224 protein-coding genes (3 of these 224 cut by a window edge) are annotated in these 230,686 nt (G+C 52.8%); 188 read left to right on the forward strand and 36 right to left on the reverse strand.

Annotated elements, in window-relative coordinates:
• On the forward strand, position 1 holds a 1-nt sliver of the coding sequence (locus MKX42_RS13000; protein WP_036698166.1) for a CPBP family intramembrane glutamic endopeptidase. It extends 593 nt beyond the left edge of the window; a 1-nt sliver of its 594-nt coding sequence is all that appears in the window; the start codon falls outside the window, past its left edge; only part of the stop codon is in view: it crosses the left edge, with 1 base visible at position 1.
• Positions 1-375, forward strand: partial view of a hypothetical protein gene (locus MKX42_RS13005; RefSeq protein ID WP_340752857.1) — the 3' portion only. 3 nt of this gene lie to the left of the window's left edge; 375 of the gene's 378 nt are visible here — the last part of the coding sequence; its start codon lies beyond the left edge, outside the window; its stop codon occupies positions 373-375. Before MKX42_RS13000 ends, MKX42_RS13005 begins: the two co-directional genes overlap by 4 nt.
• Positions 376-425: 50 nt before the next feature.
• Positions 426-1,220, forward strand: a complete 795-nt coding sequence (locus MKX42_RS13010) for a metallophosphoesterase (RefSeq protein ID WP_340752858.1) — start codon at positions 426-428, stop codon at positions 1,218-1,220.
• A gap of 92 nt (positions 1,221-1,312) precedes the next feature.
• Here the strand turns inward: MKX42_RS13010 and MKX42_RS13015 are convergent, their stop codons facing one another.
• Positions 1,313-2,179: a polysaccharide deacetylase family protein gene (locus MKX42_RS13015; protein ID WP_340752860.1), complete on the reverse strand. Its 867-nt coding sequence runs from the start codon at positions 2,177-2,179 to the stop codon at positions 1,313-1,315.
• Between the two features lie 85 nt (positions 2,180-2,264).
• Here MKX42_RS13015 and MKX42_RS13020 point away from each other — a divergent pair, with 85 nt between their 5' ends.
• The 53 genes from MKX42_RS13020 (at position 2,265) to MKX42_RS13280 (ending at position 46,580) form a co-directional block, all read left to right on the forward strand.
• On the forward strand, positions 2,265-2,636 hold the full coding sequence (locus tag MKX42_RS13020) for a hypothetical protein (RefSeq protein WP_076079163.1): 372 nt from the start codon (positions 2,265-2,267) through the stop codon (positions 2,634-2,636).
• A 231-nt stretch (positions 2,637-2,867) separates the two neighbouring features.
• Positions 2,868-3,482, forward strand: coding sequence for a genetic competence negative regulator (locus tag MKX42_RS13025; protein ID WP_036698160.1), 615 nt, complete (start codon positions 2,868-2,870; stop codon positions 3,480-3,482).
• A gap of 76 nt (positions 3,483-3,558) precedes the next feature.
• On the forward strand, positions 3,559-4,254 hold the full coding sequence (prsW, locus tag MKX42_RS13030; protein ID WP_340752861.1) for a glutamic-type intramembrane protease PrsW: 696 nt from the start codon (positions 3,559-3,561) through the stop codon (positions 4,252-4,254).
• 78 nt (positions 4,255-4,332) lie between these two features.
• The gene (locus MKX42_RS13035) at positions 4,333-4,479 is read left to right on the forward strand and encodes a hypothetical protein (RefSeq protein WP_179090427.1); all 147 of its coding nucleotides are present in this window, start codon (positions 4,333-4,335) and stop codon (positions 4,477-4,479) included.
• Positions 4,480-4,566: 87 nt separating this feature from the next.
• Positions 4,567-5,925 (forward strand): germination protein YpeB, encoded by a 1,359-nt coding sequence (ypeB, locus tag MKX42_RS13040; RefSeq protein ID WP_340752862.1) that lies wholly within the window; start codon positions 4,567-4,569, stop codon positions 5,923-5,925.
• Between the two features lie 183 nt (positions 5,926-6,108).
• A complete protein-coding gene (locus MKX42_RS13045; protein ID WP_340752863.1) occupies positions 6,109-6,762 on the forward strand; it encodes a flagellar brake protein in 654 nt (217 codons plus the stop codon).
• A 211-nt stretch (positions 6,763-6,973) separates the two neighbouring features.
• On the forward strand, positions 6,974-7,684 hold the full coding sequence (cmk, locus tag MKX42_RS13050) for a (d)CMP kinase (RefSeq protein ID WP_340752864.1): 711 nt from the start codon (positions 6,974-6,976) through the stop codon (positions 7,682-7,684).
• The gene (locus tag MKX42_RS13055) at positions 7,681-8,268 is read left to right on the forward strand and encodes a lysophospholipid acyltransferase family protein (protein WP_340752865.1); all 588 of its coding nucleotides are present in this window, start codon (positions 7,681-7,683) and stop codon (positions 8,266-8,268) included. Before cmk ends, MKX42_RS13055 begins: the two co-directional genes overlap by 4 nt.
• A 175-nt stretch (positions 8,269-8,443) precedes the next feature.
• Positions 8,444-9,772, forward strand: coding sequence for a 30S ribosomal protein S1 (gene rpsA / locus MKX42_RS13060; RefSeq protein ID WP_340752866.1), 1,329 nt, complete (start codon positions 8,444-8,446; stop codon positions 9,770-9,772).
• 175 nt (positions 9,773-9,947) lie between these two features.
• Positions 9,948-11,273 carry a ribosome biogenesis GTPase Der gene (gene der / locus MKX42_RS13065; protein WP_340752867.1) on the forward strand — a complete coding sequence of 442 codons (1,326 nt, stop codon included), beginning with the start codon at positions 9,948-9,950 and terminating at the stop codon, positions 11,271-11,273.
• 12 nt (positions 11,274-11,285) lie between these two features.
• On the forward strand, positions 11,286-11,903 hold the full coding sequence (plsY, locus tag MKX42_RS13070; protein WP_340752868.1) for a glycerol-3-phosphate 1-O-acyltransferase PlsY: 618 nt from the start codon (positions 11,286-11,288) through the stop codon (positions 11,901-11,903).
• On the forward strand, positions 11,896-12,936 hold the full coding sequence (locus MKX42_RS13075) for an NAD(P)H-dependent glycerol-3-phosphate dehydrogenase (RefSeq protein ID WP_340752869.1): 1,041 nt from the start codon (positions 11,896-11,898) through the stop codon (positions 12,934-12,936). The genes plsY and MKX42_RS13075 overlap by 8 nt, the downstream gene beginning before the upstream one ends.
• 67 nt (positions 12,937-13,003) lie before the next feature.
• Positions 13,004-13,279, forward strand: coding sequence for a stage VI sporulation protein F (locus tag MKX42_RS13080; RefSeq protein WP_036698146.1), 276 nt, complete (start codon positions 13,004-13,006; stop codon positions 13,277-13,279).
• Positions 13,280-13,480: 201 nt separating this feature from the next.
• The gene (locus MKX42_RS13085; protein WP_036698144.1) at positions 13,481-13,660 is read left to right on the forward strand and encodes a DUF2768 family protein; all 180 of its coding nucleotides are present in this window, start codon (positions 13,481-13,483) and stop codon (positions 13,658-13,660) included.
• Positions 13,661-13,741: 81 nt separating this feature from the next.
• A complete protein-coding gene (locus MKX42_RS13090; protein ID WP_340752870.1) occupies positions 13,742-14,365 on the forward strand; it encodes a hypothetical protein in 624 nt (207 codons plus the stop codon).
• A gap of 27 nt (positions 14,366-14,392) precedes the next feature.
• Positions 14,393-14,761, forward strand: coding sequence for a 2Fe-2S iron-sulfur cluster-binding protein (locus tag MKX42_RS13095; protein ID WP_340752871.1), 369 nt, complete (start codon positions 14,393-14,395; stop codon positions 14,759-14,761).
• Positions 14,755-15,573 carry a DUF3939 domain-containing protein gene (locus tag MKX42_RS13100; RefSeq protein WP_340752872.1) on the forward strand — a complete coding sequence of 273 codons (819 nt, stop codon included), beginning with the start codon at positions 14,755-14,757 and terminating at the stop codon, positions 15,571-15,573. Before MKX42_RS13095 ends, MKX42_RS13100 begins: the two co-directional genes overlap by 7 nt.
• Before the next feature lie 427 nt (positions 15,574-16,000).
• A complete protein-coding gene (gene spoIVA / locus MKX42_RS13105) occupies positions 16,001-17,479 on the forward strand; it encodes a stage IV sporulation protein A (RefSeq protein ID WP_036727319.1) in 1,479 nt (492 codons plus the stop codon).
• 354 nt (positions 17,480-17,833) lie between these two features.
• Positions 17,834-18,106 carry an HU family DNA-binding protein gene (locus tag MKX42_RS13110; RefSeq protein ID WP_019909963.1) on the forward strand — a complete coding sequence of 91 codons (273 nt, stop codon included), beginning with the start codon at positions 17,834-17,836 and terminating at the stop codon, positions 18,104-18,106.
• Between the two features lie 104 nt (positions 18,107-18,210).
• Positions 18,211-18,459 (forward strand): trp RNA-binding attenuation protein MtrB, encoded by a 249-nt coding sequence (mtrB, locus tag MKX42_RS13115; protein WP_051478165.1) that lies wholly within the window; start codon positions 18,211-18,213, stop codon positions 18,457-18,459.
• A gap of 107 nt (positions 18,460-18,566) precedes the next feature.
• Positions 18,567-19,106 (forward strand): hypothetical protein, encoded by a 540-nt coding sequence (locus MKX42_RS13120; RefSeq protein ID WP_340752873.1) that lies wholly within the window; start codon positions 18,567-18,569, stop codon positions 19,104-19,106.
• Positions 19,107-19,220: 114 nt separating this feature from the next.
• Positions 19,221-20,090, forward strand: coding sequence for a heptaprenyl diphosphate synthase component 1 (locus tag MKX42_RS13125; protein ID WP_340752874.1), 870 nt, complete (start codon positions 19,221-19,223; stop codon positions 20,088-20,090).
• Positions 20,091-20,093: 3 nt separating this feature from the next.
• On the forward strand, positions 20,094-20,846 hold the full coding sequence (locus tag MKX42_RS13130; RefSeq protein ID WP_340752875.1) for a demethylmenaquinone methyltransferase: 753 nt from the start codon (positions 20,094-20,096) through the stop codon (positions 20,844-20,846).
• A complete protein-coding gene (locus tag MKX42_RS13135; protein ID WP_340752876.1) occupies positions 20,839-21,714 on the forward strand; it encodes a UbiA-like polyprenyltransferase in 876 nt (291 codons plus the stop codon). Before MKX42_RS13130 ends, MKX42_RS13135 begins: the two co-directional genes overlap by 8 nt.
• Complete coding sequence (locus MKX42_RS13140) at positions 21,711-22,313, forward strand: UbiX family flavin prenyltransferase (RefSeq protein ID WP_340752877.1); 603 nt, start codon at positions 21,711-21,713, stop codon at positions 22,311-22,313. Before MKX42_RS13135 ends, MKX42_RS13140 begins: the two co-directional genes overlap by 4 nt.
• 3 nt (positions 22,314-22,316) lie before the next feature.
• A complete protein-coding gene (locus tag MKX42_RS13145) occupies positions 22,317-23,177 on the forward strand; it encodes a menaquinone biosynthetic enzyme MqnA/MqnD family protein (protein ID WP_340752878.1) in 861 nt (286 codons plus the stop codon).
• Positions 23,174-24,142, forward strand: a complete 969-nt coding sequence (locus MKX42_RS13150; RefSeq protein WP_340752879.1) for a polyprenyl synthetase family protein — start codon at positions 23,174-23,176, stop codon at positions 24,140-24,142. Before MKX42_RS13145 ends, MKX42_RS13150 begins: the two co-directional genes overlap by 4 nt.
• 108 nt (positions 24,143-24,250) lie before the next feature.
• On the forward strand, positions 24,251-24,694 hold the full coding sequence (gene ndk, locus MKX42_RS13155; protein WP_340752880.1) for a nucleoside-diphosphate kinase: 444 nt from the start codon (positions 24,251-24,253) through the stop codon (positions 24,692-24,694).
• A gap of 27 nt (positions 24,695-24,721) precedes the next feature.
• Positions 24,722-25,525, forward strand: coding sequence for a CheR family methyltransferase (locus tag MKX42_RS13160; RefSeq protein WP_340752881.1), 804 nt, complete (start codon positions 24,722-24,724; stop codon positions 25,523-25,525).
• Positions 25,526-25,633: 108 nt separating this feature from the next.
• A complete protein-coding gene (locus MKX42_RS13165; protein WP_340752882.1) occupies positions 25,634-25,810 on the forward strand; it encodes a hypothetical protein in 177 nt (58 codons plus the stop codon).
• Between the two features lie 182 nt (positions 25,811-25,992).
• Positions 25,993-27,162, forward strand: a complete 1,170-nt coding sequence (gene aroC, locus MKX42_RS13170) for a chorismate synthase (protein WP_340752883.1) — start codon at positions 25,993-25,995, stop codon at positions 27,160-27,162.
• A 1-nt stretch (position 27,163) separates the two neighbouring features.
• Positions 27,164-28,267: a 3-dehydroquinate synthase gene (aroB, locus tag MKX42_RS13175; protein ID WP_340752884.1), complete on the forward strand. Its 1,104-nt coding sequence runs from the start codon at positions 27,164-27,166 to the stop codon at positions 28,265-28,267.
• The gene (gene aroH, locus MKX42_RS13180; protein ID WP_036698124.1) at positions 28,261-28,632 is read left to right on the forward strand and encodes a chorismate mutase; all 372 of its coding nucleotides are present in this window, start codon (positions 28,261-28,263) and stop codon (positions 28,630-28,632) included. The genes aroB and aroH overlap by 7 nt, the downstream gene beginning before the upstream one ends.
• 354 nt (positions 28,633-28,986) lie before the next feature.
• The gene (gene trpE, locus MKX42_RS13185) at positions 28,987-30,540 is read left to right on the forward strand and encodes an anthranilate synthase component I (RefSeq protein ID WP_340752885.1); all 1,554 of its coding nucleotides are present in this window, start codon (positions 28,987-28,989) and stop codon (positions 30,538-30,540) included.
• Between the two features lie 78 nt (positions 30,541-30,618).
• Complete coding sequence (gene trpD / locus MKX42_RS13190; RefSeq protein WP_340752886.1) at positions 30,619-31,659, forward strand: anthranilate phosphoribosyltransferase; 1,041 nt, start codon at positions 30,619-30,621, stop codon at positions 31,657-31,659.
• Positions 31,649-32,479 (forward strand): indole-3-glycerol phosphate synthase TrpC, encoded by an 831-nt coding sequence (gene trpC / locus MKX42_RS13195; RefSeq protein ID WP_340752887.1) that lies wholly within the window; start codon positions 31,649-31,651, stop codon positions 32,477-32,479. Before trpD ends, trpC begins: the two co-directional genes overlap by 11 nt.
• A complete protein-coding gene (locus tag MKX42_RS13200; protein WP_340752888.1) occupies positions 32,472-33,152 on the forward strand; it encodes a phosphoribosylanthranilate isomerase in 681 nt (226 codons plus the stop codon). Before trpC ends, MKX42_RS13200 begins: the two co-directional genes overlap by 8 nt.
• Complete coding sequence (trpB, locus tag MKX42_RS13205) at positions 33,149-34,348, forward strand: tryptophan synthase subunit beta (RefSeq protein WP_340752889.1); 1,200 nt, start codon at positions 33,149-33,151, stop codon at positions 34,346-34,348. The genes MKX42_RS13200 and trpB overlap by 4 nt, the downstream gene beginning before the upstream one ends.
• Entirely contained in the window at positions 34,345-35,169 is an 825-nt protein-coding gene (gene trpA, locus MKX42_RS13210; protein WP_340752890.1) for a tryptophan synthase subunit alpha, read from the forward strand. Before trpB ends, trpA begins: the two co-directional genes overlap by 4 nt.
• 23 nt (positions 35,170-35,192) lie before the next feature.
• A complete protein-coding gene (gene hisC, locus MKX42_RS13215) occupies positions 35,193-36,290 on the forward strand; it encodes a histidinol-phosphate transaminase (RefSeq protein WP_340752891.1) in 1,098 nt (365 codons plus the stop codon).
• Between the two features lie 58 nt (positions 36,291-36,348).
• Positions 36,349-37,443, forward strand: coding sequence for a prephenate dehydrogenase (locus tag MKX42_RS13220; protein WP_340752892.1), 1,095 nt, complete (start codon positions 36,349-36,351; stop codon positions 37,441-37,443).
• 737 nt (positions 37,444-38,180) lie between these two features.
• A complete protein-coding gene (locus MKX42_RS13225; protein ID WP_340752893.1) occupies positions 38,181-38,768 on the forward strand; it encodes an RNA polymerase sigma factor in 588 nt (195 codons plus the stop codon).
• A 152-nt stretch (positions 38,769-38,920) separates the two neighbouring features.
• Positions 38,921-39,364 carry a hypothetical protein gene (locus MKX42_RS13230; RefSeq protein ID WP_051478164.1) on the forward strand — a complete coding sequence of 148 codons (444 nt, stop codon included), beginning with the start codon at positions 38,921-38,923 and terminating at the stop codon, positions 39,362-39,364.
• 120 nt (positions 39,365-39,484) lie between these two features.
• Positions 39,485-40,072 carry a histidine phosphatase family protein gene (locus MKX42_RS13235; protein WP_340752894.1) on the forward strand — a complete coding sequence of 196 codons (588 nt, stop codon included), beginning with the start codon at positions 39,485-39,487 and terminating at the stop codon, positions 40,070-40,072.
• A 90-nt stretch (positions 40,073-40,162) separates the two neighbouring features.
• Complete coding sequence (locus MKX42_RS13240; RefSeq protein ID WP_340752895.1) at positions 40,163-41,251, forward strand: hypothetical protein; 1,089 nt, start codon at positions 40,163-40,165, stop codon at positions 41,249-41,251.
• 11 nt (positions 41,252-41,262) lie between these two features.
• Positions 41,263-41,769 carry a gamma carbonic anhydrase family protein gene (locus tag MKX42_RS13245; RefSeq protein WP_340752896.1) on the forward strand — a complete coding sequence of 169 codons (507 nt, stop codon included), beginning with the start codon at positions 41,263-41,265 and terminating at the stop codon, positions 41,767-41,769.
• 18 nt (positions 41,770-41,787) lie between these two features.
• A complete protein-coding gene (locus tag MKX42_RS13250; protein WP_340752897.1) occupies positions 41,788-41,967 on the forward strand; it encodes an IDEAL domain-containing protein in 180 nt (59 codons plus the stop codon).
• 122 nt (positions 41,968-42,089) lie between these two features.
• Complete coding sequence (locus MKX42_RS13255; protein ID WP_340752898.1) at positions 42,090-42,515, forward strand: DUF2487 family protein; 426 nt, start codon at positions 42,090-42,092, stop codon at positions 42,513-42,515.
• Between the two features lie 221 nt (positions 42,516-42,736).
• Entirely contained in the window at positions 42,737-43,291 is a 555-nt protein-coding gene (locus tag MKX42_RS13260) for a ubiquinol-cytochrome c reductase iron-sulfur subunit (RefSeq protein WP_340752899.1), read from the forward strand.
• A 5-nt stretch (positions 43,292-43,296) separates the two neighbouring features.
• Positions 43,297-43,968 carry a menaquinol-cytochrome c reductase cytochrome b subunit gene (gene qcrB, locus MKX42_RS13265; RefSeq protein WP_036727267.1) on the forward strand — a complete coding sequence of 224 codons (672 nt, stop codon included), beginning with the start codon at positions 43,297-43,299 and terminating at the stop codon, positions 43,966-43,968.
• A 23-nt stretch (positions 43,969-43,991) separates the two neighbouring features.
• On the forward strand, positions 43,992-44,867 hold the full coding sequence (locus tag MKX42_RS13270; RefSeq protein WP_340752900.1) for a c-type cytochrome: 876 nt from the start codon (positions 43,992-43,994) through the stop codon (positions 44,865-44,867).
• Between the two features lie 104 nt (positions 44,868-44,971).
• Positions 44,972-45,619, forward strand: coding sequence for a DUF1405 domain-containing protein (locus tag MKX42_RS13275; protein WP_340752901.1), 648 nt, complete (start codon positions 44,972-44,974; stop codon positions 45,617-45,619).
• Between the two features lie 55 nt (positions 45,620-45,674).
• On the forward strand, positions 45,675-46,580 hold the full coding sequence (locus MKX42_RS13280) for a sporulation protein YpjB (protein ID WP_340752902.1): 906 nt from the start codon (positions 45,675-45,677) through the stop codon (positions 46,578-46,580).
• Positions 46,581-46,671: 91 nt separating this feature from the next.
• Here the strand turns inward: MKX42_RS13280 and MKX42_RS13285 are convergent, their stop codons facing one another.
• Positions 46,672-47,544 carry a YitT family protein gene (locus MKX42_RS13285; protein ID WP_340752903.1) on the reverse strand — a complete coding sequence of 291 codons (873 nt, stop codon included), beginning with the start codon at positions 47,542-47,544 and terminating at the stop codon, positions 46,672-46,674.
• A gap of 167 nt (positions 47,545-47,711) precedes the next feature.
• Here MKX42_RS13285 and MKX42_RS13290 point away from each other — a divergent pair, with 167 nt between their 5' ends.
• The 23 genes from MKX42_RS13290 to MKX42_RS13400 all read left to right on the forward strand — a co-directional run bounded on the left by MKX42_RS13290 (position 47,712) and on the right by MKX42_RS13400 (position 70,714).
• Complete coding sequence (locus MKX42_RS13290; protein WP_036698080.1) at positions 47,712-48,041, forward strand: nucleotide pyrophosphohydrolase; 330 nt, start codon at positions 47,712-47,714, stop codon at positions 48,039-48,041.
• Between the two features lie 59 nt (positions 48,042-48,100).
• Entirely contained in the window at positions 48,101-48,622 is a 522-nt protein-coding gene (locus MKX42_RS13295) for a tetratricopeptide repeat protein (RefSeq protein WP_340752904.1), read from the forward strand.
• A 32-nt stretch (positions 48,623-48,654) separates the two neighbouring features.
• Entirely contained in the window at positions 48,655-49,458 is an 804-nt protein-coding gene (gene dapB / locus MKX42_RS13300; protein WP_340752906.1) for a 4-hydroxy-tetrahydrodipicolinate reductase, read from the forward strand.
• Positions 49,459-49,475: 17 nt separating this feature from the next.
• On the forward strand, positions 49,476-49,901 hold the full coding sequence (gene mgsA / locus MKX42_RS13305; RefSeq protein WP_036698074.1) for a methylglyoxal synthase: 426 nt from the start codon (positions 49,476-49,478) through the stop codon (positions 49,899-49,901).
• On the forward strand, positions 49,898-50,602 hold the full coding sequence (bshB1, locus tag MKX42_RS13310; RefSeq protein ID WP_340752907.1) for a bacillithiol biosynthesis deacetylase BshB1: 705 nt from the start codon (positions 49,898-49,900) through the stop codon (positions 50,600-50,602). The genes mgsA and bshB1 overlap by 4 nt, the downstream gene beginning before the upstream one ends.
• A gap of 91 nt (positions 50,603-50,693) precedes the next feature.
• The gene (gene bshA / locus MKX42_RS13315; protein ID WP_340752908.1) at positions 50,694-51,851 is read left to right on the forward strand and encodes an N-acetyl-alpha-D-glucosaminyl L-malate synthase BshA; all 1,158 of its coding nucleotides are present in this window, start codon (positions 50,694-50,696) and stop codon (positions 51,849-51,851) included.
• 10 nt (positions 51,852-51,861) lie between these two features.
• A complete protein-coding gene (locus tag MKX42_RS13320) occupies positions 51,862-53,145 on the forward strand; it encodes a CCA tRNA nucleotidyltransferase (protein WP_340752909.1) in 1,284 nt (427 codons plus the stop codon).
• Complete coding sequence (locus tag MKX42_RS13325) at positions 53,138-53,938, forward strand: biotin--[acetyl-CoA-carboxylase] ligase (RefSeq protein ID WP_340752910.1); 801 nt, start codon at positions 53,138-53,140, stop codon at positions 53,936-53,938. Before MKX42_RS13320 ends, MKX42_RS13325 begins: the two co-directional genes overlap by 8 nt.
• 722 nt (positions 53,939-54,660) lie before the next feature.
• Positions 54,661-55,527 carry a 3-methyl-2-oxobutanoate hydroxymethyltransferase gene (gene panB, locus MKX42_RS13330; protein WP_340752911.1) on the forward strand — a complete coding sequence of 289 codons (867 nt, stop codon included), beginning with the start codon at positions 54,661-54,663 and terminating at the stop codon, positions 55,525-55,527.
• A 1-nt stretch (position 55,528) separates the two neighbouring features.
• Positions 55,529-56,419, forward strand: a complete 891-nt coding sequence (gene panC, locus MKX42_RS13335) for a pantoate--beta-alanine ligase (RefSeq protein WP_340752912.1) — start codon at positions 55,529-55,531, stop codon at positions 56,417-56,419.
• The gene (gene panD, locus MKX42_RS13340) at positions 56,412-56,795 is read left to right on the forward strand and encodes an aspartate 1-decarboxylase (protein ID WP_036698065.1); all 384 of its coding nucleotides are present in this window, start codon (positions 56,412-56,414) and stop codon (positions 56,793-56,795) included. Before panC ends, panD begins: the two co-directional genes overlap by 8 nt.
• A 114-nt stretch (positions 56,796-56,909) precedes the next feature.
• On the forward strand, positions 56,910-57,548 hold the full coding sequence (locus tag MKX42_RS13345; RefSeq protein ID WP_340752913.1) for a tetratricopeptide repeat protein: 639 nt from the start codon (positions 56,910-56,912) through the stop codon (positions 57,546-57,548).
• Between the two features lie 115 nt (positions 57,549-57,663).
• Positions 57,664-60,525: an ATP-dependent DNA helicase DinG gene (gene dinG, locus MKX42_RS13350; RefSeq protein ID WP_340752914.1), complete on the forward strand. Its 2,862-nt coding sequence runs from the start codon at positions 57,664-57,666 to the stop codon at positions 60,523-60,525.
• 158 nt (positions 60,526-60,683) lie between these two features.
• Positions 60,684-61,334, forward strand: a complete 651-nt coding sequence (locus tag MKX42_RS13355; protein WP_036698060.1) for a redox-sensing transcriptional repressor Rex — start codon at positions 60,684-60,686, stop codon at positions 61,332-61,334.
• Entirely contained in the window at positions 61,324-62,625 is a 1,302-nt protein-coding gene (locus MKX42_RS13360) for an amidohydrolase (RefSeq protein ID WP_340752915.1), read from the forward strand. Before MKX42_RS13355 ends, MKX42_RS13360 begins: the two co-directional genes overlap by 11 nt.
• Before the next feature lie 29 nt (positions 62,626-62,654).
• Entirely contained in the window at positions 62,655-63,176 is a 522-nt protein-coding gene (locus tag MKX42_RS13365; RefSeq protein ID WP_340752916.1) for a cell wall elongation regulator TseB-like domain-containing protein, read from the forward strand.
• A 193-nt stretch (positions 63,177-63,369) separates the two neighbouring features.
• Complete coding sequence (locus tag MKX42_RS13370; RefSeq protein WP_340752917.1) at positions 63,370-64,131, forward strand: aminoglycoside adenylyltransferase domain-containing protein; 762 nt, start codon at positions 63,370-63,372, stop codon at positions 64,129-64,131.
• 225 nt (positions 64,132-64,356) lie between these two features.
• On the forward strand, positions 64,357-64,899 hold the full coding sequence (locus MKX42_RS13375; RefSeq protein ID WP_076079205.1) for a hypothetical protein: 543 nt from the start codon (positions 64,357-64,359) through the stop codon (positions 64,897-64,899).
• Positions 64,892-66,394, forward strand: coding sequence for an AAA family ATPase (locus tag MKX42_RS13380; RefSeq protein WP_340752918.1), 1,503 nt, complete (start codon positions 64,892-64,894; stop codon positions 66,392-66,394). The genes MKX42_RS13375 and MKX42_RS13380 overlap by 8 nt, the downstream gene beginning before the upstream one ends.
• Before the next feature lie 132 nt (positions 66,395-66,526).
• Complete coding sequence (locus tag MKX42_RS13385) at positions 66,527-67,399, forward strand: 3-hydroxyacyl-CoA dehydrogenase family protein (RefSeq protein ID WP_238652968.1); 873 nt, start codon at positions 66,527-66,529, stop codon at positions 67,397-67,399.
• Positions 67,396-68,604, forward strand: coding sequence for an acetate/propionate family kinase (locus tag MKX42_RS13390; RefSeq protein WP_340752919.1), 1,209 nt, complete (start codon positions 67,396-67,398; stop codon positions 68,602-68,604). The genes MKX42_RS13385 and MKX42_RS13390 overlap by 4 nt, the downstream gene beginning before the upstream one ends.
• A 21-nt stretch (positions 68,605-68,625) precedes the next feature.
• Positions 68,626-69,921, forward strand: a complete 1,296-nt coding sequence (gene asnS / locus MKX42_RS13395; RefSeq protein ID WP_340752920.1) for an asparagine--tRNA ligase — start codon at positions 68,626-68,628, stop codon at positions 69,919-69,921.
• A gap of 25 nt (positions 69,922-69,946) precedes the next feature.
• Complete coding sequence (locus MKX42_RS13400) at positions 69,947-70,714, forward strand: DnaD domain-containing protein (protein ID WP_340752921.1); 768 nt, start codon at positions 69,947-69,949, stop codon at positions 70,712-70,714.
• 580 nt (positions 70,715-71,294) lie between these two features.
• On the opposite strand, the gene proC is transcribed toward MKX42_RS13400, so the two are convergent.
• The 4 genes from proC to MKX42_RS13420 form a co-directional block, all read right to left on the reverse strand.
• A complete protein-coding gene (gene proC, locus MKX42_RS13405; RefSeq protein WP_340752922.1) occupies positions 71,295-72,161 on the reverse strand; it encodes a pyrroline-5-carboxylate reductase in 867 nt (288 codons plus the stop codon).
• A gap of 30 nt (positions 72,162-72,191) precedes the next feature.
• Entirely contained in the window at positions 72,192-73,439 is a 1,248-nt protein-coding gene (locus MKX42_RS13410; RefSeq protein ID WP_340752923.1) for a glutamate-5-semialdehyde dehydrogenase, read from the reverse strand.
• A gap of 55 nt (positions 73,440-73,494) precedes the next feature.
• Positions 73,495-74,598 (reverse strand): glutamate 5-kinase, encoded by a 1,104-nt coding sequence (proB, locus tag MKX42_RS13415; protein ID WP_340752924.1) that lies wholly within the window; start codon positions 74,596-74,598, stop codon positions 73,495-73,497.
• A 440-nt stretch (positions 74,599-75,038) separates the two neighbouring features.
• Positions 75,039-75,950 (reverse strand): LysR family transcriptional regulator, encoded by a 912-nt coding sequence (locus MKX42_RS13420; RefSeq protein WP_340752925.1) that lies wholly within the window; start codon positions 75,948-75,950, stop codon positions 75,039-75,041.
• Between the two features lie 165 nt (positions 75,951-76,115).
• Between MKX42_RS13420 and leuC the strand changes: the two genes are divergently transcribed.
• The 26 genes from leuC to MKX42_RS13550 all read left to right on the forward strand — a co-directional run bounded on the left by leuC (position 76,116) and on the right by MKX42_RS13550 (position 115,240).
• On the forward strand, positions 76,116-77,540 hold the full coding sequence (gene leuC / locus MKX42_RS13425; RefSeq protein WP_340752926.1) for a 3-isopropylmalate dehydratase large subunit: 1,425 nt from the start codon (positions 76,116-76,118) through the stop codon (positions 77,538-77,540).
• Positions 77,541-77,569: 29 nt separating this feature from the next.
• Complete coding sequence (gene leuD / locus MKX42_RS13430) at positions 77,570-78,172, forward strand: 3-isopropylmalate dehydratase small subunit (RefSeq protein ID WP_340752927.1); 603 nt, start codon at positions 77,570-77,572, stop codon at positions 78,170-78,172.
• Between the two features lie 191 nt (positions 78,173-78,363).
• On the forward strand, positions 78,364-79,941 hold the full coding sequence (locus MKX42_RS13435; protein ID WP_340752928.1) for an N-acetylmuramoyl-L-alanine amidase: 1,578 nt from the start codon (positions 78,364-78,366) through the stop codon (positions 79,939-79,941).
• A 199-nt stretch (positions 79,942-80,140) separates the two neighbouring features.
• A complete protein-coding gene (locus tag MKX42_RS13440) occupies positions 80,141-81,580 on the forward strand; it encodes an N-acetylmuramoyl-L-alanine amidase family protein (RefSeq protein WP_340752929.1) in 1,440 nt (479 codons plus the stop codon).
• Between the two features lie 105 nt (positions 81,581-81,685).
• Positions 81,686-82,345: a GerMN domain-containing protein gene (locus MKX42_RS13445; protein ID WP_340752930.1), complete on the forward strand. Its 660-nt coding sequence runs from the start codon at positions 81,686-81,688 to the stop codon at positions 82,343-82,345.
• Positions 82,346-82,367: 22 nt separating this feature from the next.
• Positions 82,368-85,184, forward strand: coding sequence for an S-layer homology domain-containing protein (locus MKX42_RS13450; protein WP_340752931.1), 2,817 nt, complete (start codon positions 82,368-82,370; stop codon positions 85,182-85,184).
• Positions 85,185-85,396: 212 nt separating this feature from the next.
• Positions 85,397-86,104, forward strand: a complete 708-nt coding sequence (gene nth, locus MKX42_RS13455) for an endonuclease III (protein ID WP_340752932.1) — start codon at positions 85,397-85,399, stop codon at positions 86,102-86,104.
• A gap of 2 nt (positions 86,105-86,106) precedes the next feature.
• Positions 86,107-86,373, forward strand: coding sequence for a hypothetical protein (locus MKX42_RS13460; protein ID WP_036697991.1), 267 nt, complete (start codon positions 86,107-86,109; stop codon positions 86,371-86,373).
• A 413-nt stretch (positions 86,374-86,786) separates the two neighbouring features.
• Complete coding sequence (locus MKX42_RS13465; protein ID WP_340752933.1) at positions 86,787-88,568, forward strand: dynamin family protein; 1,782 nt, start codon at positions 86,787-86,789, stop codon at positions 88,566-88,568.
• Positions 88,487-90,448 carry a dynamin family protein gene (locus tag MKX42_RS13470; protein ID WP_340752935.1) on the forward strand — a complete coding sequence of 654 codons (1,962 nt, stop codon included), beginning with the start codon at positions 88,487-88,489 and terminating at the stop codon, positions 90,446-90,448. The genes MKX42_RS13465 and MKX42_RS13470 overlap by 82 nt, the downstream gene beginning before the upstream one ends.
• Positions 90,449-90,887: 439 nt before the next feature.
• Complete coding sequence (gene purT, locus MKX42_RS13475) at positions 90,888-92,078, forward strand: formate-dependent phosphoribosylglycinamide formyltransferase (RefSeq protein ID WP_340757681.1); 1,191 nt, start codon at positions 90,888-90,890, stop codon at positions 92,076-92,078.
• The gene (locus tag MKX42_RS13480) at positions 92,068-92,532 is read left to right on the forward strand and encodes a GNAT family N-acetyltransferase (protein WP_209993071.1); all 465 of its coding nucleotides are present in this window, start codon (positions 92,068-92,070) and stop codon (positions 92,530-92,532) included. Before purT ends, MKX42_RS13480 begins: the two co-directional genes overlap by 11 nt.
• Positions 92,533-93,343: 811 nt before the next feature.
• Complete coding sequence (locus MKX42_RS13485) at positions 93,344-94,993, forward strand: response regulator (protein WP_340752936.1); 1,650 nt, start codon at positions 93,344-93,346, stop codon at positions 94,991-94,993.
• Positions 94,994-94,995: 2 nt separating this feature from the next.
• On the forward strand, positions 94,996-96,822 hold the full coding sequence (locus MKX42_RS13490; RefSeq protein ID WP_340752937.1) for a sensor histidine kinase: 1,827 nt from the start codon (positions 94,996-94,998) through the stop codon (positions 96,820-96,822).
• Positions 96,819-97,841, forward strand: coding sequence for a substrate-binding domain-containing protein (locus tag MKX42_RS13495; RefSeq protein WP_340752938.1), 1,023 nt, complete (start codon positions 96,819-96,821; stop codon positions 97,839-97,841). Before MKX42_RS13490 ends, MKX42_RS13495 begins: the two co-directional genes overlap by 4 nt.
• 330 nt (positions 97,842-98,171) lie before the next feature.
• Positions 98,172-99,242: a galactose ABC transporter substrate-binding protein gene (locus MKX42_RS13500; RefSeq protein ID WP_340752939.1), complete on the forward strand. Its 1,071-nt coding sequence runs from the start codon at positions 98,172-98,174 to the stop codon at positions 99,240-99,242.
• 162 nt (positions 99,243-99,404) lie between these two features.
• Positions 99,405-100,916, forward strand: coding sequence for a sugar ABC transporter ATP-binding protein (locus MKX42_RS13505; RefSeq protein ID WP_340752940.1), 1,512 nt, complete (start codon positions 99,405-99,407; stop codon positions 100,914-100,916).
• A gap of 109 nt (positions 100,917-101,025) precedes the next feature.
• A complete protein-coding gene (mglC, locus tag MKX42_RS13510; RefSeq protein WP_340752941.1) occupies positions 101,026-102,033 on the forward strand; it encodes a galactose/methyl galactoside ABC transporter permease MglC in 1,008 nt (335 codons plus the stop codon).
• 1,306 nt (positions 102,034-103,339) lie between these two features.
• A complete protein-coding gene (locus tag MKX42_RS13515) occupies positions 103,340-105,301 on the forward strand; it encodes a WG repeat-containing protein (RefSeq protein ID WP_340752942.1) in 1,962 nt (653 codons plus the stop codon).
• Positions 105,302-105,547: 246 nt separating this feature from the next.
• A complete protein-coding gene (locus MKX42_RS13520) occupies positions 105,548-106,333 on the forward strand; it encodes a CAP domain-containing protein (RefSeq protein WP_340752943.1) in 786 nt (261 codons plus the stop codon).
• A 431-nt stretch (positions 106,334-106,764) separates the two neighbouring features.
• Positions 106,765-107,685 carry a GDSL-type esterase/lipase family protein gene (locus MKX42_RS13525; RefSeq protein ID WP_340752944.1) on the forward strand — a complete coding sequence of 307 codons (921 nt, stop codon included), beginning with the start codon at positions 106,765-106,767 and terminating at the stop codon, positions 107,683-107,685.
• A 48-nt stretch (positions 107,686-107,733) separates the two neighbouring features.
• On the forward strand, positions 107,734-108,717 hold the full coding sequence (locus MKX42_RS13530; protein ID WP_340752945.1) for an ABC transporter ATP-binding protein: 984 nt from the start codon (positions 107,734-107,736) through the stop codon (positions 108,715-108,717).
• On the forward strand, positions 108,710-109,699 hold the full coding sequence (locus MKX42_RS13535) for an ABC transporter permease (protein ID WP_340757682.1): 990 nt from the start codon (positions 108,710-108,712) through the stop codon (positions 109,697-109,699). Before MKX42_RS13530 ends, MKX42_RS13535 begins: the two co-directional genes overlap by 8 nt.
• 72 nt (positions 109,700-109,771) lie before the next feature.
• Positions 109,772-111,754, forward strand: a complete 1,983-nt coding sequence (gene parE, locus MKX42_RS13540) for a DNA topoisomerase IV subunit B (protein WP_340752946.1) — start codon at positions 109,772-109,774, stop codon at positions 111,752-111,754.
• 396 nt (positions 111,755-112,150) lie between these two features.
• Positions 112,151-114,592 (forward strand): DNA gyrase subunit A, encoded by a 2,442-nt coding sequence (gene gyrA / locus MKX42_RS13545; RefSeq protein ID WP_340752947.1) that lies wholly within the window; start codon positions 112,151-112,153, stop codon positions 114,590-114,592.
• Between the two features lie 204 nt (positions 114,593-114,796).
• The gene (locus MKX42_RS13550) at positions 114,797-115,240 is read left to right on the forward strand and encodes a MarR family winged helix-turn-helix transcriptional regulator (protein WP_036732955.1); all 444 of its coding nucleotides are present in this window, start codon (positions 114,797-114,799) and stop codon (positions 115,238-115,240) included.
• A gap of 49 nt (positions 115,241-115,289) precedes the next feature.
• Here MKX42_RS13550 and MKX42_RS13555 read toward each other — a convergent pair whose 3' ends face one another.
• The gene (locus tag MKX42_RS13555) at positions 115,290-116,036 is read right to left on the reverse strand and encodes an RluA family pseudouridine synthase (RefSeq protein WP_340752948.1); all 747 of its coding nucleotides are present in this window, start codon (positions 116,034-116,036) and stop codon (positions 115,290-115,292) included.
• 3 nt (positions 116,037-116,039) lie between these two features.
• A complete protein-coding gene (locus tag MKX42_RS13560) occupies positions 116,040-116,903 on the reverse strand; it encodes a class I SAM-dependent methyltransferase (protein WP_209869861.1) in 864 nt (287 codons plus the stop codon).
• A 213-nt stretch (positions 116,904-117,116) separates the two neighbouring features.
• Between MKX42_RS13560 and MKX42_RS13565 the strand changes: the two genes are divergently transcribed.
• The 4 genes from MKX42_RS13565 to MKX42_RS13580 all read left to right on the forward strand — a co-directional run bounded on the left by MKX42_RS13565 (position 117,117) and on the right by MKX42_RS13580 (position 119,902).
• Positions 117,117-117,935 carry a helix-turn-helix domain-containing protein gene (locus MKX42_RS13565; protein ID WP_340752949.1) on the forward strand — a complete coding sequence of 273 codons (819 nt, stop codon included), beginning with the start codon at positions 117,117-117,119 and terminating at the stop codon, positions 117,933-117,935.
• A gap of 105 nt (positions 117,936-118,040) precedes the next feature.
• Positions 118,041-118,406, forward strand: coding sequence for a VOC family protein (locus MKX42_RS13570; RefSeq protein WP_209993089.1), 366 nt, complete (start codon positions 118,041-118,043; stop codon positions 118,404-118,406).
• 261 nt (positions 118,407-118,667) lie between these two features.
• Positions 118,668-119,120: a flavodoxin gene (locus tag MKX42_RS13575; protein ID WP_340752950.1), complete on the forward strand. Its 453-nt coding sequence runs from the start codon at positions 118,668-118,670 to the stop codon at positions 119,118-119,120.
• Positions 119,069-119,902: a hypothetical protein gene (locus tag MKX42_RS13580; protein WP_340752951.1), complete on the forward strand. Its 834-nt coding sequence runs from the start codon at positions 119,069-119,071 to the stop codon at positions 119,900-119,902. The genes MKX42_RS13575 and MKX42_RS13580 overlap by 52 nt, the downstream gene beginning before the upstream one ends.
• A gap of 171 nt (positions 119,903-120,073) precedes the next feature.
• On the opposite strand, the gene MKX42_RS13585 is transcribed toward MKX42_RS13580, so the two are convergent.
• Positions 120,074-120,931, reverse strand: a complete 858-nt coding sequence (locus MKX42_RS13585) for a GNAT family N-acetyltransferase (protein ID WP_340752952.1) — start codon at positions 120,929-120,931, stop codon at positions 120,074-120,076.
• A 12-nt stretch (positions 120,932-120,943) separates the two neighbouring features.
• Positions 120,944-121,219: a GNAT family N-acetyltransferase gene (locus tag MKX42_RS13590; protein ID WP_340752953.1), complete on the reverse strand. Its 276-nt coding sequence runs from the start codon at positions 121,217-121,219 to the stop codon at positions 120,944-120,946.
• 360 nt (positions 121,220-121,579) lie between these two features.
• Between MKX42_RS13590 and MKX42_RS13595 the strand changes: the two genes are divergently transcribed.
• The 5 genes from MKX42_RS13595 (at position 121,580) to MKX42_RS13615 (ending at position 125,925) form a co-directional block, all read left to right on the forward strand.
• Positions 121,580-122,191, forward strand: coding sequence for a 50S ribosomal protein L25 (locus tag MKX42_RS13595; RefSeq protein WP_340752954.1), 612 nt, complete (start codon positions 121,580-121,582; stop codon positions 122,189-122,191).
• A 201-nt stretch (positions 122,192-122,392) separates the two neighbouring features.
• A complete protein-coding gene (locus MKX42_RS13600) occupies positions 122,393-123,724 on the forward strand; it encodes a vWA domain-containing protein (protein ID WP_340752955.1) in 1,332 nt (443 codons plus the stop codon).
• Between the two features lie 174 nt (positions 123,725-123,898).
• On the forward strand, positions 123,899-124,528 hold the full coding sequence (locus MKX42_RS13605) for a DUF4004 family protein (RefSeq protein WP_340752956.1): 630 nt from the start codon (positions 123,899-123,901) through the stop codon (positions 124,526-124,528).
• A gap of 46 nt (positions 124,529-124,574) precedes the next feature.
• The gene (locus MKX42_RS13610; RefSeq protein ID WP_340752957.1) at positions 124,575-125,261 is read left to right on the forward strand and encodes a hypothetical protein; all 687 of its coding nucleotides are present in this window, start codon (positions 124,575-124,577) and stop codon (positions 125,259-125,261) included.
• Positions 125,254-125,925 carry a hypothetical protein gene (locus MKX42_RS13615; RefSeq protein ID WP_340752958.1) on the forward strand — a complete coding sequence of 224 codons (672 nt, stop codon included), beginning with the start codon at positions 125,254-125,256 and terminating at the stop codon, positions 125,923-125,925. Before MKX42_RS13610 ends, MKX42_RS13615 begins: the two co-directional genes overlap by 8 nt.
• Here the strand turns inward: MKX42_RS13615 and MKX42_RS13620 are convergent.
• Positions 125,922-126,548, reverse strand: a complete 627-nt coding sequence (locus MKX42_RS13620; RefSeq protein ID WP_340752959.1) for a GyrI-like domain-containing protein — start codon at positions 126,546-126,548, stop codon at positions 125,922-125,924. The two genes, MKX42_RS13615 and MKX42_RS13620, sit on opposite strands and share 4 nt — an antisense overlap.
• Positions 126,549-126,972: 424 nt before the next feature.
• Between MKX42_RS13620 and MKX42_RS13625 the strand changes: the two genes are divergently transcribed.
• On the forward strand, positions 126,973-128,391 hold the full coding sequence (locus MKX42_RS13625; RefSeq protein ID WP_340752960.1) for a response regulator transcription factor: 1,419 nt from the start codon (positions 126,973-126,975) through the stop codon (positions 128,389-128,391).
• Positions 128,392-128,584: 193 nt separating this feature from the next.
• Here the strand turns inward: MKX42_RS13625 and MKX42_RS13630 are convergent, their stop codons facing one another.
• Positions 128,585-129,064, reverse strand: a complete 480-nt coding sequence (locus MKX42_RS13630; protein WP_340752961.1) for a MarR family winged helix-turn-helix transcriptional regulator — start codon at positions 129,062-129,064, stop codon at positions 128,585-128,587.
• A 168-nt stretch (positions 129,065-129,232) separates the two neighbouring features.
• Between MKX42_RS13630 and MKX42_RS13635 the strand changes: the two genes are divergently transcribed.
• The 3 genes from MKX42_RS13635 to MKX42_RS13645 all read left to right on the forward strand — a co-directional run bounded on the left by MKX42_RS13635 (position 129,233) and on the right by MKX42_RS13645 (position 132,337).
• The gene (locus tag MKX42_RS13635; protein WP_340752962.1) at positions 129,233-130,687 is read left to right on the forward strand and encodes an MFS transporter; all 1,455 of its coding nucleotides are present in this window, start codon (positions 129,233-129,235) and stop codon (positions 130,685-130,687) included.
• A gap of 210 nt (positions 130,688-130,897) precedes the next feature.
• A complete protein-coding gene (locus MKX42_RS13640; RefSeq protein WP_340752963.1) occupies positions 130,898-131,344 on the forward strand; it encodes a carboxymuconolactone decarboxylase family protein in 447 nt (148 codons plus the stop codon).
• Between the two features lie 30 nt (positions 131,345-131,374).
• Positions 131,375-132,337, forward strand: coding sequence for a sigma-70 family RNA polymerase sigma factor (locus MKX42_RS13645; RefSeq protein ID WP_445669375.1), 963 nt, complete (start codon positions 131,375-131,377; stop codon positions 132,335-132,337).
• 113 nt (positions 132,338-132,450) lie between these two features.
• On the opposite strand, the gene MKX42_RS13650 is transcribed toward MKX42_RS13645, so the two are convergent.
• Together MKX42_RS13650 and MKX42_RS13655 are read right to left on the reverse strand one after the other, a co-directional pair.
• On the reverse strand, positions 132,451-133,806 hold the full coding sequence (locus MKX42_RS13650) for a PFL family protein (RefSeq protein ID WP_340757684.1): 1,356 nt from the start codon (positions 133,804-133,806) through the stop codon (positions 132,451-132,453).
• A 28-nt stretch (positions 133,807-133,834) separates the two neighbouring features.
• Entirely contained in the window at positions 133,835-134,104 is a 270-nt protein-coding gene (locus MKX42_RS13655) for an ACT domain-containing protein (RefSeq protein ID WP_036700808.1), read from the reverse strand.
• Between the two features lie 233 nt (positions 134,105-134,337).
• Between MKX42_RS13655 and MKX42_RS13660 the strand changes: the two genes are divergently transcribed.
• The 16 genes from MKX42_RS13660 to MKX42_RS13730 all read left to right on the forward strand — a co-directional run bounded on the left by MKX42_RS13660 (position 134,338) and on the right by MKX42_RS13730 (position 154,017).
• Complete coding sequence (locus MKX42_RS13660) at positions 134,338-135,972, forward strand: GGDEF domain-containing response regulator (protein WP_340752964.1); 1,635 nt, start codon at positions 134,338-134,340, stop codon at positions 135,970-135,972.
• A 49-nt stretch (positions 135,973-136,021) separates the two neighbouring features.
• Positions 136,022-136,393 (forward strand): response regulator, encoded by a 372-nt coding sequence (locus MKX42_RS13665; protein WP_340757685.1) that lies wholly within the window; start codon positions 136,022-136,024, stop codon positions 136,391-136,393.
• On the forward strand, positions 136,380-139,667 hold the full coding sequence (locus tag MKX42_RS13670; RefSeq protein ID WP_340752965.1) for an ATP-binding protein: 3,288 nt from the start codon (positions 136,380-136,382) through the stop codon (positions 139,665-139,667). The genes MKX42_RS13665 and MKX42_RS13670 overlap by 14 nt, the downstream gene beginning before the upstream one ends.
• Positions 139,668-139,863: 196 nt before the next feature.
• Positions 139,864-140,076, forward strand: coding sequence for a DUF6444 domain-containing protein (locus tag MKX42_RS33425; RefSeq protein ID WP_445669319.1), 213 nt, complete (start codon positions 139,864-139,866; stop codon positions 140,074-140,076).
• A 322-nt stretch (positions 140,077-140,398) separates the two neighbouring features.
• Complete coding sequence (locus MKX42_RS13675; RefSeq protein WP_340752966.1) at positions 140,399-140,842, forward strand: copper amine oxidase N-terminal domain-containing protein; 444 nt, start codon at positions 140,399-140,401, stop codon at positions 140,840-140,842.
• Positions 140,843-141,424: 582 nt separating this feature from the next.
• Positions 141,425-142,399 carry an aldo/keto reductase gene (locus tag MKX42_RS13680; protein ID WP_340752967.1) on the forward strand — a complete coding sequence of 325 codons (975 nt, stop codon included), beginning with the start codon at positions 141,425-141,427 and terminating at the stop codon, positions 142,397-142,399.
• A gap of 207 nt (positions 142,400-142,606) precedes the next feature.
• A complete protein-coding gene (lspA, locus tag MKX42_RS13685; RefSeq protein ID WP_340752968.1) occupies positions 142,607-143,071 on the forward strand; it encodes a signal peptidase II in 465 nt (154 codons plus the stop codon).
• A 250-nt stretch (positions 143,072-143,321) separates the two neighbouring features.
• On the forward strand, positions 143,322-145,175 hold the full coding sequence (locus MKX42_RS13690) for an assimilatory sulfite reductase (NADPH) flavoprotein subunit (protein ID WP_340757686.1): 1,854 nt from the start codon (positions 143,322-143,324) through the stop codon (positions 145,173-145,175).
• Positions 145,176-145,208: 33 nt separating this feature from the next.
• A complete protein-coding gene (gene cysI / locus MKX42_RS13695) occupies positions 145,209-146,924 on the forward strand; it encodes an assimilatory sulfite reductase (NADPH) hemoprotein subunit (RefSeq protein ID WP_340752969.1) in 1,716 nt (571 codons plus the stop codon).
• 253 nt (positions 146,925-147,177) lie between these two features.
• On the forward strand, positions 147,178-147,576 hold the full coding sequence (gene tnpA, locus MKX42_RS13700; protein WP_340752970.1) for an IS200/IS605 family transposase: 399 nt from the start codon (positions 147,178-147,180) through the stop codon (positions 147,574-147,576).
• Complete coding sequence (locus MKX42_RS13705) at positions 147,548-148,636, forward strand: RNA-guided endonuclease InsQ/TnpB family protein (protein ID WP_340752971.1); 1,089 nt, start codon at positions 147,548-147,550, stop codon at positions 148,634-148,636. The genes tnpA and MKX42_RS13705 overlap by 29 nt, the downstream gene beginning before the upstream one ends.
• Before the next feature lie 212 nt (positions 148,637-148,848).
• The gene (gene map, locus MKX42_RS13710) at positions 148,849-149,595 is read left to right on the forward strand and encodes a type I methionyl aminopeptidase (RefSeq protein ID WP_036733023.1); all 747 of its coding nucleotides are present in this window, start codon (positions 148,849-148,851) and stop codon (positions 149,593-149,595) included.
• A 177-nt stretch (positions 149,596-149,772) separates the two neighbouring features.
• Positions 149,773-151,203 (forward strand): PAS domain S-box protein, encoded by a 1,431-nt coding sequence (locus MKX42_RS13715; RefSeq protein ID WP_340752972.1) that lies wholly within the window; start codon positions 149,773-149,775, stop codon positions 151,201-151,203.
• Positions 151,204-151,313: 110 nt separating this feature from the next.
• Positions 151,314-151,706, forward strand: coding sequence for an ATP-binding protein (locus MKX42_RS13720; protein ID WP_340752973.1), 393 nt, complete (start codon positions 151,314-151,316; stop codon positions 151,704-151,706).
• A gap of 21 nt (positions 151,707-151,727) precedes the next feature.
• Entirely contained in the window at positions 151,728-153,737 is a 2,010-nt protein-coding gene (locus MKX42_RS13725) for a methyl-accepting chemotaxis protein (protein ID WP_340752974.1), read from the forward strand.
• A gap of 10 nt (positions 153,738-153,747) precedes the next feature.
• Positions 153,748-154,017, forward strand: a complete 270-nt coding sequence (locus MKX42_RS13730) for an STAS domain-containing protein (protein ID WP_340757687.1) — start codon at positions 153,748-153,750, stop codon at positions 154,015-154,017.
• A gap of 103 nt (positions 154,018-154,120) precedes the next feature.
• Here MKX42_RS13730 and MKX42_RS13735 read toward each other — a convergent pair whose 3' ends face one another.
• The 3 genes from MKX42_RS13735 to MKX42_RS13745 all read right to left on the reverse strand — a co-directional run bounded on the left by MKX42_RS13735 (position 154,121) and on the right by MKX42_RS13745 (position 156,183).
• Positions 154,121-154,525, reverse strand: coding sequence for a CBS domain-containing protein (locus MKX42_RS13735; protein WP_340752975.1), 405 nt, complete (start codon positions 154,523-154,525; stop codon positions 154,121-154,123).
• Between the two features lie 203 nt (positions 154,526-154,728).
• A complete protein-coding gene (locus MKX42_RS13740; protein ID WP_076084946.1) occupies positions 154,729-155,154 on the reverse strand; it encodes a VOC family protein in 426 nt (141 codons plus the stop codon).
• A gap of 102 nt (positions 155,155-155,256) precedes the next feature.
• Positions 155,257-156,183 carry a TIM barrel protein gene (locus tag MKX42_RS13745; protein ID WP_340752976.1) on the reverse strand — a complete coding sequence of 309 codons (927 nt, stop codon included), beginning with the start codon at positions 156,181-156,183 and terminating at the stop codon, positions 155,257-155,259.
• 155 nt (positions 156,184-156,338) lie between these two features.
• On the opposite strand from MKX42_RS13745, the gene MKX42_RS13750 reads away from it, so the two are divergent.
• From MKX42_RS13750 to MKX42_RS13770, 5 genes are all read left to right on the forward strand, one after another.
• Positions 156,339-156,800: a GNAT family N-acetyltransferase gene (locus MKX42_RS13750; protein WP_340752977.1), complete on the forward strand. Its 462-nt coding sequence runs from the start codon at positions 156,339-156,341 to the stop codon at positions 156,798-156,800.
• Between the two features lie 162 nt (positions 156,801-156,962).
• The gene (locus MKX42_RS13755; RefSeq protein ID WP_340752978.1) at positions 156,963-158,129 is read left to right on the forward strand and encodes a small-conductance mechanosensitive channel; all 1,167 of its coding nucleotides are present in this window, start codon (positions 156,963-156,965) and stop codon (positions 158,127-158,129) included.
• Between the two features lie 12 nt (positions 158,130-158,141).
• Positions 158,142-163,565: a diguanylate cyclase gene (locus MKX42_RS13760; protein ID WP_340752979.1), complete on the forward strand. Its 5,424-nt coding sequence runs from the start codon at positions 158,142-158,144 to the stop codon at positions 163,563-163,565.
• A gap of 56 nt (positions 163,566-163,621) precedes the next feature.
• The gene (locus tag MKX42_RS13765; RefSeq protein ID WP_340752980.1) at positions 163,622-164,488 is read left to right on the forward strand and encodes a methyl-accepting chemotaxis protein; all 867 of its coding nucleotides are present in this window, start codon (positions 163,622-163,624) and stop codon (positions 164,486-164,488) included.
• Positions 164,489-164,593: 105 nt separating this feature from the next.
• Entirely contained in the window at positions 164,594-165,235 is a 642-nt protein-coding gene (locus MKX42_RS13770) for a cupin domain-containing protein (protein WP_340752981.1), read from the forward strand.
• Positions 165,236-165,332: 97 nt separating this feature from the next.
• Here MKX42_RS13770 and MKX42_RS13775 read toward each other — a convergent pair whose 3' ends face one another.
• From MKX42_RS13775 to MKX42_RS13785, 3 genes are all read right to left on the reverse strand, one after another.
• The gene (locus tag MKX42_RS13775) at positions 165,333-166,214 is read right to left on the reverse strand and encodes an IS3 family transposase (protein WP_340752982.1); all 882 of its coding nucleotides are present in this window, start codon (positions 166,212-166,214) and stop codon (positions 165,333-165,335) included.
• A gap of 8 nt (positions 166,215-166,222) precedes the next feature.
• The gene (locus MKX42_RS13780; protein WP_340752983.1) at positions 166,223-166,519 is read right to left on the reverse strand and encodes a transposase; all 297 of its coding nucleotides are present in this window, start codon (positions 166,517-166,519) and stop codon (positions 166,223-166,225) included.
• 117 nt (positions 166,520-166,636) lie between these two features.
• Positions 166,637-167,308, reverse strand: a complete 672-nt coding sequence (locus MKX42_RS13785; RefSeq protein WP_340752984.1) for a hypothetical protein — start codon at positions 167,306-167,308, stop codon at positions 166,637-166,639.
• Between the two features lie 157 nt (positions 167,309-167,465).
• Between MKX42_RS13785 and MKX42_RS13790 the strand changes: the two genes are divergently transcribed.
• Positions 167,466-168,173 carry a response regulator transcription factor gene (locus MKX42_RS13790; protein ID WP_340752985.1) on the forward strand — a complete coding sequence of 236 codons (708 nt, stop codon included), beginning with the start codon at positions 167,466-167,468 and terminating at the stop codon, positions 168,171-168,173.
• A complete protein-coding gene (locus MKX42_RS13795; RefSeq protein WP_340752986.1) occupies positions 168,170-169,582 on the forward strand; it encodes a sensor histidine kinase in 1,413 nt (470 codons plus the stop codon). Before MKX42_RS13790 ends, MKX42_RS13795 begins: the two co-directional genes overlap by 4 nt.
• Here MKX42_RS13795 and MKX42_RS13800 read toward each other — a convergent pair.
• Entirely contained in the window at positions 169,579-170,616 is a 1,038-nt protein-coding gene (locus MKX42_RS13800) for an asparaginase (RefSeq protein ID WP_340752987.1), read from the reverse strand. The two genes, MKX42_RS13795 and MKX42_RS13800, sit on opposite strands and share 4 nt — an antisense overlap.
• Positions 170,617-170,747: 131 nt before the next feature.
• On the opposite strand from MKX42_RS13800, the gene MKX42_RS13805 reads away from it, so the two are divergent.
• The 3 genes from MKX42_RS13805 to MKX42_RS13815 all read left to right on the forward strand — a co-directional run bounded on the left by MKX42_RS13805 (position 170,748) and on the right by MKX42_RS13815 (position 174,089).
• Positions 170,748-171,686, forward strand: a complete 939-nt coding sequence (locus MKX42_RS13805) for an MBL fold metallo-hydrolase (protein ID WP_340752988.1) — start codon at positions 170,748-170,750, stop codon at positions 171,684-171,686.
• A 2-nt stretch (positions 171,687-171,688) separates the two neighbouring features.
• Complete coding sequence (locus MKX42_RS13810; protein ID WP_340752989.1) at positions 171,689-172,519, forward strand: GNAT family N-acetyltransferase; 831 nt, start codon at positions 171,689-171,691, stop codon at positions 172,517-172,519.
• Between the two features lie 451 nt (positions 172,520-172,970).
• Positions 172,971-174,089: an IS4 family transposase gene (locus tag MKX42_RS13815; protein WP_340752990.1), complete on the forward strand. Its 1,119-nt coding sequence runs from the start codon at positions 172,971-172,973 to the stop codon at positions 174,087-174,089.
• A gap of 111 nt (positions 174,090-174,200) precedes the next feature.
• On the opposite strand, the gene MKX42_RS13820 is transcribed toward MKX42_RS13815, so the two are convergent.
• Both MKX42_RS13820 and MKX42_RS13825 read right to left on the reverse strand, forming a co-directional pair.
• Positions 174,201-174,956, reverse strand: coding sequence for a PIG-L deacetylase family protein (locus tag MKX42_RS13820; protein WP_340752991.1), 756 nt, complete (start codon positions 174,954-174,956; stop codon positions 174,201-174,203).
• A 371-nt stretch (positions 174,957-175,327) separates the two neighbouring features.
• Positions 175,328-176,665: an MFS transporter gene (locus tag MKX42_RS13825; RefSeq protein ID WP_340752992.1), complete on the reverse strand. Its 1,338-nt coding sequence runs from the start codon at positions 176,663-176,665 to the stop codon at positions 175,328-175,330.
• A gap of 305 nt (positions 176,666-176,970) precedes the next feature.
• Here MKX42_RS13825 and MKX42_RS13830 point away from each other — a divergent pair, with 305 nt between their 5' ends.
• The 3 genes from MKX42_RS13830 to MKX42_RS13840 are packed head-to-tail and all read left to right on the forward strand — an operon-like array spanning position 176,971 to position 181,019.
• Entirely contained in the window at positions 176,971-178,560 is a 1,590-nt protein-coding gene (locus MKX42_RS13830; RefSeq protein WP_340752993.1) for a methyl-accepting chemotaxis protein, read from the forward strand.
• Between the two features lie 23 nt (positions 178,561-178,583).
• A complete protein-coding gene (locus tag MKX42_RS13835; protein WP_036700854.1) occupies positions 178,584-179,009 on the forward strand; it encodes a chemotaxis protein CheW in 426 nt (141 codons plus the stop codon).
• Between the two features lie 15 nt (positions 179,010-179,024).
• On the forward strand, positions 179,025-181,019 hold the full coding sequence (locus tag MKX42_RS13840) for a chemotaxis protein CheA (protein ID WP_340752994.1): 1,995 nt from the start codon (positions 179,025-179,027) through the stop codon (positions 181,017-181,019).
• Between the two features lie 324 nt (positions 181,020-181,343).
• Here the strand turns inward: MKX42_RS13840 and MKX42_RS13845 are convergent, their stop codons facing one another.
• On the reverse strand, positions 181,344-181,733 hold the full coding sequence (locus MKX42_RS13845) for a hypothetical protein (RefSeq protein WP_340752995.1): 390 nt from the start codon (positions 181,731-181,733) through the stop codon (positions 181,344-181,346).
• 167 nt (positions 181,734-181,900) lie between these two features.
• On the opposite strand from MKX42_RS13845, the gene MKX42_RS13850 reads away from it, so the two are divergent.
• From MKX42_RS13850 to MKX42_RS13870, 5 genes are all read left to right on the forward strand, one after another.
• Positions 181,901-182,659, forward strand: coding sequence for a CPBP family intramembrane glutamic endopeptidase (locus MKX42_RS13850; RefSeq protein ID WP_340752996.1), 759 nt, complete (start codon positions 181,901-181,903; stop codon positions 182,657-182,659).
• A 1,007-nt stretch (positions 182,660-183,666) separates the two neighbouring features.
• Complete coding sequence (locus MKX42_RS13855; RefSeq protein WP_340752997.1) at positions 183,667-185,166, forward strand: spore germination protein; 1,500 nt, start codon at positions 183,667-183,669, stop codon at positions 185,164-185,166.
• Between the two features lie 2 nt (positions 185,167-185,168).
• Complete coding sequence (locus MKX42_RS13860) at positions 185,169-186,371, forward strand: Ger(x)C family spore germination protein (protein ID WP_340752998.1); 1,203 nt, start codon at positions 185,169-185,171, stop codon at positions 186,369-186,371.
• Positions 186,368-186,592, forward strand: a complete 225-nt coding sequence (locus MKX42_RS13865; RefSeq protein WP_340752999.1) for a hypothetical protein — start codon at positions 186,368-186,370, stop codon at positions 186,590-186,592. The genes MKX42_RS13860 and MKX42_RS13865 overlap by 4 nt, the downstream gene beginning before the upstream one ends.
• A gap of 35 nt (positions 186,593-186,627) precedes the next feature.
• Positions 186,628-187,701 carry a GerAB/ArcD/ProY family transporter gene (locus MKX42_RS13870; RefSeq protein ID WP_340753000.1) on the forward strand — a complete coding sequence of 358 codons (1,074 nt, stop codon included), beginning with the start codon at positions 186,628-186,630 and terminating at the stop codon, positions 187,699-187,701.
• Here MKX42_RS13870 and MKX42_RS13875 read toward each other — a convergent pair.
• The gene (locus MKX42_RS13875; protein WP_340753001.1) at positions 187,694-188,641 is read right to left on the reverse strand and encodes a serine hydrolase domain-containing protein; all 948 of its coding nucleotides are present in this window, start codon (positions 188,639-188,641) and stop codon (positions 187,694-187,696) included. The genes MKX42_RS13870 and MKX42_RS13875 overlap by 8 nt on opposite strands.
• A gap of 211 nt (positions 188,642-188,852) precedes the next feature.
• Here MKX42_RS13875 and MKX42_RS13880 point away from each other — a divergent pair, with 211 nt between their 5' ends.
• The 3 genes from MKX42_RS13880 to MKX42_RS13890 all read left to right on the forward strand — a co-directional run bounded on the left by MKX42_RS13880 (position 188,853) and on the right by MKX42_RS13890 (position 190,957).
• A complete protein-coding gene (locus MKX42_RS13880) occupies positions 188,853-189,401 on the forward strand; it encodes a GNAT family N-acetyltransferase (protein WP_340753002.1) in 549 nt (182 codons plus the stop codon).
• 101 nt (positions 189,402-189,502) lie between these two features.
• Positions 189,503-190,057, forward strand: coding sequence for a hypothetical protein (locus tag MKX42_RS13885; RefSeq protein ID WP_340753003.1), 555 nt, complete (start codon positions 189,503-189,505; stop codon positions 190,055-190,057).
• 201 nt (positions 190,058-190,258) lie between these two features.
• On the forward strand, positions 190,259-190,957 hold the full coding sequence (locus MKX42_RS13890; protein ID WP_340753004.1) for a hypothetical protein: 699 nt from the start codon (positions 190,259-190,261) through the stop codon (positions 190,955-190,957).
• Positions 190,958-190,978: 21 nt separating this feature from the next.
• On the opposite strand, the gene MKX42_RS13895 is transcribed toward MKX42_RS13890, so the two are convergent.
• The 5 genes from MKX42_RS13895 to MKX42_RS13915 all read right to left on the reverse strand — a co-directional run bounded on the left by MKX42_RS13895 (position 190,979) and on the right by MKX42_RS13915 (position 197,028).
• A complete protein-coding gene (locus MKX42_RS13895; protein WP_340753005.1) occupies positions 190,979-192,814 on the reverse strand; it encodes an ABC transporter ATP-binding protein in 1,836 nt (611 codons plus the stop codon).
• Complete coding sequence (locus MKX42_RS13900) at positions 192,804-194,651, reverse strand: ABC transporter ATP-binding protein (protein WP_340753006.1); 1,848 nt, start codon at positions 194,649-194,651, stop codon at positions 192,804-192,806. The genes MKX42_RS13895 and MKX42_RS13900 overlap by 11 nt, the downstream gene beginning before the upstream one ends.
• A gap of 29 nt (positions 194,652-194,680) precedes the next feature.
• Entirely contained in the window at positions 194,681-195,787 is a 1,107-nt protein-coding gene (locus MKX42_RS13905) for an ArsR family transcriptional regulator (protein ID WP_340753007.1), read from the reverse strand.
• 318 nt (positions 195,788-196,105) lie between these two features.
• Positions 196,106-196,696, reverse strand: a complete 591-nt coding sequence (locus MKX42_RS13910; protein ID WP_340753008.1) for a LysE family translocator — start codon at positions 196,694-196,696, stop codon at positions 196,106-196,108.
• Between the two features lie 83 nt (positions 196,697-196,779).
• Positions 196,780-197,028, reverse strand: a complete 249-nt coding sequence (locus MKX42_RS13915) for a DUF6199 family natural product biosynthesis protein (protein WP_340753009.1) — start codon at positions 197,026-197,028, stop codon at positions 196,780-196,782.
• Between the two features lie 131 nt (positions 197,029-197,159).
• Here MKX42_RS13915 and MKX42_RS13920 point away from each other — a divergent pair, with 131 nt between their 5' ends.
• The 7 genes from MKX42_RS13920 to MKX42_RS13950 all read left to right on the forward strand — a co-directional run bounded on the left by MKX42_RS13920 (position 197,160) and on the right by MKX42_RS13950 (position 205,851).
• Positions 197,160-197,849, forward strand: a complete 690-nt coding sequence (locus MKX42_RS13920; protein ID WP_340753010.1) for a response regulator transcription factor — start codon at positions 197,160-197,162, stop codon at positions 197,847-197,849.
• On the forward strand, positions 197,846-198,850 hold the full coding sequence (locus MKX42_RS13925; protein WP_340753011.1) for a sensor histidine kinase: 1,005 nt from the start codon (positions 197,846-197,848) through the stop codon (positions 198,848-198,850). Before MKX42_RS13920 ends, MKX42_RS13925 begins: the two co-directional genes overlap by 4 nt.
• 98 nt (positions 198,851-198,948) lie before the next feature.
• Positions 198,949-199,704, forward strand: a complete 756-nt coding sequence (locus tag MKX42_RS13930) for an ABC transporter ATP-binding protein (RefSeq protein ID WP_340753012.1) — start codon at positions 198,949-198,951, stop codon at positions 199,702-199,704.
• Positions 199,701-201,644: an ABC transporter permease gene (locus MKX42_RS13935; RefSeq protein ID WP_340753013.1), complete on the forward strand. Its 1,944-nt coding sequence runs from the start codon at positions 199,701-199,703 to the stop codon at positions 201,642-201,644. The genes MKX42_RS13930 and MKX42_RS13935 overlap by 4 nt, the downstream gene beginning before the upstream one ends.
• 269 nt (positions 201,645-201,913) lie before the next feature.
• Positions 201,914-202,639: an MOSC domain-containing protein gene (locus MKX42_RS13940; protein WP_340753014.1), complete on the forward strand. Its 726-nt coding sequence runs from the start codon at positions 201,914-201,916 to the stop codon at positions 202,637-202,639.
• A gap of 269 nt (positions 202,640-202,908) precedes the next feature.
• Complete coding sequence (locus tag MKX42_RS13945; protein WP_340753015.1) at positions 202,909-203,856, forward strand: ArsR/SmtB family transcription factor; 948 nt, start codon at positions 202,909-202,911, stop codon at positions 203,854-203,856.
• Positions 203,857-204,093: 237 nt separating this feature from the next.
• Positions 204,094-205,851 (forward strand): glycoside hydrolase family 2 protein, encoded by a 1,758-nt coding sequence (locus tag MKX42_RS13950; protein ID WP_340753016.1) that lies wholly within the window; start codon positions 204,094-204,096, stop codon positions 205,849-205,851.
• Between the two features lie 24 nt (positions 205,852-205,875).
• On the opposite strand, the gene MKX42_RS13955 is transcribed toward MKX42_RS13950, so the two are convergent.
• Entirely contained in the window at positions 205,876-206,673 is a 798-nt protein-coding gene (locus MKX42_RS13955) for a lipase family protein (RefSeq protein WP_340753017.1), read from the reverse strand.
• A gap of 168 nt (positions 206,674-206,841) precedes the next feature.
• On the opposite strand from MKX42_RS13955, the gene MKX42_RS13960 reads away from it, so the two are divergent.
• Positions 206,842-207,717, forward strand: coding sequence for an alpha/beta fold hydrolase (locus MKX42_RS13960; RefSeq protein ID WP_340753018.1), 876 nt, complete (start codon positions 206,842-206,844; stop codon positions 207,715-207,717).
• Positions 207,718-207,804: 87 nt separating this feature from the next.
• Here MKX42_RS13960 and MKX42_RS13965 read toward each other — a convergent pair whose 3' ends face one another.
• Positions 207,805-209,685 (reverse strand): LTA synthase family protein, encoded by a 1,881-nt coding sequence (locus MKX42_RS13965; protein WP_340753019.1) that lies wholly within the window; start codon positions 209,683-209,685, stop codon positions 207,805-207,807.
• A gap of 180 nt (positions 209,686-209,865) precedes the next feature.
• Here MKX42_RS13965 and MKX42_RS13970 point away from each other — a divergent pair, with 180 nt between their 5' ends.
• The 6 genes from MKX42_RS13970 (at position 209,866) to MKX42_RS13995 (ending at position 213,181) form a co-directional block, all read left to right on the forward strand.
• The gene (locus MKX42_RS13970; RefSeq protein WP_340753020.1) at positions 209,866-210,120 is read left to right on the forward strand and encodes a hypothetical protein; all 255 of its coding nucleotides are present in this window, start codon (positions 209,866-209,868) and stop codon (positions 210,118-210,120) included.
• Positions 210,117-211,253 carry an SGNH/GDSL hydrolase family protein gene (locus MKX42_RS13975; protein WP_340753021.1) on the forward strand — a complete coding sequence of 379 codons (1,137 nt, stop codon included), beginning with the start codon at positions 210,117-210,119 and terminating at the stop codon, positions 211,251-211,253. The genes MKX42_RS13970 and MKX42_RS13975 overlap by 4 nt, the downstream gene beginning before the upstream one ends.
• A 17-nt stretch (positions 211,254-211,270) precedes the next feature.
• Positions 211,271-211,594, forward strand: a complete 324-nt coding sequence (locus MKX42_RS13980; protein WP_340753022.1) for a DMT family transporter — start codon at positions 211,271-211,273, stop codon at positions 211,592-211,594.
• Between the two features lie 2 nt (positions 211,595-211,596).
• On the forward strand, positions 211,597-211,953 hold the full coding sequence (locus tag MKX42_RS13985) for a DMT family transporter (protein WP_340753023.1): 357 nt from the start codon (positions 211,597-211,599) through the stop codon (positions 211,951-211,953).
• Between the two features lie 77 nt (positions 211,954-212,030).
• A complete protein-coding gene (locus MKX42_RS13990) occupies positions 212,031-212,771 on the forward strand; it encodes an N-acetylmuramoyl-L-alanine amidase family protein (protein WP_340753024.1) in 741 nt (246 codons plus the stop codon).
• Positions 212,771-213,181 (forward strand): AAA family ATPase, encoded by a 411-nt coding sequence (locus MKX42_RS13995; RefSeq protein ID WP_445669320.1) that lies wholly within the window; start codon positions 212,771-212,773, stop codon positions 213,179-213,181. Before MKX42_RS13990 ends, MKX42_RS13995 begins: the two co-directional genes overlap by 1 nt.
• On the opposite strand, the gene MKX42_RS14000 is transcribed toward MKX42_RS13995, so the two are convergent.
• Positions 213,182-213,715 (reverse strand): CDP-alcohol phosphatidyltransferase family protein, encoded by a 534-nt coding sequence (locus MKX42_RS14000; RefSeq protein WP_340753025.1) that lies wholly within the window; start codon positions 213,713-213,715, stop codon positions 213,182-213,184.
• A 190-nt stretch (positions 213,716-213,905) separates the two neighbouring features.
• On the opposite strand from MKX42_RS14000, the gene MKX42_RS14005 reads away from it, so the two are divergent.
• The 7 genes from MKX42_RS14005 to MKX42_RS14035 all read left to right on the forward strand — a co-directional run bounded on the left by MKX42_RS14005 (position 213,906) and on the right by MKX42_RS14035 (position 220,024).
• A complete protein-coding gene (locus tag MKX42_RS14005; RefSeq protein WP_340753026.1) occupies positions 213,906-214,787 on the forward strand; it encodes an AraC family transcriptional regulator in 882 nt (293 codons plus the stop codon).
• Positions 214,788-214,893: 106 nt separating this feature from the next.
• Positions 214,894-215,514, forward strand: a complete 621-nt coding sequence (locus MKX42_RS14010) for an immunity protein Imm33 domain-containing protein (RefSeq protein WP_340753027.1) — start codon at positions 214,894-214,896, stop codon at positions 215,512-215,514.
• Positions 215,515-215,630: 116 nt separating this feature from the next.
• Positions 215,631-216,473: a GNAT family N-acetyltransferase gene (locus MKX42_RS14015; protein ID WP_340753028.1), complete on the forward strand. Its 843-nt coding sequence runs from the start codon at positions 215,631-215,633 to the stop codon at positions 216,471-216,473.
• 16 nt (positions 216,474-216,489) lie between these two features.
• Positions 216,490-217,404, forward strand: coding sequence for a phosphotransferase (locus MKX42_RS14020; protein ID WP_340753029.1), 915 nt, complete (start codon positions 216,490-216,492; stop codon positions 217,402-217,404).
• A gap of 174 nt (positions 217,405-217,578) precedes the next feature.
• Entirely contained in the window at positions 217,579-218,010 is a 432-nt protein-coding gene (locus tag MKX42_RS14025; protein WP_340753030.1) for a hypothetical protein, read from the forward strand.
• Between the two features lie 182 nt (positions 218,011-218,192).
• Positions 218,193-219,215 carry an ATP-binding cassette domain-containing protein gene (locus MKX42_RS14030; RefSeq protein WP_340753031.1) on the forward strand — a complete coding sequence of 341 codons (1,023 nt, stop codon included), beginning with the start codon at positions 218,193-218,195 and terminating at the stop codon, positions 219,213-219,215.
• Positions 219,212-220,024 carry an ABC transporter permease gene (locus MKX42_RS14035; RefSeq protein ID WP_340753032.1) on the forward strand — a complete coding sequence of 271 codons (813 nt, stop codon included), beginning with the start codon at positions 219,212-219,214 and terminating at the stop codon, positions 220,022-220,024. The genes MKX42_RS14030 and MKX42_RS14035 overlap by 4 nt, the downstream gene beginning before the upstream one ends.
• Before the next feature lie 92 nt (positions 220,025-220,116).
• Here the strand turns inward: MKX42_RS14035 and MKX42_RS14040 are convergent, their stop codons facing one another.
• Entirely contained in the window at positions 220,117-220,641 is a 525-nt protein-coding gene (locus tag MKX42_RS14040) for a GNAT family N-acetyltransferase (RefSeq protein WP_340757689.1), read from the reverse strand.
• 86 nt (positions 220,642-220,727) lie between these two features.
• Positions 220,728-221,246, reverse strand: coding sequence for a hypothetical protein (locus MKX42_RS14045; RefSeq protein WP_340753033.1), 519 nt, complete (start codon positions 221,244-221,246; stop codon positions 220,728-220,730).
• Between the two features lie 166 nt (positions 221,247-221,412).
• On the opposite strand from MKX42_RS14045, the gene MKX42_RS14050 reads away from it, so the two are divergent.
• From MKX42_RS14050 to MKX42_RS14070, 5 genes are all read left to right on the forward strand, one after another.
• Entirely contained in the window at positions 221,413-221,883 is a 471-nt protein-coding gene (locus MKX42_RS14050; RefSeq protein ID WP_340753034.1) for a DUF3888 domain-containing protein, read from the forward strand.
• Between the two features lie 91 nt (positions 221,884-221,974).
• A complete protein-coding gene (locus MKX42_RS14055; RefSeq protein WP_340753035.1) occupies positions 221,975-223,531 on the forward strand; it encodes an ABC-F family ATP-binding cassette domain-containing protein in 1,557 nt (518 codons plus the stop codon).
• Positions 223,532-223,652: 121 nt separating this feature from the next.
• A complete protein-coding gene (locus MKX42_RS14060; protein WP_340753036.1) occupies positions 223,653-224,777 on the forward strand; it encodes a PTS transporter subunit EIIC in 1,125 nt (374 codons plus the stop codon).
• A gap of 16 nt (positions 224,778-224,793) precedes the next feature.
• Entirely contained in the window at positions 224,794-225,717 is a 924-nt protein-coding gene (locus MKX42_RS14065; RefSeq protein ID WP_340753037.1) for a DUF7638 domain-containing protein, read from the forward strand.
• Positions 225,718-225,791: 74 nt separating this feature from the next.
• Complete coding sequence (locus MKX42_RS14070) at positions 225,792-226,289, forward strand: YcxB family protein (RefSeq protein ID WP_340753038.1); 498 nt, start codon at positions 225,792-225,794, stop codon at positions 226,287-226,289.
• Between the two features lie 74 nt (positions 226,290-226,363).
• Here MKX42_RS14070 and MKX42_RS14075 read toward each other — a convergent pair whose 3' ends face one another.
• A complete protein-coding gene (locus MKX42_RS14075) occupies positions 226,364-226,735 on the reverse strand; it encodes an iron chaperone (RefSeq protein WP_340753039.1) in 372 nt (123 codons plus the stop codon).
• 212 nt (positions 226,736-226,947) lie between these two features.
• Between MKX42_RS14075 and MKX42_RS14080 the strand changes: the two genes are divergently transcribed.
• The 7 genes from MKX42_RS14080 to MKX42_RS14110 form a co-directional block, all read left to right on the forward strand.
• Positions 226,948-227,412 (forward strand): hypothetical protein, encoded by a 465-nt coding sequence (locus MKX42_RS14080; protein WP_340753040.1) that lies wholly within the window; start codon positions 226,948-226,950, stop codon positions 227,410-227,412.
• A 36-nt stretch (positions 227,413-227,448) separates the two neighbouring features.
• Entirely contained in the window at positions 227,449-227,841 is a 393-nt protein-coding gene (locus MKX42_RS14085; protein ID WP_340753041.1) for a VOC family protein, read from the forward strand.
• Between the two features lie 42 nt (positions 227,842-227,883).
• On the forward strand, positions 227,884-228,516 hold the full coding sequence (locus MKX42_RS14090; RefSeq protein WP_340753042.1) for a pyridoxamine 5'-phosphate oxidase family protein: 633 nt from the start codon (positions 227,884-227,886) through the stop codon (positions 228,514-228,516).
• A gap of 21 nt (positions 228,517-228,537) precedes the next feature.
• Positions 228,538-229,152 carry a class I SAM-dependent methyltransferase gene (locus MKX42_RS14095; protein ID WP_340753043.1) on the forward strand — a complete coding sequence of 205 codons (615 nt, stop codon included), beginning with the start codon at positions 228,538-228,540 and terminating at the stop codon, positions 229,150-229,152.
• A gap of 100 nt (positions 229,153-229,252) precedes the next feature.
• Positions 229,253-229,633, forward strand: coding sequence for a hypothetical protein (locus MKX42_RS14100; protein WP_340753044.1), 381 nt, complete (start codon positions 229,253-229,255; stop codon positions 229,631-229,633).
• 96 nt (positions 229,634-229,729) lie between these two features.
• Complete coding sequence (locus MKX42_RS14105; protein WP_340752983.1) at positions 229,730-230,026, forward strand: transposase; 297 nt, start codon at positions 229,730-229,732, stop codon at positions 230,024-230,026.
• 8 nt (positions 230,027-230,034) lie between these two features.
• Positions 230,035-230,686 carry the 5' portion of an IS3 family transposase gene (locus MKX42_RS14110; protein WP_340752982.1) on the forward strand. The gene runs 230 nt beyond the window's last position, so the window shows 652 of its 882 coding nt (coding positions 1-652); the start codon lies at positions 230,035-230,037; its stop codon lies off the right edge, out of view.

The raw sequence follows: 230,686 nt of genomic DNA on the forward strand, positions 1-230,686 counted from the left end.
ACAGAACAATTAAGCCGGGTAAGGTCCCGCCAGAAACAGCAGAAGAGAGAACAACAGCCTCCGGCCAGAGCAGGCAAGCGTCAGCCGGCTTCCGGGGCAGCAGAAGAGCGTACAGGAAGTCAGGTGCCGGTGGCAGGGACCCTGTCCAGAAAGGAACGCTTATCTGGGCGCAGGGCCGCCGCGAGGCCGGAACGTGAGGCGGCACAGCAGGAAGGGGAGCAGACACCGTCGCGTGCAGACAGTTATCCGTCAGAACGAATCCGGTTCAGCAAAATGTTCATCAATTCGCTGATTGTTTTATTTCTGATGCTGCTGGGCTTCCTCCTGTGGTGGGGAATTAACGGGGCACCGGATCTGGGCAGCCTATGGGGTTGACTGCGGTGCTCCTGATTCTATTTGGGGTGTGTCTTGGGGGAGCAGGGGTCATGGGTCTCCTGATGGTTGCTGCTGCCTTCAAGAAACGGTTGAATAATCAGGATATTGTACTGGAGCGGCTTCCTGCCGTGTTCGAAGGCTACCGGATACTGCTCATTACGGATATTCACCGCCGCCGTCTGCCGGAGGAGATGCTGACGCCGCTGCGGGGGAAGGTGGACGCTGTCTTCCTGGGCGGTGATATGACGGAGAAGGGCGCTTCCATAGAACGCCTGCTGGAAAATATGACTCTGGCAGCCTCGATTGCGCCTGTGTATGCCGTTCATGGGAATCATGATTACCGGGCGAATATTACGCTGGTGGATAATATCATCCGGGGAAGCGGAGCCAGGCTACTGGTGGATGAGAACTGTGTCATTGAGCGGGACGGTGCGCAGTTAATTCTGACCGGGGTGGATTTCCCGCGGCAAGGCGGCAAGAAGGCCTATGGGCCTCTGCCTGCCGTGGCTGAAGCGGATGCGGAAGCCTTCCGGATCATCCTCGTTCATGATCCGCTCTGGCTGTCCCGGCAGCAGCAGGTCCCGGCTGACCTGATTCTGGCCGGGCATACCCATGGCGGCCAGGTTGTGCTGCCCTTGATCGGGAACCGGCATACCGATGAGTTCTACCGCAGGTATAATGCGGGGATGTATGAGATCCCCCGGAGCTATAATACGGCTCTCCCGCCGCTGAAGATGCTGATCAGCCGGGGGTTCGGTACGGCGCATCTGCCGCTGCGCTGGCGCAGTCCGGCCGAGATGCATGTGCTGACCCTGCGCTGCGGACGGCAGCATTCCGGTTCTTAGAGAATTAGGATAGATACTTAACACAACAAAAAGCGGCTGCCCACATTTGCGGGACAGCCGTTGTTTTGTTTGTCTGCGGACGAATTCAGTGCTTAGCGCATCTTCAGCTCAATGCTGCGCGGGTCTACAAAGCTGTAGCCCTTGCCCTCAAGCGTAGTGAGCAGAGTGTCAAGCGCCTCTACCGTCCAAGGCAGCTCATGCATCAGAATATTGCTCCCGGAATGCAGCTGACCGGTGACATTGCTGATCAGCTTGCTGGTCTTATCCGTATCCTTGGCCTTCATCTCCCAGTCGAGGGAGCCATTGGACCAGGTCATGTAGAGCATACCGTTTGCCGCGGCGATTTTTTTGCCTACGTCACCGCCTGCGCCATGCGGCGGACGGAAGAAGTGAGGGGTCTCACCCGTAATTTCCTTGACGATATTCTGAACATCTTCAATCTGCTTCTTCACTTCGGCTTCCGGCTTATCCTTCAGTACAATGTGATCCCAGCTATGATTGCCGAGCACGCCGCCCCGTTTGTGGATCAGCTCCAGCAGCTCGGGATGCTCCTTCACACGGTAGCCGTTGACGAAGAAGATCGCCTTGGCCTTGTGCTTGTCCAGCGTATCCATCAGCGGATTGATTAATTCCGCTTCCTTGGGCCCGTCGTCGAAGGTCAGCAGGACTACCTTCTTGTTCGTTGCCGGATCGTTCGGGACAATATCATAATTCTTGTTCATATGGTACAGCAGCGGCACCTGCGCATCGCTGGCTGCCGCAGGCGTGGCCAAGGGCGATGCAGTTGCCTCAGGTGCAGCTGATGCTGTTACCTCAGGTGAAGGAGATGCGGCTGTTGCTGCCGCAGGCTGCGGCGTCTTCTCCGCTGCCTGACTGCCTTTATTCCCGCTGTTGCTGCAAGCTGACAGCAGACAAGCCGCCAGGAGCAGCGTTATTGTTGTTTTACCCACTTTTTTCATCTCGCTTTCTTGTTGTTTGGCTGTATGAGCGGCTACCTTTCCGCGAACACTAAGCATGATTTTACCATACAAGGAGGTTGGAGATATGAATACTTCGTCATTTCTGTGCGGGGTGCTGATTGGTGCAGCCGCCAGTATGATTATGTCCAAAAAACGCAGCGCCATGATGTCTGCCTTACTGCACTCGAATGGTTCTTCCTACAATGCGGGTGACAAGGCCAAGGACAAAATTATGGGGATGGCCATGACCGGCTTCGGCAGCACGGCAGCGGGCAGCAGCCACGAACATTCAGGCTCTCATGTATCCGGCGGTGGCGATCATAAAGAGGACTCCCCGTTAAAGTCCAAAGAATCAAATCTGAACATGCTGAAGGATTTCATCCGCAGCAACCCTGACGTGAAACATGAAGTTGAGCAGATTCTCAAAGATACTCATACTGCCATACCGGGTTTGTAACCGGATTTAACCGCTGCAGAATCATTTTGGCGATGCCGGCATCGCTGAAGTGATTCTTTTTTAATATGGCTTTACATATAATGGGCAGCAAAATGGGCTGAATCTATATTTATTTACGTGCATTTGTAGCTTCAAAATGATAACATACACATATAGTAACCATTTTTGGCTCATTACTCGGGACTCATCATACATTAATATTAAATGAGCTTGCAAAAGGAGGATCCTGTCATGAGAATAGAGCGATTAAGTCAAGATAAGATACGGATTTTCCTCACTTTTGACGACCTGAGCGAGCGGGGCATCCAGAAGGAAGATATGTGGCAGGAGGTTCCCAAGGTGCACGACCTTTTTACGGAAATGATGGATCAGGCGTACAGCGAGCTTGGTTTTGACGCTACGGGTCCGCTTGCCGTGGAAGTGTTCGCATTGCCCGCGCAAGGCATGGTCGTTATTGTGACCCGGGGGAAATATGATCACCATCAGTACGGTGGGGCCGGGGAAGATGAATTGCCTGAAGAGATTTACGAAATGGAAGTTACTCTTGAACAAAGCGACTCCATTGTATATGCGTTCCGCGATTTCGAGGTTCTGGTAGAAGCGGCTCATGTGCTCATCGGCAATATTACTTCTCAAGGACAACTGTATTCTTATAATGATAAATGGTACCTCTACTTCGATCCGAAGGAGTTTGAAGAGGCTGCACTGTCAGGGCTGGTAGGTGTGCTCGCTGAATTCGGAGATTCCTCTCCGGTCACTCAGGCTGTTCTGGCTGAATACGGCAAGACCGTTATGGCGGAGAATGCGATTCAGACGCTGTGCAATCATTTTAAACGCCAGGAATAAGAGAATATGGTAAGGTACGGGTCCTGCCATAACATCTTCAGCAGGAATTAGGTTTTAGCGCAAGGGAGGCTATTCGGTGCTTTTGTTATCGGTCATTTCGTCAGCAGTTGCACCGGGACTTGCGCTGCTGACTTTTTTCTATCTGAAAGACAAGTATGATCAGGAACCGCTCCATATGGTGCTTAAGGTGTTCCTGCTGGGCCTGTTGATCGTGCTGCCGGTGATGATTATCCAGAGGGGGCTTGTGCTGGGGCTGGGCGGTGGTCCTTATGTGGATTCCTTTCTGATCTCAGCCGGGGTGGAAGAGGCCCTGAAGTGGTTTGTGCTGTACCATATGATTTACAATCATACCGAATTTGACGAGCCCTATGATGGAATACTATACGCCGTAGCGATTTCGCTCGGCTTCGCAACAATAGAGAATGTAATGTATGCGTGGTACAGCAATGCTTCATTCGGCACCATGATTCTAAGGGCGCTGCTTCCAGTCTCCGGACATGCCATGTTCGGCGTAATTATGGGCTACCATATGGGCAGAGCCAAGTTCTCCGGCGGGGTCAAGACCCGGAAGATTCTGCTGATTTCATTGCTCCTGCCCTGGCTGTGGCATGGAATTTATGATTTTCTGATCGCCACGACAGCTAACTACTGGATCTGGTTTATCGTGCCCCTGATGGCAGTTTTATGGTATAGAGGCATGGGGAAGGTAGCGCGGGCCAACAGCCGTTCCCCGTTTCGCTTTTTGAAGCGTGAGGAAGAGGTTAACCTATAAACGAGATGGACACACTTAATCCTACAGGGCAGTTCCTTAAGGCAAGGAATTCCAGAAAGGAGAGAGAGGTGTCTTTTTTTGCGAGTAAAAGTTCGGATTGTCTGCAAGCAGTGCGGTGAAACCTACATATTAAGAGGGAACAAGGAGCAGGGGGTTGTCCAGACCGGCTTCAAGCAATGTCTGTGCAGCTGTGTAAGCGGCTTTGAGATTGAAGAACGGGCCTGAAGACCGGATTCTTGAAACAGTGCATAAGACTTCTCAGTTATTGTCAAACTAACGGCAATAAGCTACTGAAAGGAGCTATGCGGACCTATGTACAAAAGATTAAGTGCCATAATGTTCCCGCTTACCGCACTCTTGCTGCTTGGAGCGCTCGTCTGGGGGTATCAGGAGAATCAGGAGAAGAATTCGATTCTGATCAAGGCGGAGAATCAGTATCAGCGCGCATTCCATGATCTCTCCTTCCATGTGGAGCGGCTACACGGTGAGCTGGGCAATACGCTTGCGGTGAACACAACCTCTAACGGAATGCACCGCAAGGGACTGGTCAATGTATGGCGGATTACCAGCGAGGCGCAGAACGAGATTAACCAGCTGCCGTTGACGCTGCTGCCGTTCAGTGAGACGGAGGAGTTCCTCTCCAAAATCGCTAACTTCTCCTACAAGGCTGCGGTGCGTGACTTCACCAAGAAGCCGCTGACTGAGGGGGAGATGGCGAATCTGAAGACGCTCTACCAGAATTCGTCTGAAATCTCCAGGGACCTGCAGAAGGTTCAGGACAAGGTCATCGGCAAAAAGCTGCGCTGGATGGATGTAGAGACTGCACTGGCTACAGAGCAGAAGGCCGAAGACAACACGATTATCGACGGGTTCAAAACCGTGGATAAACGCGTAGCGGCATACCCGGAGCTGGACTACGGCCCTTCAGTAGCAAGCATCTATGATAAGCGGTCGGTGAAAAAGCTGGGCGGCAAGCCGGTTACCGCTGAGCAGATCAAGGGCAAGGCGATGAAGTTCGCCGAGCTGGGCGGTAAGGCACAGGTGAAGATTCAGGAGAACGGGAAGGGAACCGAGTGGGCCTCTTATACAGCTACTGTGACTTCCGCAGAGCATAAAGAGCCGGTCTCGATGGACTTCACGGCGGAAGGCGGACTGCTGATCTCTTACAATGATAACCGCGGGGTTGGACCGGCCAAAGTATCCATGAAACAAGCTGTGGAGAAGGCGGGTAAGTTCCTGGAGAAGAAGGGATATCACGGCATGACCGCAGTCAGTGCGGACCGGTATGATAATCTGGGTAATCTGACGTTCGTCAGCAGCCAGGACGGCGTGCTCATCTATCCCGAGAAAATGACGGTTCGTGTCGGGCTGGATACGGGGGAAGCGGTAGGGTTTCAGGCAAGCGACTATGTGAATGAGCATAAGGAGAAGCGCGTGCTGCCGAAGCCGAAGCTGTCCCTGGCTGAAGCCAGAGCGATGCTTAACCCGGAGTTCAAGGAGCTGTATAACCGGCTGGCCTGGATCGAGAATGAGGATGCGGTGGAGCTGCTGACCTATGAATTCGGCGGTAAAATCAACGGCTCACAGTTCAGAATTTATCTGAATGCCGCTGACGGCAATGAGGAAGCGGTGGAACAGATCCGCACCTCCTCAGGTGCACAGGACAAATAGCTTGACTTCCCAAGTGGGACGGATAAGCCTGGTTATAATAGAAAAGACGCATTTCCGGAAACGGAGGGCGTCTTTTTTTGTTATTCAGGAAATTCAACGCCTAATAATAATTCTGACCGGCTATGAAGGGGCGTGCTATAATCGGTTTAGCATTTATTACTAACTCAAGCGGCGGTGACATGTTTGTATCCCAAAATCAATGAATATCTATACCTCCAGGTAGCAACCAGCGATGCGGCAGAGTCTGAGATCCAGTACCGGGCAAGGATTGCTGATATGGAGGACGAGAGCATCCTGATAGAAATCCCCATGCAGGAGAGCAACGGCCGGCTTAAGAAGCTGTTCGTCGGTGACGAGCTGTCGGTCTATTTTCTCACAGAGGGCGGTATCAAGAATTACTTCAATACTCATGTGCTCGGCTTCAAGGAAGATGTCATCCGGATGGTCCGGCTGCGCAAGCCTGAGGCAGAATCCATCTTCAAAATTCAGCGCCGCAGCTTCTTCCGCGTCAATGCCGAGCTGGAGCTGGCCGTTAAGGATGCCTTGGGCAGCCGGTTTCTGGTGCGCACCGAGGATATCGGCGGCGGCGGAACGTCATTCTTAAGCGATGCCAAAATTACATTAGAGGTGGCCGACAAGCTGGCCTGCTGGCTGCTCGTCTCCTACCGCAACGGAAGCACAGAGCATGTTAATTTCGAAGGCGAGATTGTACGGATCAAACCGCTGGAGACCGGGCGGAATCTGGTCATGGTTAAATTCTCGGCCATTTCCGATTCGGAGCGGCAAAAAATTATCCGGTACTGCTTTGAACGCCAATTCGATTTCCGCAACCGCTGATTCCTTGAGCAGGAATCTTCAAAAGGGCCCTAAATCAGCTTTTTTCTCCCTAAAAAACCTCAATGTCATTTTGCACTGGGGTTCAAACTGTGGTATAATTTTATAAGTCGCAGGCAATGCCTGCTTTTTTCTTGAGAATATCAGCAAGTTCCTAGAGAGATATGTCAATAGGCGTATTTCTGCGGAAGAGTGTTTGAGGAGGAATGCCCCGTTGGACAGGCAGGATACACATACTAACGACCGAATTAACGTCGCCATCGACGGACCTGCCGGGGCAGGCAAGAGCACTGTAGCCCGATTGGTAGCACGGGAGCTGTCTTACATCTATGTGGACACGGGTGCCATGTACCGGGCAATCACCTGGTATATGCTTCGTGCAGGCATAGCTGCAGAGGATCATGAGCTGGTGGACCGTAAGGTCCAGAATATGGCGATTGAGCTTCTGCCGGAGAAAGATGTGCAGAAAGTGCTGATTAACGGGGAAGACATGACCCCGCATATCCGCAGTCTTCAGGTCAGCGGCCAGGTGTCGCAGTATTCGAAGATTGAGGGTGTTAGATCCAGATTGAGTCACTTGCAGCGTCAAATGGCGCTCCGTAAGGGAGTCGTAATGGATGGCCGGGATATCGGTACAACCGTACTGCCGGATGCCGAAGTGAAGATTTTCATGACGGCAAGTGTGGAGGAGCGTGCTCTCCGTCGTTACAAGGAACTGAAGGATACGGAAACAGTGACTCTCCAGCAGCTTGAACATGATATTGCAGCGCGGGACCGGCTTGATGAAGGCCGGGAGATTTCACCGCTGCGCCGTGCCGAGGATGCAATTCTACTCGATACGACGCATATGGATATCCTTCAGGCCGTGGAAGCCATCGTCTCCCACTGCAGAACCTATGTTAACGGGGAGAGAAATCATCTATGATTTATGCATTTTGCGTGGCCTTGCTTCGTGTGATTTATGCCATACTGTTCCCGCTCAAGATTGTGGGAAGAGAGAATGTGCCGAAGGAGGGTGGAGTCCTGCTCTGCGCGAATCACATCAGTCTGCTTGATCCTATGACGATCGGCATTAAGCTGAAGCGACAGGTAAGATATATGGCCAAGGCGGAATTATTCAATGTTCCGGTGCTGGGCTGGCTCATTAAGCAATTGGGCGCATTTCCTGTCAAGCGTGGCGGCGTAAGCAAAGAATCCATTAAGACGTCCCTCAATACGCTTCGCAGCGGACATGTGATGGGCATCTTCCCGGAAGGAACGCGGAACTCCGATTCCGGTTCAGCCAAGAAGGGTGCGGCAAGCTTCGCGCTCCGCAGCGGCGCAGCCGTTGTACCGGCAGCTATTATCGGGTCCTACAAGCCGTTCCGCCGGATGACTGTTGTATATGGGGCACCCATAGACCTCAGCGCATTCGAAGGTGCGGGAAGTGATTCTCTGGAAGCTGTAACCGATGTTATTATGGGACGCATCCATGAAATGATCAGTACCGGTAAGCCCAGTTCGCGGTAAGTCCGGGAGTCAAATCTCCTGCTTCCGTGAATAGCTTATAAATTACAGCATAACCGCTATTTTTTGGAACATACTAATCAGCAAAGTGAAATGGTTTAACGAAGCAATGATTGTTTTGAACTCTGCTCTACGCGGGTTTAAATAAATGGGGTTTTGAATCGAGGAGGGTAATCACATGTCTGAAGAAATCAAGAATCAAGAAGCTGCGGATAACGTTGAGAATAACGAGACCGTAGAAGGGGCAGAAGCTGTGGAATCCGCTGTAACCGAATCTGCAGAAGTTGTTGCCAGCAATGAAGAAGAAGTGACAAGCCAGGAAGGTCTGGAAATCATTTCTCTGAAAAAAGGCGATACCGTGAAAGGAACAATCGTCAAAATCGAAGATAACCAAGCTTATGTAAGCATTGGATATAAATACGACGGCGTTATTCCTATTCGCGAATTGTCTTCCGTTCAGCTGGACAATGCTGCAGCAGCAGTAGAAGTTGGCCAGGAAGTGGAATGCAAGGTTGTCAGCATCAACGACAACAAGGAGAGCCTGGTGCTGTCCAAGCGTGCCATCGACAGCGAGAAATCATGGGAAGATCTGGAGAAGTATTTCGCTTCCCAGGAATCCTTCGAAGTTACTGTAGCTGATGTTGTCAAAGGCGGCCTTGTGGCTGATGTTGGCGCACGCGGCTTCATCCCGGCTTCCATGGTTGAGCGTCACTTCGTTGAAGATTTCAGCGACTACAAGGGCCGCACACTGCGTGTCAAAGTGAAAGAACTTGACCGTGAGAACAGCAAGGTTATTCTCTCCGCCAAAGAAGTTCTGGAGGAAGAATTCGAAGCTAACAAGCAGAAGATTATGGCTGAGCTATCCGAAGGTCAAATCATCGAAGGTACTGTTCAACGTCTGACTCAATTCGGCGCATTCGTTGATGTTGGCGGCGTAGACGGACTGGTTCACGTATCTGAGATCGCTTGGAACCACGTAGAGAAGCCATCTGATGTAGTATCCGAAGGCGACAAGGTTCGTGTTAAAGTACTTAAGGTTGATCCTGAGAAGGGCAAAATCAGCCTCAGCATCAAAGCAGCTGCTCCGGGTCCTTGGGATTCCGCAGCTGGCCAGATCAACATCGGCGATGTGGTTACAGGCGAAGTTAAGCGCCTTGTAAACTTCGGCGCATTCGTTGAACTGCTGCCAGGCGTTGAAGGCCTTGTGCATATCTCCCAGATCTCCCACAAGCACATTGGTACTCCGCATGAAGTGCTCAAGGAAGGACAGGAAGTACAAGTGAAAGTGCTTGACTTCAACCCATCCGAGAAGCGCGTCAGCCTGAGCATCAAGGAAACTGAAGAAGCTCCGGCTCCTTCGGCCAGACCAGAACGCAGCAACAGCAGAGACAGAGCGCCTAAAGAAGTGCTGAACAATCCTAACGTATCGCTCAGCAACGAAGGCCTCAGCTTCACACTTGCTGAACGTTTCGGCGACAAGCTGGACAAATTCAAGGGTAACAACTAATCCCTTTGTTATCTCATCATAACGGGTAAAGTAATCGGCGAGCCCTCGATCAGAGGGTTCGCCGATTGTCTTTTCCGGGGCATACAGGATAGCGGCAATACATCGGTAAGACGGTTAGCCAATTGGAATGTTTTTTGCTATGATGAGTAACGTAAGGAAGACAGGAGGAATGAATATGGCAAGACCCGTAGTGGCCATTGTCGGCAGGCCTAACGTCGGAAAGTCGACGATCTTTAACCGGCTGATTGGCGATAGACTGGCCATCGTAGAAGATAAACCGGGGATTACACGTGACCGGATATATGGAGTCTCCGACTGGAACGGCAAATCCTTCAGTGTCATTGATACTGGCGGGATTGAGATTGACGGAGAAGACGCTATTCTGAAATCCATCCGTGTTCAGGCGGAGCTGGCGATTGAGGAAGCAGATGTGATCGTCTTCATGTGTGAGGCGAAGAGCGGTCTCACGAGTTCGGATGAGGAAGTGGCGCAGATTCTGTTCCGTTCCGGCAAGCCGATTGTTCTGGCTATCAATAAAGTGGATAACATGAAGCGCACCGAAGATATTTATGAATTTTACACCCTTGGAATTGGTGATCCGATCGGCATTTCAGGAAGCCACGGAACCGGAATCGGCGATCTGCTGGATGCGGTTGTTGAACGTCTGCCCGATAAGGTAGATGAGGAATATGATGAAGATGTCATCCGTGTGGCCTTGATCGGACGTCCGAATGTGGGTAAATCTTCACTGGTCAATGCGATTCTGGGTGAAGAACGCGTTATTGTCAGTGATGTTGCAGGGACTACACGCGATGCGATTGATACGCCGTTCGAACGGGATGGCCAGCGTTATGTGCTGATCGATACAGCGGGCATGCGCAAACGCGGCAAGGTCTATGAGAACACGGAAAAATACAGTGTCATGAGAGCGATGAAGGCGATTGAGCGCGCTGATGTTGTACTCGTTGTAATCAACGGCGAAGAAGGTATCATCGACCAGGACAAGCACATTGCCGGGTATGCCCATGATGCAGGTAAGGCTTCGGTCTTTGTCGTCAACAAATGGGATGCCATTGAGAAAGACGATAAAACGATGCAGAATTTCGAACGCACCATCCGCGATCACTTCCTGTTCATGAGCTATGCTCCGGTGGTATTCCTGTCTGCACTTACCAAACAGCGTCTGCAGAAGCTGCTGCCTGTCGTACAGCATGTGGCCCAACAGCACGCCCTGCGGATAACTACCCATCTGGTGAATGATGTGGTGTCGGATGCCGTAGCGATCAATCCTCCGCCTACGGACAAAGGCCGCCGCCTGCGCATTAACTATGTAACCCAGGTTGCTGTAAAGCCGCCGACCATCGTGGTATTCGTCAATGATCCTTCGCTGATGCACTTCTCCTATGAGCGTTATCTGGAGAACAAGATCCGCGCAGCGTTCAATTTCGAGGGTACACCGATCCGCCTCTTTACGCGGCGCAAATCCGAGAACGAAGGTTAGGGGAGAAGAGTAGTGGCGTTTGAACTTCTGGTTATCGTTATAAGCTATCTGCTTGGCTCCATCAGCTTCAGTGTACTGCTCGCCCGGCTGCTTAAGGGGATTGATATCCGCCAATATGGAAGCGGCAATGCGGGGGCGACCAATACACTGCGTGTGATGGGGAAGGGACCGGCCATACTGGTGCTGTTTCTGGACGTACTGAAGGGAATTGCCGCAGTCTGGCTTGGCACATGGGCCGGGGGATGGGGAAGCTGGGTTGCAGTGGTCTGCGGGCTCGCTGCCATCATCGGGCATAACTGGCCGGTCTATTTTCACTTTCGCGGGGGGAAAGGGATTGCAACGACGATTGGCGTGATGGCTACGCTGGTATTCTGGCCTGCACTGGTTGCCGGTGTGATTGCTATTCTCGCTATTGTACTTACACGGTATGTCTCGCTGGGCTCGCTGATTTTTGTGGCGCTTACTCCAGTATTCCTATTGTTCACGGAGCATACAACCCCGGAGCTATGGGGAAGTCTGATTATTGTAGTGTTCGCCTTCTGGCGTCACCGCAGCAATATCGTGAAGATCTCGCAGGGCCGTGAGAACAAAATCGGCTCCAAAGCCAAGGAGGGGAATCGCGTTGTCTGATAAAGTAACCGTGCTGGTCGCGGGCAGTTGGGGAACTGCGCTGGCTACTGTGCTGGCGGCTAACCACTCGGAGGTTTATCTGTGGACGCGAAAGCCTGAGCAGGCTGCCGAGATTAACGAAGCACATACGAATCATCATTTCCTGCCGGGGATCAAGCTCCCCGGGAATATTATTGCCACCACGGACATGGAGACTGCCGTCTCCGGTTCGAAGGCGGTAGTTATTGTGGCGCCTTCTTCCGGAATGCGCCAGGTGGCGCACAGCCTTAAGCCATTCTGGAAGGACGATATGCTCTGTATTCACGCCACGAAGGGATTCGAGACCGAGACGATGAAGCGGATGTCCACAGTGATCTCGGAAGAGCTGGGCTGCGGTGAGGGCGATATTGTGGTGCTCTCCGGGCCGAGCCACGCTGAAGAAGTGGTACGCCTCTGTCCGACCACGGTCGTAGTGGCTTCGCCGGATGAGAGCCGTGCCAAAGCAGCGCAGGGACTGTTCATTAACAATGACTTCCGCGTGTACACCAACAGGGATCAGCTAGGGGTAGAGCTGGCTGGTGCACTGAAGAATATTATCGCGCTGGGTGCAGGGCTGTCCGACGGACTAGGCTTCGGGGACAACGCGAAGGCGGCGCTGCTTACCCGCGGCCTGGCCGAGATCTCCCGGGTCGGTGTGGAGATGGGAGCGAATCCCTTAACCTTCTCCGGCCTTGCCGGACTCGGTGACCTGGTCGTAACGGCAACGAGCCAGCACAGCCGGAACTGGCGCGCAGGCTCCATGCTGGGCCAGGGCCAGCCGCTGAATGAGGTGCTGGACTCGATGGGCATGGTTGTCGAAGGCATCCGGACGACGGAGGTTGCATATGCGATCTCGCTGAAGCTGGGCGTACAGATGCCGATTACCGACCAAATTTATCATGTGCTGTTCAAGGGCAGAACACCGCGTAATGCTGTGGAAGCTCTGATGGGCCGTGACCGCAAGACGGAGATGGAGGCCATTTCCCAGGAGACCTGGGAGCAGTGGCATTCCTGATCACGTTCACCTTTTGCCGGAATATCTCATATGTTGTTAATGGGGATTGACGGAGGAGGGATGAACAGTGAGCAGAGATTTTTCCAAGGATGCTTTGAACGCCATCAACAAGAAGACGGGCAAAAACATTTCGGAAGGTGCCATCAAAAAGCTGGCCGGTACGGTTAAGCCGGGCACCACACAGAATGAAGCCCAGCTCCGCCAGTTAATTAAGCAGGTATCAGCTATGGCTAAAGTGCCGGTCAGCGAGGCTACCGTGCAGGAGATCGTCAATGCTGTTAAAAAAGGCGGCGCCGGTTCCGGTACGATGGAGTCTTTAATGAAAATGATGCTGAAAAAATAGCATATCCGTGAAGTAAAGCCATTCCTGCCGGGATGGCTCCTTTTCAGACTGGGCATAACTCCGGAAGGTAAGCAGATTCCGCGATTTATGCCTTTTTTTACCATACGAAGGGGCTAATCTGTAATTTAATACTTAAAAAATGGCGCATTTCACGCTATAATAGTCGCAATCCGGAAAAAGTGAAATGGAGGCGCATGACCTATGGACCCGATGACAAAAATGTGGCTGTCTCTGATTGCGGTACTGATTATGGGCTTATCCGTTTTTCTGATTACTTTTGCACGCAGTAAGACGAAGGGCCTGCTTAGAGCAGTTTTATCGGTCATTGCTTTTGTCATCCTGCTGATCGGAGTTTTGGGCGGGGCTGCTTCAATTATGTAAGCATTTACATTATACTCAGGCAGACGTATTTCTGACAGAATCGTTAGTTGATTTTTACAGGAATGGGGCGTGTGTAGATTGATGGCTGGTTCAGGAATTCCCTATGTGCTGGAGACGGCACTGGGCAGCATTGCGGAGGAGCTGGATGGTATCGGGCCGGGTAAGCCGCCGGTGTGGCTGCTGGGGGGAAGCTGCGGTCTGCTGCTGCACGGGGTTCAGCTGAGTGCTGCTCCGCGCGATATTGACCTCTACTGTGATCTGGAGGATACCGCACAGCTTCATCAGGCACTGCTGAGATACACGGTCTGCGCGCCGGAAGAGGATTATAGCGGAGGCTGTTACTCTCTGCGCGGGCTCTACTTCATCGGGGAGGTGAAGGTTGAGCTGGTGGGGGGATTCAGGATCGGCGGCGGCGGCTCCGGGCAATATTCAGTGGATATCAGCAAGCTGCAGCCCTATGCTCCGAAATATGCGTTCGAAAGGAGTGGACGGCTGGCCCTGATGCCGCTTGTCCATGAGCTTATCTTCAATCTGCTGCGCGGCAGGGAAGAACGCTGCCGGGCTATTGCGGAGCTGATTAAGCGTGATATAGCCGGTCATTTGCCGCTTTTGGAGCAACTCGTTGAGGAGAATCATCTGAAAGCTGCTGGCCTGCAGCCAAGGCTGGACGAGCTGCTGGGGATCACTGAATCTATGCGTATATAACCTGAACGCAGGGAAGGAGGCTGTAAGATGAATGCGAAATCACAAATAACGGTCACTTTTCTTCCGGAACACCGCACTGCTTCTGTCAAGCACGGGATATCGCTGCTGGAAGCTGTGCGCAAAGCCGGAATTGTCCTGCCTACCCGCTGCGGGGGGAAGGCGGGATGCATGATGTGCAAAGTGTCCGTAGAGCATGCGGAAGCCGGGGCACTCAGACCTCCTGCTGAGGCGGAGAAGCGCAAGCTTGGCAGCCTGCTGGATGAAGGCGTCCGCCTGGCCTGTCAGGCCGCTGTATGGGGCGATGTCCATGTGCATATTCCCGAGGACCCGCTGAAGGCGGCTGTACGCCGCAGACTGGAAGCGGCGCGCCGTGGCGAAACGGAGGACTTATGGTGAAGGTTATTCCCGGCGTATATGCAACTCTGAGTGAACAGAGAGAAGACCTGCAGATGGACTCCATGCATCTGGTGAAGCTCCGTCAGAGGCGGAATAGGTCTGCTATTCTGCTGCCTTTGCTTGCCCTGCTGCTCTTGTCTCTAAGCGGCTGCATGTATCCCCGGGAGCAGCAGCAGCCCGGCAGCAGTTACAGGGAGAGTGTGAAGCGGGTGCAGGCGGCGGTCGATGATTATCAGGAGCAGAAAGGGCTGCTGCCGATCTTGACCAGCGATCAGGCCACGCCCAGATACGAGAAATTCGTAATTGACCTGAATAAGCTGCAGCAGGAAGGGTACCTGGATGAGATCCCGGCGGCAGCGTTCGAGAAGGGCGGGAGTGCCCATTTTCTGGTGCTGGATGAGGAGACAGACCCTCAGGTCAAACTGATGGACCTGGTGACCGTGCAGAAGGTTAACGATATCCAGCGTAAGGTGAACCTCTATAAGTCTGCGCACGGCGGGAAGCTTCCGGCAGGAGAGGAGCTGTATCCGGGCCTTGTGTCCATTGACGCCAAAAGGGCAGGGACCGGGACAATCAAGCTTAGCAGCGTATATTCGGGCCAGCCGCTAGAATTCCTAATGGATAGCAGCGGGACGGTCTATGTGGATTACAGCGGGGATATCTCCTCGGCCATCGATAAGAACGGCAGTGCACCTGCGGCAGAGCGTGACCTGCGTCTGGAGCTGGAGCAGGCTTCTTATTATGTTCCCGTCAAGTCAATCCCTTATCTGTGGGTTGACGGCCGTCCGGTCCCGCAGGCTCCGCAGGAATAACAATACTACCTGAGTCATCATCGAAGCTAAAGCCCCACTTTGTGGGGTTATTTTGCTATGGAGAGTCTCAGAACGGATAGTAGTTCTAGGCCGCAGGCCGCCCTCATAGACTTGATGAGAAGACTTCCGGGTGTCTTGACGCAGTGGCGAGCCAGATGGGGTATACGAAATTTCAGATGCAAAAATGCGCGGACGCTGGTCATAAATCCGTTACGGATACATATGATGATACTAGTCCAAATGCATGTCCGAGCATTCGGAGTTTAGCGCGGGGCAACCTTGCTTCGCCTCAGGCAAGTAAGCTAGGCTTCGGGCGGGCAAAGCTTAGTCCGGTGGTTGTCCTGCAAGGGTCAGTTTGCCGGCGGAACGCGAAGTCGATGCTCTTCAGGCATTTTTTCTTCGGAGTAATATGAGGAGGGGATCTCTTTTGGAAAAAGTGGATATTTTCAAGGACATTGCCGAGCGTACCGGCGGAGACATTTATCTTGGCGTCGTCGGCGCGGTTCGCACGGGGAAATCGACATTCATCAAGCGCTTCATGGAAACGATTGTTCTGCCGAACATCACTAGTGAAGCAGACCGCGTAAGAGCGGTAGATGAGCTGCCGCAAAGTGCGGCAGGCAAAACTATTATGACTACCGAGCCTAAATTCGTACCCAACAATGCGGTGCAGATTAAGGTGGCCGAAGGCCTGGAGGTTAACGTCCGGCTGGTCGATTGTGTAGGCTATGCAGTGGAAGGCGCAAAAGGGTATGAGGATGAGAATGGTCCGCGCATGATCTCGACTCCTTGGTTCGAGGAACCGATTCCTTTCCAGGAAGCGGCTGAAATCGGGACACGCAAGGTCATTCAGGAGCACTCGACTTTGGGTGTGGTAGTCACTACGGATGGTACGATTGCCGAGATTCCGCGGAGCTCGTATGTCGATTCCGAAGAACGCGTGATCGCAGAGCTGAAGGAGGTCGGCAAGCCGTTCGTGCTGGTCATCAACTCCACCCGGCCGCGCAGTGAGGAAGTCCAGCAGCTCCGCAGTGAGCTTGCCCTCAAATATGATATTCCGGTGATGACGCTCAGCGCTGCGAATATGACCGAGGACGATGTAACCGGCGTGCTGCGCGAAGTGCTGTATGAATTCCCTGTACATGAAGTCAATGTTAACCTGCCGAGCTGGGTTATGGTGCTGGGCGAGAATCACTGGCTGCGCAGCAGCTATGAGAATTCTGTCCGCGATACCGTGAAGGATATCCGCCGTCTCCGTGATGTGGACCGCCTGGTCTCCCAGTTTACCGAATATGATTTCATCGACCGGGCAGGCCTCAGCGGTATGAACATGGGCCAAGGGGTAGCCGAGATCGACCTTTATGCTCCCGAAGAGCTGTATGATCAGGTGCTGATGGAGGTAGTCGGGGTCGAGATTCGCGGCAAGGATCACCTGCTCCAGCTAATGCAGGACTTCTCCCACGCCAAGCGCGAATATGACCGCTTCTCGGAAGCGCTGGAAATGGTTAAGACCACGGGGTATGGCATCGCCGCACCTTCCCTGGCTGAGATGGCGCTGGATGAGCCTGAGCTGATCCGTCAAGGCTCCCGCTTCGGAGTCCGGCTGAAGGCTACGGCACCGTCGATCCACATGATCCGGGTGGATGTCGAGTCGGAGTTCTCGCCGATCATCGGTACGGAGAAGCAGAGTGAAGAACTGGTGCGTTATCTGATGCAGGACTTTGAGAATGACCCGATCAAAATCTGGGAATCCGATATCTTCGGCCGGTCCCTGCATTCCATAGTCCGCGAGGGCATCCAGGGCAAGATCGCGATGATGCCGGACAATGCCCGCTACAAGCTGCAGGAAACGCTGGGCCGGATTATCAACGAGGGCTCGGGCGGACTGATTGCCATCATCCTTTAAATGAAATAAGCTTGTCCTTTGGAGCGGGAGCATTTCCCGCTCTTTTGCTATTTCCAGGCGCTTTCGCTGCTAGAGTGGAAAAGGGGAATTCTCCCTGGAAAGCTTCCGTTTTTACGGCATAACTGGTAGTTATAGACTGCGAAATTGCAGCGGAATGAAGGGAAACCTGCTACTTTCTGCTCCTTTTTTGAGGAACGCCTTGATATTATGGTTTGGCTGTATTACTATAAGTTTGTTGCGCTTCTAGAAGAGAGGTGCCAGTATCTAGTAATAAACGGGATTATCACGTATATTTTACGTTTAAACGGAAACAGTGTATGATACCGGAACTTTTAACCAGGGAGGTGAGAAGACATGAATAAATCAGATTTGATCAACGTAGTTACAGAAGCAACTGAACTTCCCAAAAAAGACGCTACGAAAGCGGTAGATGCCGTTTTTGAAGCAATTACAGGTGCACTGCAAAGCGGCGATAAGGTTCAGCTGGTTGGCTTCGGAAACTTTGAAGTGCGCGAACGTTCCGCACGTAAAGGCCGCAACCCGCAGACTGGTGAAGAAATCGAAATTCCTTCAAGCAAAGTACCGGCTTTCAAACCCGGTAAAGCGCTGAAAGACGGAATCAAATAAAGATTTCTACATATCTGCCCCATAGTCCTTGAATACCAACGATGCCGCCTTCCAGGGCGGCATTTGTTTTTGAGAGAGGCTCATAAACTTTGAGGAGGATTACAATGACTGAGAAGAAGAATGAAGTGAATCCTGCACCGTCCGGCAGCGACTATATCGTAGTCAAGGCCAAGGAGAACGGTGTTCAGGTCATCGGGCTGACCAGAGGGCTGGACACACGGTTTCACCATACGGAGAAGCTGGACAAAGGCGAGGTGCTCATTGCCCAATTCACCGATCACACCTCAGCAATGAAAATCCGCGGCAAGGCTGAAATCTGGAGCAAACACGGACAATTAGAAAGTGAAAGCTGAAAAGCAGGCATAGCCTGCTTTTTTTCAAAATATAACTAGATATGGGTCGCTCTGCGGTGCCGTATAATCCTGCATAGCAGCGGAAACTATGAGTAGGGAGGCTTGTTATGAAACGGAGCTGGCTGATCGGAACGGCGTTGCTGCTTAGCGCAGCTGTTACCCTGCTGCTGCCGCAACTGGCCGGCAACGTTATAACTGCCCAGAGTAAGTATAGCGCAGTACAGACGATAGGCCCGGATGGCCTGGTACTGGAGAATGACAATCTGGTAGATGCGCTCAGTGAGATTCCCTTCAGTCTGATGATTGACAAGGCAGGCTGGGAGAACGGGGTATTGTCCCTGGATCTCAAGGTGAACGGTGATGCCCACGAACCGCAGGAGCTGTACCGCAACATGGCTCTGGCTATCGGGTTCGCGATTCAGGAGAGCTCGAACGTAGACCAACTGCTGCTGCGTGTGGTGGCAGAGGATAGGTGGCTGGATACCCGCCGCCTGCTCCTTGCCGGGGATATCCGCCGCAGCGAGTGGAGCCCCCTGCTGCAGGAGGCGCTGGAGAACGCAGGCAATTCACCTCTTCCCGATTCGCTGAAGAACGGCTTCCGCATCAGCGAAAGCGAGCTGTGGAAAAAACAGTTCATTTATCCCTGAACCGGGTAATTGAAACTAGAAGGCTTCACCCGTGCGTGACAAAAAAACATGTGATATAATAGACAAGATTGTGAACAATGAGTTTGACAAACGTCAATGGCTTCGGAGGCTAAAATGAAACCGTACCGCATACCGCAACTGGCTAAACCTTACACCGACTACGATATGATTCAGCGGCATACGGAACTGCCGCCGTTCTCAGACGGGCGGGGTCATTTGTTATATATTTTTCTCGGCAGAGGCCGGGGGGCAGACTTCCAGCAGGGAGAGCTGTTCACCCTGGTGACCGGACTCGTCCAGCTTGGACTGGATACCCATGAGAGCATTGACCGGAATCATGAAGAGCCCGGCGGTGATATTATGCGCACCCGTCAGCTGAAGGTTCTGGCCGGTGATTATTTCAGCAGCTGGTTCTACCATCTGCTCGCGAAGCACGGTCAGATTGAAATGGTGGGCCTGTTGAGCGCGGCTATCGCTGATTTCAATGTGATGAAGGCCAATCTTTACGGCAAGATGAGCGGAACGCTTGTCCCGGCCGAACAATACTTGAAGCACACGGTACAGCTCAATATGCGGCTGTTTCTTTCTTTTACACCGATGATTGAAGAGTCCCTTAGAGACATCTGGCAGAAGCTGCTCGCCGAATTCAGCCAGTGTGAGACTGCAGCCCAGGAATTGCGCCGGGGGGCAGCTCCGGCAAGTGCGCTGGAGGGTTATACTTACTGGAAGGTGATGGAGTCGGCGACCGAAGAGGAGCGTCAGCAGCTTAAGGGGCAGACTCTGGACCCCAAGGACTGGCAGAAGCTGAAGCTGAGGTGCAAATGTGATACACTGCTGACGGACAAGCTGCATAGTTCGCTTGCGTCCATTCAGTCGTTATTGCAGAGCATCAGGGACGAGGAACTGGCGGGTCAACTTAGATCAGCACTGGACCGCCTGCTTCTGCAAATGAAAATTTCCGGACAAGCTGCCGTGGAGGGTTAGAGAATGACAGTAGATAAAGCTACCGTAACAGGTGGGCAAGGCGAGAAGCCGAAAGAGCAATTTGTCCATTCGGTATTTGAGAGCATTGCCGGCAAGTATGATTTGATGAATGATATTCTGAGCTTCCGTCGCCATAAGGCCTGGCGGAAGTTCACCATGCGCAAGATGGGCATGAAACGCGGGGACTCGGCAGTGGACCTGTGCTGCGGTACCTGCGACTGGAGCATTGCCCTCGCTGATGCCAGCGAGACCGGAAATGTTATGGGACTGGACTTCAGCGCAGGCATGCTGGAGGTGGGACGGCGTAAGGTGGAAGCGCGCGGATTGCAGGACCGCATCTCCCTGATTCAGGGGAATGCGATGGAGCTGCCGTTCGGTGATAATTCCTTCGATTACGCCACGATTGGCTTTGGACTTCGTAATGTGCCTGATCCCGTACAGGTGCTGAGTGAGATGAAGCGCGTGGTGAAGCCCGGCGGTATGGTGGTCTGCCTGGAGCTGTCGAAGCCGATGAAGCAGCCGTTCAAAGGTATTTATTATTTTTATTTCCAGCGTGTGCTTCCGCTGCTTGGCAGGCTGTTCGCCAAGCGGTATGAGCAATATAAATGGCTTCCTGAATCACTGGCACTCTTCCCGGACAGGAAGCAATTAGAGGAGATCTTCCGGGATACCGGACTTACAAAAGTGGAATCGTTCCCCTTGAACGGTGGCATCGCGGCGTTACATCTTGGACTCAAGGAGAACTGTAATGTTTAAGAAAATCGGTATTTTTCTACAAATGATTAAATTCGAACACACGGTTTTTGCTTTACCTTTTGCCTTTATGGGGGCCTTGCTGGGTTCAGTAGTTATGTTTGGGGAACTGCCCTCCTGGAGCCAGATCGGATGGGTGGTTGTTGCTATGTTCGGCGCACGCAGCGCGGCTATGGGGCTTAACCGGCTGATCGACCGGATCAGTGATGCGAAGAATCCGCGGACAGCGGGCAGAGCCATTCCGGCAGGACTACTGAAGGTTGGAGAGGTAACGCTGTTCATCGCGTTCTCGTTCTTTTTGCTGTTCTGGGCAGCCTTCAAGCTTAATCCGCTGTCAGCGAAGCTGCTGCCGATTGCTGTTTTTCTGCTGGTCCTCTATTCCTTCACCAAACGCTTCACCTGGGCCTGTCACCTGATTCTCGGGCTTACGATTGCCCTTGCACCTCTCGGCGGCTGGGTTGCGGTTACAGGAACAGTGGACTCGACTGCTATGATCTTCTATTTCACGATCGTATTCTGGACAGCAGGCTTTGATATCATCTACTCCTGCCAGGATGTGGACTTCGACCGCAAGGAAGGGTTGTATTCGATTCCGGTGCGCTTCGGGGTGGCTCGTGCGCTGGGGATTGCCAAGGTCTTTCATCTGCTTACTGCCCTGGGCTTCATCTCTCTGTTGTTCATCACAGATCTGAGCTGGTGGTATGTGGCCGGCATGGTGATTGCTTACATTATACTGTTCTATGAGCACTACATTGTGTCTCCGGGTGATCTAAGCAAGCTGCAGACCGCCTTCTTTACCATGAATGGTGTACTTAGCATTGTGGTCTTTTCCTTTACTCTGATTGACCTGGTGGTGCAGTTCTACAAATGACCGAACTTAAGCCAAAGAACTTCGTGGTTGGCATTACTGGTGCGAGCGGTGCGATCTACGGCATCCGGCTGACAGAGACCCTGCTGTCCCTCGGTTATACAGTACATCTGGTTGTCAGTAATGCAGGCTGGCGTGTCTTCAAGGAGGAGCTGGGTTATGCCATAACTGACAGGGAAGGACTGCTTAACCAGCAGTTCGGCAGTTATCCCGGTTCTCTTGTGTACCACCCGGTACAGGATATCGGTGCTTCGATTGCCAGCGGCTCCTTCCGGACAGAGGGGATGATTATTATGCCCTGCTCGATGGGAACACTGTCTGCTGTAGCACATGGCAGCTCGGACAATCTGATGACGCGGGCTGCGGATGTCATGCTGAAGGAAGGGCGTCCGCTCGTTCTGGTGCCCCGGGAGACACCGCTGCATGCGATTCACCTGGAGAATATGCTGAAGCTGTCACGAATGGGCGTTAAGCTGATTCCGGCAATGCCGGCGTTCTATTATGGTCCTGCAACTATGGATGATCTGATCAATTTCATGGTGGGCAAGGTGCTCGACAGCTTCGGGATGGAGCATACTTTATTTCGCAGATGGGGGGAATGAAGGATGACAGACCTTGAACATACCGTCATCGGCAAAATCAGCTATACCAATTCATGGCCGGTCTATCATCATTTCCATCCTTCTTCATTAAGTTTTCCTGCAGAAATGGTGAGTGAGGTGCCTGCTGTGCTTAACCGGGGCATGGCAGCAGGAGATATTCATGTTGGGGCTTTATCCTCCTTTGCTTACGCAGCGGCCAGCGACCGGCTGCTGCTGCTGCCCGGCCTGTCCGTCAGCGCGGACGGTCCGGTGCGGTCGATATTTCTTTTCTCCAAAAAGCCGCTACAGCAGATTGGCAGCGGAACGATAGCTGTGACGAACACCTCGGCTACCTCGGTCAATCTGCTAAAGATCCTGATGCACAAGGCCTTAGGGGCCAGCCCGGAGTACATTAGTAGCGATCCCGATTTGAACACCATGATGCAGCAGGCGGATGCCGGGCTCTTGATTGGTGACCATGCTATCCGCGCCTCCTGGCAGGATCAAGGCTATGAAGTGACGGATCTGGGCGAGCTGTGGAAGGAATGGACCGGTCACAGTATGACCTTTGCTGTATGGGCGGTCAACCGGAAGGCTGCAGCCCGGAATCCTAAGGCCATTGCCGAGATTGCCGAAGCCTTCGAGCGGAGCAAGAGACGCGGCCTGAATGATCTGGGTCCGGTAATTCACGAAGCCTGCTGCACGATCGGGGGCACGGCCTCCTATTGGAGAGATTACTTCCGTAATTTATGTTATGACTTTGGGGAAAGGCAGCAGGAAGGTCTGAACCTCTATTTCCGCTATGCCTATGAAATGGGCCTGCTGCCGCAGGAAGTGAAGATGGAGCTTTGGAGCCACAATCTGCTGACACGGGTGAAAGAATGAAGCGACTGCAAATATTCGGCTTGCTGAACAAAGATATGGATCAGATTGAGAAAGAGCTGTACCGCAGTGTCCAGGGGGATGATGACCTGCTGAGCGAGACTTCGCTGCATCTGCTGAGAGCAGGGGGCAAGCGGCTCCGGCCCGTGTTCGTTCTAATGGGGGGCAAATTCGGGACCTATGACCTCGATAAGCTGAAGCGTGTCGCGATTCCTTTGGAGCTGATTCACAGCGCCTCGCTAGTCCACGATGATGTCATTGACGATGCGGAGCTCCGGCGGGGAGAGCCAACCGTCAAGGCGAAATGGGGCGACAAGATCGCCATGTACACTGGTGATTATATTTATGCCAAGGCACTGGTGATGACTTCAGGGCTAAAGAATCCCCTGATTCATCAGATTCTCTCCAAAGCCATGGTAGAGATGTCCATCGGAGAGATGGAGCAGATCCGCGACTTCTTCAACAGCGGACAGAGCGTGCGCCATTACCTGCGGAGAATCCGCCGGAAGACAGCGCTGCTGATTGCCGTCAGCTGTCAGCTTGGCGCTCTGGCTGCAGATGCGGAGCCGGGAACTGCCAGGCTCCTCTATAATTACGGATATAACGTTGGGATGGCGTTTCAAATCCGTGATGATCTGCTCGATCTCTCCGGAACGGAGAAGCAAATTGGCAAGCCGCCCGGAAGCGATATGCGGCAGGGGAATATCACGCTGCCTGTCATCTACAGTCTGCAGGATGAGCGGCTCCGCAGCCGCCTGCTGGAAGAGCTTGAAGCGATTCGTGAAGGGAACAGCGGGGTCGGCCGCGCGATCGATCTGATTCTCTCCGGCGACGGGATTTCACGTGCGGAGGAACTGGCTTCCCGTTATATTGCCAAGGCGCTGGATGCGCTGGAGCAGCTGCCCAGCAACCGGACGAAGCGCAATTTGCGCGATATCGCCTTTTTCGTGACCGGCCGGGCTTATTGAAAGTATAACTCATCCGCAAATTTACGTTCACAGATGCCAGGGTTTCTGATAATATCAGACCATAAACAGCCCATTCATTTAGAATAAGGGAAATTGGAGAGTGACTCTATGGAACAAACGTATCTGATGATCAAACCGGATGGTGTACAGCGCGGACTAATCGGACGCATCGTCGCCCGTCTGGAAGACAAGGGATTCAAGCTGGTCGCTGCCAAGCTGATTACCGTTACTGAGGAGCAGGCCAAGAAGCATTATGCGGAGCATGACGGCAAGGATTTTTTCCCGGAGCTGGTAAGCTTCATTACTTCCGGACCTGTGTTCGCCATGGTATGGGAAGGCGATGATGTCATCGCATTATCGCGTCTCCTGATCGGCAAAACCAAAGTCGGTGAGGCCTTGCCGGGGACGATCCGCGGGGATTATGCCAGCCATACTCCGCTTAATCTGATCCACGGATCGGATTCACCGGACAGTGCAGCACGTGAGATCGCCAATTTCTTCGCTCCGGATGAGCTGGCACATTATCATAAAGACATCGCGGCCTGGATGTAAGATCCGGGCAGGAGACAGGAGATTATTATGGCTGAACGTGAAGAATCCTCATTAACCCCGGACCCTGATTACACCGGATTTATTCATAATATCAAACAAAGCACCGGCATTGACCTTGCGCAGTATAAGGAAGCACAGATGAAGCGGCGGCTGACGACGCTCCGTATGAAGAACGGCTACAATACCTTTAACGAATTCTATGCGGCAATGATGAAGGACAAGGCTCTGTTCTATGAGTTTTTGGACCGCATGACGATCAATGTCTCCGAATTCTGGCGGAATCCGAACCGCTGGGAAGTGCTGCGGGATGTGATTCTGCCGGATCTTCAGCGTTCGGGCCGCAGACTGAAGCTATGGAGTGCCGCCTGTTCGACGGGGGAAGAGCCTTATACGCTGGCGATGATTCTCTCGGACAAGAATATTCTGGCCCAGACCGGAATTCTGGCTACAGATATTGATGACGGGGCGCTGGCCAAAGCCAAGCAGGGAATCTATCTGGAGCGCTCCCTGAAGGATGTGCCCAAAGATGTGTCAGACCGGTATTTCACACCGGAAGGACCAGTCTTCAAGGTCAGTGAAGGACTGAAGAAGAATATCGATTTCCGCAAGCAGAATCTGCTGCTGGATAAATTCGATGAAGGCTTCGATCTGATTATCTGCCGCAATGTCATGATTTACTTCACTGAAGAAGCCAAGAATAAGTTATATCACAAATTCTCGGCCAGTCTGCGGCCCGGAGGCTATCTGTTCGTGGGCAGTACGGAGCAGATCTTCACACCGGCGCAGTATGGCTTTGAATCGACCGAAACCTTCTTTTACCGCAAGAAATAGCATTACTCTGCTGGTGTCTCGCTTGGTGCAAGGTATACTTTAGGTGCTTTTCAGTGATACTGGAAAGTAGGAAGAAACCTAACGCCAAGTGAAAGGTCGTTAACCCAGATGGACAAAAGTAAGGTCATCACCGCGTACCGGCGGGGGTTCCTCACTGTCCGCGAATGCGGGCAGATTCTCGGCATTGAGGAGCTGCAGCTTCAGAGCCTGCTTACTGCGGAAGAGGGCAGAACCGGCAGCCGTCTTCCGGCACCCGGCAGCGACAGTCTGGAGACAGGCTCCTAAACGGGGAGCACAGCAGCGCCGCTTCTACTCGAAAGAGCAGGAGCGGCGCTTGTTTTGTTCCGCGGGAAGCGCCGGTCCGGGAGATTGCTTTCTTGTCAAAGCGGAGAGCCTATACTATAATAAGCAAAGACATTTAACATTTTAGCGGTTTACAGTCCAAAAGTGTGAAGGGGGAACGCAGCATGAGTTTGCGCTATTTAACAGCGGGGGAAACGCACGGCCCCCAGCTTACAGCCATTATTGAGGGATTGCCCAGTAATTTGACACTTGACTTTGAAGAGCTTAATTTCCAGCTGCACCGGAGACAGAAGGGCTACGGCCGCGGACGCCGGATGCAGATTGAGAAGGATACTGCCCAGATTGCCGGCGGTGTACGCCACGGCTACACTACCGGAGCTCCTGTAGCGCTCATTGTGGAGAACAAGGACTGGACACACTGGAAGAACATTATGAACATTGAGCCGATTCCGGGCAGTGACGAAGAGAAGCGCCGGGTGAACCGTCCGCGTCCCGGTCATGCGGACCTGAACGGAGGACTTAAGTATAATCATACCGATCTGCGGAACGTGCTGGAGCGCTCCAGCGCCCGTGAGACGGCCGCAAGAGTAGCCGTAGGCGGAGTAGCCCGTCAGCTGCTTGCAGCCTTCGGAGTGAAGATTGCCGGACAAGTCATCCGGATCGGAGAGATTGAAGCACCTGCTAACGATCTGCCTATCGATGAGCTGATTGCCCGGACGGAAGAATCCTCTGTGCGGGTAGTGGACAAGGAGACAGAGCAGAAGATGGAGGCTTACATAGACAAGATCAAGGAAGAAGGCGACTCCATCGGTGGGATTGTGGAATGTATTGTCGAAGGTCTGCCTATTGGCCTTGGCAGTTATGTACAGTCCGACCGCAAGCTGGACGGTGCCATTGCCGGAGCCGTGATGTCGATTAATGCCTTCAAGGGCGTGGAGATCGGAATCGGCTTCGAAGCCGGAAAGCTGCGCGGCTCACAGGTCCATGACGAGATTATGTATGAAGCCTCGAAAGGGTACTACCGGGCGAGCAACCGGCTGGGCGGGTTCGAAGGCGGAATGACCAATGGAATGCCGGTGGTCGTCAGAGGGGTAATGAAGCCGATCCCGACGCTGTACAAACCGCTGCAGAGTGTGGATATTGACACGAAGGAGCCGTTCACAGCCCAGGTGGAGCGCTCAGACGCCTGTGCCGTTCCGGCAGCTTGTGTCGTACTGGAGAGTGTAGTAGCCTGGGAGATTGCCAAGGCGTTCCTCGATAAATTCGGCGGGGACTCTCTCGAAGAGATCCGCGCGAACTATAATAATTACCTGGCTCAACTGGAGAGCTACTAAGATGCGCAGCATTACTGTTGACTTAGGGGAACGTTCTTATCCGATTTATATCGGCAGCGGTCTGCTGCAGAGTATCGGCGAACGCTGCACCGAAGCCGGATTCGCGCAGCGCAGCCCGCTGCTGGTGGTCAGTGATACCGAAGTAGCGCCGCGTTATCTGGAGCAGGTGGAGACTTCCCTCCGCAGCAGCGGATATACGGTGGTCAGCCATGTCATTCAGGCGGGTGAAGCTTCGAAGTCACTAGCCGTCTATGAAGAAGTCATTACCACAGCGATTCAAGGCGGTCTGGACCGCAGCTCAGCCGTGCTGGCGCTTGGCGGGGGAGTCGTTGGCGATCTGGCCGGCTTCGTTGCTGCATCTTATATGCGGGGAATCGGGTTCATGCAGATTCCAACGACCATTCTCGCCCATGACAGCAGCGTAGGCGGCAAGGTGGCCGTTAACCATCCGCTAGCCAAGAATATGCTGGGCGCCTTTTATCAGCCGTCTATGGTGGTATATGATCTGGACACCTTAACTACGCTTCCATCCCGGCAGGTCGCTTCAGGCCTGGCTGAGGTGGTCAAGCACGGGCTGATTCTGGACCGTGAGTTCGCTTACTGGTGCCGGGAGCATGCGGAGGAGTTGCTGGCACTGGACCCCGAGGCGCTGGGATATGCGCTGGAACGCGGTTGTGCCATCAAGGCGGATGTAATCGGCGGTGATGAACGCGAGCACGGACAGCGTGCAATTCTGAATCTGGGGCATACCATCGGACATGCCATCGAAGCTGTCGGCGGCTATGGAACCTTCCTGCATGGAGAGGCGATTGCCATCGGGATGGCCGGATCTGCTCTGCTCGCAGCGAAGCTGGGCCGGGACAGACAGATCTATGAGGATACCGTATCCATGCTAACCGCCCTGTCGCTGCCCACCCGGCTTCCTTCGCAGTATGGCGGGGAAGAGCTGATGGAAGCGATGATGCATGACAAGAAATTCAAGGAAGGCCGAATGACTTTTATCGTGCCGGAGGCCATTGGTGAAGTTAGCATCATCAGTGATGTGCAGGCAAGTGATGTCTCAGAAGTCATAGCCCAGCTTAAGAAGGAGGGAAGCCCATGGTGAACCGGGGCATACGCGGTGCAACAACCGTAACCCAGAATGAAGAGACGGAAATTTTACGTGAAACGGTGATCCTGCTGAGGGAAATTGTGGAGCGCAATGATGTGATCGCAGAGGATATCTGCAGTGTGTGGATTACGATGACTACGGATCTGGATGCGACCTTCCCGGCACGGGCGATCCGTGAGATTGAAGGCTGGGAGATGGTTCCGCTGATGTGTTCCGTGGAGATCCCTGTGAAGGGCAGCCTGCCGAATTGCATCCGCCTGATGGTACAGGTGAACACCGACAAATCCCAGCGCGATATCCGGCATGTGTATCTGAATGAAGCCCAGCGGCTTCGCCCCGATCTCTCACAGAGCAAGTAATAAATTATAGCCCGCGGGGTTGTCAATGACTACCGTCATCATGTATAGTGAAGTTAGCCGAGTAAAGCAGAGTTTAGAATGAGTTGAGTAGAGTATAGTTGAGCTGAGTGTAGGACCTATAGCAGAGCAGACCCTTGATTGTCAGTGTTCTTTTTTGGCATACCTGTATAGCCGTAACTTATGATGAGTTGCTTCTGCGCTATCCCTGTATCCATGGAGGAATCTCTTGCATTTGGCTTTGTTCATGCCGGTCCGAGGCGCTAATTCACATACTGACTATCAACAAACCTCTACTCCGGTAGAGGTTTTTCTGTATTTCGGACCTTATCCGTTATCCCCTAGGAGGTTACCCAAGTGACGAATCCGAGCATTGAAGAAGTGGTGTCGCTGTCGCGCGAATACAATCTGATCCCCGTTGTAACAAGATTGCTGGCTGATATGGAAACGCCGATCCGGCTGTTCCAGCGGTTTGCAGAGCAGGATCGCGCATTTTTGCTGGAGAGTGTAGAGGGCGGCATTCAGTGGGCGCGTTATTCTTTTATCGGCAGTGATCCGTTCCTGATGATCTCCGGCAAAAAGGGCCAGATTCAGGTGGAGGTCGGCGGCGAGAAAAAACAGCTGTCCGGCAAACCTGTCGAGGAGCTGAAAGCGCTGCTCCGTTCCTATCGCAGTCCCAAGCTGGACGGCATGCCGCCGTTCACGGGCGGAGCCATCGGATTCTTCGGTTATGATCTGCTGCAGTATTATGAGAAGCTGTCCGCACATGCGGTAGATGACCTGAATATGGATGATATCCGCTTTATGTTCTGTGACCGCATTATCGTCTTCGATCATGTGAAGCAGCAGATCCTGCTGGTGGGTAATCTTCATATTAAGGATGGCGATACGGATTCGGATATCCGGGCGGGCTACGAGGAACTGAGCAATCGCTTAGTGAATCTGGCAGAAGAGCTGCAAAAGGAAGGCCCGAAGGAGAACGTCAACCGCCGCAGCATTCCGCAGGATATCGAGCTTGGAGAGATTCACTCGAATCTCACGAAGGAGCAGTATATAAGCAACGTAGAGAAGGCCAAGGAATACATTCGCGCCGGAGATATCTTCCAGGTGGTGCTGTCACAGCGGATGCATATTGAGACCGAGGTCTCTCCGCTGCATGTGTACCGGATGCTCCGCATTCTGAATCCTTCCCCCTACATGTATTATCTGAAAATGGATGAGGAAATCATTGTCGGCACCTCGCCGGAAGCACTGGTCAAGGTGGACGGCGGACGGGTGGAGACCCGGCCGATTGCCGGAACCCGGCCGCGCGGAGCGAGCGCGGCAGAAGATCATCAGCTCGCCGCAGAGCTGCTTGAGGACGAGAAGGAACGTGCGGAGCATCTGATGCTGGTCGACCTGGGCCGCAATGATCTGGGCCGGGTCTCGAAATTCGGCAGCGTGAAATGCAATACATTCATGGAGATCGAGAAATACTCGCATGTCATGCATCTGGTCTCGAATGTGACCGGAACGCTGGCCGAGGATAAGGATTTCTTCGATGCCTTCCTCTCCTGTCTTCCGGCAGGTACGGTATCGGGAGCGCCGAAGCTGCGGGCGATGGAGATTATTGCCGAGCTGGAGCGGGAGGCCCGCGGCGCTTATGCCGGAGCGATCGGATATCTCGGCTTCTCCGGGAACATGGATTCCTGCATCACCATCCGCACGATTATCTTCCGCAAGGGCCGTGCTTACGTGCAGGCCGGGGCAGGAATCGTCTGGGATTCTGTGCCGGAGAAGGAATATGAGGAGACGGTGAACAAGGCCAAGGGGATGCTGAAGGCAATCCGTATGGCGGAAGCGATGTTCCCCGCCGAGGTGAAGGAGAAGCAGGTCATTAACCAGGATTATATGTACGAATATACCCCGTGAACCGGGAATTAGCAGAGACGAGATCAGAAGAGCAGAGAATGCTCCATAAAACTTAAAACTTTTAGGAGGACATCAACTATGGATGCAAGCCAGTTACTACAATCAGGAATTGCCGGTTTAATCGAGGGAGAGGATCTTACCCGTACGCAGGCCCGCGAGATTATGGGCACGATTATGGAAGGTGCAGCTTCACCGGCACAGATCGGAGCGCTGCTGACCGCGCTGCGGATTAAAGGGGAGACCGTTGAAGAAATCACCGGCTTCGCAGAGGCGATGCGCGGCTTCGGCACACAGGTGCTTACAGAACGGAGCCAGCTGCTGGATACTTGCGGCACGGGAGGCTCCGGCATTCATAAATTCAATATCTCCACAGCATCGGCAATCATCTCTTCCGCTGCTTCTGTAAGAGTTGCGAAGCATGGCAACCGTTCGGCGTCCGGCAGAGCGGGCAGCGCAGATGTGCTGGAAGCGCTTGGTGTTAATATTCATCTGAATGCGGAGCAGGCGCGGCAATGTCTGGACAGTATCGGCATCTGCTTCCTGTTCGCTCAAATCTATCATCCGTCCATGAAGCATGCCGCTGCTCCCCGCCGTGAGCTGGGTGTGCGGACAGTCTTCAATATGCTGGGTCCGCTGACCAATCCGGCCGGAGCAGACCGGCAGCTGATGGGCATCTACGACCGTAACAAGACAGAGACGGTTGCCAAGGTCCTGGGTGAGCTCGGCTCCAAGCGGGCGATGATTGTCAGCAGCCTGGACGGCTTGGATGAGATCAGCATCTCGGCACCGACTCAGGTCTCCGAGCTGAAGCAGGGCCTAGTCACCACCTATGTAATTACACCGCAGGAGCTTGGCCTCAGCCAACATCCGCTGGAGGATGTCATGGGCGGTGATGCTGCAGAGAATGCGGCGATTATCACTACAGTGCTGGAGGGTAATATCAATCCGTACCGTGATATCGTACTCGCGAATGCCGGAGCTTGCATCTATGTCGCCGGTCTAGCGGATACACTTAAGGAAGGCGTGGACCGTGCCAGAGAGGTTGTGGATTCAGGGGCGGCCCTGCGCAAGCTGGAACAGTTAAAAGCGATGACAAAGGAGCTTGATTATGTATCTTGACCGGATTGTTGCCACGAAGGTGAAAGAGGTAGAAGCGTTAAGCCGGAAATTCTCGCTCGCTGCGGTTGAGCGCTCCATTGCAGGTTTGCCTGCTACCAGAGGCTTCCGCAGCGCCTTGACTGAACGCCGGAACCGGGAGATGGGGCTGATCGCCGAAGTGAAGAAGGCCTCGCCGTCCAAGGGGCTGATCCGGGCCGATTTCGATCCGGTGTCGATTGCCCGGGGGTATGAAGCGGGAGGCGCCGATTGCCTGTCGGTGTTGACGGATCAGGAATATTTTCAGGGCAGCGGCGTGTATCTCCAGCAGGTTAGAGAGGCTGTGCAGCTTCCGCTGCTGCGTAAGGACTTCATCATTGATGAGAAGCAGATCTATGAGGCCCGCCTGCTTGGCGCGGATGCGATTCTGCTGATTGCGGCCATTCTGACCCCGCAGCAGCTCGCCGGGTTCACTGACTCCGCTGCCGCGCTTGGACTCGATATCCTGATTGAGGTCCATGACCGCACTGAACTGGAGACGGTATTGTCTACTGGCAAGGCTGAACATCCCGGGGTTCTGCTGGGCATCAATAACCGGAATCTCAAGACGTTCGAAACCTCACTCTCCGCTACGGAGGAGCTGGCAGCCTTGCTGCCCGCCGGTCTTCCGGTAATCAGCGAGAGCGGAATTACCGGGCCGGAGGATATTGCGTATCTCCGCAAGACACGGGCAACCGGTGTGCTGGTCGGAGAATACCTGATGCGCCAGCCGGATGTAGAGCAGGCAATCCATCAGCTGCTCGGTCCGCTTCCAGCCGGGAAGGATCGTGTGCAGCGTGACTGAACCTCTCGTAAAAATCTGTGGACTTCAGGGCGTTGAAGTGCTAAAATCTATGAATAGTTTGCCGCTCGATTATGTGGGCCTGGTATTTGCACCCAGCCGCCGGAGGGTTACCGCGGGTGTGGCTGCGGAGCTGATTGCAGAGCTGGGCAACTGGAAGTCTGAGCCTGCGCCCCGACCTGTTGGCGTATTCGTCAACCCCGGCCTTTCTGAGCTGGCAGAGCTGCTGAGAACTGTACCGCTGGATGTTGTGCAGCTTCATGGACAAGAGAGTCCGCAGTTCTGTGCGGAGGTCAAGGCTGCTTTTCCCCAGGTTAAGGTCTGGAAGGCTCTTTCGGTTGCCGGGCGCAGTCCTGATGCAGGGGATGAGGTTCAACCTCTTCTGGACAGCTATGCCGGTACCATTGATGCGCTGCTGCTGGATACCTATGATCCGCAGGAGCGCGGCGGTACGGGCCGTACATTTGATTGGGAGCAGATTCCCTTATACCAGCAAGCGGCGGCGAAGCATGCGCTGCCTTTATTTATAGCCGGAGGCTTGCATCCGGACAATGTGAACGAGCTGCTGGACGGCTACGCCCCTTATGGCGTGGATGTCTCCAGCGGAGTTGAGAGTAACGGCAGTAAGGACATTGCCAAAATGACAGCTTTCGTAGAAAGGGTGAAGCAATCATGATACAAGTACCGGACAAAAATGGGCGTTTTGGTTCTTTTGGAGGCCGCTTCGTTCCTGAGACCTTGATGACTGCACTGATCGAGCTGGAAGAGGCTTACAATAAATTCTCGGCAGACCCGGCCTTTCAGAAGGAAATAGATTATCTGCTCAAGCAGTATTCGGGCCGCGAGACCCCGCTGTATTATGCAGAGCGGCTAAGCAAGCAGCTTGGCGAGGCCAAGATCTATCTGAAGCGGGAGGACCTCAATCATACAGGCGCCCACAAGATTAACAATGCTATCGGACAAGGCATCCTGGCCAAAATGATGGGTAAAACCAAGGTGATTGCCGAAACCGGCGCAGGCCAGCACGGAGTAGCGACCGCTACGGTAGCCGCCTTGCTCGGTATGGAATGCAAGGTGTTCATGGGTGAAGAGGATACCCGCCGCCAGGCGCTGAATGTCTTCCGCATGAAGCTGCTCGGGGCAGAAGTTATTCCGGTGACCTCCGGCTCCAGAACGCTGAAGGATGCCGGGAATGAGGCGCTCCGCTACTGGGTGAGCAATGTGGAAGATACGTTCTATGTGCTTGGCTCTGCGGTTGGTCCCCATCCGTATCCGATGATGGTCCGCAACTTCCAGCGGATTATCGGTGATGAGACCCGCCGCCAGATTCTGGAGGCGGAAGGGCGTCTGCCGGATTTGCTGGTTGCCGCAGTAGGCGGAGGCAGCAATGCCATCGGCATGTTCTATCCGTTCATGGAGGATGAGCAGGTGGCGATGATTGGTGTTGAAGCTGCCGGTAAGGGCGTAGACACTCCCTTCCATGCAGCAACCATGAGCAAGGGAAGCCATGGCGTGTTCCAGGGCTCGCTGAGCTATCTGCTGCAGGATGAGCATGGACAAGTCATCGAGGCCCATTCCATATCAGCCGGACTGGATTATCCGGGCGTTGGGCCAGAGCATTCCTATCTCAAGGACATTCACCGTGCCCAGTATGTGCCGGTGACCGATGCGGAAGCGCTGGAAGCGCTGAAGCTGCTCTGCGTGACAGAAGGCATTATTCCCGCCCTGGAATCGGCTCATGCCATTGCCCATGTGGTGAAGCTCGGCAAGACGCTGACCAAGGATGATATTGTGGTGATCTGCCTATCGGGACGCGGCGACAAAGATGTCGAATCCATTATGGCTTATACGGAAGGGGCGGAGCAGCAATGACAACTGAAACGACTAACCGGATGGACCTGACGTTTAACCGGCTGAAGGCGGAAGGCCGGACTGCCCTTATTCCGTTCCTTACCGTAGGCGATCCTGATCTCGAGACTACACTGGATATTATTGCTGAGCTGGAAGCAGCCGGAGCGGATATCCTGGAGCTTGGCGTTCCTTACTCCGATCCGCTTGCCGACGGTCCGGTCATCCAGCGGGCGTCTGCAAGAGCGCTGCGAAGCAAGGTTCATCTGCGTACCTGTATGGAGACGGCGCTGAAAGCACGGCAGGCAGGCAGCGGGCTGCCGTTCATCCTGTTCACGTATTATAATCCGGTGCTGCAGATGGGGCTGGATACGTTTTTTGCAGAGCTGAATACCCATGAGATCAGCGGGCTGATTATTCCAGACCTGCCGATTGAGGAATCAGAAGACATGCGTGCACGCAGCCGTGCCGCCGGAGTGAATCTCATTCCGCTCGTGGCCCCGACCTCCAGCGAACGGATTGCCCGGATCGTATCCGGCGCAAGCGGCTTTGTCTATTGTGTATCCTCACTCGGTGTAACCGGGGAACGCTCAAGCTTCCACAGCGGAGTAGATGAATTCATAGCGTCCGTCCGCCGGTCTACGGATCTGCCGGTTGCTGTAGGATTCGGAATCTCCACTGGAGAACAGGTATCCCGTTTTGCCAAGATCTGTGATGGTGTAGTAGTAGGTAGCGCCATCGTCCGCAAGGTGGAGGAGGTTATTCCCCTGCTGTCCCAGCCGCAGACGAGAAGCGCCGGACTGTTGCAAATTCGTGAATTTGTGGCACAATTAAGACCTAATTAACTTTTGGAGAGCGAGGATCACCCATGAATCCAAAACCGAATATTGTTGACCTTCCTGTCTACAAGCCCGGGAAACCAATTGAAGAAGTCAAGAAGGAGCTGGGCTTAAGCGAAGTCATTAAGCTGGCATCCAACGAGAACCCTTACGGGGCTGCACCAAGTGCAAAGGCCGCTATTGTAGCGGAGCTGGATAACCTCTTTTTATACCCGGACGGCTCTGCCGCTGAGCTGACGGCGACCCTGGCTAAGCACCTGGGCGTGGCGGGCGACCGTATTATTTTCGGATGCGGATCGGATGAGATTATTGCTCTGATTGCCCGTGCCTTCTTCCTGCCCGGTGACGAGACGATTATGGCCGATCAGACCTTCTCTGTATATAAGAGCAATGCGGATATCGAAGGAGCTGTGACTATAGAAGTCCCGCTTAAGGACGGAACGCATGATCTGGATGCGATGCTGGCGAAGATTACTGACCGGACCAAGATCATTTGGATCTGCAATCCGAACAATCCAACCGGTACCATTGTGCCCGAGGATGCTCTGATTTCGTTCCTGGATGCAGTACCTGCCGGCGTGATGGTAGTCCTGGATGAGGCCTATTACGAATATGTGACCGATCTCAGCTACACCGACGGTATTAAATTGATCGATAAATATCCTAATTTGGTAGTCCTTCGTACCTTCTCCAAAATCTATGGTCTTGCTGCGCTCCGTATCGGCTATGGTGTAGCCAGCCAGCAGGTGATTTCCTTGATTAACCAGGTGCGTGAGCCGTTCAATACGACCCGCCTGGCTCAGGTGGCAGCGGTGGCGGCACTTTCCGATCAGGAATATGTGCAGCAGTGCCGTACACTTAACAGTGCAGGGATCGTGCAGCTTGAGGCGGAATTCGCGCGTCTCGGGCTTACGTCCTTCCCGGCTCACGGCAACTTCATTATGGTGGATGTACGTAAGCCTGCTGCTGAAGTCTTCGATACGCTGCTGCGTCAAGGAATCATCGTCAGAACAGGCTTCCACCGGTATCCGACCTATCTGCGGGTGACCATCGGCTCCGCCGAGCAGAACACAGCCTTCGTAGCTGCCCTGGAGCAAGCGCTGAAGGAGCAGGAAGTTCGCGCATAACCGTGAGGGCTCAGAAGCTGGATTGACGATACCACAGAAGGCAGGTAGTACTAAGAACATGACGACAAAAATAGCGATTTTCGGTGTCGGCCTGATCGGCGGCTCACTGGCCCTTTGCTTCAAAGGCAAGGAGGGTCTGACCGTTGTAGGCCATGCCCACCGCCCTGAATCTGCTGCCAAATATGTGAGCAGAGGTGTGGTTGATCAGGCTACATTATCACTTGAAGAAGCTGCACTGGATGCGGATTATATTTTTCTGTGTGTTCCGGTTGGCATGCTTGAGGACTATCTTCAGCGGTTAAGCAAGCTGCCGCTGAAGCCGGGCTGCATCATTACAGATGTCGGCAGCACCAAGGCCAGCATCGCCGCGTGTGCCCTTGCACTGGATATTCCCGGTGTACATTTCATCGGAGGCCATCCCATGGCCGGATCGGAGCGTTCAGGCGTAGAGGCAGCCTCCTCCTTACTGTTCGAGAATGCGTATTACGTGCTCACGCCCCCGCCAGGCGTACCTGAAGCGGCATACCAGGCTCTGGAGTCGCTCCTGCTACATACGAGAGCACAGATTGTCCGGCTTGATCCGGAGCGCCACGATGAGATTGTTGGAGCGATCAGCCATCTGCCGCATATTATTGCGGTAGCCCTGGTGAATCAGATTCATGCATATGACCATTCGGACTCCTTATACAGCACGCTGGCTGCGGGGGGCTTCCGTGATATTACCCGCATTGCTTCGAGCGATCCGATCATCTGGCGCGATATTCTGCTGAATAACCGCTCTGTGATGCTGCGGCTGCTGAAGGATTGGAACGATGAGGTGTCCTCGTTCATACATCTGCTGGAGAGCGGGGATGGTGCAGGGATCGAGTCGGCCTTCCAGGAGGCGAATCAATTCCGCAGCCAGCTTCCTGAGCGGCGTAAGGGAATGATCACTCCGCTGTTCGATCTGCATATTGATGTTCCCGATCACCCCGGCATTATCGGCCGAATTGCTACGGAGCTGGGTGACCAGGGTATCAACCTTAGTAACGTGCAGATTATTGAGAGCCGCGAGGATGTCCCCGGGATCATGCGCTTATCCTTTCGCCAGGAGAATGACATGGAGCGGGCCAGAATTCTGCTGCAGGAGAATGATTATACCGTATATATGTAAAAGTAGAGCCGGGGCTGTATGCCTCGGCTCTTATTTAAAATATAAGAATTTATATGTTGCACACGATACATTATCCTTCTATTTCTCGCTGAAACGGTACCGTCCTTTAAAAGGACGGCAAAGCCGTTTCTACTTGTTAAATAGAGGAAATCCAATTGCTATCAGATGATGCCCCGGCTCCCGCAAAAAACAAGCGCTCAGTAAACACCCAAATGTTCGTAAAAATGGGCAAAAAAAAGACCGCTTACATTATAAGCGGTTACAGTTCACAATCTCTTGGAACCGTGTAGTGTTTGGATAGGAGTGGAGAGAAACCATACTGTACTTTTATTATATGTATCCGTTTACATTTTGTCAATACTTTATTCAAAGAAAATAAGACCGCTTTCATCAGCCTGCCTGTGCTTCTCTCAAAGTCTATTAATTTCCTCCTGTTAGAAAATGTGCTATACTGAGTTAAGTATGTTTATAGATTCCTTCCAAGTATAGGTAACCGCTTGCTGAAGAAGTGGAGACGGGCTGTGTTGTCCTTCAGGGAGAATGCTGCCATTCTTCTGTCTAGAAAAGGAATTGAAGGTTGGAAGCCTTAAATAACGGTAAGTTGAATATACATAGGAAGATTGGATTTTTGTGCTGCAAATTTGAAGTAATGCCGCAACTTTTTGTTACCTGCCCGGTATAAGTAGATACGGACCGGACGGGATTACACGTGCAAGGGCGAGGAGGGCCGACTCACCATGACGGATTCCCAGTTGATCCAGCTAATCAAGCAAGGTGATACAGAATTATACTCGGAACTCATGCGACGATATCAACGCAAGATATTGGCGTTTGTGTACCACATGCTGAAGAACTCCCATATGGAGCTGATTGCCGAAGACCTCTGTTCAGAGACCTTCTACAAAGCCTTCCGGAGTCTTCATTCCTTCCGGGAAGTGGATGCTTCTTTCTCCACATGGCTGTACACGATTGCCCGCAATACAGTGCTGAGCGAACTTCGTAAGAACCGTGCCGGGAATGTGTCGCTTGAAGAGAGCGGCTATACGCCTGTGGCACCGCTTGATGTTGCCCCGGAACAGGCAGCATTGCGTAAGGAACGGATGGAACTTGTCCGCGAAGCGATTAACAATCTCCCGGAGAAGCAGCGTTCCGCGCTGATTCTGCGTGAATATGATCAGATGGATTACCAGGAAATTGCCGTGATTCTGGAGCAGAGCGTCAGCTCAGTGAAGTCACTGCTGTTCCGGGCTAGGAGCAGTGTGAAGCTGCAGCTCGAATCCTATTTCTATGAGCCTGAAGTTGAAGAGCAGGCTGAGAGGGTGTAAGGCCTATGAATTGCAGGGAAGCGCAGGATTCCATTCCACACTTGTGGGACGCTCCCCCCACAGATCCCAGGCGGATTAGACTTGAGAGACATATCGCAACCTGCTCCTACTGCAGTGCCGAATGGGCGCTGTGGCAGGAGACCAGTGAGCTTATGCAGGATACAAGATTCGATGTCAGCGATGAGCGGGCAGAAGCGATTAACAGTAAGGTTATGGAGCGGATCTATCTGGAGAGCCCCTGGCTTATGCCTGGTGACGGGAAGTCTGCGGGGAGTTCAACAGTATTCCGGCATCGCTTAAGCCTATGGATTGCCTGTTTCTTAGCGGTGTTTATCTCCAGCTTCTTATACTTCACCGTGTTCAAGACCCCCTCGAATACGACGGCGGCACAGAGCGGAATCGTCGAGACAGGTGTGGCAGGTTTAACCCTGGACTGGTCTTCTTCCTATCCGGTGGAGTCTGAGGGCGGGATCATTGAGCCGCTGGTGGCCAATATGGGCCCTGCACATCCGCAGTACTGGATGGTATTGTCGACGCTGGGCGTCGGATTATCCATATTCCTGCTGGTCCGTCTGAACCGGTACCGCAGACAATGAGAACCCCCTTCCCGAGTATGGAGAAGAGGGTTTTTGATATTTGTTAAAAAAGAAGACATTTGTTTTCATTCGTGTTACATTATTAAGCAAACATAAAAGGGAAGGGAACGGTGATAGGCGATGCTGATCGGCTTAATACGCCATGGGCTGACGGATTGGAATGCGGTAGGTAAAATTCAGGGGCAAAGTGATATTCCGCTGAATGATGAAGGCAGGCGGCAGGCTGAGATGCTGGGCGACCGGCTGCTGCAGGAGCCTTACCATTGGGACTATTGTATTACCAGCAGCCTGTCGCGTGCAGCAGAGACCGGCAAGATCGTAGCGGCCAAGCTGGGTGTTCCTCTACTTGAGCCGGATGACCGTATCCGTGAGCGTGCCTACGGCCAGGTGGAGGGCATGACGGCTGAAGCCCGAGAATCCAAATGGGGAAAGGATTGGAAGCTGCTGTCTCTGGGACAGGAGAGCGATGAGGCGCTTCAGGTCCGGGGTCTTGCATTCCTGGAGGATATTACGGCCCGCTTCCCGGGTAAGAATGTTCTGGTCATCTCCCATGGAGGATTCCTTGCGCAGCTCTACACCGCACTTTACAAAGATAAATATTCGGAACGGCTCGGCAATCTCTCACTCACGATTCTGGAGAAGAACGAGCAGGAATGGAATCCTTTATTATACAACTGCACCCGTCATATTTTACAAAAACAGCATTAACCCGACCCTTCGGGTTATTTTTTTTGCAGCAAAAGGAATAAAAAGGGCTGTATTTCCCATAATGGTAGTAAAACAGTGAGGCGATGAGAGATGAATCTGGCGGATATGCTCACTTATGCAGACATTGGTCAGCTGACCGCCATTGCGGGACGCTATCAGTGTGAGTGCAAACGGAATTCCAAACATGATTTGATTCAGAGTATACTGATCACCTTGGGCAGCCGGGAATTCATGGAGTCCCATATTAAGGGGAGTTCCCCGGGAGAGCTGCGTTTGCTGAACAGCCTGCTCTTTGATGAACGCAGTCACTTCAGCCTGGAGGATCTGCTGGCTGCCGCCAGGCAGGCTTCCTTCGATGCTCCGCCCGGCAAAAGCGGTGACTACCGCGAGCTGGTCAGCCGGCTTAAGAACAGCGGCTGGCTGTTCAGCGGAGCCTCCCAGCAGAGCCGGTATCTGTTCCAGGTGCCGTTGGATCTGAAGAAGCGCTTCCGTGAGCAGATGGGCCAGTATTTGCAGCAGCGGATAATTCCTGTCCCGGAGCCGGCGGTGTACAGGGGAGAGGGAGATTTACTGGCCGGGGATCTGCTGCTGTTCCTGCGGTATGTGAAGGAGAATGAACCTGAGCTGAACCAGGAAGGCGCGCTTTATAAGCGCAATCAGCAAGGGTTGATGAATGCGCTGCAGATTACGGAGCCTTTGCTTGGCAAGGGCGGCTGGAGGTTCGGCTACGGCAGGGCTTGTGAGCATTATCCGCCGAGATTTGCCCTGCTGTACGATTATGCCCGCCACCGCCGCTGGATCTCCGAGGAAGGCTACAGGCTGCAGCTTACAGCCGCAGGCGGGCATTTTCTGGCGGAGGGGAAATCAGAAAAGCTGATGCAGTTATTCTCCTTTTGGTTAAGACTGTATAAAGGGGCTATTCCCAATTTGCCTTCGCTGGTCTACTGGATCAGTCTAAGTGCCGGCAGATGGGTGACTACAGCCTCGCTGTCAGAAGGAATCGGCTGGCTGATCAAGCCCTTCTATTACGATGATGCCGCTTCCATTCTCGAGCAGCGCATCTTGCGGATGATGCTGCATCTGGGCATGCTTAAGCTTGGTGAGGAACCCGCAGGAACAGTAGTCATGATGACACCGTGGGGATGTGAGGCGGCTGTGCCGAAGCATCTGCTCAGGTAAGGGGGAGAGTGATGCGGATTGCTTATGGGAGTTACATACCGCAGCTTGATGAATCAGTCTATGTGGCGGAAGGCGCTAAGCTCGTTGGCGATGTAAGGATAAACAAACAATCCAGTGTCTGGTTCAACGCCGTACTTCGCGGTGACCTGGCGCCGGTGATCATCGGGGAGCGCTGCAATATCCAGGATGGTGTGGTCGGCCATGTGGCGGAAGGATTGCCGCTGGTGCTGGAGGATGACATCTCGGTCGGGCATTCAGCAATCATCCACGGCTGCCGGATAGGCAAGGGCACATTAATCGGAATGGGTGCAATTGTACTGAACGGAGCAGAGATTGGTGAATATGCTTTAGTAGGAGCCGGCTCCATTGTAACCGAGAACAAAATCATTCCTCCGTACACGCTCTCCTTGGGCACACCGGCCAAAGTGGTCCGTGAATTGACTGAGCAGGATCTGCTGAGGATGGCACGCACAAGTGAAAGCTATGTGAAAAAAGCATTGGAATACGGAATTTCTTAAACAGCGGAGGTGTATCGAATGGACAAAATGAAGGCTACTTATGAAGTGATGCTGGGCCTGGCTGCAGAAATGGTGTGGGATGAAGCGTTAAGAAAGCGTCGTACCGACATGTTGTACCTGAAGATCGACACGGCGCTGGCTGCCGGTGATGAGGCGGCTTTCCGGAATCTGACTGAAGAACTGAAAAGTTTGGCATAGGAAATGCGCCTGGCGCATTTCTTTTTTTGTAATTTAAAGATTGCCAAGCCGCATACACTTGTTTATGATGCTTTTAAAAGTAAAAATGCATGCTGCGGGATGCGGCTAGAGGGGGCGAATCTATGAAATTCAGTGATTTTGACAGTAGAGCCTGGGAGACCGATGGACAATATTATGATACCTGCATCATTCCGTATAGCGGACTTCAAGGCACGGAGACTCCGCCTGAGACCGCCGCGTTACTGGAACGGCAGCGTGATTTCCTGGAATTGGCCGAACAACCGTACAAGGGGAGGGTCGTGACTTATCCGGCGGTACAATATGCAGGGGCTGGAATAACAGTTCTTGTGAATGAACTTTGCCGAAAAGTCAAATCCAGCGGCTTCCAGTACGTAATCGTGATGTCTGCTAATGAGGAACTGCGCAGGGAGGATATTTATGAAAGCGATTTACTCCTTTGCCTGCCTGAGATAGCGGCTGATTCCAAGGCTGAGGTAAGCGCGTATGTACGCAGTGAAATCCAGACCTTATGGCAGAATGGGAAATGAGTTAAATGTGACGGAAAATCAACAATTTATTGAAAAAGCACCGAAAACGCCTGTCACAATTTAGACAATATTCTTGACGGGTTTTGGACCCTAAGCTATGATTAGGATGAACTTATATGAACTGTGATATTTTTCATTGAAAACGGAATTTTTACCTAAAATACCTATGCAACAACTCTGCAGGTGCCTTCTCACATTTTGAAAAGGGGGTTACATACAGTATGAGCAGCCTTAATGAAGAAGAAGAGTCACTTCCGCAAGAACCGCCCAGCCGAAACGAGATGTCACGCAGACAGTTTTTGACCTATACGCTAGGAGGGGCTACCGCCTTTATGGGGGCCGGCGTTATTTTGCCGATGGTCCGGTTTGCTGTAGATCCGATTCTGCAGAAAAAAGGCGAGGGGGAATTCATCAAGGTAGCGGAAGCGTCCAAAATTACAGAGGAGCCCCAGGAGTTCACCTTCGAGCTTCCACAGCAGGACGGGTGGTATGCCAGTACAGCGATGCTTACAGCGTGGATTCGTAAAGACGCGAACGGAGATATTTATGCGCTTTCACCCATCTGCAAGCATCTGGGCTGTACCGTAGGCTGGAATAATAACAAGGCATATCCCGATGAATATCATTGCCCTTGCCATGGCGCCCGCTATACGAAGCAGGGCCGGCAACTGGCCGTGGCCGCCAAGCCGCTTGACCAGTACACCACCAAGATTGACGGAGGCTGGGTATATCTCGGTGAAATCGTCCCTAATACTGTTTCGGCGAAGGAGGCGTGAACGGCGTGTTCAAAAACGTATATAACTGGATTGATGAACGTCTGGATATTACACCGATCTGGAGAGATGTTGCCGACCACGAGGTCCCCGAGCATGTCAATCCCGCACACCACTTTTCAGCCTTTGTCTACTGCTTCGGCGGACTAACGTTCTTCATCACTGTCATACAGATCCTATCAGGAATGTTCCTGACCATGTACTATGTCCCGGATATCATTAATGCCTACGCCAGTGTGGAATATCTGCAGACCAAGGTCGCCTTCGGTAAAATCGTCCGCGGCATGCACCATTGGGGCGCGAGTCTCGTCATTGTCATGATGTTCCTTCATACGATGCGTGTGTTTTTCACCGGTTCGTATAAGGCTCCGCGTGAGATGAACTGGGTGGTGGGGATGCTGATTTTCTTCGTCATGCTGGGACTGGGACTAACCGGTTACCTGCTTCCGTGGGACAATAAGGCGTACTTCGCCACCAAGGTTACACTGGAGATCGCCAATTCGGTTCCATTCATGGGGCCGGTGCTCAAGGAGCTGATGCAGGGCGGCAGTATTGCCGGCGCCGAGACGCTAACCCGGTTCTTCGCCTTACATGTATTCTTCCTCCCGGCGGTTCTGCTTATTCTGCTTGTCGGGCACTTCATTATGATCCGCAGACAAGGCATATCCGGTCCGCTGTAAAATAACGTATAGGAGGCACGGTCATGGCACACGGAGACGACTCCAAAGAGAAGGTGGTATTCGTCGGGGATTCCCGGGTCCGCAGAGGGAACGGATTCATTACCCCGCCGGATTATACGGCGTATCCGGGCAAATCGGAAGCCTTTATCCCTAACTTTCTGCTCAAGGAATGGATGGTTGGCGTAGTGGTGCTAGTGGGAATTCTGGTTCTGACCATCTCAGAGCCGGCTCCGCTCGGGTTCCCTGCCAATCCGGCAGCATCGGTTATTCCGATTCCTGACTGGTATTTCCTGTTCCTCTATCAGTATTTGAAGCTTCCTTACGCATCCGGTGACTATATTGTGCTGGGGACGCTGGGCGTGACAGGCGTGGCCTTCGGGGCGTTACTGCTGGCTCCTTTCCTGGATACCGGTCCGGAGCGGCGGTTCTACCGCAGACCGATTGCATCTTCTCTGATGTTCCTGTCCCTCGCAGCAATCGTCTACTTGACCAACACAGCCTGGACAGAATACAAGCATGAGATGGCTGAAACCGGCCAGATTCCAGAGGATGTTCAGCGCGAGGAGAAGGCGGCCGAGAACAGGGCTGCGGGCTTGCCAACCACAAGCGCCGTCAAGCCGAAGGATATTGCCATTGTGGACAAGGATGATCCGGCGATGGAGCTCTATAAGAAGGCTACCTGCATATCCTGTCATGCGCAAGATATGAAGGGCTCCGGCGGAATTCCCGCGCTTCGCGGTGTAGGCGACAAGCATGATCAGGCGGCGATTCTTACTATTATAAAAGAAGGTAAGGGCCAGATGCCGCCGATGTACGAGACGGCTATGGGGGCAGGGCTGACCGAGCAGGATATCGATGAGCTGGCCGGCTGGCTTGCCAAACAAAAAAGCGGACAGTAAAATAACAGTAACGCAAAACCTGATCGTGTATGCGCTCAGGTTTTTGTTATGTCATGAGTGCTGTAATGAAATGAAGCTGCTACAGTCGGGGGGAAGTTGTATATATGCCGGGTCAATGGTTTGAGAAGTTATTTAGGGACCGAAGAATAATATGGCTGTTATTTATCGTGAATCTGCTGGGAACGGTCTACGGATATATGTGGTATGGCAATCAGCTTACGTTCACAGCGCAGACTGAACCGCTCTGGCTGCTGCCGTTCGTTCCCGACAGCCCTACGGCCAGTCTGTTCTTCACAGCTGCACTACTGCTGTTGCTCTATCCGCCAAGAGGGCTTGCAGGAACGCTGGTGCGTGAGCTGATTGAAGCGCTGGCTGTGTTAACATCGGTGAAGTACGGGATATGGGCGGTCAGCATCATTGTGGCCGGCGGTTATCAAGGGGATTCCATCACCTGGAAGGACTGGATGCTGATGATCTCCCATACCGGAATGGCTGTGGAAGCCCTGATCTATGCCCGGTTCTTCACATTCCGGAGAATGCTGCCTGTAGCGCTTGCGTGGACGTTCGCTAATGATATAGTGGATTATTCACAAGGTGTGTATCCATGGCTGCCCTCGGTGCTTGATGATGATCTTATCGCTGTTCAGTATTCCACCATGGGGCTTACGCTGTTCAGTACGGCCGCTGCCTGGCTGTTCTGCGGCCGGACAAGGCGTCCTGCACTTCCGGACAGAACTGCCATGAAGCGCTGAGCCTCCGTTCTAACTCTTGTCCTTCCGCCATACATTAAGGTGGGAGGGATGTCTTATGCCGCGCAGACAAGTAATCATAATCATACTGTCAGGAATCCTGCTGTGCTGGCTGCTCGCCGGTATCAGCGGAGGCCGCGTTCAGGCTGAAGCGGGTGATGCTGCTGCAGACCAGGGAAGTACAGCTTACATAGAAGCAGCCGGAAGTGTACCCAGTGATCCCGCTGCGCTCACGGCCAGAAGCGGAGCGCAGCGGCTGGAGCAGGCTGCCGAAGCTCTGTACGGCTATGTGCTTGAAGGAGATGTACTGAAGGCCCGCAAGGAAGCAGAGGAGATCTCGCAGATCTTCATCTCCTCATCCTTCGAAGGGATGACCTCAGTGGAGGGGATCAATGCACTCTCGTCCGTGATCCTGGATATGAAGTCTGCACTGGCTGCGGCCCAGCCGTCTCCGGAGAGATGGGAAGCGGCAGCGGCGAAGCTGCGGCTTGCCGCTAACAGCCTCAATCACCCCCGCCAGCCCATGTGGATGCAGTATTATAAGCTGGTCCGTGAGGATCTGAACGATATGGAGCAAAGCGCCGCCGCGAATGATCTCAAGAGCTGGACAGCGGCGCTGGCCAGACTTCAGAGCCGGTATGCGAATATCCGGCCTGCAGTGATCATCTCCCGGCCTGCTGAGGCGGTGAGCAGCTTTGATTCATGGATGTCTTACGCAGGAGGGGTTGCAGGCTCGGAGCAGCCCGTGGAACGGGCCCGCCTGCTGGAGATTGTATCCTATGGGCAGGATGCAGCAAGAGTGATGTTCGGCAAGGACCGCAGCGAGCCGGTCCTGTCTCTGCCGCTGGCTCCGCAGCAATACGGGGGCTGGGCCCTGCTGGCAGGCGCGTTCATCCTTACGGTGCTGGCATATACCGCGTACCGCAAGTACCGCGGCCAGAAGCGGGATCTGAAGCCGGTGTAGGGTAGGGCAGAGGTAACAGAGAATACAAAGAGGGAGGCCCCCGCAAGCAGCTGTTGCCGGCTTGCGGGGGCCTCCCTTATGTGTGTGCAGATCAGGTCTCCCGGAAGCCTTCGCCGTGAACATCATGAACGTCACTAATAATGACGAAGGCCTTAGGGTCTACCGATTTCACCAGCAGGCTGAGCCGGCGGATCTCCTGTCTGGAGACCACACAGTAGACCATGTGCTTGGCCTGCTTGGAATAGGCGCCGATTGCCGGGATCAATGTCACACCGCGCTCCAGCTCTGCGGTGATCAGCTCGGCAATCTGCGGAGCCTCGTCGCTGATGATAGTGAATGCTTTGGCGGCATAGGCCCCTTCCTGGATGAAATCAATTACGCGTGAGGCGATGAAGACAGCTACGAGCGTATATAGTATTTTTTCGCGGGGAATGTAGAGCAGGGAAGCGCCGATAATGAGGATATCCACGGCCAGAATAATCTGTCCCATACTCCAGCCGAACTTGCGTCCAAGTATCCGTGCAACAATATCTACGCCTCCGGTGGTGCCCCCGAAGCGGAAGACAATCCCCAGACCCAGACCCAGGGTAACCCCTGCATATAATGAAGCAAGAATAAAATCATGCTCGGTACTGAACGTTACAATCCAGCCTGCCTTAATCATCCGTTCGAATAACCAGAGGAAAAAAGACAGGGAGCCGATGCCGAGTCCGGTATAGACGATCTGATTCGCTCCGAGCACCTTCCAGCCGAGCAGAAAGAGCGGGAGGTTCAGCAGCAGTGTCGTTAAGAAGATCGGGATGTTAAAGGCGTAATTGAGCAGGATGGTAATCCCGGTAACTCCGCCCTCCATCAGCTGGTTGGGAATGATGAAATACAGTAGTCCGAATGCGTAGATGGCCGTGCCCAGCATGATGGGGGCCACTGTTTTGCTGACTGTGCTGATTTTAACGGTTGAACTCATATAATCCCTCGCCTACGCCTCTAAATGGGCAATTTATATGTAATGATCCCCCTGGAGAGCACGTAAGCTCCAGGCGTCATTGCAAAAAAGATTTGTCTTCAAAACGTCTTTACGATAACATAGGGGCAAACAGAAGGCAAGAACACACGGGGGTGAAACGACAATTTATGGATAAAAGTCTTGGTGACATTCAGCGCGAGGTGGATGCCTATATCTCACAGTTTAAAGAAGGCTACTTCAGTCCGCTGTCGATGCTGGCCCGGATGTCCGAGGAAGTCGGAGAGCTGGCGCGCGAAGTGAACCATCAATTCGGTGAGAAGCCGAAAAAAGCGGATGAAGCCGATAATTCGATTGAGCTGGAGCTGGGCGACATTCTCTTCATTACCGTTTGTTTCGCCAATTCACTCGGTATAGACTTAACTGAGGCACATAATAAGGTTATGCACAAATTCAATACGCGTGATGCCGGGCGCTGGACACCCAAAAACACCGATTAGGCCTATGCTACATATGCTGTACCAAACGCACGGGATTTAGCCGTAAGGATGGTGAGGATATGGATCATAATGATTATGTAAAAGCAGCCTACCGCTCGATACTCCGCAGTGACTTTGCTGAAGCTATCACGCTGTTTGAGGCGGCCATTGCCGCAAGCCCGGATGATGCGGAAGTCAGATACCGCTGCGCTATTACCTATGCCCGCAGCGGGATGCTGGACAAAGCGCTTGAACATGCTGTAGCCGCACGCAGACTGGATGGGACGAAGCCGGAGTATCAGCTGCATCTTCAGCATCTGCAGGCCCTTAAGCTTGTGCAGGAAGCGAAGCAGCTGCTGGAGGATGAAGCAGCCGAAGGGCTAAATCCGTACCATCCGATTACGCTGCTGAAGGAAGCTGTATCGCTTGATCCTCTCTACGGGGATGCTTATGTATGGCTGGCGATTGCGCACAGCCGGATGAACGAACATCTGCAGGCGATAGCCGTATTAAAGGAAGTCATGTCGCTGCACCCGGATGACAGCGGATTGCGTCTGCTGATGAAGGATCTGCAGAAATCGCTGCAACACTATATACAATAATAACAGAGCCAGGGAAAGCGGGGAGAATTCATTTGAGTGACAAGATCAGAGTTATTGTCTCCGGAGCCGGAGGCAGAATGGGCAAAGAGGTTGTGAAGCTGGTATTGCAGGATGATGAACTTGAGCTGGCGGCAGCTATCGGTAGATCAGATGCTGACATGGATGCCGGTCGTCTGGTAGGCCTTGACAATTGCGGTGTGCTCGTGACTTCAGATCTGGAAGCTGCGCTTGCGGATACTGCTGCTGATGTAATGGTGAATTTCACGATTCCGCAGTTCGCATATGAGCAGACTGCGCTGGCAATCAAGTACGGCGTCCGTCCGGTTATCGGAACCACCGGCTTCACGCCGGAGCAGATCGCCGGGCTGGACAAGCAATGCCAGGAGCAGGGAATCGGCGGATTGATTGCGCCGAACTTCTCCATCGGTGCGATCCTGCTGATGAAATTCGCTGCTCAGGCCGCTAAGTATTTCCCTCATCTCGAAATTATCGAATATCACGGAGACCAGAAGCTTGATGCTCCGTCAGGAACAGCGATTAAGACGGCAGAGATGATCTCTGAGGCGCGGCAGGAGCTCCGCCAGGGACATCCCGAGGAAGAAGAGATTATTGAAGGCTCGCGCGGCGGGTATTATAACGGCTTCCGTATTCACAGTGTACGTCTTCCGGGTGTTTTTGCCCAGGAGGAGGTTGTATTCGGCGGGTTCGGACAGTCGCTGAAGATCCGTCATGACTCCTATGAGCGTGCGGGTTATATGCCGGGAGTCAAGCTCGGGATTCAAAAGGTGATGGGCTATACCGGCTTGATTTACGGTTTTGAGCATTTTATAGAATAGACGGGGAGAGAAACAGAATGTTGAAAATTGCTTTTATCGCACATGACCGCAAAAAAGATGAAATCGTTAATTTCGTAACTGCTTATGAGCATGTCTTCGAAGGGCATAAGTTATTCTCCACCGGAACTACGGGCCAGCGTATCATGGAAGTGACCAAGCTCTCCATTCACCGTTACATGTCCGGGCCGCTTGGCGGCGACCAGCAGATCGGCTCAATGGTCGCTACAGATGAGCTGGATTTAATTATTTTCCTGCGTGATCCGCTGATGGCCCAGCCGCATGAACCGGATATTACGGCGCTGCTACGTCTATGTGATGTGTACGGGATTCCGGTGGCTACGAATATTGCTACAGCAGAAATTCTTGTGAAGGCTATTGACCGGGGAGATTTCGGCTGGCGTGAGCTGGTACATAAATATAAGCCGGGTGTGGACGAGTCATGAAGCTTGACATCCTGGTATTCGGCGCGCATGCGGATGATGCTGAGATCGGCATGGCAGGTACGATTGCCAAGCATACTGCCGCCGGTTTCAAGGTGGGAATGTGCGATCTGACCCGGGCAGAGATGTCCTCAAACGGAACGGTGGAGCTACGGGAACAGGAAGCACAGCAGGCTGCCGCAGTGCTGGGCGCGGCGGTGCGGAGTAATCTGGGGCTGCCTGACCGTGGCCTGTATATGACAGAGGGTCATCTGGCGGCTGTAACAGCGGAAATCCGCCGTTATGCTCCGTCCATCGTATTTGCACCTTACTGGGAAGACCGCCATCCCGACCATATTGCCTGCAGTAAGCTGGTGGAGGAAGCGGTATTTAATGCCAAGCTGCGCAAATATATGCCGGACAAGCCTGCCATCCCGGAGCCACAATTATATTTCTACTTCATTAATGATCTCGGACGGACGGATCTGATTGTCGATGTGACTGCGCAGTATCCGCTTAAGGAGCAGGCATTGTCCTGTTACCGTTCACAGTTCGGGATCGCTCCGGGGGAGGATGCCGTGGCGACTCCTCTGACAGAAGGCTATATTGACCGCGTCCGTTCCAGAGACATGCTGCTCGGCCAGCGCAGGCTCATTCCTTATGCCGAAGGGTTCGCCGGTAAGGTTCCGTATACTGTAGATCTGTTCAGTGCTGAACGCGGATAAGGCGCAACTCGACAAAGCCCGGAAAACAACTATAATTAATTCATATCGTTACTTGAAGTAATAGAGCTAAGTTAAATGAAGGGGCGGAGCTATGGAGCGGCTAAAGATAGGCATCACTTGTTATCCTTCTCTTGGCGGCTCGGGTGTGGTGGCAACTGAACTGGGCAAGCTATTGGCTGAAAAAGGCCATGAGGTTCACTTTATTACCCACAGCATCCCGTTTCGGCTGGGAACGTTTCAGAAGAATATTTTCTACCATGAGGTAGAGGTTAACGATTATTATGTATTCCGCTATCCGCCATACGACCTGGCGTTGGCAACCAAGATGGCGCAGGTAGCCAAAATGCAAAATCTGGACCTGTTCCATGTGCATTATGCGGTCCCGCATGCGGTATGTGCTTATCTGGCCAAGCAGATCCTTGGTAATGATATTAAAGTGGTTACCACGCTGCATGGTACGGATATTACAGTGCTGGGCCAGGATGAATCCCTGAAGGATCTGATCCGGCTGGGCATTAACGAGAGTGATGCGGTGACCGCAGTCTCCCGTGATCTGATCAAGGAGACCCGCAAGGCGCTTGATATTACGCGTGAAATTGATCTGACTTATAATTTCGTGGATAAGCGTGTCTATTATCCCCGGGATGTAACGGATCTGCGCGGCGACTTCGCGGCCCCGGATGAGAAGATTCTCATGCATATCAGCAATTTTCGCCCGGTCAAGCGGGTAAGTGATGTGGTAGATGTATTCGCCAAGGTGAACCGGCAGGTGCCTTCCAAGCTGCTGCTGGTCGGCGAAGGCCCTGACCTGCCGAAGATTCAAGCCAAGATCAGCGAGATGGGTCTCGACGATCATGTCCGCTTCCTGGGTAAGCAGGACGAGATTGCCCAGGTGATCTCACTGGCGGACCTGCTGCTGCTGCCTTCTGAGAAGGAGAGCTTCGGGCTGGTCGCCCTGGAAGCGATGGCCTGCGGCGTTCCGACTATCGGATCGCAGGCCGGAGGGATTCCGGAGCTGATTCAGCATGGCAAGACCGGATTCCTTGCGCCAGTCGGCGATACAGAAGCGATGGCAGAGTATGCCGTCCGGCTGCTTTCGGATGAGGCAATGGCTGAGAGCTTCCGGCGCGCTTGTCTGGAGCGGTCCTGCCATGATTTCAGCAGAGATATGATCACTAATCAATATGAAGATATCTATTACCGTGTGCTGGGGCGCAAGGTATCCGGATTAGACCCGATCCGGGGGTAAGGAGTCCGTTATGGAATGGAGAATGGCACCACCCGGCATGGCGGAAGCCGCCGGAACTGTTGTTGCCGGCCTGCTGGCAGGCGGTCATGAAGCTTATTTCGTCGGCGGCTGCCTGCGCGATGAGCTGCTGGGCCGTCCGGTGCATGATATAGACATCACTACCTCCGCATTGCCGGAGGAGGTGATGGCCCTGTTTCCGCGCTGTGTCCCTACCGGACTGGCGCATGGCACGATCACTGTGCTGCAGGAGGGCTACAGCTTAGAAGTTACGACCTACCGGACGGAGAGCGGTTATGCCGATCACCGGCGTCCGGAGCATGTCGTATTCGTCAGGAATGTGCGGGAGGATCTCCGCCGCCGTGACTTCACGATCAACGCCATCTGCTGCAGCCTTGACGGCAGGCGGATTGACCCTTTCGGGGGGGAGCGTGATCTCAAGCTCCGCGTGATCCGTTGTGTGGGCGAAGCGGAGGAACGCTTCGAGGAGGATGCGCTGCGGATGCTGCGCTGCGTACGTTTTGCTTCCGTGCTGGATTTCGCGATTGCGAAGAATACCTGGCGCGGTCTGCTGCGCCAGCGTGACAAGCTGGCGCATATTGCTGTGGAGCGGGTGCGCGCCGAGGTGGAGCGCATCGTGGAAGGCCCGCACCCGCAGCGCGGGCTGGGGCTCCTGCTGCGCAGCGGCCTGCTGCCGCGCGGCAAAGCGCCGTTCCCCTGGACCGGCAGTGACCTGGCGGCTGCCGCCGCCCGCCTCGCCGGTCTCGGGGACCTGGAGAGCGCCCGCCTGCGCTGGGCGCTCCTGCTGCATGCCCTGGGATCGTCGGCGCAGTGCGCCGATGAGCTCCTGCGGGCATGGACGTTCCCGGGGGCGACGCGCACTGGCGTCGTCGCCGTGCTCCGCGTCCGCGAAGCCTGGGACGCGGCGTTGTCTGCGGCGCGTCCGGAGGCTTCCGGCGCCGGGGAGCAGCTGCGGCGGCATTGGATCGCCGCCGTGCTGGGCCATGGCCAGTCAGCCGCCGAAGGGTGGCTGACGCTGCTTGAGGCGGCGGGGGCTGACGCCGCGTCCGCTGTCACCACCAGACTCCTGCGGTCCTGGACCGCAGAGATGAAGGTCCGTACGCTCGCTGAGCTGGCGGTGAGCGGCCATGAGGTGACAGCGGCGCTGGAGAAGCGTCCCGGCCCGTGGCTGGGCGTATTGCTGCACCAGCTTCTTCTGGCTGTCGCGTCAGGTGATCTTGTCAATGACACCCAATTATTGCTGCAAGCAGCACAAAGGATGGATAGAGATGAATAGCGGTCATACGCAGCGTCCCGGCGTCTTGATGCGGGAGGGGTTCGTTCCCGGCTGGTCCAAGGGAATTCAGCGGCTGGATACAGTCGGTTCGACACAGGAGGAAGCCAAAATACTTGCCGAGGGCGGCGCCCCGGAAGGAACAACAGTCATGGCTGAAGCGCAGACCGGCGGGCGCGGACGGATGGGCCGCAAATGGCACTCCCCCCACGGCAAAGGAATCTGGATGAGCCTGGTGCTGCGTCCGGATCTGCCGCTGGCCCTGACTCCGCAGCTGACACTGCTGGCCGGAGTGGCTGTCTGCACAGCAATCCGTGAGGTTACCGGAGTGCCGGCCGGTATCAAGTGGCCGAATGACCTGCTGGCCGGCGGCCGCAAAATCTGCGGAATCCTGCTGGAATCCTCGCTTCGGGAGGGCGGGCTGCATTATTGCATCGCCGGTATCGGCATCGCTGCCAATCTGACCGGGGAAGACTACCCGGAGGAGCTGCGCGGGATTGGTACATCACTGCTGATCGAAGGCGGAGGCATTCCTGTAGACCGCACGAGGCTTGCGGAAGCTGTGCTGGTGGAACTCGAATATTTGTATCGTGTCTATCTGGAGCAAGGCTTCCAGCCGGTGAAGGAGTTGTGGGAGTCGATGTCGGTAACACTGGGGCGTCAGGTATGCGTAAATACTCCCCAAGGCCGCACCGAGGCCACTGCTGTAGGACTTAGCGACAATGGCGGGCTGCTGCTGCGTAACGAATCCGGTGAGGTAGTGAGCGTACTGTCCGGCGAAATTGAAATGATTTAGAAGAGCATCAGATTTAAATTTTACATTTTTTCCATGCGGGGGTTGTTCTTTAAGGCGTTTGGCTTAGCATAACGGACTGAGGTGCTCTTATGCATAAAGAAAGTCGTCACTTGGGCGATTAACGGACCGCAAGGACCTTATCACCTGCAATTCAGCTCCAAAACGTCTTTCAGAAAGATGATAAGACCTCCTGAGTCCGTTACGCTGCAAAAAGGGGCGTTATCGTGGGAATAAGATCTCTTCGGTCCGTTAGATTTTTGGGAATGATAGGGTTTCGTTACACGAACTCCTGAGAGGAAAGTCTTCCGCTTCACTGTTGTTATTTGTACATACTACACTTATCTCTCTTTTAACTATGAACGCAGCTTTGTACTTTACCTTGTTAGAATGCCAACAAGGCCGCTCCTCACAACCACGAGGGCGGCCATGTCATATTTTAAGGTGTTTATTTTTGTGTTTTTTTGGTATACTGTGCTCATGAGGCGGCATCGCATGGCGAGCTGTACTCACGTAATTGTTTTCTTTGTTTTACCGGATGTACCTTCATAACTGGATGTAACGGTTACGTTGGATTCTGCTCTGAGCCGTAAGGACCGAGACAGAAGGGACGATCGCGAGTGACTCTTTTTTGCCCTTCGGACCTTTTTAGCGGACCATGCTAAAAGGTTTTTTTGTTTGCGCGGAGAACGCGTATTTTGATGGAAAAGGGGAATGAGAGCGACATGGCAGAAAAACACGCACTGAATATTATCAAAATGAAAAAAATGAAAACGGACGGTGTGCCCCTGAGCATGCTGACCGCTTATGACTACCCTTCAGCCCTGCTGGCGGAAGAAGCCGGCATTGATCTGATTCTGGTCGGAGATTCCCTGGGTAACGTCGTGCTTGGTTATGACACCACGCTGCCGGTTACCATTGAGGATATGGTCTACCATACCCGGTCGGTGAAGCGCGGGGCGCCTAATACTTTTATAGTGGCAGATATGCCGTTCATGACCTACCACGGAAGCGTGGATGAGACCTTGCGCGGTGTGCGCAGACTGATGCAGGAAGGCCAGGCCCATGCGGTCAAAATGGAAGGCGGCCTCGAAATCTGCTCCGCAGTGTCCGCTGTTGTCGCAGCAGGAGTTCCGGTGCTCGGCCATATCGGCCTGACCCCGCAGTCGGTTAATATGATCGGCGGCTACCGGATTCAGGGGAAGGATACCAAGGATGCACAGCGGCTGATGGACGAAGCGAAGGCGCTGGAAGCCGCCGGGGCCTTCGGTATTGTGCTGGAGCTGGTGACGGAAGAGGTGGCTGAGGCGATCTCCCGGGCGGTCAGCATACCGACCATAGGTATTGGTGCCGGGCGTTACTGTGACGGACAGGTTCTGGTATTCCATGATGTCCTGCGGTACGCCTCTCCTTACCGGGAGAAAAAATTCGTCAAAACCTACGCCGATGTAGGCTCTCTGATCCGTGAAGGCATCACCAGCTATGTTCAGGAAGTGAAGGACCGCTCATTCCCTGCGGAAGAGCATGTGTTTAATGCGGACGAGACCGTCCTGGAATCTTTATACGGCAATGCCGGCAAAGGAGCGAAATAAAATGAGAGTGATCCGAACGATTGCTGAATTGCGCGAAGCGCTTGAATATATGCGTGAAGGGGGCCATGGCCCTGTTGGTTTTGTGCCTACCATGGGATATTTGCACGAAGGACATGCCAGTCTGCTTCGTAAGGCAGGGGAGAAGAGCGGCACGGTGGTCATGAGTATTTTTGTCAATCCGCTGCAATTTGGCCCGAATGAGGACTTTGCTTCCTATCCGCGGGATGAACAGCGTGATCTGGAGCTGGCCGAACGCGAAGGTGCGGACCTGGTGTTCATCCCCAGTGTAGAGGAGATGTATCCACAGCCGATCCGTACAGGTGTATCGGTCTCCTCGCTTACGTCGCAGCTCTGCGGCGCTTCGCGTCCGGGACATTTTGACGGAGTAACCACTGTGGTCAGCAAGCTGTTTCATATCGTGCAGCCGGATTACGCCTTCTTCGGACTGAAGGATGCCCAGCAGGTAGCTGTTCTCCGCCGGATGGTATCTGATCTTAACATGAACGTGGACATTATCGCCTGTCCTATTGTGCGCGAGGAAGACGGGCTGGCGCTTAGCTCCCGCAATGTCTATCTAAGCAGCGAGGAGCGCAGACAGGCGCTGGTGTTATCGCGTTCCCTGCGTGAAGTGCGCCAGGCTATGGAAGAGGGCAGCATTCGTACGGTAGATGAAGCACGCAGCCTGCTGGTCTCGGTCATTTCTGAATCGCCGCTTGCGGTCATTGATTATGCGGAGATTCTAACCTTCCCTGATCTGGAAGAGCTGGAAGGCAGCAGCAGGCTGACGGATGCAGGCGGAGAGGTTATAATGGCTCTGGCCGTGAAGTTCGGCAGAACCCGTCTGATTGATAATAATGTATTTATTCCTAAGGAGGCGCACGCTCTTGTTTAGACATATGATGAAATCCAAGATCCACCGGGCAACGGTCACTGAAGCCAATCTCAATTATGTGGGCAGCATTACCATTGATGAGGATCTGATGGAAGCCGCTGACCTGCTGGAGAACGAGAAGGTGCAGATCGTGGATAATAATAACGGTTCCCGTCTGGAGACTTATGTCATTCCAGGTCCGCGCGGCAGCGGCGTCATTTGTCTGAACGGGGCAGCGGCACGTCTGGTACAGCCCGGCGATACCGTGATTATTATTTCCTACGCTGTGGTATCCTCTGAAGAGCTGGCGGCACATAAGCCGACAGTGGTGTTCGTAGATGAAGGCAACAAGCCGGTGAAGCTGGCGGATCATGAGATTCACGCAACAATTGCCTGAACCCCGCGCTTTGAGCCATGTAATCAATGGCAGGGATGAAGACCCCTGTACTTGCTGATAATGAACTTAGGCAAGCTTAAGCTGACTTCATTATCAGTAAGGGTGGGATGTCCGGTGTTTCAACATTTATTTGCTGAGATGAACAAGATGCTCCAGGAGATCAAAGCCGACTATCCTACTGCGGAGGGTGCCCGCCGAAGCGATCTTTTATCCAAGTATAATATGCTCCACCGAATCAGTGATAATGTAATGGATGAGTGGCTGCTCTTCGCCGAGAAGCTGAGCGAGTTCCGGGAACAGGCCGATTTCCAGACTCCGCCAGAGGAGTTGCCGGAAGAGGAAGCGCCCGAGCTTGGGATGGATGCTTTTGTCAGGGGCCAGGGCTATTACAAGCTGCTGATGTACCGCAAGTGCATTGAACAGTTCAGGGAAGTTACGGCACAATATCCGGACAGCCTCGCTGCCCGCCTGTATCTGGCCATGGCTTATCTCCAGGAAGGGGAAGGCGACACCGCCTGGGGACATCTGAATCACATGCTGGGCCTGATTCGTGAGGTGAAGCTGAAGGCGATGATCTATAATGCGCTGGGCTGTATCCGGGCCTCCCAGGAACGCTTCAATGAAGCCAGTGAGCTGTTCAGCCTGTCGCTGCTGCATGACCCGGATCTGCCGGAGCCGAATGTGAATCTGGAGGTATGCCGCAGGCGGGGCGGGAAGCTGGAGTTTGGCCATCAGCTGGTTTCGCTTTTATAACTTATCCTCGGTTTCTTTAGGCGATGCGCCCCACTTCCCGGGGTGTGCATCGCCTTTTTTCGTAACTTCTGTTATGCTGATAAAGAGTCTCAAGTGAAAGGGAATAGAACTTATAATGAAATTTGCCGTGCTTGATTTTGAAACTACGGGAACCCAATCTGTGGGAGAGATCATCCAGGTTGGCCTTGCCATTATAGAAGAAGACGGGACGATTTCCCGGGTGTATGGTTCCTACGTCAAGCCCGGAGCACCAATTCCTCCTTTTATTACGGGCCTGACCGGAATTACAGACAGTGATGTACAGGATGCGCCGGAGCTTGATGAGATGATGATGGAACTGGTGCCGCTGCTGGATGATGTCGTTCTCGTCGGACACAATGTAGCGTTTGATTTTCATTTTTTGCAGAATGCGCTGGACCGATGCGGCTACCTGCCGTTTCAGGGGCGGATTCTGGATACCATCGATTTTCTCAAAATATGCTTTCCCTCGCTGAGCACGTATCAGTTAGGCGCGGTAAGCAGCCACTTCGGCATTACGCATGACCGTCCCCATCAGGCGGACAGTGATGCACTTGCCACGGCTATTGTGCTGCTCAAATGTCTGGAAGAGCTGCACAGTCTGCCGCTGCTGACCATTCAGCGGCTGAATGAGCTGTTCGCAGACGAAGACAGTGATTTGGCCTGGTACTTCGACGGTCTGCTGCGGGAGCGGGAGATGGAGACCTTTCAGCCGGAAGGGGAGCTGAGCTTCTACCGCCAGCTTGCGCTGGCTGTGGGGGACTGGGCAGAGCTGGCTACGCCCCGGGAGGAAGGAAGCGTTAATCCGCTGGAGAATGTTTCCTTTGCAGAGTATATGGATGAGGTAACCAAGCGGCTGAAGGCTGTTCTTCCCCAGTACGAAAGCCGTGAAGCCCAGGAGCTGATGATCCATGAGGTCATTACAGCGCTTGAGCAGGACAAGCATCTGCTGATTGAAGCGGGGACAGGCACCGGCAAATCGCTGGGTTATCTGCTTCCGGCCATCTACCATAGTGTGAAAAGTGATCAGAAGGTGATGGTCAGCACTCATACCATTAACCTTCAGGACCAGCTGCGTGAACGGGATATTCCGCTCTTAACCAGCGTTGTGCCGTTCCCGTTCAAGGCCTCCATCTTTAAGGGAAGAGGGCACTATTTGTGTCTGCGCAAGTTCGAACATCGAATGAACAAAAAGGACTTTACGAGTCCAAGAGAAGAAGCGCTCACCGCTGCGCAAATGCTCGTCTGGCTGACCCAGACAACGACTGGCGATGATGAGGAGCTTAACTTAAGCGGACGGGGCGGGGATTTCTGGGAGACTGTAGCCAGTGATACCGACTCCTGCCTGGGACGCGCCTGTCCCTGGTTCCGCAAATGCTATTACCACCGTGCTAAGCATGAAGCCGGGATCTCCGATGTAGTGGTCACCAATCACTCCAAGCTGTTCGCAGATGTCAAAGCCGGGCATCAGCTTCTTCCGGCTTATGACCATCTTGTGATTGATGAAGCCCATCATTTGGAGGATATTGCCGGCAAGCATCTTGGCATGCAGATGAAATATTTCACATTCGCCCATACCCTCACCCGTCTCTACAAGGATAGCCGGAGCGGGCAACTGCCTGCCCTCCGGCAGAGTCTGCAGTCTTCGGGCAGTGAGCAGGCTTCCGAATGGAGCGGCGTGATCGACCGGATCTATCCCGATCTGCTGACGGTCAAGGAATCCTGGGATGCACTCAGCGACCGGCTCTTCAGCCTGCTGCCCGAGCGCAGCGATGCCGGGGCCGGTGAAGCAGGCCAGCTGGTGGCTCGCCTGCAGCCGGGCAAGAAGCCGAAGGATTGGGAGGAGCTGGCTGCGCTTGAGAATACGCTGAACCTCAGTCTGAGCGATATCATCCGCAAGGGTGACAAAATGCTCAGTGAGATGCGTGACACGGACAGCCAATCCTCATCGGACAGTCTTGTGACCGATATCGGCGGGTTATTCAAGGATCTGGCATCCATCAGAGAGCAGATCCGCTTCTTCATGAGCCTGAACGATGAGAATATCGTGTATTGGCTGGAGGGAAGCGGTAATTATAAAGGCAAGTCGCTGCAAATGTCTGCCGTTCCTGTAGATGTCAGTACTCAGCTCAGGGAGCTGTTCTTCGACAAGAAGAAAAGTATTGTCCTGACCTCGGCCACCTTATCCGTGGATAAGTCCTTCCAGTTCATGATTGATAATCTGGGCCTTGGTGAAGCTGCGGAGCAGGGGCGTCTGATGACTGCTCTGCTTCCTTCGCCGTTTAAGTACCGTGAGCAGGCGCTCCTGGTCATTCCCCGCGACTTCCCCAGTGTCAAGGGAAGTATAGGGGATGCCCGTTTTGTGGACACGCTTGTACACTCCCTTGCCGAGACTGCTGTAACTACACGTGGGCGGATGCTGGTGCTGTTCACCTCCTACAAGATGCTGCGGCAGGTGTATGACCCCCTTAAGGAGGCACTTGCCTCCCAGGATATCGCGGTGCTCGGACAAGGTGTGGAGGGCGGCAGCCGGAGCAAGCTGATCCGTCGCTTCCAGGACAGCCCGGCTTCGGTTCTGCTGGGTACCAGCAGTTTCTGGGAAGGGGTAGATATTCCGGGAGAAGCATTGACCTGCCTGGCGATTGTCAGATTGCCGTTCCAGCCGCCGAATCACCCGCTGGCAGAAGCGAAGTCGGAGTTGCTTCAGGCACAGAAGAAGAACCCGTTCATGAAGCTGTCCGTGCCGCAGGCTGTCATCCGCTTCAAGCAGGGCTTCGGGCGGCTGGTCCGCACGGCGCAGGACCGGGGCATCGTAATTGTGTACGATACCAGGGTAATTGAATCGTATTACGGAAAGTACTTCCTGTATTCGCTCCCCGGTCCCAAGATGGAGCATATGCTCACCGAGCAGATGGTCCCGAGAATTGCTGAATGGCTGGAAGACGGCGGGGTTTCCTAATTCATCTGCTATTGCTATTATTAATAAGTCATGATGTACCTGAAGATCCGTTCCCGCTTGCCCTGCCACTCCGGCAGGCGGCGGGATACGGTTGCTATAACCGGCATTATTTAAGAAGCGAATTTGTGATGTTACATCAACTTTAAGGAGGAGAATACATGAAATCGGATAAAATATCGGAGGCCGTCGTGCGCAGGCTCCCAGTGTACCTGCGTTTCCTGAACGATCTCCAAAAACGTGAAATCTCCACAGTCTCTTCTCAGGAGCTGGGCCAGAAGCTTGATCTGAATCCCGCCCAGATCCGTAAGGATTTGGCTTATTTCGGTGATTTCGGCAGAAAGGGCATCGGCTATGATGTATCTTATCTGATTGAGAAGATCCGCCATATCCTGAAGCTTGACCAGCAAATTAATGTTGCCCTCGTTGGAGCCGGTAATCTGGGTCATGCCTTGTCTAACTACAACGCTTACTTAAAGGATACTATGAAGATTACTGCGATCTTCGATGCCTACCCGCCTAAAGTGGGCCAGCAGATCAACTCGCTGGTTGTGCAGCCGATGGAGGAGCTAAGCAGTACCATCCGCTCGCAGGGCATCCGGATCGGGATTATTACCGTACCTGACAGCGAAGCCCAGAATGTAGCTGATATTCTTGTGGACTCCGGCATCGAGGCGATTCTGAACTTCGCACCGGTTATTCTCAAGACACCTGCCAATATCCGGATTCATGCCGCAGATTTCACCACAGATCTGCAGAGCCTGGCCTATTATTTGCATGACGGAAAGGATGAGGCAGAAGATGAGCAGTAAGATCACAATAATTAAGAACGGGTACTTTCTGGTTCCGGGCAGCGATAAGCCGGTTCTAAGCGGATATATGACCCTGGAGAATGATCTGATTACTTACATAGGTGAAGCTGAGCCGGTAGTGGAGGATGGCGCTCAGGTCGTAGACGGCAGCCGTCTGCTGTTCATGCCTGGTCTGGTCAACACCCATGGACATACTGCCATGTCACTGCTGCGCGGATACGGCGACGATATGGTGCTTCAGACTTGGCTGCAGGAGAAGATGTGGCCGATGGAAGAGAAATTCACTGGTGATGATGTATATTGGGGAACCTCATTGTCCGTACTGGAAATGCTGAAGGGCGGTACAACCACCTTCCTCGATATGTATGATCATATGGACCGGGTAGCGGAAGTAACTGAGCAGTCCGGTATTCGTGCGGTGCTGATGCGCGGCGTAATTGGGCTGTGCCCGGAAGAGGTACAGCAAGCGAAGCTCGCTGAGGCGATTGCTTTTGCCCGTAACTGGCACGGTAAGGCTGACGGCAGAATCACTACCATGCTCTCGCCGCATGCCCCGTACACCTGTCCTCCAGAGTTTTTCATGAAGTTTGTGCAGGCTGCCCATGATCTGGACCTGCCAATGCACACCCATATGTCCGAGACGCGCCATGAAGTGGAGCAGAACGTGGCCGACTACGGTCTTCGTCCAGTCGCGCATCTGGAGAAGCTGGGGATGTTCACCCGTCCTTCGCTCATTGCCCACGGGGTTCATCTGAACGATGAGGAAATCGGGATTCTGGCCCGCCATAACGTTGGCGTGTCGCATAACCCCGGCAGTAACCTGAAGCTGGCCAGCGGAGTTGCGCGTGTTCCTGAGCTGCTGCGAGCCGGGGTTAAGGTCTCCCTGGGTACAGACGGCGCGGCAAGCAACAACAATCTGGATATGTTCGAAGAGATGAGGCTGGCGGCTCTGATCCACAAGGGCGTAAGCGGTGATCCCACAGCGGTACCGGCTCCTGAAGCGCTGCTGATGGCTACGGAGTATGGGGCGCAGTCTATTTTCCTGAGCGGAGTAGGCCGGCTTGCAGCAGGGATGAAGGCTGACTTCATCGCACTTGATATTGACCAGCCGCATCTGCTGCCGCATACCGATCTGCTCTCCCATGCCGTTTATTCGGCCAGCGCCAAGGATGTGGAGCATGTATGGGTGAACGGCCAGCAGGTTGTGAAGCATGGACAATGCCTGACACTTGATGAAGAAGCCATCCGCCGCAAAGCACAGGAGACGTTCGAGAGCCTGCTTAAACGGTAATTCAGGGGAACAGGAAAGGAAGCAGCGTGGTGAAGAAGAAGAGGAGAAAATGGATCTGGCTGGGGATTACCGTAGTGCTGCTCCTTCTGTTCGGACTAAGCCAGTTCTATGCCTATATTATGAAGGACCAGTGGAACGAGCGGAGTGAGGCCAAGGAGCTGGCCCGGGCGCGTGCCGGACTAACAGAGGTTACCAAGGCCCAGAAATCCGTCTGGAATGAGAATGAGATCTACTGGGTGCTGACCGGTAAAAATGAAGCGGGAAACGACCTGATGGTGTGGGTCCGTTTCACCTTGGAGGGCAAGCCTGCCGGAGGCGACAACGACCTGTATGCCGAAGAGCTGAGCAATGGCACCTCGGAAGAGAAGATGCGCGGAATCATAGCCGAACGGCTGCCGGATGTTAAGATCGAACGGCTGCTGCCCGGTGTATACAACGGGGAATATGCCTGGCAGCTATTTTACAAAAAAGACGGGCGATTCTATTACAACTTCTACCGCTTCAAGGATGGCAGCGCCATCGGTGAGGGGTACAGTCTGCCGAACCGTTAAGCTAAGCGCTCAGCGGCAGAATACACTACGGGGGAACAGATTATCTGTTCTTCCGTTTTTTTTATATCCATCATGTCTAAAATAATCTGGAACTTGAGATACATCGATTTATATACTTTAATTGATATACTGATTGTATTCCCCGAATGCTATCGCAAACCTGCATATATGTCTCACAAGGAGGATGTTGAAATTGGAAATTTTAGCATATTTGGATCAGGCAGTGGATTTGTTCAAGGAAGAGCTTGGGGATAATCTGTCGGGGATTTATCTGCACGGCTCCCTGGCCATGGGTTGTTTTCAACCGGGTTCAAGTGATATTGATCTGCTGATTGTCGTAGAGGACAAGTTGCCCGCAGAGGTCAGTCAGAGACTTGCCGGACGTATCGTAGCTTTTCATGACAGTCTGCCGAATAAGCGCGGAATAGAACTGTCTATCGTCCTGAAGACATACCTGCGCAACTTTGTGTATCCTACGCCATTTGAATTTCACTTTTCAGAAGCTCATTTAGAGCGGTATAGAACGGATGAGAATTATCTGTGCGGCGGCTTTGAGGATGCTGATCTGGCGGCGCATTTTGCAGTAGTCTACCATCGCGGGTTTATCTTGTACGGGGAGCCGATCCGCGAGGCTTTTGCGCCGGTAGACCGCAGGTACTATCTGGATTCTATTATCCGGGATATCGATGATGCGCCGCAGAATATTGGGAATGCTCCACTCTATTACACACTGAATCTATGCAGGGTTCTCTACTATGTGCAGGAAGGTCATGTCGCTTCCAAGAAGGAAGGCGGGGAGTGGGGACTGCAGTGTTTGCCGGAACGCTATCACGGGCTGCTGAGAGGGTGTCTGAAGGAATATAGCGGTGCGGCCGTCGCCGAAGGCTATGAACTGGAGCTATTAACTGATTTTGCGGAATATATGTTGGCTGAAATCCAGCGGACTCCGAACTAATAATTGGCTGAGCAAAAATGATAAGCGCATGAAACATCCAGAAATTAGTATCAAAAATTTTAAATATATTCACAACTTTATGTAAAATCGTATATACACCTGTGATATACTACTACTTGTATCAGGACATGCTTAAGAGCATGTCAGTCTCGGAGGGGCGCTAGACACGCTGGATGGTCTTTATTATAGAGTTATGCTCGGTCATTTTTGAGAGGAGGACGTTTCTTGAAACTGCGTCTTATGCCTGTACTGCTAACGTCTCTGCTGTCTGCTGCATTATTGTTTGGTGGCTGGTATTCTTACCGTCAGTTTGCGGTGCAGGAGCCGCTTCAGAAGCTGGTATCATCCTACGAGGGAGTGAAGGATTCCCATATTACTATTAAACGCAATGAGGTCACTTTGAAACTGGATTTGCAGCCGGGCACGAAATTACGTGAGCTGGTGCAGTACGTATCGAGAGAAGGCAGCACTGCTATTGACGGCAGGACCCTTAAGCTGGATGTGGAACAGAAGCCGAGTGAACTGCTGGATGAGTATTGGGATAAAGCGATGTTCTCTGTAGCAGAAGCGATGGAGAGCCGGAAGTATACATTGATACCAGCGAAGCTGGACGGATTGAAGGAGCAGGACAGCAAGTACAGCGGGGTTACAGCTACCACAGAGATTGACGACAACAATGTGTATGTAAGCCTGAGCAACGGCACTGAGAGCAAATTTATCATTCTGCCGCGTGCAGCAGCCAAGATGGGAGTGTGGAATAATGCCTAAGTACTGGAAAGAGGTTGTAGCCGGATTCGTTCCGGTCATGCTGATTTTTATGGCTTTTGTGGGGATTAATATCTTCCCTGTCATTATAGCGCTGGGCATGGTTGCCGCGCTCCTGTTCATTGCCCATGCCCGCGGCGGTCTGGCCGTCAATGCAGGTGCAGATAAGAAGCGCAAGAAGAACGGCCCCTCCAAGCTGACCTTTGAAGAGATCGGGGGACAGGACAATGCCAAGCAGGAGCTGCGTGAAGCGCTGGACTTCCTGATCCGGCATGAAGAAATCAGCAAGTTCGGGATTCGCCCGCTTAAGGGGATTCTGCTTACCGGCCCTCCGGGAACAGGAAAGACGCTGATGGCCAAGGCTGCGGCGCATTATACCGACTCTGTGTTTGTAGCTGCTTCAGGCAGTGAATTCGTTGAGATGTATGTCGGTGTGGGCGCAGGACGCGTACGCGATTTGTTCAAGGATGCCCGCACGCGCGCGCTCAAGGAGAATAAGCAAAGCGCCATTATTTTCATCGATGAAATTGACGTTATCGGCGGGAAGCGCGAAGGCGGACAGCAGCGTGAATATGATCAGACCCTCAACCAGCTGCTGACGGAGATGGACGGGATTTATAACAATGATACACCGCGTATCTTGCTGGTAGCTGCAACGAACCGCAAGGAGATGCTTGATTCCGCGCTGCTGCGCCCGGGGCGTTTTGACCGCCACATTCAGGTGGATATGCCTGACAAGAAGGGCCGCAAGTCGATTCTCGACCTGCATGCCAAGAACAAGCCCCTGCATGACACCGTGAATCTGGATAAAATCGCCGAAGAAGCTTACGGCTTCTCGGGTGCACAGCTGGAGAGTGTGATGAACGAAGCGGCAATCTACATGATGCGTGAGAATCTGACCCTGGTGGAGCAGCGTCATCTGTCGATGGCGATCGACAAGGTCATGATGGGTGAGAAGACCGACCGTGAGACCAACCATGAAGAGAAGAAACGGGTAGCGATTCATGAGCTTGGACATGCTATTATGGCTGAATTGCTGCGCCCCGGAAGCGTTAGCCAGGTAACACTGACCCCGCGCGGTCAGGCTCTAGGGTATGTCCGGCATAATCCGCAGACCGAGCAGTATCTGTATACGAAGGATTACCTGGAGAACCAGATCATGATTGCCCTTGGCGGAGCGGCTGCCGAAGAGATGTATTACGGCGGACGCAGTACCGGTTCCCGTGGAGACTTTGATCAGGCGCTGAATATCGTCGAGACCATGATGAAGTCAGGGCTCACCTCGCTCGGGATTGCGAATCTGCAAATGGTTACCACAGAAGAATTAATGAAGGAAAACAGTAAGATACTGGATGAGCTGATGATCCGTACGAAGGACCTGCTGGAGCAGCAGAGAAATATATTTGATTACTCCCTTGACATTTTAATGAAGGAAGAAGTTCTCTCCGGAGAGCAATTTCGTTGTCAATTTCGTGACAGTGTCCTTTTACCGGCATAATTCTTTATGCCGGTTATTTTTTTTTACTTTTCAGACATGCTAAGATATCATTATATGTCGGGCTACTTATTTTTTTCGACAGACAAGGTACAATACAGAAGTATAGATACCTGAAAGGATGGAGACTTTTACATGAATTTTAAGAAGATCGGTGTCATCGGCGGAGGCACAATGGGACAAGGGATTGCCGAAATGCTGGCAGCCAAAGGCCTGGATGTCATGCTGGTGGAAAAAACTGCAGAACGGCTGAACTACTCCTACGAAATGATCGAGACCAGTCTCGACAAGCAGCTGGAGAAATGGGCGATTACCCAGGCGGAGAAAAAGCTGATCCTGGCCCGCATCCAGAAGGTTACACACTTCGCTGAATTGAGCTCCTGCGATATGGTCATTGAGACCATCGTTGAAGATCTGGAAGCCAAGCAAAAGGTATTCAATCAGCTCGATCAGGTGTGTCCGAGCCACATTATTCTTGCCAGCAATACGTCAACGCTTAGCTTGACTGAGCTTGCAAGCTCTACAATGTATCCGGAACGCGTTATCGGCATGCACTTCATACACCCTGTAGGTAAAGTGGATCTGGTTGAAATCGTGCGCGGTCTGAAAACCTCGGACAGCACATTTGAAGATACCAAAGCCTTTGTCGATGAGATTGTAGAGAAAAAAGGCGTTATGATCTACGAATCCCCCGGATTTGTATCTTCACGCCTCATTTGCCTGTTCATTAACGAGGCTATGCATGTGCTCCAGGAAGGGGTTGCCTCTCCTGAAGATATTGATGACGCTATGCGCATCGGTTACCAGTTCCAGAACGGGCCGCTTGAAATGGCAGACCGCTTCGGTCTGGATTCCGTTCTTGCCGCACTTGAGAACATGTTCCGTGAATACGGAGAGCTCAAGTACCGTCCTTCGACAATCCTCAAGAAGATGGTGCGTGCAGGACAACTGGGTACGAAATCGGGCGAAGGCTTCTTCAAGTATGACAAGGATGGTGACCGTATATGAATATCTTAGTAATTAACTCCGGCAGTTCCTCATTGAAATATCAGCTGTACAACATGACAGATGAATCCGTACTCGCTAAAGGGCTTGTAGAACGTATTGGAATGGATTCCTCTATTCTGAATCACAAGCCGACAGGCAAACAGGAAGTAACCGAAGTAAGCGAAATTCTGGAGCACAATACAGCGATCCGTAAAGTGCTTGCTTGTCTGACTGACAAGGACCATGGGGTTATTGGCTCCACTGACGAGATCAATGCTGTGGGCCACCGTGTAGTACACGGGGGGGAATTCTTCAAGGCTTCCGCTCTTGTAGATGCAGATGCGAAGACCAAGATCCGTCAGCTGTTCGACCTTGCACCGCTGCATAATCCTGCTGCGATGATGGGGATTACCGCATCTGAAATTAACATGCCGGGTGTACCGCAGGTTGTTGTATTTGACACTGCCTTCCACCAGACAATGCCTGAGAGTTCTTATATGTACGCCATTCCTAGAGTGCTGTACAACAAATACAAAGTCCGCCGCTACGGTGCGCATGGTACTTCCCACGATTTCGTCAGCAAAGCCGCTGCAGATTATCTGGATCGTCCGCTTGGCGAACTCAAAATCATCACCTGTCACATCGGTAACGGCGCCAGCGTGACTGCAGTTAACGGCGGCATTTCTGTTGACACTTCGATGGGGATGACTCCGCTGGAAGGTCTGATGATGGGTACCCGCAGCGGTGACCTTGACCCGGCAATTGTTCCTTATGTGATGAACAAGGAAGAGCTGTCTGTAGGTGAAGTGAACTCCATGCTGAACAAGCACAGCGGACTTCTGGCAATCTCTGGCGTGAGCAGCGACATGCGTGATATTATTGACGGTGCGGAGAAAGGCGAGCCTAATTCCACGCTTGCTTTTGAAATGTACGAGTACCGTCTGCGTAAATACATCGGTTCTTATGCAGCAGCCATGAACGGTGTAGACGTAATTGTGTTCACCGCCGGTGTCGGCGAGAATGCTTCCCTGCTGCGTGAAAAAGTACTGAACAATCTTACGTTCCTCGGAATTGAACTGGATGCGGAAGCCAACAAGGTCCGCTCAGGCGATCCGCGCCGCATCTCTACAGCTGATTCCAAGGTACAGGTGCTTGTGGTTCCGACAAACGAAGAGCTTGTCATTGCACGCGATACTTACAGTATTGTGCAAGGAATTAACGGCTAAATTAGAGGAGAGATCTTAGGCATGGCTAACAAGAGTGTAATCAAGAACGTGAATGAGCATGTTGGAGAGAGTGTTGTTATCGGCTGTTGGGTTAACAACAAGCGCTCCAGCGGTAAAATTCAGTTCCTGCAGCTTCGGGATGGTACAGGTTATATCCAGGGGGTTGTGGTGAAATCTGAAGTCCCTGAGCAGGTCTGGGATGATGCCAAGAGCCTCACCCAGGAAAGCTCGCTGTACGTGACCGGAATTATCCGCGAGGAGTCCCGCAGCCAGTCAGGCTTTGAAATGACGGTTACAGGAATCGAGGTCTTGCATATTACCGAGAATTACCCAATTACACCCAAGGAGCATGGCGTCGATTTCCTGATGGACCACCGTCATCTCTGGCTGCGTTCCTCTAAGCAGCGGGCGGTAATGGTCATTCGTGCGGAGATTATCCGTGCGGTTCAGCAGTTCTTCAATGAGCGCGGCTTCACGAAGGTGGACCCGCCGATTCTGACACCAACGTCAGCAGAAGGCACGACTAACCTGTTCCATACCAAGTACTTCGAAGAGGACGCCTATCTTACCCAAAGCGGACAGCTGTACATGGAAGCCGCAGCTATGGCTCTGGGTCGCGTCTATTCGTTCGGGCCTACCTTCCGTGCAGAAAAATCCAAGACCCGCCGCCACTTGATTGAGTTCTGGATGATTGAGCCGGAAATGGCCTTCACCGATCATGAAGAGAGCCTATGCGTGCAGGAGGATTTCATCAGCTTCGTCGTGCAGTCCGTGCTTACGAATTGCCGCGCCGAGCTGGAAGCGGTGGGCCGCGATGTCTCGAAGCTTGAGAACATCAAAGCTCCGTTCCCGCGTATCAGCTATGACGATGCGATTAAGTTCCTGAACGAAAAAGGCTATGAAATTGCCTGGGGCGATGATTTCGGGGCTCCTCATGAAACGGCGATTGCCGAGATGAGCGACAGACCGGTCTTCATTACCCACTACCCGGCTTCCTTTAAGGCCTTCTATATGAAGCCGCATCCTGATCGTCCTGAAGTGGTGCTGTGCGCAGATATGATCGCTCCTGAAGGCTATGGGGAGATCATCGGGGGATCACAGCGTATCGATGATCCGGCGCTGCTGGAAGCCCGCTTCAAGGAACACAACCTGTCGATGGATACCTACAAATGGTATATGGATCTGCGCACCTACGGCACGGTTCCACACTCCGGCTTCGGTCTGGGGCTGGAGCGTACAGTAGCCTGGATCTGCGGTCTGGACCATGTCCGTGAGACCATTGCCTTCCCTCGTACACTGTACCGTCTTTACCCTTAAAGAAATAGGGAAAGGGGGCTTAAGTATGGACGGAAAAGGTTGGAATACCTGGGGCGAGGGCGTAGCTTTCGGCCTGGAGAACGGAATGGCCATCATTCCTTATGCACTCCTGAAATATTACCGGAAGCTGAATCTGACCGGCAGCGAATCCTTGCTGCTGATTCATCTGCTCTCCTTCAGACAGGTGGAGGGAATTGATTTCCCTTCCCTGGAGGAGCTGCAGGCAGTAACCGGGCGTAGTATTCCGGTGATTGCCGGAGAGCTCCAGAAGCTTATGAAGGAAGGGTTCATCAGCATCGACGGAGATAATGACGAGCTGAGGGACATCCATTATGAGCGCTACAACTTCTCCGGCCTATACGCGAAGCTGGGAGCTTATCTGGCAGAACTCTCGCGGGAGAATGCCAAAGAGAAGCCCAGCCAGAGCGGGCGGGAGCCGGGTGCCCGGGCAGTGGCTCATTACTCCGGGGCTACCGCACCGGACGGCGGATATGGCCGCCCGGCTGTGCCGGGTGACAAGGAGTCAGAGGACGGACGCAGTCTGTTCAGCATTTTCGAGAAGGAATTCGGGCGTCCGTTATCCCCCATGGAATGTGAAACCATTTCCGGCTGGGTGGATGAAGACCGCTATCCCGAGGAGCTGATCCTGCTCGCGCTGAAGGAGTCGGTCTTTGCAGGAAAGGTTCATTTCCGTTACATTGACCGCATTCTGCTGGAATGGGCCCGCAACCGGGTGAAGAATGCCCAGGATGTCAAAGCCTATTCCCAGAAATTCCGGGGCGGCGGACGATGAGCGGAGCGAGGTAGATATATGCCGGTCCAGAGCAAGTCCCTGCCGGTTAAGGTGTCCCTTAAGTCATGTATGTGGCTTAAGGGGCATTTTTTTATTGATTAGGAAATTATGATTTTCGTCCGATGTGGATAAGTCGTGCATAAAGTTAGATAAGTGTCTTGTAGCCTCGGCAGGATGATTATATTCTGGATCAGTAATAGGAACGACTTCGCTGATTTCATCGAACACATGGACAGCGCGTGGTCGTCTGGGCCGAATGTGGTCGAAAACCCGACTACATTCGGTGTGGCGGATGGTGCGAGGGGGGGATGTGGTCGAAAAACCGATCAGAATGGGGATGCCGCAGGCATTTTGTTCTTTGATGCATGGGAGTTAGCTGAAAATGTGCGGAGAGAGGGAGAAGGGCAGAAGTGCTCCTGAAATCAGCAAAAGTGGCATAACGAGCAAAATGAAGGGTATAAATGCACTTGACTTCACCACTCCCAGCACACAGCCCGCAGTCCCTTCACATCGAAGGAACTGCGGGCTGTTATGTTGTCGTAAGAAGTTGTGGAAAGTAATCAATAACTAGACCAAAAAATTAGTGCAGCTCCTGCTCCAGAGCCGAGCCCATCTCCCGGGAACGTTCCGCACAGCGGTTGACGGCGGAAATGACGGTCTCGAAGAAATCGCCGCGCTCCAGCACTTCAATGGCCGCTTGGGTAGATCCATTCGGCGAGGTGACCTTCTTGCGCAGAGAGGCGGGCTCTTCACCGGTCTGCTGTACCATCCGGGCTGCGCCCAGCACGGTCTGGACAGTCAGCTCACGGCTCTGCGCAAGCGGCAGCCCTCCGCGGATGCCTGCAGCAATCATCGCTTCCATCATGTAGTAGATGTAAGCTGGTCCGCTGCCGGAGATCCCGGTTAAGGTCTCCATCCGTTCTTCGTCAATAACCGCCGTCAGGCCAACCGCTTCGAAGATATTAAGTGCTGTACGGCGGCTCTCTTCGCCAACCTCCTTGGAGAAGGCAATCCCGGTAGCACCGAGGCCGATGGAACTGGAGGTGTTCGGCATGGTGCGGACCACAGGCTGCGGATTACCCAGTAAACCTTGCATTGTACGGATGGTCAGCCCGGCAATCACGGAGATGACGAGCTGATCCGGCGACAGCAGCGGCCCCAGTGAACGGAGCGCTTCGGCAGCGTCTTTGGGCTTCATGGCTAGAACGATGACCGGCGCAGTGCGCAGAGCTTCGAGCTTGGATTCGGGAGCGTTATAGCCAAGCACGCCGTAACGGCTGCGGAGTTCAGCGAGGCGCTCGCTGCTGCTGCGGTTCAGCATAATAATTCGGCCCGATTCCACTACATTCCGGGCGATCAATCCCCGCACAATGGCCTCAGCCATCGAGCCTGCGCCGTAAAAAACGATATTATGATTGATGAGCGGAATTGCTGGTTGCTGGCACATGGCTGGCAGTCCCCCTATAAGTTGAGTGAGTTAACCTCTGATTTGGCCGGAGCCGTGAATCATATATTTGCTTGAAGTCAATGCAGGCAGTCCCATTGGCCCGCGGGCATGGAGCTTCTGGGTGCTGATGCCGATCTCGGCGCCGAAGCCGAACTCAAAGCCGTCCGTAAACCGGGTAGATGCGTTGTGGTACACCGCCGCAGCGTCAACCTCCTGCAGGAAGCGTGCAGCATTCGCCGCGTCTTCAGTCACAATACATTCGGAATGCTTGGTGCCGAACTTTGCGATATGGCCAAGAGCCTGTTCCAGCGTGTCCACGATACGAATATTGAGAATATAATCGTTATATTCTGTAGCGAAGTCCTCCGGTGTGGCAGGCACAGCCCAAGGAATAAGAGCAACGGTATCCTGGCACCCGCGCAGTTCCACACGAGCCTCGCGGAAGGCTTCAGCAAGTGCGGCGAGATGTTCTTCAGCGTAAGCACGGTGCACCAGCAGTGTCTCCATTGAATTGCAGACCGAAGGCCGCTGAGCCTTCGCATTCACGCTGATGCGCCGGGCCATTTCCGGATTGGCACTTGCATCCAGATAAGTATGGCATATGCCTGCCCCTGTTTCAATAACCGGTACGGTGGCATTTAGAACCACATTCTGAATCAGGGAGCTTCCTCCGCGCGGGATGATGACGTCCAGCAATCCGTTCAGCTTCAGCATTTCATCCACGGAGGAGCGGTTAGGATCTTCGATCAGCTGCAAGGCATCCGGCGGAAGAGCGGTACCCGCAAGTGCGCGGTGCAGCACCTCGGCGATGGCGCGGTTGGAGGAGAGGGCGGAGGAACCGCCGCGCAGCACCACAGCATTGCCGGTCTTGAGGCATAGTCCGGCAGCGTCAACGGTGACGTTGGGGCGTGCTTCATAGATAATGCCGATCACCCCAAGCGGCACCCGAACCTTCTCGATGTGCAGGCCGTTCGGCCGTTCGATCGTCTCCAGATTGTCTCCAACCGGATTAGGCAGTTCGGCAATCTGCTGCAAGCCTTCGGCTATGCTGTCAATCCGGCCCGCATCCAGGGCCAGCCGGTCGAGCATCGACTCCGGTGTCCCGTTCTGCCGTCCGCGCTCCAGGTCTTCGGCGTTGGCGGCAATAATGTAATCAGCTTCGGCACGCAGGGCGGCAGCCATTACCAGCAGGGCTTCATTCTTCTGGGCGGTAGTCAAGCTTGCGAGTACCCCTGTGGTTGCTTTGGCCAGCGTTGTCTTGTTAACCACTTCACTCATGGCAATTCCTCCTAAAAGTTATGTTGGCATAGGGAGATACAATATGTTTCGTAAATTAACGAAGCGTGATCCATTCGTCCCGGTGGATAACCTCAAGCCGGTGTACTTCACCGAGCTTGGGCACAATCTCACGGCTGGGAAGCCCCTGAATGCTGCGGAGCTGGGTGTCATCATAATTGACGATACCCCGCCCAAGCAGCTTCGCATCCGGGCCGAGCACCTCGACGACATCCCCCGAATGGAAGCTGCCCTCAATACGCCTAACCCCGACGGGCAGCAGGCTATGGCCTCCGTGGAGCAGCGCTTCAACAGCACCATCGTCGACATACAGGGATCCGAGCGGGGTGGACATGAAGCCCAGCCATTGCTTTTTGACCGGCAGAGAAGAGAGGGTGGTGGCAAAATAAGTGCCTTTGCCTGTTCCGGCTGCGGCCTGCGATAAATCCCCCGGCTCCTTAACCTGGCCTACGAAGACCGGAACGCCGCCCCGCGTGGCAATCTTGGCCGCATCGATCTTGGAGCGCATGCCGCCGGTTCCTACGCTTGAGCCTGCACCGCCTGCAATGGCATAGATCTCAGGCGTAATCTCTTCTATGTGCTCATACCGTACAGCATCCGGGTGCTTGCGGGGATCGCCGCTGTAGACGCCGTCCATATCCGTCAACACCAGCAGGTGCGAGGCCTTCAGCAGATTGGCAACCAGCGCCGATAACGTATCGTTGTCACCGAACTTCAGCTCATCCACCGATACGGTATCGTTCTCGTTGAACACAGGCACGGCGCCTTGGCGGAGCAATTCTTCCACCGTCATCATGGCGTTGTTCATGGCCCGGCGGCTGCAGAAGTCCGTACGGGTCAGAAGAATCTGAGCAGTGGGTAGACCGTGGCCTGCGAAGGCCTCCTGATAAGCCTGCATTAGCATAACCTGTCCTACTGCCGCCGCCGCCTGTTTCTCATGCAGCAGCCTTGGTCGGGAAGCATAGCCGATGCCCCGGAATCCCGCTGCGACCGCCCCGGAGGTGACCAGCAGTACTTCACAGCCGTCCTTGCGGAGTGCGGCGATCTCGGCGGCGAAGAAGGCGACCGCCTCACGATTGAGGCCGCCTTCGGGACCCGTGAGCGAACTGCTGCCGATTTTGACCACAATTCTTGTCGTCATTGTCTTTCACTTTCCTCTCGAATTGAAATGCCTGTAACGCCCGAAAATGACAAAAAGCCCCCATCCTTAGACTTAGCAAAGGACGAAAGCTTGATTAACTTCCGCGGTACCACCTTCATTGATGAGGGTTCATCCGACTTCATTCTCATAACGGGAGTATCCGTCCTGCAGGGCAGGCCGCTCAGGGGTAGGATTCGGAAAGGACCTTCGCGGTAAATTCTCCCAGCCTTCAGGAATTTACTCTCTGCACACGAATATACGTCCATTCTTACTGGTCCCGTCAGCACGTTTCACTATTTGTCACTTAGGATACCATGGGGCAGCAGGGTTTGCAAAGAGCCGCAGACAAATTTTTTCATGCAACGCAGGCAGCACGATTTATGTTTATCCTGTGGGGCAGAGGACCTGTGGATGAGAGCACCGCCGCTTGCTTGCTATGACTAGTTATCGGTCAAACCGGCCACGGTTGCCTTGAAGGTCTCGATAAAAGCTTCGGCTGCACGGGATAAGTAACGTCCGCGCCGGTAGGCAATGACCAGCGTCCGGCCTGGGACCGGCTCAGCCAGCGGAAGGTAGACCGGTACGAATTCACTCCTCGCAGCGCGTGCAATAAAGTGGGGCACCAGGGTAACGCCCATCCCGGCAGCAACCAGCGACTGGACTGTCTCCATATTGTTGCTCTCGAAAACAATCCGTGGCTCAAATCCGGCCTGGCGGCATAACTCCACGGTCATTTTACGGAAGCCTTGGCCTTCCTTAAGTACGATAAAGGGTTCATCCTTAAGCTCGGCCAGGCTGGTGCGTATGCCCTGCGGTTCACGGCCGGCCAGCAGATGCCCCGGCGGAACGGCAAGATCGATCCGCTCTTCACCAAGCACCTCGTAGGCCAGGGTCGGAATTTCGAGCGGCAGGGAGAGCAGGCTGAGATCGGTCTGGCCGCTGGCTGTCAGCTTCTCCAGGTTCATAGACGAGTCCTCCAGCAGGGTGATTTCAACCTCGGAGTATTTGCTCTTGAACACAGGCAGTACATGCGGGAGCAGATGCGCTCCGGTGATCGGCATACTGCCGACCATTACGCGTCCTGTACGAAGCTGGGAGATATCGGACATCTCCTGCCGCAGCAGTTCAACAGCATCGATGATCCCCTGAGCTTGTTCAACGAATTTCTCGCCGGCATAGGTCAGCTCCACAGAGCTGGTATTCCGCTGGAAGAGAAGCACACCGAGCTCCTTCTCCAGCTTGGAGAGCTGCTGGCTGAGGGAGGGCTGCGCGATATGCAGCTTCTCTGCTGCGCGTGAGAAGTTCCGTTCGGCGGCGATCTGCAGCGTATATTGCAATTGTCTGAGTTCCATACTTATGCTCCTTTAAGAGTAAGTCTTCTGTTTATAAGTATAACCTATAAACCCTATAGAAATCATATCTTGGAATTATAAACACACCGATGTTATATTTAGAACATTCAAGAGAGACTCCACGCTCTCTTCATAGGAACGATTCTACTATATGAGGTGAAATTCATGAGCAAGAAGACAATGTTTGAGAAGATTTGGGAGAATCACGTTATCCATCAGGAAGAAGGCAAGCCGAGCATTATTTATATCGATCTTCATCTGGTTCATGAAGTGACTTCCCCGCAGGCGTTTGAAGGACTGCGCCTCAGCGGCCGTAAGGTCCGCCGTCCGGGACTTACCTTTGCGACAATGGATCATAACGTGCCTACCAAGGACCGCTTCAATATTACCGATCCGATCTCCAAGCAGCAGATTGATACACTTTCGCAGAACTGCCGTGATTTCGGCGTAAGATTGTTTGACCTGAATGATATTGACCAAGGTGTCGTTCACGTCATGGGTCCTGAGATTGGCCTGACCCATCCCGGCAAGACGATTGTCTGCGGGGACAGCCATACCTCCACTCACGGAGCCTTCGGTGCACTGGCCTTCGGGATCGGCACCAGCGAAGTTGAGCATGTGCTTGCCACCCAGTGTCTGCAGCAGTCCAAGGCCAAGACTATGGAAGTGCGCTTCACTGGCAAACGTAATCCGGGTGTGACTGCCAAAGACATGATTCTCGGCGTTATTGCCAAATACGGAACTGATTTTGCCACCGGTTATGTTATAGAGTATACAGGCGAAGCTATTCGTGAGCTGTCGATGGAAGAGCGTATGACCGTCTGCAACATGTCGATTGAAGGCGGAGCAAGAGCGGGCCTGATCGCACCGGACGAGACAACCTTCAACTATCTGCGCGGACGTCAATATGTGCCGCAGGGTGAAGCGTATGATGCCGCTGTCGAGACCTGGAAGGGCCTTGTTAGTGACGAAGGCGCCCAGTATGATACTGTGGTCGAATTCGATGTAGAAACACTTATTCCGCAGGTTACCTGGGGAACTAGCCCTGGTATGGGAACAGATATCAACTCAACCGTACCGAACCCTGCTGATTTCACTACCGAGAATGAACGCAAAGCAGCCGAGAAGGCGCTTGAATATATGGATTTGACTCCAGGCACGCCAATGTCCGAGATTGGAATTGATTATGTCTTCATCGGCTCCTGCACCAACGGCCGGATTGAGGATCTGCGGGCCGCGGCTGAAGTAGCCAAAGGCCATAAGGTATCCGGCAAGGTTACAGCAATCGTGGTGCCTGGCTCCGGGCGCGTGAAGATGCAGGCCGAGAAGGAAGGTCTGGACAAAGTGTTCACCGAAGCGGGTTTTGAATGGCGTGAAGCCGGCTGCAGTATGTGCCTGGCGATGAATCCGGATGTTCTGCAGCCGGGACAGCGCTGCGCCTCTACTTCTAACCGTAACTTCGAAGGACGCCAGGGACGCGGCGGACGCACGCATCTGGTCTCTCCTGCCATGGCGGCTGCGGCAGCCATCAAGGGACGCTTCACGGATGTGCGTGACTGGAACTACAAGACGGAAGCCGTCAACTCATAGAATAATTGAGAGAGCAGGAGGATACAGTAATGGAAGAATTCAAGAAGTTAACAGGAATTGTAGCCCCGGTAGACCGGGTTAATGTAGATACGGATGCGATTATCCCTAAGCAGTTCCTGAAACGGATTGAGCGCACAGGCTTTGGACAATTTCTATTTTACGAATGGCGTTTTGATGAAGCAGGGAATGACAATCCGGCATTCGAAATGAACAAACCGCGTTATGAGGGGGCTTCAGTGCTAATCTCACGCGCGAATTTCGGCTGCGGCTCCTCCCGGGAGCATGCGCCCTGGGCCATCATGGATTACGGATTCAGAGTGGTCATCGCACCATCCTATGCCGACATCTTCTATAACAACTGCTTCAAGAACGGCATTCTGCCGATCAAGCTCTCGGAATCCCAGGTAGACGATCTGTTCAGCCGCACTGCAGAGCATGAGGGCTACACACTTACAGTGGATCTGGAGAACAACAAGCTGAGTGATGAGTATGGCCTTGCCATTACCTTTGAGCTGGATGAGCACCGCCGCCAGTTCCTGCTGCAAGGGCTGGACGATATCGGCCTGACACTTCAGCATGCTGATGAGATTGCCGCTTACGAAGAGCGTCATGCAGCTAAGCTTTTTGCCTAAGAGCTAAGATAAGCTAAAGGCTGAGTCATATTTATTCTTAGTATTTACACAAAACTTCTATTTCCGGGTGTCGGAAATAGAAGTTTTTTTGCTATAATCGAGATATTATTGCCTGCGAAGGCAACTTTTGGGGATTATTGTCGTCTTAATCTTATCTGCAAATCTATCAATGGACCAAAGGAGAGGAAAGGATGAAGAAAGCCGGACAACGGGTGTTGCTTCTACTGCTGCTGCCACTGCTCCTCCTGTCATTCGCCGGCCACAAAGCTGCGGCAGCCGGAACAACCCCCGGTAAGATCGTGATGGACAGCAAGGAACTCGCATTGCCCAAGGGGGTAATCCTCGAGAATGTGAATGGAAGCGTTATGATTCCGATCCGTGTAGTGGTGGAGAATCTGGGCTTCGAAGTGCTGTGGGAACAGAGCAGCCGCAAGGTAACTGTCCAGCAGGACGGCAAGTCTGTACAGCTTGCAGTCGGCAGCACCACCGCACAAGCTGATGGTGTTAACCTGACTCTTAATGCTGCACCCAAGCAGAACGGCGGGACGGTACTGGTGCCTATCCGCTTTGTCAGCGAGCAATTCGGTCTTAGCGTCGGCTGGGACAATACGGATAAGACGGTGTATTTGAGCGGAGGGGCAACGGAGGCTGCGCCAGTCACTCCAGATCCGCTGCCTTCAGCCACCGCAGCTCCATCCGTGTCACCCGGAGCCGCTCCAGTAGCTGTTCAGTCCCCTGTACCAACCACTCCGCCTCAGAGCGGCACAGAGACTCTGGAGGAATTGGACGGGAGTGTTATAGTTACTCCAACTCCGCCAGCTACATCACCAGTGGTGAAAGGGGCGGTATTCAGCGAGAACCGGCTGATTGTAGCCGCTGCGGGAGGAGCCAAGGCTACGGTTACGAGAGTTACCGGACCCGACCGGATTGTAGTGGATTTTGCCGGAGCGGCATTTGCCCCTGATTTCAGCGGGAGCTTCCCTGGCGTATCTACGGGAGGAAGTCCGCAGGGCAAGCTGGATGTGAGCGGCTACCCGCTTGTATCTGAAATACGTTATGCGTTGTTCAGTACGAATCCCCCGACGGTCAGGTTTGTAATCCAGACTACAGGTTACCAGAATTATCAAGTAAGTACGGATGAGAGTACAGGACTAGTCACAATCGATCTGAATGTAACAGGCAATGAAACGGGTGCACCTGTGAATCCGGGATTTACCGGAAGACCGATTATTGCGCTGGATGCCGGACACGGGGGCAAGCAATCGGGTGCTGTCAGTCTTACCGGCAAACTGGAAAAGACCTTCAATCTCGCGGTCATCCTCAAAGCCGGAGCTATTCTGACGCAGGAAGGCTGGGCCGATGTCATTTACACCCGTACATCGGATATTACTCTGGGTCTCCAGGATCGTGTGAAGATTGCCCAAGCAGCGAATGCTACGTTGTTCGTATCCCTTCATGCCAATTCACTCGATGTATCCTATCCGAACCGGAGCAAAGTGAATGGCAGTGAGACGTACTATAGCCGCAGTGAGAGCCTGCCGCTTGCCGAGATCATGCAAAAGCATCTGGTAGCGGGAACCGGCCTCAAAAACAATGGAGTGCGCTCGAAAAGCCTGCATGTGACCCGGGAGACCCGGATGCCTGCAATTCTGCTGGAGGCGGGGTATCTGACCAATCCAGGAGATGAAGCAGCCCTGTACAGCGAACAGATGCAGGATAACCTCGCGCGGGAGATTGTAGCAGGAATTAAGGAATATCTTGGGTTGTAATGCTGCATAAGCGGAGCTGTCTGTAACCGCACTACATACCTTTTAGCTATAGGGAATACACAGACATTTCCACGTTAGTTGGGATTTATTCGCAACTTTTAAGTTCTACGAACGTCTACACTATGTCGAAGGTTGTCAGTTGGCATGCCATCAAGAACGCTCGATTGGGGGCGGAATACTAGAGTCTTAGAGGTGAAGAATGAAGAAATTTGCTTTTATGCTGTTGCTGCTGCTCTTTGTTGTGGTGCTGCCAGGGCATGGACAAGCCGCTGCTGGCCAGAACAAGATCTTCCTGGATGGCCAGGAACTGAATGCAGGACAAGACGTTCCGGTGGAAAATGTAAATAACTCCATCATGGTGCCGCTAAGAATGATCGCTGAGAACCTTGGATACAAGGTGGATTGGAATCAGACAAGCAAGACCATCAAGATTGAACAGCAGGGAAAGACCATTCAGCTGATCGTAGATCAGACTGCGGCATCCGTCGATGGCAAGACGGTAATGATGTCAACGGCCCCTCTCCTGCGGAACGGCACGACGCTCGTACCGATCCGGTTCATTGGTGAGCAGTTCGGACTTACGGTCAAATGGGATAATACGAAGAAGGTTGTAGATCTTATTACCCCGTCCATTCCCGAGCCTAACATTGACCCGGGACAAAGTAATGGGGACGGAGGGACGGTTGTAGTGCCGCCGGGAGAACCCTCAAGCAGCCTGAGCATGATTAACGGCATCAGCTTCAATGAGAACCGGTTCACGATTGCCATAGACGGCAATGCCGAGCCGAAGGTCTCCAAGATCAGCGGACCGGACCGCATCATCATTGATCTGCCGAATGCGACGTTCTCGGATATATTCGGAACAGGACAAATCCTTGATCCTGACCTGAACGGGAACCTGACAGTTACGGATTATCCGGATGTCTCCGGTATCCGCTATTCGCTGTATAGCACTAATCCTTATACTGTCCGATTTGTAATTGATCTTAATACCCCCAAAAATTATAGCGTAGAGGTATCGGGAGATTCCTCAAAGCTCATTGTCATTGATTTGAATGCACAGGCTCCAGGCGACACTTCCACGCAGCCGGGCAACAGCGGGCGCAAGCTGGTTGTGCTCGATGCCGGACATGGCGCGAAGGATTCAGGAGCTGTAGGCATTACCGGCAAATACGAGAAGAATTTCAACCTCGCTGTGATTCTTAAGGCGGCTGCACTGCTCAGGCAGGAGAACAAGATTGACGTGGTGCTGACGCGCAGCGATGATACTTTCCTTGAACTGAAGGAGAGGGCGGCAATGGCCAATAATCTCGGTGCAGATTTATTCATATCTGTCCATGCCAACAGCAGCGGATCAGCGGCTTCAAGCGGAACGGAGACCTACTATCAGCGGGACGCTAGCAAGGCTCTGGCCAATGTGATGCACAAGTATCTTGTGCAGGCTACCGGACTTAGCAACAGGGGAGTTCGCTACGGCAACTTCCATGTGATACGCGAAACGAAGATGCCTGCGGTGCTGCTTGAGGTTGGCTATCTCAGCAATAAGAAGGACGAGGCTCTGCTGTTCACTGAAGCACTGCAGAACAATGTGGCCGCATCGATGGTCAGCGGGATTAAAGAGTATCTAGGGATTCAATAACAACGGGCGGCAGCAGGGGCCGCAGAGTCGGATGTAGACCCTATATTGCGGTCAAAAGGACTTTGCGGTCCCTCCTGCCCATATTCATCTGAGGGGGTTAATCAAATGAACAAGAAATTGACATATGCAGGAATCGCTGCGATGCTGCTTCTCGTAATTTCGGGCTGCGGCGATAAACCTACTGCTGCACCGGCCGATGCGTCCGGTCAGGATTCAACCTCGGTATCCAGCGGCGCGGAAGGCAATAATGCCGCGAATGACACTCCCACTGCCACACCGGCAGCTACAAGCACGCCTGAGCCTACAGCAACTGTGACTCCGGCGGCTACGGAAGCACCGGAGGTACCGGCGGTACCTGAGAAGCAGAGTCTTAAGATCAAGACGTATTATACAGACCTGCAACAGAACGACTTGGTTCCGGCTGAAGTCTCCATCACCTTCAAGGATGCGAAGGAGAAATATACGGAAGCCTTCAAAACACTCCAAAAGAGCGATAAGGCTGACCAGATTCCGCTGTGGAACAAGATTGAACTGAAATCACTTGAATTCTCGGGCGGACAGATTGTGATGGATATTCATAAGCCGGATGAGGCGCAGCTTGGCGCAGGCGGCGAAGCCCTGGCGATCGGCGCATTGTCCCAGATGTTCTTCCAGTTCGATGAAGTGAAGAATATCGATGTGCTGGTAGACGGAGAACAGGTGGAGAGCCTGATGGGGCATGTGGATCTTGTGCATCCAATCACCCGCGAGAACAACGGATTGTAGGCATTAGGCAGGAATAAGCCGGATGGCTGACGAAATTACCAACATAGAAATCCAGATAAGCCATAGAGAGGGGAATATCGAATTGTCCGGTCCAAAACGATTAAAGCGTACGGTTCAATCTTATTCTGTAAAAGCGGTCTCTGCCGTTCTGGCCGGTGCGATGGTACTTGGCGGGGCAGGCGCTGCCTTTGCTGACAACGCTCCAACCGGAGCAACTGTTGCTGCTGTAGCTTCGCAGACGCCTGTAACTGGTTCAGGGATCTTCAGTGATGTCAAGACGGGCTTCTGGGCCGAAAAGCATATCTATAAGCTGGCAACCCAGGGAATTGTGGTCGGCAATAACGGACTGTTCCGTCCTGGTGATTCTGTGACCCAGCAGGAAGCGGTGCTGATGGCGCTGCGCTTCATGAAGCTGCAGGGGAATGTGAACACCAGTACCGAAGTTGCGCTGCCTAATGATTTTGTGGTTACGAACTATTACAAGCCATATGTAATCCTAGCCTTCCAGCAAGGTCTGCTGGACAAGACCACTGAGATGGCTGCAGATAATCTTAAAAGCTCGTGGGGAGAGCGCAAGGCCAGCCGTGAATGGGTCGCGGAGCTGCTGATCCGTGCGCTTGGCCAGAGTGCATCAGCTTCTGCGGCCGCAAGCCGGCCGACAGGCTTTGCCGATGATGCCAAAGTGTCCGCGAACAAACGCGGCTACATTAACACAGCGGTGGAGCTGGGACTCGCGAACGGGCTAACCGGCAACCGCTTTGATCCGCAAGGCGCTGTGACCCGTGCGCAGCTGGCTACCTTCTTCAGCCGTGCTGAAGCGCATAATAGCCTGGAATACGACAATACGTTCAAAGGAACGGTCAGTTCACTCAAGGACGGCAAGCTGGGATTGTACACTAACGGCAGTACGCTGGAATTCAATCTGAATGCCAATACCGCCTACTATACCAGTACCTCCGAGAACCGCATCTCATTGAACGAGATCCAGCCTTATACGAAAGTTACAGTAATTGGAGCTACCTATAGCGCAGCTTACGTAGAGCTGACAGATCCGGCAGTTCAGGTTGAGCAGGCGGAAGGTGTATTCACCAAGCATACACCCGGTATTATCTGGGTAGATTCCGCGAACGGATACGATCAGTATCCCTACGATTCAGGCACGGCCTTCCTGGATGTGAACGGAGCGGTTATTCAGCCTGCTTCTATTACCGCCGGCAGCAAGCTTACGCTGCTGCGTGAAACCTTTACCGGTTCCCGGAAGGTTGTGAAGGTGCAGGTCACTTCCGGTATTGTAAACAAGACGGCTAAAGGTACGATTCAAAGCGTTGACACTGCTGCCAAGAGCATCGCGTTCAAGAATGCTGACGGCACAGTAGAAACCTTCAAATGGGAAGAAGGGACTACGCTGTTCAGCTCCCAGAATTCTATTATTCAGCCCGCAGAGCTGAAAGCCGGTGCTGCTGTCTCTTATACCATCAAGGATAATACGATCCGCTCCGTGGAAGTAACCTCAGGAGTGGAGCGCATAGTGAAGGGCTTCATCTATGAGCTGACAGATTCTACGATTGTCTATCAGAAGAGTGATGGCACACGTGAGGTTAATCTGCTTGCTGCTACCCCGGCCATTGTGATTCCGAACGCCGTAAATCCGGTAATCGACGATCTTATCGCTGACAAAACTAGCGGAGACAATGTGCAGCTTACGCTGAACAGTAATGATCAGGTGACCAAGATTGAGGTGCTCAGCCGTCAGATCGAACAGTATGCAGCTGCTACCGTTGTTGATTATAACGCCAAGACCCAGTACCTGACCTTCACGGACAATAACGGTAAGGCTCATGTGGTCAAAATGGATGAGAAAACAAAGATGTCTTACGGCGGACTGATTACCACTTCGCTCACCACCATGGGGTTCAGACTCGTTGAGAACCGCAAAATTGATGTGACCTTGATTAATGAGCGTGCAATGTCTGTTGAATTGACAACCAAATATTCCGGCACCTTGACGGCTATCAATACTACAGCCAGAACGATTGTGATTAAGCAGGGCAACGGACAATTGCTGACGATGTCTTATCCGCAGGCCATTGAAATGATTGGCAAAAGCGGCGCAGTCATCACCGATGTTCCGCTCAATGTGCCGGTAACGGCAGTACTTAGCAGCACTCAGGAGTTCATCTCCGTGCTGCGGGTGAACGGGTCATCGCAGTTCGAGATTGCTACCATCAATGCGGGCACTAGCAAGATGACCGTGAAGCTTGAGGGAGGCAGTATCAGCAGCGAGTTGAACTTGGCGAATGTGCCTCTTACCAACGAAGCGGGCCAGAAGATCGCCCTGACTGAGCTGAAGGCCGGAGATTTCGTGAACCTCAGCTTCGACGGTTCCACACCGCTGTCCCTGCAGTCGGTTAAACAAGTTGCCGGACAGGTAACGGTAGTAGATGCGGCATCAGGTACGTTCACAGTGAAGGATTACACAGGAGCCTCCCAGCCGTTCACTGCCGGCAGTGGAGTGAGAATACTCCGGGACGGTGTTACAACGAACGCGTTAAGCGGTCTTACCACAACAGACCGGGTATTGGTGCGTAAGGATGCCGCCGGTGTAGTAATCATCTCCGTGTTCAGTCAACTGAACCGGACATTCGCCCGTTATGAGAGCGCAACGAATGAAATATTAACCAAACGAGCCACGCTGAATGACAATTATAAGTTTGGACTTGCTCCAAATGTATATATTCATCAAGGTGACACGACTTTACCCGTGCAATCTCTCAAAGAAAATGATAATATTATAATGTATTTCAACAACGACAAGGTTGTAGAAATTGTGAAACAATAACCGTTTTGGTGATTTTCCGTATGAAACACCGTCTTGATCCTTGGTTTACCCTCGGATCAAGGCGTTTTTTTTGAAATATAAGGGCAGCACGGTGTTCGCTTGAACGCTACGAAAGTATACGATATAATGTATCTTTGCTTATATTTCGTCAGATTTGAGAAGATATGCTGCAAGTGGACTTGCAGTCATACCTGCTCCGTGGAGGGGACGCTATGAAAGCTGCAGAGGTCCGCCACATCCTGGACACTATCGGAGGCATGTTCCCTGATGCACATTGCGAGCTGAATCACAGCAACGCTTTTGAGCTTACCATTGCCGTGCTGCTCTCAGCCCAATGTACGGATGCAACAGTGAATAAGGTGACCGAGGACCTGTTTCAGAAGTACAAGGCTCCGATCGACTATATCTCAGTACCGCTGGAAGAGCTGGAGCTGGATATCCGGCGGATTGGTCTATTCCGCAATAAGGCCAAGCATATTCAGAACCTCTGCACCATCCTGATTGAGCAGTACGGGGGTGAAGTGCCGCAGGCCCATGATTTGCTGGTAACTCTGCCTGGTGTCGGACGCAAGACTGCGAATGTGGTCGTATCGAATGCGTTCGGAGTGCCGGCGATTGCCGTGGATACTCATGTGGAACGGGTAGCCAAACGGCTCGCACTTGCGGGCTGGAAAGATTCCGTGCTGGAAGTGGAGAAGAAGCTGATGAAGGCGGTGCCGCGTGACGAATGGACGCTGACGCATCACCGGCTAATCTTTTTCGGGCGATATCACTGTAAAGCTCAGAATCCCGCATGCCAGATCTGTCCGCTGCTGGATGTATGCCGGGAGGGCAAAAAACGTATGAAAACTGCTGTAATCAGGAAAGCTAAGGATCATACGAAAGCTAACCAAGAATTAGAGAAGAAGAGGATGGGATAGAGATGAAGTGCATTTCTGTATATACCGATAATTTTGAAGCATTTTCCGATATTTTTGACCGCGTAGTGGACAGCCCGATGGAAGAGAACGAAGAGCAGGAAGTGGAAGGCATCACCATCAGCCATTCCGGCGATGTGCCTGAGTTCTATCTGGAGCGCATGTCTGCGAAGCCAGAGGTTGTCGTAATGAAAGACAAATCCCGTGGCCTGACCATTCTGCAGCACGGCAAAGTCTTTGAAATCCTGCTTCCAGTGCTGGAAACAGCTTAATTCGGTTGGAGTTGACTAGAGAGGTTGTCCCATAGCCATGAAGTGGCTGACGGGACAGCCTCTTTTTTTTCAGGAAATTATGCTTCTCATCTGATGTGGATAAAATGTATGCGGAAATCCGAATACAATGGGTGCTGTTGCGATGAAGTGTGGGCCCCATGCTCCGCAACACGTAACATTTTAGAGAAATCCTGCAAGAAATACAACAATGAGGCACCAGTATCCTTCACCCGTAATGGCATCTGCGAAATCTTGTTTTTCGTGAAGGTTTATAGCTGATTTTGTAAATGTGGATATTTGATTTGTGACGATCTGATGATAAAATATAATTATTCTATTCTTGCAGTGAGATAAATCATACAAATGTAATAATAATGAAAGAAGCTATAGATTGCAGCGGAGGCGGGGATGTAGTGGGAGCAGAACGGGAAAGAGTGAAGCAGGTTACAGCGGGGTCATCAGCGCTTAGGCTGCTGGAGGAGCGGCTGAAGCAATGGGGAGAACAGAAGAGTGCGCAGATCGTAGCGGATCTAAAGGTCAAGGAGCAGGCAGATGAGCTGACGCTGGCGTTCTGCGGACATTTCTCGGCGGGGAAGTCGAGCATGATTAACAAGCTCTGCGGTAAGGCTGTGCTGCCTGCGGGTCCGGTTCCAACCAGCGCCAATATTGTATCGATCCGCAGCGGAGCACCGCAGGTACTGCTTCATCCGGTGGACGGAAGCACGGGAGGGAATTCTGGGGTGATCCAGACTACGCCTGACCGGCTTCAGGATTACTGCCGCCAGGGGACTGAATATTCGGCGATTGAGGTGTGGGAGGATGTCCCGGTGCTTGGGAATCACGGGGTACTGATGGATACGCCCGGCGTAGATTCGACAGATGAGGGGCATCAGGCGGCGACCCGCTCGGCGCTGCATCTGGCAGATGCCGTGTTTTATGTGATGGATTACAATCATGTGCAGTCGGAGAATAATCTGGCGTTTGCCAAAAGCCTTAGCGACTGGGGCAAGCCGCTCTACCTGATCATCAATCAGATCGACAAGCACAGGGAGCAGGAAATCCCGCTGGAGGAATACCGGCAGCAAGTGGAAAGCGCTTTCCGGGGATGGGGGATTCATTCTGCGGGGCTGTTGTTCACTTCGCTTAAGGTGGAGGGACATCCGCTGAATCAGTGGAAGGATCTGCTGGCGTTGATCTCCGGTCTACTGGAGCAGCGGCAGGAGCTGCTCGAATACAGCTTGTCCCGCTCTATGCATCATACGGCGGATGCTGTCCTGGCGGATTATCGTGAGCAGCAGCAGGAGGAGAGGGCTGCGCTGCTGGAAGAGGCAGGCGGTGCAGCGGCTGAAGATGTGGAAGCAGAGCTGCTGGCAACTATGCAGGAGGAATCGTCACTGGATGCGCTGCCTGAAGAGGCGCGGCTTGAGCTGCGCAGCAGGCTGGATGCCTTGCTCGGCAACACGAATCTGATGCCGGCCGATCTGAGGGATGCGGCAGGAGCGTACATTGAGAGCCTCCAGCCCGGCTTCCGGCGCGGCCTGCTCTTCACCGCTGCGAAGCGGGAGAAGGAGCAGGGAGCGCGGCTGCTGCACTGGCACAGCCTTCAGCAGAGAGAGATCACTGCCCAGTTGGAGTGGCACACTCTCCAGCTCGTGCGCGAATGGGCTGAAGGCCTGGAGCTGTGGCAGGAGGAGGCGGAGCCGCTGCTGAAGCAGGCTTTCCCGGCGGTGAGCCAGCAGTGGCTGGCAGATCAGGTGAAGCCGGGAACCGGGGCTTCGGGCGAGGCGCTGCTTAATTTCTGCCGCACGCTTGCGGCTGAGATTAAGGCGCAGTTCCGCCGCGCGGTCCTGGCCTTCGGCGAGCCGCTGCTGGCTGCGCTGCCGCCGCTGGTGGAGGAGCGGCGCGCGGAGCTCACGCGCCGCCGGGCGGCCCTGCAGCGGCAGGCGCATGCGCTCGCCGCGCTGGCCTCCCTGGACCGCGCGGCTGCCGCCCGCGCGGACGCCCTTACGGCGCTGCTGCCGCCGCGCCGCACCCTCACCCCCGGCGCGCTGCCGGGGGTGCCGCCCCTGGCGGCTGGCGCGCTCAGCGCCGCCAGCCCGAATTGCCGCCGCGCGTGGCAGCGGCGGCAAGCCTGGGCGCCGCCCCGGCCTGGGCGGCGGGTACGGCAACGCCGGCGGGCGGGCGCCGCCGGCTGACGCAGGCCGCAGCAGCGCTGCACGCGGCGGCCGGGGTGCTGCGGAGCGAGCCGGCCATGGCCTCGGCTGCGCGCAGCCTGGCGGCGCGGGCGGAGGATCTCGCCGGCGGCCGCTTCACGATGGCGCTGTTCGGGGCGTTCAGCGCCGGCAAATCCTCCTTCGCCAACGCTCTGCTGGGCGAAGAGGTGCTGCCCGTGTCGCCGCATCCGGCAACGGCGGCCGTCGGGCGGATTCTGGCGCCGGAGGGCGGCTTCGCCCACGGGACGGCGGCCATCACCATGAAGCGGGCGGAGGAGGTCTGGGAGGACATCCTCCATTCCTTCAGCGTGCTGCAGCTGGCGCCGCCGCAGCACGAGTCGTGGACCGCAGCCGTGGCCCGGCTGCAGACCGGCGGGCTCCATCCGTCCGCGCTGCCGCATGCCGGCTTCCTGCGGGCAGCTGCCGCCGGATGGGAGGAATCCCGTCCGCTGCTCGGAACAGAGCGGACGGTCAGTCTGGCGGAATACCGCAGCCTGGTCGCAGACGAGAAGCACGCTTGCTTTGTGCAGAGTACGGATCTGTATTATGACAGCCCGCTGACACGGAGCGGCATTGTATTAGTAGACACCCCAGGTGCGGATTCCTTGCATGCCCGGCACACCGGTGTAACCTTCGGTTACATGAAGAATGCCGATGCTATCTGCTTCGTGACCTACTATAACCACGCCTTTTCCAAGGCTGACCGCAGCCTGCTTGCCCAGCTTGGTAGAATCAAGGACAGCTTCGCGCTCGACAAAATGTTCTTCATCATCAACGCCTCAGACCTCGCTGCAGACGAGGCCGAGCTTGAAGAGGTGAAGCAGCATGTGGCGCAGAATTTGCGGGCCGGAGGCCTGACCTCGCCGCGGATCTACAGCGTGTCCAGCCTGCTGGCGCTTGAGGGCAAATCAAGCGGAGCCAGCGAGGCTTATGAGGCCTCCGGCTTCGGCAGCTTTGAAGCGGCACTCTCCGAATTCGCCGGAGAGGAGCTGCCGGGATTGTCCCTGGCAGCGGCCAAGGACAGCCTAAGCTCGGTGCGTGGGCGCGCCGAAGAATGGCAACGGCTGGCGCTGATGGAGGCAGACCAGCAGGAGGAGGGAATGAAGCAGTTCCGGCAGCGCCGCGAAGCGGCTAATCTGCGGCTGGCCGTACTCGCGCAGGAAGACCGGCCGCTCCGGGACCTGCGCCGTGAAGGTGCGGAGCTGCTCTATCATGTCCGGCAGCGGATTGCTTTTTCCTTCGGGCGTTCCTTCCAGGAGTCCTTCCATCCTTCCATTCTCCGGGAAGACGGAGGTAACCTGAAGGACATCTTCATCGCCTGCGGGCGGGAGCTGGAGCGCAGTATTCTGCGTGAACTGGAGCAGGAGCTGTGGGCAACAACCCTGCGGCTGGAGTCGGCAGGACGCAGATTCGTGACCCAGGCGGCTACAGCGGCTGCAGCCGAGCTGTCCATCCCGGATCAGGAGCTTCAGCTGCTGGATGATCCGGATGAGCGCTGGCCGGCACCGGCGAAGCTGGACTGTGTACTGGCTCCGCTGGACTGGGCCGGACTGTGGAGCCGCTTCAAATCTCCGCGCCACTTTTTCGAGGGACCGGGCCGGGCAGAGATTCGCGCAGCTGCTGAGCCGTGGTTCAAAGAAGCAGTAGCTGCGGCGGCGCAAGGACAGGAGGACTCTCTGCTGACATTCTATACCGATGCGGCGGCAGCCGCCTTATCCCAGGCCGCAGACCAGCTGCGTGAAGGCCTGTCCGAACAGGAGGCAGCCATGTCGGCGCTGCTGAAAGGGGGTGATGGTGCGCAGCATTGGGGCCGGATCGCCGAAGAATTACGGCTTCAGGAGCAGGCTTTCGCCGTTGTGTAGGAACCTATAGTTTCCTCCTGTTGTGGCCAAGGTGTGCGTAAATTTGTGGTTGGGAGTATTTTGAATGATGCGTAGAGTGACTGTGGCTGAATGTGGCTGAAGACTCGCCGTGAGGAGCAGGAGTGTATCTGATCTCACCGGTTAAAGGCGGAATGTATGTGAAAAACAGCATACATTGTGCTCTCAAGCAGGTTCATGGCTCAAATATATGTGAAAAACAGCATACATTGTGCCGCCCCTAAAAGGGACAGTAGAACCGTTCTCACAAGTCTGTTGAACAGCTATCTGTGAAGTTTGTAGGAAAATGTCGAAGAACACTTGCAATCTGGTGGATGATGGATGAAAATAAAGAAGACTGAAAATTTACAATCAAACTGCGACATTTTACAGAAACAGAGAAGTCAGCAGACAAATTTGCGAAAAGAGGTTGGAGTCGACAATGTGGGGAGCTCCTTTATCAGCCCGGAGTAAAAAGCTGCTGCTGCTCGGCAGCGGTGAACTGGGTAAGGAAGTCATTATCGAAGCTCAGCGCCTTGGCGTAGAGACCGTAGCTGTGGATCGTTATGAAGCGGCACCCGCGATGGGTGTGGCCCACCGCTCTTATGTACTGGATATGCTGGATGCAGAGGCACTCAAGCAGCTTATCCGTACAGAGAAGCCCGATTTGATTGTACCGGAGATTGAAGCTATTGCTACCGGGGCGCTGGTAGAGCTGGAGGAAGAAGGGTTCCTCGTTGTCCCTACTGCCCGTGCTGCACGGCTGACCATGGACCGTGAAGGCATCCGCCGTCTGGCGGCAGAAGAGCTGGGACTGCCTACAGCGGCTTACCGGTTCGCTGACAGTCTGGATGAACTGCGCCAGGCAGTGTCGGAGCTGGGAACGCCTTGTGTGATTAAGCCGATCATGAGCTCATCAGGCAAAGGCCAGAGCGTGTGCAGAACACCAGAGGATGCGGAAGGCTGCTGGAATACGGCGCTTGAAGGCGCACGTGCGAAGGGGACACGCGTCATCGTGGAGGCTTTTGTTACATTTGAGAGTGAGATTACACTGCTTACCGTCCGTTCGGTTAGCGGAACTGTGTTCTGTCCGCCGATCGGCCACATCCAGCAGGATGGCGATTATGTAGAGTCCTGGCAGCCGCATCAGATGAGCGGGGCGCAGCTGGAAGAGGCTGAGGCCATCGCCCGGAAGGTTACCGATCAGCTTGGCGGTTATGGAATTTTTGGTGTGGAGCTGTTCCTCACCGCGGATGGGGTTCTGTTCAGTGAAGTGTCCCCCCGGCCGCATGACACAGGTATGGTTACAATGATTACGCAGGATTTGTCGGAATTTGCTCTGCATGTCAGAGCCATTCTTGGATTTCCGCTGGAAGCGGTACGTTTGTTGACACCGGGAGCTTCGGCCACCCTGAAGACTGATGGAACCGGACAAGCTTTTGCAGTGACCGGGATTGAAGAGGCATTGGCCCTTCCCCGCACGCAGGTCCGGGTATTCGGCAAGCCGGAGATCCGCCCAGGACGGCGGATGGCAGTAACACTCAGTTCAGCGGAAGATATTGAAATCGCGCGGATGACGGCCAAGCAGGCTGCGTCTAAGCTACAAGTGGAGGTATACAAGGATGAACAGTAGTACTCAGGAGCAGGTACTGCAAATTCGCAAATGCGGCATGAATGATCTGGAGAGAGTGACAGCCCTTTTGCGTGAATTCGGCTATCCGACAACGCTTAGCGTGATGAAAGAGAGAATGGAAGGCATGGAGCATGATCCGTTCCACTGCACACTGGTCGCAGAGCTCAATAACGAAGTTGTGGGAATGATCGGTTTACGGCAGGTGAAGTCCTACTACAAGCATGCCGATTGTATTACGGAGATTACCGCGCTGATCGTATCTGAGGAGCTTAGAGGACAAGGCCTTGGCAAAAGACTCGTAGCTGCAGCGGAAGAATGGGCACGCCATCAGGGCTGCTGCCAGCTGTTCCTGCGGAGCGGCAACCGCGTTGAACGTGCACCTGCACATGCGTTTTACCGCCATATCGGCTTTGAAAAGACAACAGGCTACCGCTTCAACAAAGCCCTGCTATAATCCTATACGTGTAACCGAACATCCCCATCCCGGCGTAATCGGGATGGTTTTTTTGGAGATAGTGCGGCAACCCCGCCACTATTGGTCTGGAATGCTCCCCGTTCCGCCTTCACCCAGAGGCTTCCCCCAGGAATTTAGTGGAAAAAGTGCATCTATTTCACCCGAAATTGCCCTGTCCAGAACAGCAGTTGGAAAAAGTACATCTATTCGTCCATATTCCCCGTGTTATGAGCAAATCCACAGAAATAAATGGCGTTTATCCACTTAAAATATCCTAATTGGTTAAAATAATCAAATTAAGTGTACAAAATCCACTTGTTGATTATAAAAACTAGAACTCAAAGCTTAGTCGCCGCTGCGGTGAACATTTGGCCCTCCGGCCGCTGCCCAATTTAGATTTCCTGATTTGAACCGCTCTTCACGGTAGAAATCTAAATACAGCTTTTGCTTACGATGCGAGCTTTCCTTCGGAAAGCTTTCAGGCGGACGCTATCGCTCCTACAGTTCCAAATTACCCCTCCGCTTCTTTTTGCTTTTTGTTAACTTCTTAAGTGCCTCTAACCTATGTACATAATTTCCGCTTGCGTTATATCAGGCCACGCTATATAGTGAATTGCTCCTATTCACTACAGTTGTCACTCTGTCAGTAACTAAATCAGTCACAATTAATTCCACTATACATGTCACTATTTCAGTCGCTATAGTTGCCCCCTGACCCGCAGCCTTCTCTATATAAACATAGATTGGGCCATTTGAATCAGCTATTATAGTTCTGTGAACCTCCATATCCTATGCCGAAGAGGGATGACGAATGTACAAACTAATACTCGCCGAAGACGAGGAAGATGTAAGAGAAGGCATTATCGCCCAGATTGACTGGGAGCAGTACGGCTTCGAGGTCGTTGAGCAGGCCGAGAACGGGCGGGAGGCGGCGGATGCGATCGACCGGCTGCTGCCGGATGTGGTGGTTACCGATATCCAGATGCCTTTTATGAATGGCCTGCAGCTCGCAGAATGGATACGCAGCCGCCATCCGAATACGAAGATTATCATTCTGACCGGCTATGATGAATTCGAATACGCTCAGAAGGCGATCAAGCTGCAGATTGATGAATATATCCTGAAGCCTTTCTCGTCCCAGGAGCTGATTGATGTTCTGCTTAAGGTTCGCGACACGATTGAGACCGAGATCGCCGAGAAGGAAAATGTGTTCGTGCTGAGCGAGCATTACCGCAAGAGCCTGCCGGTTCTGCGCGAGCAGTTCCTCTCCACCCTGGTGTCCCGCCGCCTGCGCTCCGCAGAGATCGCTGAGAAAAGCACAGAGTATGGCATCCCCCTCACCGGTGAATTGTTTCAATCCTCGGTGATCAGCATCGATTATATCCGTCCGGACCGTTCGCCCGGGCTTCAGGAAGGGCGGCCCGTGTCCCTGCGGGATACCGGGGACCGTAATCTCCAGCTCTATGCTGTGCTGAACATCGCGGAGGAGATCTGCCAAAAGCATGGCTTCGGCAAGGTGTTCATCCACCGGGATGATGTTGTGCTGCTCTCAGTCAGCCAGAGCCCGGAGGAGAGTGACATCACCGCCAGAACCTTCGCCATTCTCGAAGAGATCTGCCAGAATGTGCAGCGCTTCCTGAAGCTGACGGTAACCGCGGGGGCCGGAACCGTCTGCAAGGCACCTTCCATGCTGTTCCATTCTTTCGGGGATGCGCTGCAAGCGCTTGATTACCGGCTGATCCTCGGCAACAACCGGGTCATCTGGATTGAGGATGTGGAGTCCCGCTCCAGCCGGATGCTGGACTATGATGAGTTGACTCAGCAATCGCTGATCCGCACGATCAAGCTGGGCACCGTCCAGGAGCTGCGCGAGGTCGTGGACGAGCTGTTCCGGGGACTGGATACGGAGCAGGTCTCGGCGCAGGATTATCAGATCTTCCTGCTGGAGATCATCACCTCCATTCTGCGGGTAGCCAAGGAATCCGGGAGCGGGACGAATGATTTTATCGGACCCGGCCTGACCTCGCTAAGCGATATGAACAAATTCAACAACCTGGAAGAAGCCCGGCAGTGGATTATTACCGTATGTACCCGGCTGATGGATTCCATTGCATCGGGGCGCCAGTCGAGCTACAAGCAGCTCATCGACCAGGCTAAGGAATATATCCGTAGCCACTATGAAGAATCCGATATGTCTATTGGCAGGGTATGCCAGCATCTGCATATCAGCACAGGCTATTTCAGCAGCATTTTCAAAAAAGAAATGAAGATGACCTTCGTCAGCTATCTGCTGCAAATCCGGCTGGAGGCCGCGAAGGAGCTGCTTCGTTCCACCGAGCTGAAGGCGTTCGAGATCGCCGAGCGGATCGGTTTTGCCGACCCGAACTATTTCAGCTTCTGCTTCCGCAAGAAATATGGACATTCCCCCAAAGAGTATAAGAACAGCGCGCGGGGAGAATAGCCATGAACAAGCCGAAGGGTTATTTCTTCCCGCTGCGGCCGGGGCCTGGCAAGAGCGGCAGGCTGCGCCTGTCCTCGAAGCTGCGGAGCATTCAGCTGATTATCACGCTGACCTTCATGGCGGTGACTGCGGCGGTAGCGGTGATCGTCAGTGTGATGCTGTACGGCAAGTTCGCCAACACGGCGGAGGAGAATGCCAATCTCAACATGCAGCAGATCATCGAACAGGTGAACTATAACCTGGAGCTGTATGTGAAGGGGATGGGCAGTATTTTTGCGACCGCCGAGAAGCAGATTACCTCTACGCCCTCCATCGATTCCCCGCTGCTCTATGAACGGATGGATACACTGATGAGCAGCCGCGAGGATCTGGTGTCTGTGGCTGTTTTTACCCCGCAGGGGCAGTATGTCGTAGGAACGCCGGGGCAGACGATGCGGATGAACACGGGGCTGGAGAGCCAGAGCTGGTTCACCACAGCTAAGCGCACCTCGGAGATCTCCTATTCCGCCCCGCATATCCAGAATCTGTTCAAGGGCAGATATACCTGGGTGGTCTCCATTTCCAAGCTGATTCAATATAGGGAGAACGGGGAGCTGAGAACCGGTGTGCTGCTGCTGGACTTCAATTTCAGAACGATTGACGAACTCAGCAAGCAGGTCAAGCTGGGCAAAAGAGGTTACGCCTACATCCTCGATCCGCTCGGCAATATCGTCTACCACCCGCAGCAGCAGCTCATCTACGCCGGGCTGAAGTATGAGAATGTGGAGCCGGTGCTGGAATACGCCTACCGCAGCTATCTGGACGAATCAACCGGGGAGAAGCGGTTTATTACCGTACGCACGCTGGCGCAGACTGGCTGGAAGATTGTCGGGGTAGCCTATTACGATGAGATTGTCACCACCAAGCGGGATCTCAATCAGTTCCTGGCGTGGTTTCTTGGTGTTGTTCTCGTCTGTGTTATTGCGGTGTCGGTCTTCCTGTCCTGGCTGATAGCCAGCCCGATCCGCAAGCTGGAGCGTACCGTGAAGCAGGTGGCGGAGGGGGATCTGAATACGCCGATTAATGTCAGCGGAGCCTATGAGGTAGAGCAGCTGTCGAGGCGCTTCAACATGATGCTCCAGCGTATCCGCCAGCTGATGGAGCAGATCATTTATGAGCAGGAGACGAAGCGGAAGGGCGAGCTTGAGGTGCTGCAATCGCAGATCAACCCGCACTTTCTGTACAATACGCTAAATTCGGTCATCCGGCTGGCAGAACGCGGCAAAACGGATGAAGTCGTCACCATGATCCAGTCGCTCTCGAGATTTTTCCGCATCAGCCTCAGCAAAGGCAAGAATATTATCACCATCCAGGAAGAGCTGGACCATATCCGCCATTACCTGGTGATTCAGAGCTTCCGCTTCAAGAATAAATTCCGTTATGAGATCACGGCGCAGGAGGAAGTCCTGCAGTACCAGACAATCAAGCTGATTCTGCAGCCTATCGTGGAGAACGCGCTCTATCACGGAATCGAAATGCTGCCGGATGAGGGGCTGATCTCGATCACCGCCGGGCTTCAGGACGGGTTAATCATCATTAAGGTCAGCGACAACGGCCTCGGGATGTCCAAGGATACGGTCAACGGCATTCTAAGCGGAAGCGTCAAAAGCACCAGCGGATCAGGGGTCGGCGTCCGAAATGTGCACGAACGGATCGGCCTGTATTACGGGCGGGAGTACGGGCTTGCTTTTGAGAGTGAGCTGGAAGAGGGGACGGTTGTTACGATTGTGTTCCCGGCCCGCCCGGCGGGAGAGGCTATGGATGAGCAGAAGGAGGAGACGAACCTGTGAAAAGCCTGCGTGTATGGCTCACCGTGCTGCTGTGCGGAGTGCTGTGGATCTCTGTGTCCTCTTGCTCGGGTGCCTCGCCAGACTATATCAGCACCAGCAAGACACGGAATATCCATCTGATTGTCAAGATGAACAAAGGGGATTACTGGAACACCCTGAAGCTCGGAGCAGAGGCTGCGGCGAAGGAATTCAATGTCAATCTGACGTTCAAGGCGCCGGATTCGGAGAGTGATATTGAGGAGCAGGTCGTCATGGTGGAGGAGTCCATTAAGGAGAAGGCGGATGTGATTATACTCGCGGCCAGCAGTTATATGGGACTGGCGCAGGTGGTGGACCAGGCGGCGTATTCCAGAATTCCGGTGATCTCAGTCGATGCGGAGGTCGGCTCGGCCAAGGTTCGGACTTACGTGGGATCGAACGGGTACGAGGCTGGACAGAAGTCCGCCGAGCGGCTGATTGAGCTACTGGGGGGCTTTGGCGAGATCGGGATCATTAACTTCACCAATTCGTCGCTTACCCCGGACTCCGGCAAGAGTGGCAGCATCGACTACGGTGCGCGGGATGCAGATGAGCGGGAAAAGGGTTTTTTGAATTATGCCGCCCGCTTCCCTAACGTTAAGGTCGTACAGATCGCCTACACCTCCTCCAGCACCTCTGACGCTGAAAGTCTGACCCGTGAGATGCTGAACAAGTACCCCCAGCTGCGTGGCATTGCCACTCTGAATGAAATTGCTTCACAGGGCGCGGCCAGAGTGATTCAGGGCCTGAAGAGGGATAGTGTGAAGATGATTGCTTTTGACAGCTCGCCCTCCATGATGGAATCGCTTCAGGATGGCACTGTGCAGGCGACCGTAATCCAGAATCCGTTCAGCAACGGGTATCTGGCAGTGAAATATGCTGTGGAGGCACTCGAAGGTATGGATATTCCCGAACGTGTGGACACGGGCACCAAGCTCATCGATCTGGAGAATATGCTGTGGCCGGAGAATCAGAAGCTGCTGTTCCCGTTTGTCCGGTAGGAGAAGTTAAAGGAAAAGTGGCGGAGGGGAATTTTGGAACTGGAGGAGCGGTAGCGACCGCCTTTGTCTGCGGATTTCAACCGTTAAAAACGGAGAAAATCAAGAAATCTGCAGAAGGGCAGCGGCCGGAAGTCCAAAACTTCTCTGGAGTCACGGTTAATCCCAAAACATAAAAAACCATTAGTTCAATGTATATTGATATTAGAATTTTCATGAAAATGAGTAGGATTTTATATTCGCAACCGTTTTCACGTAGGGCATAATAAGGATGTACCCGGGACACACCGGGATCATCCAAATAAAGAAATATCCTCAGGAGGTCAATTAGACATGAAAAAAATCACTTCCGTTTTACTTGCCAGTGCATTGCTGGGTGCTGCTCTCGCAGGCTGCGGCGGCAACAATAACAAGGCGGCTGACTCTGCTAACACAGGAACTGCGGCTAACACAGCGAATTCCGGTTCTACTGAGACTCCGAAGGTCGGCGTAGCGATCTATAAATTCGACGACACGTTCATGACGGGTGTCCGCAACGCCATCGATGCTGCTGCCAAGGGCATTGCCACGGTTGATATCGTAGACAGCCAGAATTCCCAGCCCACACAGAACGATAAGGTGGATCTGTTCATCACCAAGAAATATAACGGCATGCTGATCAATCCGGTAGACCGCACTGCTGCTGGCGTCATCATTGACAAGGCTAAGACAGCGAACATTCCGGTGGTATTCCTGAACCGCGAGCCGCTGCCGGAAGATATGAAGAAATGGGATAAGGTCTACTATGTAGGCGCCAAGGCTGAAGAGTCCGGCACCATGTCCGGCCAGCTGATCGTGGATTACTGGAAGGCACACCCTGAAGCGGACAAGAACGGCGACGGCGTGCTGCAATATGTCATGCTGAAGGGCGAACCGGGACATCAGGATGCCGAGCTGCGCACCACATATTCCATCCAGGCAATTGAAGATGCAGGCATCAAGGTAGAGAAGCTGGCAGAAGATACCGCTATGTGGGATCGTGTAAAAGGCCAGGAGAAAATGGCAGCCTTCCTCGGCTCCCACGGCGACAAGATTGAAGCCGTGCTGGCCAACAACGATGACATGGCACTAGGCGCCATCGAAGCTCTGAAGGCTCAAGGCTACTTTAGCGGCGACAAATACATGCCGGTTGTAGGTGTGGATGCAACAGCTCCTGCGGTTCAGGCTTTGCAGGATGGAACCATGCTCGGTACCGTACTGAACGATGCCAACAACCAAGGTAAAGCAGCGATCACCCTGGCCGCTCTGCTGGCCAAAGGCGAAACACCAACCAAAGAGAATGTAGGCTTCGACATCACAGACAACCAGTTTGTATGGATCTCCTACAAAAAGATCACCAAAGACAACGTAGCGGACGCGCAATAAATCCGTTAACGGGTGCAGGGCTACAGATACAGATACGTATCATAGATACCAGTCCCGGAGGGCGCTGCATAGCGCTCTCCGGAATTCCTTACGGGTAGGGAGCAGGATGGAACCGCTGTGCCTCTCATGGAAAAAGAAAAAAAGCGTAGGGGGCGTAACAACATGGCAAATACGGAATTTTTGCTGGAAATGAACGGTATTACCAAAGAATTTCCCGGCGTGAAGGCGTTGGATGGAGTCAGCATTAAGGTTCGTCCGGGCTCGGTTCATGCACTTATGGGCGAGAACGGTGCAGGCAAGTCCACACTGATGAAATGTCTCTTTGGAATCTATTCACCGGATGCCGGTGAGATCTTCCTGGATGGCCAGAAGGCCTCCATCTCCAATTCGAGCGAAGCACTGAAGCACGGCATCTCGATGATCCATCAGGAGCTGCACCCTGTACCCTTCCGCAGCGTGATGGAGAACATCTGGCTGGGACGTTTTCCAACCAAGGGCATCGGGCCGCTTCAGTTCATTGACCACAAAAAAATGTTCACAGACACAGAAAATTTATTTAAAGATCTGGATATCGACCTGAATCCCGAAATGCTGGTGGGCAAGCTGTCTGTATCCAAGATCCAATCCATCGAAATCGCGAAGGCGGTCTCTTTTCACTCCCGCGTGATTGTTATGGATGAGCCAACCTCGTCCTTAACGAGCGTGGAAGTGGAGCATCTGTTCCGGATCATCCGGGACCTGCAAAAAAGAGGCGTAGCTATTATCTATATATCTCACAAAATGGAAGAAATCCTGGAGATCTCCGATGAAGTGACGATTATGCGTGATGGTAAAAAGATCGGCACCTGGCCTTCAGCCGAGCTGACCACGGACCTGATTATCTCCAAGATGGTCGGACGCGATCTGACGAACCGTTTCCCGGAGCGCACCAATGTTCCAGGCAAGGTGTTCATGAAGGTAGACGGTCTGACCTCACCTGAGCCCAGATCCTTCAAGGACGTGTCCTTCGAGCTGAGACGCGGGGAGATTCTGGGTGTCGGCGGTCTGGTCGGCGCGCAGCGAACCGAGGTTATTGAGGCGTTGTTTGGACTGCGCGCGGTGAAGTCCGGCTCCATCTCGATTGACGGCAAGAAGGTGAAGATTAACTCTCCGCAGGATGCCAAAAAACACGGGCTGGCCCTGTTGACCGAGGAGCGCCGCGTGACGGGGATTTTCCCGGTGCTGTCTGTGCATGAGAATGGAGCCATCGCCAACCTGGACCGTTACAAGACCCCTTATCTGCTGCTGAACGGCCGCAAGAAGAAGGTTGAAGTCGATAAAATGATTGAAAAGCTGCGCACCAAAACACCAACGACCAAGACGCAGATTATGAACCTCTCCGGCGGGAATCAGCAGAAGGTGCTGCTGGCCAGATGGCTGCTCACTGAGCCTGAGGTGCTGCTGCTCGATGAGCCGACACGCGGGATTGACGTCGGTGCGAAGTTCGAGATCTATACCATCATTGCCGACCTGGCGAAGCAGGGGAAGAGCATCATTATGATCTCCTCGGAAATGCCCGAGCTGCTGGGGATGTCTGACCGTGTCATGGTGATGTCGGAAGGACGGCTGACAGGAATATTAGAAGGTGCGCAGGCTACGGAAACCGAAGTGATGCGTCTCGCTGCACAGCATTAATCAGGAGCTATACTCACAGGACGGCGAAGACCATAGGGCTGCTGCAAGGCTGAAGAAGCTTAGCAATGAATGCTTAAACTTCGCGTAACAATTAAGGAGGAATATAATTATGACTATTAAAAGAGCGCAGTCCTTCGTGACTCAAAACGCAATCTACATCGTGCTGGTCCTGCTGATTATGGGGATTATCATATACGAGCCAAGCTTCATGTCCATTAACACCTTGCGGGATGTACTGATCCAGTCCTCCACACGCGTTATTATTGCACTCGGGGTAGCCTTTATCCTGATCACCGCCGGGACCGACTTGTCGGCAGGCCGGGTGGTCGGTTTCACAGCTGTGATCTCAGCTTCCATGCTGCAGATTCCCGACTACTCCCGCCGCTTCTTCCCTGATCTGCCGCAGGTGCAGGTCTGGCTGCCGATTCTGATCGCCATTGTGGCTGGTCTGCTCTGCGGTCTCGTCAACGGGATTATCGTCTCCAAGCTGAACGTTCCGCCGTTTATTGCCACTCTGGGTACGATGCTGATCGTATACGGTCTGAACTCCCTGTACTTCGATATGGACCCTAACCAATCCCAGCCGATCGGCGGACTGCGTCCTGACTTCACCAACATCGGCTCCGGCTTCATCGGCAGCGGCCAATATTCCATCCCTTATATCGTACTTATAGCCCTCGGAGTCGCGGCGATCGTCTGGGTGCTGTTCAACAAAACCAAGCTGGGCAAAAACATGTACGCCATCGGCGGCAACATGCAGGCAGCCAAGGTATCCGGGATCAATGTCTCCAAGAACCTGATTTACATCTACGCCATCGCTGGTGCGCTGTACGGTCTGGCCGGTGTGCTTGAAGCAGCCAGAACCGGCGGCGCGACCAACAACTACGGGAACATGTACGAGCTTGACGCCATCGCAGCCTGCGTGGTCGGCGGCGTATCCACCACCGGCGGAATTGGTACTGTCCCAGGCGTCCTGGTCGGCGTTATCATCTTCACCCTGATCAACTACGGCCTGACCTTCATCGGCATCAGCCCTTACTACCAGCTGATCATCAAAGGCCTGATCATTATCGCAGCTGTATCGTTTGATATGCGGAAATATTCATCGAAAAAGTAGCTTGAGGTTCGGTGATGAGCCGTACCTGCGGTGATTTTGGACTTCCGGCCGCTGTCGCTCCTAAGTTATTGAATTCAAGTGTTCATATAATTTGAACTGAACTGAGCATCTTGGGTGGAAGGTATGATCGTGACTGCGGTGAGTTTTGGACTTCCGGCCGCTGTTGTCTCCAGATTTCTTGATTTAAACCGCTGATCGCGGTAGAAATCCGGAGACAAAGGCGGACGCTGCCGCTCCTCCAGTTCCAAAATCCCCTCCGCCACTTTCCTTCTACCCGAGGAACAGTTCATAGTTCAATTTCCATTACAATTGAATTCAAGAACTCAGCGGGTGCTAGCGTCCTCCGGTCTCAACTCCCCTCTAGTACTCCTATCACCTCACCAAGGGTGGGGCAGGCAGCCAAAGAGCGTTTGCGGTATCTCGCAAACGTTTTTTGGCTTGCCCGGATTTGTCGCAGCGTTGCTCCAAATCATCTGATCCTGAATTGTTGCAATAAATGCAACTCCGGCGAGCTGGAACAGGGGGACTCGGGGGGATTGCTGCACGAATTACAACATTTTTTCTTTTAAGTGGGGTGTGGGCGGGCAAATGCTGCATTTTATACAACAATGTTAGTTTAAAGTCGATGTAGGGAGCCGAATGTTGCATTTTGGGCAGGATTTCGCAGCTAACAGTAACTAATTAATAGTTTTATTCTGTTCCATAGGCGCAGAGGGTAGAGGGCAGGCTGTAGTTGGCAGGTAGTTAGAGTAAGGTGGCAGGGAATAAGCGGTAGGCTGCAGAAGGCAAGCAGTTAGCAGTGAGGTAGCAGGCAACGGTTAGGTACGGCACGTATGCAAACTAACTTATTTATCCGGTCCGCTGAATAGAGTTGTATGCTTTTATCATTTATAGATTGTTATTAAACCTTTGCCCGCCCGGCAGAAGGATTATTCTCATTCTTCAAGGGCAGGCGAAGCAGCCCTTGTATCCCCGGTACACACCCTCCGAAAGGGTGTGTTTGTGTTGCCCTTAAGGTTTACCAACAGAAGGGCAGCAGTAACGGAGGGGATTTTGGAACTGGAGGAGCGGCAGCGTCCGCCTGAAAGTTTTCCGCAGGAAAGCTCGCATCGTAAGCATAGGCTAGGTTTGGATTTCTACCGCGAACAGCGGTCCAAATCAGGAAATCCAAACCTAACAGCGGCCGGAAGTCCAAAACTCACCGCAGTTACGACATCGCCTTTCTGTTTTTTAACGCCCAAGCACACCCTTTCCCCCTCACGTTCATAGTCTATAGGCAAAAGCCTTTGTAAAGGAGAACGACAGCATGCTGAGGATTAAGCTGAACGAGCTGGGAAAAGGGAATGACAACGGTCTGATTCACACAGAGGTATGGCGGTGGGACGGCATCGGCTGGAATGAGTGTATTCCGCAGCAGGAGGAGGATTTCATCCGGGCGGAAGAGGATCTGTTCGTGACGATCCCGGCAGAGGCGGGCTTATACCGCGTAGACTACTCCAAAAAGCCGCTGGAGGCGCTCATTGTGCTCCCGGATGACGGCGGAGGCCTGCGGGCAGAGCTGCTGCATCCGGCTCCTTTTAAACTCAAGGACGGGACGCTGTGGGGATATATCAACAACGACGGCCGGATTGTGATTGAGCCGAGATATGATTATGCGGAGGAGTTTCAGGAGAATGGCCTGGCGGTGGTGCAGCGGGGGAATGTCAGCGGTCTGATTGACAGCTCCGGGCGGGAGCGGGTCAGACCGGTCTATTCTTTTATTGGTCCTTTTTCCGAGGGGCGGGCCGTGGTGTCGGATGCGAAGGGCTACACTTTTATTGATGAAAAAGGCAAAGAAGTGACGTCCGCACGCTATGACTATCTGAATTCGCTGCACGAAGGCCGTGCGCTGTTCTCCAAGCAGAATACTCCCGGGGGGAACTCGCTGTATGGCTACCTGGATGCTCAGGGCAAAGAGGTGCTGCCAGCCGTCTATCTGGACGCCGGGGATTTCTCGAACGGGACTGCATTGGTCAAAGTAGCCGAAGGCGAATATGCGCTGATTGATGTTCATGGCGCGGTGCTGCATACGTACAAACATCCTTTTGTCGGATATCCGGGGGATGGGCTGCTGGCATTTCAGGCGACGGAGGATGGAAAATACGGTTATCTCCACACGGACGGCACGATTGCCATCCAGCCGCAGTATACGGCAGCTCTGCCGTTCTCGGAGGGCCGGGCGGTGATTAACACTGCTGCGGATTACGGCAACGCCTACGGTCTGATCGACAAGCAGGGTAAAATGATTATTCCCGCCGTCTATTATGAGGTGCAGCAGCTGGGAGAGAATCGTGTGGCGCTTGGGACCCCGCTGTATGCGGATCAGCCCTACAGGGGCTCCAGATATGTCATCGCCGATGCGCTGACCGGAAGAATTCTCAGCACCCACCCGCTGCTGGGCGTGAACAATTATCAGCAGGGACTCGCGTCGGTGTATGATGCGAAGGATACGTATTTTATTGACACCAGCGGGAAAAAATCCGCCCAGCCCCCGGTCATCGCAGGCTCAGGATCACTGTCCTTCAGCGGCAGCCTGATCCGCGCGGATATTGATCTGCGCACCTCTTATTATGACCGTAAAGGCAAGCAGGTCTGGCGGCAAAACGGGGTCATTCCGCTCAGACCGCCATACTCTGTGCTGGAGAAGAAATACAAGCCTAACCGGGATTATCTGGTCTATTATCCGGTCGTGGAAGGGATCGCGGTTGCTGAGGTCTCGAAGGCAGTGAATGACAAGCTGCGCAACCTGTCGCTCGCGTACGGGGCGGGGACGGGGGGAGGCACGCAGGATTTCAGCTATACGGGAGATTTCGCCGTATCCTTCTTCCGCAAGAATCTGCTGGTGCTGGAGCTTAGCGGTTATCATTTTCCGTTCGGCGCTGCGCACGGCATGCCTACCCGGATCTATGAGCATATCAACCTGCGCACCGGTAAATTCTACACGCTCAGCGATCTGTTCAAGCCCGGCAGCAAATATGTGCAGAAGCTCAGTGACATTGTCGGCAAGCAGATTAAGAATGATCCGCAGTATTCCTATGTTTTCCCTGACACGTATAAAGGTATTACAGCGGATCAGCCCTTTTATGTGGATGCGGAGGCGCTATACCTGTATTTTGCCCCTTATGAGATTGCTCCTTATTCGGCAGGATTTCCAACCTTCCGCATTCCCTATGCAGAGATTATGGGCCTGATATCGACCGAAGGGGAGTTCTGGCAGTCTTTTCATTAAAGAAAGCGATAGAAGCGCCGATATATAGGTTAGACACAGCCGTCCTGAAAAGGACGGCAATGCTGTTTCATCTGCCGCTGCTGGAGGGGACAAGCCTCTCTATCTATAAAATGACAGAATTTAGAAGCGCACAGCTGATAGTTTTGTGTTACAATGACGTAGGAACAGATTACAACTTTGTAACATTTGTAGACCGACACCCCTGGCAGCACGATATACCACAACGAAGATTAAGGAGATGGCAGAATGAAAAGCAAGACTTTGAGAAGAATGATAGGTGGAAGCGTAGCCGCTGTTATGGCGCTTGGCATTTCTCTTCCATTACAAGCAAACGCAGCAGCAGCCGGTGCCCCTGCGGCAGCCGGATCAGATATGAATTTCGCACAGTTCATGGAATATTTCACACAGAACAATTCGAAGGCTTTCGTACTGGATGGCAATACGTATACTGTCACTAAAACCTTTGTATTTACAACACCAGCTGCAGCTGCCCATGCAGCACAGCCGGTAGCTCCGGCAAAGCCGGTTGCTACAGCAGCACCAGTGGCTACAGCAGCACCGGTAGCAACTGCTAAGCCAGCTCCGGCACCCGTTGCCACTGCGAAGCCTGTGGTAACCCCGGCCCCGGCACCATCTGCAGTTCCTGCGGTTGGTACTAACGCCTCCAGCTACACACAGCAAGTAGTTGCACTGGTGAATAAAGAGCGCGCTGCAGCTGGACTAGCCCCTGTCTCCGCACTGGACAGCCTGAACAAAGTGGCTGCGGCGAAGGCTACGGACATGCGCTCGAACAACTATTTCTCACACACTTCTCCGACCTACGGATCACCGTTCGATATGATGTCAGCCTTCGGCATTACGTATAAGGCGGCTGGCGAGAATATCGCTATGGGCCAGAAGACCCCTCAGGAAGTTATGACCGCGTGGATGAACAGCCCGGGTCATAAGGCTAACATCCTGAGCGCGAATTTCAACTACATCGGCGTTGGCTTCGATAATAACTACTGGGTCCAGGAATTCATCGGTAAATAAAGTAACGTTAACTCCGCCCTCCGGCATTGCCGGGGGGCATTTTTATGTTTTTAGGATATTATAGTAATATTGGTCTTGATACGATTAGCGCAGCGCTATCGTGCCGCAGTCCGCGGTCTTGCACGATCAGCGCAGCGCCATCGTGCCGCCCTTACTGCTTCCACCGTTTAGGTGTGAAGCGGCGGAGGGGATTTTGGAACTGTAGGAGCGAATGCGTCCGCCTTTGTCTCCGAATTTTAACCGTATAACGGTTCATTCAATAAATTTGGAGACAACAGCGGCCGTAAGTCCAAAATCACCGCAGTCGCGCCCCCACCTAAACCCCCCTACGGTTTGCAAATTGTGCAAATAAGAATTATGTTTATCTACATAGTTAATAATGCTGTGAATGATGGGCAAGGCAGAAGAGTACGGCAGATGGAGGGATAGCATTGAAGGATTCCAAATGGACCTGGAGGACAGTGAGCCTGGTGTCCATCCTGGCAACTTTACTTTTGATTACAGGATTTGTGTATGCAGTGGGCGATATCCTGAACCCGAAGGGAGAGCAATTTCTCTCCTCCCTTCCGCAGGAGACGGCTGCACCGACAGCCGCGGCAAGTGACGAATACAAGATCCTGGCGCTTGGCGATTCTCTGGCCAAAGGGACCGGCGACAACTCCGGGCAGGGGTTTGTTAAACGGACCGTGGATGCCTTGTCGGCCAATGGAGGAAAGGCAGAATTGCTGGGCAATATGGGCATTAACGGCCTGACCACAGCAGCCTTGCAGAGCAAGCTTCAGGAGGAAGGGGTGCAGTACGCGCTGCGTCAGGCGAATGTGATCCTGATCTCCATCGGCGGGAACGATCTGTTCCGGGGCTCGGATATTATGGGCACAGGCGGTAGCAGCGGACAAGCAGCCGCCTCAGCGAAGCCTTCGGAGCAAGCGGCACCTCAGAGCACAGAAGCCCCTGCGAATAACAAGGTAGAAGGCGTAGCGCCGGTTCCCACTGCATCTGCTGGCGATCTGACCCCGGAATCGCTCCTCTCCGCGCTGCCGGGGGCCGCTAAACGGCTGGGCAGCATACTGGATACAGTTGCAGAAGTGAATCCGCAGGCCCAGGTCTATTATATTGGACTGTATAATCCCTTCGGAGATATCGAGGGGCTATTAATTCCTGGTAATCAGGCGGTAACGGCTTGGAATAATGCGGCGATGGATATGATCAACAGACATCAGAACATGACGCTTGTCCCGACCTTTGATCTGTTTGACCGCCATTTGGCGAAATACCTGTCGAGCGATCATTTTCACCCGAACGGGGACGGTTATCAGCGGATGAGCGAGCGGATTGTACAAGCCGTTCGTTGATCAGAAGATTTTTTGAACAGAAATGACTGTGGCAAGGAGCTGTATAAGATGGCGAGAACTATTCATGAGTCACCGGGGGAAGAAGTCGTTCTGTCCGCCCGGGGAGTCCGCAAAAAAATCGGCCGCAAATGGATTATAGATGATGTCACGTTTGATGTGAAAAAAGGCGAAATCTTCGGCTTTCTCGGTCCGAACGGAGCCGGCAAAACCACAACCATCCGCATGCTGGTGGACCTGATCCGCCCGAGCGAAGGGACGATTACCGTCTGCGGCTACAATGTGAACCGGAATCCGGAAAAAGCGCTGCAATACGTCGGTTCCATTGTCGAGAATCCCGAGGTCTACACGTATCTGACCGGCTGGGAGAACCTGCAGCATTTCGCCCGCATGCAGCCCGGAGTAGACGCGCAGCGGATTACCGAGGTCGTTGAGATCGTGCGGCTCGATCAGCGCATTCAAGATAAAGTCAGCACGTATTCGCTCGGTATGCGCCAGCGGCTCGGTATTGCCCAAGCCCTGCTCGGCCGTCCCCGGCTGCTGATTCTCGATGAGCCGACCAACGGCCTGGACCCGAAGGGGATCAAGGAGCTGCGCGAATTCATCCGTAAGCTGGCAGACGAAGGGCTGGCGGTCTTTGTGTCCAGTCATCTGCTGAGCGAAATTCAGCTGCTGTGCGACCGGGTAGCTATTATCAGCAAAGGCCGCGTACTCGCTGTAGGCGCTGTAGACGAATTGGTTGCCCGTAACTCACCGTATGTCCTGTGGGAGCTGGAGCCGCTTCAGCGGGCAAGAGACATCATGACCGGGCGGCCGGATATCGCGCTGTTTCATCTGGACGAGGTTACCCTGGATGACTCGGTCATCGCAGGCATGGGCGTGAATTCGCTGGTTACTGCAATGGACGAGGAGCTGATCCCGGAGATTGTTGCCGTGCTGGTTGCACAAGAGGTGGAAGTCCGGGCTGTGCATAAAATTAACCCTACACTGGAACAGCTATTCTTGAAGCTAACGGAAGGTGAAGCCATTGATTAACCTGCTGCCGCTCATCCGAAATGAGTGCCTGAAGATTATTAAAAAGAAACGTTTCTATATCATCCTGCTTATCCTGCTCGTGCTGGTGCCAATGTTTACCTATGCGCAAATGCGCATAGCCGAGCGCAGCCGTGACAAATTTAACTCTGACTGGAGACTGGAGATCCAGCAGCAGATTACCGACAATCAGAACTCGCTCGGCAGCGACCGGATTCCGGAGGAATGGAAGTCGTACCGGCGGATTTTTCTGCAGCAATTGCAGTATTATCTGGATCATGATGTGAATCCGAAGGAGCCGAGCGGAGTAACGTTCACCCGGGAGTTTGTCAATAATTCCGTCTCCCTGTTCATTCCGCTGCTGATCATGGCGGTTGCCTCCGACCTGGTCTCCGGGGAGCGGACGACAGGCACGATCAAAATGCTGCTGACCCGCCCGGTCAGACGCTGGAAGGTACTGTTCAGCAAAATGGTAGCGCTGCTGATGTTCGTCTCGCTGATCGTCCTGTCCGTATTCGTGATCAGCTATCTGGTCTCGGGGCTGGCTTTTGGCTATAAGGGATTCAATGTTCCGGTCTTTACAGGCTTTCAGCTTAACGGTGATACTGTGGATATGTCGAAGGTTCATGCCGTGGAGCAGTGGAAGTATCTGCTGATGCAGGGCGGGCTAATCTGGTATGTCAGCATCGTGGTGGCCCTGCTGGCCTTCATGGTGTCGGTGCTGGTCCGCAGCACGGCAGCGAGCATTGTAGTGATGATGGCGGCGCTGATTGCCGGAACCATCCTGACCAATATGGCTTCAGCCTGGACGGCGGCCAAATATTTATTTATGGTCAACATGGAGCTGACGACTTATTTAGCGGGCACTCCTGCGCCGATTGAGGGCATGACACTGGGCTTTTCGATGGCGGTTCTGGGCATTTGGGGGCTTGCGGCCGTAATCATTTCATTCGCCGTCTTTACGAAACGGGATATTTTGAATTAGAATGTACAAAGTGAACGAAAACGTTTGTTTGCATTTTAGAGAGATAGGAAGACAAGAGAAGGAGGAGCATGAATGCTCGAACAGATCGATATGTTTGCAAAAGTCTCTAAGAACGGCGAAGCCAGCCGGACTGGATACGATGCTGACGACATTCAGGTGCTCGAAGGTCTGGTTGCGGTCCGCAAACGGCCCGGCATGTATATTGGCAGTACGAGTTCCTCGGGTCTGCACCATTTAGTATGGGAAATAGTGGATAATGCCGTAGACGAGCATTTGGCGAAGTATTGCTCGAAGATTGATATCACCCTCCGCAAAGACGGATCGGTGACCGTGATTGATAACGGACGCGGAATACCAACCGGAATGCACAAGACAGGAGTCCCAACACCGCAGGTGGTATTCACCATTTTGCACGCAGGCGGCAAATTCGGCGGCTCCGGATACAAGAAGTCGGGCGGCCTGCACGGCGTCGGGGCTTCGGTAACCAACGCGTTGTCCGAGTGGCTGGAAGTAGAGATCTACCGGGAAGGAAAAATTCACCGCCAGCGCTTTGAATACTGGGTCGACAAGAACGGCAAAGAGCATGTCGGTGAGCCTGTAACCGGTCTTGAGATACTGGGAAATACGAATAAAACCGGTTCGAAGATTACCTTCAAGCCGGATATTCGCGTCTTCTCCGCAGGCATTGCGCTGAGTTATGATACGCTGGCTGAACGGGTACAGGAGATTGCTTTCCTGAATTCCGGCCTGAGGATCGTTCTGAGCGATGAGCGAAGCGGGCGTCAGGACGAATTCTTCTACGAAGGCGGCGCCAGCCAGTTCGTGCAATTCCTGAACGAAGGCAAGGATGTCCTGCACGATGTGATCCATTTCAGCTCCGAGAAGGATGAGATCGAGGTGGAAATCGCGCTGCAGTATAATGCGGGGTATACGGAGACGATCGCTTCTTTTGTCAACTCCATTCCTACCCGCAGCGGGGGAACGCACGAGACAGGCTTCAAGACAGCCTATACCCGTGTGCTGAATGATTACGCCCGCCGGACACAGCTGCTCAAGGAGAAGGACAAGAATCTGGAGGGCAATGATCTGCGTGAAGGCATGATGGCGGTCATCAGCATCAAGATGTCGGATGTGGAGTTTGTCGGACAGACGAAGGATCAGCTCGGAAGCGCATCTGCCCGCAGCGCGGTGGACTTCATTGTCTCTGAGCGGATGGCGCGGTTCCTGGAAGAGAACCCTCAGGTCGCACAGAGCCTGCTGAAGAAGTCGATTCAGGCCTCCAAGGCACGTGAAGCGGCCCGCAAAGCCCGGGATGAGATCCGCAGCGGCAAGAAGCGCAGTGAGAGTTCGAACCTGGGCGGCAAGCTGTCGCCTGCACAGTCCAAGGACGTTACACGTACCGAGATCTTCATCGTTGAGGGCGATTCGGCCGGAGGCTCCGCGAAGCAGGGCCGGGATTCCAAGATTCAGGCGATCCTGCCGTTGAAGGGCAAGCCGATGAACCCCGAAAAGGCCAAGCTGCTGGATATCCTGAAGAATGACGAATACAAGGCGATCATTTCGGCAATCGGTGCGGGAATCGGGCCTGATTTTGCCGTGGAGGACAGCAATTATTCCAAAATCATCATTATGACCGATGCCGATACGGACGGAGCGCATATCCAGGTGCTGCTGCTGACCTTCTTCTACCGCTACATGAAGCCTCTGATCGATGCCGGCAAGGTCTATATCGCCCAGCCGCCGCTGTATAAGCTGACGCGCAAATCGGGCAAGCTGGAGACGGTCCGTTATGCCTGGAGCGATGAGGAATTGCAGAATTATCTGAAGGAATTCGGGAAGAATTTCGAGCTGCAGCGCTACAAGGGACTGGGTGAGATGAACCCGGACCAGCTGTGGGAGACTACGATGAATCCCGAATCGCGTACGCTGCTTCAGGTGCAGATCGAGGATGCCGCCAAGGCGGAACGCCGCGTCTCCACCCTGATGGGTGATAAAGTCGATCCGCGTAAGCGCTGGATTGTCGAGAACGTCGACTTCACCGAGATCGTGGAGTAAGAGTAGTGGGAAGTGACGATTACTTCCGCTGTTTTTAATTTTTTGATGATTGGTTTAAGCGATAGCGAATAGAATATTCAAGATTTGCCGGGAGATTTAGAATCAAGCGAAGCTGATTTTGGTGATGAGTAACGGAGGGGGATTTTGGAACTGTAGGAGCGGTAGCGACCGCCTTTGTCTCTGGATTTCTACCGCGAATAGCGGTTTCAATCAGGAAATCTGGAGACAACAGCGGCCGGAAGTCCAAATATTCACCGCAGTTACGGTTTACACCAATAGATTTTGTTTTATTCTTAAGAGCCAGGAAGGCAACTATTGAATATGCCATGAGTGCAGCGGCCAGATCATCAATAGTTACAAACGCGGACAGAATGAGGAACAGAAGGTGAAGAGGAAATGAGCAGTTTATCAGAGCAATTTTTGCCGGCTTTTCTGGAAGAGGTCGTCGGTGACCGGTTTGGCCGGTATTCCAAATATATCATTCAGGACCGGGCGATCCCCGATGTGCGCGACGGGCTGAAGCCTGTGCAGCGCCGGATTCTGTATGCCATGTACGATTCCGGCAATACGCCGGATAAGCCATACCGCAAGTCGGCCAAAACCGTCGGTGACGTTATGGGTAACTACCATCCCCACGGGGATTCCTCGATCTACGACGGGATGGTGCGGATGGCACAGCCCTGGAAGATGGGGCATGTGCTGGTCGACGGACACGGCAACTGGGGGTCCATGGATGATGACCCGGCAGCGGCAATGCGTTATACAGAAGCGCGTCTGTCTCCGATTGCCATGGAGATGATGCGCGATATTGAGAAGCGCACCGTTCTGTTCAAGGACAACTTCGATAATACGGCCAAGGAGCCGGTGGTGGTCCCCTCCCGTTATCCGAACCTGCTGGTGAACGGGACGAGCGGGATCTCGGCCGGATTCGCCACAGAGATTCCACCGCATAACCTGCGGGAAGTCATCGACGCCTGTATCGCTGTCATGCAGAAGCCGGACATTGCGCTGGAGGATATCATGACCTTCATCAAGGGGCCGGATTTCCCGACAGGCGGAACCATTATGGGCGGAGACGGCATTATGGATGCTTACCGCAGCGGCAAAGGCCGTATCTATCTGCGTTCCAAGACGGAGATTGAGAACCTGCGTGGCGGGAAGCAGCAGATCGTGATTACCGAGGTGCCTTTCCAGATCGTGAAATCACGGCTGGTGACCTCCATGGAGAACATCCGTCTGGAGAAAAAGATCGAAGGGATCGCTGAGGTCCGCGATGAGAGCGGCCGTGAGGGCCTGCGCATCGTGGTGGAGCTGAAGAAGGAGGCAGATGCACAAGGCGTCTTAGCCTATCTGCTCAAAAAAACCGACCTCCAAGTCACCTACAACTTCAACATGGTAGCCATCGTTAACAAGGCTCCGCAGCAGCTGGGGCTCAAAGCGATCCTTGAAGCCTACATTGCTCATCAGCGTGAAGTGGTCACCCACCGTACCCGGTTCGATCTGGAGCGGGCGGAGGACCGTGCCCATGTCCTGGAGGGACTGGTCAAAGCGCTGAACATTCTGGATGAAGTGATCGCTGCCATCAAGGCTTCGAAGAACCGTCAGGATGCCCAGAATAATCTGGTCTGGATGTTCGGCTTTAGCGAAAGACAGGCTGATTCCATCCTTACCTTGCAGCTCTACCGACTTACTAATCTGGAGATTAACTCCCTTCAGAAGGAGCTGGATGAGATGCTGGCCCGGATAGCAGTGCTCCAGGGGATTCTGGACAGTGACAAGAAGCTGATTACCGTTATCCGCAAGGAGCTGCTGGAGATCCGTGACAAATACGGAATCGACCGCCGATCCCTGATTCAGGGAGAGGTAGAGGAGCTTAAGGTCAACATGGAGGTTCTGGTCAATGCGGAGGATGTACTGGTTGCACTCTCTGCGGACGGCTATATCAAGCGGACAAGCATGCTGTCCTTCACCCGCTCGGGCGGAGAACGCCACTCTTCAGGCGTCAAGGATGGCGATCATATCGTCAAGCTGCTGGATCTGAATACCCGGGAGAGCCTGCTCGTCTTCACCCGCAAGGGTCAATACTTCCTGCTTCCCGTGCATCAGATTCCAGAGTTCAAATGGAAAGAGCCGGGGACAGCCATCGTCAACGTCATCGGACTGAATAAGGGAGACAGTGTCGTCAGCGTACTGCCGGTCGGCAACCTGGAGGACCCGCTGGCTAGTCTGGTTTTCATCACCCGCAAGGGCCAGGTGAAGCGTACCGAGCTCAAGGAGTACTCTACAAGCCGTTCCGGCGCCGTTGCCGCCTGTAAGGTGGCCGAAGGTGATGAGATCATTACAGTCGCGCAGAGCAGGGGTGACAAGGACATCGTGTTGGTTACACGTGAGGGTATGAGCATCCGTTTCCGTGAGAATGAAGTGAATCCTATGGGCCGGGTGGCCACAGGGGTTAGGGGAATACAGCTCCGTGAAGGAGATGAGGTCGTCTCCTGCTTCTGGGTCAGTGAGGATGAAGGCGAGATCCTGGCTATATCTGACATCGGCTATGCCAAACGTTCCCTGCTGGTGGATTATCCTTCCCAGAGCCGCGGAGGCAAGGGGATGCCAACCTTCGAGTTCAAGGAAGGCAAGCGTGTCCGCCCGAACGGCAGCAGGCTTGCAGGCGCATTCTATTGCAAGGAGCCGCTGGAGGTGACCGCGATCACCCAGAGCGGCGCTGTACATTCCTTCTCTTCTGAGTCGGCACCGATTGCTGAGCGCCGTTCTACAGGCAAGCAGCTGGTTGCTGTCGAGAAGAAGGACGAGATCGCTATTCTTTTTCAGGCCGTCAAGTAATATCGGGTAAGAGTAATATCAAGTAAGAATATAAGACCGCTTTGAATGGCGCGGGCAGCTCTGGAGTGACGGGCTGCCCGCGCTTTTATATAAGGGGAATAGTTGCAGATAAGATTTTATTTTTCGTCCTTGAAGGATTTGGAATTTTTCTGGCGAAAAAGTAAATATACCGGATAGAGATCCGCAGGAAAGGAAGGAATAAGTGTGCACTCCACTGAATTCAGTAAAATCTGGCATAAGATATTAAAGGACTATAAGCTACATATGGACAGCAAGCTTGCCCCTACACTGACTGATGCCCAGCTAACCGTACTGGAATTGCTGCAGGAGCGTGATGCGATGAAGCCTTCTGATTTGGCCCCTCATCTGGCGACCAGCCCGGCGGCCGTGACGATGCTGCTTGACCGGATGGAGAAGCATAATCTGATTGTCCGTGAACGCGATGCCTCGGACCGCAGAATTGTCTGGGTGAGCATCACCGAGACAGGCCAGCGGGAGACGCTGCGCGGACTGAAGGTCCGAAGTGACTTTTTTGCAGAAGCGCTGGACCCTATTTCCTCCCATAACCAGCAGCTGCTGCTCTACCTCATGGGGAAGATGGCGGTTGCCCCGGCAGTGGATGACGCAGCTTCGGTACAGTCCGTATAAGCACCAACTGAGAGCCTATATAGGATAACGCAAAAGAGCAGGCTGCCCGTTAAAGGATAGCCTGCTTTTGAATTTGCGGAGTCCATAGATTCCAGGGATAGGAACGGGGAGGCAGGGAGAGCAGCTCGACTTCCTCTTTGGTTACCGGATGCGGGAACCGGGTGAGTGCAGACCATAATGCAATCTGCTGTCCCGGTCTGTTCACGGCCGCACCGTACTTCTGATCTCCATAGAGCGGACAGCCAATGTCGCTTAGCTGAACGCGGATCTGGTGGGAGCGGCCGGTCAGCAGGTCAATCCTCACGAGAGAATAGCCTTCTGCGGTACCAATCACGGTATAATCAAGGATAGCTTGCTTGCCGCCCGGCGTTCCCTCCCGGACAGCCTGGACAGTATTGCTCTTAGAGTCCTTCAGCAGCGTATGCTCCAACCGGCCCTCTGCGCCCGGAAGCTGACCATGCACCACTGTCAGATAGACCTTCTGGAAGGCGTGGGTGCGGACACTCGCGGATAGCCGGGAGGCTGCTTTCGAGGTCTTGGCGAAGATCATCGCACCGCCTACAGGCCGGTCCAGCCGGTGAACCAGTCCCATGAAGACGTTGCCCGGCTTCGCGTAGCGTTCCTTCACATCTTCCTTCAGCAGGGTCAGGAGATCCGGGTCGCCTGTAGCATCCTCCTGAACGGGAATGTTGACCGGCTTAACAATGCCTAGCAGATGGTTGTCCTCATATAGTATCTCGAACCGGGAGGGGCTGCTGCCGGATTCTCCTGCTGCGCCGTTATTCGTTCCGGTCATGGCTTACGCCTCCCAGCGGCCCAGAATCCCGCAGGGCAGATTCATGCCGGAGGCTGTAATCGGTAAGCCGATCTCACCGGAATTCAGCTTGCCGCCATAGCGCTTGCCCATGGTCATCGACAGCATGTTGCGCAGTACGGTTGGCGAGATGCCGGTTGTGTAGGAGTTAATAAGCATGAATAACGGACGGTCGCTCATAATCTCCATGCAGCTCTCCAGGAACGGATAGAGACTGGATTCGAGCTTCCACATTTCACCGCCCGGTCCTCTTCCATAGGACGGCGGGTCCATAATAATGGCATCATATTTACTGCCGCGGCGTTGTTCGCGCTGGACGAATTTGAATACATCATCGGTAATGAAGCGGAGCGGCTTGTCGGCAAGACCGGACAGGGCTACATTCTCTTTGGCCCATTGAACCATTCCTTTGGCCGCATCGACATGCACGACGGAGGCTCCGGCACTTGCTGCCGCAACAGTGGCTCCGCCGGTATATGCGAACAGGTTGAGGACGGAGATCGGCCGGTTAGCCGCTGCGATCTTGTCCATCATCCAGCGCCAGTTGGCCGCCTGCTCAGGGAACAGCCCGGTGTGCTTGAAGTTCGTCGGGCGGAGGTGGAACTTCAGCTTGCCGTAGCTGATTTTCCAGTCCTCCGGTATCGTCTTCTTCATCTCCCACTGCCCGCCTCCGGCGGAGCTGCGGTGATAATGTCCGTGCACATCCCGCCACTTGGCGCTCTCGCTGGCCAGTGGCCAGATGATCTGCGGGTCCGGCCGGCGCAGGATAATATCACCCCAGCGTTCGAGCTTCTCCCCGCCCCCGGTATCGATCACTTCATAGTCTTTCCAATCACTGGCTATATACATTTTTAATCCATCCTTCAAAAAGTCTTTTAGCCTTTATTGTACAACATTTAAGCGCGCAGCTACAAACAAAATGGTTGCAAAGCTGCGACTATTCCTAGTGTAGCCAACAAGCAGCGCTTGGTCCATCGAAAAGCAAGGCGTTCTGGCGCTTCGTACAGGGATTGTGTATGATCTGAATACAAGGTTACAGCTAGGGAAGGAGGCTGCACTCAGATGTATAATCTTTCGGCGCTGTATCATCCGATTACAGCCAATCCGGCCGGGGGCGGCGAGTATCTGCCGGGCAGGCTGCTTCAGCCGTATATCCGCTGCTTCTGGGGATCAGGTGCACAGCCCCCGCTGCCGCAACGGACGGAGACCATCATACCTGACAGCTGCATGGATATTATATGGGAGTGGGATGAGCGGACAGGGGAGTCCGGCGGTATTTTTTGCGGGATCAACGATACTCCGTTCGAGTCAGGACAAGCAGCACAGCCTGTGCCTATGCAGCGGTTCGCCATCCGCTTTCACTTCTGGGCCGTTCATCTGTTCGCAGACGAGCCGCTGACAGAGGTACTGAATGTGCATGTTCCGGTAGAGCATTATTTCCGGACCTTCCGTAATGAGCTGGGAGACAGGCTCCAGCATATCCGTACAATGACTGAGCGCATCGCTGCTGCTGAAGACTTCCTTCTGCGGAGATTGGAATGGGGAAACCGCACCAGTGATGGGATGATGAATGCGGTCCACAGGCTGCTTACATCACGCGGAATCATGACGGCAGGGGCGCTGGAGAGCAGCTCGGGCCTAAGCAGCCGCCAGCTTGAACGGCTGTTCCGGCAGCATATCGGCCTTCCGCCCAAAAAGGTAGCCGATCTTATCCGCTTCCAGAATGTCTGGCGGGACCTGTACCGTTCTCCCCAGACCAAGGGCGTAATGCAGGATATAGTGTTCACCTACGGGTACAGCCACCAGTCGCATTTGATCAACAACTTCAAGAAATTCGCGGGCAGAACTCCGTTGGATGCGCTGAGCCATGCCCGGCGCTGATGTCGTTTTTTTGCAATACAAGCTATTCAGGCAGAAGTACAATGAGGATATATCGGCTGACACCAGCCTGATCACAATACAAGCAATGAAGGGAAGGATATCATTATGATCACAGCTTTTGACGGCATCAACCTGTACAGTAAAGACCCCGCAGCTCTGGTAGCATTCTATTCGGAGGTACTGGGCATTCCGGTTCCATTCGAGGGCTATGGAGAAGCTGGCGGAGCCAAAATTGCGATAGACGCCAGCCAGCCCGGCATCATTATATGGAACGCAGACAAGTGGGAGAACCTTACCACAGGAACCGTTAATCTGGTATTCTCCTGCGGCAGTCTGGATGAAACGTATGAGCAGCTGAAGGCGAAAGGACTGGATTGCCAGCCTCCGGCAACCATGGAGTACGGCGGTAAAGAGATGAATTTCCGTGATCCCGACGGCAACGCAATTACCTTGCTGGAAGGCGGATATTGATTATCCACACAGTATTTTAACAATAGGATTATTGAGCAGCGTCAGTTCCGGGCAGCAGTTATGTCCTGGAGTGGCGCTGTTTGTGTTATACGGCAAGGATGGCTAGGCTAAGAGCAGAATCGCTTTTTTAAAGTATTGACAATGATAATCATTATCAAATAAAATGAGATTAGCACAGTATTAAGTAAGTAAGATACGGTCTGCTTAAGGGACCGGATTATAGAGAATACATTTCATTTGTACCTTGGGAGGATAAAAGTCATGGCTAAAGTGCTAGTGGCATATGCCAGCTTGACTGGCAATACGGAGGAAATCGCTGAACTGATCGTGGAAGGAATACGCGCGGCAGGCGGAGAGGCGGTACTGAAATCGGTCACCGACTGCAATGCGGATGAGATAAAAGATTATGAGGCTGTACTGCTGGGTGCGTACACCTGGGGAGACGGCGAGCTGCCGGATGAATTCCTGGATTTCTATGAAGAGCTGGATGAGCTGGATCTCAGCGCCTGTAAGGCGGCGGCCTTCGGAAGCGGAGACACCGGGTATGAGATCTACTGCGGAGCGGTGGATCAGATTGAAGAGAAGCTGAAGGAGCGCGGGGCTGAGATTGTGCAGCCCAGCCTGAAGATTGAATACGGTCCGAATGCAGCGGAGAAAGAGGCTTGCCGCACCTACGGGCGCCAGTTCATCGAGACCTGCGCGGCGGTCTCTTAAGGATGGGCGCGGCGGCAGGAGACTTCACAGGAACGAAGCCGGATGCGGAAGCAGGCCGGTACAGACGTCTGAATGATTACCGCATGGAGCATATCATGCTGGGCGGGGCCGAGGCGGCCGGCAGCGGAGCTCCTGCTACCGGACTTCCCCGCTGGAGACAGCAGGTTCAATATGCAGTCGGACATACGCTTAATGACTTCTACAGTCTCCGGCCTGAGGTGCGCCGGGAGACGCCGGTCCAGTTTCTGCTGGAGCGCCGCTGGCCCCCTAAGGGCAATGCTTTTCCTTCCCTGATGCATTACTGGGATGTCAAGCAGGCGGTGGCCGATGAGCTGATGCGGATTGTCGCGGGCAGTCACAAGAGGGAGATTCCGGTGATGCGTTTCGAGCAGTGGCATGTTCCTGTCCGGGAGCTTGAGATTGAGCTGGCGGTGATTTTTCAGCTGGCCTGGAATTCGGAGCTTGCGGGGCGCAGTCTGAATATCCAGAAATTCATGGTACACGCTGACCCGCAGGTGATTACCGGATTTCTGCATATGGCGAATGTGTTCTGCCATCAGGCTTACGGGAAGCCGGCGGAGACGATCGCCATCTACTCACTATTGGATGGCCGCAGGCAGCTGTATGACGGGGCAGACCTGCCCCTGCAGGAATCGCTGGATTATGTGCGCCTGCTGTCTGTCTTCCTGGAACGGGAAGAGCAGGCAGAGGGCTGCGTGAAATGCAGCAACCGCCGCAGCGAGCGGGATGAAGCCCAGGTGCGGGGCTACGGACTGATGTAGAAGCAGACGATGAATTGGAGACAGCCCAAAAAGCATCTCCTTCAAGGTCATTTGACCGTGAGGGAATGCTTTTTGGATTGTTTAGGAATTGTATGCTAAAAACAGCATACATTATGTTCACACACAGGCGTATGGGCCAACTGTATGCTTCTAGAAATACTAGTTGCCAGGCTAGCTGTTCAATGGAAAGGTATAATAATCCTGCTGGTTAAGCACGACAAATCCACAGCTCTCATAGAGCTTCAGTGCATTCGGGTTATCCAGCGCAACCTCCAAATTCACTCCGTTATAATTCCGCTGCTCCCGCTCGATAGTCTGCTGGAGGGCACTCCGGCCGATGCCGAGACCGCGCAGCTTCTTGTCCACCGTAAATCCGTAGATCCAGGTTTCGTTGTCCTCCGACCACAAGCGCATTTTGCCGGCAGGCTGGCCGCTCAGCTCAATGATGATATGCTCCTGGGAGCCTTCCTGTTCGTGCAGCTCATACATTTCAGCGGCGTCCTCTTCAGTCATCTGGAACCCGTCGCAGTCGAAGGCGATGAGCAGAGGCGTCTCCTCAGGGCGTGCAGGCCGGAGCAGCACATTGCCGGAGGCTGAACTGGCCTCTGAGGCTCTGACTTTGCTGCCCTTACCCTCCCATTTCATCTGAAACTCAGAATGGCTGAAGGCAACCGGCAATGTCTTCAGACAGGCATTCCCTGAAGCCGAAGCCGCAGGGGTGTTAAGCAGCAGCGTCTTCGTCTTCCCTCGGCGGATAACGGCCTGAGCCTGCTCCCAGAGGGAGCTGAAGATGCCCCGGCGGCGGTAGCCCGGCCGGACCATGCCGCATACCTCCATATCACCGCCGATGCCGTACAAGCCGATGAATCCGGTCAGCAGCTCCCCTTCGTAGGATAACACCCACTCCGCACCGCCGGCTTCCCCCGGATGCCGGAGCATGTCCCAGTTCAGCTTCAGCGAGATTCCCTCATATTGCTCGCAGCGCTGCTGCAGCTCTTCAATCTGTTTCAGTGTATCTGTATTCGTCAAACGATCTTCCTCCTAATTGAGCACATCCTTGTATTCCGTGTGCTTCTCGAATTGATGGGCCGCATACGGGCACACTGGTACAATCTTGACACTCTGCTCACGGGCCAGGTCAACGACCGCCCGCACAAGTTTCTCTCCCGCACCCTGGCCGCGCAGATCTTCGGAGACAAAGGTATGGTCAATCACCAAATTCCCTGTGTTCTCTTCGGTTCTGTATGTAATCTCGGCCAGGTCTTTTCCGTCACCAGCGATATAGAAACGTCCTTCTCCCTTTGCGATTGTATCCATCTTATAACCTCACTCCATTCGGATATAGTGCCTTTATTTTACTACCCTGTGCGACAAAAAGCGAGAAAGGGGAAGAGAGGCTCCGGAGATCATTTACAGCAGGTTATTTTTGCGTAATCATTTATAAAAATGGACCTAATTTGAAAATTACCCTATTTTGACTTGTTTATTTCCCGGTGCTATACTGATTCCATAGCAGGCAAATATGGTTAATAAGAGACTGATTAGACATAAGAGCTAATTGGTCTTGTTTTTTATTGCAGCTATGCTGACACTACTTGGCGTACGCCGCCCCCGGGCGACTTGCCCGGCTTCTGAACGAAGGGCGTAGCGCTCAAAAAACTATTAGGAGGAAATATCATGAATACCACAGTACGCTTAACTGAAAGATCCGGATCGAATTCTTCCCAGCGCAGCAAAGGTTTTGTACCGGTTGTAGTTTACGGTGCAGGTTCAGATACCCAGTCCTTCTCAGCAGATGCCAAAACACTTAATGATATTCTCGGCAAAAATCCGCGTGCCATCCTGAAGGTGGAATTCCCGGGCTCCGGCTCGAAGAATGCGGTTATTCAGGAAGTGCAGCGCCAGCCGTTATCCCGTACACTGCTTCATGTAGATTTGCAGCAGATTGACATGAAGGCTGATCTGGATACCAAGGTAGCCTTCCACTTCTCAGGTGATCCTATCGGTGTCAAGAGCGGCGGCGTGCAGCAGGTGGAGCTGTATGAGCTGGATATCCGGACCTTGCCGGACAAGCTGGAAGCAAACCTCGAAGTAGATATCAGCGGCCTCGATATCGGTGATCAATTGCTGGTATCCGATCTGCCGAAGCATGAAGGCTGGGAGATTCTTACCCCTGAAGATACACTAATCGTGCGGATCTCGCCTCCGCTCGTGATGGAAGAGCCGGCTGATGAAGCTGCTGCCGCTCCAGCCGAGGAAAAGGCCGGAGCTGAGAAGTCTGAAGAATAACACTTTTCTGGCTGTAGCCATCGAATTGCTATAAGCAGAGAACTCCGCAGATAGTCTGAGATAACGGCTGTATGGAGAGTCATAGTCTTTGATCAACCAGGAGCAGACATATCCTTAGCAGGGAATGGTCTGCTCCTTTTTGCGGAAGCGGGAATCTGGTACATCCTGGTACTACATATGAGAGAGTAGGAGAGTGCATTCATGAATCCTAATATAATCAAGCTGGTAAGCGGCTCCAATGCGAAGCTGGACGAGGCTTCCACCCAGGCAACCGTGAAGATATCCTGCAGCAGCTCCCCGGCGATTCTGGATATCAGCTGCTTCATGGTGGGCGAGAACGGGAAGGTGCCGTCCGATGATTTCTTTATCTTTTATAATCAGCCGGCTGACCCGAAGCACACGGTCGTATTCAATCCTATCGATAAATACAGCGGGGAGTTCGCTATAGATCTGCGTGCGCTTAGCGCCTCGGGTATCGATAAATGCGTCTTCGCGGCTACGCTGGACGGTCCCGGCACCTTCGCCGATGTCAGAGGCTGCAGAATCAGCGCTGCAGGGAAGGATACGGAGCTGGTATATGAAATTGTGGAAGGCAATGCCGAGACCTCGCTTGTGCTGGCAGAGCTGTACCGCCACGGCGGGGGCTTCAAGCTGCGCGCGGTTGGACGGGGCTTCCATGGCGGACTGAAGCCGCTGGCGGAAGCGCATGGGGTCGAGGTGGAAGACGAAGCGCCGGATAACGGCAGCGGAGCAGAGGATCAATCGGTGTCAGGCCATACGGAGGCAGCGGCTACATACAGCGGACCGCCTAAGGATACAGTTCAGGAGGAGGCTCCCCGGCCAGCACTGAATTTGACGAAGATTGATCTTCTGAAGCAGCAGGTCGGAATTTCACTGCGTAAGAAGAATCTCGATCAGGAGAAGGCAAGGGTGGCCGTGGTGTTCGATGCATCTGGCTCTATGGCGCAGTTATATGCGAAGGGAGTCGTGCAACGGGCTTTTGAACGGGTGCTGGCTGTGGCGGCTAAGATGGATGATGACGGGATGCTGGATGTCTGGTTCTTCGCCACCAAGAGTAAGAGAATGCCGAGCGTGAATGAACATGGATATGAGGATTATGTGAAGCGGACCTATCCGGGACCGAAGATGTTCGGGGGACTGGGCATCGGGAACAACGAGCCGGTGGTGATGGCGGATCTGATCAAGAAATATACGAAGGAGGAGCCGGGAGAGCTGCCGGTCTATGTGGTGTTCTTCAGCGACGGGGGCATCTATGAGACGCCCAAAATATCGAAGCTGCTGATCCAGAGCTCGAAGCATAATATCTTCTGGCAATTTGTAGGGCTGGGGAATGCGGATTATGGCGTACTCCGTGAGCTGGACGATCTGCAGGGCCGTTATGTGGATAATGCCGACTTCTTCGCGCTGGATGATCTGGACGAGGTCAGCGATGAGGACCTGTATGACCGGCTGTTCAACGAGTACCCGAAATGGCTGCGTGAAGCCCGGCAGAAGGGCGTTGTGCGTTCATAGAATGGAGTATAGAGGGCAGATCCGAAGCCGGGGAAGGGCTGGGGTCTGCTCTGTTTTTTGGTGCATGTGTGTGGATAGGAGAAGGCGCTGTTGAACAGAAGAGGGTAGTTTCAGACAGCTTGTCAGTTTACAACGTAACAGTGTTATGTTACGATGAGCGCAAGGAGTGGTGATATGGAAGAGGATTTAATCTCCAAAAAGGAGCTGCTTGATGAGACGGGAATCTCTTACGGGCAATTGTACCGCTGGAAGCGGAAACAGCTGATTCCTGAGGAATGGTTCATCCGCAAATCTACCTTTACGGGACAGGAGACCTTTTTTCCGCGGGCGCGGATGTTGGGGAGGGTGCAGCATATTTTACAGAAGAAGGATGATCTCTCCCTGGATGAATTGGCGGGAAAGCTGTCAGAGCCGGCATCCTCGTACAGAATAAGGTTAACCTTAGCCGAGCTAAAAGAACGTAACATTGTTTCGCTTAGCAGTCTGGAGCGGTTCGGTAGACCGGAGGCTGACGATTTACCGTTGACCTTCGAGCAGATCCTGAATGTATTCGCGGCAGATGTGCTGCTCAGCAAGGGGGAACTCAGCTGGGAGGAAGCAGACCGGCTCTATCAGACGCTGGAGAGTCATGCGCCGGGATACGGAGAGAAGGAGTGGGAGCTGTTTTTTGTGCGGAAGATGGGGGTTAGCTTCTTCATTATGGCGCTGCCGGGTGCGGGGCTGGCCTTCGATGAGGGGGTACGGCTGGTGAGCAGGCTTCGCTCTGCCGATCTGGCGGAACAACTGAATGGGCGCTTAAGTTAAGGTGACTGACAAGAGCAAGGAACAGTAAACCACAGGAGGCTGGAACATGGAGAAGAATGAACTGCCGGATCTGGTGATGGATGGGGTCAACACGGCTGCCGGAGGCAGATATCACAGCGTGAATATCAACGGCGTGAGTAAGATTAATGGAGCGCTCCATGCACATACCTATAGCTGTGACGGCGTGATGAAGCAGAAAGGCGACCTCACGGCCGATGAGCTGGAGATGAACGGGACCCTCAATCTGAAGGGCAATCTGCAGGTTGGTGAAATGAAGCTGAATGGAGTCGTGAACGGTGAAGGCAGTCTGCGGGGAGAGCGCTGTGTAATGGACGGGATGCTGAAGCTGAAGGGCGACTGTGAGCTTGAGGAGCTGACCGGTGAAGGGGTATTCACGGTGGGGGGGCTGCTAAGTGCGGGCCGGATTGAGTTCGGGCTACAGGGTCAGTCCGAGGCAGGAGAGATTGGAGTGGAAAGCCTGGTGATCCGCAAAAAAGGCAACGCTGCTTGGGGCAGACTGCTAGGCGGGATGATTCCCAAGCTCAAAATCGGGCTGCGGGCCAAGCTCATTGAGGGCGATACGCTAGATCTGGAATATACGAGTGCAGATGTAGTTAGAGGCGGTACGGTCATTATCGGGCAGGGCTGCTCGATTGGCCGGGTGGAGTATAGATCGGGACTGACTGTACATCCCGGTGCCCAGGTGGGAAAGGAGGAGAAGATCGGTGAATGAAGCGGTAGAACGCCATGATCTGAAGATACTGGGGACGTCGAGCTCTGTCGGCGGAGTCTTTAAGGATGTGAAGGTGACGGGCGAGTGTACCTTTGGCGGAGATGTGGACTGCCATAAGCTGGCACAGACCGGAGAGGTCGCGGTTAAGGGGAACCTTCGGGCGCAGGATATCAAAATCACCGGAGAGTGTGAGGTCAAGGGCCGGGTAGACGCAGCCAGCCTGCGCGGACAAGGAGAGCTTACGGCAGGCGGCGGGCTGCGGATTGAGGATATCAAGCTGACCGGCGGGATCATAGTTACGGGCGATTGTGAAGCAGAGCAGGTGCAGATTACCGGAATCTTGGAGGTCAGCGGACTATTGAATGCGGAGAAGCTCGACCTGACCTTATTCGGCCCCTGTAGAGCGGATACGGTCGGCGGTGGCAGGATCTCCATCAAGCGCAGCCGTTCCGGCGCGTTGCTCAGACCCGGGAAGAAGATGAGCTTCGCAGCCCGGCTGATCGAAGGGGACCAGATCGAGCTTCAGCATACGCAGGCGCAGACCGTGCGGGGCGGAAGTGTTGTGATCGGGCCCGGCTGTGAGATTGAGACGGTTGAGTACCGGGAGCTGCTGGAGGTTCATAAGAGCTCAATAGTACGGAACACGGTGAAAATGCAGCGTTAATCCTGCCGGGCGGCCTTGAACCGCAGCACGGTTCGCAGCTTCTCCGGACGGGCACGCCGGGCATCCGAGACATAGATTTCGCGGTGCAGGTGAGATTCCCGCAGCAGGCCCTGAGCGGTGCAAAATTGCTCCATTCTTGCGAAGCTGTGCGGTTCATCATCATAGGGGCCGATATGCAGCATTTGTACACTGAGGCCGTCTTCGCAGCGGGCGAAGGCAGCCATGTCCAGCAGCGGGTGCGGCTTGCTGCGCTTGACCTGCTCCAGCACTTCTGCGGCAAGCAGAGGGGTCAGGAAATTCGGCTGGCGGATCATTAAGGTGTATACCAGCTCGTTCTTATCAAGAGCGGCTAAGCGGCGTCCGGCTTCGCTGAGATCCCATACCCCTTCCAGCGGGAAGACGGTGTAGTCGTAGTAACCTTCGGGTGCGGGGCCTTTTCTAGGCAGCATCTTAACTGCGTAGGACAAGGAATACAGCACAGCGACCGCTTCTGCGAATGCGCTGCCGTTGGGATTACCTTCACCCCGCAGGGTGAAATAAGGGAAGGAGGGTACCTGAATCAGCCCTGGTTCGGCGGGGGGCAGATATAGGGCCTTGTCTTGTTTTCTCCATTCGAACTTCATGCGGATTACCTCATTTCATAGGATTGTACTGCATTCAGCATATCATGCGAACCGGACAGGTGTATGTCAGGTTGGCGGAAGACGAAAATCGGGCGGATTTTTAGAGGGAGAGAAGGCGGACAGGAGGCTTACCCTAGTATCTAATTGCAGAAGTGGAGTTGTTTTTACGGCGGATATGCCTGTAAGCAGCTCTTTTTATGTTGTGCAATAGATGATGTACTGGCGTGCGGGAGCGTGGGCTGGATGTTGCGAAAAAGCGAATACAATCGCAATGTGTTGGCTAATGGTTTATCCCGCCTTTTTATTTTCAGAATAAACAAAATATGGTATTGTATCTATATATTGAAACGCTTCCACGTAGAGCAGTGAGAAAGGCGGAATCCAGTATCAATCATTATTCCTATCAAAAACAAGGAGGATTTCGATGATTAAGGCTGTTGTCGTAGATGATGAGCGTCTGGTGCGCAGGGGTTTCATCTCACTGCTGGATTGGCCGTCCTTCGGGGTGGTGATTACCGGAGAGGCCAGAGACGGGCAGGCAGCGCTGGAACTGCTGCGCGAGCAGGAGACGGATCTGCTGTTCGTGGATCTCTCGATGCCGGGGATGACCGGGTTCGAGCTGATCCGAGAGGTGAGGCTGCGGTATCCCGCGGTACGCTGCGTGGTGCTGACCTGCCATCATGAATTCGATGAGGTGCAGGAGGCGCTGCGGCTGGGAGCGGTGGATTACATTGTCAAAACGCTGCTGGAGCCCGAGAATGCCGATGAAATCATCCGCAGACTGGTGGAGCGGATCAGGTGGGAGGACGGGAACAAAAGCACCGCTGCAAAGGCCGAGCAGAGGGTGATCGCTGAGGACAAGGCGCTGCTCTATGTGCCGCTTAAGCCGGAACTGAAGGAAGAGCAGCTGTATGCGCTGTCTTTGGTGAGAAATTCCACACTACTTCCTGTGCCGGGGATGTGGCTGTCTCCGCTGCAGTATCCCGTGGATGCAGCGCGGATCGGAGGAGAGGTTGGAGCGGTGCTTGGGACAAGCTGGACAGCGGCGCTGCTGGAGGGGGTGCGCGGTCAGCCGCTGAAGGAGATCGCTGCGGTACTGGACAAGTCAGCCCGGCAGGCGCTGTTCTATGCTGCGGGCGGCCAGGCGGTCCCGAGGCTGCACTATGGTGAACTGCAGGCACTGGCCGCGCAGCTACGGCCGGAGACGGGCGTCCCTTCCGCGCTGGTACAGGCGCAGAATCTCCGCTGGACGCTGGAGCGGAGAGAATGGGACCTGTTCCTCAGCGGGGTTGCGATGCAGCAGCCGGACCCTGCGGCAGTGGCGGACTTTGGCCAGGAGCTGCTGCGGAGCTGGAGCCGGCTGCTGCTTACGGCGGAGGAAGCGCAGCAGCTCGCACTGGCGGCAGAGTGCAACCGGCACTGGCGGCATTGGCAAGTCTGGCTGCATCAGTTCACGGGGCATGTCCAGCGCCGGATGATTGAGCTGGGCCTGAGCCAAGAGGTGATGCTCTGCCTGATCACCGCTGTGCGTTATATGAGGAGCCATGCCGGCGAGAAAATCAATCAGGGCGATGTTGCCGCAGCTATCCATATGAGCCGCGGCTATTTCAGCCGGTGCTTCGCCCGCTTTGCAGGTGAGACTTTCGGGGAGTGCCTGCGGCGCATGCGGCTGGAGCTGGCGAAAGCGCTGCTGCTGGAGACCCCTGTCCCGGTGTGTGAAATTGCCTGCCGGTCCGGCTTCGGGGATGACCGTTATTTCAGTAAGCTGTTCCGTGAGCATGTCGGCAAACTGCCGAGTGAATACCGCGCAGAAGGACTGGCGGAGCATTTAGCCGCTGACTGAGAGCCATGCTGCCAACGCTACCTGTTATGCTGCTGATCTGTCTGTACGCTTGCAGCAGTGACTGTTGGATTTTCTCCACCTAATTATTTGCATAGTTCTTCTGACAAAGCAGTAGTTGAAAAAAATACACTTAATTTGTTGGATATGTGCATGATAGCTGGTGGGGAGCAACAATAAGTGTGGTTTATCCCACTCAACCCTGCCCGTTCATCCGGTCTGAGTTGCGGGTGACCTTGTGGAGCAGATCTGTCAGCGTGTCCAGCTCACTCCCGGTGAGATCCATGGACAGCTCGCGGTTGAAATCGTCCAGCAGTGTCTGGAAGACCGGGGCGAAGTCGAGCGCCTGGGGAGTTGGATACAGCAGGAAGGAGCGGCGGTCATTCGGGTCTGTCCGGCGTTCGATATATCCCGAGGCCTCCAACAGCTTGACGGAGCGGGTGGTTGTCGCTTTATCGCATTTAATCCGGCTGGTCATCTGATCCTGGGTGATCCCCGGATGACTCAGCACCAGCTTTAAGAAGCTATGCTGGCCACCGCTGCCGATGCCGTAGGGAAGCAGCTCCTTGGCCAGTATTTTTTGGTTCTGACGGTGAAGATGGGAGATCAGCTTCCCGATGGGTTCTCTGGTCGTTTCTCTGGCTGGTTCTTTAACCGGTTCTTTATTTGTAGTCACAATGGACACCTCGCTGAGGATTATAACAGCAACCTGTCACGGGAATGCCGTCTGCCTCAGATCTTACCGTAATTTTGTTGCGCACGCAACTAATTTGCAGTACACTGTGAAGGATTAGTTTGTTGCGTGTGCAACTAGATTACATTTGATACAAGAGGGTGTTAGCGGATGAGCAGCTTAGAGGCGACCTATCAGGAGGATGCCGGGATACAGAAGAAGCGCTGGCTGATTCTGATCGTTCTTAATTTGTTTACTTTTATGTCCACACTGGACGGAAGTATTGTGAATATTGCGCTGCCGGTGCTGGTAAAGGAGCTGGGGCTGCCGGTAGCCCAGGTAGAGTGGGTGACAACCGGTTATCTGATGGCGATCTGTTCAGTGATTCTGTTCTTCGGGAAGCTGGGTGACATCGCCGGCAAAATCAAGATGTTTAAGCTGGGCATGGTCGTCTTCACCATCGGCTCGCTGCTCTGCGGATTAAGCCACAGCTTGCCGCTGCTCATTGCTTCGCGCGTAGTGCAGGCAGTTGGCGCTTCAATGACCATGGCGAACAGCCAGGGCATTGTTACGGATATTTTCCCGTCAACGGAACGCGGTAAGGCTCTTGGCCTGATTGGAACCTTCGTGTCCCTCGGCAGTATCGCGGGGCCCAGCCTGGGCGGAATTATCGTATCTTCGATGGGCTGGGAGTATATTTTCTGGGTGAATGTGCCGATTGGAATTCTGGCGATTGCGCTGGGCTGGAAGGTGTTGCCGAAGGATCTGGTACGTGTGAAGTCAGGGGTTGATGTTCCCGGCAGCCTGCTGTTTGCCGTCTTCATTGTTTCTCTGTTCGCTGGACTTCTGCTCGGCCAGCAGCTTGGATACGGGGATACCCGGATTCTGGCCGCCCTCACCGCTGCGGTTATTACCTTCATCGTCTTCCTGATCGTGGAGCTGCGCAGTGCCGGACCGCTGCTTCAATTAGGCTTGTTCAAGAATCCCTTGTTCTCACTGAGTATATTCTGTGCCTTTCTGGTGTTCGTCTCGAACTTCTGCTTCAATATTATCGCACCGTTCTATGCGCAGAATATGCTGAACATGTCTCCCTTCGATGCAGGTTTCCTGCTTATGCTTTATCCGATCTGTATGGTGATAGTCGCTCCGTTAAGCGGGGCGTTGTCCGACAAAATCGGTTCGGAGCTGCTCACCTTCGCAGGGCTGAGCGTGATGGTAGTTGCCCAGTTCGGGCTGGCCCGGCTGCATGAGGGCAGTCCGGTTATTCTGGTCGGCGTCTGGATCGCCATGCTCGGTATCGGCAGCGGGATGTTCGGCTCACCGAATAATTCGCTGATTATGTCCACGGTGCCGCGAACACAGCTGGGCTCGGCAGGCAGCGTGAATTCGCTGGTCCGTAATGTAGGGATGGTCGTCGGCATTACCGTAGCCACCTCGATCCTGTTCAATGTAATGAGCAGCAAGGCCGGCTACCGGGTAACCGGGCTGGTAGAAGGACGTCCCGAGCTGTTTCTCTCGGGAATGCATGTAGTCTTTCTGACTTCGTCCGGGATCTGCCTGTTATCGGCGCTGCTTACCGGCTGGCGGCTGTTCTTCTCACGCAGGGCTAAGAGCCTAAGCGCATAATGTGTATAAACTGACAGGGCAGCGGAATTTCGCTGTCCTGCTCTTGTTTTGAAAAAAGATTGTATCGGGGTCCCCGCAAAGTATTTGAATTTACTCCGAAGTATTACTTCACTTTGTGGGGGAGAGTTTGTGGGGATGTTGTCACAATCTCCGTCCCCATCTTGTCTACAGTTATGAAGTGCAATACAACCTTAATGGAGGCGACCTAATTTGAGTCTACGAATGAATTATCGTGAGGTTAACGGCCCGGCATTCCGGGCAATGATGGCGCTGGAGCAGCATGCAGGAAGCCGCAGTAAGGATAAAGTGCTGTATGAACTGGTTAAAATACGGGTCTCCCAGATCAACGGCTGTGCGTTCTGTCTGGATATGCATGGCAAGGATCTGATGAAGCTGGGCAACTATGCCGATCATATTCTGCTGCTCAGTGTGTGGCGCGAAGCGCCGTTGTTCAGTGCGAAGGAACGTGTGCTGCTGGAATTCGCCGAGCAGGTCACGCTGATCAGCGAAGCGGGCGTTCCGCTGGAGCTCTACAATAAGATGCTTACACACTTTAGCGAAGAGGAACTGGTAGACTGGATTATGGCGGTCAATACGATCAACAGCTGGAACCGGATAGCTATTACGACCGGGATGTTCCCTGGCTGCTTCGGCTAAGGATAAGGACAGGAGTGTAAGGAAGGAGAGCTGCGTGAAGTGGACAGGGGTAAAATAACGGCTCAGGCCGAGACACCTGCGGCTGAGAATACAGGTATGGAGGAGCTGTACCAGAATTATAAAAGCTATGCCTTTTCCATTGCGTACCGGATGCTGGGCGTGGTTGCCGATGCGGAGGATGCGGTGCAGGATCTGTTCGCCGGGCTGCAGCACCGGGACCGGAGCGGCATTCAGAATATCAAAGCCTATGTGGCTAAAGGCATGACCAACCGCTGCCTCAATATGCTGAACTCGGCACGCAGCCGCAGAGAGACTTATATCGGGGAGTGGCTGCCGGAGCCGGTAAGCGAGGGATACGACGGGCCGGAAGCGGCGGCAGAACGCAAGGATAATCTGTCGTATGCTTTTCTGGTGTTGCTGGAGCGTCTGTCTCCCGCGGAGCGTGCGGTATTCGTACTGCGTGAAGCCTTCGAATACGACTATGAAGCCATTGCCGGAATGGTAGGCAAGTCGGGCAGCAACTGCCGGCAGATCTTCAGCCGGGCCAAGCGTATCCTGCAGACAGAGCCGGCTTCCCGGTTACCCTCGCTCAGATATGTCGCAGTCACCGAGAGTCTGCTGGTCCGCTTCACTGCCGCGTTCACCTCCTATGATGTTGGCGGCATGCTGGAGCTGCTGGGCGAGCATCCGGTCCTGGTTGCCGACGGCGGGGGCCGCGAGGTGCATACGATTCTCCGGCCGATGACCGGCCGCAAGGGAGTTACTGCACTGCTGACCTCGAAGCGGGTTATGCACTATTTGCGGGAGTGGAAGCCTTCCTGTGGGCTGCTGAACGGTGAGCCGGGTCTGATCTTCACCGATCAGGGAATCGTGAAGTGCGTGCTCTGCCTGAGTACGGATTCCACCGGGGAACGGATTCAGAACCTGTATCTCCTGATGGACCCTGCGAAGCTGTCCCATATTACCGTACCGCCGGAGCCGCCGCAGCGCTGATGTCCGGCAACAAACCAATAAGACACGTTACTCTCCCTAAACGGGAAGGCAACGTGTCTTATTGGTTGTTAGGGGCGTAGGAACATATGCGGCCGGATAGCCTGCACGCCCACTTAGTTCTTGAAGCTATGGATAGGGGCGGGAATCCGTCCGCCGCGGTTGACGAAGCCCGCACAACTGAACGGGTTGACGGCCATGACTGGAGCGTATCCCAGCAAGCCGCCGAATTCAACCATCTCACCGACGTCCTTGCCGATGACCGGAATGACGCGGACCGCTGTGGTCTTGTTGTTGACCATACCGATGGCGGCTTCATCGGCAATGATGCCTGCGAGAGTCTCCTTACTGGTGCTGCCGGGAATGGCTATCATGTCAAGGCCTACCGAGCAGACACAAGTCATGGCTTCGAGCTTCTCCAGAGTCAGCGCCCCGCGCTGGACCGCCTGGATCATGCCGTGGTCTTCACTGACCGGGATGAAGGCGCCGCTTAAGCCGCCGACATAGGATGAGGCCATGACTCCGCCTTTTTTGACATTGTCGTTAAGGATGGCCAGTGCAGCCGTGGTGCCGGGAGCACCGGCTTCCTCCAGGCCCATGACATGAAAAATCTCTGCGATGGAATCGCCGATCTCGGGCGTAGGGGCCAGCGACAGGTCGATGATGCCGAAGGGTACATTCAGGCGCTTGGAGGCTTCCTGAGCGACCAGCTGGCCGACACGGGTGACCTTGAAGGCTGTACGCTTGATTGTCTCGCACAGTGTCTCGAAGTCCTGTCCCTTCACCTCTTCCAGCGCCCGCTTGATCACACCCGGGCCGCTTACGCCCACGTTAATCACACACTCCCGCTCGCCCACCCCGTGGAAGGCGCCGGCCATGAACGGATTATCCTCGACTGCGTTGCAGAATACGACCAGCTTGGCACAGCCGATGGAGTCGCGGTCCTTGGTGCGCTCTGCCGTCTGGAGAATGATGTCGCCCATCAGCTTCACCGCGTCCATGTTGATGCCGCTGCGCGAGGAGCCGACGTTGACGGAGGAGCAGACTCTCTCGGTCACCGCCAGTGCTTCGGGGATACTGTCAATCAGAATCCGGTCGCCCTTGGTACAGCCCTTCTGCACCAGTGCGGAATACCCGCCGATGAAGTTGACGCCTACCTCCTTGGCAGCCTTGTCCAGAATCTGGGCAACAGGCACGTAGGTATCGGTATGTACTGCCCCCGCAGCAATCGAAATCGGCGTTACAGAGATCCGTTTGTTGACAATCGGTACCCCGAATTGGCGCTCCAGATCCTCACCGGTCTTCACGAGCTTCTCGGCGGAGCGGGTAATTTTGTCGTACACCTTCCGGTTGAACACCTTCATGTCGGTATGGGCGCAGTCCATCAGGCTGATGCCCATCGTAATAGTGCGGACATCCAGGTTCATTTCCCGGATCATTTTATTCGTCTCTTGAACTTCTACAATCGAGATCACTAGCGCTCACTCCTCTCCTCGCCGGTTAAATCCGGTGCATAATATTGAAGATATCCTCATGCTGCAGCTTGATTTCCACACCGATGTCTTCCCCTACCTGCTGAAGCTCCTCCACAATCTCCTCGAAGGACTTGCTGGGGGCAGAGATGTCCACGATCATCATCATGTTGAAATAGTCCTGCACAATCGTCTGGGAGATGTCCAGAATATTCAGATTGTGCTCTGCGAGGTATGTACATACTTTGGCGATAATGCCTACCTTGTCTTTCCCGAGTACCGTAATAATCCCTTTCAATTGAAAAGCCTCCCGTTATCCATGGTCTGTAATCTTCGCTCTTTGCCGCATTAACGGAATGAACGATTTTAATTATTATGTCAAATCAAGGATAGGTTATCAACCAAAGCTTTTGTGTCGGCCTGATCAGAGATTTGAGCTTGCATTTTCCTGAGGCTAAAATAATGTTGACACTTGATGTAAAATATGATTTATTGTAGTTTTGAAGGATAAGCTGGATATAAGGAGCTATTATGACAACGAGAAAATATAAAGAGCTGGTTGAAGAGCGCACAAGAGAAACTCTGCAGAAATGGTCGGAACAGTCAACAGTCGAGGAAAAGGATATTTACCGTTTCCTGCATAATCTGAAGGGCACCTCGGGTACTGTGGGTCTAGATGCCGTAGAGGCGTTCTCCGGCAATGCGCTGCTCTATTTCTCGGATGATAACCATAGAAGCTGGAAGGAAGCAGAGTGGGGCGATTATCTCTATCCGCTGCTGGAGCTCTTTGAGGAGCCGAAACCTGCGGGCGCGGTGCCCCCGTTGACTCCCGGGATTGCATTATCCCACGGCAATATCCATCAGCAGTACGAGATTCTGATCGTGGATGATGATGTGGAGCTGGTCGCTTTTTTGCGGGAATCGCTGGAGCGGCAATCCTATTATGTCAGCATTGCGTTGTCGGCAGGACGCGGACTGAAGCTTTTTTATGAGACTAAGCCGGATTTGATTCTCCTTGATATTCTGCTGCCGGACCGCAGCGGGATTGATGTACTGAAGCAGATTATCGGCAAAGCCAAGAAAGAGCGGATTCCAATCATTATAATCAGCGGCGAGCATTCTATTGAGGTTCAGAAGTATGCCTATTCGCTGGGTGTTATGGATTACATACAAAAGCCGGTGGACATCGATTTGTTCCTGGTCCTGATCAAGAACCGCTTCGAACTGAAAAAGGAGTGGCAGGAATCGATCATTGTCGACGAGCTGACCGGGGCGTTCAACCGCAAGTACTTCAACCAGACGATGAAGCAGCTGATCGCCGATTTCAAACGGACAGGCCGGACCTTCTCACTCGCTCTGCTGGATCTCGATCTGTTCAAGCAGGTTAATGATACATACGGGCATCTGATGGGGGACGAGGTGCTGCAGAGTTTTTCGGAGCTGGTGAAACAGTCCATCCGCACGGAGGATACCTTCTGCCGCTATGGCGGTGAGGAGTTTGCCTTGTTCATGCCCAATACGCCTGCGGAGCAGGCGCTGCTCGTGATGGAGCGGATTCAGGAGGCCTTTGCGGCCCGGGAATTCCAGGCCAAACGCGAGAGCTTCCATGTTACCTTTTCCTGCGGAGTGACCGAGGTCACCGGAGAGGGACAGGATGCCGATATATTGGTTGAGGAAGCCGATCTGGCGCTTTATGCCAGCAAACATAACGGCAGGAACCAGAGCACCCTGTACAGCCAGGATCTGCTGCTTGGCCAGCGCGAGACGCTGCTGAATGTCATTATTGTGGACGATGATCCGCTGATCCGCAGAATCGTGACGACCCACTTCGCTGCCTGGCAGTGCGGGACTAACGCCAGAGTGAAGGTGGCGAGTTACGCGGACGGCGCGCTTTTTCTGGAATCGGACTGGTATGCTCCTGAAGAGAAGTATGTTATTCTGCTGGACGGCGTCATGCCGGGGCTTGACGGGCTGGAGGTGCTGGAGAAAATCCGCAGCAGTTACCCTGAGCTGAACATTCTCGTGATCATGCTGACCGGCCGCAGTAACCAGCGGGATATTATCCATGCGCTGCAGATGGGGGCGGACGATTATGTCATTAAGCCGTTCCATCTGCCGGAGCTGTTGACCCGGATTGAGCGTCTGGCCCACCGGTTTCTGTTCTAAATGCAATGCATCCCAAGCAGGGATGACTGAAAGGTGAGAGTGAGCTATGGTGCAAAAGGTACTGATTGTAGATGATGAAGAGGTTCTGCGTATGCTGATTGAGGATACGCTGGAGGATCTTGATAATGTGGAGACCCATACCGCTGAGAATGGGGGCGAGGCGCTCGCCAAGCTGGCGGCAGAACCATACGATCTGGTGATTCTGGATTACATGATGCCCGTAATGACCGGCATTGAAGTGCTGAGCGAGCTGGACGGGGAGCTGAAGAGCCGGACGCCGATTATGATGCTGACAGCCAAGGCACAGGAGATGGACCGTAACCGGGCCAGAGAGGCGGGAGCCCGATATTTTATGCCCAAGCCCTTCAGCCCGATGGAGCTGCTGCAGCTCGTGGAGGACATCCTGAGTGAGAAACCTTAAGATTGCAGGCCGGAGCATCAAAACGAAATATTACCGGATTCTTCTGCTCCTGTTCGTTGCCATTATGGCCGGAGGAATCGGGCTTGTCTTCTATATCAATGTCCAGCAGGAACAGCTGGATCAGAAACGTGATGTGCTGCAATATAAGACGGCAACGATCAACGAGCTGGCGGTGACGCTCAGCGAGGTCTTTTTCCGGGCGAGAGGTTATGTGGCTACCCAGAGCGAGAATGAGCTTGCGCTACTGAACGCTGCGGTTAAGGGGCTTGACGGCATTCTGGAGCAGTATTCCTCCCTGAAGCTGTCCCCTGAAGAAGTCCGGTACAGAGATGACCTTAAGGTATTCTATGAACAATACAAAAGCCAGACCCTGCCCGAAGTGATGCGTCTGGTGAAGAATAATGATTACGAGGGAATCCGCCACTTGTCTCAAAGCGGCAGTACCAGGGCTGTGAACGAATACCTGAGCTACACGAAGCAATTCAAAGCCAATTCGGATGCGCTGCTGAATGAGCTGAACTCCCGCTCCATCAGGCAGGCGGATACGTTCACCTTCGTTGCTTTTCTGCTTAGTACCTTGCTTCTGCTGTTCTTCACCCTGCTGATCTGGCGGATGCTCAAAATTATCATCGATCCGATTGTGAAGCTGGAGGAAGCAACGAATTCGCTGGCGGCCGGTGATGCGGTTCTGCTCGGTAAACTGCATAAGCAGGATGAAATCGGGCGGCTCTATGACGCCTTCCTGAATATGGCCCATAGCATCCAGGACAAAGAGGAAGAGCTGATGATGCAGAATGAAGAGCTGCACGCCCAGCAGGACGAGCTGCAGGACCAGCAGTACAGGCTGGAGCGGTCGCTCAGTGAAATCGAGAGCATGATGAAGGCGCTGAATCAGACCTCTGCCGTCGGCATTCTGTCGAACAAAGGCGTGTTCACTTACGCGAACGATAATCTGAGCGTCTACACAGGGTACAAGAGCTCCGAGGTTATCGGATATACCTACCGGTTGTTTGAGCTGCATAATATTTCGGATTCCCAGGTGGAGCAGATGATCCGTAAGCTGTCGACCGGCGGAGTGTGGAGCGGGGAGACGGAGCTTGCGACGAAGGAAGGTTCGCCGCTCTGGCTGCAGCTGACAATCATGCCGTATCTGAATGATGAAGGTCAGATTTACCAGTATATCCTGATTGCCAATAACATTACCTCGATGAAGAATGTGCAGCAGGAGCTGGCGGAGACGCTGAAAAGCACGGAGCAGACATCCATGATGCTGGAGCTTAACAATCAGCTGAATCATGAGATTACTTATACGCTGGACAAGCAGGAATTCGCCGAAAAGTTCAACAAATACATGAACCGTCTGTACTCGTTCGACTCCAGTCTTTTCCTGCTGGTCAAGGACAAGATAGCGGTGGTCAAAGGGGTTCCGCCGGAGAATGTGGAGCGGTACATCGGTGAGGGCAGCAAGGAGATTCTGTACCGCCTGAGTGTGGAAAAGTCGTATATGGTGAAGCGGGTGGGCTCGGTCAGAGAGCAGGGAATCTCCGCCAATGAGGTATATTGTTACGACTACTATACGACCGTGGTAAATGCTGAGGATGAGATTCTGGCAGTCTTCTGCGGAACACGCATCGGGCACCCGTTCACGGAGGAAGAGACCGACGAAATTCAGGGGATGATGAACCGGGTTGCCCTGGCCATTGAACGCCTGTTCATGTACGAGGAGATTGAGAATGGCCGCAAGCTGAATCAGGATATTGTGAACAATGTCAATGAGGGCATCCAGTTCGTTGGCACGGACGGCGTTATTCAGCACATTAACAAAGCGCTCAGCCAATTGTTCAGCTATGAGGACTGGACGGAAGGCATGCTGATTCCCAAGGAGCGCTGGATGGAGCACTTCACCTTCCGGGTGAATGAATCGGAAGAGCTGGGGCGCTTTTACCAGAAGGCGATGTCCGAGCATACCACTGACTCCAGTGCGATGAAGTATTCTATCGGCAAGGAAGACATGAAGCATGTGGATGCCTATGCCATACCGGTCTTCCGCAGGGAGGTCCGGGTGGGGACGCTGTTCGTCCACCGGGACATTACCCGTGAGTATGAGCTGGATCTGATGAAGTCGGAGCTGGTCAGCACGGTTAGCCATGAGCTGCGGACGCCGCTGTCGAGTGTACTGGGCTTCACGGAGCTGCTGCTGTCCAAAACCATGAAGCCGGAGAAGCAGCTGAAATATCTGGAGACGATTCATAAGGAAGCCAAGCGTCTGACGGAGCTGATTAACGACTTCCTGGACCTGCAGCGGATGGAGTCCGGTACACAACTGTACAATGTGGAGAAGGTCAATCTTAGCGAGACGGTTCTGAGTGTCATAGATCAATACAAGCTGAGCGGTACCCACCATATTCTGCTGGAGGACGAGGCGCTGAATCCCGAGGTTGAGGTAGACAAGGATAAAATTATCCAGGTGCTGACCAACCTGCTGAGCAATGCGATCAAGTTCTCACCGGGCGCAAATGAAGTGAAGGTCATGCTTCATAACGAACCGGGCAGCATTGTGGTTAGGATTCAGGACCATGGACTCGGGATTCCGAAGAATCAGATCGGGCAGCTGTTCCAGAAATTCCGCAGAGTGGACAATAGTGCATCCAAGCGGATTGGCGGTACGGGGCTCGGCCTGGCTATCTGCAAGGAAATTATCGAGAAGCAGAAGGGAACGATCGGGATTGAATCGGTTGAAGGCGAGGGCTCGACGGTATGGTTCCGTCTTCCGTTGATGCAGGCCGAGACCGGCCACCCGGAGGAGGAGCCTTCCCATAGATGGAATACCGGCAAGGAGCAGAAGCCGGATGTAATGATTGTGGAGGATGATTACAGTCTGTCGCTGCTGCTCTCGGAGGAGCTGAAGGGCAAGGGCTTCCGGGTCACCCATCACTATCATCCGCAAAAAGCTTTTGACCAGGCCGTCAAAACGCCCTTTGTAGCGATCATTGTGGATCTGATGCTGGGCGATGAGCTTGACGGCTGGGATCTGATCCGCATGCTCAAAGATGATCCCCGGACCGAGAAGGTGCCGATTGTCATCTCCTCGGCGCTGGATAAGGACGATAAGAGTATGATGGATAATGTGCAGAAATATCTGACCAAGCCCTATCCGCCAGGCGAGCTGTCGGGTACGCTTCAGGAGATTGTGGACATTCAGCTGAAGACAGGCGAGGTGCTGTTCCCGGATAACGGCGAGGCCGGGCATGCTTCGCCGCTTGGTGAGAGCTAGAGTGAGTGCTGAGTATCTGCTTAGTAGGTACATGGGTAATGCAATAATATGATGGATTATAGTTATGGCGGAACAAGTCTCTTTCGGGGGGCTTGTTTTTTATTTATTTGGGGGTTCTCCCGGGTGGGAAAAGGGCCTTAACCGAACAGAATCAACACCTTCAAAAACTTGTAGACACACAAGCGAAGAGATTGTAATGCTGAAAAAACGAGTACATGAGTTGGAACGACAACTCGTACAGCAAAGTCATAACGGCATTAAGCCCCCATCCAGTGACGGGCTTCGCAAGCCTCCGAATCTGCGGACACCTCCCGTTACGAATGTACTGGAAGAGAAATTCAATACTTCCAAGGGAGAACTTTTAATTTTAAGTCTATCAGCAATCCCAACGAGTGGGAGGAAGGGTTAACGTAACTACTACTGGTTCTGCTGGAAGGTATCTTATGGGGCTTATGAGTCTTCCAGAGGCTAACTCAAGTGTTGTAAGTATAGACCGACCTACGCATGATTAAACAACTTTTTCAATTTTGCAATTTAATGGTGCCCCACTTCCAAGCGGGGCAATCACAACTCCTCAAAATGATCGTTCAAATGTTAATATAACAAGTAGTTCTTCCGTTCAAATTGTTGTAAATAGTAGTATTTATTGACTCTTACAATATTTAATAACTATAATAATAGGCAATGGATTAAGACGACCATTGTCTAGTATGTTTAAATTGGAGGCACATATGAGAAAAATGAAAAAAATATTATTATCTACGACGGTTATTTTATTGGTATCAGGGGTAAGCAGTGCATTTGCTTCGCGAGAACATCCAAGTGTTTTTATAAATAGCGAAAAAATGGATATTTATGCTAATGTTACTTCTCTAGGTACTACGCTTGTTCCTATGCGTCCAATCTTCGAAGCGTATGGAATGACAGTGAAGTGGGATAATAGTGCCAAATCTGTTACTGCAACAAAAGATGATACTACAATTAAATTGACTGACAATTCATATGATGCTTATTTAAATGGGAAATTGATAAAATTGAATCAAGCACCTTCACTAGAACCAACCAGTAGTATTTTCTATGTGAATTTGAGATTTATATCTGAATCGCTTGGAGCAAAAGTAAACTGGAGTACAACAGCAGATGATGCTTCAATAAATATAAATTTCCCAAGTTAAATTCATACCGTTTAAAGAGCCTATCAATTCAGATAGGCTCTTACTTTAGCTTATTTAAGTTTAATTGCTGGTTACTTCACTTTAGGGGAAATAGTTCCTCGATATAATGTATGAAGCTGCGGCATTTTCCACGTATAATACTTTAAACGTGGATTTAATTATGTGTTTCATTTCTTCAGATTGATCCTGATTTAATATTGAGAAGAGGGACTTCGTAATCGATTGTGGCTGGAATGAGGATACCTCACCTAACCAGATCGAGTGTAAAATCACCCCGCAAATCTCCATTACATAGTCAAGATTCAGGTAATCATTTTTTAAATAATCGAATAGTAGATGAATTTTATCGTCCAATACATACTTATTTTTCTGTAGATGATGTAGTATCGTAACTGATTAAGTAGGAAGTAAAGTATAACTCATACTAAGTAAGTTCCCCATATCCACAAAATAAAGTCCTACAGTAATTCTTATACTTAAAAACTTGTTCTGTTCCCAGCAAAACTTGCTTTAGAGTGGGCTCTAAGGGTTATAGTGAATATGAAGTAGCCAATCTAGCAGGAGTGAAAGGGAGGAATTGCGGTGAAGTACAGTTATTTGGGTAAATCGGGGTTAAAGGTCAGCCAGTTGTGTCTGGGGACGATGAATTTCGGACCGGAGACGGAGGAGAAGGAAGCCTTCAGAATTATGGATGCGGCCCTGGATGCCGGAATTAATTTCTTCGATACAGCGAATGTGTACGGGGGCCAGGACCGGCGGGGCTGGACCGAGGAAATTATCGGCCGCTGGTTTCAGCAGGGCGGCGGACGGCGCGAGAAGGTAGTGCTGGCCACCAAGGTCTACAATGACATGTTCGATGAGCAGGACGGTCCCAATTCCGGCTCAGGCTTGTCTGCCTATAAGATCAGACGGCATTTTGAAGGCTCGCTGCGGCGCCTGCAGACCGATCATATTGAACTATATCAGATGCATCATATCGACCGGAACGTATCGTGGGACGAGCTGTGGGGAGCATTCGAGATTCTCGTGTCCCAGGGCAAAGCCGACTATATCGGCTCCAGCAACTTCGCGGGCTGGCATATCGCTGCTGCCCAGGCGAAGGCGAAGGAGCGTCATTTCCTCGGCCTTGTCTCCGAGCAGCATCTCTACAACCTGCTGGAACGGACGCCGGAGCTGGAAGTGCTGCCCGCCTCACAGGAGCTGGGCCTGGGTGTTATTCCGTGGAGTCCGCTGGCTGGAGGCCTGCTCGGACGCAATGCGCTCGCCAAGACTGGGGTGCGCAGCGCCCGTTCGGCCAAGCTGGAGCAGCACCGCAGCCAGCTGGAGCAGTTCTCCGCGCTCTGCAAGGAGCTGGGCGAGCATGAAGATCAGGTCGCTCTGGCCTGGGTACTGGCTAATCCGGCTGTGACCGCACCGATTATCGGGCCGCGTACGATGGAGCAGTTCGAGGACTCCCTGCGGGTGACCGAGATTACGCTGGATGAGGCCACGCTGAAGAAGCTGGACGAGATCTTCCCGGGACCGGGCAAGCCGGCACCGGAAGCGTATGCCTGGTAAGCGGAAGCCAACGAATGTTAACCATACCTGTGGTAAGCAGGGTTCGGAACCAGCACATCCGCAGCAGCTGAATGATACGGAATCATCTAACCAATAACGGCCGGACTGTCCCTGAAGGGATGGTCCGGCTATATTTTTGTAAGTATCCAGATAAATGTGGTAGACTGATCCTGAGTTGAACAACTAGAGAAGATAGGGGAACTGCTGATGCTATTTTATCTGATAACTATCCTCGTTCTGATGCTTGATCAGGTAACGAAATGGATAGTGCGTACGCATATGGAGCTTGGGGAGATGCTTCCTTCCTGGACACCGCATTTGCGGTTTGTATACTATGAGAACAGCGGCGCGGCCTTTAGCTCCTTTCAGGGCTTCGGGAAGTATTTTGCGATTGTTGCCGTGATTTTTGTGGCAGCTATCTTCTATTACCGGCGCCAAGGCAAAATCCGCGGCCCCTTGCTCGAAGCAGCCAGCGGCTTCCTGGTTGGCGGGGCCATCGGCAATGCCATTGACCGGGTACTCTATCACCAGGTGACAGATTTCCTGGTCTTCGGGGACCGGGGAGGGATTATGAATCTGGCCGATCTGGCGATCAATGCCGGAGGCATTCTGATTCTGGTATACCTGCTTGTAGACCATTTCAGGCAGCCCGCAGCCCGCAGCCCGTTATAAATTCCAGCCTCATAGCACTCCGGTCTATCATTTTATCTAATGCAACTTATCATAATTAGTAATGAACCCGGCTAAATCAGAGCATTTTACTATGATTTAGCCGGGTTTTGTGCATTTTATGCAAGTATTTACCTTTTAATGAACATGATGCCTGTTATAAGATTCGTTGATCGTTTGCCGGTATTGTGTTAGCCTGAGTTCATGATATTAAGAGGAAAGAAGATTGCACGCTAAGGAGAGGTCGATATTGTTGCAACTACAAGTTACAAACAGTCCTTTTAATGAGAACCAGGCAGAGCTGCTGAACCAGCTTCTGCCCACGCTGACACCTTCACAGCAGGTATGGTTAAGCGGGTACTTATCTGCCCTGTCGCTGCAGGGTAACCAGGGAACAAGCGTCCAGGCCGTATCCCCCGCTGCTCCAGCAGTAGTAGCAGAGCCGGCAACAGCCGCTTCGCAGCAAGCATCGCGTGAAGTGACCGTATTGTTCGGCTCCCAGACCGGCAACTGCCAGCGGCTGGCCGTGAGCCTCTCCCGCAAGCTGGAGGAGCAGGGCTTCCAGGTTACAGTGGCCGCTATGAACAGCTTCAAGCCGAACGGACTGAAGAAGGTAGAGAACCTGCTGCTGTTGGTCAGCACCCATGGCGAGGGGGAACCGCCGGATAATGCCCGTGCCTTCCATGAATTCCTCTACAGCAAAAGAGCTCCGCAGCTTCCAGGCCTGCGCTTCTCGGTACTCGCGCTAGGCGATACCTCCTATGAATTCTTCTGCCAGACCGGGAAAGACTTCGATCAGAAGCTGGAGGAGCTGGGCGCACAGCGGTTAAGCCCGCGTGTAGATTGCGACCTCGATTATGATGAGCCGGTGGCCGAGTGGTTCGGCCAGGTCATCAGCGCGCTTAACGGAGCGCAGAATGCTGCAGGATTTGCGGATGCAGCGGTTCAGGCTGCTGAGAGCGCAGAGTCACTGGAATCCGCCTATTCACGAAATCATCCTTTCCATGCCGAAGTACTGGAGAATCTGAATCTGAACGGCCGCGGCTCAGACCGTGAGACCCGCCATCTGGAGCTGTCGCTTGCCGGATCGAATATTACCTTTGAGCCGGGGGATTCTCTTGGTGTCTATCCCGAGAACCACCCGCAGCTGGTAGAAGATATTATTGCAGCTATGGACTGGAATGCGGATGAACGTGTTCCGCTGAACAAGAAGGGGGAAGAAGGTACGCTACAGGAAGCGCTGCTGCGGCATTATGAAATTACGGTGCTGACGAAGCCGCTCCTGGAGCAGGCTGCCGGGCTTACCTCTGCATCTGCCCTGAAAGAACTGCTGGCCCCTGAGCGGCAGCAGGAGCTGAAGGAGTATATCCAGGGCCGGGATCTGCTGGATCTTATTCAAGACTATGGACCCTGGAATGCTCCGGCCAGCATCTTCGTGACCATCCTGCGCAAGCTTCCGGCCCGCTTGTATTCCATTGCCAGCAGCTATAATGCCAACCCGGATGAAGTACACTTCACGGTGCGGGCTGTGCGTTATGAGTCACATGGCCGTGAGCGTTACGGTGTCTGCTCGGTACATTGTGCTGAGCGTGTACAGCCGGGTGCCACTTTGCCGGTATATATCCAGAACAATCCGAACTTCAAGCTGCCCGCTGATTCCAGTGTACCGGTAATTATGATCGGTCCGGGAACGGGCGTTGCCCCGTTCCGTTCCTTCCTGGAGGAGCGCGAGGAGCAGGGCGCTGAGGGTCCAAGCTGGCTGTTCTATGGAGACCGTCATTTCGTTACAGACTTTCTCTACCAGACGGATTGGCAGCGGATGCTGAAGGACGGTGTCCTCAGCAGGCTGGATGTGGCCTTCTCACGCGACACAGAGGAGAAGGTGTATGTACAGCACCGTATTCTGGAGCAGAGCAAGGAGCTGTACCGCTGGCTGCAGGAAGGGGCGCATGTCTACGTGTGCGGCGATGAGAAGCATATGGCCCATGATGTGCATTCCGCACTGCTTACAGTGATCCAGGAGGAAGGCGGACTAAGTCCGGAAGCGGCTGCCGCCTATCTGGAGACCCTTCAGCAGGAGCAGCGTTACCAGCGGGATGTCTATTAAGCGGGACTTAAGCGAAAGAGGAGAGAATCAGCAATGGCAAACAATGAACCAGTGGTGAAGCCGATTGGCGGACCGCCGAGTGATGTTGAACATATTAAGCTGGAGAGCAATTATCTGCGCGGGGCGCTTGTCGATACCCTTAGCAATCCGATTACAGGAGGGCTGCCGGAGGATGACAACCGGCTGCTGAAATTCCACGGCAGCTACATGCAGGATGACCGGGACCTGCGCAGTGAGCGGGAACGCTCCAAGCTGGAGCCGGCTTTCCAGTTCATGCTGCGGGTAGTAGCGCCCGGCGGTGTGGCGTCGGCTGCACAGTGGCTAGTCATGGATGAGCTGGCTCACAAGTACGGCAACGGGACACTGCGCCTGACGACGCGGCAGGCTTTTCAGATGCACGGGGTGCTGAAGTGGAACCTCAAGAAGACGATCAGAACGATCAACGATACCCTGATGACCACACTTGCGGCTTGCGGAGACGTTAACCGTAATGTGATGAGCGGTCCGAACCCTTATCAGTCGGAGGTTCATGCTGAGGTTCAAGAGTGGGCCAACAAAATCAGCGATCATCTTGCGCCGCGTACCCGCGCGTATCATGAGATCTGGCTGGACGGCGAAAAGGTCGTGGACAGCAAGGTGGTTGAGCCGATCTACGGCCCGGTCTACCTGCCCCGCAAATTCAAGATTGGCCTGGCGGTTCCCCCATCTAATGATGTGGATGTGTTCTCCCAGGATCTGGGCTTCATCGCCATTCTGGAGGAAGGCAAGCTGGCCGGCTTCAACGTATCAGTTGGCGGCGGCATGGGGATGACGCACGGCGATACGAATACGTATCCTCAATTGGGGCGGATCATCGGCTTCTGCCGTCCGGAGCAGATGATTGATCTGGCGGAGAAGACAGTTACGATCCAGCGGGATTACGGCAACCGTTCGGTCCGCAAGAATGCCCGCTTTAAGTATACGATCGACCGGCACGGGCTGGAGTGGTTCAAGGGAGAGCTGCACGAACGGCTGGGCTGGACGCTGGAGCCGGCGCGCGACTATCATTTCGATCATAATGGCGACCGCTATGGCTGGGTGAAGGGGATGGACGGCAAATGGAACCTGACGCTCTATATCCAGAGCGGACGGATTCAGGATCAGGAGGGCTACCCGCTGATGACCGGCCTGCGCGAGATTGCCAAGATTCACAGCGGAGACTTCCGGCTGACCCCGAACCAGAACCTGATTATCGGCGGTGTGACCCAGGCGAAGAAGCGCAAGATTACAGAGCTTGCCAAGCAATACGGGCTGACCGATGGTGCCCATCATTCTGCACTACGCAGAAGTGCGTTGTCCTGTGTAGCCCTGCCGACCTGCGGGCTGGCCATGGCGGAGGCGGAGCGTTATCTGCCGCACCTGCTGGATAAGCTGGAGGTTATTATAGATGAAGCCGGGCTGCGTAATGAAGAGATTATCATCCGTATGACCGGCTGCCCTAACGGCTGTGCCAGACCGGCGCTGGGCGAGATTGCTTTTATCGGAAAAGGTCCGGGCAGATATAATATGTACCTGGGTGCAGGCTTTACCGGAGACCGGCTGAACAAGCTGTACAAGGAGAACATTGACGAGCGGGAGATTCTGGACACCCTGGGGCCGATTATTCATAGCTACGCAAGAGAGCGCAATGCCGGTGAGCACTTCGGCGATTATGTGGTCCGCAGCGGATATGTCAAGGCGGTTACGTCGGGACTCAATTTCCACGACTGACCGCAGCCGCTTATTGAGGAAGAACGTTAGGCATGAGCCTGTTTTCTGCTTTTTTTTGGCGGAAGACAGGCTTAATTGTTGTGCGGATTTGGATTTTTGGCAATTTCCTTACAGAAATTGGTCGAGAAAGCCCACTCCTTTAGGGTTGGGATGAACCGTTTTTGTTCAATAAACATCCTTATGTTGTAAAAATTGTACTAAATGAGCGCGTGTTCTTGTAGCAGTTAAATTGTTTAAATGCTACAATCTAGGTATGAGACAAGCTTACAGAAATACCAAAACAACCGTATCCTTCATTAACTATCATTTTGTTTTTTGCCCTAGATACAGACGTAAAGTGCTAGTCGATCAAGTCGAGATTCAGTTTAAGCAAATCGTTACAGAGATATGTGCCGAACAGGATTGGCAGCTATTAGCAATGGAAGTCATGCCTGATCATGTGCATATTTTTCTAAACGCACTGCCCACCGATTCTCCTGCAGAACTGATGGCGAAACTCAAAGGAATCACTTCCCGGCGCCTCCGTGAACAATTTAAGCACTTGAACCACTTGCAATCCCTCTGGACTCGTTCATACTTGGTCAGTACGGCAGGGAACTTTTCAAGCGAAACGATCAAACGATATGTTGAGGGACAAAAAACAAGGGGGTGAGACCCTGCAAACCGTAACGATTCAAATCCGCATTTTTCCACCCCGTCCGTCTATATTAGTAGATATGGGGGGCGAATATATTCGAACCGTCAACGAGTTAACGGAGCAAGCTGAAAGGTCTGGAACGTTTCCGAAACTAACTTCAAAAACCGTTCATGCCAATCTACCCTCTGCCGTAAAGAATCAAGTGATTCGAGACGCCAAAAGCCTATTTCAGCGGTTCAAGAAAACGAAGAAGCGACCTCTTCTCCAAAAGAGGGTGTACTACGTGAACAATCAAAATTATACGATTTGGGGCAACAACATTTCGTTCCCAGTAATCCTGGATGGAAAAGTACAACGTCTTGTGGTTCCTGCGCTTCTTTCGGATCGGGAGCGAGACATCCTTTCGAATGGGAAGCTTGGACTTCTGCGCGTGGTTCAAAAATCAGCGAAATGGTTTGTTCAAATTTCAATCGAATGCCCCACTAAGCCAGCCGATGGTCATGAAGTGATGGGAGTTGATTTAGGCTTGAAAGTGCCTGCTGTTGTCGTAACTTCTAGCGGGAAGACAACATTTTGCGGAAACGGACGTAAAAACAAGTTTGTTCGCCGTAAGTACAGTAGCTATCGCCGCAAATTAGGAAAGCTTAAAAAGTTATCCGCGATCCGTAAACAGAACGACAAGGAACGTCGTTTTATGAAAGATCAGAATCACAAAATCAGCCGCCAGATCGTGAATATGGCGATTCAAGAAAAGGTGTCTGTCATCAAGCTGGAGAAACTGACTAAAATTCGTAAGACGACAAGAACAAGTCGTAAAAACGCTAAAAATCTGCATCAATGGTCGTTCTATCAGTTGCAAATGTTCATTGGATATAAGGCGGCACTTGCTGGAATCCAAGTGTTTGAAGTGAATCCGGCATACACCTCGCAAACCTGTCCCTCTTGTGGAGAGCGGAACAAAGCAAAGGATCGAACGTATCAGTGCGACTGCGGTTATACAGCACATCGGGATCGAGTCGGTGCAATCAACATCATGCGTCAACCTGTGGCAGATGGTAACAGTCTACCAGCCTAGATAGCTATAAGCTCTGATCTAGGATGGGCGAATGAACTCGCCCTTAACTTAGCAGTAGGGCAAAGCGGAAACGGATGCGCCTGCTAACTAGCTAAGAATCCCGCCCTTTAAGGGTGTGGAAGTTCAAATAATATAGAGTAGCACGACCCCATTATAATCAAGAGCCATTATATATAGTGAGTAATGGATTCTGTACAGAAGAGGCGAATTGAATGATCATTATGAAATCGATGGAAGAGATTGAGAAGATGCGGGCAGCCGGCAAAATACTGGCAGAATGCCACCGGCAGATTGCCGGGTTGATCAAGCCGGGAATTACGACCTGGGAGATCGACCAGTTTGCCGAGAAGTTCATCCTCTCCCAAGGAGCAACCCCGGAGCAAAAAGGCTATCACGGTTACCCGTATGCCACCTGCGCGTCTGTGAATGATGTCATCTGCCATGGCTTCCCGAAGCATGAGGAGCTGAAGGATGGAGATATTGTAACGATTGATATGGTAGTCAACCTGAACGGCTGGCTGGCGGATTCGGCCTGGTCCTACGGAGTGGGTACGATTAGTGAGCAGGCGGAGAAGCTGCTGGCGACGACCAAGGAATCGCTGTTCAAAGGTATCGAGCAGGCTGTAGCCGGCAACCGCATAGGCGACGTAGCACATGCTATCCAGGTCTATGCCGAATCTAACGGCTATTCCGTAGTCCGGGATTTCATCGGCCATGGGATTGGCTCCGAGATGCACGAAGCACCTGAAGTGCCTCATTACGGCCCGGCCGGCAAAGGTCCGCGGATTAAGGAAGGCATGGTGTTCACCATTGAGCCCATGCTCAATACCGGCAGCTACCGGACCAAGGTGGATGCAGACGGATGGACTGCGCGCACCATTGACGGGGGGCTGTCGGCCCAGTATGAGCATACGCTGGCGGTCACCCCGCAGGGGACCATTATTCTGACAGAGCTGTAAGGCTAAGCTTCAGCCTGATAACTTCATGCAGATTGTAAGATTAACCCGGACTGTGGTCATGTTTTCATGCCGCAGACCGGGTTTTTCTGTCTAACTGTGTCGGAATTCACGGCTTGACTCTTTTTTATTGCATATAATGGGTAGACTTTAATGCTGAATAGAATAGAGGCTTGTGTAATGGCAACCGATAAACCGTGTAAGAATCTGCATCGCTCCCCGAGTCCGGCGCAGTGTATGGAGCATTATGGCTGCATCTATGAGAACAATCATCTCATTACGTTGCTGGTGGACCCGGAGAGTGGCGGAATTACTGATGCGAACCGGGCAGCCTGTGAGTTCTACGGCTACAGCATCCGGCAATTCAGGCAACTCCGGATCTGTGATCTGGCCGCTGACCGGACTTCGGGGGTTCAGGAGTTTGTGGATAAGGCGCTGCCTGAAGAGATGGACGGGAAGAACCGTGTGTTCATCGACCGCCATATCCTGGCCGGCGGGGAGCCCATCGATGTGGAGGTTCATACCGGCATGATGACGATGCTGGGCAAGAATTGCGTGTACACCGTAATTCATGATATCAGCGAACGGGTCCGCTCGGAGCAGCGGCTCAGAGAAAGCGAGGAGCGGTACAGGGATCTGGTCGAGCTCTGCCCCGAGCCCATCCTGGTCTACAGCGGGGGCACGATCCTGTTCGCCAACAAGCAGACTGAGAGGATGTTCGGCAATCCGAAGCAGGAGCTGATCGGCCGAAGGATCGAGGATTTCTTCGAGGAAGTGTACTTCCAGAGTGCGGAGCATAACAAGCTGAAGACAACAGGCCTCCTGAAGGAACGCTTCCGTATTGAGCAGCGGCTGATCAGGCAGCAGGACAACCGCATCTTTGACCTTGAAATTTCGGGCGTGCCGGTTATTTATGAGGAGGCCAAGGCGCTGCAGCTGGTGTTCAGGGATATCACCGAGAGCAAGAGGGAGATGGAGCGGGCGGTCCGGCTTCAAGAGCACCGGCATGCGGTATCCTTTCCGCTCTCCAGCAAGGCGGTTCTGGAGAAGCTCTACATTCCGGCCAGAACCTTAAGCGGTGATTTCTTCATCTTCCATAAAGTTAATGAAGAGCAGGTCATCGGCTTCATCGGCGACGTGACGGGGAAGGGGATTACGGCCGCGCTGAATATCTCGGCCCTGCGGGTACTGTTCATGGACAGCCTGTCCTGTTCACAGGACCCCTTGCAGGTGCTGAACGATCTGAATTCCAAAGCGCTGCAGCATCTGGGTGAGGATTATGTCGCCGGCTGCTGCTTCCTGCTCGACTTCAAGACAGGACGGCTGAAGGCTGCCGGAGCCGGGATTAATGAATTTCTCTATGTCCCCCGGGGCGGGGGCATGGAGAGAGTCACCGTTAAGGGGGCACCGCTCGGCATGTTTGAGAGCAGTGAGTTTGAGGAGGAGATCCTTCCGTTCGAGTCCGGAGACCGCTTTTGCTTCTATAGTGACGGAATGGAGCTGCTGTTCAGCCCAGAAGAGCTCGGGCGGGAGCACAGTTATCTTCTGGAGAAGTTTGCCGGGGCTGCTCTGCAGGACGACTGCACCTGGCTCAGCCTGAATATCAAGTGACGGCCGGGGAGCGCTGCTGCTGTAAGACCAGGGAAGAGAAGGCAGAGAGTGCAGAGTGTCAGCGGGAACATCAGCAGAGCGAAGATTTCAGAATTGTTAAGGAGTGGGCCATGGAAGCTATTCATAAGGAAGTGATGCTTCACGGTCTGGAGCATCATCAGATAATCATTGACGGAATTATTCGGGAGCTTGACCTCGAAGCCTATGCTTTTGATATCCGCCTGATTCTGATCGAAGCGGTGACCAATGCCTATTATCACGGGAACCTCAGCGATTGCAGCAAGCCGATTACCATCCGATATCTGCTTATGGATCAGCTGCTTAAGCTGCAGATTGAGGATTCGGGGGCCGGGGACGGCAAGGTGGTGTTCCCGGAGGCTGTCGGGTGTGATGAATTGCTGGAAGAAGGGGGCCGGGGCTTGTATCTGATCCGCTGCTTCTCGGACAGTGCTGAGATGATACATCATACGATGTACATCAGCAAGAGTATCTGTTCCTTATAGAGTCAAGAAGGGGAGAGTTCTGTGAAATTAAGTTTAAAAGTTAAAATGAGCATCCTGTTGTTTCTGATTATCAGTATCCCGCTGGGCATATCCGGCTATGTGTCCTATCAGCTGGCATCCGGTGCCTTGCAGAAGACGATTGAAGAGGAATTAAGAGGGACCACGGCTTCTTCTGCGAAGGCGGTGGATGCTGAGCTTGAAGCGGTTGGCACGAATCTGGGGATCGCCAGCATGAACAGCGTATTGGCCGATTTTGCCGGGAATCCGTCTGTAGCCTCCCTCAAAAGCACAGCGCTTCAGTATATTTCCGGTGTGCAGAAAGACAACACCAAGCTATTGGAATCGCTGATTATCGCAGATACAAACGGCAGGGTGCTGATGACCAGCAGCTCCGGGGAGCAGGGGTCAGATGTGAAGGACCGTCCCTACTTCCAGGAAGCGCTGCAGGGCAAGGACACAGTCAGTGAGGTTATCCTGTCACGGGAGACGAATCAGTACATTGTAGCGATCGCCAGACCGCTGCGGGTGAAGGATCAGATTACCGGCGTGCTGATCGGAACCGCCTTGTTTGAGAACATCGCTGCGCCAGTTACCGGGGTGAAGATAGGAGAGCATGGATACGGATATATGCTTGACCGTACCGGCCTCATCGTCTCGCATCCGGAGCAGGACAAGGTCCTGAAGGAGAAGCTGGACAGCAGCAGCAATGCTGAATTGAATGCGCTGGTCCAGCGGATGAAGGCGGGAGACACCGCGCATGGCTTCTACACCTATGAAGGCGTACATAAATATGTTTCTTTTCAGCCCGCAGGCCATTGGGTTGTAGCCACAACGGCAAATGTGGAGGAATACATGGCTCCGGCAGCCGAAATCCGTAACACTACGCTGATCCTCATCCTGGTCTGTATTGCCGTAGCTATGGCGGCAGCGTATTTCTTCACCACCCGGAATATTGTGAATCCGATCCGGAAGCTGGAGCGGGCGATGGGTCTGGCAGGTGACGGCGACCTGACCGTTCATACGTCCATTCAAACCGGGGATGAGCTCCAATTGCTGAGTGAATCGTTCAACACCATGATTGACAAACAGGAGGCAATTATTGAGAAAGTGAGAGCGGGTTCCCTGTCCCTCACCTCCATGTCCGAGGAGATGGCGGCATCTTCAGAGGAGATCAGCGCCTCTATTCAGGAAATCAGCTCCAGTACCCAGGAGATTGCATCCGGCGCAGAGAACAACAACCAGTCGGTCATCAATGCTTCCCAGGTGCTCGTTCAGCTCTCCAGTCTGGTGCAGCTGGCGCAGAGCAAGGCGTCGGCTACCTCCGGCAATGCGGAGACTACCCATCAGGCGGCACAGGAAGGCAGAGCCAGAGTCATTCATACCGTAGAAGCAATGAATACCATTCACAGCAGCACCAAAGAGACCGAAGCATTATTGTATACGGTCAGCGGGTTGTCGGAGCAGGTATCCGCAATTACCGGTACCATCAACAAGATTGCCGAGCAGACGAATCTGCTGGCTCTGAATGCGGCAATTGAAGCCGCGAGAGCAGGAGAGCACGGCCGGGGCTTCAGTGTGGTGGCCGGTGAAGTCCGGAAGCTGTCGGATGAGACCCACACCAATGCCGGTGAGATTACGGATCTGGTCAACGAGATGATCTCGCGGATCACCGAGGCCGTAGATTCGATGAGAGGTGCGGCCGGAGCAGTAGAGAGCGGCGTAAGCATCGTGAATGAGACGGACCGGGCCTTCGTCCATATCATACAATCTGTTGAGATGATCACGGACAATGTGCAGGAGATTCTGGATATTACCAGAGATGAAGTAGCTACCTCTGACCAGATCATCAAGCTGATTGATTCCATGGGAACGATCTCGGAACTCGCGGCAGCAAACACAGAGAATGTATCCAGCGCTACAGAAGAGCAGGCAGCAACGGTCAATAATTTTGCGGCCTCCGCTCAGGAGATCAGTGCCATGGCTAATGAGCTGGAGATTCTTGTAGAGAAATTTAAAATCAGGGGTGAGTAGCTTGAGCGAGATGATCATTGAGATGCCGGAGCTGTTCTCGGTTGAAGAAGCCGGTCAGTTCAGGGAGGCAGTACGGGGTTATATTCTTGGGGGACATTCAAGCTTCCTGCTTGATTTCGGGACCTGCCGTTTCATTGACAGTACGGGTCTTGGAGTGATTGTCAGCTCCTACAAGAAATGCGTAGAGGCTGGAGGCACCATAAGGCTGACGGGGCTCAATGACAATGTGCGGAAGATTTTTGAGCTGACCCGCCTGACCAATGTGTTTGAAATCATTTAGACCTGTTAACTTGAACAAAGGCAGGGCCGCCCTTCACAGGATGGTCCTGCCTTTGCCGTTGCTTCCGGTTGAATCACTTGATCCTGCAATGTGGCGCATGCTGCTAATCGGTAATATTGCGTGTGTAATACTCGATGATATCCTTACGGCGGATGATACCGAGGAAGATTCCGCTGTCGTCCACTACCGGAACGAAGTTCTGGTCTGCTGCCAGGGTCAGCATATCCTCCATCTGCGCGTGGATTTCGACGCTCTCGTTATGCACATGACGTTGAATGGTGCCGACGGTCACCTCGTTTATATTCGCGAAGCTCAGACCGTCGGTATTCTTCAGCTTCCATAGCAGATCGCCCTCCGACAAGGTCCCAACATATTTACCGGCATCGTCAATAATCGGAATGGCCGAATAATAATGATTCTCCAGCTGTTCCAGCGCTTCCCGCATGGAGATCGAGGAGGTGATGTACGCAACCTGATCCTTGGGCAGCAAAAATGAGGATATTTCCATAGGTTAGTCTCCTTTACAGTAGGATGAAGTACATAACGTTATTACAATTAAAACATAGAACAGGATGTAAGCGCATTAAAAATCAGGTTACAACTTTGAGATGTTGCGGTTACGAGGACATATAAAAAAGGATATGCCGTCCTCCCAAGGGAAGAAGCGTCATATCCTAAGCCCTTTTGTGAATAGGAAACTACCTAAGGGAGTTAGCCGTTCTGGCCGTTGTCGTGGCTGAGCTGCCATTGGATGCCGAATTTATCCTTCAGGTTCCCGTAGGCCTTGCTCCAGAAGGTCTCCTGCAGCTCCATGTGAACAGTTCCGCCTTCCTTCAGCTTGTTGAACCAGAGACGAATCTTCTCTTCATCGGTATCTGTCACCGTTAGGCTGATATTATTCCCTTCCGTGAACGGCATGCCGGGGAATACGTCAGAGAACATGACCGGGCTGCCGGCAATCATCAGATTGGCGTGCATGACGAGGTGTTTGGCTTCTTCCGGTACAGGATGGGACGGATCTGGCGGAGCCTCGCCGAAGGTCATGATATGCGGAGGTTCGGTCCCGAACACTTCAGCGTAATATTCTACAGCCTCTCGGGTATTGCCATTGAAATTCAGGTACACATTGATTGCCACAGCTGTCACTCCTCTAAAGTTAATTATGGGACAAACACCACATTACGGTCACATTGTATCATGTGCCTGCACATTCACAAATATTCGGGGCGGGCTGTGCCTTCATCGTGCTGGTGAAGCCGGTGGATTCTCGGGGACTCCGTTGAGGATATGATCTACCCAAGCATAACACCGGTTCAGATCCTGCGCGGAGATGAGGTCTGAGCGATGCTCGAACATGATTTTCACTTCGCTGTTCTCCGCACGGATGATGCTCAGATAGTCTTCGATCGGGGCCCAGCCCTCCCCGGTGCTTAACTCCGGCAGGACCGGATAATGGCCGTGCTGGATGGTTTCGTTAATCTGAACATTCGACAGATGGATCAATGCCGCATACTTGGTGTATTTTCTCAGAAGGGCACGGGCATCGAAATTAGGGTCAAGCTTATCCTGCTGATACAATCGGCCGGTATCCAGACATAGCTTAATATCCGGATAGGCAAGCAAGAGCTGTTCCAGAAAATCATGCTGGTAAACGTAACTGTTCAGTCCGTCGAACTCCAAAATAGGTTGGAACCGGTACTCCCGGCCCTTCCGGCTAAGCCATTCAAAGAGATATTTACTGTGCTGTATCAGTTCATTTAGAGAAAGGTCAACCTCATGGATATATTCCCTCCGGTCAGCAAATCGCCAAGTACTCCAGTCCACCCGTGAATCTAAGATGACTGGCTTCGGATAATGAAATAATACGTAATCGGGTTGTAGCCTCACCATATAATCCAGCTCTTCCTGGATCTGCTGGAATGCTTCAGAACGCTCGTAATCATCCGGTGAGAGAAATAGGGCATCTCTTAGTCTGGCAGGATTGGCCCGGAGCGGATAATGGACCCCTGTATGGAATCTGTGCTTCTGTGCTGCTTCAATCAGCGTCTGACAATCTTCATCGGAGGGGAAAGAACAAGCCTCTATACCATAGAATTCAGCTTTGAAATCCTTGTGGAACTTACTGTAATCAAATCCTCCATATTGACCTATCATAAATCGCTGCATCGATACACCCCGCATATAAATATTAATTCATCATAAGAATATAGAATTCGCCGGAATCCAGTGTACACCTGCAACTATTAATGGGCAAATTTCCCTGAATTATGCTATTATTATAGAGTTGTCGCTGGCCAGTCACACTAAAGGAGAAATGCCGTATGACAGTGATCAGACAGTTGCTGCCGGGTGAGGAGAAGCTGATCACTCCCTTGATCCGGGAGGCGTTTGATATACATATTGCCGCCAATTATTCGGCGCAGGGTGTTATTGAATTCTACAGGTACATTGAGCTTGCCGCCATTGTCAGGCGGATGCAGGAGGATCATGAGATCTACATCGCGCTTAGCGGGCAAGAGGTTACAGGAATCATAGAACTGCGCAATCATCAGCATATTTCTCTCCTGTTCGTTAAAAATGCTTATAAGGGAACCGGAATCGGCAAGACCTTGCTGCGGCATGCGGTTGACCGGATGAGACGGGGAGGGAGCACGCAGATCACGGTGAACTCTTCTCCGAATTCTATTGGCTTCTATGCCTCCCAGGGATTCATATCACTTGGTGAAGAGGAAGAAGAGCACGGGATACGCTCACTGAGCATGAAGCTGGATTTGAAGGGATAATGGGTTCTGTTGCCCCGCACAGATGCTCCATACGTCATGGAAGTGGACGGTGGGGCATTTTTTTGTGTGCGGCCAGCAGGAATAAACTGGAGTGTTATCGAATATTAGCGATTATCAACAAAATTCGACTTTCAACTACATACATAAGCGGGGTTTTGCGCAATGAAAACATGGAAAAAGACAGTATTCTTGATCGTTACCTTCGGACTTATCTTTCTGCTCCCGTTACTCGGAAGTCTGGCGAAATGGAAAGGGATGCCGCCCGGTTATGGGGATTTCCCTGCTCAGAAGGTCGAAGCTGACCCCGGGTTCAGCCTGCTGTATTTCTCACTCGCCTGTGTTGTGGCTCTGATCATCACACTGGTCCTGGTATTCCCCCGCTGGTTCGGCTTCAAGAAGACGGAAGAGGCACCCCGGAAGGCGGGGGCGGCCACCCCTTTCCCTATCTGGTTCTGGTGGAGCCTGCCGGTGCTTGCGCTTAGCTGGTTCCTGATGTGGGCCCGGGTGAAGCTCTTTATCTCACTGGAGCATTACACATTTGTTCCCCTCTGGTGGTCCTTTATTCTGATTCTGGACGGGCTGGTCTACCGGAGAAATCGCGGAGCCTCAATCATCTCGCGCAAGCCCCATGTAATGCAGCTGCTCGCGGTAGTGTCCTGCTTCAGCTGGTTTGCTTTTGAATACCTGAATTTCTTCGTGCTGGAGAATTGGTATTACCCTAATAATGAAGTATTCTCTAACTTCGGCAATGTGTTCTGGTTCTCTTTATCCTACACCACCGTTCTTCCGGCCATCTTCGAATGGTACTTACTCCTCAAGACCTTCCGTCTGTTCCGCAACCGTTATAGTCATGGGCCTAAGCTGAACGTATCACGCATGTGGCTGATCATCTACTATATTCTCGGGCTGATCCTGGCCTTCGGCATGGGCTATTATCCGTACCTGCTGTTCTGGGTGCTGTGGGTTGCGCTGGTTCCGATGCTGTCCGCAGCGATGGCGCTTGCCGGTTACTGGACTCCCTTCACCCCGGTGAAGAACGGAGACTGGTCCAAGGTCATTCTGGTGGGACTGGCTACTTTGTTCAACGGCTTCTTCTGGGAGTTCTGGAACTTTGGCAGTGAGTGGTTCCATGACGATGCCCCTACCAATCCGAATTACTGGAAATACTCGGTGCCTTATCTGGACAAATTTCATATTTTCTCCGAGATGCCGGTTCTGGGCTATTTCGGTTATCTGTTCTTTGGGCTGAATTGCTGGATTATCTGGCTGATCGCTGCCTATGTATTTAAATTCGATGCCGATATTGAAGTTACGGGAGAACAAGGCTAAAGGTGGAGTACAATGATTGCTAATGACCATTATCAGGTTCTGGAGACCATTTCAGATAATCCTATAAAAGCCGTATACCGGTGCACTGAGGCTTCCTCTGCAGAAACGGTCATTCTCAAGGTGTTAAAATCGGAGTTTGCCGGAACGGAAGCGGTGATGCGCTTCAAGCAGGAATATAAGCTGCTCACTGAGCTTAGCACCAGTACAGAAGGGGTTATCCGTCCCCTGAGGCTCGAAGAGCAGAACGGCCTGTACGTCATGGTCCTTGAGGATATATTCGGGCGTTCGCTGAAGCAGATTCTGGAGGAAGAGCAGCCGGGGGAGGAGGCCATGCTGAAGCTGGCGGTCAAGGTTGTGGATATTCTGGGCTCCATTCATGAGCAGAATGTGATTCATAAGGATATCAAGCCGTCGAATATCATCTGGAACCGGGAGCGGGATATTGTCCAGGTGATTGATTTCGACCTTGCAGTGAAGCTGTCCAAGGAGAGACGGGATTTCCAGAACAGCGGCGTGCTGGAGGGCAGTCTGTTGTACATCTCACCAGAACAGACCGGCCGGATGAACCGCAATATTGATTACCGGAGTGACTACTATTCACTGGGTGTGGTCCTGTATGAGATGATGACCGGCCTTATGCCGTATCCATCGTCCGAGATGCTGGAGCAGATCTATTCCATCATTGCGAAGGAAGCCGTCTCTCCTTACAATGCAACCGGAGGCAGGGTCAGCAGGGGCTTGTCGGCGGTCATTATGAAGCTGATGGAGAAGTCGTCGGAGGACCGGTACCGCAGCGCTCACGGCATCAAGGCCGATCTGAAGAAATGCCTGGCCGGGCAGAAGGATTTCGAGATTGGAACGGAGGATCTGCTGAACACCTTCCGCATTCCGCAAAAGATTGTCGGCAGACAGCAGGAGCTGTCCTGCCTGGAGGCGGCCTTCCGCAGCAGCATTAATTCGAATTCCCAGCTCATGCTGGTCTCTGGTGATGCAGGTGCAGGTAAGACTGCTCTGGTCCATGAGCTGCACCGGACGATCAGCAGGGAGAAGGGGCTCTTCGCGGAAGGGAAGTTCGACCAGTACAATAAGAACATTCCGTACAGTGCGCTCATCCAGGCCTTCCGCAGGCTGGTCAGCCAGCTCATGGAGAGCCCCGATGAGGAGTATAAGCGTGAGATCACCCGTTCGCTGACCCGGCTGCTTGGCGGGAATGGCGGTGTGATTACGGGCTTGATCCCTGAGCTTGCCAACTGGATAGGGGCCCAGCCGGAGCCGGAGCTGCTGAGTCCGGCCGAGGAGACGAACCGGTTCTTCCTGACCTTTGCCAAGTTCGTGCAGGGGGTGACGCATCCGGACCGGCCGCTGGTCCTCTTCCTGGATGATGTCCAGTGGGCGGATTATTCCAGCCTGCAGCTGGTGGAGAAGCTGGTGCTGGATAATCATCTGCAGCGGATGCTTGTGATCTGCTCCTTCCGGCAGAATGAGATCCATGAAGGTCATCCCTTGTTCGCCGCGATGGCCAAGATCGGCAAGAACCGTGAGGTTGGACGTATTCAGCTTCAGCCGCTGCAAGAGACAGATGTACAAAGCCTTGTGGCAGATACGCTATACAGCAGCATGGAACGCGTTGAAGGAATTACCGGACGGTTATATAAGCGGTCCAAGGGGAATTCCTTTTTCCTGACGGAAATGCTGAAGGATCTTCACCGGCGCGGGATTATCTATTTCGATAAACGGAACGGGGAATGGAGCTGGAGTCTGGAGGAGCTGGAGGCGCTGCCGGTCCATGACAGTGTGGTGGATTTGTTGGTTGGACAGCTGCAGCATCTGCCGGAGGAGGTCCGCCATATCCTGATGCTAAGCTCGGCGGCCGGCAGTGTGTTTGATTACGGGATGCTGACGCTGATCGGAGAAGTAGCGCCGGAGGTAATTGCTGCTGCGATTACCCGGGCGGTCCAGGAAGAATATATCGTCCCTGCCGACCATAAGTACGCCATATTCTCGGCTACACTTGCCGAATCCGGCCGCGAGGCTGCCCAGATGGGCATCCGGCTGAAATTCGCCCATGACCGGATTCAGCAGGCCTTCTATCAGCTGCTTGATCCTGAACGGGGGAAGAGGCTTCATCTTAGTATCGGCCGGCTCCTGCTGCGGAATCTGGCAGAGGAGGAAGTGGAGGACAAGCTGGTCGATATCGCCACCCACATCAATCAAGGACTGAAGTTAATCACCGATAGCGCTGAGGCGCGTGAGATCGTCGCTCTGAATCTGCGGGCAGCCTATAAGGCCAAAGCAGGATACGGGTATGATTCGGCCTTCATGCTGCTGGAAGCGGCAATGGAGTTGCTCCCGGAGCAGATCTGGAGCACAGATCCGGGGCAGGCAGCGGAGATCTACAGGCTGTATGCGGAATGCAGCTATCTCACTCATCATATCGACCAGGGGGACCAGGCTTGCCGTCTGCTGCTGGAGCAGACTACGGAGCGGATGGCTATTGCGGAAATCTATGAGATGCAGACCAATCATTATATGTACCTGGGGATGATGCCCGAGTCGATTGCTTCGGGGAGACGGGGGCTGAAGGCGCTCGGCATCAAGATTCCGGCGAAGGCAGGGATGGCCGCAGTCCTTAAGGAACTGCTGGTCGTTAAGAACGCGCTGCGCGGGAGAACGCCGGAGTCGATTTTTGCACTGCCGGAGATGCAGGACCCGGAGATGAAGCTGGTCATGCGGCTGCTGGTTAACTTTATACCGCCGGCGTTTATCTCGGGGGAGACCTCGCTGTTCGGGCTGGTGGTGCTGAAGAAGGTGGGGCTGACGCTGAAATACGGCAACTCGCCGGAGTCGGCGCTTGCTTTTATCGGCTATGCTATGCTCTTGTCCGGCTTCGGGGATACCCGGGGGGCCTTCGCTTATGGACGTCTCGGGATTAGAATTAACGACAAATTCAATGATTTGCAGTGGAAAGGCGCGGCGCATGTTCTGTATACACTGTTCAGTCACGCCTGGACCGAGCCCTGGGATACGCTCCAGGACTGGTTCGGTACCTCGATTGAAGCCAGTCTGCGGACAGGGGATCTGCTCTATCTCGCCCATTCTGCCTTCTATGTGAATCTCTGGAATCCGTCGATGGATGTCCCGGCGTTGCTTCAGGAAAGTGCCCGTACGATCTCTATGATCGAGAATACGAAATATAAGGAGTCGCTTGCCACCGCACAGCTGGCCCGCCAGTATTATCTCAGCCTTGCCGGAGAGCTGCCGGAGCGTACCTCATTCAATAATGAAGCCTTTAGTGAAGAGGTTTATCTGCACGAATTGCAGGAAGCAAGGTATTACTCGGGAATTGCCATCTACTATATTTACAAAATGAAGCTGCTGTTTCTCTACGAAAAGCATGATGAAGCACTAGAGTACATTGAGCGGGCATATCCGATTATCGGGACGCTGGCCGGATCGGCTTTTATGGAGGAGTTCGTATTGTACACGTTCCTGAATCTGGCTTATGCTTACAAAAGTTTGGGGGTAGGCGGCAAGCGGAAGGCCAGATCCAAAATGCGCAAGGAGCTCGGCCGGGTACGCAAATGGGCCAGCAATGCACCGGGAACCTTCCGCCAGCATGAATATCTGATGAGGGCCGAATGGGCCCGGATCTCCGGGAACAACACCCGCGCAGGCTATTATTATGATCTGGCGATTGAGGCCAGCGAGCAGGGCAGCTTCATCCGCTATAAGGCACTCTGCAACGAGCTGGCGGCCCGGTACTATATGGACAAAGGCTTCAATGAGTTCGCCGCCTATCTGCTCAGGCAATCCGAATATTATTATTCGGTCTGGGGCGCCAAGGAGAAGATCGCGTTCATCAAGGAGCGTTACCCTGCCCTGGTTCAGAAAATCAACACCAAGGAGTTCATGCATGGCAGGACGGTGACGGACTATACGGCGAGCATCGATCTCAATTCCATCATTCTGGCTTCGCAGGCCATCTCCAAAGAGATTGAGCTGAACCACCTGCTGGAAGCGCTGATGCAGATCGTGATCAAGAATGCCGGGGCGCAGCGGGGCTGCATCCTGATGACCTCTAAGGCCAATCTTCTGGTCGAAGGGGAATATAAAGCGGACACAGACCGGATCTCCGTGGCGATTCATGAGCCGCATCAGCTGGACAATCTGCCTGCCGCGATCATCAGAGCGGTGGAGGAGAGCCGGGAGAGCCTGATCTACAATGATGCGTATTCCGAGACTCCGTTCGTGAATGATCCTTATATTGTAAGGCAGCAGCCGAAATCGATGGTCTGCATGCCGCTGATTAACCAGAATAAGACGATTGCCATCATCTATCTGGAGAATAATCTGGTGACCGGCGTATTCACCGAGGAACGGATGAAGATTATCAATCTGCTGTCCAGAGAGATGGTTTTCTCGCTTGAGAATGCCAGTCTGTATAATGAGCTTGAGCGCTCTGAGGAGAAGTACCGCCAACTGGTCAACAACCTGCAGGACGGGGTGTTCGTGGTCCAGGATATGCGCTGTGTCTATGTTAATGAGGCTCTGGAGCAGATGCTCGGCTATCAGCCGGGCGAGATGCTGGAGCAGCCCTTCGGGAATTTCATTACCCCCCCGGAGCGGGAGAAGGTGATGCATTATTATGCCAGACGAGTCGAGGGCAAGCAGGCACCGGAAGAGTACGAGACAAGGCTTTTGCATAAGGATAAGTCCCTTGAAGTCATCGCCATTCATAAGGTCGTCAGAATCATGTATCAGGATAAACCGGCGATTCAGGGAACGATCAAGGATATCACTGAGCGTAAGAAGGCGGAGGAGGAGCTGCGTCGCCATAAGGAGCATCTGGAGGAACTGGTGGCCGAGCGGACGAAGGAGCTGGAATTCAACAACGGAGAGCTGAGCAAGTATATCAGTCTGATTGAACGGATCTCCATCACCGATGAATTAACCGGGCTGTACAACCGCAGATACTTCAATAAACTGTTCCTGGATGAGGTGGATAAGGCTGCTGCCGGCAAACGGTATTTAACCTACCTGATGCTGGATATTGATTATTTCAAAAAATTCAATGATACCTACGGGCATTATGAAGGCGATACGGTACTGCGCAGAATAGGCGGGGTTCTAAAGGAACTGGCTGAACAGGCGGATGGAACCGCGTTCCGGCTGGGCGGGGAGGAATTCGGGATTGTGGCCGCCGGACTGACTCCGCCAGAGTCCCGCATGTTCGCTGAATTGATCAGACGAAGCATTGCGGAGCTGGGGATACAGCATGATCTAAGTCCGGAATACGGAAGAATTACCGTCTCTATTGGCGTAGCCGCCGTACTTGTGGATGGTCTTCGCGAGGAGGATATCTACAAGCTGGGTGACGATGCACTGTACCAGTCCAAGGCTGAAGGCCGCAACTGTGTTACATTGTTCGAGCGATAGGATTAGAGCGATAAGAGATGTACATAAATAAATATGATTAGGGAGCTGTTGAAGCAATGAATACCGAACACGAATCCGAACAGGAATCAGGACAAGAATCAGAATTGGACCAGCTGCGGAAGGCGCTTGAAGTATCTTTGCCCCTGGTGCAGCGGCTGTTCCCGCTGGATGTAATGTTTGCTTTGGCAGATCGGGACAAGTTCATATATTATCTGCAAGGGAAGGAATTGAAAGCCAAGATTGAACTAGGTTCTCCGGTACCGCCCAGCGGAGGAATCCGGGCTGCTCTGGAGAGCGGGGAGGAAGTCAGCACTACGATTCCAAGAGAGATCTACGGAATTCCTTTTAAATCGTCATCCATGCCTATCCGGGACCGGAACGGGGTGGTGACAGGGGTGTTCACGATCGGAATCAGCCTCAGCAATCAGGTAACGCTCAGCGATGCAGCGAATGCGCTGGCGGTGACCTCCGACGAGATCAGCTCGACATCGGTAGAGATTGCGGGCACGGCCTCGGATCTGGCGAATACCGCCCGGGATCTGAAGGAGCTGGGCCAGAAGGTGGTAGAGGATCTGCAGCAGACCGACGAGATTCTGGATTTCATCCGCAAGGTGGCGGAGAATTCCAACCTGCTGGGGCTCAATGCAGCGATTGAAGCGGCACATGCCGCTGAGCATGGACGGGGCTTCGGTATCGTGGCCCAAGAGATCCGCAAAATGTCAGTGTCCAGTGCTTCATCGGCGAAGGATATTGCCGGTATTCTACAGATGATCAAGCAGAAGATTAACCAGATGGATGCCGTGCTTACGGATTGTCTGGCACAAAGCGAACGTCAGGCCGCAGCCACAGAGGAGATTACCGCCTCGATGCAGCAGCTCGCAGCTTCCGCCGTGGAGATTGAGAGTATCGCTCGTCTGATCTAGTCCGCACCTGTCTCTAGTGTCAAAGAGTTCCTCCCCTGCATACAGTATCTGGACGAATGCCCAGTGTTACTTAAGGCAACAATCCAGTCTGAGGAGGAACTAATCATGCTAGATCCAGTATTGCAGGCACCGGACCTGAAGCTTGCCGCCGATTCTAACCAGGTGCTTAATTATAAGCGGGATGCGAACAATTATATTACACAGCTTTTTGGCGAACAGCTTCCCGCGATACGCAACGGGTTCTTCAATGCCCATATGAGCAGAGGCTTCATCGTCCAGCCGCACTGGCACACGAACGTGACGGAGATGATCTTCGTGATTAGCGGGGAGCTAATTGCCTCCGTGTTCGATCCGTTCACCCAGAAGCTGATGACCTATCATCTGAAGGCCGGACAAATTGCTGTCTTCCCGAAGGGCTGGTTCCACTGGATTCTGGCCGAGAGCGAACAAGCCCATTTCCTGGCGATCTTCGATGCGCCGACACCGGATATTGTGTATGGTTCAGACTTCCTGCGGGCCGTTCCCAAAGAGGTCATCCAGCGCGCCTATTGTATTAATGAAGAGGAGTACGCAATGGCCGTGGCTCCGCTGAAGGAATCGATTATTCTTGGACCCCCTCCGGGCTGTGCTGTTGCAGGCTCTGCCGGGGGAATGAATATGGGTCCGTCCGCCAAAAGCATGCCCGCCTACGTTGCCCAACAGCCTGCGGCGGCATTCTACCCTTATCCGATGTATCCTCGCCGTTAGGCGGCGGCTACGTTATATTAATGATCTAAAAAGAAAAAGCAGGCCAGGGAGAGATGAAGTGACCCCTGTCAAGTAGACAGTAATAAAAAAGCAATATTTAAGCAGCCTGAGTTCGGTATTCATGAGGACTCAGGTTGTTTAGCTTCGTTTGGAAACGTGCATGGTTGTAAAAATGGATGTATTGCTGCACAGCATGCTTCACCTGCTTAGCAGAGTGGAAGGAGTGGAGGTAGAAACACTCGGCTTTAAAATGACCAAAGAAGTTCTCCATACAGGCATTGTCCCAGCAGTTTCCCTTTCGGGACATACTGGCCTTTATACCGTATCGCTTCAGTAGGCTGCTGTATTGGCGGCTAGTATACTGAAATCCTTGGTCGCTGTGCAAAAGAACCCCTTCAGTATCACGCCGTTTTCTCGCCTTTTTGACCGTATCAAATACCAGTTTTAAATCATTCTTAGGGCTAATCTGGTACGCTACAATTTCATTGTTAAACAGATCTTTAATCGCAGACAAATACAGCCTTTGCCCGTTGAAGATTAGATAAGTGATATCCGTAACCCACTTTTGGTTCGGCTGGTCTGCTGTACACTCTCTATTCAGATGGTTGTCAGAGATGACGTAAGCCTCTTTCTTGCCGTAATAAGGCCTTTTCCTCCGAATGACTGCTTGAAGTCCTAGTTCGCCCATGAGTCGCTGTACACGCTTGTGATTCACGTGGATGGCGTAGGTACGCTTTAGCCAAACCTTCACCCTGCGGTATCCATAAATACCTTTTAGCTTCTCAAAGCATTCGACGATTTTAAGCTTCAAGGCTTCGTCTTCGCGTTGCTTCAGTGAAACGAACGTTTGTCGATTCAACCACTTGTAAAAGCCACTCCTAGATACCCCAGCCAGGTTGCACAGCAGGGTAAGGTTGTATTTCTTATGAAGCATTTCCTTAATCACTGTAAACTTTTTGCTGCTTGGGACAGCGTCCATTCCTCCTTTCACATCTGTAAGAGCTTTTTTAGCATTTCATTTTCCGCCTCAAGGCGCTTGATCTTGGTCTCTGGATCTTCGGGACGTGTTCGGGGTCTGCCCATTCCGGGTCCTTTCGCCTTCCCTCTTTTTTCTTCAAGACCCTTTAATCCCTCTACCTTAAAGTGCTTCACCCATCGGCGAACCAAGGAATCGTTAATCCCCATTTCAAGTGCTACACTTTTATATCCCAACCCCTTTTTGAGGTAGAGGTCTACTGTCTTTTTCTTAAACTTCTCATCGTACGTTTTCCTCATTTCACCCATAAAAAATCCCCTCCATAGTAGACAGAATAATCGGCTTGCTTTTTTCTGTCTACTATAGGGGGATCATATCAAGATTCCTTGGCCTGCTTTTCTAATGGAATACAGGGTCCGCGTGGTTTATTTCGCTTCTTCCAGCTTGTGGTTAAGATCCTTATATTGTCTCAGCAGTGCAGACAGTGCCTGCTTAATTGCTGCTGCATCTGTGGCTTGTGCAGCCTCTGCCAGAGCAGCCTGCTCTTTGAATAAGCCGTCGATATACGCCACATGTATGGTTACCGCATTGGCAAGCTTGCCGGATTCCAAATGGTCAGACGCCGCTAGCTTGAGGTCTGCAACTGCTGAGGCAGATAGGACTGCCTCAACGTGGCCCACGGTTGCCCCGTATTCCGGCACAATGGCAAGCGGAACCGTTTCGGCGTCTGTCAACGTTCCAGGCGTGGCTAATTGCACCTCCATAATCCCGGTTTTTTCTGTCCATGGAGTGGCGGACAATGCCGTGGTCAGATCCACGCTAAGCGCCTTCGTGCTTGTCAAATCATGGTAGCGGCTGAGCGTATCCCGCCAAGTCTGGGATGTTTCCGGTGCATAGCTGTTCACCAGCTCCAGAACCTGCGGTTCAAGCAAGGGGGGCAGCTTACTGCCATTTGTGGATGCAGTGGCCGTGCTTATGGTGGCAGTGGGTCCCTGTACTGTGGGCGAAGCGATTCCCGTATCCGCGAAGACCGGGGTGGCGATACTGGACAGCAGCAGGGTGGATAGAGCCATTCTTTTCACGATTAGTCGATTCATGTACGAACACTCCTTCAGGTGGTTTGTCTTACAGCTCTCACTATAGCGGGCTTCTGTGGCACGAGAGGGTCAGCAATGTGGAAAAACAATGGCAGCGCCCTATACCGCTCACCCGCTTGCTATAATGGTGAAGAGACAAATCACGGAGGTTACCTGGATGATCAATCAAACGGTCATTGCCGTTGTGGACGATGACGAGAATATACGCAATCTGGTGGAAGCTTATTTACATAAGGAGAATTACCGGACGATTGGCCTTGGAAGTGCCGAGGAGGCGTGGGATTTATGGAGGAATGATCCTCCCGGCATGTGGGTGCTTGATATTATGCTTCCGGGAATGGACGGCTATGAGCTGTGCAGGCGTATTCGCGATGAAGCGGAGGTGCCGATTATTATGATCTCTGCCAAGGATAATGAAGTGGATAAAATCCTGGGTCTGGAGCTTGGCAGCGACGATTATCTGGTCAAGCCCTTCAGTCCCCGTGAGCTGGTAGCCCGGATCAACCGCCAGTTGAAACGTTGGGAACGTCTTCAGCAGTCCCAGTCTGCGGCTGTTGTGCCTGCTGTGCATACAGGGATAGAGCTGGGCAGTCTGCTGCTGCATCCTGAGGAGAGAAGATCCTTCTGGTGGGGAAAGGAAGTGGAGCTGACCAGCAAGGAGTTCCTGATGCTGATGGTCTTTGCGGGAAGTCCGAACCGGGCCTTTACGCGCGAAGAGCTGCTGGGCCATGTCTGGGGAGAGGATTATTTCGGCAGCGACCGCGCTGTCGACCATCTGATCAAGCGCATCCGCAAAAAAATGGACGGCTTGCCGCTGGAATCGGTCTGGGGTCACGGCTACCGTATGAGAGAGGTGCAGGAATGAAGAGGATAGCGGAAAGGCTAAACCTGCGGATGAAAAAGCTGAAGCTGGTGCATCAGATCAACGTTGCTTTTGGGCTGTCTCTGCTGCTGGTCCTGTCTATCTCGGGAGTGATGATCCATTATGTACTGATGGACCATTTCATTGGCAAGGAGCAAGAGGGATTAAGGACGCTGGGCGCTTCCCTTACCGCGAGTCTGCAGCGGGCTCCATTCGCAGAAGGAGGGGCATTCACATTGGGAAAAAGCGAGCCGCTTACGGCTCCATATCCTACGCTTTCCAGCGGAGTACAGGCCATCGTGAGCGACCAGCAGGGGAATGTGGTCTCGGGATATCTCCCGGCTCTGCCCGTGCAGTCCGGGGTAACGGTGGATGTCACAGCTATGGAGCAGGGGAGCCTGCAGAGCTTATGGGATGGCAATGATCCGCGTTATCTGGTGCAGGTCAATACACTTCCTCAAGGTAAGCTCACCCTGCTGACGCCTGTCAGCAGAATCAAGGCCATCGAGCAGTCGCTCTTGAAACGGCTGATTCTTGTCTTTGCTGCGGGAGCGGCAGTAATGCTCCTGTTCAGCCTGTTCATTACGCGGAAGCTGATTGATCCGCTGATCAGCCTGCGTCAGGAACTGGGGAAAGTGAAAAACCGCCGGTTTGCCGAGGTGAATCTGGTCCGGGCAGGCGGTGAAATCGGTTCTGTCGCCAGGGCAGTATACGAGATGGCCGGTGAGCTGCACAGGTTCAACCGGGTGCAGAAGCAATTTTTCCAGAATGCCTCGCATGAGCTAAAGTCTCCGCTGATGTCGATATCGGGTTATGCGGAGGGCATTAGGGATGGGGTATTTGAAGGAGAGGGCGTCCGTAAAGGACTGGATATCATTCTGAGTGAAAGCGGGCGCTTACGTGATCTGGTCAGTGAAATGACTCTTCTGGCGAAGCTGGACAGTGAAGAGGATATTTATCAGGCGGAGGATACGGATCTGGAGGAGCTGCTGAGCGAGGCGGTGGAGCGGGTCAATCCGTTGCTGGCGGCAAGGAAGCTGTCACTGCATCCGGCAGTCTCCGGGGACCATGGGGGGATGGTAAGAGCGGACCGGGATAAGCTGCTGCAAGCTCTGCTGAACGTATTATCCAATGCGGCCCGTTATGCCGAGAAGCGAATTGATGTAGAGGTGCTTACAAGCAAGGGAAGGATCATATTAACGGTTGCTGACGATGGTCCGGGCATTGCAGAAGAGCTGCTGCCCAGCCTGTTTCACAGGTTCGTCAAAGGGAAAAATGGCGAATCCGGGCTGGGACTCGCCATCGCACGTGCTATTGTGGAACGCTGCGGCGGAGAGCTTAGTGCCCGGAACCGCCCGGAGGGCGGCGCAGTTTTCACCTTTGAGTTCCCGCCATCTGCGGGCAGCGTTTAGTACTCGTTGAACATTGCGGCAATTTCATCGTAGCCGGTGGTTTGCGTCAGCGCGAGGGAGAGCAGGATTCTGGCTTTTTGCGGGACCAGACTGTTGCAGGGAATAGAATTGGCTGACAGATCAATGTAGGAATCCTTAAGTGTAATTCCGCTGGAAATCCGCGAGCAGCGGACTACCGGGATGTTATTGTTCTTCAGCTCCCCCACCTTGTCAATCCAAGGCTTGCTGTAGATCCCCCCGCCTGCTCCGGCAATGACAATCCCCTTGGAGACCGTAGCCAGATAATCCAGAATCCCGGGATTGGCATCCACATGGAAATAAGCTACGGACACTTCCGGCAGCTCCTGGATCACAGATACATCGAACTGGGTTGCGGTGGTATGCCGCTTCAGGGTGCGCGTATAGAAGAAGGCATGGCTGTCCCGCATATATCCCAGGCAGCCGAAATCTCGCTCATCGAAGGCGTTGGCCTTGAAGGTGTTCACCTTCTGCACATCCCGCCCGCTATAGATGCCCTCAGCGAAGACAACCATCACGCCCTGGCCGGAAGCCTCGGGATTCGCTGCTAGTGCAACGGACTGATACAGATTGAGGGGACCATCGGCGCTGATTGCGGTGGCAGGGCGCATAGATCCGGTAATAATGACCGGCTTGTCGGTCTTGATCACCAGGTTCAGGAAGTAGGACGTCTCATCCAGGGTGTCAGTGCCGTGGGTGATGACGAACCCGTGCACATCCTCCCGGAGAGCAAGCGTGTTAATGTAGGTTGCCAGTGTAAGCCAGTGTTCGCTGGTAATATCGGCGCTGCACAGATTGCTGACCTGTACCCCGGCGCAGTTCGCCAGCCGTTCCAGGTGCGGCACACTATCCAGCAGATCCTGCACGGGCAGGGCACCCGGCTCGTAATTCAAGGTTTTATGGGCTTCGCCGCTGCCGGCAATGGTACCGCCGGTGGCGAGGATGACTACATTTTTGAGACCGGGATTATAGTAAGGGGAAGCCGTGAAATTCAATTCGGGAATGGTATTCATCATAGGTCGTTTCCTTTCAGGTTGAGCCAGGATTCAAGTCATTCGCATGACATTGAGTGTATTATAACATTCATTCCTTCATGCATGACATAGTAAGGTATAATAAGTAGAAAAATATAGATGGGAAGATCTGTATGTTCAGGGTAGAGGAAGTAGCGCAAGGAGTGTGGGCTGCGATTGTTATCCCGGGCCGGGGCGCGGTAGGCAATGCGTCGATCATCGATCTTGGGGATTGTACGGTCGTAGTGGATACCTTCAATTTGCCGGCAGCAGCCAGGCTTCTGCGGGAAACGGCCGAGAAGCTGACAGGGAAGCCGGTCAAATACATAATTAATACTCACTATCACGGGGATCATCATTACGGTAATCAGGAGTTTCCTGGTAGTGTCATTCTATCGACAAAGCTAACCCGTGAGGTGCTGACAACCCATGCGGCACCTGCTCTGGAGGAATGGCAGGAAGGACTGCAGAAGCAGATCACAGGACTGAAGGAGATACGCAATGCTGCTACGGATTTCCGTCAACAGCAAGCGCTCGCTTATGAAATATCGGACAAACAGGCGTTGCTGGAGGCCACGCCTACAATCCGCAGGGTGACAGCAGCGGTGACCTTCAAGGATAGTCTGGATATTCACGGTTCAGCGCGTTCGCTGCATCTGTTCACATATGGCGGCGGGCATACCCTCAGCGATGCTATGGTGTACGTTGCTGATGTTCAGGTGCTGATCGCAGGAGATCTGGTTCTGAACAGATTCCACCCGGCTATGCTTCATGGATTTCCGGAAGCGTGGACAACTATTGTAGAGCGTATTGGCAGGGAGATTGATTTCACATGGCTGATTCCCGGTCATGGGGAGGTTGCCGGACGGGAGAGCATCCCTGAAATGCTGCGCTATCTCACAGAGATTCAGGAGTATGCAGCAACAGCAGCCCGAAGCGGTGAAAGTGCAGAGCACTGGATAGCCAAGGGAATCCCGGAGCCTTTTGATACATGGGAGGGCTCTCATATCTTCGAGTGGAATTTCCGCTGGTTGTTCAATACTTATACTGATCCTAAGAAAAGAGGGAGATAAGCATGCTGAAGCTAGATAGCCGGGATTACGCCCTTGCCCGGCCGCTGCTAAAGGAAGTGAAGATCAACACCCTGTTCGCTGAAGGAGTGCTGAGTGGGCAGACGACAGGCAGTGTGTATGTGGATTCTGTACATACCCCCCGTACCTTCTATGTGGCTCATGAATACGGGATGTCGCTGGTCTATGGAGATTCCGGCAATGAGGAGTTTAACCGCAGCTTATCTGACTATATTACGAACAAGACGGGGCACCGGCATTCAGCAGAATGGCTGCAGGCTGATCCGGCAGGGTGCTGGGACCCGCTGATTGAAGCAATGCTTATTGGGCATAATGCACGGCTTGATGCGGAGGATAAACGCAGAATGTATATACAGACCCGGGTGAATTTTACGTTCGATCCGGAGGTCTACTATCGTGCGAAGGCGCAATGTTTCCGGCAGGATGCGGAGATTGTCCAGATGGACGGTGAAGGGTTCAGCGAGCAGACGGGTGCGGTGATTCCCCGGTATTTCTGGCGTGACGCGGAGCACTTCCTGGCTTCTGGCAAAGGATACACTTTACTGTGGGAGGGAGAGCAGGCCTCCAGCGCCTTCTCGGCTTACCGGACAACCGATCAGCTGGAGATTGGAATCGAATCGGCACCGGGTCACCGGGGGAAGCATTTTGCCTTCTCAGTGTGCTGTAAGTTAATCGATTACTGTCTGGAGCAGGGCCTGGAGCCGGTGTGGGGCTGCCGCCAAGAGAATGTGGGCTCGTACAGACTGGCGCAGAAGCTGGGCTTCAAGCCAGTATTGAACATCCCCTACTACCGTTTGTCCGAGCTTCCCGCCTAACAAAGAGCAGCAAATCTCCGCATAGATGGGGGATTGCTGCTATTTTTGTAAAGAAGGGGCAGTATTAGTTTGAACCGTTGCGGATAAGTACTGAATCGGATTGGGCGAGTATGCTTTAGGCCGGTATGTTGGGGCATAGCGATAAGCCCGTTGGCTGCAAAATACAGGAATGAAAAAATAGGTGGATTTTGTACACTTGCTGATGAACGGAAATGGCTTGCCACGACAATCATTGGAAAAACAGCACTTAATTAAACGCAAATTATATAAAATAGAAAAAACAATGAAATTAGATGCTGTTTTTCCACTTGTTTGCCTGCAAATGCTGAAAATCGCAAAACTAAGATACGTTTTTCTAGGCCTGTTGATTACCCAAAAAAAGGTAGCAAAAAGGCCGCCATTTCGATAAAGTGTTTGTACCCCTACAAACCTTCCGAAACGAGGCGGCCTCATGAAAAAGTCTACTTCAATTTCAAACATTCTGCAATTGGTGATTCCCGAGGAAAAACTACGTCCGATTCTGGAAGAATTAAACTATATTGATGTTGCGCGTAAATTTACCGTGTATGATTTGTTTTTGTTTCTAGCTGAAGCAGCGTTTCAGCAGTGGGATGGATACCGAGACGGTGCCCAGCGAATGTCCCTTCAGGGACAACGTGCGGTGAATTATTCGACGCTTTCCAAAAAGGCTAAAGAGGTTCCTTTCTCCTTATTTAAGCGTCTATTGAAACTCATGATAGGGCTCTGTAATCGGAAGGCCAAGCGGTCACTCGGTATTCCGAAAGAACTGTTAATCGTGGATTCAACCACCATTTCGGTCGGTCAAGGCCGCTTGCCTTGGGCACAAATTAAAGGCAGAAAAGCAGGCGTTAAGCTGCATGTCGGATTACTTGGGGACTCGAATGAATTGCACAAAGTGACGGAGACCCCGGCTGTACAGCATGATTTAAACAGTTGCGCCTTCCTGCTCGACAGCCAATATATTTTGGTGGCAGACCGCGCTTACGGGAAGCACAAGCTGTTTGACAGCTATCAAGAGAAGAAAGAGCGGCAATATTTTGTCATTCGGCTTAAGGATAACACCACGCTCGTGAATCCGGTCCCGCGCCTGCGAAATCGCCCATTTGAGGGAAGTATCGAGCAGGATTTGACGTGCCAATTAGGAAAGGTTAAGGCGCTCAGCAAGAATCAGTTTCGGGTGGTGATTCTTAAAGATCCTAAAGGGAATCCCGTCATTCTTGCGACAAATCTGCACTGGCACTCCCCCGAAGCCATAGCAGACATCTATAAGAAACGTTGGCAGATTGAAGTATTTTTTCGTTGGATTAAGCAGCATTTAAACATTCCCAAGTTATTTGGAACCACAGAAAATGCAGTATATGGGCAGCTATACGTGGCTTTATTGGTGTATGTGTTGCTAAAGTTTCTGTTTGAACAGGGAAATAGTACTGTGCATGTTAGCGCTAGATTAACGTTCGCCGAGTTTGATCGATTATTTACGCTGCAAAAGCTACCTGTGGAGTGGAAGATTTATTTAGCTCATGCCGTCGATTTTATTAACAGAAAATAGCTAATCAACAGGCTTAACGTTTTTCTACTTGTTTTATGAATGGAAGGGCGCGCCTGCCTCAGCGATCCACGGCCCCCGTTCCCTCGCCCGGAGATCCCCGCTTAATACCCGTCAAATCCGCCGTGCATCCACAAAGCAATGCAGGTGCAGCGGAGACAGCACCTTCAGCCCTTCGCCGAGCCCGAAGCCCCTGCCTTCGGCCAGCTGGCGGCCTTGCTCGCCGAAATAGATCCGGTACATGGCGAGCTGCTCTTCATTGAACTGGCTGCGGTGCAGGGCCATGGCCTTGAACTTGCGCTCGAAGTGGTCTGTGATGTCGATGACCGTATTAGGCTCAGCGGTGAAGTAGAAGCCGATGGCCTTCGGTTGCCATGGCCGGGTAAGGGTGCCTCTCGGATACAGGGGCAGCCCGGAGGACAAGACAGCCTGGGCAGCGGCCCTGCCGGTAACGATGTGGTCATAATGCGCCTCATAGCTCAGCCACGGATCTGGACACAGAACCAGGTCCGGCTGGACCGTCCGGATGATCTCGGCAATCTCTCCCGCGAGGGCTGGGATATGCTCCAGTGTTCCGTCGCCATGGTCCAATTGGTGGAACACCGTAGCTCCCAGCAATCTTCCGGCTGCTTCCAGTTCGCTTGCGCGGATGGCGGCGATCCCGGCGGAAGACAACTGCTCGTCCACCGCGCCAAGATCTCCGTTCGTGACGGTAAGATAATGAATCTCGCAGCCCCGCTCCGCGAATGAGGCAATGGTGCCCCCGATGCCTACCTCATTGTCGTCCGGGTGCGGCTGTATACATAATACCGTCCGGCACCCGCTAAGATCTGGAGGAGACATCAACGCTGCTAGTGTGGATATATCCATAATCCAAATACCTCCTATTATTCTGTGGTAAGGGTAAAGTTAGTCCCTCTCAAGGTTGGATGAAGAGAAATTACTCAACCGGGCCTGCTCCTTACGGACCGGAGAGCCGTTATTTACAAGAAACAGACTTATTTGGTTGCCTTGCGGACTATGGCGCCCTTATTTGCTCCATAATCAATGTTATGGCGCGGAAAATCCGGCAATAAGTGCCGTGGAGTCCGTAACTTGCTCCAATCGTGCCTTTTGGCAGAAATAAGCGCAGCTGAGCCCGTTACACCTAGACGCACCCCTGACCATGAACGATTCAATCAGGGAAGAGTATCTCCCCGCCATCATCTCTCCTCCATCAGCTCATCCCCCCACCAGCCCCACTAAAGGGACCGGCTATGATTCAGATCGCTCAGGATCTGCACCCGCTGCTTCTCCGTTATATTGTAGAACAGAATCGGCAGAATAGCGGCCAGGAAGCAGAGTGCAGGCAGCAGGAACATCACGAAGCTAAGGCCGTGCCGGAGCTGCGGAGTCGCCGGCTGATTCTCCACGTAGCTGAGCAGGCCGAGACTGGCTCCGATAATCATCCGCGACACCGCCCCGCTGAACTTGGTAATGAAGGTGTTCGTCGAGAATACAATGCCCTCTCCCCGGAAGCCCAGCTTCCATTCCGAATAATCTATCGTATCGAGCAGCATCGAGGTACTGACAATCGTCGTCATGCCGGAGAAGAAGAAGCTGACCCCGAAGAACACCAGCGTGTTTATCACGTTATGGTCACCCAGCAGATAAGGCAGAATGCAGGCTACACTCCCCAAAATGCAGGAGATAATGAATACCTTCTTCTTGGCGAAGCGGCGCAGCAGCGGCGGCGTTGCGATCATTCCCAGCAGCATACCGGCCACCAGACTGATCCCGACCTGTGTGGCATACCCCGCATCTCCCCAGACATAGACCACATAATAGAGCTGAATGCTCTGCCGGATGCCGTTTACCAGGTTGATAATCAAGAGAGAGGCGAGCAGGGTGAGCAGCGGCTTGTTCTTGTACACCGTTTGCAGGTTCTGGCGGAAGGATATCTTCTCAGCGGAAGGAACGACCCGTTCCTTGGTGAGCATCCCGGTCAGAACCATCGACAGCGCCGCAATGACCCCGATAATGATTGCCGAGTACAGATAAGCCTGCGTATTCCGTTCACCGCCGAAGGCGAGCAGAAGCTGGATACCGCCGATGGTGATAACGACTGCGCCGAGCGTTCCGCCGATTTTGCCCAGTGTGACGAATAAGGTGCGTTCTCCCGGATCGGTGGAGACTACGCTCGACAAGGCCCAGAGCGGTGTGTCACAAACCGTGTACAGCATTCCCCATAGCAGGTAAGAGACGGTAGCGATTACAAGAGTCACGGTCCGGGAACCGCCGAAGTCCCAGAAGCAGAGGATGGTCGCCAGCGCGATCAGAAAAGGGGCGAACAGCAGATAAGGCCGGAATTTCCCCCATCTGGAGCGTGTTTTATCGGTAATCATGCCCATGAGCGGATCAAGACAAGCATCGATAATGCTTGCTGCTACCAGAATGACACTGGCGGTGGTTGCCGGAATCCCCAGCAGATCAGTATAGAAGAACAGGATGTACATCGACATGAAGCTGTAGAGCATATTCTGGCCCAGCAGACCGCCTGAGAACACCAGTTTTTCGGCCACAGGTACTTTTGCTGACATGACAAGCCTCTTTTCGCGGAGGATAAAATGGGATTGAATCGATTGCTAATTATGTTTATTTATAACTTATTTCTATGTTCTGTCAAGAAGATTCTGGGCAAGCTGCGGAATAATGAACATTTCCATTTGTTAAGAGTGGATTGCACCGGGTTTAACGAAAAAAATATGAAAAACTAAAAGTGGAATATAATTTTTTTGATATAAAATGTCGAAATATAGCTAATGATGTCCCGCCGGCTGATAGGGGAGTGTAAGATTAACGCCGAGAAGAAGGACGCTATGATGTAACCACAGGGGGAAGCCACATGAAATGGTTCGGGAATTTGAAAACAGCTACAAAGATCGTCTCCGCTTTTTTGATCGTCTCTTTAATCCTGGCAGGACTTGGAGTCTATTCGGTCCTATCCCTGCGCAGCAACAACATGAATATGAAAGAGATGTACAACAATAACCTGATTTCCGTCAGAGATCTGTCTGCTGCCGAGATCAGCTATCAGCTTAACCAGGTCTATACACGGGATATGAGCAACACAACAGATACAGTGAAGATTGCCGATTATGAGCAAAAGATTGCTTCAGGCCGCGAGGAGATTGCCCGGAAGGTGGACAACTACCGGCCGCTGGCGACTACTCCCCGTGAAAAAGAGCTGCTGGCCTCTTTTGACCAGGAGTATGCAAGTTACGAAAAGCTGTTCGATCAGGCGATTGTTCTGGCGGGTCAGGATGATACGGCTGCATTCAATACATTTCTGACCACGCAGTTGACCGTACAGGGTCAGAACGTGCTGAACAATCTGGACGGTCTGATCAAGGTGAACGTTGAGCTGGCAGAGCAGGCGAACAACCATTCACAGTCCGCGTATTCCTCGGCGTTCATCCTTACAATCTCAGTGGTCATCGCGGCGGTTATCCTTAGTATTATGATCGGCTACCTGATCGCAAGATCAATCTCCAGACCCCTGATGCAGATGCTGCATGTAGCTACAGAAGTGGCTAATGGAAATCTGACGCAGCAAGCGGATATATCTACTAAGGATGAAGTCGGACAACTGGCCACAGCCCTGAACCGGATGGTTCATAACCTGAAGGAATTAATCAACGGGATTGTGATGAATTCTCAGAGCGTTGCGGCCTCTTCTGAACAGATCTCTGCCAGCACCCAGGAGATTGCCAGCACCAGCACGAACCAGTCGGCGGCGGCGACCAATATCACCGAGCTGTTCAAGGAGCTGTCGATAGCGATTGATTCTGTAGCCTCCAGCGCCGAGGAAGCGGCAGAGCTCTCCAATGATACCGTGCGGACCGCCCGGGAAGGCGGATACGTGGTGGAGACTTCACTGCAGGGGATGCAGACCGTTAATCACCAGATGAAGCAGCTGGAAGACGATTCCAGTCAAATCGGCGATATCATCGAAGTGATCGACGATATCGCCGAGCAGACCAATCTCCTGGCCCTGAACGCAGCGATTGAAGCGGCACGTGCCGGAGAACAGGGACGCGGCTTCGCCGTGGTGGCGGACGAGGTCCGCAAGCTTGCCGAACGCAGCAGCGATGCCACGAAGGAGATTACGAAGATTATCAAGGTCATGCAGGAGAATACGAAGCAGAGTGTGAGGGCAGTCGCTGAGAGCGTAGAGCAGTCCTCAATGACCAGCCAGGCCTTCGAGCAGATCATCCTGATGGTCAATACCTCCTCGCTCAAGGTCAACGAGATTGCTGCCGCCTGCGAAGAGGAATCGGCACAGGCTGCTGAGGTGATGGACTCGGTTCAATCCATTGCGGCCTCCAGCGAGGAATCGGCAGCGGCTTCTGAAGAGACGGCGGCTACCTGCCAGGCCCTGGCGCTGTTATCCGAGGATCTGGCCAAGTCCGCTGCCGCATTCAAGACCCATTAATTCAACAGACGGAAGGTGAAGACATGTCGTCCTTACAGAAGGAACAATATATCGAGCTTGCGGTAGGAGCCGAGACCTGTGCTATCCGGATTGAAGAGATTCATGAGATTATCAAAATGCTCAGCATTACAGATATCCCCTTCAGCCGAAATGAAGTCAAGGGTGTAGTCAATCTGCGCGGCAAGGTGGTTTGTGTTATGAGCCTGCGCAATCTGCTGGGGATGGCCGATGAGCCCTATACCCGGAGTACGAGAATTATTGTGGTCAACTACCGCGAGGAATTCGTCGGACTGATTGTAGATAAGGTGAACAAGGTGACTACGTACGCCGAGATTCATCCGCCGGCAGGCGGACATAACCGCAGCCGCGATGCGGTATTCCACGGAGTGGGGCAGCGGGATGACCAGCTGATCGGTATTCTGAAGCTCGAAGAAATATTGGGCGGGTAAAAAGGGGAACAAGCAATGATGATGGAACTGTCGGCTTACCGCGATATATTCATAGAAGAGCTGAACGAGCAATTAGAGCGGATCGACCAGGCCCTGCTTGCGCTGGAGCATGCTCCAACCGCTGAGCTGATTCAGACGATCTTCCGTGCAGCCCATACGATCAAGGGCTCCGCTTCCACAATGGGCTTCCGTGAGATGAGCGATCTCACGCATGAGGTGGAGTATGCGCTGGAGTGGGTGCGGGCGAAGAAGCCGGAGATCACCGGCAACCTGATTGATACGCTTTTCCGGGCGCTGGATGCGATGAAGCTGTTGCGCACGCAGTATGTCAGCGGGGAGGGCTTCACAGACTGTTCCGCTGTGGTGGCGGAGATCAAAGCGCTGATTAATAAACCGGCTGAACTTCAGCCGGTCCGGCTTCCGGTCTTAAATGCAGCGGAGCTGCTTCAGGCGGAAGAGGCCGCCGCAGCGGGCTACTCGCTGTTGGCCCTTGCAATCACCTTAAGAGAGGACTGCCAGATGAAGGCGGCCCGGCATTATATCCTCTTGCAGCGTATCGAGGAGGTCTGCGGACCGGTGATCGCTGCTGCTCTGGCGCCCCCCGCGGCGCCTGGAGCCGATGAAGACGCACGCTACAGCCAATTTGCTGTAGTCGCTGCTTCCCCGCGCGAGATCCGGCAGGTGTCCGAGCAACTGGCAGGGGAGACAGATGTCGAGAGTATTGTCATTACACCGTTCGTGCCCGAACCTGCTGCCGGGACTGACACCCAGACCACGGCAGTACCGGTGCTGACAGAATCTTCGTCCTCTGCTCCGGGGAAGGGCAAGTCCCATGAGGTACAGTCAACGGTCCGGGTGAGTGTGGAGCGGTTGGACCATTTAATGAATCTGGTGGGCGAGCTGCTGATCGAGCAGACCTCTCTGGCCGATCTGAGCGCTAACGGACAACGAACTGATTCCGCCAAGGTTCTGCCTGATATAGGCTCTATATCGGATCATATGGGCGGGATTATCAAAGAGCTCCAGGAAGGGGTCATGAAGACCCGGATGCTGCCGATGGATCAGCTGTTTAACCGTTTTCCGCGGCTGGTCAGGGATTTGGCCCAGAAGCTGGGCAAGGATATTGAGCTGCAGATTCAGGGAGGCGAGACCGAGCTGGACCGGATGATCATTGAAGAGCTAAGTGATCCGCTAATCCACTTGATCCGTAACAGCGCCGATCACGGAATCGAGAGTCCAGAGGTGCGTGTACAGCAGGGCAAGGCTCCGAAGGGCAGAATTACGCTTACTTCTTTTCATGAGGAGAACCAGGTCGTGATTCGTCTGGAGGATGATGGACAGGGCATCGATGCCGCCCGAATTACAGCCTCTGCGCTCAGTAAAGGGATCATTACCGAAGAGCAGGCAGGGTATTTAACCGCGCAGGAAGCCGTTAGCCTGATCTTCGAGCCGGGCTTCTCCACAGCCTCCGAAGTCAGCGAAGTGTCAGGGCGGGGCGTGGGGATGGATATTGTCCGCAGTCAGATTGGACGTCTCAACGGAATCATAGATATTCAGACCGAGCCGGGGGCAGGTACGCTGTTTACGATTCGTCTGCCGCTTACACTGGCTATTATCAAGGGGCTGCTGGTCAAGGTCTCCGGTCGTGTGCTGATTGTCCCGATGTATAATGTGGCCGAGATCGTGCGGATCGCTCCCGAAGAGATTCAGGTTGTTCAAGGGGAGCAGGCGATTATTAACCACGGGCGGATTGTACCGCTCTCCTGGCTCAGAGACAAGCTGCATTATCCGCGCATAGAGCGCCGTTCCAAGACAATACCGCTTGTGATTGTAAGGTCTGTTGACAGGATCGCCGCCTTTGCAGTCGATGAGATCATCGGCAATCAGGAGGTGGTTATCAAGTCCTTGGGCGCGTATCTGGGGAAGATGAACCATCTGTCCGGGGCAACCATCCTGGGCAACGGCCGGGTCGCTCTAATTCTGGATGCCTCTTATCTTGTTAGCCATTGATTATTTTCCATTGCCGCAGGCCGGTATAGAACCGGCAGTAATGGTGAAAAATATGGAAAGAAACACCGGAAAGGGGTGAAGAGTTGGATATTACAATGGCTTCAGATGAAGTTATCAGTAGGATCAAGCAGCTTCAATCTGGTGGGGGCAACATGAACAAGAAGCAGATCAAGCAGCAGGAGCCCGAGCTGATGAGAAGTGCGCTGTATTATTTTCCAAGCTGGGAACACGCCATGAAGAACGCAGGTCTGCTGTAAGGGAATAAGCAAAGCCAAAAAACCGGAAGAGGCGCAGACTGCTGCGGCTCTTCCGGTTTTTTGGCTGTTACAGCCCAAGACAGGGGGGCTGCTTCAAGCCACTCACAGACCTTGGACTCTTGAACTGCAGTTCAATGGCCTGCTGGTTCATATGAAGCTCTGCCATATACGCCTTGATCTTAACCTGGAGTGTATGCAGCATTTCGGTATGCATATCATCTATACGGTCCTCGTTACAGAACGCTGAACAAGCCAGAAAGCCGTCTGTATAGGATTTGGTGTCATCCACTACCGTATTCAATTTTTCTTTGTAGATCCGTTTTACCGGTCCGTTCTCCGGCTTGATCTCGTAATAGCGGTTCGTTTCCACCAGCAGACGCCAATGATTAACCTCAAGGCCATAGGCATCCTTTTCCAGCTGCACGGTCACTTTGAAGATTTTGATAGGACTGTTCATGTTGTTATTCCATTCTCATTGCAGGATTCAGAGATTATAGCATGTACAGACCGCAATGCCCACTGGAAGATTATATTGATATCGTATAATTTGGCATCATAGCATACAATTAATCCATTATTGTCCTGAAGCGGCAATACGTTAGCCTACTACAAAGGAGATCTGAAATGAAAAACACTGCTGCACAAGGACGTCCTATCGTTTACTCGCTGGTATGGGGAGTGGTCCTGACCCTGGTTGTATCCGTTGCCTCCGCTGTAGCCGCGATTATGGAGTTCAGCGATATGGGGATTAGAAATGCCCAGGCCTGTGCCTACCTGGTTATGGGTATTATTGTAACTGTCTATATGAAAAGAAAGGATTCTTCGCTCGTGAGCTTCGGCTTCCGCAAGCTGGAGACTGAGCCTTCCAGAGCTGTTCTGTTCTACATCCCGCTAATCATTATTGCCTTAGCCCAGCCGCTGATGAATGGGGTTAACGTTGAACTGGGAGCGCCTGATGTGATCAGCATTGTTATTATGACGCTGCTGGTGGGCTACGCTGAGGAAGCCATTTTTAGAGGAGTGATTTGGAATTATCTGAGATCTAAAGGCCCGCTCTACTATATTGTGTTCTCATCCATCGTATTCGGGGTTCTACATATGGCCAACGCGTTTGGCGGAAATGATATCATACATACGCTTCTCCAGGTGATCAATGCGCTGCTGTTGGGTTGTCTTCTCGCTTTGCTGATAGAGACTGGCAGGAATATTATTCCGCTGATCGCGTTCCATTTTATTTATGATGCGCTGGCCATGGTCAGCAATGAGAATCTGGAGCATGAGGTGCTAATCGTCTCAATTCTTAATATTTTGTATCTCCTCTATGGAATTTATCTGCTCGTGATATTAATCCGCAAGCACAGAAAACATAGTCTCACTCTGTAGATACACCGGCCAGTCTGGAGATAATCATCAGTCTGGCCGGTATTTTTCTGACAAAATGATAGCGCATACATGAGAAGGAGCAGCTAACGGGAGCAAATAATCCGTAAACCAAGCAATGTTTAGAGATAGGCATTTTATTTACAATCCTCCTGAAATATCGCAGATTATGCGGGGATATGCAGGTTTTTGAAAGTTTAAATTTGAGCATTTATCGGGTATAATGTAGACATCACCACAGGAACCACAGCAACAAGAGCACCAAGCCTTACAAGTGGTACTGCAGGTGATGGTCTCATTCCTAAATTTAGCAATGAATGAAGGAAAGGAGAGAGCCCCGATGTACTAGCGTTAGCGAAGCATGCCGGAATCGGCTGCTGATGAAGAAGGTGGATGATAACATCTTCTGGCAGATCGTGGGTATGCGGGAACCCAAAGAGCAAATCTTTTTTTGAAGAAGAACGAAGCTAATTATTCAAGCAAGAGAAGGTTCTTGCGGAAGAAAGAGCGTGATTCCAATGAAAAAGGTTAGCGAAGCGTACAACTGCGATTTATCACAGTAGGGAAAACGTCCGTGAAAACGTTTTTCGTGAAATCGTGTACGCGGGAATCCACCCCATATGCATGACATGGAGCAATACTCCGAAAATGGAGCGAACGGGCAATACGGAAACATGAATGAAACATGAAATTGAGAACAATCACCATGTCAGGGATATGGCTTTTGTTACTTGGAGGAAATGATTGAATTGAATAGCGTAATCAACACATGAATCCCCGGGCCTTAAGCAATCAGGCAGCGGGGATTTGTGCGTACGTACATAATAAGCTCTTTCTCTCCTGCGGAGGGAAGGGGCTCTTTTTTTGATATAAAAGATGCAATCAAAGCTTGGTCGTCACTGCGGTGAACATTTGGCCCTCCGGCCGCTGCTGCTTGGTTTAGAAATAAACCTTATTAGGCAAGACTGGATTACATAACTAACGCGGTATGCAGCAGGGAGAGACTACACATGAAATTTCACGAACAGTACCCCGGCCACTTGGATAATGAGCATCCTCAGCACCTGTGCCGGGAAGCCCACCTCAATACGGAGCGGATCTGCCGCAGACTGGGCAACAGCTCGGATGTAAGCGTTAGGTCACTTCTTCTGGATTGGGCTTCTGTACAGCGGGAATGTGTCATTCAATTAATTTTTCTGGACGGGATGGTGAACAATCAGGTTCTGGAGGAGTCCTTTATTCCGGCGATTCAGTCTGCACCGCCTCCCCCGGAAGGGCACAGTCTGCCGGACTATTTCAGCAACCAGATCCTGAGTGCGGGACAGGTCCGAACAGCCGGAGAGCTGAGCGGAGCGGTCAAGGATGTATTATCCGGCTGTGTACTGGTGTTAATTGACGGCTGTGAAGAGGCGCTTGCGCTTGCTATCCAGGGCTATGAGAAGAAGAGTATCGATGAGACCAAGACGGAAACGGTGATCCGGGGGCCGCAAGAAGGGTTCACCGATGATCTGCGCACTAATATTACGATGATCCGCAGGAAGATGAAGGATGAACGGCTGAGAATTGTAACCCGTTCGGTGGGGCAGGTCACGCAGACCGATATTTCAATCCTCTATGTCGAGGGGCTGGCAGATCAGCAGGTGCTGAACCGGATCTCGGAGATGTTCGATGAGATTGGACTGAAGACCGTCCTGGAAGGCGAATTCATCGAGGAGTATCTGCAAAGCAACAAATACACCGTATTTCCGACAGTGCTTAATACGGAAAGGCCGGATAGCATTACGGCAGGTCTGGCGGAAGGCAGGGTAGCCATTATAGTAGACGGGACCCCCTTTGTCATGATTGTTCCCTCCCTGTTTCTGGATTTCATCCAGTCGGCGGAGGATAGTTATCAGCCTTATCTGTTCTCCAGTCTGATTCGGATCTTGCGGCTTACCGCTGTAATCATCAGTATCTTTGCTCCCGGACTCTATATTGCCATTACAACCTTCCATCAGGATTTGCTGCCCACACGGCTGTTGCTAAGTATTATGTTTCAGCGTGAGGGCGTACCATTTCCGGCATTTGTTGAAGCTACGCTCATGGAGATCACCTTCGAAATCATACGTGAAGCCGGAATCCGTATGCCCCGCAACATCGGCCAGGCGGTATCCATTGTGGGGACTCTGATTGTCGGGCAAGCCGCAGTAGATGCCGGAATTGTCTCGGCAGGGATGGTTATCGTGGTGGCGATTACCGGAATTTCAAGCTTCGTCATTCCTGCCTATAATATGTCGATCCCCATCCGGCTCATCCGGTTTCTGTTCATGGGGGCGGCAGCTTCCTTCGGAATCTACGGGATTACAGTAGGGTTCGTCATTCTGACTGTGCATATCTGCAGCCTGGAGTCTGCGGGAGTCCCTTATATGCGGCCTTACGCGCCTTATCTGAAGAGTGAACAGGCAGACGGCGTCTTCCGCAGTCCTTATTGGTCAAGCTCGCGGAATAAGCGCACCAGGAACGGGGCTTAGCCATGAGAAGGACGGTAATCCTGATCTGTGTGCTGGTTCTGATGAGTACGCCGTTAACGGGCTGCTGGAGCCGAAAGGAGCTTAGTGATTTGGCGGTCGCCATCGGTCTTGGCATTGACCGTACGGACAAGGGCTACCGGGTAACTGTGCAGATTGTTGCGCCCAGTCTGGCGGCTGCCAGCAGCGGAGGCGCGGGTGGACCTCCGGCTCTTGTAGTTGCCACGGAGTCGGCAACCATTATGGAAGCCCTGCGTAAATTGACCACTATGCTGCCGCGTAAGATATATCTATCCCATCTGAGCATGCTGCTGCTGGACGAGGCCATGGCCAGGCAGGGCATCCGCAAGCCGCTGGATTTCCTGTTCAGGGATCACGAGGTCCGGCCGGATTTCGATGTGGCCATCGTCCGGGCCGGTACGGCTTATGATGCATTGTCGATCATGACACCTCTGGAGCGGCTGCCGGCCAGAGACCTCTATGATTCACTGAACGGGTCCCAGAAGAATTGGGCGCCGACCTCGGCTGTACGCCTGCTTGATCTGATGAAATGGTTTGATCTGGACGGCCAGGAAGCCGTATTGACCGGTCTTCATCTGGTGGGGGATCTGGAGAAGGGAAAGACGAAGGAAAACGTCGATTCCATTAACAGCCCGCTCAAATTTGAGTATCGGGGTATAGGCGTAATGAAGGATGATGTTCTGCTCGGCTGGCTGAATGAATCGGACAGCAAGGCCTATAACTATGTGACCGGCAAGGTCAAATCGACAGTAGGCAAGGTGGATTGTCCGGACCTGGACGGGGATTTTGTAATGGAGGTACTGGATGCCAAGACCTCGATTAAGCCTGAAGTGCGAAACGGCGAGCCTTCAGCCACTGTCAAGGTGAGAATTGAGGCTAATGTGGGAGAGGTGGAATGTAACCTTGATTTGAACAGCCGGGAGACGCTGGAGAAGATGAAGGAGATGGCTATTGCACGAACGGAGGCGCTGATTGCCACAGGAATCCGGGATGTGCAGAGTGATTTTGGCGTCGATATCTTTGGCTTCGGCAATAAATTTCATCAGAAGCATCCCCGGTACTGGAGTAAATGGAAGGATCAATGGAATGAGAAATTCAGCAGGATGGATGTGAGGGTGGTTGTGGAATACATCATTAAGGGTCGAGGAAGAATCGTAAATCCGCCATTTAAGGAACCGGACGCATGAGTGCTTTTCTAATCTCAATTAATGTGCTGCTATGGATGTGGCAAATCAGCCGGTACCGCAAGAAACGGGGCAGACTCCGGGAGAAAACGCTTGTGTACGCTCTGTATGCCCTAGCACTGGGCTTAAATATTGTGTCGGCCAGAGACGGGTTCACCCCGGATCTGCTGCGGCCGTTCATTAACCTGCTTCAATTCTTGAAGCCGGGCGACATTCTAGGCTAACTGGGAGTAGATTCAACAAAGGAGGGGATGTACAGATGAGCTCCCGGCAGTTAATGATGCTGCTGACACTGCATTATTGGGGAAGTGCCTTGCTAGGGCTGCCTTCGATGGTCATCGGATTGTCCGGTAAAGATTCCTGGGCACCGATCCTGCTGGGCATGCTGATTCAGCTGCTGATCATCCGGTTATTCGCGGCGCTGTATTCCCAGATGAACGGCGATACTCTGGGGCAATTTCTAAGCCGTGTTCTGGGGAAGGCGGGCGGGAAAATCATGCTGGCCCTGTATATATTCTGTGTGCCTTTTCTCATCTTCATCTTGACGCTCCGCAGCCTCGGCGACTTTACCAGTAACGATCTGTTCATAGAGACTCCACCATCAGCGATCTATGTCCTGATCCTGTTCGCCTTGGTCTATTGCCTGTATAAAGGGATTATTGCGGTCGGCCGGTCTGCTGAGATTACGTTCCCGGTTGCAATGGCCCTGCTTCTCTTGTTCTTGCTGTCCCTGCTGCACGGTTCGGAATGGACGAACTTCCTGCCCGTCTTTGAGAAGGGGGTGCAGCCCGTATTTCAGGGCACGGTTATGTTCCTTGGTTATCCGAGCAGTGAAGTAGCCTTAAGCCTGTTCCTGGTTCCCTTCATCAAGGACAAGGCCTCTTATCGAAAAGCGCTCGTCCACAGCACCTGGATTACCAGTATCGCCCTGCTCCTGTTGACGGTGCTGATTATCGCGGTGCTGGGAGAAAGCCTGCCGCCGAACATGCCTTATGTCAGCCAGTTTGCGGCCAAAACAGTAACGATAGGCGGATTCTATGAGCGGATTGAGACTATCGTCACAATCATCTGGTTCATCGTTATTTTTTACCGGCTGATTCTTACCCTCTTCATCGTTGCCTATGGCTGTGCTGATCTATTCGGAATTAAGCAATACAAGGGACTGCTGATTCCTCTGGCCCTGGCCAGCATTCCGTTGGCGATGAATGTCTGGGATAATCCATCAGTGATTGCCGAGCTGAATGAAATCTGGTATCTCAATGTATTCTTCTTCAACCTGCTGTGTCCGTTAATATGGTATGCAGCCAGCAAGCTCAGGAGCAGGCTTAAGTAGCCCCCAATAAAGGCACGATATAGTCACGGAACACATCCACTGGAGGATTATTCTTCCCGCGCTTGTTATCCTGGGTCAGCACAGCGACGAGCTGAAGCTCCGGCACTACATAGATGAATTGCCCGGCGTACCCGCGGGCGTAATAGTAGTCTACCAGACTGAATTCTCCGGCTGCTGTGCTGCAGGACAGGGCATCTGTCCACCAATGCCAGCCGTATCCTCCGTGGCGGGGAGGCTCCGTGTGCATGACTGGCTGTACCGAACGTGCGGCCCGCGTTCTGGAGATGATCTGAGAATCCTTCCATACCCCCTGCTGCAAATAGAGCTGTCCGAAATTCAGCAGATCGGCCGGCCGCAGCTTCAGCCCGAAGCCGCCGGTATGGATGCCCTGGGGGTCCGATTCCCAGTCATAATCCCGGATGCCGAGCGGTCCGAAAAGAGCCTGTTCGGCATAGCTGGCTGTGCTCTGTCCTGTGGCTTGTACCAGAATCGAAGACAGCAATTGCGAGATTCCCGAATTGTATTCCATCCGGGTACCCGGCTCATCCGCAAGCGGCTGCTCCAGCACATAATTCACCCAATGCGGGGTGCGTGTCATCTTCGGGAAGGAGTTTGCCCCGCCGAACTCCGTCCAGCGAAAGCCTGCGGACATGGTCAGCAGCTGCTCTAGTGTAATGTTCTGCTTCCGTGCGTCCTTATCGCGCAGAACCTGCGGGAAAAAGCCGCTCAGAGGTGCTGAAGGGCCGGGCAGCAGCCCCTGGTCCATGGCGATGCAGATCAGCGCAGAGAGGATGCTCTTGGTGCAGGAGTTGATCTTCGCCAGCTCGGAGGCCGTGCGCTGATCTCTATAATGTTCGAAGATCAGCCTGCCTTGCTGCTGAATCAGACAGCTCCGCAGATTCAGCGGCGCAAGCGAGGCCGATAGGGTGGACAGGTTCATTGGGATTTTCCTTTCTGTATTTACTTATATCACTTGAATGTCTGTGTACTCGCTGGATGAATTCTCATGTATTATCTCAATCCTCCGCCTCGAAGTCCAATTTGTTTATACACATTTATTACCAGCCGCGGCTTGCCATAGTCAGTTATTATAAGATTATATAAGAAGCGCTAAGAAGTTAACGTCAGGCATACAGGAGCGGAGGAGATTTATGGTTCAGGATCACGAATTGCGGATACGTCCAATAGCTGAAGGGGATCTGCCCAGGCTGTGGGAGCTCGCTTATAAAGAGGAAGCACCGGAATGGAAGAAATGGGATGCGCCTTATTATGAACATAAGCGGATTACATGGGAGACGTATTACGGGAAGCGAGCCGAAATTATTGGATGTGGGAACAATTGGGTAATAGAAGTAGAGGGCGTTGTTATAGGCGATGTCAGCTACTATTGGGAGCATGAGCCGTCATACTGGCTGGAGATGGGGATTGTCATCTATGATCCTGCCTTTTGGAGCAGCGGTTACGGAACTAGAGCGCTCAAGCTGTGGATCAGTCATTTATTCACTACCCTTCCGCTAGTCCGTGTCGGCTACACCACCTGGTCCGGGAATGAGCGCATGATGAAAGCAGGAATGAAGCTGGGCATGACAATGGAGGCCAGGTTGAGAAAATGCCGCTATTATAACGGAACCTTCTATGATTCTATCCGGATGGGGCTGCTTAGAGAGGAGTGGGCGGATACTTTGAAAGAGCAAATATGAATGTTTGTGAAAAAAGACACAATTTCGTGAAAATTATCACGTTGTATTCATAAAATTTTAATATATAATAAGATTAACTTAAAGAAACAGGGGGAATTAAAATGAAATTATTTAAAGTATTAGTAGTAGCAGGCGTATCGGTAGCTTTGTTGTCGGGTTGTGGATCGGATAAAAACAATGCAGACAAAGGGGCAGCAGCGACAACTGCTCCAGCAACAGAGCAGACAGATGCAAAAACCTCCGCTTCGATCGTGAACCAGGCTGATTCTTTCATTAATGCAGTAAGTGACAAGGGAACCTGGATCGTTGCTGTGCTGAATGATCTGACTGTGGACAAGGATGTAGTGGTAGCAGGCGAATTCCACGACAAGAACGATACAGCTAAGCCGATCTACCGTAAGCTGGCCTTGTACGCACAGGATGCAGACCACAAAGTTACAGCTTCGTACACCCTTACAGCGCCGAAAGTAACTGTACAGAGCGAGAACTTCCGCGTTCAAGGCGGTACGATTAAAGGTGATGTATATGTAGAAGCTAACGGCTTCAACGTGTATAAGGATGCTACCATCGACGGCAACTTGTACTTCTCCAGCGAAGATGTGAAGGCAACGGCTGTACTTGAAGGTAAAGTAACCGGAGCTACTGAAGTTAAATAATATCATTCACAGCATAGAAGCGAATGACATAAGCCAGCAGATGAAGGCCCACTTGGAGCCTGGTCTGCTGGCTTTTTGCATGAATAAATAAATGGTTATAGCTTGCTGCAGGGGTACTTTTGTAATCTGACCGGAAATATTCTATAGTTAGATGGAAGCCATTGTAAGCGCAAACACTTGGGATTGGGGATGTATAAAGAGATGAAAACTACACGTAGATGGGGCATGGCAGCCGGAGTGATTCTTGCTTCGGTAGCGGTACTCTATATCTTATTATATATGTACGAAAAACCAGGCGGCTGGTCTGACCGGCGGATGTCGCAAGCGTTAGGACTGGAGCAGACCCTCCAGATTCCGCTTGGCGACAGTCCGGAGGAAGCCGTACGGTTGTTCCGTGAGTCAGATTCCATGACGGTGGTACATAAGGAGACTGTCGGCAGGGGAGAGCTTGTGTTCCTTACCCGGTCAGGCCAGCAGGAAGGCGGCGACCTTCAGGTAGAGTATGTCCGCAAGACTTGGCTTGGATGGAAATGGGTCTGGGGAGCAGGGTATGGACTCGGCGAAGAGCCTTCCCCAGCGGCCATGAATTATATGAGGGTGCCTGAAATAGAGCAGGTCTCCACGCCGTTTCCCATGGTATTCGGAGAAGTGCTGGACCCGAACATTGACCAAATCATTATTCAGCAGAAGGAAGCCGGGACGGACAAATCCGAAGCGAAGCTGATTACGGCGGCTTCCGGCCGGACGATCTGGTTTGCTTTTCAGCCGGCGACGGCAGGCGTTCCGTTCGAGATTGAAGGACTGGACCAGGCCGGAAAAATAATCGCTACCAAGGTTATTACAGATGACCGGGGCAGCGGGACGATTGTGCCCCCGGTAAATGGGTCAATCTCCGAATGAGGAATGTTGATAGACTCCGAGTCATCCTGCAGTAAGCGATTCCGGAAGTAGTGCCGAACCCCTGGTTCCAGCCCCTGTAGAGTTGAATTGTAAGTGGTAGAGGTCAGCATAGAGTCCGTTTTGCTCCAGAAGTTCATCATGTGTCCCTTCCTCGGCGATTGTCCCCTGGTCAAGAACTATAATCCGCGAGGCATCCCGTACCGTTGACAGTCTGTGGGCTATCACGAGGGTGGTCCTGTCTGACATTAGCCGTTCGAGTGATTGCTGCACCAGCCGTTCAGACTCATTATCAAGTGCTGATGTAGCTTCATCCAGCAGCAGGAGCGGTGCATTACGCAGGAATGCTCTGGCGATGGCCAGGCGTTGCCTTTGACCGCCGGATAAGGAGGAGCCATGTTCACCAATCATTGTGTCATAGCCTTCCGGCAGGCGCATGATAAATTCATCTGCACCTGCCAACCGGGCGGCTTCTCGTATCTCCCCGTCCGTTGCCTCAGCTGCGCTGAATGCAATATTCTCCCGGATACTGCCCGAGAATAAGTAGGGATTCTGCGGTACATAGGAGATCATCCGGCGGGCCTCTTCCAACTGACCGTGTACTGCATTACCGCACACGTTAATACTGCCGGTTTGCGGTTCATACAGTCCGCAGCATAATCGTACCAGTGTTGTTTTACCCGAGCCGCTGGGTCCGACAATAGCGACGGTCTCGCCATGCTGTAGCTGGAGATTAATCTCTGATAAGCCGGTCTTCTCCTTGGACTGAGGCCCAGCGAAGCTATAGCACAGCCCTTGTATACTTAATACATTCTCCTCAGTAGTGGCCACTTCTCCAGGGGAAGAGAAGCGGCCGCTGTATGCTTCTCCTTCCAAAGTAGCATCAAGAATTTCAAATACACGATCAGCTGCACCGAGTGATTCCTGTACCCCGCCCCAAGTCTGCGACATTTCGACGAACGGCCATTGAACTCGTCCCATCAGGAGGATGAAGGCAAGCACTTCACCTGCTGTGGTCTCTCCCCGCATCGCTGATCTTGCAATTAGTACAGCACAGCTGATCATTACAGCGTTGTTGATGAAAGCGGAAGAATGCCAGAGCAGGGCATTCAGCAGGGTTCTTTGCTGCTCAAGCTGGTTCAGTTTTCTGCGTTCCGTGGCATACCTGCTGAGCAGCATATTCTCCAGTGAAAATGAACGGACGACCTTCATCCCTTGAGTAGTCTCCTGCAGAATTCCCCGTAACAGGGCTTCTTGGGCATAGATCTGCGTGAACAGCTTGCGCAGTTTGCGGTCAAAGAAACGTCCTGACAGAAAGACCACAGGTCCCGTGCCAAGTGCAAGCAGTGCGAGCCATACATCCATACTGGCTAAATACAGAAATGCTACCAAGCAGAGCAATAGATTATAGCCCAGATCGTAAACCAGACTACTGATCATTCCCATGGCTGCTCCCACATCCTTAGTATTGCGAGAGGTCAGATCGCCGGAATGCATAGCTTCCAGACGGCTGTAAGGCAGCCGGTGACTGGTGTCAAAGAACTTTGCCCGGAAATCCCAGGACATACGGCTGTGAACGGTGAAGCGGAGGTAATGCTGCAGCATAAGACAGAGGATAGTCACTAGACAAGCCAGGGAACAAATTACGGTTATCCTTGTCAAGGACAGCATATCGGTATTGTTAATAGTATCAATGAAAACCTGTTGAATCGTGGCGAACCCGATATCCAGGGCAAGCTTGGCTGTGAGCAATACCACAGCTGTCAGAAATCCGAGCCGGTATGGCTTGATATAAGGGAGCAGCCGCTTGAGCGCTTCCCGAAGCCGGATTGGGCCAGCTGAAGATGAATTAGCATTCATTTTGTAATCCTCCTTCCGCAATCTCCTCTGTCTGGACACCCGCCTGGGCCATAGCGTGGTACTTGCCTTGCATGGCCATCAGCTCCCCGTGGGTCCCTTGTTCTGTAATCGCTCCTGCTTCCATGAAGTAAATATGATCCGCATGCCTGATGGTTGACAGCCGGTGGGCAATCACCACTGTGGTCCGGTTCATCATCAGCACCTGCAAAGCCTGCTGAACAACCTCCTCATTATGGCTGTCAAGGGCAGCAGTAGGCTCATCAAGCAGCAACAGCCCCGGTTCACGGACGAAGGCCCGGGCAATGGATAGCCGCTGACGTTCACCTCCTGATAAAGTAAGTCCCCTTTCACCGATAATCGTCTCATATTGTTGGGGAGTTCCCATAATGAACTTGTGGATACCCGCATTTTTAGCAGCGGATATAACTTCTTCACGGGACGCCTCGGGTCGTCCCCAGGCAATATTCTCGTATAGTGAACCGGAGAATAGATAAGGCTCCTGGGATACGTAGGAGATATGTCTGCGCCAGCTATGCGGTGGAATCGTATGTAAAGGCATGCCGCCATGATGGATGCTCCCTCCATCAGGCACATAAGCTGCAAGCATTAGCTGAAGAATGGTACTTTTGCCGCTGCCGCTGGCACCTGCAAAGGCAGTTACCTTTCCGGGCTCAATCCGCAGATGGATGCCGGTTAATACTTTGTGTTGTCCGTACCCGAAGGTGACATTACGGAATACAAGGGGCAGCTGACCGGCTGCAGGCTGCTTATCTTCAGTCCATGCTTCAGGGTTCTGTTCTGCAGCGTCTGTATTCGCCGGGCTCTCGCCTTCTAAGGGCAGATCCATAATCTCAAATAAACGTCTACCTTGTGCCAGTGAAGCTTGTAATTCAGTCCATAGATTGGCAAGCTTGGATAGCGGATTAGAAATTTGCTCAAAACAGAGAAGAAAAGCGGCAACGGCCCCTACATCAAGCCGGCCTCCGACTACCAGATAGCCACCATAAGAGAGAACATAGAGCAATCCGCCGAGGGTAACAGCCAGAGGCATATTGTATCCTACAGCTTCAACCCGTGATACTGACAAATGAACAGTGTTAAATTGTCGGACTCTGTGGTTGAACTGCCCTAGCAGGCGGGAAGCAAGGGAGAAAGCACGCACGACCTCAGCGCCCTGTATCGAATCCTGAACGAATGCCTGTTGTTCACTCTCGATACTCTGGCGCTGCTCATTCATCCTGCGAAGCCGGGAGGTAAAGGGGAGCATGACCAGCGGGACCAGCGAACAGATGAGTATAGTACCCAGAGTTAGAACAAACTGCAGAGACAGAAGATAAGTCAGCAGAAATGCGATTTGCAGTAGATTGCTGATCAGTTCGGTGGTCTTCCTGTTAATTCCTTGCTGGGCGGCTGGCGCAGAATCGTTCATCCGGCTGATCAGATCGGCGGAATGATAACGGTCCAGCTCTTTCATCTGAATGTTCATTAACCTTGTCAGCAGGGAGACCTGGAGCCTGGAGGTGGATTTGATCTCCAGCAGTCCTGAGAGATAGGTATTCAGAAAGTGGACTCCAGCATCGATAACTATAATGACAACGGCAAGAGTCATCGCGGCTGCAAGACCGGAAGTGTCATGGTGTGTAGCCGCATTAATAATACGCCGTAGAATTTCAGCAATACCTACGCTTGTAAGTGAGGTGATGGCTGCAAAAAAACAAAGGATGATATACCAGCCAGTATATGGTTTGCCTAGCTTCAGCAAACGGATAAAGATATTTTGGGCAGCGGCGGGTTGTTTATCTAGTGGTACTGCTCCGGTAGTAGTGGTCCGATTCAAGGGGAACCCCTCCAGTTAATAATTGGGTCTTAATCCAGCATGACTTTTGTTGTTAAGGCAAGCAGATTGCGCAAAGTATCGGTTCTGAGCACATAATACAGGCGGTGATCTACCCGCTCGATGTCCAGAAGATCCAGGAAAAACAGGAAGTTGGCATGATAATTCACAGCTGCAGGTGTGATGCCAAGCGCAGTAGCGATTTCCTTACCATAGTGCGGCCGCTGTTTGAGTAAGAGCAGGAGATCCAGGCGCCGTTTATCCGAGAAGGCCTTGAGGAACAGCTCGGTCTTCTCCCGGTCGGCAACGGGGCCGTATACGCGGTCATTGTGTACGCCGAAGATGACCCAGCCTATCTGCCCGGTTTCTGTATGGAAATTGTAGAAGCTGTTGTTCACCTGTGAAACAAAGCTGACATGGAAGGTGGCAGGAAAGTCAAAGAGTGCAGGCTCATTCTTATGAAGTTCACGAATAAAAACCTCCGGGGTACTACGGAACTGTGCCTCATAACGGAGTGAGGCCTGTTCAGAAATTGCTTGAATCCGGTCTTTCCAGTGAATGAAAACATCCTGATGGAATTGACGCAGGAGCTGTATGTAACGCAGCTTGGTTTCTTGCGGACGTGCAAGGCATTCAAGCAGCGGACCATGGGCTTCTACCACCTCAGGCTGAGGTTGCGTGTCCGAAGCAAGTTCTAAGAGCTTATTGAGATCCTTTTTGACCACCTCCCAATCGTAGCCCTTCAACAGTGCCTCCAAATTATCGTGGTAGACGCCATAGACCATCTCTGAAACGATGTGCTCAGCAGGACTTTTCTCCAGTCTGTTGATCCATTCTTCGGCAGTCTGCGCCTCTGGATAGGAACAGGCAGATTCATATAACGGGAAATCCAGTGCATTGTGAAAAAAGTTGTGACGGAAAAAAAACATCAGCTCACGAGTGAAATGAGGTGACAATAACTTGCGGGCATCTTCAAAATAGGTTCCGAGCAGCTCATCAATTTCGATTTTATATTCCGCTGCCAGATCTGCCAGCTGATCCTCACATGCCAACATTCCCATGGAAACAATAAACTCAATCGCCTCGTTGTACGCAAAACGGATGTTTTTCAGTAGTGTCTCTTGCAAAGAATCGTTCATTTGTGCCTCCCGTTTATATTTTGTGTTAAGAAAATTGAATATTAATTAATTTCAAGTAACATTTAATAATTACTTAATGTTAAAATAAGCTAAATGCAGGAGTTTGTAAAGTAGAAATTAGTTGTGTTTCATTCAGCTAACGGGTGGAACGCCAAAAAAACCGCCTCACCGGAAGCCCTACATAGGACTTGGATGAGGCAGTTCGACCGCCTAGTTGCGAATTTGGAAGAGTTTTAATGGAGGAGACAGGGAAGAGTTACGCCAACTGCGATATATACTCATAAGCCGTGATGCCATACACACTTTTGAAATGCCGGTTCAGATCTCTATGATGCCGGATACAAGTACCGCTGAATATACCAGAAAAAGGGCCATTAACGTATTCATCACCCGCCGGTGCTGCTGCAAAAAGCTTCTAAAGACGGACCCGAAGGCCACCCATGTGGTGAATGCCAGGAATCCGATGAAGGTCACGAGCAGAACGAACCCGAAGGCGGCAGCCGAAGAATCGTAGTAAGGCATGACGTAACCCGGTATGACGGTCAGTGTAAACAGCAGCACCTTGGGATTCACGAACTGCATCAGCAGACCGGAATAGAAGCTGGCCGAATGCCGGGTTACTTCCCCGGAGCTGCGGCCCATATGATAGACTTGATACGCCAGATACAGCATATACACGCTGCCTGCGATCTGCATGATGCGGAGAATCTCCGGGAGTACGCCTGCCAGCAGGTGGTTGAGTAGAGCGGAGGCGGCAAGCAGCAGCCCGAAGGCCAGTGTGGCTCCGCTTACGTATACCATGGTTTGTCTGGTCCCGTGATGCTGGACGGAAGACAGGATTACAATATTAGTGGGGCCGGGTGTGAAGGTAACCACAATACAATAGATGATAAAGGAAAGGATATTCATGATGACCTCCGGTGAAAGTAGTTCCTTGAATATACACCGGGGCTGCGAATCGCTATAGTACATTATTGCAATCCGCTATTCCTTTAGCTAAGAGAACTCCAGAGTGTCAATATCCCCATCACCATCAGGAAAGATCCCATCCATAAGCCCACGGCCCCTCTGAAGCGCATGGAGCTGATGTAGGCGTCACTGGGTTCACTATCGCCTTTCGTTTTCCAGCCCTCACTCGCCTGCCAACTGAAGGTAGGGTTTCTGCGCACATATAAGCTAAATAAGTTGACTGCAATTCCAAATAACAAGATGAAGATTGCGCTAAAAGTTTCGATGATCATCAGCTCCTAGGTAGGTTCAAATTTGTCGCCGTTTGTATCTAATACGTTACTTGGTTTAGGGGAGGTTTCACAAATATAATAAACGTGAAGTATAATAGTCCGATAGTATTTCTTCTGAAGGAGAGTCCTTTGTGTTCAAAATTATGCTTATAGAAGACGATATTACGCTGTTCGGGGAGATCCGGGAGCGTCTGGCCCAATGGTCGTATGAGGTGTACGGGGTTACGAATTTCGGTAAGGTCCTGCAAGAGTTCTCGGAGGTGAAGCCCGACCTGGTGGTGATTGATATCCAGCTGCCGCGCTTCGACGGCTTCCACTGGTGCCGGATTCTGCGCAGCCACTCCAAGGTGCCGATTATTTTCCTCTCCTCCCGGGACCATCCGAGCGATATGGTGATGTCGATGCAGCTGGGGGCCGATGATTTCATTCAGAAGCCGTTCCACTTCGAGGTGCTGATTGCCAAGATTCAGGCCATCCTCCGCCGGGTCTACAATTACAGCAAGGAAGGCACGGAGCTGAAGACCTGGCGCGGAGCGGCAATTGAGTTCGTGAAGAATACGGTCACGGGGAGCGGGGGGGCAGCGCTGCTTACGAAGAATGAGATGCTGATTCTCAAAATCCTGCTGGAGCGCAAAAACACCATTGTAGAGCGTGAGGAGATCATCACCAGCCTGTGGGACAACGAGCATTTTGTCAGCGATAATACGCTGACTGTGAATGTGAACCGGCTGCGCAAGAAGCTGGAGCCGCTCGGCCTGGATACGTACATTGAGACAAAGGTCGGTCAAGGGTATATGGCGACAGAAGAGGCGGAACAATGATATGGAAATACATCACCGAGAAGCGGAGCTGGCTGCTCCTGCTGGCCGCCTTCCAGCTGATTATTCTGTTCGTGGCCTATATTGACTCTGCCATTCCGCTGCTGCCGATCCTGTACATTGTACTCCTCAATACGCTGCTCTGCCTGGCCTTCGTCTTCCTGAGCTATTCCCGGGAGACCCGATTCTATAAGAGCCTTGCTTCCTGGGATCAGATCTATGAGCTGCAGGCGGTCCAGGAGCCGGGTAGTCCGATGGAACGGCTGGTCCATGAGGCGATAAGCGCCCAGACGGACCGCTACAAGCGTGAATCCTCCATGAATATCCAGCTTCTGGAATCGGAGAAGGACGAGCTGCTGGCCTGGATACATGAGGTCAAGACTCCGCTGACTGCTATGCAGCTCATGATAGAACGCCTGCCGGATGAGACCTTGCAAAGACAGATGATGTACGAATGGCTGCGCATCCACCATCTGCTTGACCAGCAGCTGCATCAGAAGCGGATTCCCTTCATCCGCAACGATCTGTTCATTGAAAAGGTCAGTCTTGCCCCTATCCTGAATAAGGAGATCCGGGCATTGAAATCCTGGTGCATCTCCAAACGAATCGGGTTCGACGTAGAGCTTGAGGCCGAGACCGTGCTGACAGACGGCAAATGGCTGGCCTTCATGCTAAGGCAACTCCTGACCAATGCCGTGAAATACAGCGAAGCCTCCGATATCCTCGTCCGGAGCCGTGAAGAGGGAGGCCATGTTGCGCTTGTCATTGAAGACAGCGGACAAGGGATTGATCCCAGGGATCTGCCGCGGATCTATGATAAGGGCTTCACCTCATCGCGCTTCCGTCAGGAGGGGGCTGCCACCGGCATGGGGCTGTACCTAACCCGGCAGGTCGCGGAGCCGCTGCTGATTAGACTTCACGCTGCTTCCGTGCTGGGGCAGGGGAGTGTATTTACGCTGACTTTTCCAAGGGAAAATGACTTTCAGCGCCTGACAGGCATGTGACAATAGTGTCACATGCCTGTTCCATTTGTTCGGCGAAGCGCAGGAAAATGATCGTCCACCCGCTTATGATAGAAATATAGAAAAGGAGTGGGGAACAGATGCTTATCATGCAGGCTAACAAAATCTATAAAACCTATGGCAACAAATTTAACAAACAGGAAGTCCTGAGGGGCATTGATCTTCAGGTGGACAAGGGCGAGTTCGTCGGAATCATGGGACCGTCCGGGTCCGGCAAAACGACGCTTCTGAACGTATTGTCCTCCATTGACCGGGTAAGCAAAGGGACGATCGAAATTGAGGGCAAGGAATTCACGGGGATGAAGGAGAAGCAGCTCGCCGAATTCCGCAAGCATCATCTCGGGTTCATTTTCCAGGATTATAATCTGCTTGACACCTTGACGGTTAAGGAGAATATCATGCTGCCGCTGTCGATTACAGGCATGTCCAAGAAGGAGGCGCACCAGAAATTCGACCAGGTGGCAGGCGAGCTGGGAATCTATGAGCTGAAGGACAAATATCCGGCGGAAATCTCCGGCGGGCAGAAGCAGCGTACGTCTGCGGCACGGGCCTTCGTGCATGATCCAAGTATTATTTTTGCCGATGAGCCGACGGGAGCCTTGGATTCCAAGTCTGCGTCCGATCTGCTGAACAAGCTGGCCGCCATGAACAGCAAGCGTGAAGCTACCATTGTCATGGTTACACATGATGCCGTTGCCGCAAGCTACTGCAGCCGCGTGGTGTTCATCCGGGACGGTCAAATCTACACCCAGCTGAACAAGGGGGAGGAATCGCGGCAATCCTTCTTGGGTGATATTATCAGCACCCAGGGCGTACTTGGTGGTGTCACGCAATGAGTCTGAATTATATTATCCTGCGGAACCTCAAAAAGAACATTAAGAACTATTACCTCTACGTATTCGCGCTCATTTTCAGTGTGGCCCTGTACTTCTCCTTCGTAACGCTGCAGTTCGACCCGGCCATGAAGGAGGTCAGCGGTTCGATCAAAGGCGGGGCAGCTATCGGCGCATCCTCCGTCCTGCTGGTTGCGATTGTGGCCATCTTCCTGTTGTATGCGAACACGATCTTCATCAAGCGCCGCAGCAAGGAGATCGGGCTGTTCCAGCTCATCGGGCTGACCAAAAGCAGAATCTTCGTGCTGCTGAGCGCAGAGAATCTGATTCTATATTTCGGATCGATGTTCGCGGGAATTGGCGCAGGGTTCGTGATGTCACGGCTGATCCTGATGATTCTGTTCAAAATCCTGGAGGTCGACCTGCTGGCGGCCTTGCGCTTCTCCCCCGAGGCATTGCAGCGGACGGTGTTGGTTTTTGCCGCTGTGTATGTGCTGATTATGATCATGAATTACACGTTCATCCGGGCTCAGAGCATTCTGTCACTGTTCAAAGCTAAGGCCACTTCCCAGACTCGTATTCAGAGAATGTCGTTGTGGGAGGTTGTGATCGGCCTGCTCGGGATGATCAGTATCTTCGGAGGATACTATATCTCAGGGGAGCTGTTCAGCGGCAAATTTACGGGCATGGGCGCATTGATGTATGCGATGATTGCCATCCTCGCACTGGTGATTATCGGAACGTATCTGTTCTACAAAGGCTCGGTCAGCTTTCTCTTCAATCTCATCCGCCGCAGTAAAAAAGGCTACCTGTCCATTCGGGAGGTATTATCGCTCTCTTCCATTATGTTCCGGATGAAATCGAACGCCCTGCTGCTGACTGTCATCACCACGGTATCTGCGCTGGCCATTGGCCTGCTCTCTCTGAGCTATATCTCTTATTATTCGGTGGGGGCCTCTGCCAGAGAGAGTTCACCGCATGATTACGGTTTCCTTCAGAAGGCGGATGAGGCCGGATTCCGGGAGGCGCTCAACAAGGCCGGCATAAGTTATACCACTCTGGAGATTCCAACGGTTCAGGTAGAGGTGGGTCTTAAGGAAGTCTTAGATACTAGAAATACCCCGGGCAATGAAACCATTCTCTCAGCAACTGTGATCAGTGACAGCAGTCTGAAGGACATGGATTTGCAGCCGGGCGAGGTAGAGATTAAAGGGTATACGACTACAAAGCAAACTATGCTGAAGCTCAAGAAGAAGGGGGAGCTCGACTTCTCCACCAAGGATGGTGTGATGAAGCAGCAGCTCACGGGTTTGTCTGAGGAGACTGTGCTGCCGTATTATTTTGGCGGAGGGATTCTGGGGGTATTCGTGGTGGATGATTCTGTCTTCCAGGAATTGCTCCAGCATAAAGACCCGGATGAGCAAAAAAGAGTGAAAGGCGGAGGAATCTACTATGGTATGAATCTTGCCTCGTCCTCGCAGGCCAAGCAGGCTTACGAGATTTATAAGCAGCAGAAGCCGGAGCTGCAAAGCTTCTCACAATATGAGTTTGAGTTCAACCAGCGGACCAATATGGGCCTCATTATGTTCATTGTCGGCTTCCTGGGCCTGACGTTCCTGATTACCTCCGGCTGTATTCTCTACTTCAAGCAGATGGATGAGAGCGAGGAGGAGCGGGAGGGATATACGATTCTGCGCAAGCTGGGCTTCACCCAAGGGGATCTCCTGCGAGGCATCCAGTTCAAGCAGCTGTTCAATTTCGGTATTCCGCTGATCGTCGGCCTGTGTCACAGTTATTTTGCGGTGAAATCCGGCTGGTTCCTGTTTGGAACCGAGATGCTGACCCCGATGTTCGTAGTGATGGGGCTGTACACCGTGCTGTATTCGATCTTCGGCCTCCTGTCAGTCCTGTATTACAAGCGGGTGATCCGGGAATCACTGTAAAGAGATGAAGTGAAAAGATGAATTAAAGAGGATGGCCTTGGGGCTGTCCTTTTCTTGTGCGTGTATGTAATTATATTGTTGCAATCCATAAGGGTTCAGCTCTTGCCTTACGCAAAACAGGTAGCGATAATGGTATAATAAGACCGAAACGGAGCAGACCAAATGTTATCGCCGAGGCAACGGGGCTTTCCGTAGAAGAGATTCAGAAGTTAAAGCCGCTACAGTAAGAGTAGCAGAGCTATCAGATTATAGACAGAAGAGGTGGGGGCGTGTCAGTTACAGTTGGGGAGATTAAATCGATTAACCGTTATCCGGTAAAATCCTTTGCAGGAGAGACACTGGAGGCCTGTAAGGTTGTATCTTACGGTGTGGAGGGGGACCGGTATTGTTCCTTTTATGATATGACCAAAAAAGACTGGTCACAGTATATTACTGCCCGGAAGATTCCGAAGATGATGTCTTATAAGGCGGAATATACAGAGGGAGATATCCGGGTGACGGCTGCGGATGGCCGGGTGTTCGGCTGGGACCGGGAGCTGCTGAATGAAATTCAAAGTCTGACTTCCATCGGAATTACCATGTCTGAATTCATGGCACCACACCCGGAGGAGCAGCACCCGGAGCTCTTATCGGTAGATGGGGCCAGTATTTTGCTGGTGACTGATAAGAGCCTGAAGAAGCTGGAGGCGATGTGGGGCAAGCCCATAGACCAGCGCCGCTTCCGGGGGAACTTCCTCGTGGAAGTGAGTGAGGACTCGCTCGGAGAGGAAGAGTGGCTCGGCCGCCGTCTGTCGATTGGCAGTACAGTGCTGCAAGTGGATAGTTACTGTGAGCGCTGCGTGATGATTACGACCGATCCGGATACGCTGGAGCGGGACAGCTCCCTGCTGAAGCAAGTATACAAAGAGCTTAAGCAGCAGTTCGGCGTTTACGCTTCCGTTATCACTCCGGGAGAGGTCCGGCTGGGCGATCAGGTAGTGATGCTGGATAACTAAGCTGGACAGAAGTCCTACGCTCCTGCCAAAGGTGAGCGGTCACTTACATAATGTCTTTAGCGACTATAATGTTGTAAGTTTTACAACTTTGATATCTCAGCAACGGCACCGTTGGGAGAATTGTTGCACAGATTGCAGGAATTGTCCGGAATAACTGCCTTATGCGAAGGAATTGCTGCATTTTATGCAATATTCTCGGGTTAGCGGGAGTTCGATCCGGGGAATGTTGCAATTCGTGCTGGATATGTAATTACGGACATCTAAATGGGGTGAGCGAGATACTGGAACTATCCATGGAACATGCGGATGAGCTGGTGAAGGTAACACACGCATTGTCTACAGAACTGAGGCTGAGAATGCTGGCGCTGCTCAATAGCCGGCGAATGAATGTTGCGGAGCTGGCGGAGGCGCTGGAGATCCCTGTATCGACAGCAGCCTCCAATGTGAAGGTGCTGGAGCAAGCCGGGCTGATCGTGACGGAGCTGCTGCCTGCTTCACGCGGGGCGATGAAGGTCTGCAGCCGGATCTATGATGATATCAAGATCATCATCAATGCCCCGCAGCCCCTGGCTGAGGCGGACCAGGGCGAGTATTGCTATGAGATTGCCATGCCGATCGGCAATTTCACCGCCTGCGAAGTGGCACCGACCTGCGGCATGGTCAGTGAGACCGGTCCGATCATTACGGAGGACTCCCCGGCAGGCTTCTTTCACCCGGACCGGGTTCAGGCCCAATTGGTCTGGCTGCGCAAAGGCTATCTCGAATACCGATACCCGCTGGAGATTCCGGCGGGAGCAGAGATCCGCGAGATCCAGTTCTCGGTGGAGATCTGTTCGGAAGCGCCGAATTATGCCAATGACTGGCCTTCGGATATTACGCTCTGGATCAACGGAGTGGAGGTGGGCACCTGGACCTCGCCCGGCGACTTTGGCGGACGGCGCGGGAAGCTGAATCCCGCCTGGTGGATTGATACAGGCACCCAGTTCGGCACGCTGAAGACCTGGAGCGTAGACCGTACCCGCAGCACCATCGACCATCAGGAGCTATCCGCTGTGACTCTGGCGCAGCTGAATCTGACCCGGCAGAATCATGTGGATCTGCGGTTGGGCGTCAAGGAGGATGCCAGGCACAAGGGGGGAATGAACCTGTTCGGCAAGAAGTTCGGCGATTATGAGCAGGACCTGGTGATGAAGATTTTTTATAGCGTGAAGGCCTAGTTGGAATATGAGCTGGGCTTATTGTGAAGAACCTGCTGCTGTCGGCGGGTTCTTTTTCGAAAGATAAGAATCTATATGTTTTGGGGTCTCCACAAAGTACCTGAATCAACACCTACGCTAAAGCCCCACTTTGTGGGGTTATTTTGTGAGCATTGACATTTCGGCAGATTCTGCAATAATTAATACATATTTATTGTATTAAAACAAAATTATTGTTATTAAGGAGTGTGCACATCAATGACAACCCGGCACTATATCAAGGACTACCCGCGGCCGCAGTTCATCCGTGACGCCTGGCAGAGCCTGAACGGAGAATGGGATTTCCGTTATGACGATGACAACACGGGGGAGCGGAACCGGTGGTACGAGGAGCTGCAAGGCGATCTGAAGATTCAGGTTCCGTTCACGTATGAGACGGAGGCCAGCGGGATCGGTGAGACCGTGTTCCATCCGTATGTATGGTATGAGCGGGAATTGCAGCTGCAAGAGGGCTTGGGTAACAAGCGGGTCCTGCTGAATTTCCAGGCGGTGGATCACGTGGCGAAGGTGTGGGTGAACGGCAGCTATGCCGGGGGGCACCAAGGCGGCTATGCGGCTTTTACACTGGATATTACCGATTATCTGGACACGGGTTCTGGAGCCGTCAACCGTCTGACCGTCAAGGCAGAGGACAGCCAGAGCTGCACACAGCCACGGGGCAAGCAGCGCTGGGTGGATGAGAATTTCGAATGCTTCTATGTGCAGACCACGGGAATCTGGCAAAGTGTGTGGCTGGAGTATGTATCCCCTTCGTATCTCAAGTCTGTCAAAATCACCCCGGATCTCGATAACCGCTCAGTCCAATTTGAATATAACACCAATGGGGCTAACCCTAATCTGCGGCTGGAGACGCGGATCAGCACCGGGGAGAAGACCTTCAAGCAGGTCTCGCTTCAGGCCGACCGCGCTTCGCTCCAGCTTGACATAGAACTGACCCATGAAGCGAATGGCCCGTGGAAGCTCCAGTCGTGGTCGCCCGCTTCGCCGGTGCTGTATGAGGTGGAGCTCGTTCTGTACGAAGGGAACAAGGTGATCGACCAGGTCTATTCCTACTTCGGCCTCCGCAAAATCTCCATCGAACAAGGCAAGGTGCTGCTCAACAACACGCCGGTGTATCAGAAGCTGATTCTGGACCAGGGATATTGGCCGGACAGCCATCTGACCCCGCCTTCGGAAGAGGCGCTGATTGCTGATATCGACGCGATTCTGGCGATGGGCTACAACGGGGTCCGCAAGCATATGAAGATTGAGGATGCGCGCTTCCTGTACTGGTGTGATGTGAAGGGGCTGCTGGTCTGGTCAGAGATGGCGGCCACCTATGAGTTTGGTGATGAGGCAGTGGAGCAGTTCACGAAGGAGTGGACCGAGATTGTCCGGCAGCAATATAATCATCCCTCTGTGATTACCTGGGTGCCTTTTAACGAATCCTGGGGAATTCCGCAGGTCTACACGAATAAACGGCAGCAGCAATTCACTGAGGGCATCTATCATCTGACCAAGGCCATTGACCCGAACCGTCCGGTTATTGTGAATGACGGCTGGGAGCATACGGTCAGCGACATTATTACCCTGCATGATTATGAGGAGAGTGGGGCGGTCTTGCTTGAGCGTTATGCAGATTCCGGCAATGTGCTTGGCGGCAGCTCTTCGTTCAATAACTGGAAATTCGCGATGGCCCAGGGCTATGAATACCGGGGTCAGCCTGTCATAGTCAGTGAATTCGGGGGCATTGCCTTCAACACCGGCGAAGGATGGGGCTATGGGGAGCAAGTCGGCAGCACTGAGGCGTTCATCGAGCGGTTCCGCAGCATCACACAGGCCATCAAGGACACCCCGTACATCTGCGGATACTGCTACACACAGGTTACGGATGTCCAGCAGGAAGTGAACGGACTGCTGAATGCGGACCGGACCCCGAAGATTCCGCTGGACGAGATTCGTAAGATCAACCGGTAGAAGGGTCTATCCGCAGAGCGGAGATCAGGTGATCAGCTCCGGGACAGGACAGAACCCAGGATTCGCGGTGCACAGAGCTGTGGTGAAGTCGGGCCGTGTCTTCCTCAGCACAGCGAAATAACTACGGATGACATGATTCAGCTCAGGACTGCCATTCTGGAAGGATAGGGACTTAAGGGTCTGGACATGGGTGTAATAGTATTTGGTCTTCTGCTTAGGCAGCTTGTAGACGGTTGGCGGAACATACGTAGTGACGTCAAAAAGATTGGCATAGCGGTAGCTGCTGCGCACATACCGGCTGAAGGCCTTGGCAAAATCCGGATCCCCGACACGCGGAGAACCGTAGGTATACAGCCGCGGGGCGGTCAAGGAAGAATTGGCAGCAACATCCAGCGCACACAGAGTGGCCAGTGCCCCGCCAAGGCTATGGCCTGTTACATATAGCGTCTTTTCTGGAGACAGAGTGCCAAGCACGGAGAGAATGGCATCCCGAGCGGATGCATAGATATCGGTGAACCCCCGATGGGTCATGCAGGGTTCCTGGATGTATTTAAATTTCTTTTGCGCGGCATTCATGTTCGAGAGCCAGTCATTGGTGGAGATGCTTCCGCGCCAGGCAATAATGATCTCCTGCGGTGATTCCAGAATGAAGCCGAACAGCTCCCACACATTCCCCATCGATTTCGCCTGGAAGCTATGCACGGCCGAGAAGTCCATCGGTACCACGAACGCACCCTCCGCATTGGCAAATTGGGTATAGGTCTGTCCGCAGACAGCCGCCAGAAAAATCGCCCATTCCGCCTCACCTGTCATGGTACTCATTCTGCATCCCGCCTTTCTTTATATCTGTGTATGATGGGAAGGCGGGATTGGTGCCTATTCGTATGGTGACAGCATAGATGGACCGTGTATATAATTAATCCATTGTCTGTCAAATACATATAAGGTAAAGCAAACGTAAGGGATTGCGGGAATGGAGGAGGAAATGAAATGATTGAGGAACGTATCTCAATAGGAGAGATAAGCATTAACGCCAGGTATTCATTGAAAGACAAGCCTGTCGTCCTGTTGCTTCATTTCAGCGGCGGGAACCTGCATATGTGGGATGGCATTCTTCTGCAGCTGGAGCAGGAATACAGTATAGTTGCCCCGGATCTCCGGGGGCATGGCCGTTCGGACAAGCCGGAGACTGGCTATCATATTGACGAGATGGCAGAGGATATGTATCAGTTGCTGAGGCATTTGCAGGTGGACAAGTGCCACGTAGTAGGAAGCTCCATGGGGGCGCAGGTAGCGGTCAGTCTGGCAGCAGCTCATCCTGAGCTTGTAGCGTCCCTGGTGTGCGAAGGTGCGCTGAATAACGAATTTGGAGAATACGGTATATTTCACGGCACGGCAGAAGAGGTGGAGCAGAGGAAAGTGCAGCTCCGGGCAGAACTGGAGGAATGGAAGGAACCGTGCTATGACAGCATTGAATCGTATGTATCCGGGCAGAGGGACGAGCTGACTGCGGAGGGCCTGTGGAATGAATATTTCTGTGCGTTCTATACGCATAGCCTGGAGCAACATCCAGACGGCAAGTATACCTATTGTTATCCGAACCGAATCAGAATCGAATACATAGTGAAGTATTGGGAGTTGTCCTTTGAACACTATTATCAGACAATACAATGTCCGGTCCTGTTCCTGCCCAGCGAAGCGGAAGGGAACGATGAACGGGTCCGCAGCAGTCTGAATGCCTTCGCAGAGCTGCTGGACAGCTATGAAATTGCGCTGATCCCGGATTCGCTTCATGCGTATGTCTGGATGCAGCTTCCGCTTCAGGCGGGTCAGGCTGTGCGGGCTTTTCTGGACAAGCAGAGCTAACACTATTAGCATATAAAGAAGCCCGGTTCAGAGACAGAACTCCGAACCGGGCTTTGCTGTGTGAAGGATGGTGCCTATTGTCAGTTCTTATTCGTCCTCCGGCGGATCTTCAACTACCCGGTCAGGCAACTGCGTCACATAGCTGTCGGACATGCGGAGCAGTTCCAGCGCCCGGGTGAATTCATCCTCTGTCGATTGAAGCAGATCCGTCCCGTCACCGGATAACGTATAATGCTGGCCGTCCTCGAACCCGCTGCCTGACAGGAACAGCTCTTCATTATTAACGAAGGAACCCGTAGGCAGATAATAGCGCTGCGGCAGCAGGTTGTATGCTGTCTGATTAAGCAAATCCTGTCCGAAGTGGATATGATAGTCCAGCGGGACCCCGAGCAGATTCGCAACGGTCGGCAGAATGTCTACCTGGCCGCCTAATTGCTCCTTCAGTGCCGGTGTCGTAACACCAGTGGCTGAGATGATGAGCGGTATATTAATCAAATCACGCTCATTATAATCATGCTCCAGGATTTCCTGCAGCAGGACTTTATCCCCATCCTTCAGTGAGAAAATCGGAAGTCCCCGGTGATCGCCGTAGAGAACCACTACGCTGTTATCCCATACCCCGCTGCTCTTAAGCTCCTCTATGAACTGGCCCAGCGCATAATCCGCATAGTTCTCAGCCCGGATATAGTCGCCGACCAGCGTTCCCTCGTAACGTTCCGGCAAGGTCATCTTGTATTTGCTCTCCGGGATGGAGAACGGATTATGCGACGACATCGAGATTACATGGGCATAGAACGGCTGTTCACGCTGGTCCATCCGCGCAAGCTCCGCAGAGGTCTTTCTGTACAGGACTTCATCCGAGGAGCCATAGAAGACTGCATCCTCTTCGCCGAAGTAGGTTTTGTCGTAATATTGATTGAAGCCCAGCGCCTTGTACAGCTCCCCGCGGTTCCAGAACTCCACATTATTGGTATGAAAAGTCGCGGTATCATAGCCCTGGGCCTCCAGCAGCTTCGGCAGACTCGGCAGCTCCTTCGGGGCATACTTATCTGTGGCCGGACCGTCCGGCGGCACATAAAAGGAAGTGTTGACGATGAATTCGGCATCCGAGGTATTGCCCTGGCCTACCTGCTGAAAGAACCGGGGGAAATAGTAGCTCCCGCCCGCCAGCTTATTCAGGTTCGGCGTGATTTCGGTTCCGTCCACCGACAGATTGATCAGGAAGTTTTGGAGCGACTCCATCTGCAGGATGATCAGATTCTTACCCTTGGCAGCCCCGAACAAGACCGGATCAGCCTTCGGCTGGATGCCCTTCGTCATGTCAATGCCGGCCTGGGAGATCTGCGCAGGGTCCATAGGCTCCTCTGCGGGTTCGCGCAGCAGGGCGTAGGCTTCATAATTGAGAATGCCCATTTGCTCTGCCTTAACATTCTCATTCATACTGGCTTTGTTGGGGAAAATATTCATCATACACAGTATAAGCGAGATGCAGAACAGGATAGCCACCGCCTTGCGGTTGCTGGGGCGGGACATGGAATGCTTCCAGGCAAGCGCTTTTTTGCGTCTGAGCATGATCAGGCTGATGATAATGATGTCTACAAATATAAGCATATATTGTGGATGAACGACGGCGAATATACTTTTTTTGACGGCGCCTACCTGCTTGACCTGACCGAAGACTTGTGACGTAGCGATCATCCCAAAATGATTATGATAGACGATGAGAGAGAAGAACAGGACGGTAATGAGCAGATTGACGATCAGATAGATGGCGACCTTATGCCTCGTGGCGAACCATTCGATGAGGCAGAAGAACAGCAGCACGAACGGGATTTCCTTCAGCCAAGTGGTCCAGGTCGGACCGTCCTCAAACAGGTAATACCAGGCGAAATAACTCTTCACGAGCATAATCAGCGAGAAGAACAGAATCGACCTTTTTCGAAGAGAACGTGATTCCTTGTAAGGCATTGCGTATGCGCATCCTTTTCTATATAATCCATTAATTTTATTACAAGGCCGAGTTCAAAATCAACCGGATTTAAGGGCGGTTTGGTGAAAAATAAAGGTGAAAATTCGCCGCATATACGTTATTCTCTAAGAAGCATCCGGGAAGTTGAACCGTTGATAAACGAAGCAGGAGGAACAACCATGACAAAAGAATTCTCGCGCCAGTATACAGACAGTGTGAAGCAGGAACTATTGAGCAGACTCGGCCTGAAGCAGGTGTATTTCAAGGGACAGCAGGGCGAGGACCTGTTATATGAAGCAACGGGCTTTGACCGCGGGACCTCGCATAAGTTCTGTGTTAGAACGCGGAAGGGCACCGTTGATGAATGGGTAGGCGGGAAGTGGATGAAGGTCCGCAGCTTCTCAATTGCCAGCAAACAGGAGGGATTAGAATGAGCAGCCATTCCCATTTGCAGTTACAGGTACAGCCTTTGACAGAGATCAAGCATCTGAAGATTCATGGCAGAACGACCGGAGCGCTTAACCCCCTGACGTTATTCTGGACGGGCAGTGCGATAGAGGTGAACCTCCGGGCCGCCGAGCTGTGGCTTGAAGTGGAATCCGGTTACGATCATCACGAGTCTTGGATTAGTATATTGATCAACTCCGTTCCCGTCAGCAGACAGATGGTGAATGCCGGAAGGCACTGGATCTGCGTATTCAGAGGGATGAACCCTGAGCGGGTGAAGAATATCCGGATTGTAAAAGAGGTCCAGGCGATGAGCGGCGATCCCGGCTCTTATCTTCAGTTCCATGCGGTCCGCACAGACGGCAGCTTCCTGCCTGTTGAAGCGAAGCCGTACCGGCTGGAGTTCATCGGTGACAGCATCACATCAGGTGAGGGCGTCATTGGTGCCAAGAGCGAAGAGGACTGGATTCCCGCCTGGTTCAGCGGCGTGCATAACTATACAGCGATCACTGCCGAGGCTGTGCAGGCCGAATTCCGGGTGATCTCACAGAGCGGATGGGGCGTGCTCTCCAGCTGGGACAACAATCCGCGGGGTAATATCCCTGATATCTACGAGCAGGTTTGCGGTCTGCTGACCGGTCCCCGTAATGAAGCGCTTGGGGCGCATGCGATGAATGATTTTGCGGCCTGGCAGCCGGATGTGGTAGTAGTCAACCTGGGTACCAATGATGACGGCGCGTTCAACTCCCCCGAGTGGCTGGATGAGGACACCGGACGTATCTGTAAGCAGCGGCTGAATGAAGACGGAAGCTATCATGAGGAGGATCTGGCCGCCTTCGAGACCGCAGTCACGAGGTTCCTGGCGAAGCTGAGAAGCTATAACCCCGGGGCGCATCTTCTCTGGGTGTATGGAATGCTGGGCCTCTCCCTGATGCCGGCGATTTACCGGGCGGTGGATGGATACATGAGGTCTACGGGCGACAAGAACGTGTCGGTGTTCCAGCTGCCGAATGTGACGAATGAAACGATGGGAGCGCGAACCCATCCGGGCCTGCCGGCACACGAGCAGACAGCAGGGGAGTTAAGCGGCTATATCCGGGGTCTTTTGTCAGGGTCATAGATTAGGAGGCAAAACCATTGAATGCTTATGTGTTACTATCCTTAGCGATTGTGAGCGAGGTCTTCGGCAGCTCTATGCTTAAGGCATCGAACGGGTTCAAAAAGCTGCTTCCCTCCATGGCGGTGGTCGCTGGTATGGGCCTGGCATTCTTCAATCTGTCCCTGGCGCTGAAAGAAATCCCTCTCGGGACAGCTTATGCCATCTGGTCTGGCGTGGGAACGGCGTTAACCGCACTGGTTGGCGTGCTGGTCTATAAGGAACGGCTGAATGTGCGAAAAATAGCAGGCTTAATCCTCATCATTGGCGGTGTGGTTCTGCTGAAGCTGTCAACGGGGGTGTAGAGATGAGAGGTTATTTAGCGCTAAGCATCGCTATTATTTCAGAAATCTTCGGTACGACGATGCTTAAGCTCTCCGATGGATTCAGCAGTGTGCTGCCGTCGATCGGAGTAGTGCTTGGGATGGGCCTGGCTTTTTACTGCTTATCGATCAGTCTTCGCACCATACCTCTGAGCCTGGCTTATGCCATCTGGTCTGGCGTGGGGACAGCGCTGACGGCATTGATCGGCATCCTGATCTGGAATGATCCGTTCAATCTGCTCACCGGCATTAGTCTGCTGATCATTATCGGAGGCCTGGTACTGCTGAATTCACCGGAGAAGGCTGGCGGGGAAAACGCCCCTGAAGCTGCAGAGAATTAGGTCTTGCTGATCAAGCCTTCGGTATGCTGAAATGGAAGTAGCAACGTGCAGGAAGTGAGCGAGAAGGAGCAACCGGAATGAGAAAAGTGTATCTGATAGCCGCCGTATGGCTCAGCCTATTGCTGCTGGCGGCATGTAGCGATGGCACCGGCAGCGGTTCTGGCGGGAAGCTTGCCGATACAGGTCTAAGTGCAGCCCCGGCAGAGGATTCGGCCATTCGTGTACCCCGAAGTACGAGTCGACCGCAAAGCAGCAGCCAGCCCTACCTGGGCAGGGTTTATAAGGTTGTGGTAGATCCGGGCCACGGCGGGGAAGATCCCGGGGCAGTCTCTGTCAGCGGACGTATGGAGAAGGACTTCAACCTTAGCCTATCAGAGAAAATTGCAGCCAGAGTGGAGCAGTACCCGGAGCTTGAGACCCTGCTTACCCGGACCGGGGATGCTTTTATCTCCTCACAAGATCTGTTCCGGCCCCAGTTCGCCAACAACCTGCCTGCAGACCTGTTCATCTCCATTCATGGCAATACCTATGAGGATGCATCGGCATCGGGTACAGAAACCTTTTATTATCATGAAGAATCCTTGGCTTGGGCCGAGACGATACATAAGCATGTCATTCAAGCTACCGGCCTCAAAGACCGCGGCGTGAAGAAAGGGAATTTCTTCGTGCTGCGCGATACGGTAATGCCGTCGGTGCTGCTGGAACTGGGCTATTTAACGAATCCCGGCGACGAGGCGAAGATGTGGACCTCCGGGTTCCAGGAGAGCGTGGCCTCTGCTGTTGTGGATGCCGTTAGGGAGTATCTGGGGCTGGAGTGATGGATCACTATGATGTCAAAATGCACAAGGAGAAGCCTATGAACCGGATTTTAATTCTCGGATCAGGAGGATCAGGCAAGTCTACCCTGGCCCGTAATTATTCAAGGACCATGGATAGCAGACTCAAGCGCGCGGATGTCATTATTTTTCTGGATTCACCCCGGATATTGTGTATGTACCGGATTGTGAAGCGTCGTCTTATGTACCATAACCAGACTAGACCGGATATGAACGAAGGCTGCCCGGAGAAGCTCGATTGGACTTTTGTGAAATGGGTCTGGAACTATAAGGCACGAAGCCGTGCTGTCACCCTGGAGAGACTCAAGCAGACCGGAGCTCACCAGCAAGTGCTGATCGTAAATACAAGGCGGCAGGTCAAGGAGTTGCTTCATCATTTCGCAGAATGCTGATCAACGCCGCACATACAGCCCCTTGCGGTCCAGCTGCAGCTCACTTGAGATCAGAAGCAGGATAAGTTCCTCGATTGCAGATAGAGTGGCTACTAAGCATACAACTATTGTCCAGATCGCCTGATTCACATAGGGAAGCAGCAACGGTGTAAGGAATAGCAGTAATCCGGCTAGCTTGTTCCCGTAGGTATGAATGCTGCCGTAGGTGCTGAATTTGCGCAGCGCGGTTAGGATGGAGGCTCCCCGGATGACGGCAATCAGTACGACCCACAGGATGAGGCCGAGGGTAATACCAAGGAACGGATATAAGGTATAGAGTGCAGTGCCTGCCAGTGTCATGTCGGCCACGGAATCGAGCTTGGCACCGAGGTTGCTATCCGTACCGGTCATTCGGGCAATAGGGCCATCCAGCAGATCGGTAATTCCGCACAGCAGGTAGACTACAGTGAAGCCAGTGCCCAGTGGTACCAGGTACAGCAGCAGAAGGGCCAGCCCGATCCGGCTGAGCGTGATGCAGTTGGGGGCAAGCTTCATGGCAACCTCCCTTTTTAACCGTGTAATGGGGATTTCCTGTCTAGCTTATTCGTATATATTCTATGCTTCATTATGCCTCTGAATTTGCGGATTGTCTTGAATAGAAAGTACCCGTTAATATGGTGCAGGAACTGTCGGATGCATTCCCTGCGTAGCTGTTAATCTGATGGGGAGGAAAGGGAGGTGCACGATGAACCTGCTGGAAGATATGAATGCCGCACTCTTCTACATTGAAGAGCACCTGGACGACGAGATCGATATGAAAGTGGCTGCGGGCTTCGCGTTATGCTCGGAGTATCATTTTACACGGATGTTCTCCTTCCTGGCCGGTATCCCGCTCTCGGAATATATCCGCCGCAGACGTCTCACGCTGGCTGCCTTCAAGCTGCAGGGGAGCCAGCACCGGATTATTGATGTTGCCCTGGAGTATGGATACACTTCGCCGGATGCATTCACAAAAGCCTTTCAGCAGCTTCATGGCGTAACGCCTTCAGAAGCAAGAACGGCAGGGACACCCTTGAAGGCCTTTCCTCGAATGACCTTTCAGTTAACCATTAGAGGAGGCAATGAAATGAATTACCGCATTGAGGAGAAAGAGGCCTTTCGGATCGTTGGACTTAAGAAAAGGGTAGCCATCCAGTTCAGCGGGGTGAACCCGGAGATCGCTGCCATGTGGCAGAGTCTGAGTATGGAGATGATAGGGGAGCTGAAGGGGCTGTCGAATATCATTCCGGCCGGGATGATCAGCGCATCCGTGAATTTCCCGGAAGGACGGATGGATGAACGCGGGGAGCTGGATCATTATATTGGTGTTGCCACCACGCTGGAAGCTCCGCTATCCTATGCCAAGCTTGAGGTTCCTGCGTCCACGTGGGCTGTATTCGAAGCAGTGGGGCCGTTCCCGGACACACTTCAGAATATCTGGGGCAGGATCTACTCCGAATGGTTCCCCTCTTCCAATTACGAGCAGGTCGAAGGGCCGGAGCTTCTATGGAATGAAAGCAAGGATACCAGTTCGCCAACATTTAAAAGTGAAATATGGATTCCGGTGCGGGAAGCAGAGCGCCCTTAACGGTGCAGGTATCCATCCAGAGCAGCACGGTCTCCAATCAGAATGAATAGTGCCTCCTACAATCGGGTAATGGTAGTCTAGTATAACTAACTAGGAGGCATACTTCATGGAGTGGACTTTGGAAGATGTGGAAGAGACGAGCAGGCTACATCCTGAGTCGTTTTTTATTCCTGTAAGACAGGAGCGGGAGACACAGGGCACGGGGAGAATGGTGCGGCTGCACTTCATGCTGGCCCATCCGGCTGAAGGGCAGCCACGTGCTGAACGGATGTGGGTGGAGATCACCGGGAGAGATCCGGTTACCGGGCGGTACACAGGCGTCTTGACCAATACACCCGGGGTGATCCAGTCGCTGAAGCTCGGAGATCCGGTCGAATTCGAACCCAGACATATCGCGCAGACCATCCTTCGAAAAGGAGACCCTGCATGGGTCGAAGCCGGAGAGAAGGCGGCTATGGTCACCAGGCAATGCCTGACGCCAGGCAGCGGTGTGCGCTGGATGTACCGGGAGGCCGCTACCCGTGAAGAAGACAGCGGCTGGCGGCTGTTCACCGGAGAAGAAGATAACGCTTATCTGAGCGACCCGAAGAATACGGCCATCATGAATGTGTATGATCTGATCGACCGGGACCCGAGCTTGCTGGAGCCTTTTAAAGGAGCTGTGGGTACAGCGTTTGAACGGAGCGGGCCGGACACCGCTTGGGTAGAGGTGAAGAATTGGCGGTGAGCATGATATACTAGGCTGGCGGACACAGGTGACTGTGGCCCCGGCTTTTTTGAAATATAGAATTTATATGTTTCACGCTATACATAACAGGTAATTAGCTGAGAGGAAGGATTAGAATGATTGAATTACAGGCTAGTGAGTATAGTAGGATCGAGCATCTTATACCGCATAGAGAAGGAGAGTTCATCTTTGTATTTGTTCATGGGGTGATAGATCTTAATCAGCCAGGCAGAATATTTGTGAATAAGCTAGATCAGCCGACGGCTGGGCTTGTCACAAGCCGAGGAGGGAAATATTATCTGTTCGGGCAGGAAGATGATGAGCAGTTCAATCGAAGCTTGCTTGATTTCTTAGCCAATCCGGCCAATCACGCGAATTTCTATGATTTGTACTTCTCCTCCAGTCCATGGCTTGCGCTGCTCAAGGAACCGTTGAAAGACAACACAGTGGAGCTCAGTAGAACACATTATAAGATGAACAGCAATGCTAAAGCTCCTGCTGACATCCAGGAAGACTCTGGAGAATTTATTTTAACTAGAATTGATGAGCAGTTGTTTGGACGCTACATTCAGGAGATGGACGATAGTTACCGATTACTGTGGACTTCGGCTGAGACCTACCTGGACAGGGCCTTTGGTTATTGTTATTTGAATGAGAGCGGATTTGTAAGCGCGTGCAACACTTTTTATGTGGGTGGCGGCTATATTGAACCGGATATCATCACACACCAGGATTACCGCAATCAAGGGTTGGCGTTCAGACTGTGTCAAGAATTCATAGCGCTTGGCCATCAGCGGAAGCTAACAACGTATTGGGATTGTGATACCGGCAATACTGGCTCCAATCATCTGGCCGCTAAGTTAGGTCTGGTGAAGGTAGGCGAAGTTCCTATTCTGTGGTGGCATGAGAGTAAGGAAGTCATTGTGAAATATTTAGCCACTTACAACTATAGTACATAAGGGAGGCAGACAATTTATGGGAGAAACGAATGTATGGGATGCGGAGTGGGAGGTTAACGAAGAGCAGGCGCGGACGCTGATCGGCAGACAATTCCCTCAGCTGTCATCGAAGCAGGTGAAGCGATTGGGCTGGGGCTGGGACAATACGGTTTTTCTCATCGGTGACGAGTACGTGTTCCGGTTTCCAAGAAGAACGTTTGCCGTTGGCGCGATTCGGATGGAAGGGAAGCTGTTGCCGGAGCTGGAGGCCTATTTGACCATCCCCTATCCGAAACCGCTGTTTTATGGCGAACCAAGTGATGAATACCCGGCACCATTCCTTGGCTATGCCCACGTGCCAGGCGATTTCCCAATCGGTCTGACGGAAGAACGCCGGGCTTTATCGGCAGAGACGCTGGCGGAATTTTTGCGGAGATTGCATGAATTTCCGGTGCAGACGGCGCTGAAGTGCGGAGTTCAGCAGGATCATCGAAGCTTGACGGACATCGCATCGCGCAAAGTGAAGATGGAGGGCTTTCTATCGAAGCTGGCTGAACACTTGTCGCCGGAGGAGTCCGGTGCGATCGAAGCGTATCTTAGCAGGCTGCAAAAGGACCGTGTCGAGACGGTGAATGTACTGCTTCATGGCGATCTTCATTTCAAAAATATGCTTGTGAATGAGAACGGGATCGTCTCCGGCATCATTGATTGGGGCGATCTGAGCGTAGGCCATCCGGCTTGCGATTTGAGCGTTGCTTATAGCTTTTTACCACCTTACGCCCGCGGTGTGTTTTACGAAACGTACGGAGGAGCAGACGAGGAGACGAAGCTGCTGGCGCGGCTGATCGCGGTATACATCCCCATGCTGATCTTCATGCAAGCGGTCGATGACGGGAATGAAGCGATTGCGGCAGAGGCGAAATCCAACATCATGCGGGCACTGTCGGATTAGGCTCATTATTCCGTTGCGGCTAGAATTTAACATAGCCTTTTGAAAATACACATTGTGGAGGTGACCAACCTGAGGCCCATATATTACTTGCTGCTGGCCGTACTGCTCATAGCTGGCTGTAGCACCAATAAGGATGCACAACCCGCTCCAGAGCAGACGGAGATATTGGGAGAAATGCCTGAAGAGATGCCTGCGGATTTCGATTTTCTCGTCCGCTACGGGTATGGGGAGGTCACCAAGAATGAGATCAATACGTATCAGGATAGCGTGGTCAAAGATCTGATTATGAACGGAACGGCCACAGCGGATATTACGCTGACCGAAGATGAAATGCGCAGCATCTATGAGCGGATGAGAGGCATCCACATCATGGGGAAGCTGGAGCTTGTGCCCCTCAAGCAGAGCTGCGCGAGGGTACCTTACCAGGAAGACAGCTGGAGGATCACCGTCAACGGCTTCACACGGAATTGGTCCTGGTCCGGCGAGAATTGTGAGTTAACGGAAGATGCAGAGCAGCTGCTGGAGCTGCGGAATTTCATTGCAGACATTGTAGCAGGTAAAGAAGAGTACCAGGCATTACCCGAAGCTGAAGGCGGCTATGATTAAGGAGAACAGCATATAGAGTGTACGACTGCAAGCGTACTCCCCAAGTCCGATCCCAAAGGATCGGATTTTTGCTTTAATGGGATAGGGATACAGCAACCGGATAGAGTAGGAGGGGGTTTAAATTCAGTTTAAATATGTCGGTTACTATCCTTATAGATTCAGCAATCAAGGAGGAATAAAGCATGAAGCAGACACAATCAGCAGGGCAGGGCGGCAGCTACGCCATTGAAGCGCAAGGATTGGTCAAAATTTACGGGAGCAACCGGGCCGTGGATGGTGTGGATCTCAAGGTTGGCACAGGAATGATCTATGGGGTGCTGGGTCCCAATGGTGCCGGGAAGACAACCGTAATTCGCATGCTGGCGACCCTGCTGCAGCCTGACGCAGGTTCGGCGCGTATCTTCGGACATGATGTGGCAAAAGAACCGCAGATCGTGCGTCAGTTAATCGGAGTGACGGGTCAATATGCATCGGTGGATGAATCGCTTAGCGCAACGGAGAACCTGGTGATCTTCTCCAGGCTGCATGGCCTGGGACGTGCGGAGTCGCGCAGCAAAGCCTCCGACCTGCTGGAGGAATTCGGCTTGACGGAAGCAGCGAAGCGCCCTTTGAAGAATTTCTCCGGCGGGATGCGCCGGCGGCTGGATCTGGCGGCCAGTCTAATTGCGCAGCCGCCGCTCATTTTCCTGGATGAGCCGACAACGGGGCTTGATCCCCGGACGCGCAATCAGATGTGGGAGACGATCCGCAGGCTGGTGAATACGGGATCAACGGTCCTGCTGACGACCCAATATCTTGAAGAAGCGGATCAACTGGCGGACCGGATTGCCGTGATTGATACCGGTAAGGTGGTTGCAGAGGGCACCGTTGATGAACTCAAGAGCTCGGTGGGCAACTCCTCACTTCACCTGAAGGTGGTCCAACCGCAGCAGTTACTGAAGGCGCGGCAGATTGTGGAGCAGGTGCTTCAGGTACGCTCTAACCTGTCCGCAGAAGCAGCCAAAATTATCGCACCGATGGGGAACGTGGACCGGGTAACCGACCTTTTGATCGCCCTTCGTGAGGCAGGCATACCGCTGCTTGAGATGAGTGTGCAAAAGCCAACGCTGGATGAAGTATTCCTGACCTTAACCGGCCATGGTGTCAAGGAAGACGCGGGGTTTATCCCGGATAGTACACAGAAGAAGGAGGGAGTATTAGCATGAGTACTTTAATCAAGCCGGGTGTAGACCGTAATTTAAAAAACCATACCAGCTTCGGCCAAGTGGTACGTAATTCCTTAACGATGGCCTACAGAGGACTGCTCAAGATCCGGCGTACACCGGAGCAATTGTTTGACGTTACGTTTCAGCCGATTATTTTCACCTTGATGTTCACGTATATTTTCGGCGGGGCGATTGCCGGTGATGTGGCAAGTTATCTGCCGGTAATCATTCCGGGAATCTTGGTGCAGACCGTAATCACGACCTCTGTGGTCACCGGTGTCCAGCTGCGGGAGGACATGGAGAAAGGGGTGTTCGATCGCTTCAAATCGCTGCCGATTGCCCGGATTGCCCCTCTCGCAGGAGCACTGTTAGCAGATACGATACGCTACACGATTGCTACAGTACTCACCTTCGTAATGGGTTACATCATGGGCTTGCGGCCGGAAGGCGGGATCGGAGGGGTAGCCTTGGCAGCGGTTCTGGTCATCGGATGCTCCTGGGCCATCAGCTGGATCTTTGCCTTTTTCGGTGTGATCGCCCGCACAGCATCCAGTGTTCAGGGGATCTCAATGATCGTGTTATTCCCGCTAACCTTCCTCTCGAATGCCTTCGTGCCGGTTGATACGATGCCGAAATGGCTTCAGTGGTTCGTGAATAACAATCCGATCTCACATCTGGTCACTGCTGTCCGTGAACTGGTGAACCATGGAACGGTAGGTAGTGATCTGGTCTACTCCCTGATCGGAGCCGCTGTGATTGTAGCGGTCTTCGCTCCGATTACCGTGCGTGCGTATATGCGCCGGACATAAGTCTGGTTCAGTAAGACGTCAACGAATGCAGGGATGCATCTGTTGGCGTTTTTTTGTATGCGAAAAACCGAATACAATGTGACCAGTCAGGCTCAGGAATTTTGAGTCCATTCCGTTAGGGATAGCTCATAGTCAACAAAAGTCTGTAATTCCCCATGCTGATCTGCCCAGGCATTCTTTCGCACCGCTATTTTTCGGAAGCCGAGTTTCTCATACACATGCTGCGCTCTGGTGTTCTTTAGGTTTGTATCCAGTATAATTTTATGAAATCCCTGGGCTTCAAATAGATAACGGATCAGCATTTCTAAACACTGTGTGCCTGCCCCTTTGTTTTGTTGGTTGAAATCACAGATTTTGATACCAATCTCCGCCACATGTCCAGAAACCGCACTGTAGCTCATTTCTCCTGCAGGAGCACCATCGATTTCCAGAATCAAACGGCCTTTCCGTTCAGAGTCTCTCCCGGTCTGCAATTGGGTTAACACCTCTTGTTCAGTAATTCCTAAGCCCTTAGGAAATCCGGCATGTGCCATGACTTCTCCATCGTTCCACCAGTTGCATAACAGCTCTGCATCGGCTACTGTTGCATCCCGGATGACCAAGTTACCTTGTTGCATATACAATCTCTACACCTCCATGATTCCAAATGAGCGTAGCTTCATCGTAGCATGCCATGACTTCCGCGAGAATGGAGAGTATTGTTTTATACAAATTGTATTAGGTTTAAGAGTACTAGCAGCGATAGATTCAGCAGCAGCCCCAGTATAGATAATTTGTTCCGCTTAACAATTCCAAGCACGCTGATGCAAACAGCGAACAGCAGAAGGAAGTATACCAGATACAGGGAAGTGTCAGCGTAGAGTGCTAAGACCTTAGACCCTGCGTCATTCACAAACTCGCCCTCGTACAGGTTCTTGTACCTGCGGTTAGCATAAATTAATACACTGGTAATACAAACGGAGGATAATAACACAGGAATAGCAGTTAGACCTCTTGTCTTTTTCTCATATCTGCCTGCTGTAACGGACCAAACTCCATAGATGACAAATCCCGAAAGCAGGCAGATGAAGTACATCTGATAGAACATCATCCCTTCCTCACGGTCCCCGGTTCCGCCCCCATCCGGTCCTGAAGCATATAATAATAAGTTGGTTATGACCAGCATGAAATTTAGGAGCGCGTATTTAACGGCACTAATTCCTATTCCCTTAATTTCTAACATTCTTACCTCCGCTTAATTGTCTGATTCTCCCGTTGTGCTATTGTCACTTTTTTGTTATGAGCTATATTATTTGAATACCCTCTAACCAATATAATATATGCTTTTACATACTTCATCCCCCTTTAGGCAAATTAATACTATACCTATTGACCAAAGGGAGAATTTAATGAGAAGAAATCTACAAGTCATTACCATACTGCTAATGATCGCGCTTATAACCAACGGGCTAGCACCAGCTCAACGTACCGCAGCAGAACCGCCGTCACAGTTACAGAAGCCACAGGCTGACTCCAGGGAGCTACAGCTGCAAGACATGCTTGTGCTGCAATTGCTTCCCTATATGGATGAACAGTTGAAGGCGGCCTATTTTAGTCTTTTGACTACACCTCCTCAGTTGTATCCGTATCTGGTTCAAGTAGAGCAGGTAGAGAGGTTGAACGGCTTCCGCGGCTTTGACTTTCGGATTACGCTGAGAGCCTTCCCTACAGTGGGACCGCATATCGGTGTGGGCGAAGATCTGTTTACGTATAGAATCTCATCATCACAAGTGAAGCTTGTAGAATACAAACATTTAAACGGACCCGAGCGGTACAATTTCCCTCCAAATTACCTGGACATGTGGAGAAAGAGTAAATGAAGGCACTTTTTTCAGAAACCTTCTGGAGTTGTGGCGCGTTAGCCTTTATAATATGACGAGAATATAGAATAAAGGAAAAGGTGTTCACTTCATGAGTATATTAAATGTAGAAAAGCTAAGTCACGGGTTCGGCGACCGGGCGATCTTCACCGATGTCTCCTTCCGTCTGCTGAAGGGCGAGCATATTGGTCTGATTGGTGCCAATGGTGAAGGTAAATCCACCTTCATGAATATCATTACCGGTAAGCTGCAGCCGGACGAAGGCAAGGTGGAATGGGCGAAACGGATGCGCGCCGGTTATCTGGACCAGCATGCGGTGCTTCAGCAGGGGCAATCCATCCGGGATGTGCTGCGCGGCGCCTTCCAATATCTGTTCGATATGGAACAAGAGATGAACGATATGTACGGCAAGATGGGGGATGTGACCCCTGAGGAGCTGGAGCAGCTGCTGGAGGATGTCGGAACGATTCAGGACATGCTGACCAGCCAGGACTTCTATATGATCGATGCCAAAATCGATGAAACCGCGCGTGGACTGGGCTTAACCGACATCGGTCTGGACAAGGATGTCAACGACCTCAGCGGCGGTCAGCGGACCAAGGTGCTGCTGGCGAAGCTGCTGCTGGAGAAGCCGGACATTCTGCTGCTCGATGAGCCTACGAACTATCTGGATGAACAGCATATCAACTGGCTGAAGCGTTATCTGCTGGATTATGAGAATGCCTTCATTCTGATCTCGCATGACATTCCGTTCCTGAACAGCGTGATCAACCTGATCTACCATATGGAGAACCAGTCGCTGTCGCGTTACGTGGGCGATTATGAGTATTTCCAGCAGGTGTACGAAGCGAAGAAGTCGCAGCTGGAATCCGCGTTCAAGCGCCAGCAGCAGGAGATTGCCGATCTGAAGGACTTCGTAGCCCGCAACAAGGCCAGCGTAGCGACCCGCAATATGGCGATGTCCCGCCAGAAGAAGCTGGATAAGATGGAGGTCATCGAGATTGCCAAGGAGAAGCCGAAGCCGCAGTTCAACTTCAAGCAGGGGCGGACCTCCGGCAAAATGGTTTTTGAGACCAAAGATCTGGTGATCGGGTATGATTCCCCATTATCGCGTCCGCTGGACCTCAGCATGGAGCGGGGCCAGAAGATTGCCCTCGTCGGTGCGAACGGTATCGGTAAAACCACGCTGCTGCGCAGCATTCTCGGGCAGATTCAGCCCATCTCAGGATCAGCCCGTCTTGGCGATCTGCTGGAGATCGGGTATTTCGAACAGGAAATGAAGGAATCGAATTACAACACCTGTATCGAGGAGATCTGGAACGAATTCCCGTCCTACTCCCAATTCGAGATTCGTGCAGCGCTGGCGAAGTGCGGCCTGACCACCAAGCATATTGAGAGCAAAATCGCTGTCCTGAGCGGTGGCGAGAAGGCCAAGGTACGTCTGTGCAAGCTGATTAACCGGGAGAGCAATCTGCTGGTACTCGATGAGCCTACCAACCATCTCGATGTCGATGCGAAGGAAGAACTGCAACGTGCACTCAAAGCCTATAAAGGCAGCATTCTGCTGATCTCCCATGAGCCTGAATTCTACCGTGATATCGTGACCGATACCTGGAACTGCGAATCATGGACGACCAAAGTCTTCTAGAGAACCGAGCCGGCAATAACGCCGGTGTTGAGCTTGACCCGTAGGAGGGTACTTTGCGAAAAGTGACTCTTGCGGGTCATTCGTATTACAGTGGAGTGGAGTAAGAATGCAGGGGGATCATATGAACGTTGTGAATGAGGAGACAGTCGTGAAGCCATCCAAACGCAGTCTGGTCAATATCATTATTGACGGCATTTCTGGTATCTTTCTTCCCATAGTTAATATATTGAGCGCGGCAGGAATCATGAAGGGTCTGCTCGCAGGTGCGGTTGCGCTGGAGCTCATCAGCAAGACCGAAGGCACCTATACGGTGCTGAATGCCATGGCGGACAGCCTGTTCCATTACCTTCCGCTGCTGCTGGCGTTTACGGCAGCCCGTAAATTCGGGGCCAATCCTTTTACGGCGGTCGTGATAGGCGGAGTTATGCTATATCCCAGTCTGACTACACTATTTGCGAACAACGAAGTCATTGAGTTTATGGGTATGAGCATTAGGCCGGTGAATTATCCTGCAAGCGCTATTCCCATCATCCTGGCGGTAGGCCTGCTGGTCTATGTCGAGCGATTCTGTGTCAAAATATTGCCGGAGGTCATCCGGGGCTTCTTCACTCCGCTGATCTCCGTGATCGTGGTATCGTCGGTGACGCTGCTGGTATTCGGACCGATGGGAGCGCTGGCCGGGGATGCCCTGGCAGACGGGTATCGTACAGTGTATAATTTCAGTTCAGTCGGAGCCGGAATGGTGCTGGGGGCGATCATTCAGCCGATGGTGATCTTCGGACTGCACTGGAGTCTGGTGCCGCTGGCGATCAACAACATCAGCACGGGTGGATCAGACACGATCCTCGCGCTGATGGGTCCCGCCGCATTTGCCCAAGCGGGAGCAGCGCTGGCAGTATTCATCAAAGCCAAAGACAAGCAGTTCCGCACCTTAAGCCTGTCGGCATCGATATCGGCCTTGTTCGGTGTCACCGAGCCTGCAATGTTCGGGGTCAATCTGCCGCTGCGTAAGCCGATGATTATTGTCTGCATTGCAGGCTCGATTGGCGGCGGGATGGTCGGGATGTTCGGCTCGTCTGCGATTTCGTTCGCTTTTCCGGGGCTGGCTACGCTGCCTGCTTATCTGGGGGAAGGGTTCGGCGGCTTCCTGATCGCATGTACCACCGGGTTCCTGATTGCCCTGATTGCAACGCTGTGCGTGAAGCTTGGACCGGAGCCAGTCGTCGAACCACTTGCCAAATCCTAGCTAAGGGGGATTACAATTGAGAGCGATTAGAAGAACCAAGACGGTGGAAGGGACTTCCATTCCCGGAATCATCCATAACGGAGGAAGTTACTTCTATATTAATGTAGATGTGTACGAAGACGGCATGGTCAACTGCTGGGAGCTTACAGATCTTAAGGGCTTATCCGGCAAAATAAATTCAGGCTGGTTAACGCCGGCCGTCCCCTCCGGGAAGCAGCTGTCCATTCATGGACTGGGTGCGTATACGGTAGAGTCGGCAAAGTGGACTTACAACGCTGCAAGCTATTACCAGCATATTCAGGAAACAGTGAGCCTGCTGAACCCGGACCATACGAATATCTATGAGATTTCGGACCGGGAGCAGGAGCAGAGTGAAGCGCGCCGGATTGCGCATTCACCTTCCTCTACGGAATTCTATGTCAACAGCGAAATGTTCTACCAGACGACGGAGGGCAAAAGTGTCCATCTGTTCATGAAGAATAGCGGCGCAGTATACCTGGTCGATGTTGTGATATACAAGGACAGAAAGGTAGCGGTCTATAACCTGCCTGCTGACGCAGAATATACGCTGGAGGAGCTGGACGCGCTTGTTGCAGATAAGACCTTCTTCACGACAATGGATACTCCTGTAACGGTACATATTCTGCAATTGGGCGAGGTTACATTAGGCGAAGCCCTATACTCTGCCGATGCACAGGAGAAGCTCAAAGAGCTGCATAACCTCCACAAGCAGCTGAACGGCGAGCAAACGGCGCATGAAGCGTGCCGGGCTGCCTATTATGCTTATCTGGAGAATCCGGGTGAATACTACCGGGAGCAGCTTCGAATCAAATATGAGCTTGTGCCGGAGCATGAACGGATGTATCTGGGCGATATGGATACGAAGGATTGGGATTACCAGCGAATCCTGTATCATCCCGAAGAGACACGCGAAGTGTGAACGGGGCAGGATTTTCTACGCGTTGGATGCTATACTACTATAAGTGATGAAGTGAAGAGATAGAGGGTGGCAGGATGGAGACAATCAGCTTTCATTATGGACGGCATATTTCCAAGGTGGCGCGGGCATTATATTTCCACTCGTGGAAATCTATACTATCGATTGGCGTTCAAGCGGTATTTATAGCGGTGTGCATGATTCTGTATACTCAGAACCAGTCGGTCATTTTGCTCGGCATATCGATTACGCTGGTTCTGACTATGGGAATGTCAATCGTGATGCGAACCTTGCTTTTACCGAAGATATTGTCGGCAGATACAAGGTACAATAAGGAATTTGAATATCTTTTCGGTGCAGAGGGGATCAATTTCAGTCCGGAGAAGGACGCGTCCGTCATGACCTGGGGCTCTTTCACCCGGGTATGGGAGAACCAGAGCTACTATCTGCTGTTCTATGGGCCACAGGAATATTGGTTCGTTGCGAAGCAATCGTTCGAGGATGCCGCACAGGAGCATAAATTCAGAGCGTATGTGTCAGATCACCGCAAGATTGTCAGTGGCGTGATTTGGTGACAAAAAAGAAGGACATGCTATATGGCATGTCCTTTTCTGCATCTGGGAGCGTGAGAGCGGGTACTTAGCCGCAGCTATACCCGCCAAAAGCTTGTGCAATCCGCCTTGTCGGCAATATTATACTCGATTAACTGTCTCAGCAGGCCGTAATCCACCGGATTCGTCCATTTCATGCGGATCAACAGCTTGGTGTGATCTACTCCGCCTTGCTTCAGGACCTCCTCGAAATGATCCATGCCTGCTTTTTCCGGGGCGACAGCCATATGCCCTTTGGCTACACTGAAGCCGATAATGTATGTTCCGTGATCGGTGAACATCGGCTGGTTCCAGCCGATTCTCGGTTCGAGCTGCGGGAACTCCTGCAACACCCAGGAGAGTACTTCCTCCACCGTATCCCGGTGAACCGGATTATCGATCTTCGCCAGATACTCTGCAAACACATCCATGGTTCGTCCTCCTGATCTATGTCAGCCCTTATGCCATCATAATATCTTGTAGCCGCAGGATAGTCAAAAATTTTAATGAATAAATTTGATTAACCATCACAATGGGAGGTGTTGAATGATGAAGGAGTAGGGCTCCCTTCCTCATTCCAGCATTTCCCTGTATGATAGAAGAAGCTAGTTGTTCTTCAGGATAAATGAGGAGGGGGTAAGGGATGGAAAAGGTGATCGTGTTCAAAGGTAAGCGTCCTGCTGAATTGCTGGCGACCATAGGCTTGGTTGTCGCGATGTTAATTTGGATTCGCTTGTTCCTTCGGTTCGACACACCTACTCTGCTGAAGCATATCTTGGTCTATCTCGTCATAGGGATCTTAATCGTCCATATAGGAGTTATGATCTATCGTCTACTGACCTTTAACCGGGCGTTCAACATAGAAATAAAACCGGAAGCCCTGCAGATCAAGAATATAGAGATTGAAGCCTCTACTATTAAGCGGATTTTCATCAAAGGCTACTTCATGCCTGTAATCGCAGTTAAGCCCAGAGCCTATCTGCTGGTTACTTATAAATATTGTTTTCGCTTCCCGGATCAGGAAGATCAAGGGATACGGGCGCTAACGGAATGGGCAGAGCGGCATCAGATCGAAGTGCTACATAAGAAGTTTGTTAGATGGTTGTAGTTAACGTAGGGACGGAGAACAGGAGGAGCTGATCAAATGAAAGTCACCGGATTCAGTCACATCACACTCCAGGTACGCGATCTTAAGACATCCCTGGAGTTCTATCATGGTATTCTGGGGATGAACGTTAGACATCACGGCCGAATAGATGCCTATTTGGAGTGGGGGAACGCTTGGGTCTGTCTGCTTGAACGAACGGTTACGAAGGAGCCGTTAGGCGAATACGCCGGGATGGATCACGTAGCTTTTTATATCGCAGAGGATGATTTCAATGAAGCTGTCGGCATCTTGCAGAAGCATCACGTTGAGATCGTCAGAGGACCTGTTCAGCGGGGAACCGGCTGGTCAGTGAATTTCCTGGACCCGGATGGAATTCAGCTGGAGCTGCATACTTCCACTCTGGATGAACGGATGCAGGTCTGGCGTTAGGCGGAGTGGGGTCAATATAATAATCAGAAGCGGGGATGCGGGATGAATAAACCTTTTCATGAAATGCTAACGTCGGAAAATGAGCTCAGAGAGCTTCTAGGCTATCCGAGTGAAGTGGTGAAGCGCAAATCGATCCATCAGCTGGATCATCACTGCCGTGATTATATAGCGATGTCCCCTCTATTATTTCTGTCCACAGCAGATGAACATGGCTCTTGCGATGTCTCTCCGCGCGGGGATGCGCCCGGTTCGGTGCTGGTGCTGGATGAAGGGCATCTGGTCATTCCTGAACGTCCGGGGAACCGCAGATTTGACTCTTTGCTGAATATCCTGGCTAATCCGCATATCGGTCTGATTTTTATTATCCCGGGGCTTGAAGAGACACTGCGGGTTAACGGGCAAGCCTATATCATTAAGGATGAGCCTATCCTGGATCGAATGCGAGCCCGAGGCAAGCGGCCTGCGCTGGGGATCGGGGTGAAGGTGGAGGAATGTTATATGCATTGTGCCAAGGCCTTCAAAAGATCGCAGGTCTGGGACTCCGGCACGTGGCCTGCTGAAACCTTGCTCCCGTCTGCTCCGGCCATCATCGCCGCTCATGTGAATGCAGCGGAGTTCACGGAGGAAGTGGTGCGGCGCGGGATAGAGGAGAGCTACGAGAAGCGGCTGTATTAAGAAGGGGAGTGAACGGCGGGGATGGATACAGAGAGGCTGATACGGATTTTTGACAGGCAGGCCACGGATTATGACCGTAAAAGAGATGATCCGAAGCAGCGGCGCTGGCGCCAGAAGCTAATCGGTTCTGCGAAGGGTGAGGTGCTGGAGCTTGCCGTCGGAGCCGGGGCGAACTTCCCGTTCTATCCTCAAGGCGTCAAGATCACGGCTGCGGATTTCAGCGGAGCCATGGTCGAGAAGGCCAAACGGGCAGCCGGACAGTACCGTCTGGATGCCGAGTGTATATGTGCGGATATCGAAGACATGAGCTTTGCTGCGCATTCATTCGATACCATTGTCTCCACGCTGTCCTTATGCAGCTATAAGAACCCGCTGAACCTGCTGGTGAAGCTGAACCGCTGGTGTAAGCCGGACGGCACCATCCTGCTCCTGGAGCATGGAATTGGTTCTAACATCTTGGTCACTACACTGCAACGGGCGCTGAATCCGCTCCTGTACCGCATCTATGGATGCCATCAGACCCGGGATATTCTCGGACTGGTCCGGGAGTCGGGGATGCAGATCACTAGAGTGGAGAGCTATTCGCTGAATATGGTACATTTGATCTGGGCGGGGCCAAAGGAACAACAACTATGATTTGAAGGGTAAGAGATCACGTACCTGGATACGAGGGCAAGACCGTAGGCATTAGTAAGATATTTGAGGTTCGGGCCCGCGCAAGAGGGAAGGGGAACGGATGAAGAAGAAATGGAAGATCATTTTATTTAGCTGTATTGGGGCTATTGTCCTTTTAGTCGTGTTAGGAGCATTATACGTCAATAACGTTGGATATAATAATGTGAAACACATGTATCGTTTAGAATCAACCGGTAAATCTGTTATTCGGATAGATAGCGATAGGCCTGGCCGGGAGCGCTACCTCACGAAAGAAGAGGGTGATCCACAGGAACTGTTAAAGTCACGCATGGAACGAGAAGGGTGGAAATATTCTCAACAGGAGGGATCGGGTTATTTTTTTAAGAAAGACGGCAGGGAAGAAATAGTCACTACGCAGCAATGGAATCATTTTTATATTATATATAGTTTGAATGCTGGAATTGCGAACCTCGAGGACTAGACAAGAAAACAACGCCCTACTTTGTTGATATGATCCCCCTATAGTAGACAGAAAAAAGCAAGCCGATTATTCTGTCTACTATGGAGGGGATTTTTTATGGGTGAAATGAGGAAAACGTACGATGAGAAGTTTAAGAAAAAGACAGTAGACCTCTACCTCAAAAAGGGGTTGGGATATAAAAGTGTAGCACTTGAAATGGGGATTAACGATTCCTTGGTTCGCCGATGGGTGAAGCACTTTAAGGTAGAGGGATTAAAGGGTCTTGAAGAAAAAAGAGGGAAGGCGAAAGGACCCGGAATGGGCAGACCCCGAACACGTCCCGAAGATCCAGAGACCAAGATCAAGCGCCTTGAGGCGGAAAATGAAATGCTAAAAAAGCTCTTACAGATGTGAAAGGAGGAATGGACGCTGTCCCAAGCAGCAAAAAGTTTACAGTGATTAAGGAAATGCTTCATAAGAAATACAACCTTACCCTGCTGTGCAACCTGGCTGGGGTATCTAGGAGTGGCTTTTACAAGTGGTTGAATCGACAAACGTTCGTTTCACTGAAGCAACGCGAAGACGAAGCCTTGAAGCTTAAAATCGTCGAATGCTTTGAGAAGCTAAAAGGTATTTATGGATACCGCAGGGTGAAGGTTTGGCTAAAGCGTACCTACGCCATCCACGTGAATCACAAGCGTGTACAGCGACTCATGGGCGAACTAGGACTTCAAGCAGTCATTCGGAGGAAAAGGCCTTATTACGGCAAGAAAGAGGCTTACGTCATCTCTGACAACCATCTGAATAGAGAGTGTACAGCAGACCAGCCGAACCAAAAGTGGGTTACGGATATCACTTATCTAATCTTCAACGGGCAAAGGCTGTATTTGTCTGCGATTAAAGATCTGTTTAACAATGAAATTGTAGCGTACCAGATTAGCCCTAAGAATGATTTAAAACTGGTATTTGATACGGTCAAAAAGGCGAGAAAACGGCGTGATACTGAAGGGGTTCTTTTGCACAGCGACCAAGGATTTCAGTATACTAGCCGCCAATACAGCAGCCTACTGAAGC

It is taken from the genome of Paenibacillus sp. FSL R7-0204, assembly GCF_038002225.1.
Taxonomy (GTDB): Bacteria; Bacillota; Bacilli; order Paenibacillales; family Paenibacillaceae; genus Paenibacillus_AQ.

Excerpts from the sequence above, each read along its gene's own strand:
- MKX42_RS13625 (WP_340752960.1), top strand. The coding sequence starts at position 126,973 with ATGATTAAGGCTGTTGTCGTAGATGATGAGCGTCTGGTGCGCAGGGGT.
- MKX42_RS13875 (WP_340753001.1), bottom strand. The coding sequence starts at position 188,641 with ATGAACCTGTCCACCCTATCGGCCTCGCTTGCGCCGCTGAATCTGCGG.
- MKX42_RS14005 (WP_340753026.1), top strand. The coding sequence starts at position 213,906 with ATGAACCTGCTGGAAGATATGAATGCCGCACTCTTCTACATTGAAGAG.
- MKX42_RS13355 (WP_036698060.1), top strand. The coding sequence starts at position 60,684 with ATGAAATCGGATAAAATATCGGAGGCCGTCGTGCGCAGGCTCCCAGTG.
- aroC (WP_340752883.1), top strand. The coding sequence starts at position 25,993 with ATGAGTTTGCGCTATTTAACAGCGGGGGAAACGCACGGCCCCCAGCTT.
- mglC (WP_340752941.1), top strand. The coding sequence starts at position 101,026 with ATGACTATTAAAAGAGCGCAGTCCTTCGTGACTCAAAACGCAATCTAC.
- MKX42_RS13885 (WP_340753003.1), top strand. The coding sequence starts at position 189,503 with ATGAAATTATTTAAAGTATTAGTAGTAGCAGGCGTATCGGTAGCTTTG.
- MKX42_RS13010 (WP_340752858.1), top strand. The coding sequence starts at position 426 with ATGGGTCTCCTGATGGTTGCTGCTGCCTTCAAGAAACGGTTGAATAAT.
- MKX42_RS13260 (WP_340752899.1), top strand. The coding sequence starts at position 42,737 with ATGAGCAGCCTTAATGAAGAAGAAGAGTCACTTCCGCAAGAACCGCCC.
- MKX42_RS13595 (WP_340752954.1), top strand. The coding sequence starts at position 121,580 with ATGAATACCACAGTACGCTTAACTGAAAGATCCGGATCGAATTCTTCC.
- MKX42_RS13825 (WP_340752992.1), bottom strand. The coding sequence starts at position 176,665 with ATGTCAGCAAAAGTACCTGTGGCCGAAAAACTGGTGTTCTCAGGCGGT.
- MKX42_RS13570 (WP_209993089.1), top strand. The coding sequence starts at position 118,041 with ATGATCACAGCTTTTGACGGCATCAACCTGTACAGTAAAGACCCCGCA.
- MKX42_RS14015 (WP_340753028.1), top strand. The coding sequence starts at position 215,631 with ATGATTGAATTACAGGCTAGTGAGTATAGTAGGATCGAGCATCTTATA.
- panC (WP_340752912.1), top strand. The coding sequence starts at position 55,529 with ATGAGAGTGATCCGAACGATTGCTGAATTGCGCGAAGCGCTTGAATAT.
- MKX42_RS13895 (WP_340753005.1), bottom strand. The coding sequence starts at position 192,814 with ATGAATGCTAATTCATCTTCAGCTGGCCCAATCCGGCTTCGGGAAGCG.
- MKX42_RS13445 (WP_340752930.1), top strand. The coding sequence starts at position 81,686 with ATGAACAAGAAATTGACATATGCAGGAATCGCTGCGATGCTGCTTCTC.
- MKX42_RS13120 (WP_340752873.1), top strand. The coding sequence starts at position 18,567 with ATGAAACGGAGCTGGCTGATCGGAACGGCGTTGCTGCTTAGCGCAGCT.
- MKX42_RS13125 (WP_340752874.1), top strand. The coding sequence starts at position 19,221 with ATGAAACCGTACCGCATACCGCAACTGGCTAAACCTTACACCGACTAC.
- MKX42_RS13660 (WP_340752964.1), top strand. The coding sequence starts at position 134,338 with ATGACAACGAGAAAATATAAAGAGCTGGTTGAAGAGCGCACAAGAGAA.
- MKX42_RS13240 (WP_340752895.1), top strand. The coding sequence starts at position 40,163 with ATGAATCTGGCGGATATGCTCACTTATGCAGACATTGGTCAGCTGACC.
- proC (WP_340752922.1), bottom strand. The coding sequence starts at position 72,161 with ATGTGCCAGCAACCAGCAATTCCGCTCATCAATCATAATATCGTTTTT.
- MKX42_RS13805 (WP_340752988.1), top strand. The coding sequence starts at position 170,748 with ATGTTCAGGGTAGAGGAAGTAGCGCAAGGAGTGTGGGCTGCGATTGTT.
- MKX42_RS13380 (WP_340752918.1), top strand. The coding sequence starts at position 64,892 with ATGCCTAAGTACTGGAAAGAGGTTGTAGCCGGATTCGTTCCGGTCATG.
- MKX42_RS13325 (WP_340752910.1), top strand. The coding sequence starts at position 53,138 with ATGAATAGCGGTCATACGCAGCGTCCCGGCGTCTTGATGCGGGAGGGG.
- MKX42_RS13295 (WP_340752904.1), top strand. The coding sequence starts at position 48,101 with ATGGATCATAATGATTATGTAAAAGCAGCCTACCGCTCGATACTCCGC.
- MKX42_RS13880 (WP_340753002.1), top strand. The coding sequence starts at position 188,853 with ATGGTTCAGGATCACGAATTGCGGATACGTCCAATAGCTGAAGGGGAT.
- trpB (WP_340752889.1), top strand. The coding sequence starts at position 33,149 with ATGATACAAGTACCGGACAAAAATGGGCGTTTTGGTTCTTTTGGAGGC.
- MKX42_RS14030 (WP_340753031.1), top strand. The coding sequence starts at position 218,193 with ATGAAGCAGACACAATCAGCAGGGCAGGGCGGCAGCTACGCCATTGAA.
- MKX42_RS13280 (WP_340752902.1), top strand. The coding sequence starts at position 45,675 with ATGCCGCGCAGACAAGTAATCATAATCATACTGTCAGGAATCCTGCTG.
- MKX42_RS13835 (WP_036700854.1), top strand. The coding sequence starts at position 178,584 with ATGTCGTCCTTACAGAAGGAACAATATATCGAGCTTGCGGTAGGAGCC.
- MKX42_RS13965 (WP_340753019.1), bottom strand. The coding sequence starts at position 209,685 with ATGCCTTACAAGGAATCACGTTCTCTTCGAAAAAGGTCGATTCTGTTC.
- purT (WP_340757681.1), top strand. The coding sequence starts at position 90,888 with ATGTGGGGAGCTCCTTTATCAGCCCGGAGTAAAAAGCTGCTGCTGCTC.
- MKX42_RS13555 (WP_340752948.1), bottom strand. The coding sequence starts at position 116,036 with ATGACCGGAACGAATAACGGCGCAGCAGGAGAATCCGGCAGCAGCCCC.
- MKX42_RS13500 (WP_340752939.1), top strand. The coding sequence starts at position 98,172 with ATGAAAAAAATCACTTCCGTTTTACTTGCCAGTGCATTGCTGGGTGCT.
- MKX42_RS13220 (WP_340752892.1), top strand. The coding sequence starts at position 36,349 with ATGACGACAAAAATAGCGATTTTCGGTGTCGGCCTGATCGGCGGCTCA.
- MKX42_RS13990 (WP_340753024.1), top strand. The coding sequence starts at position 212,031 with ATGAGAAAAGTGTATCTGATAGCCGCCGTATGGCTCAGCCTATTGCTG.
- MKX42_RS13810 (WP_340752989.1), top strand. The coding sequence starts at position 171,689 with ATGCTGAAGCTAGATAGCCGGGATTACGCCCTTGCCCGGCCGCTGCTA.
- MKX42_RS14020 (WP_340753029.1), top strand. The coding sequence starts at position 216,490 with ATGGGAGAAACGAATGTATGGGATGCGGAGTGGGAGGTTAACGAAGAG.
- MKX42_RS13480 (WP_209993071.1), top strand. The coding sequence starts at position 92,068 with ATGAACAGTAGTACTCAGGAGCAGGTACTGCAAATTCGCAAATGCGGC.
- MKX42_RS13015 (WP_340752860.1), bottom strand. The coding sequence starts at position 2,179 with ATGAAAAAAGTGGGTAAAACAACAATAACGCTGCTCCTGGCGGCTTGT.
- MKX42_RS14090 (WP_340753042.1), top strand. The coding sequence starts at position 227,884 with ATGAATAAACCTTTTCATGAAATGCTAACGTCGGAAAATGAGCTCAGA.
- MKX42_RS13055 (WP_340752865.1), top strand. The coding sequence starts at position 7,681 with ATGATTTATGCATTTTGCGTGGCCTTGCTTCGTGTGATTTATGCCATA.
- MKX42_RS13975 (WP_340753021.1), top strand. The coding sequence starts at position 210,117 with ATGAGCAGCCATTCCCATTTGCAGTTACAGGTACAGCCTTTGACAGAG.
- MKX42_RS13850 (WP_340752996.1), top strand. The coding sequence starts at position 181,901 with ATGAAAAACACTGCTGCACAAGGACGTCCTATCGTTTACTCGCTGGTA.
- MKX42_RS13440 (WP_340752929.1), top strand. The coding sequence starts at position 80,141 with ATGAAGAAATTTGCTTTTATGCTGTTGCTGCTGCTCTTTGTTGTGGTG.
- ndk (WP_340752880.1), top strand. The coding sequence starts at position 24,251 with ATGGAACAAACGTATCTGATGATCAAACCGGATGGTGTACAGCGCGGA.
- MKX42_RS13620 (WP_340752959.1), bottom strand. The coding sequence starts at position 126,548 with ATGAAGTTCGAATGGAGAAAACAAGACAAGGCCCTATATCTGCCCCCC.
- ypeB (WP_340752862.1), top strand. The coding sequence starts at position 4,567 with ATGTACAAAAGATTAAGTGCCATAATGTTCCCGCTTACCGCACTCTTG.
- MKX42_RS13025 (WP_036698160.1), top strand. The coding sequence starts at position 2,868 with ATGAGAATAGAGCGATTAAGTCAAGATAAGATACGGATTTTCCTCACT.
- MKX42_RS13905 (WP_340753007.1), bottom strand. The coding sequence starts at position 195,787 with ATGAACGATTCTTTGCAAGAGACACTACTGAAAAACATCCGTTTTGCG.
- MKX42_RS13605 (WP_340752956.1), top strand. The coding sequence starts at position 123,899 with ATGGAAGAGGATTTAATCTCCAAAAAGGAGCTGCTTGATGAGACGGGA.
- MKX42_RS14095 (WP_340753043.1), top strand. The coding sequence starts at position 228,538 with ATGGATACAGAGAGGCTGATACGGATTTTTGACAGGCAGGCCACGGAT.
- proB (WP_340752924.1), bottom strand. The coding sequence starts at position 74,598 with ATGACGACAAGAATTGTGGTCAAAATCGGCAGCAGTTCGCTCACGGGT.
- MKX42_RS13820 (WP_340752991.1), bottom strand. The coding sequence starts at position 174,956 with ATGGATATATCCACACTAGCAGCGTTGATGTCTCCTCCAGATCTTAGC.
- MKX42_RS13560 (WP_209869861.1), bottom strand. The coding sequence starts at position 116,903 with ATGTATATAGCCAGTGATTGGAAAGACTATGAAGTGATCGATACCGGG.
- MKX42_RS13795 (WP_340752986.1), top strand. The coding sequence starts at position 168,170 with ATGAAGAGGATAGCGGAAAGGCTAAACCTGCGGATGAAAAAGCTGAAG.
- dinG (WP_340752914.1), top strand. The coding sequence starts at position 57,664 with ATGAAATTTGCCGTGCTTGATTTTGAAACTACGGGAACCCAATCTGTG.
- MKX42_RS13735 (WP_340752975.1), bottom strand. The coding sequence starts at position 154,525 with ATGGAAATATCCTCATTTTTGCTGCCCAAGGATCAGGTTGCGTACATC.
- MKX42_RS14070 (WP_340753038.1), top strand. The coding sequence starts at position 225,792 with ATGGAGACAATCAGCTTTCATTATGGACGGCATATTTCCAAGGTGGCG.
- MKX42_RS13160 (WP_340752881.1), top strand. The coding sequence starts at position 24,722 with ATGGCTGAACGTGAAGAATCCTCATTAACCCCGGACCCTGATTACACC.
- MKX42_RS13135 (WP_340752876.1), top strand. The coding sequence starts at position 20,839 with ATGTTTAAGAAAATCGGTATTTTTCTACAAATGATTAAATTCGAACAC.
- MKX42_RS13860 (WP_340752998.1), top strand. The coding sequence starts at position 185,169 with ATGAGAAGGACGGTAATCCTGATCTGTGTGCTGGTTCTGATGAGTACG.
- MKX42_RS13530 (WP_340752945.1), top strand. The coding sequence starts at position 107,734 with ATGGCGAGAACTATTCATGAGTCACCGGGGGAAGAAGTCGTTCTGTCC.
- MKX42_RS14100 (WP_340753044.1), top strand. The coding sequence starts at position 229,253 with ATGAAGAAGAAATGGAAGATCATTTTATTTAGCTGTATTGGGGCTATT.
- MKX42_RS14050 (WP_340753034.1), top strand. The coding sequence starts at position 221,413 with ATGAGAAGAAATCTACAAGTCATTACCATACTGCTAATGATCGCGCTT.
- MKX42_RS13450 (WP_340752931.1), top strand. The coding sequence starts at position 82,368 with ATGGCTGACGAAATTACCAACATAGAAATCCAGATAAGCCATAGAGAG.
- MKX42_RS14010 (WP_340753027.1), top strand. The coding sequence starts at position 214,894 with ATGGAGTGGACTTTGGAAGATGTGGAAGAGACGAGCAGGCTACATCCT.
- trpC (WP_340752887.1), top strand. The coding sequence starts at position 31,649 with ATGTATCTTGACCGGATTGTTGCCACGAAGGTGAAAGAGGTAGAAGCG.
- MKX42_RS13090 (WP_340752870.1), top strand. The coding sequence starts at position 13,742 with ATGGCTGGTTCAGGAATTCCCTATGTGCTGGAGACGGCACTGGGCAGC.
- MKX42_RS13360 (WP_340752915.1), top strand. The coding sequence starts at position 61,324 with ATGAGCAGTAAGATCACAATAATTAAGAACGGGTACTTTCTGGTTCCG.
- rpsA (WP_340752866.1), top strand. The coding sequence starts at position 8,444 with ATGTCTGAAGAAATCAAGAATCAAGAAGCTGCGGATAACGTTGAGAAT.
- MKX42_RS13865 (WP_340752999.1), top strand. The coding sequence starts at position 186,368 with ATGAGTGCTTTTCTAATCTCAATTAATGTGCTGCTATGGATGTGGCAA.
- MKX42_RS13785 (WP_340752984.1), bottom strand. The coding sequence starts at position 167,308 with ATGAATCGACTAATCGTGAAAAGAATGGCTCTATCCACCCTGCTGCTG.
- MKX42_RS13925 (WP_340753011.1), top strand. The coding sequence starts at position 197,846 with ATGATATGGAAATACATCACCGAGAAGCGGAGCTGGCTGCTCCTGCTG.
- MKX42_RS13460 (WP_036697991.1), top strand. The coding sequence starts at position 86,107 with ATGAAGTGCATTTCTGTATATACCGATAATTTTGAAGCATTTTCCGAT.
- MKX42_RS13020 (WP_076079163.1), top strand. The coding sequence starts at position 2,265 with ATGAATACTTCGTCATTTCTGTGCGGGGTGCTGATTGGTGCAGCCGCC.
- MKX42_RS13800 (WP_340752987.1), bottom strand. The coding sequence starts at position 170,616 with ATGATGAATACCATTCCCGAATTGAATTTCACGGCTTCCCCTTACTAT.
- MKX42_RS13775 (WP_340752982.1), bottom strand. The coding sequence starts at position 166,214 with ATGGACGCTGTCCCAAGCAGCAAAAAGTTTACAGTGATTAAGGAAATG.
- bshB1 (WP_340752907.1), top strand. The coding sequence starts at position 49,898 with ATGAAGCTTGACATCCTGGTATTCGGCGCGCATGCGGATGATGCTGAG.
- MKX42_RS14080 (WP_340753040.1), top strand. The coding sequence starts at position 226,948 with ATGGAAAAGGTGATCGTGTTCAAAGGTAAGCGTCCTGCTGAATTGCTG.
- MKX42_RS14040 (WP_340757689.1), bottom strand. The coding sequence starts at position 220,641 with ATGCAACAAGGTAACTTGGTCATCCGGGATGCAACAGTAGCCGATGCA.
- MKX42_RS13270 (WP_340752900.1), top strand. The coding sequence starts at position 43,992 with ATGGCACACGGAGACGACTCCAAAGAGAAGGTGGTATTCGTCGGGGAT.
- MKX42_RS13815 (WP_340752990.1), top strand. The coding sequence starts at position 172,971 with ATGAAAAAGTCTACTTCAATTTCAAACATTCTGCAATTGGTGATTCCC.
- MKX42_RS13145 (WP_340752878.1), top strand. The coding sequence starts at position 22,317 with ATGACAGACCTTGAACATACCGTCATCGGCAAAATCAGCTATACCAAT.
- leuC (WP_340752926.1), top strand. The coding sequence starts at position 76,116 with ATGAGCAAGAAGACAATGTTTGAGAAGATTTGGGAGAATCACGTTATC.
- MKX42_RS13400 (WP_340752921.1), top strand. The coding sequence starts at position 69,947 with ATGGACGGAAAAGGTTGGAATACCTGGGGCGAGGGCGTAGCTTTCGGC.
- MKX42_RS13910 (WP_340753008.1), bottom strand. The coding sequence starts at position 196,696 with ATGAATATCCTTTCCTTTATCATCTATTGTATTGTGGTTACCTTCACA.
- MKX42_RS33425 (WP_445669319.1), top strand. The coding sequence starts at position 139,864 with ATGCTGAAAAAACGAGTACATGAGTTGGAACGACAACTCGTACAGCAA.
- MKX42_RS13565 (WP_340752949.1), top strand. The coding sequence starts at position 117,117 with ATGTATAATCTTTCGGCGCTGTATCATCCGATTACAGCCAATCCGGCC.
- mgsA (WP_036698074.1), top strand. The coding sequence starts at position 49,476 with ATGTTGAAAATTGCTTTTATCGCACATGACCGCAAAAAAGATGAAATC.
- MKX42_RS13915 (WP_340753009.1), bottom strand. The coding sequence starts at position 197,028 with ATGATCATCGAAACTTTTAGCGCAATCTTCATCTTGTTATTTGGAATT.
- MKX42_RS13730 (WP_340757687.1), top strand. The coding sequence starts at position 153,748 with ATGATCATTGAGATGCCGGAGCTGTTCTCGGTTGAAGAAGCCGGTCAG.
- MKX42_RS13790 (WP_340752985.1), top strand. The coding sequence starts at position 167,466 with ATGATCAATCAAACGGTCATTGCCGTTGTGGACGATGACGAGAATATA.
- MKX42_RS13830 (WP_340752993.1), top strand. The coding sequence starts at position 176,971 with ATGAAATGGTTCGGGAATTTGAAAACAGCTACAAAGATCGTCTCCGCT.
- bshA (WP_340752908.1), top strand. The coding sequence starts at position 50,694 with ATGGAGCGGCTAAAGATAGGCATCACTTGTTATCCTTCTCTTGGCGGC.
- MKX42_RS13390 (WP_340752919.1), top strand. The coding sequence starts at position 67,396 with ATGAATATCTTAGTAATTAACTCCGGCAGTTCCTCATTGAAATATCAG.
- MKX42_RS13290 (WP_036698080.1), top strand. The coding sequence starts at position 47,712 with ATGGATAAAAGTCTTGGTGACATTCAGCGCGAGGTGGATGCCTATATC.
- MKX42_RS13755 (WP_340752978.1), top strand. The coding sequence starts at position 156,963 with ATGAAAACATGGAAAAAGACAGTATTCTTGATCGTTACCTTCGGACTT.
- MKX42_RS13780 (WP_340752983.1), bottom strand. The coding sequence starts at position 166,519 with ATGGGTGAAATGAGGAAAACGTACGATGAGAAGTTTAAGAAAAAGACA.
- MKX42_RS13275 (WP_340752901.1), top strand. The coding sequence starts at position 44,972 with ATGCCGGGTCAATGGTTTGAGAAGTTATTTAGGGACCGAAGAATAATA.
- parE (WP_340752946.1), top strand. The coding sequence starts at position 109,772 with ATGCTCGAACAGATCGATATGTTTGCAAAAGTCTCTAAGAACGGCGAA.
- aroB (WP_340752884.1), top strand. The coding sequence starts at position 27,164 with ATGCGCAGCATTACTGTTGACTTAGGGGAACGTTCTTATCCGATTTAT.
- MKX42_RS13705 (WP_340752971.1), top strand. The coding sequence starts at position 147,548 with ATGTTGAGGGACAAAAAACAAGGGGGTGAGACCCTGCAAACCGTAACG.
- nth (WP_340752932.1), top strand. The coding sequence starts at position 85,397 with ATGAAAGCTGCAGAGGTCCGCCACATCCTGGACACTATCGGAGGCATG.
- MKX42_RS13110 (WP_019909963.1), top strand. The coding sequence starts at position 17,834 with ATGAATAAATCAGATTTGATCAACGTAGTTACAGAAGCAACTGAACTT.
- MKX42_RS13750 (WP_340752977.1), top strand. The coding sequence starts at position 156,339 with ATGACAGTGATCAGACAGTTGCTGCCGGGTGAGGAGAAGCTGATCACT.
- der (WP_340752867.1), top strand. The coding sequence starts at position 9,948 with ATGGCAAGACCCGTAGTGGCCATTGTCGGCAGGCCTAACGTCGGAAAG.
- MKX42_RS13715 (WP_340752972.1), top strand. The coding sequence starts at position 149,773 with ATGGCAACCGATAAACCGTGTAAGAATCTGCATCGCTCCCCGAGTCCG.
- MKX42_RS13760 (WP_340752979.1), top strand. The coding sequence starts at position 158,142 with ATGATTGCTAATGACCATTATCAGGTTCTGGAGACCATTTCAGATAAT.
- MKX42_RS13970 (WP_340753020.1), top strand. The coding sequence starts at position 209,866 with ATGACAAAAGAATTCTCGCGCCAGTATACAGACAGTGTGAAGCAGGAA.
- MKX42_RS13840 (WP_340752994.1), top strand. The coding sequence starts at position 179,025 with ATGATGATGGAACTGTCGGCTTACCGCGATATATTCATAGAAGAGCTG.
- MKX42_RS13410 (WP_340752923.1), bottom strand. The coding sequence starts at position 73,439 with ATGAGTGAAGTGGTTAACAAGACAACGCTGGCCAAAGCAACCACAGGG.
- MKX42_RS13960 (WP_340753018.1), top strand. The coding sequence starts at position 206,842 with ATGATTGAGGAACGTATCTCAATAGGAGAGATAAGCATTAACGCCAGG.
- MKX42_RS13255 (WP_340752898.1), top strand. The coding sequence starts at position 42,090 with ATGAAATTCAGTGATTTTGACAGTAGAGCCTGGGAGACCGATGGACAA.
- MKX42_RS13485 (WP_340752936.1), top strand. The coding sequence starts at position 93,344 with ATGTACAAACTAATACTCGCCGAAGACGAGGAAGATGTAAGAGAAGGC.
- MKX42_RS13150 (WP_340752879.1), top strand. The coding sequence starts at position 23,174 with ATGAAGCGACTGCAAATATTCGGCTTGCTGAACAAAGATATGGATCAG.
- MKX42_RS13745 (WP_340752976.1), bottom strand. The coding sequence starts at position 156,183 with ATGCAGCGATTTATGATAGGTCAATATGGAGGATTTGATTACAGTAAG.
- MKX42_RS14045 (WP_340753033.1), bottom strand. The coding sequence starts at position 221,246 with ATGTTAGAAATTAAGGGAATAGGAATTAGTGCCGTTAAATACGCGCTC.
- MKX42_RS13575 (WP_340752950.1), top strand. The coding sequence starts at position 118,668 with ATGGCTAAAGTGCTAGTGGCATATGCCAGCTTGACTGGCAATACGGAG.
- MKX42_RS13600 (WP_340752955.1), top strand. The coding sequence starts at position 122,393 with ATGAATCCTAATATAATCAAGCTGGTAAGCGGCTCCAATGCGAAGCTG.
- MKX42_RS13320 (WP_340752909.1), top strand. The coding sequence starts at position 51,862 with ATGGAATGGAGAATGGCACCACCCGGCATGGCGGAAGCCGCCGGAACT.
- MKX42_RS14060 (WP_340753036.1), top strand. The coding sequence starts at position 223,653 with ATGAACGTTGTGAATGAGGAGACAGTCGTGAAGCCATCCAAACGCAGT.
- gyrA (WP_340752947.1), top strand. The coding sequence starts at position 112,151 with ATGAGCAGTTTATCAGAGCAATTTTTGCCGGCTTTTCTGGAAGAGGTC.
- asnS (WP_340752920.1), top strand. The coding sequence starts at position 68,626 with ATGGCTAACAAGAGTGTAATCAAGAACGTGAATGAGCATGTTGGAGAG.
- hisC (WP_340752891.1), top strand. The coding sequence starts at position 35,193 with ATGAATCCAAAACCGAATATTGTTGACCTTCCTGTCTACAAGCCCGGG.
- MKX42_RS13235 (WP_340752894.1), top strand. The coding sequence starts at position 39,485 with ATGCTGATCGGCTTAATACGCCATGGGCTGACGGATTGGAATGCGGTA.
- MKX42_RS13165 (WP_340752882.1), top strand. The coding sequence starts at position 25,634 with ATGGACAAAAGTAAGGTCATCACCGCGTACCGGCGGGGGTTCCTCACT.
- MKX42_RS13930 (WP_340753012.1), top strand. The coding sequence starts at position 198,949 with ATGCTTATCATGCAGGCTAACAAAATCTATAAAACCTATGGCAACAAA.
- MKX42_RS13130 (WP_340752875.1), top strand. The coding sequence starts at position 20,094 with ATGACAGTAGATAAAGCTACCGTAACAGGTGGGCAAGGCGAGAAGCCG.
- tnpA (WP_340752970.1), top strand. The coding sequence starts at position 147,178 with ATGAGACAAGCTTACAGAAATACCAAAACAACCGTATCCTTCATTAAC.
- map (WP_036733023.1), top strand. The coding sequence starts at position 148,849 with ATGATCATTATGAAATCGATGGAAGAGATTGAGAAGATGCGGGCAGCC.
- MKX42_RS13095 (WP_340752871.1), top strand. The coding sequence starts at position 14,393 with ATGAATGCGAAATCACAAATAACGGTCACTTTTCTTCCGGAACACCGC.
- MKX42_RS13250 (WP_340752897.1), top strand. The coding sequence starts at position 41,788 with ATGGACAAAATGAAGGCTACTTATGAAGTGATGCTGGGCCTGGCTGCA.
- panB (WP_340752911.1), top strand. The coding sequence starts at position 54,661 with ATGGCAGAAAAACACGCACTGAATATTATCAAAATGAAAAAAATGAAA.
- MKX42_RS13435 (WP_340752928.1), top strand. The coding sequence starts at position 78,364 with ATGAAGAAAGCCGGACAACGGGTGTTGCTTCTACTGCTGCTGCCACTG.
- MKX42_RS13505 (WP_340752940.1), top strand. The coding sequence starts at position 99,405 with ATGGCAAATACGGAATTTTTGCTGGAAATGAACGGTATTACCAAAGAA.
- MKX42_RS13985 (WP_340753023.1), top strand. The coding sequence starts at position 211,597 with ATGAGAGGTTATTTAGCGCTAAGCATCGCTATTATTTCAGAAATCTTC.
- MKX42_RS13515 (WP_340752942.1), top strand. The coding sequence starts at position 103,340 with ATGCTGAGGATTAAGCTGAACGAGCTGGGAAAAGGGAATGACAACGGT.
- MKX42_RS13610 (WP_340752957.1), top strand. The coding sequence starts at position 124,575 with ATGGAGAAGAATGAACTGCCGGATCTGGTGATGGATGGGGTCAACACG.
- MKX42_RS13420 (WP_340752925.1), bottom strand. The coding sequence starts at position 75,950 with ATGGAACTCAGACAATTGCAATATACGCTGCAGATCGCCGCCGAACGG.
- mtrB (WP_051478165.1), top strand. The coding sequence starts at position 18,211 with ATGACTGAGAAGAAGAATGAAGTGAATCCTGCACCGTCCGGCAGCGAC.
- MKX42_RS13285 (WP_340752903.1), bottom strand. The coding sequence starts at position 47,544 with ATGAGTTCAACCGTTAAAATCAGCACAGTCAGCAAAACAGTGGCCCCC.
- MKX42_RS13225 (WP_340752893.1), top strand. The coding sequence starts at position 38,181 with ATGACGGATTCCCAGTTGATCCAGCTAATCAAGCAAGGTGATACAGAA.
- lspA (WP_340752968.1), top strand. The coding sequence starts at position 142,607 with ATGCTATTTTATCTGATAACTATCCTCGTTCTGATGCTTGATCAGGTA.
- MKX42_RS13870 (WP_340753000.1), top strand. The coding sequence starts at position 186,628 with ATGAGCTCCCGGCAGTTAATGATGCTGCTGACACTGCATTATTGGGGA.
- MKX42_RS14035 (WP_340753032.1), top strand. The coding sequence starts at position 219,212 with ATGAGTACTTTAATCAAGCCGGGTGTAGACCGTAATTTAAAAAACCAT.
- MKX42_RS13845 (WP_340752995.1), bottom strand. The coding sequence starts at position 181,733 with ATGAACAGTCCTATCAAAATCTTCAAAGTGACCGTGCAGCTGGAAAAG.
- MKX42_RS14085 (WP_340753041.1), top strand. The coding sequence starts at position 227,449 with ATGAAAGTCACCGGATTCAGTCACATCACACTCCAGGTACGCGATCTT.
- MKX42_RS14075 (WP_340753039.1), bottom strand. The coding sequence starts at position 226,735 with ATGGATGTGTTTGCAGAGTATCTGGCGAAGATCGATAATCCGGTTCAC.
- MKX42_RS14055 (WP_340753035.1), top strand. The coding sequence starts at position 221,975 with ATGAGTATATTAAATGTAGAAAAGCTAAGTCACGGGTTCGGCGACCGG.
- MKX42_RS13675 (WP_340752966.1), top strand. The coding sequence starts at position 140,399 with ATGAGAAAAATGAAAAAAATATTATTATCTACGACGGTTATTTTATTG.
- MKX42_RS13590 (WP_340752953.1), bottom strand. The coding sequence starts at position 121,219 with ATGGATACAATCGCAAAGGGAGAAGGACGTTTCTATATCGCTGGTGAC.
- MKX42_RS13245 (WP_340752896.1), top strand. The coding sequence starts at position 41,263 with ATGCGGATTGCTTATGGGAGTTACATACCGCAGCTTGATGAATCAGTC.
- MKX42_RS13720 (WP_340752973.1), top strand. The coding sequence starts at position 151,314 with ATGGAAGCTATTCATAAGGAAGTGATGCTTCACGGTCTGGAGCATCAT.
- trpA (WP_340752890.1), top strand. The coding sequence starts at position 34,345 with ATGACAACTGAAACGACTAACCGGATGGACCTGACGTTTAACCGGCTG.
- MKX42_RS13085 (WP_036698144.1), top strand. The coding sequence starts at position 13,481 with ATGGACCCGATGACAAAAATGTGGCTGTCTCTGATTGCGGTACTGATT.
- MKX42_RS13770 (WP_340752981.1), top strand. The coding sequence starts at position 164,594 with ATGCTAGATCCAGTATTGCAGGCACCGGACCTGAAGCTTGCCGCCGAT.
- MKX42_RS13890 (WP_340753004.1), top strand. The coding sequence starts at position 190,259 with ATGAAAACTACACGTAGATGGGGCATGGCAGCCGGAGTGATTCTTGCT.
- MKX42_RS14105 (WP_340752983.1), top strand. The coding sequence starts at position 229,730 with ATGGGTGAAATGAGGAAAACGTACGATGAGAAGTTTAAGAAAAAGACA.
- MKX42_RS13950 (WP_340753016.1), top strand. The coding sequence starts at position 204,094 with ATGACAACCCGGCACTATATCAAGGACTACCCGCGGCCGCAGTTCATC.
- MKX42_RS13490 (WP_340752937.1), top strand. The coding sequence starts at position 94,996 with ATGAACAAGCCGAAGGGTTATTTCTTCCCGCTGCGGCCGGGGCCTGGC.
- MKX42_RS13765 (WP_340752980.1), top strand. The coding sequence starts at position 163,622 with ATGAATACCGAACACGAATCCGAACAGGAATCAGGACAAGAATCAGAA.
- MKX42_RS13140 (WP_340752877.1), top strand. The coding sequence starts at position 21,711 with ATGACCGAACTTAAGCCAAAGAACTTCGTGGTTGGCATTACTGGTGCG.
- MKX42_RS13995 (WP_445669320.1), top strand. The coding sequence starts at position 212,771 with ATGGATCACTATGATGTCAAAATGCACAAGGAGAAGCCTATGAACCGG.
- cysI (WP_340752969.1), top strand. The coding sequence starts at position 145,209 with ATGGCAAACAATGAACCAGTGGTGAAGCCGATTGGCGGACCGCCGAGT.
- MKX42_RS13935 (WP_340753013.1), top strand. The coding sequence starts at position 199,701 with ATGAGTCTGAATTATATTATCCTGCGGAACCTCAAAAAGAACATTAAG.
- leuD (WP_340752927.1), top strand. The coding sequence starts at position 77,570 with ATGGAAGAATTCAAGAAGTTAACAGGAATTGTAGCCCCGGTAGACCGG.
- MKX42_RS13635 (WP_340752962.1), top strand. The coding sequence starts at position 129,233 with ATGAGCAGCTTAGAGGCGACCTATCAGGAGGATGCCGGGATACAGAAG.
- MKX42_RS13955 (WP_340753017.1), bottom strand. The coding sequence starts at position 206,673 with ATGAGTACCATGACAGGTGAGGCGGAATGGGCGATTTTTCTGGCGGCT.
- MKX42_RS13855 (WP_340752997.1), top strand. The coding sequence starts at position 183,667 with ATGAAATTTCACGAACAGTACCCCGGCCACTTGGATAATGAGCATCCT.
- MKX42_RS13385 (WP_238652968.1), top strand. The coding sequence starts at position 66,527 with ATGAATTTTAAGAAGATCGGTGTCATCGGCGGAGGCACAATGGGACAA.
- MKX42_RS13230 (WP_051478164.1), top strand. The coding sequence starts at position 38,921 with ATGCAGGATACAAGATTCGATGTCAGCGATGAGCGGGCAGAAGCGATT.
- trpD (WP_340752886.1), top strand. The coding sequence starts at position 30,619 with ATGGATGCAAGCCAGTTACTACAATCAGGAATTGCCGGTTTAATCGAG.
- MKX42_RS13100 (WP_340752872.1), top strand. The coding sequence starts at position 14,755 with ATGGTGAAGGTTATTCCCGGCGTATATGCAACTCTGAGTGAACAGAGA.
- aroH (WP_036698124.1), top strand. The coding sequence starts at position 28,261 with ATGGTGAACCGGGGCATACGCGGTGCAACAACCGTAACCCAGAATGAA.
- MKX42_RS13520 (WP_340752943.1), top strand. The coding sequence starts at position 105,548 with ATGAAAAGCAAGACTTTGAGAAGAATGATAGGTGGAAGCGTAGCCGCT.
- MKX42_RS14000 (WP_340753025.1), bottom strand. The coding sequence starts at position 213,715 with ATGAAGCTTGCCCCCAACTGCATCACGCTCAGCCGGATCGGGCTGGCC.
- MKX42_RS14025 (WP_340753030.1), top strand. The coding sequence starts at position 217,579 with ATGCCTGAAGAGATGCCTGCGGATTTCGATTTTCTCGTCCGCTACGGG.